General features: G+C 48.0%; 214 protein-coding genes, 2 tRNA genes and 8 pseudogenes (2 of these 224 only partly in view). 127 read left to right on the forward strand and 97 right to left on the reverse strand.

Annotated elements, in window-relative coordinates; translation table 11 throughout:
- The 22 genes from CPZ25_RS15370 to CPZ25_RS15470 form a co-directional block, all read left to right on the forward strand.
- Positions 1-566: the 3' portion of a hypothetical protein gene (locus CPZ25_RS15370; RefSeq protein WP_096919191.1), read on the forward strand. 88 nt of this gene lie to the left of the window's left edge; only the last 566 of its 654 coding nucleotides appear in the window; the start codon falls outside the window, past its left edge; the stop codon is at positions 564-566.
- Positions 566-739, forward strand: coding sequence for a hypothetical protein (locus CPZ25_RS20540; protein WP_167495251.1), 174 nt, complete (start codon positions 566-568; stop codon positions 737-739). Before CPZ25_RS15370 ends, CPZ25_RS20540 begins: the two co-directional genes overlap by 1 nt.
- A 1-nt stretch (position 740) precedes the next feature.
- Positions 741-1,001, forward strand: coding sequence for a helix-turn-helix transcriptional regulator (locus CPZ25_RS20710; RefSeq protein ID WP_074617419.1), 261 nt, complete (start codon positions 741-743; stop codon positions 999-1,001).
- Positions 1,002-1,038: 37 nt separating this feature from the next.
- Complete coding sequence (locus CPZ25_RS15380; protein ID WP_096919193.1) at positions 1,039-1,275, forward strand: DUF1659 domain-containing protein; 237 nt, start codon at positions 1,039-1,041, stop codon at positions 1,273-1,275.
- A gap of 38 nt (positions 1,276-1,313) precedes the next feature.
- Positions 1,314-1,550, forward strand: a complete 237-nt coding sequence (locus tag CPZ25_RS15385; protein ID WP_096919194.1) for a DUF2922 domain-containing protein — start codon at positions 1,314-1,316, stop codon at positions 1,548-1,550.
- A gap of 20 nt (positions 1,551-1,570) precedes the next feature.
- Positions 1,571-2,140 carry a YcbK family protein gene (locus CPZ25_RS15390; RefSeq protein ID WP_096919195.1) on the forward strand — a complete coding sequence of 190 codons (570 nt, stop codon included), beginning with the start codon at positions 1,571-1,573 and terminating at the stop codon, positions 2,138-2,140.
- A 478-nt stretch (positions 2,141-2,618) separates the two neighbouring features.
- A complete protein-coding gene (locus tag CPZ25_RS15395; protein WP_096919196.1) occupies positions 2,619-4,835 on the forward strand; it encodes a SpaA isopeptide-forming pilin-related protein in 2,217 nt (738 codons plus the stop codon).
- Between the two features lie 313 nt (positions 4,836-5,148).
- Positions 5,149-6,609: a sensor domain-containing diguanylate cyclase gene (locus tag CPZ25_RS15400; RefSeq protein WP_167495252.1), complete on the forward strand. Its 1,461-nt coding sequence runs from the start codon at positions 5,149-5,151 to the stop codon at positions 6,607-6,609.
- A gap of 22 nt (positions 6,610-6,631) precedes the next feature.
- Positions 6,632-6,931: a hypothetical protein gene (locus tag CPZ25_RS15405; RefSeq protein WP_096919198.1), complete on the forward strand. Its 300-nt coding sequence runs from the start codon at positions 6,632-6,634 to the stop codon at positions 6,929-6,931.
- A gap of 166 nt (positions 6,932-7,097) precedes the next feature.
- The gene (locus tag CPZ25_RS15410; protein WP_096919199.1) at positions 7,098-7,766 is read left to right on the forward strand and encodes a hypothetical protein; all 669 of its coding nucleotides are present in this window, start codon (positions 7,098-7,100) and stop codon (positions 7,764-7,766) included.
- Positions 7,767-7,783: 17 nt separating this feature from the next.
- Positions 7,784-8,500, forward strand: a complete 717-nt coding sequence (locus tag CPZ25_RS15415) for a hypothetical protein (protein ID WP_096919200.1) — start codon at positions 7,784-7,786, stop codon at positions 8,498-8,500.
- 2 nt (positions 8,501-8,502) lie between these two features.
- Entirely contained in the window at positions 8,503-9,366 is an 864-nt protein-coding gene (locus CPZ25_RS15420; RefSeq protein ID WP_096919201.1) for a MucBP domain-containing protein, read from the forward strand.
- A gap of 218 nt (positions 9,367-9,584) precedes the next feature.
- Positions 9,585-10,565: an Rpn family recombination-promoting nuclease/putative transposase gene (locus CPZ25_RS15425; protein ID WP_096919202.1), complete on the forward strand. Its 981-nt coding sequence runs from the start codon at positions 9,585-9,587 to the stop codon at positions 10,563-10,565.
- A 227-nt stretch (positions 10,566-10,792) separates the two neighbouring features.
- Entirely contained in the window at positions 10,793-11,992 is a 1,200-nt protein-coding gene (locus tag CPZ25_RS15430; protein WP_082669388.1) for an AfsR/SARP family transcriptional regulator, read from the forward strand.
- 22 nt (positions 11,993-12,014) lie between these two features.
- Positions 12,015-12,455 carry a hypothetical protein gene (locus tag CPZ25_RS15435; RefSeq protein ID WP_096919203.1) on the forward strand — a complete coding sequence of 147 codons (441 nt, stop codon included), beginning with the start codon at positions 12,015-12,017 and terminating at the stop codon, positions 12,453-12,455.
- Between the two features lie 164 nt (positions 12,456-12,619).
- Positions 12,620-16,228, forward strand: a complete 3,609-nt coding sequence (locus CPZ25_RS15440) for a DUF7601 domain-containing protein (protein ID WP_096919204.1) — start codon at positions 12,620-12,622, stop codon at positions 16,226-16,228.
- Positions 16,229-16,242: 14 nt separating this feature from the next.
- The gene (locus CPZ25_RS15445) at positions 16,243-16,869 is read left to right on the forward strand and encodes a hypothetical protein (protein ID WP_096919205.1); all 627 of its coding nucleotides are present in this window, start codon (positions 16,243-16,245) and stop codon (positions 16,867-16,869) included.
- 128 nt (positions 16,870-16,997) lie between these two features.
- The gene (locus tag CPZ25_RS15450; protein ID WP_096919206.1) at positions 16,998-17,573 is read left to right on the forward strand and encodes a signal peptidase I; all 576 of its coding nucleotides are present in this window, start codon (positions 16,998-17,000) and stop codon (positions 17,571-17,573) included.
- 144 nt (positions 17,574-17,717) lie between these two features.
- Entirely contained in the window at positions 17,718-18,437 is a 720-nt protein-coding gene (locus CPZ25_RS15455) for a hypothetical protein (protein WP_096919207.1), read from the forward strand.
- A 114-nt stretch (positions 18,438-18,551) separates the two neighbouring features.
- The gene (locus CPZ25_RS15460) at positions 18,552-19,373 is read left to right on the forward strand and encodes a hypothetical protein (protein ID WP_096919208.1); all 822 of its coding nucleotides are present in this window, start codon (positions 18,552-18,554) and stop codon (positions 19,371-19,373) included.
- Between the two features lie 45 nt (positions 19,374-19,418).
- A complete protein-coding gene (locus tag CPZ25_RS15465; RefSeq protein WP_096919209.1) occupies positions 19,419-20,078 on the forward strand; it encodes a SipW-dependent-type signal peptide-containing protein in 660 nt (219 codons plus the stop codon).
- Between the two features lie 131 nt (positions 20,079-20,209).
- A complete protein-coding gene (locus CPZ25_RS15470) occupies positions 20,210-20,413 on the forward strand; it encodes a hypothetical protein (RefSeq protein ID WP_058695894.1) in 204 nt (67 codons plus the stop codon).
- 73 nt (positions 20,414-20,486) lie between these two features.
- Here the strand turns inward: CPZ25_RS15470 and CPZ25_RS15475 are convergent, their stop codons facing one another.
- From CPZ25_RS15475 to CPZ25_RS15515, 10 genes are all read right to left on the reverse strand, one after another.
- On the reverse strand, positions 20,487-21,323 hold the full coding sequence (locus CPZ25_RS15475; RefSeq protein WP_058695893.1) for a DegV family protein: 837 nt from the start codon (positions 21,321-21,323) through the stop codon (positions 20,487-20,489).
- A gap of 255 nt (positions 21,324-21,578) precedes the next feature.
- Positions 21,579-21,956, reverse strand: coding sequence for a PBECR2 nuclease fold domain-containing protein (locus CPZ25_RS15480; RefSeq protein WP_096919210.1), 378 nt, complete (start codon positions 21,954-21,956; stop codon positions 21,579-21,581).
- A gap of 67 nt (positions 21,957-22,023) precedes the next feature.
- Positions 22,024-22,911, reverse strand: coding sequence for a DMT family transporter (locus tag CPZ25_RS15485; protein WP_096919211.1), 888 nt, complete (start codon positions 22,909-22,911; stop codon positions 22,024-22,026).
- 171 nt (positions 22,912-23,082) lie between these two features.
- Positions 23,083-24,003 (reverse strand): SufB/SufD family protein, encoded by a 921-nt coding sequence (locus CPZ25_RS15490; RefSeq protein ID WP_058696436.1) that lies wholly within the window; start codon positions 24,001-24,003, stop codon positions 23,083-23,085.
- A 16-nt stretch (positions 24,004-24,019) separates the two neighbouring features.
- On the reverse strand, positions 24,020-24,742 hold the full coding sequence (locus CPZ25_RS15495; protein ID WP_058695891.1) for an ABC transporter ATP-binding protein: 723 nt from the start codon (positions 24,740-24,742) through the stop codon (positions 24,020-24,022).
- 3 nt (positions 24,743-24,745) lie between these two features.
- The gene (locus tag CPZ25_RS15500) at positions 24,746-25,441 is read right to left on the reverse strand and encodes an HAD family hydrolase (protein WP_058695890.1); all 696 of its coding nucleotides are present in this window, start codon (positions 25,439-25,441) and stop codon (positions 24,746-24,748) included.
- 68 nt (positions 25,442-25,509) lie between these two features.
- Positions 25,510-26,811: a glutamate-5-semialdehyde dehydrogenase gene (locus CPZ25_RS15505; RefSeq protein ID WP_243129313.1), complete on the reverse strand. Its 1,302-nt coding sequence runs from the start codon at positions 26,809-26,811 to the stop codon at positions 25,510-25,512.
- Between the two features lie 174 nt (positions 26,812-26,985).
- Positions 26,986-27,465, reverse strand: a complete 480-nt coding sequence (gene rlmH, locus CPZ25_RS15510) for a 23S rRNA (pseudouridine(1915)-N(3))-methyltransferase RlmH (RefSeq protein WP_096919212.1) — start codon at positions 27,463-27,465, stop codon at positions 26,986-26,988.
- Positions 27,466-27,479: 14 nt separating this feature from the next.
- Complete coding sequence (locus CPZ25_RS20545; RefSeq protein WP_158501401.1) at positions 27,480-27,632, reverse strand: hypothetical protein; 153 nt, start codon at positions 27,630-27,632, stop codon at positions 27,480-27,482.
- A complete protein-coding gene (locus CPZ25_RS15515) occupies positions 27,613-28,221 on the reverse strand; it encodes a secondary thiamine-phosphate synthase enzyme YjbQ (RefSeq protein ID WP_058695888.1) in 609 nt (202 codons plus the stop codon). The genes CPZ25_RS20545 and CPZ25_RS15515 overlap by 20 nt, the downstream gene beginning before the upstream one ends.
- A 107-nt stretch (positions 28,222-28,328) precedes the next feature.
- Here CPZ25_RS15515 and CPZ25_RS15520 point away from each other — a divergent pair.
- Positions 28,329-28,405: transfer RNA gene (locus CPZ25_RS15520), tRNA-Pro, on the forward strand.
- A 118-nt stretch (positions 28,406-28,523) separates the two neighbouring features.
- Here the strand turns inward: CPZ25_RS15520 and CPZ25_RS15525 are convergent.
- Together CPZ25_RS15525 and CPZ25_RS15530 are read right to left on the reverse strand one after the other, a co-directional pair.
- Positions 28,524-29,687: a tyrosine-type recombinase/integrase gene (locus tag CPZ25_RS15525; protein WP_167495253.1), complete on the reverse strand. Its 1,164-nt coding sequence runs from the start codon at positions 29,685-29,687 to the stop codon at positions 28,524-28,526.
- Positions 29,688-29,841: 154 nt separating this feature from the next.
- On the reverse strand, positions 29,842-30,222 hold the full coding sequence (locus tag CPZ25_RS15530; protein WP_058695886.1) for a helix-turn-helix domain-containing protein: 381 nt from the start codon (positions 30,220-30,222) through the stop codon (positions 29,842-29,844).
- Between the two features lie 152 nt (positions 30,223-30,374).
- On the opposite strand from CPZ25_RS15530, the gene CPZ25_RS15535 reads away from it, so the two are divergent.
- From CPZ25_RS15535 to CPZ25_RS15565, 7 genes are all read left to right on the forward strand, one after another.
- Entirely contained in the window at positions 30,375-30,554 is a 180-nt protein-coding gene (locus CPZ25_RS15535; protein ID WP_058695885.1) for a hypothetical protein, read from the forward strand.
- The gene (locus tag CPZ25_RS21195) at positions 30,551-30,775 is read left to right on the forward strand and encodes a helix-turn-helix domain-containing protein (protein WP_074617441.1); all 225 of its coding nucleotides are present in this window, start codon (positions 30,551-30,553) and stop codon (positions 30,773-30,775) included. The genes CPZ25_RS15535 and CPZ25_RS21195 overlap by 4 nt, the downstream gene beginning before the upstream one ends.
- Before the next feature lie 608 nt (positions 30,776-31,383).
- The gene (locus CPZ25_RS15545; protein ID WP_074617442.1) at positions 31,384-32,367 is read left to right on the forward strand and encodes a DUF3991 and TOPRIM domain-containing protein; all 984 of its coding nucleotides are present in this window, start codon (positions 31,384-31,386) and stop codon (positions 32,365-32,367) included.
- A 141-nt stretch (positions 32,368-32,508) separates the two neighbouring features.
- Complete coding sequence (locus tag CPZ25_RS15550; RefSeq protein ID WP_096919213.1) at positions 32,509-34,554, forward strand: MSCRAMM family protein; 2,046 nt, start codon at positions 32,509-32,511, stop codon at positions 34,552-34,554.
- Positions 34,538-36,052 carry a SpaH/EbpB family LPXTG-anchored major pilin gene (locus tag CPZ25_RS15555; RefSeq protein ID WP_074617444.1) on the forward strand — a complete coding sequence of 505 codons (1,515 nt, stop codon included), beginning with the start codon at positions 34,538-34,540 and terminating at the stop codon, positions 36,050-36,052. The genes CPZ25_RS15550 and CPZ25_RS15555 overlap by 17 nt, the downstream gene beginning before the upstream one ends.
- A 19-nt stretch (positions 36,053-36,071) precedes the next feature.
- A complete protein-coding gene (locus CPZ25_RS15560; RefSeq protein WP_074617445.1) occupies positions 36,072-36,887 on the forward strand; it encodes a class C sortase in 816 nt (271 codons plus the stop codon).
- Positions 36,880-37,194, forward strand: coding sequence for a hypothetical protein (locus CPZ25_RS15565; protein WP_074617446.1), 315 nt, complete (start codon positions 36,880-36,882; stop codon positions 37,192-37,194). Before CPZ25_RS15560 ends, CPZ25_RS15565 begins: the two co-directional genes overlap by 8 nt.
- Positions 37,195-37,452: 258 nt before the next feature.
- Here the strand turns inward: CPZ25_RS15565 and CPZ25_RS15570 are convergent, their stop codons facing one another.
- Complete coding sequence (locus tag CPZ25_RS15570; RefSeq protein WP_096919214.1) at positions 37,453-37,884, reverse strand: PBECR3 domain-containing polyvalent protein; 432 nt, start codon at positions 37,882-37,884, stop codon at positions 37,453-37,455.
- 269 nt (positions 37,885-38,153) lie between these two features.
- On the opposite strand from CPZ25_RS15570, the gene CPZ25_RS15575 reads away from it, so the two are divergent.
- The 20 genes from CPZ25_RS15575 (at position 38,154) to CPZ25_RS15665 (ending at position 51,282) form a co-directional block, all read left to right on the forward strand.
- Entirely contained in the window at positions 38,154-38,981 is an 828-nt protein-coding gene (locus CPZ25_RS15575; RefSeq protein WP_074618319.1) for a ParA family protein, read from the forward strand.
- Positions 38,935-39,873 carry a ParB/RepB/Spo0J family partition protein gene (locus tag CPZ25_RS15580; RefSeq protein WP_074618318.1) on the forward strand — a complete coding sequence of 313 codons (939 nt, stop codon included), beginning with the start codon at positions 38,935-38,937 and terminating at the stop codon, positions 39,871-39,873. The genes CPZ25_RS15575 and CPZ25_RS15580 overlap by 47 nt, the downstream gene beginning before the upstream one ends.
- A 54-nt stretch (positions 39,874-39,927) precedes the next feature.
- Complete coding sequence (locus tag CPZ25_RS15585; protein WP_074618317.1) at positions 39,928-40,509, forward strand: hypothetical protein; 582 nt, start codon at positions 39,928-39,930, stop codon at positions 40,507-40,509.
- Positions 40,509-40,775 (forward strand): hypothetical protein, encoded by a 267-nt coding sequence (locus CPZ25_RS15590; RefSeq protein WP_058695875.1) that lies wholly within the window; start codon positions 40,509-40,511, stop codon positions 40,773-40,775. The genes CPZ25_RS15585 and CPZ25_RS15590 overlap by 1 nt, the downstream gene beginning before the upstream one ends.
- Positions 40,768-41,055 carry a hypothetical protein gene (locus tag CPZ25_RS15595; RefSeq protein WP_074618316.1) on the forward strand — a complete coding sequence of 96 codons (288 nt, stop codon included), beginning with the start codon at positions 40,768-40,770 and terminating at the stop codon, positions 41,053-41,055. Before CPZ25_RS15590 ends, CPZ25_RS15595 begins: the two co-directional genes overlap by 8 nt.
- A gap of 11 nt (positions 41,056-41,066) precedes the next feature.
- A complete protein-coding gene (locus CPZ25_RS15600) occupies positions 41,067-41,330 on the forward strand; it encodes a hypothetical protein (protein ID WP_058695873.1) in 264 nt (87 codons plus the stop codon).
- Positions 41,305-41,862, forward strand: coding sequence for a YodL domain-containing protein (locus CPZ25_RS15605; protein ID WP_074618315.1), 558 nt, complete (start codon positions 41,305-41,307; stop codon positions 41,860-41,862). Before CPZ25_RS15600 ends, CPZ25_RS15605 begins: the two co-directional genes overlap by 26 nt.
- Before the next feature lie 10 nt (positions 41,863-41,872).
- Entirely contained in the window at positions 41,873-42,268 is a 396-nt protein-coding gene (locus tag CPZ25_RS15610; RefSeq protein ID WP_074618314.1) for a hypothetical protein, read from the forward strand.
- 23 nt (positions 42,269-42,291) lie between these two features.
- The gene (locus tag CPZ25_RS15615; protein ID WP_074618313.1) at positions 42,292-43,299 is read left to right on the forward strand and encodes an antirestriction protein ArdA; all 1,008 of its coding nucleotides are present in this window, start codon (positions 42,292-42,294) and stop codon (positions 43,297-43,299) included.
- Positions 43,300-43,421: 122 nt separating this feature from the next.
- Complete coding sequence (locus CPZ25_RS20550) at positions 43,422-43,592, forward strand: hypothetical protein (protein ID WP_167495254.1); 171 nt, start codon at positions 43,422-43,424, stop codon at positions 43,590-43,592.
- Positions 43,564-44,010 (forward strand): DUF3846 domain-containing protein, encoded by a 447-nt coding sequence (locus CPZ25_RS15620; protein WP_074618312.1) that lies wholly within the window; start codon positions 43,564-43,566, stop codon positions 44,008-44,010. The genes CPZ25_RS20550 and CPZ25_RS15620 overlap by 29 nt, the downstream gene beginning before the upstream one ends.
- Positions 44,011-44,016: 6 nt before the next feature.
- Complete coding sequence (locus CPZ25_RS15625) at positions 44,017-44,424, forward strand: DUF3846 domain-containing protein (protein WP_074618311.1); 408 nt, start codon at positions 44,017-44,019, stop codon at positions 44,422-44,424.
- A gap of 147 nt (positions 44,425-44,571) precedes the next feature.
- Entirely contained in the window at positions 44,572-44,898 is a 327-nt protein-coding gene (locus CPZ25_RS15630; protein WP_074618310.1) for a plasmid mobilization protein, read from the forward strand.
- A 1-nt stretch (position 44,899) separates the two neighbouring features.
- Entirely contained in the window at positions 44,900-46,258 is a 1,359-nt protein-coding gene (locus tag CPZ25_RS15635; protein WP_096919215.1) for a relaxase/mobilization nuclease domain-containing protein, read from the forward strand.
- The gene (locus CPZ25_RS15640) at positions 46,242-47,135 is read left to right on the forward strand and encodes a PcfB family protein (RefSeq protein ID WP_074618308.1); all 894 of its coding nucleotides are present in this window, start codon (positions 46,242-46,244) and stop codon (positions 47,133-47,135) included. Before CPZ25_RS15635 ends, CPZ25_RS15640 begins: the two co-directional genes overlap by 17 nt.
- Positions 47,132-48,019, forward strand: a complete 888-nt coding sequence (locus CPZ25_RS15645; RefSeq protein WP_074618307.1) for a hypothetical protein — start codon at positions 47,132-47,134, stop codon at positions 48,017-48,019. Before CPZ25_RS15640 ends, CPZ25_RS15645 begins: the two co-directional genes overlap by 4 nt.
- 8 nt (positions 48,020-48,027) lie before the next feature.
- Complete coding sequence (locus CPZ25_RS15650; protein WP_058695866.1) at positions 48,028-48,222, forward strand: hypothetical protein; 195 nt, start codon at positions 48,028-48,030, stop codon at positions 48,220-48,222.
- 13 nt (positions 48,223-48,235) lie between these two features.
- A complete protein-coding gene (locus CPZ25_RS15655; RefSeq protein ID WP_074618323.1) occupies positions 48,236-50,056 on the forward strand; it encodes a VirD4-like conjugal transfer protein, CD1115 family in 1,821 nt (606 codons plus the stop codon).
- Positions 50,022-50,375, forward strand: coding sequence for a TrbC/VirB2 family protein (locus CPZ25_RS15660; RefSeq protein WP_074618306.1), 354 nt, complete (start codon positions 50,022-50,024; stop codon positions 50,373-50,375). The genes CPZ25_RS15655 and CPZ25_RS15660 overlap by 35 nt, the downstream gene beginning before the upstream one ends.
- A 67-nt stretch (positions 50,376-50,442) precedes the next feature.
- Entirely contained in the window at positions 50,443-51,282 is an 840-nt protein-coding gene (locus CPZ25_RS15665; RefSeq protein ID WP_074618305.1) for a VirB6/TrbL-like conjugal transfer protein, CD1112 family, read from the forward strand.
- Between the two features lie 26 nt (positions 51,283-51,308).
- Here CPZ25_RS15665 and CPZ25_RS15670 read toward each other — a convergent pair whose 3' ends face one another.
- Positions 51,309-51,689 (reverse strand): hypothetical protein, encoded by a 381-nt coding sequence (locus CPZ25_RS15670; RefSeq protein WP_074618304.1) that lies wholly within the window; start codon positions 51,687-51,689, stop codon positions 51,309-51,311.
- 90 nt (positions 51,690-51,779) lie between these two features.
- Between CPZ25_RS15670 and CPZ25_RS15675 the strand changes: the two genes are divergently transcribed.
- Genes CPZ25_RS15675 through CPZ25_RS15685 form a run of 3 tightly spaced genes read left to right on the forward strand, consistent with a single transcriptional unit; the run spans position 51,780 to position 56,352 of the window.
- Entirely contained in the window at positions 51,780-52,160 is a 381-nt protein-coding gene (locus tag CPZ25_RS15675; protein WP_074618303.1) for a PrgI family protein, read from the forward strand.
- Complete coding sequence (locus CPZ25_RS15680) at positions 52,153-54,477, forward strand: VirB4-like conjugal transfer ATPase, CD1110 family (protein WP_096919216.1); 2,325 nt, start codon at positions 52,153-52,155, stop codon at positions 54,475-54,477. The genes CPZ25_RS15675 and CPZ25_RS15680 overlap by 8 nt, the downstream gene beginning before the upstream one ends.
- 27 nt (positions 54,478-54,504) lie before the next feature.
- Positions 54,505-56,352, forward strand: coding sequence for a lysozyme family protein (locus CPZ25_RS15685; protein ID WP_243129314.1), 1,848 nt, complete (start codon positions 54,505-54,507; stop codon positions 56,350-56,352).
- 1,195 nt (positions 56,353-57,547) lie between these two features.
- On the opposite strand, the gene CPZ25_RS15690 is transcribed toward CPZ25_RS15685, so the two are convergent.
- Positions 57,548-59,008, reverse strand: a complete 1,461-nt coding sequence (locus CPZ25_RS15690) for a GntR family transcriptional regulator (protein WP_074618301.1) — start codon at positions 59,006-59,008, stop codon at positions 57,548-57,550.
- Positions 59,009-59,173: 165 nt separating this feature from the next.
- On the opposite strand from CPZ25_RS15690, the gene CPZ25_RS15695 reads away from it, so the two are divergent.
- The 4 genes from CPZ25_RS15695 (at position 59,174) to CPZ25_RS15710 (ending at position 64,673) form a co-directional block, all read left to right on the forward strand.
- Positions 59,174-60,817, forward strand: coding sequence for a diguanylate cyclase (locus CPZ25_RS15695; protein WP_096919217.1), 1,644 nt, complete (start codon positions 59,174-59,176; stop codon positions 60,815-60,817).
- A 34-nt stretch (positions 60,818-60,851) separates the two neighbouring features.
- On the forward strand, positions 60,852-61,199 hold the full coding sequence (locus CPZ25_RS15700) for an Hpt domain-containing protein (protein WP_341473482.1): 348 nt from the start codon (positions 60,852-60,854) through the stop codon (positions 61,197-61,199).
- Positions 61,199-63,754: a hybrid sensor histidine kinase/response regulator gene (locus CPZ25_RS15705; protein ID WP_096919218.1), complete on the forward strand. Its 2,556-nt coding sequence runs from the start codon at positions 61,199-61,201 to the stop codon at positions 63,752-63,754. Before CPZ25_RS15700 ends, CPZ25_RS15705 begins: the two co-directional genes overlap by 1 nt.
- Before the next feature lie 418 nt (positions 63,755-64,172).
- Positions 64,173-64,673 (forward strand): sigma factor-like helix-turn-helix DNA-binding protein, encoded by a 501-nt coding sequence (locus tag CPZ25_RS15710; protein WP_074618298.1) that lies wholly within the window; start codon positions 64,173-64,175, stop codon positions 64,671-64,673.
- 148 nt (positions 64,674-64,821) lie between these two features.
- Here the strand turns inward: CPZ25_RS15710 and CPZ25_RS15715 are convergent, their stop codons facing one another.
- From CPZ25_RS15715 to CPZ25_RS15725, 3 genes are all read right to left on the reverse strand, one after another.
- A complete protein-coding gene (locus CPZ25_RS15715; protein ID WP_074618297.1) occupies positions 64,822-65,400 on the reverse strand; it encodes a restriction endonuclease subunit S in 579 nt (192 codons plus the stop codon).
- Between the two features lie 156 nt (positions 65,401-65,556).
- Positions 65,557-67,365, reverse strand: coding sequence for an N-6 DNA methylase (locus tag CPZ25_RS15720; protein WP_096919219.1), 1,809 nt, complete (start codon positions 67,363-67,365; stop codon positions 65,557-65,559).
- Positions 67,289-67,972 carry an N-6 DNA methylase gene (locus tag CPZ25_RS15725; RefSeq protein WP_096919220.1) on the reverse strand — a complete coding sequence of 228 codons (684 nt, stop codon included), beginning with the start codon at positions 67,970-67,972 and terminating at the stop codon, positions 67,289-67,291. The genes CPZ25_RS15720 and CPZ25_RS15725 overlap by 77 nt, the downstream gene beginning before the upstream one ends.
- A 695-nt stretch (positions 67,973-68,667) precedes the next feature.
- Between CPZ25_RS15725 and CPZ25_RS15730 the strand changes: the two genes are divergently transcribed.
- From CPZ25_RS15730 to CPZ25_RS15755, 6 genes and pseudogenes are all read left to right on the forward strand, one after another.
- Positions 68,668-69,489 (forward strand): transporter substrate-binding domain-containing protein, encoded by an 822-nt coding sequence (locus CPZ25_RS15730; RefSeq protein ID WP_074618296.1) that lies wholly within the window; start codon positions 68,668-68,670, stop codon positions 69,487-69,489.
- A 17-nt stretch (positions 69,490-69,506) separates the two neighbouring features.
- On the forward strand, positions 69,507-72,587 hold the full coding sequence (locus tag CPZ25_RS15735; protein WP_096919222.1) for a mechanosensitive ion channel domain-containing protein: 3,081 nt from the start codon (positions 69,507-69,509) through the stop codon (positions 72,585-72,587).
- Positions 72,588-72,696: 109 nt separating this feature from the next.
- Positions 72,697-73,046: pseudogene (gene tnpA / locus CPZ25_RS15740) on the forward strand (IS200/IS605 family transposase); the annotation flags it as partial.
- 1,379 nt (positions 73,047-74,425) lie between these two features.
- On the forward strand, positions 74,426-80,674 hold the full coding sequence (locus CPZ25_RS15745) for a DUF7601 domain-containing protein (RefSeq protein WP_138721011.1): 6,249 nt from the start codon (positions 74,426-74,428) through the stop codon (positions 80,672-80,674).
- Between the two features lie 1,020 nt (positions 80,675-81,694).
- Positions 81,695-82,153, forward strand: coding sequence for a VOC family protein (locus tag CPZ25_RS15750; protein ID WP_074618536.1), 459 nt, complete (start codon positions 81,695-81,697; stop codon positions 82,151-82,153).
- A 38-nt stretch (positions 82,154-82,191) separates the two neighbouring features.
- Positions 82,192-82,731 (forward strand): DUF1697 domain-containing protein, encoded by a 540-nt coding sequence (locus tag CPZ25_RS15755; protein WP_058695853.1) that lies wholly within the window; start codon positions 82,192-82,194, stop codon positions 82,729-82,731.
- 888 nt (positions 82,732-83,619) lie between these two features.
- Here CPZ25_RS15755 and CPZ25_RS15760 read toward each other — a convergent pair.
- Positions 83,620-84,837 carry an IS110 family RNA-guided transposase gene (locus CPZ25_RS15760; protein WP_074618537.1) on the reverse strand — a complete coding sequence of 406 codons (1,218 nt, stop codon included), beginning with the start codon at positions 84,835-84,837 and terminating at the stop codon, positions 83,620-83,622.
- A 1,267-nt stretch (positions 84,838-86,104) separates the two neighbouring features.
- Here CPZ25_RS15760 and CPZ25_RS21045 point away from each other — a divergent pair.
- Positions 86,105-86,227: a hypothetical protein gene (locus CPZ25_RS21045; RefSeq protein ID WP_263422126.1), complete on the forward strand. Its 123-nt coding sequence runs from the start codon at positions 86,105-86,107 to the stop codon at positions 86,225-86,227.
- A 210-nt stretch (positions 86,228-86,437) separates the two neighbouring features.
- Here CPZ25_RS21045 and CPZ25_RS15765 read toward each other — a convergent pair.
- Positions 86,438-87,355: pseudogene (locus CPZ25_RS15765) on the reverse strand (tyrosine-type recombinase/integrase).
- 552 nt (positions 87,356-87,907) lie between these two features.
- Here CPZ25_RS15765 and CPZ25_RS15770 point away from each other — a divergent pair.
- Positions 87,908-89,425 (forward strand): hypothetical protein, encoded by a 1,518-nt coding sequence (locus CPZ25_RS15770; RefSeq protein WP_074618538.1) that lies wholly within the window; start codon positions 87,908-87,910, stop codon positions 89,423-89,425.
- 1,087 nt (positions 89,426-90,512) lie between these two features.
- Here the strand turns inward: CPZ25_RS15770 and CPZ25_RS15775 are convergent.
- Together CPZ25_RS15775 and CPZ25_RS15780 are read right to left on the reverse strand one after the other, a co-directional pair.
- Positions 90,513-90,884 carry a hypothetical protein gene (locus tag CPZ25_RS15775; RefSeq protein ID WP_133067101.1) on the reverse strand — a complete coding sequence of 124 codons (372 nt, stop codon included), beginning with the start codon at positions 90,882-90,884 and terminating at the stop codon, positions 90,513-90,515.
- Between the two features lie 40 nt (positions 90,885-90,924).
- Entirely contained in the window at positions 90,925-91,356 is a 432-nt protein-coding gene (locus CPZ25_RS15780; protein ID WP_096920727.1) for a PBECR3 domain-containing polyvalent protein, read from the reverse strand.
- A gap of 171 nt (positions 91,357-91,527) precedes the next feature.
- Between CPZ25_RS15780 and CPZ25_RS20555 the strand changes: the two genes are divergently transcribed.
- On the forward strand, positions 91,528-91,683 hold the full coding sequence (locus tag CPZ25_RS20555; protein WP_167495255.1) for a hypothetical protein: 156 nt from the start codon (positions 91,528-91,530) through the stop codon (positions 91,681-91,683).
- A 448-nt stretch (positions 91,684-92,131) separates the two neighbouring features.
- Here the strand turns inward: CPZ25_RS20555 and trxB (CPZ25_RS15785) are convergent, their stop codons facing one another.
- Positions 92,132-93,346 (reverse strand): thioredoxin-disulfide reductase, encoded by a 1,215-nt coding sequence (gene trxB, locus CPZ25_RS15785; protein ID WP_096920728.1) that lies wholly within the window; start codon positions 93,344-93,346, stop codon positions 92,132-92,134.
- Between the two features lie 237 nt (positions 93,347-93,583).
- On the opposite strand from trxB (CPZ25_RS15785), the gene trxB (CPZ25_RS15790) reads away from it, so the two are divergent.
- The 16 genes from trxB (CPZ25_RS15790) (at position 93,584) to CPZ25_RS15865 (ending at position 107,403) form a co-directional block, all read left to right on the forward strand.
- Positions 93,584-94,519, forward strand: a complete 936-nt coding sequence (gene trxB, locus CPZ25_RS15790; protein ID WP_096920729.1) for a thioredoxin-disulfide reductase — start codon at positions 93,584-93,586, stop codon at positions 94,517-94,519.
- Between the two features lie 91 nt (positions 94,520-94,610).
- Complete coding sequence (locus tag CPZ25_RS15795) at positions 94,611-94,892, forward strand: GNAT family N-acetyltransferase (protein ID WP_207670826.1); 282 nt, start codon at positions 94,611-94,613, stop codon at positions 94,890-94,892.
- 162 nt (positions 94,893-95,054) lie between these two features.
- Positions 95,055-97,370, forward strand: a complete 2,316-nt coding sequence (gshAB, locus tag CPZ25_RS15800) for a bifunctional glutamate--cysteine ligase GshA/glutathione synthetase GshB (protein ID WP_096920730.1) — start codon at positions 95,055-95,057, stop codon at positions 97,368-97,370.
- Positions 97,371-97,410: 40 nt separating this feature from the next.
- Complete coding sequence (locus CPZ25_RS15805; protein WP_074617806.1) at positions 97,411-98,151, forward strand: acyl-[acyl-carrier-protein] thioesterase; 741 nt, start codon at positions 97,411-97,413, stop codon at positions 98,149-98,151.
- 2 nt (positions 98,152-98,153) lie between these two features.
- On the forward strand, positions 98,154-99,005 hold the full coding sequence (locus CPZ25_RS15810; protein ID WP_074617807.1) for a patatin-like phospholipase family protein: 852 nt from the start codon (positions 98,154-98,156) through the stop codon (positions 99,003-99,005).
- 142 nt (positions 99,006-99,147) lie between these two features.
- The gene (glgB, locus tag CPZ25_RS15815) at positions 99,148-101,025 is read left to right on the forward strand and encodes a 1,4-alpha-glucan branching protein GlgB (protein ID WP_096920731.1); all 1,878 of its coding nucleotides are present in this window, start codon (positions 99,148-99,150) and stop codon (positions 101,023-101,025) included.
- 173 nt (positions 101,026-101,198) lie between these two features.
- On the forward strand, positions 101,199-102,440 hold the full coding sequence (locus tag CPZ25_RS15820; protein WP_074617809.1) for a GspE/PulE family protein: 1,242 nt from the start codon (positions 101,199-101,201) through the stop codon (positions 102,438-102,440).
- The gene (locus CPZ25_RS15825; protein ID WP_074617810.1) at positions 102,412-103,500 is read left to right on the forward strand and encodes a type II secretion system F family protein; all 1,089 of its coding nucleotides are present in this window, start codon (positions 102,412-102,414) and stop codon (positions 103,498-103,500) included. The genes CPZ25_RS15820 and CPZ25_RS15825 overlap by 29 nt, the downstream gene beginning before the upstream one ends.
- A gap of 14 nt (positions 103,501-103,514) precedes the next feature.
- Complete coding sequence (locus CPZ25_RS21050) at positions 103,515-103,901, forward strand: competence type IV pilus major pilin ComGC (protein ID WP_096920732.1); 387 nt, start codon at positions 103,515-103,517, stop codon at positions 103,899-103,901.
- An 8-nt stretch (positions 103,902-103,909) separates the two neighbouring features.
- The gene (locus CPZ25_RS15835; RefSeq protein ID WP_058695839.1) at positions 103,910-104,377 is read left to right on the forward strand and encodes a type II secretion system protein; all 468 of its coding nucleotides are present in this window, start codon (positions 103,910-103,912) and stop codon (positions 104,375-104,377) included.
- A complete protein-coding gene (locus CPZ25_RS15840) occupies positions 104,358-104,735 on the forward strand; it encodes a prepilin-type N-terminal cleavage/methylation domain-containing protein (RefSeq protein ID WP_096920733.1) in 378 nt (125 codons plus the stop codon). Before CPZ25_RS15835 ends, CPZ25_RS15840 begins: the two co-directional genes overlap by 20 nt.
- Positions 104,713-105,210 carry a hypothetical protein gene (locus CPZ25_RS15845; protein WP_096920734.1) on the forward strand — a complete coding sequence of 166 codons (498 nt, stop codon included), beginning with the start codon at positions 104,713-104,715 and terminating at the stop codon, positions 105,208-105,210. Before CPZ25_RS15840 ends, CPZ25_RS15845 begins: the two co-directional genes overlap by 23 nt.
- Positions 105,207-105,599, forward strand: coding sequence for a hypothetical protein (locus CPZ25_RS15850; RefSeq protein WP_058695836.1), 393 nt, complete (start codon positions 105,207-105,209; stop codon positions 105,597-105,599). Before CPZ25_RS15845 ends, CPZ25_RS15850 begins: the two co-directional genes overlap by 4 nt.
- Before the next feature lie 80 nt (positions 105,600-105,679).
- Positions 105,680-106,396, forward strand: a complete 717-nt coding sequence (gene aroD, locus CPZ25_RS15855) for a type I 3-dehydroquinate dehydratase (RefSeq protein WP_096920735.1) — start codon at positions 105,680-105,682, stop codon at positions 106,394-106,396.
- Between the two features lies 1 nt (position 106,397).
- A complete protein-coding gene (locus tag CPZ25_RS15860) occupies positions 106,398-106,910 on the forward strand; it encodes a shikimate kinase (protein ID WP_058695834.1) in 513 nt (170 codons plus the stop codon).
- A gap of 408 nt (positions 106,911-107,318) precedes the next feature.
- Positions 107,319-107,403 (forward strand) — tRNA-Leu (locus tag CPZ25_RS15865).
- Between the two features lie 38 nt (positions 107,404-107,441).
- On the opposite strand, the gene CPZ25_RS15870 is transcribed toward CPZ25_RS15865, so the two are convergent.
- The 10 genes from CPZ25_RS15870 to CPZ25_RS15925 form a co-directional block, all read right to left on the reverse strand.
- Positions 107,442-108,953, reverse strand: coding sequence for a tyrosine-type recombinase/integrase (locus CPZ25_RS15870; protein WP_207670827.1), 1,512 nt, complete (start codon positions 108,951-108,953; stop codon positions 107,442-107,444).
- 83 nt (positions 108,954-109,036) lie between these two features.
- Positions 109,037-109,258 (reverse strand): helix-turn-helix domain-containing protein, encoded by a 222-nt coding sequence (locus CPZ25_RS15875; protein ID WP_096920737.1) that lies wholly within the window; start codon positions 109,256-109,258, stop codon positions 109,037-109,039.
- 501 nt (positions 109,259-109,759) lie between these two features.
- The gene (locus CPZ25_RS15880) at positions 109,760-110,182 is read right to left on the reverse strand and encodes an RNA polymerase sigma factor (RefSeq protein ID WP_096920738.1); all 423 of its coding nucleotides are present in this window, start codon (positions 110,180-110,182) and stop codon (positions 109,760-109,762) included.
- Positions 110,183-111,102: 920 nt separating this feature from the next.
- On the reverse strand, positions 111,103-111,969 hold the full coding sequence (locus CPZ25_RS15895; protein ID WP_001255868.1) for an aminoglycoside 6-adenylyltransferase AadE: 867 nt from the start codon (positions 111,967-111,969) through the stop codon (positions 111,103-111,105).
- A gap of 156 nt (positions 111,970-112,125) precedes the next feature.
- The gene (locus CPZ25_RS15900; RefSeq protein ID WP_071585656.1) at positions 112,126-112,365 is read right to left on the reverse strand and encodes an aspartate/glutamate racemase family protein; all 240 of its coding nucleotides are present in this window, start codon (positions 112,363-112,365) and stop codon (positions 112,126-112,128) included.
- Positions 112,362-113,093 carry a class I SAM-dependent methyltransferase gene (locus tag CPZ25_RS15905; protein ID WP_096920760.1) on the reverse strand — a complete coding sequence of 244 codons (732 nt, stop codon included), beginning with the start codon at positions 113,091-113,093 and terminating at the stop codon, positions 112,362-112,364. The genes CPZ25_RS15900 and CPZ25_RS15905 overlap by 4 nt, the downstream gene beginning before the upstream one ends.
- A gap of 96 nt (positions 113,094-113,189) precedes the next feature.
- The gene (locus tag CPZ25_RS15910; RefSeq protein WP_008655114.1) at positions 113,190-113,735 is read right to left on the reverse strand and encodes a P-loop nucleotide/nucleoside kinase family protein; all 546 of its coding nucleotides are present in this window, start codon (positions 113,733-113,735) and stop codon (positions 113,190-113,192) included.
- Between the two features lie 199 nt (positions 113,736-113,934).
- Entirely contained in the window at positions 113,935-114,711 is a 777-nt protein-coding gene (locus tag CPZ25_RS15915; protein WP_002578722.1) for an ANT(9) family aminoglycoside nucleotidyltransferase, read from the reverse strand.
- 24 nt (positions 114,712-114,735) lie between these two features.
- Positions 114,736-115,506, reverse strand: a complete 771-nt coding sequence (locus CPZ25_RS15920) for a nucleoside phosphorylase (protein WP_002578723.1) — start codon at positions 115,504-115,506, stop codon at positions 114,736-114,738.
- Positions 115,507-115,530: 24 nt separating this feature from the next.
- A complete protein-coding gene (locus tag CPZ25_RS15925) occupies positions 115,531-116,328 on the reverse strand; it encodes a helix-turn-helix domain-containing protein (RefSeq protein WP_002578724.1) in 798 nt (265 codons plus the stop codon).
- 443 nt (positions 116,329-116,771) lie between these two features.
- Between CPZ25_RS15925 and CPZ25_RS15930 the strand changes: the two genes are divergently transcribed.
- The 5 genes from CPZ25_RS15930 to CPZ25_RS15955 all read left to right on the forward strand — a co-directional run bounded on the left by CPZ25_RS15930 (position 116,772) and on the right by CPZ25_RS15955 (position 120,620).
- Positions 116,772-117,185, forward strand: coding sequence for a cysteine-rich VLP domain-containing protein (locus CPZ25_RS15930; RefSeq protein WP_007215983.1), 414 nt, complete (start codon positions 116,772-116,774; stop codon positions 117,183-117,185).
- A gap of 110 nt (positions 117,186-117,295) precedes the next feature.
- Positions 117,296-117,691 (forward strand): replication initiator protein A, encoded by a 396-nt coding sequence (locus CPZ25_RS15935; RefSeq protein WP_007215984.1) that lies wholly within the window; start codon positions 117,296-117,298, stop codon positions 117,689-117,691.
- 183 nt (positions 117,692-117,874) lie between these two features.
- Positions 117,875-118,819, forward strand: coding sequence for a MobV family relaxase (mobV, locus tag CPZ25_RS15945; RefSeq protein ID WP_007215985.1), 945 nt, complete (start codon positions 117,875-117,877; stop codon positions 118,817-118,819).
- The gene (locus tag CPZ25_RS15950; RefSeq protein WP_007215986.1) at positions 118,803-119,018 is read left to right on the forward strand and encodes a hypothetical protein; all 216 of its coding nucleotides are present in this window, start codon (positions 118,803-118,805) and stop codon (positions 119,016-119,018) included. The genes mobV and CPZ25_RS15950 overlap by 17 nt, the downstream gene beginning before the upstream one ends.
- 90 nt (positions 119,019-119,108) lie before the next feature.
- Positions 119,109-120,620, forward strand: a complete 1,512-nt coding sequence (locus CPZ25_RS15955) for a recombinase family protein (protein ID WP_007215987.1) — start codon at positions 119,109-119,111, stop codon at positions 120,618-120,620.
- Positions 120,621-120,760: 140 nt separating this feature from the next.
- Here CPZ25_RS15955 and lnu(C) read toward each other — a convergent pair whose 3' ends face one another.
- From lnu(C) to CPZ25_RS15990, 6 genes are all read right to left on the reverse strand, one after another.
- Positions 120,761-121,255, reverse strand: a complete 495-nt coding sequence (gene lnu(C) / locus CPZ25_RS15965; RefSeq protein ID WP_019543803.1) for a lincosamide nucleotidyltransferase Lnu(C) — start codon at positions 121,253-121,255, stop codon at positions 120,761-120,763.
- Positions 121,256-121,278: 23 nt separating this feature from the next.
- On the reverse strand, positions 121,279-122,316 hold the full coding sequence (locus tag CPZ25_RS15970) for an IS1595-like element ISSag10 family transposase (protein ID WP_002837184.1): 1,038 nt from the start codon (positions 122,314-122,316) through the stop codon (positions 121,279-121,281).
- Positions 122,317-122,500: 184 nt separating this feature from the next.
- Positions 122,501-123,976 carry a ribosomal protection-like ABC-F family protein gene (abc-f, locus tag CPZ25_RS15975; RefSeq protein ID WP_096920739.1) on the reverse strand — a complete coding sequence of 492 codons (1,476 nt, stop codon included), beginning with the start codon at positions 123,974-123,976 and terminating at the stop codon, positions 122,501-122,503.
- Between the two features lie 248 nt (positions 123,977-124,224).
- A complete protein-coding gene (locus CPZ25_RS15980; RefSeq protein WP_096920740.1) occupies positions 124,225-124,467 on the reverse strand; it encodes a hypothetical protein in 243 nt (80 codons plus the stop codon).
- Positions 124,433-125,845, reverse strand: a complete 1,413-nt coding sequence (locus CPZ25_RS15985) for a relaxase/mobilization nuclease domain-containing protein (RefSeq protein WP_096920741.1) — start codon at positions 125,843-125,845, stop codon at positions 124,433-124,435. The genes CPZ25_RS15980 and CPZ25_RS15985 overlap by 35 nt, the downstream gene beginning before the upstream one ends.
- A gap of 32 nt (positions 125,846-125,877) precedes the next feature.
- Complete coding sequence (locus tag CPZ25_RS15990) at positions 125,878-126,315, reverse strand: hypothetical protein (protein WP_096920742.1); 438 nt, start codon at positions 126,313-126,315, stop codon at positions 125,878-125,880.
- Between the two features lie 162 nt (positions 126,316-126,477).
- Here CPZ25_RS15990 and CPZ25_RS15995 point away from each other — a divergent pair, with 162 nt between their 5' ends.
- On the forward strand, positions 126,478-126,804 hold the full coding sequence (locus CPZ25_RS15995) for a helix-turn-helix domain-containing protein (protein ID WP_096920743.1): 327 nt from the start codon (positions 126,478-126,480) through the stop codon (positions 126,802-126,804).
- Between the two features lie 48 nt (positions 126,805-126,852).
- Here the strand turns inward: CPZ25_RS15995 and CPZ25_RS16000 are convergent, their stop codons facing one another.
- The 7 genes and pseudogenes from CPZ25_RS16000 to CPZ25_RS20870 all read right to left on the reverse strand — a co-directional run bounded on the left by CPZ25_RS16000 (position 126,853) and on the right by CPZ25_RS20870 (position 136,416).
- Positions 126,853-127,152: a CD1845 family protein gene (locus tag CPZ25_RS16000; protein WP_096920744.1), complete on the reverse strand. Its 300-nt coding sequence runs from the start codon at positions 127,150-127,152 to the stop codon at positions 126,853-126,855.
- Positions 127,149-127,460, reverse strand: coding sequence for a hypothetical protein (locus tag CPZ25_RS16005; RefSeq protein WP_044946414.1), 312 nt, complete (start codon positions 127,458-127,460; stop codon positions 127,149-127,151). The genes CPZ25_RS16000 and CPZ25_RS16005 overlap by 4 nt, the downstream gene beginning before the upstream one ends.
- A gap of 164 nt (positions 127,461-127,624) precedes the next feature.
- Entirely contained in the window at positions 127,625-127,969 is a 345-nt protein-coding gene (locus tag CPZ25_RS16010) for a plasmid mobilization protein (RefSeq protein ID WP_006574194.1), read from the reverse strand.
- A 359-nt stretch (positions 127,970-128,328) separates the two neighbouring features.
- Positions 128,329-129,030: pseudogene (locus tag CPZ25_RS16015) on the reverse strand (DUF3849 domain-containing protein); the annotation flags it as partial.
- 1 nt (position 129,031) lies between these two features.
- The gene (locus tag CPZ25_RS16020; RefSeq protein WP_479723752.1) at positions 129,032-135,403 is read right to left on the reverse strand and encodes an SNF2-related protein; all 6,372 of its coding nucleotides are present in this window, start codon (positions 135,401-135,403) and stop codon (positions 129,032-129,034) included.
- A 363-nt stretch (positions 135,404-135,766) separates the two neighbouring features.
- Positions 135,767-135,901: pseudogene (locus CPZ25_RS21220) on the reverse strand (MutS N-terminal domain-containing protein); the annotation flags it as partial.
- A gap of 158 nt (positions 135,902-136,059) precedes the next feature.
- Positions 136,060-136,416, reverse strand: coding sequence for a TnpV protein (locus CPZ25_RS20870; protein WP_243129386.1), 357 nt, complete (start codon positions 136,414-136,416; stop codon positions 136,060-136,062).
- A gap of 307 nt (positions 136,417-136,723) precedes the next feature.
- Here CPZ25_RS20870 and CPZ25_RS21105 point away from each other — a divergent pair, with 307 nt between their 5' ends.
- Positions 136,724-137,218 (forward strand): hypothetical protein, encoded by a 495-nt coding sequence (locus CPZ25_RS21105; RefSeq protein WP_341473483.1) that lies wholly within the window; start codon positions 136,724-136,726, stop codon positions 137,216-137,218.
- A gap of 47 nt (positions 137,219-137,265) precedes the next feature.
- Here CPZ25_RS21105 and CPZ25_RS16025 read toward each other — a convergent pair whose 3' ends face one another.
- The 29 genes and pseudogenes from CPZ25_RS16025 to CPZ25_RS16185 form a co-directional block, all read right to left on the reverse strand.
- Entirely contained in the window at positions 137,266-137,481 is a 216-nt protein-coding gene (locus tag CPZ25_RS16025) for a transposon-transfer assisting family protein (RefSeq protein WP_096920747.1), read from the reverse strand.
- A 1-nt stretch (position 137,482) separates the two neighbouring features.
- The gene (locus CPZ25_RS16030) at positions 137,483-140,425 is read right to left on the reverse strand and encodes a YodL domain-containing protein (protein WP_096920761.1); all 2,943 of its coding nucleotides are present in this window, start codon (positions 140,423-140,425) and stop codon (positions 137,483-137,485) included.
- Positions 140,426-140,427: 2 nt separating this feature from the next.
- The gene (locus CPZ25_RS16035) at positions 140,428-140,709 is read right to left on the reverse strand and encodes an immunoglobulin (RefSeq protein WP_096920748.1); all 282 of its coding nucleotides are present in this window, start codon (positions 140,707-140,709) and stop codon (positions 140,428-140,430) included.
- Positions 140,706-142,799, reverse strand: coding sequence for a type IA DNA topoisomerase (locus CPZ25_RS16040; protein WP_096920749.1), 2,094 nt, complete (start codon positions 142,797-142,799; stop codon positions 140,706-140,708). The genes CPZ25_RS16035 and CPZ25_RS16040 overlap by 4 nt, the downstream gene beginning before the upstream one ends.
- Positions 142,780-142,998, reverse strand: a complete 219-nt coding sequence (locus tag CPZ25_RS16045) for a hypothetical protein (protein WP_096920750.1) — start codon at positions 142,996-142,998, stop codon at positions 142,780-142,782. Before CPZ25_RS16045 ends, CPZ25_RS16040 begins: the two co-directional genes overlap by 20 nt.
- Positions 142,995-143,768 (reverse strand): DUF4366 domain-containing protein, encoded by a 774-nt coding sequence (locus CPZ25_RS16050; protein ID WP_096920751.1) that lies wholly within the window; start codon positions 143,766-143,768, stop codon positions 142,995-142,997. The genes CPZ25_RS16045 and CPZ25_RS16050 overlap by 4 nt, the downstream gene beginning before the upstream one ends.
- Positions 143,758-144,015, reverse strand: a complete 258-nt coding sequence (locus CPZ25_RS16055; protein ID WP_096920752.1) for a DUF4315 family protein — start codon at positions 144,013-144,015, stop codon at positions 143,758-143,760. The genes CPZ25_RS16050 and CPZ25_RS16055 overlap by 11 nt, the downstream gene beginning before the upstream one ends.
- A gap of 30 nt (positions 144,016-144,045) precedes the next feature.
- The gene (locus CPZ25_RS16060) at positions 144,046-145,779 is read right to left on the reverse strand and encodes a CD1108 family mobile element protein (protein WP_096920753.1); all 1,734 of its coding nucleotides are present in this window, start codon (positions 145,777-145,779) and stop codon (positions 144,046-144,048) included.
- Positions 145,772-146,140 (reverse strand): DUF3851 family protein, encoded by a 369-nt coding sequence (locus CPZ25_RS16065; RefSeq protein ID WP_096920762.1) that lies wholly within the window; start codon positions 146,138-146,140, stop codon positions 145,772-145,774. Before CPZ25_RS16065 ends, CPZ25_RS16060 begins: the two co-directional genes overlap by 8 nt.
- A 2-nt stretch (positions 146,141-146,142) precedes the next feature.
- Entirely contained in the window at positions 146,143-148,524 is a 2,382-nt protein-coding gene (locus CPZ25_RS16070; RefSeq protein WP_096920763.1) for a VirB4-like conjugal transfer ATPase, CD1110 family, read from the reverse strand.
- 10 nt (positions 148,525-148,534) lie between these two features.
- Positions 148,535-148,957 (reverse strand): PrgI family protein, encoded by a 423-nt coding sequence (locus tag CPZ25_RS16075; protein WP_096920754.1) that lies wholly within the window; start codon positions 148,955-148,957, stop codon positions 148,535-148,537.
- A 20-nt stretch (positions 148,958-148,977) separates the two neighbouring features.
- Positions 148,978-149,847 carry a VirB6/TrbL-like conjugal transfer protein, CD1112 family gene (locus tag CPZ25_RS16080; protein WP_096920755.1) on the reverse strand — a complete coding sequence of 290 codons (870 nt, stop codon included), beginning with the start codon at positions 149,845-149,847 and terminating at the stop codon, positions 148,978-148,980.
- An 83-nt stretch (positions 149,848-149,930) separates the two neighbouring features.
- Positions 149,931-150,029: pseudogene (locus tag CPZ25_RS21110) on the reverse strand (Maff2 family mobile element protein); the annotation flags it as partial.
- Between the two features lie 86 nt (positions 150,030-150,115).
- The gene (locus CPZ25_RS16090; protein ID WP_069988280.1) at positions 150,116-151,735 is read right to left on the reverse strand and encodes a recombinase family protein; all 1,620 of its coding nucleotides are present in this window, start codon (positions 151,733-151,735) and stop codon (positions 150,116-150,118) included.
- A 111-nt stretch (positions 151,736-151,846) separates the two neighbouring features.
- Complete coding sequence (locus CPZ25_RS16095) at positions 151,847-152,035, reverse strand: transposon-encoded TnpW family protein (RefSeq protein ID WP_066522963.1); 189 nt, start codon at positions 152,033-152,035, stop codon at positions 151,847-151,849.
- A 14-nt stretch (positions 152,036-152,049) separates the two neighbouring features.
- Entirely contained in the window at positions 152,050-152,892 is an 843-nt protein-coding gene (locus tag CPZ25_RS16100) for an ATP-binding protein (protein WP_087221213.1), read from the reverse strand.
- Positions 152,889-153,647 carry a phage replisome organizer N-terminal domain-containing protein gene (locus tag CPZ25_RS16105; protein WP_096920756.1) on the reverse strand — a complete coding sequence of 253 codons (759 nt, stop codon included), beginning with the start codon at positions 153,645-153,647 and terminating at the stop codon, positions 152,889-152,891. Before CPZ25_RS16105 ends, CPZ25_RS16100 begins: the two co-directional genes overlap by 4 nt.
- 112 nt (positions 153,648-153,759) lie before the next feature.
- Positions 153,760-154,146: a cysteine-rich VLP domain-containing protein gene (locus tag CPZ25_RS16110; RefSeq protein WP_087221211.1), complete on the reverse strand. Its 387-nt coding sequence runs from the start codon at positions 154,144-154,146 to the stop codon at positions 153,760-153,762.
- On the reverse strand, positions 154,136-155,752 hold the full coding sequence (locus CPZ25_RS16115) for a relaxase/mobilization nuclease domain-containing protein (RefSeq protein WP_087221296.1): 1,617 nt from the start codon (positions 155,750-155,752) through the stop codon (positions 154,136-154,138). The genes CPZ25_RS16110 and CPZ25_RS16115 overlap by 11 nt, the downstream gene beginning before the upstream one ends.
- Positions 155,724-156,122, reverse strand: coding sequence for a plasmid mobilization protein (locus CPZ25_RS16120; protein ID WP_087221209.1), 399 nt, complete (start codon positions 156,120-156,122; stop codon positions 155,724-155,726). The genes CPZ25_RS16115 and CPZ25_RS16120 overlap by 29 nt, the downstream gene beginning before the upstream one ends.
- A gap of 583 nt (positions 156,123-156,705) precedes the next feature.
- On the reverse strand, positions 156,706-156,918 hold the full coding sequence (locus CPZ25_RS16135) for a helix-turn-helix domain-containing protein (RefSeq protein WP_002586615.1): 213 nt from the start codon (positions 156,916-156,918) through the stop codon (positions 156,706-156,708).
- The gene (locus CPZ25_RS16140) at positions 156,911-157,246 is read right to left on the reverse strand and encodes a topoisomerase DNA-binding C4 zinc finger domain-containing protein (RefSeq protein ID WP_096920757.1); all 336 of its coding nucleotides are present in this window, start codon (positions 157,244-157,246) and stop codon (positions 156,911-156,913) included. The genes CPZ25_RS16135 and CPZ25_RS16140 overlap by 8 nt, the downstream gene beginning before the upstream one ends.
- A 145-nt stretch (positions 157,247-157,391) precedes the next feature.
- On the reverse strand, positions 157,392-158,129 hold the full coding sequence (gene erm(B) / locus CPZ25_RS16150; RefSeq protein ID WP_001038795.1) for a 23S rRNA (adenine(2058)-N(6))-methyltransferase Erm(B): 738 nt from the start codon (positions 158,127-158,129) through the stop codon (positions 157,392-157,394).
- A gap of 124 nt (positions 158,130-158,253) precedes the next feature.
- Complete coding sequence (locus CPZ25_RS16155) at positions 158,254-158,337, reverse strand: 23S rRNA methyltransferase attenuation leader peptide (RefSeq protein ID WP_001814874.1); 84 nt, start codon at positions 158,335-158,337, stop codon at positions 158,254-158,256.
- A gap of 70 nt (positions 158,338-158,407) precedes the next feature.
- Positions 158,408-158,545: a hypothetical protein gene (locus tag CPZ25_RS16160; protein ID WP_207654896.1), complete on the reverse strand. Its 138-nt coding sequence runs from the start codon at positions 158,543-158,545 to the stop codon at positions 158,408-158,410.
- A gap of 224 nt (positions 158,546-158,769) precedes the next feature.
- Positions 158,770-160,689 carry a tetracycline resistance ribosomal protection protein Tet(W) gene (gene tet(W), locus CPZ25_RS16165; protein ID WP_138721012.1) on the reverse strand — a complete coding sequence of 640 codons (1,920 nt, stop codon included), beginning with the start codon at positions 160,687-160,689 and terminating at the stop codon, positions 158,770-158,772.
- 653 nt (positions 160,690-161,342) lie between these two features.
- Positions 161,343-161,471, reverse strand: a pseudogene (locus CPZ25_RS16175) (Maff2 family mobile element protein); the annotation flags it as partial.
- Between the two features lie 216 nt (positions 161,472-161,687).
- Positions 161,688-163,226: pseudogene (locus CPZ25_RS16180) on the reverse strand (VirD4-like conjugal transfer protein, CD1115 family); the annotation flags it as partial.
- Positions 163,227-163,311: 85 nt separating this feature from the next.
- The gene (locus CPZ25_RS16185) at positions 163,312-165,213 is read right to left on the reverse strand and encodes an AAA family ATPase (RefSeq protein ID WP_096920184.1); all 1,902 of its coding nucleotides are present in this window, start codon (positions 165,211-165,213) and stop codon (positions 163,312-163,314) included.
- 88 nt (positions 165,214-165,301) lie between these two features.
- Between CPZ25_RS16185 and CPZ25_RS20560 the strand changes: the two genes are divergently transcribed.
- The gene (locus tag CPZ25_RS20560; RefSeq protein ID WP_167495256.1) at positions 165,302-165,472 is read left to right on the forward strand and encodes a hypothetical protein; all 171 of its coding nucleotides are present in this window, start codon (positions 165,302-165,304) and stop codon (positions 165,470-165,472) included.
- Positions 165,473-165,533: 61 nt separating this feature from the next.
- Here the strand turns inward: CPZ25_RS20560 and mobQ are convergent, their stop codons facing one another.
- Both mobQ and CPZ25_RS16195 read right to left on the reverse strand, forming a co-directional pair.
- The gene (mobQ, locus tag CPZ25_RS16190; protein ID WP_096920183.1) at positions 165,534-167,048 is read right to left on the reverse strand and encodes a MobQ family relaxase; all 1,515 of its coding nucleotides are present in this window, start codon (positions 167,046-167,048) and stop codon (positions 165,534-165,536) included.
- A gap of 231 nt (positions 167,049-167,279) precedes the next feature.
- Positions 167,280-167,576: a DUF3847 domain-containing protein gene (locus CPZ25_RS16195; protein WP_002592867.1), complete on the reverse strand. Its 297-nt coding sequence runs from the start codon at positions 167,574-167,576 to the stop codon at positions 167,280-167,282.
- Between the two features lie 287 nt (positions 167,577-167,863).
- Between CPZ25_RS16195 and CPZ25_RS16200 the strand changes: the two genes are divergently transcribed.
- The gene (locus CPZ25_RS16200) at positions 167,864-169,072 is read left to right on the forward strand and encodes an IS110 family RNA-guided transposase (protein WP_096920182.1); all 1,209 of its coding nucleotides are present in this window, start codon (positions 167,864-167,866) and stop codon (positions 169,070-169,072) included.
- A 245-nt stretch (positions 169,073-169,317) separates the two neighbouring features.
- On the opposite strand, the gene CPZ25_RS16205 is transcribed toward CPZ25_RS16200, so the two are convergent.
- From CPZ25_RS16205 to CPZ25_RS16270, 13 genes and pseudogenes are all read right to left on the reverse strand, one after another.
- The gene (locus tag CPZ25_RS16205; protein WP_002584969.1) at positions 169,318-170,151 is read right to left on the reverse strand and encodes a methyltransferase domain-containing protein; all 834 of its coding nucleotides are present in this window, start codon (positions 170,149-170,151) and stop codon (positions 169,318-169,320) included.
- A 185-nt stretch (positions 170,152-170,336) separates the two neighbouring features.
- Positions 170,337-170,633, reverse strand: coding sequence for a hypothetical protein (locus CPZ25_RS16210; protein ID WP_002592868.1), 297 nt, complete (start codon positions 170,631-170,633; stop codon positions 170,337-170,339).
- Between the two features lie 134 nt (positions 170,634-170,767).
- Positions 170,768-170,959 carry a transposon-encoded TnpW family protein gene (locus CPZ25_RS16215; RefSeq protein ID WP_002592869.1) on the reverse strand — a complete coding sequence of 64 codons (192 nt, stop codon included), beginning with the start codon at positions 170,957-170,959 and terminating at the stop codon, positions 170,768-170,770.
- A gap of 78 nt (positions 170,960-171,037) precedes the next feature.
- Positions 171,038-172,912, reverse strand: a complete 1,875-nt coding sequence (locus CPZ25_RS16220) for a recombinase family protein (protein WP_038286029.1) — start codon at positions 172,910-172,912, stop codon at positions 171,038-171,040.
- Positions 172,913-172,943: 31 nt separating this feature from the next.
- Positions 172,944-173,246, reverse strand: a pseudogene (locus tag CPZ25_RS16225) (VirD4-like conjugal transfer protein, CD1115 family); the annotation flags it as partial.
- Positions 173,243-173,743 carry a PcfB family protein gene (locus tag CPZ25_RS16230; protein ID WP_096920180.1) on the reverse strand — a complete coding sequence of 167 codons (501 nt, stop codon included), beginning with the start codon at positions 173,741-173,743 and terminating at the stop codon, positions 173,243-173,245. The pseudogene CPZ25_RS16225 and the gene CPZ25_RS16230, both read right to left, overlap by 4 nt.
- Positions 173,744-173,844: 101 nt before the next feature.
- Positions 173,845-174,156, reverse strand: coding sequence for a DUF5720 family protein (locus CPZ25_RS16235; protein ID WP_002592130.1), 312 nt, complete (start codon positions 174,154-174,156; stop codon positions 173,845-173,847).
- Positions 174,149-174,511 (reverse strand): DUF7768 domain-containing protein, encoded by a 363-nt coding sequence (locus CPZ25_RS16240; RefSeq protein WP_015537377.1) that lies wholly within the window; start codon positions 174,509-174,511, stop codon positions 174,149-174,151. Before CPZ25_RS16240 ends, CPZ25_RS16235 begins: the two co-directional genes overlap by 8 nt.
- A gap of 48 nt (positions 174,512-174,559) precedes the next feature.
- The gene (locus CPZ25_RS16245) at positions 174,560-175,453 is read right to left on the reverse strand and encodes a DUF6017 domain-containing protein (RefSeq protein ID WP_096920179.1); all 894 of its coding nucleotides are present in this window, start codon (positions 175,451-175,453) and stop codon (positions 174,560-174,562) included.
- A 289-nt stretch (positions 175,454-175,742) separates the two neighbouring features.
- Positions 175,743-176,018 (reverse strand): DUF5720 family protein, encoded by a 276-nt coding sequence (locus tag CPZ25_RS16255; RefSeq protein WP_002596213.1) that lies wholly within the window; start codon positions 176,016-176,018, stop codon positions 175,743-175,745.
- A 12-nt stretch (positions 176,019-176,030) separates the two neighbouring features.
- The gene (locus CPZ25_RS16260) at positions 176,031-176,960 is read right to left on the reverse strand and encodes a ParB/RepB/Spo0J family partition protein (protein WP_096920178.1); all 930 of its coding nucleotides are present in this window, start codon (positions 176,958-176,960) and stop codon (positions 176,031-176,033) included.
- Complete coding sequence (locus CPZ25_RS16265; RefSeq protein WP_096920177.1) at positions 176,917-177,738, reverse strand: ParA family protein; 822 nt, start codon at positions 177,736-177,738, stop codon at positions 176,917-176,919. The genes CPZ25_RS16260 and CPZ25_RS16265 overlap by 44 nt, the downstream gene beginning before the upstream one ends.
- Before the next feature lie 76 nt (positions 177,739-177,814).
- Positions 177,815-178,057, reverse strand: a complete 243-nt coding sequence (locus CPZ25_RS16270; protein ID WP_006571759.1) for a hypothetical protein — start codon at positions 178,055-178,057, stop codon at positions 177,815-177,817.
- Positions 178,058-178,578: 521 nt separating this feature from the next.
- On the opposite strand from CPZ25_RS16270, the gene rpoN reads away from it, so the two are divergent.
- The 21 genes from rpoN (at position 178,579) to CPZ25_RS20565 (ending at position 204,517) form a co-directional block, all read left to right on the forward strand.
- Complete coding sequence (rpoN, locus tag CPZ25_RS16275; protein ID WP_096920176.1) at positions 178,579-179,991, forward strand: RNA polymerase factor sigma-54; 1,413 nt, start codon at positions 178,579-178,581, stop codon at positions 179,989-179,991.
- A gap of 182 nt (positions 179,992-180,173) precedes the next feature.
- Positions 180,174-181,262, forward strand: coding sequence for a sugar-binding transcriptional regulator (locus CPZ25_RS16280; RefSeq protein ID WP_058695832.1), 1,089 nt, complete (start codon positions 180,174-180,176; stop codon positions 181,260-181,262).
- A 28-nt stretch (positions 181,263-181,290) separates the two neighbouring features.
- Positions 181,291-182,304 carry a type I glyceraldehyde-3-phosphate dehydrogenase gene (gap, locus tag CPZ25_RS16285; protein ID WP_058695831.1) on the forward strand — a complete coding sequence of 338 codons (1,014 nt, stop codon included), beginning with the start codon at positions 181,291-181,293 and terminating at the stop codon, positions 182,302-182,304.
- A 241-nt stretch (positions 182,305-182,545) separates the two neighbouring features.
- Entirely contained in the window at positions 182,546-183,733 is a 1,188-nt protein-coding gene (locus CPZ25_RS16290; RefSeq protein WP_096920175.1) for a phosphoglycerate kinase, read from the forward strand.
- Positions 183,734-183,774: 41 nt separating this feature from the next.
- Positions 183,775-184,515, forward strand: a complete 741-nt coding sequence (gene tpiA / locus CPZ25_RS16295; RefSeq protein WP_058695829.1) for a triose-phosphate isomerase — start codon at positions 183,775-183,777, stop codon at positions 184,513-184,515.
- Between the two features lie 131 nt (positions 184,516-184,646).
- Entirely contained in the window at positions 184,647-186,179 is a 1,533-nt protein-coding gene (gpmI, locus tag CPZ25_RS16300) for a 2,3-bisphosphoglycerate-independent phosphoglycerate mutase (RefSeq protein ID WP_096920174.1), read from the forward strand.
- Positions 186,180-186,311: 132 nt separating this feature from the next.
- The gene (secG, locus tag CPZ25_RS16305) at positions 186,312-186,542 is read left to right on the forward strand and encodes a preprotein translocase subunit SecG (RefSeq protein ID WP_013379001.1); all 231 of its coding nucleotides are present in this window, start codon (positions 186,312-186,314) and stop codon (positions 186,540-186,542) included.
- 40 nt (positions 186,543-186,582) lie between these two features.
- Positions 186,583-188,553: a sodium-translocating pyrophosphatase gene (locus CPZ25_RS16310; protein ID WP_058695827.1), complete on the forward strand. Its 1,971-nt coding sequence runs from the start codon at positions 186,583-186,585 to the stop codon at positions 188,551-188,553.
- A 126-nt stretch (positions 188,554-188,679) separates the two neighbouring features.
- Complete coding sequence (locus CPZ25_RS16315; protein ID WP_096920173.1) at positions 188,680-190,074, forward strand: serine hydrolase domain-containing protein; 1,395 nt, start codon at positions 188,680-188,682, stop codon at positions 190,072-190,074.
- Positions 190,075-190,449: 375 nt separating this feature from the next.
- Positions 190,450-191,145, forward strand: coding sequence for a response regulator transcription factor (locus CPZ25_RS16320; protein ID WP_013379005.1), 696 nt, complete (start codon positions 190,450-190,452; stop codon positions 191,143-191,145).
- Positions 191,111-193,411, forward strand: coding sequence for a sensor histidine kinase (locus CPZ25_RS16325; protein WP_096920172.1), 2,301 nt, complete (start codon positions 191,111-191,113; stop codon positions 193,409-193,411). The genes CPZ25_RS16320 and CPZ25_RS16325 overlap by 35 nt, the downstream gene beginning before the upstream one ends.
- A gap of 149 nt (positions 193,412-193,560) precedes the next feature.
- Positions 193,561-194,886, forward strand: coding sequence for a D-serine ammonia-lyase (locus CPZ25_RS16330; RefSeq protein WP_096920171.1), 1,326 nt, complete (start codon positions 193,561-193,563; stop codon positions 194,884-194,886).
- Between the two features lie 217 nt (positions 194,887-195,103).
- Positions 195,104-196,360: a serine hydroxymethyltransferase gene (locus tag CPZ25_RS16335; RefSeq protein ID WP_074617819.1), complete on the forward strand. Its 1,257-nt coding sequence runs from the start codon at positions 195,104-195,106 to the stop codon at positions 196,358-196,360.
- A gap of 112 nt (positions 196,361-196,472) precedes the next feature.
- Positions 196,473-197,933 (forward strand): alanine/glycine:cation symporter family protein, encoded by a 1,461-nt coding sequence (locus CPZ25_RS16340; protein ID WP_058695822.1) that lies wholly within the window; start codon positions 196,473-196,475, stop codon positions 197,931-197,933.
- 76 nt (positions 197,934-198,009) lie between these two features.
- Positions 198,010-199,506 carry a histidine kinase gene (locus tag CPZ25_RS16345; protein ID WP_096920170.1) on the forward strand — a complete coding sequence of 499 codons (1,497 nt, stop codon included), beginning with the start codon at positions 198,010-198,012 and terminating at the stop codon, positions 199,504-199,506.
- Complete coding sequence (locus tag CPZ25_RS16350) at positions 199,499-200,185, forward strand: response regulator transcription factor (RefSeq protein WP_096920169.1); 687 nt, start codon at positions 199,499-199,501, stop codon at positions 200,183-200,185. The genes CPZ25_RS16345 and CPZ25_RS16350 overlap by 8 nt, the downstream gene beginning before the upstream one ends.
- Before the next feature lie 641 nt (positions 200,186-200,826).
- Positions 200,827-201,633: an alpha/beta hydrolase gene (locus tag CPZ25_RS16355; protein WP_074617822.1), complete on the forward strand. Its 807-nt coding sequence runs from the start codon at positions 200,827-200,829 to the stop codon at positions 201,631-201,633.
- A 417-nt stretch (positions 201,634-202,050) separates the two neighbouring features.
- Positions 202,051-202,548, forward strand: a complete 498-nt coding sequence (locus tag CPZ25_RS16360) for a hypothetical protein (RefSeq protein ID WP_096920168.1) — start codon at positions 202,051-202,053, stop codon at positions 202,546-202,548.
- Between the two features lie 43 nt (positions 202,549-202,591).
- Entirely contained in the window at positions 202,592-203,521 is a 930-nt protein-coding gene (locus tag CPZ25_RS16365) for a polysaccharide deacetylase family protein (protein ID WP_096920167.1), read from the forward strand.
- A gap of 339 nt (positions 203,522-203,860) precedes the next feature.
- A complete protein-coding gene (locus tag CPZ25_RS16370; RefSeq protein WP_058695816.1) occupies positions 203,861-204,079 on the forward strand; it encodes a hypothetical protein in 219 nt (72 codons plus the stop codon).
- A gap of 294 nt (positions 204,080-204,373) precedes the next feature.
- On the forward strand, positions 204,374-204,517 hold the full coding sequence (locus tag CPZ25_RS20565) for a hypothetical protein (RefSeq protein WP_167495257.1): 144 nt from the start codon (positions 204,374-204,376) through the stop codon (positions 204,515-204,517).
- A gap of 429 nt (positions 204,518-204,946) precedes the next feature.
- Here CPZ25_RS20565 and CPZ25_RS16375 read toward each other — a convergent pair whose 3' ends face one another.
- The 3 genes from CPZ25_RS16375 to CPZ25_RS16385 form a co-directional block, all read right to left on the reverse strand.
- Positions 204,947-206,851, reverse strand: a complete 1,905-nt coding sequence (locus tag CPZ25_RS16375; RefSeq protein WP_058695814.1) for a DUF2207 domain-containing protein — start codon at positions 206,849-206,851, stop codon at positions 204,947-204,949.
- Between the two features lie 96 nt (positions 206,852-206,947).
- The gene (locus CPZ25_RS16380; protein WP_058695813.1) at positions 206,948-207,502 is read right to left on the reverse strand and encodes a LemA family protein; all 555 of its coding nucleotides are present in this window, start codon (positions 207,500-207,502) and stop codon (positions 206,948-206,950) included.
- A 72-nt stretch (positions 207,503-207,574) separates the two neighbouring features.
- The gene (locus CPZ25_RS16385) at positions 207,575-208,477 is read right to left on the reverse strand and encodes a PLP-dependent cysteine synthase family protein (RefSeq protein ID WP_207670829.1); all 903 of its coding nucleotides are present in this window, start codon (positions 208,475-208,477) and stop codon (positions 207,575-207,577) included.
- Between the two features lie 254 nt (positions 208,478-208,731).
- Between CPZ25_RS16385 and CPZ25_RS16390 the strand changes: the two genes are divergently transcribed.
- The 4 genes from CPZ25_RS16390 to CPZ25_RS16405 all read left to right on the forward strand — a co-directional run bounded on the left by CPZ25_RS16390 (position 208,732) and on the right by CPZ25_RS16405 (position 213,432).
- Positions 208,732-209,394 carry an HAD family hydrolase gene (locus tag CPZ25_RS16390; protein ID WP_058695812.1) on the forward strand — a complete coding sequence of 221 codons (663 nt, stop codon included), beginning with the start codon at positions 208,732-208,734 and terminating at the stop codon, positions 209,392-209,394.
- A 23-nt stretch (positions 209,395-209,417) separates the two neighbouring features.
- Positions 209,418-211,187: a hypothetical protein gene (locus CPZ25_RS16395; protein ID WP_074617827.1), complete on the forward strand. Its 1,770-nt coding sequence runs from the start codon at positions 209,418-209,420 to the stop codon at positions 211,185-211,187.
- A 184-nt stretch (positions 211,188-211,371) separates the two neighbouring features.
- Entirely contained in the window at positions 211,372-211,965 is a 594-nt protein-coding gene (rbr, locus tag CPZ25_RS16400) for a rubrerythrin (RefSeq protein ID WP_058695810.1), read from the forward strand.
- 111 nt (positions 211,966-212,076) lie between these two features.
- The gene (locus CPZ25_RS16405; RefSeq protein ID WP_096920165.1) at positions 212,077-213,432 is read left to right on the forward strand and encodes an HdeD family acid-resistance protein; all 1,356 of its coding nucleotides are present in this window, start codon (positions 212,077-212,079) and stop codon (positions 213,430-213,432) included.
- A 56-nt stretch (positions 213,433-213,488) separates the two neighbouring features.
- On the opposite strand, the gene CPZ25_RS16410 is transcribed toward CPZ25_RS16405, so the two are convergent.
- The 3 genes from CPZ25_RS16410 to CPZ25_RS16420 form a co-directional block, all read right to left on the reverse strand.
- The gene (locus tag CPZ25_RS16410; RefSeq protein WP_096920164.1) at positions 213,489-213,986 is read right to left on the reverse strand and encodes a hypothetical protein; all 498 of its coding nucleotides are present in this window, start codon (positions 213,984-213,986) and stop codon (positions 213,489-213,491) included.
- Positions 213,987-214,099: 113 nt separating this feature from the next.
- On the reverse strand, positions 214,100-214,696 hold the full coding sequence (locus CPZ25_RS16415) for a MarR family transcriptional regulator (RefSeq protein WP_096920163.1): 597 nt from the start codon (positions 214,694-214,696) through the stop codon (positions 214,100-214,102).
- Between the two features lie 93 nt (positions 214,697-214,789).
- Complete coding sequence (locus CPZ25_RS16420) at positions 214,790-215,389, reverse strand: HdeD family acid-resistance protein (RefSeq protein WP_058695806.1); 600 nt, start codon at positions 215,387-215,389, stop codon at positions 214,790-214,792.
- Positions 215,390-215,703: 314 nt separating this feature from the next.
- On the opposite strand from CPZ25_RS16420, the gene aroB reads away from it, so the two are divergent.
- The 5 genes from aroB to CPZ25_RS16445 all read left to right on the forward strand — a co-directional run bounded on the left by aroB (position 215,704) and on the right by CPZ25_RS16445 (position 223,066).
- Positions 215,704-216,771 (forward strand): 3-dehydroquinate synthase, encoded by a 1,068-nt coding sequence (gene aroB, locus CPZ25_RS16425; RefSeq protein WP_058695805.1) that lies wholly within the window; start codon positions 215,704-215,706, stop codon positions 216,769-216,771.
- 11 nt (positions 216,772-216,782) lie between these two features.
- Positions 216,783-218,084: a 3-phosphoshikimate 1-carboxyvinyltransferase gene (aroA, locus tag CPZ25_RS16430; RefSeq protein WP_096920162.1), complete on the forward strand. Its 1,302-nt coding sequence runs from the start codon at positions 216,783-216,785 to the stop codon at positions 218,082-218,084.
- Positions 218,062-219,135, forward strand: coding sequence for a chorismate synthase (aroC, locus tag CPZ25_RS16435; RefSeq protein ID WP_096920161.1), 1,074 nt, complete (start codon positions 218,062-218,064; stop codon positions 219,133-219,135). The genes aroA and aroC overlap by 23 nt, the downstream gene beginning before the upstream one ends.
- A gap of 10 nt (positions 219,136-219,145) precedes the next feature.
- Positions 219,146-219,439: a chorismate mutase gene (locus CPZ25_RS16440; protein WP_096920160.1), complete on the forward strand. Its 294-nt coding sequence runs from the start codon at positions 219,146-219,148 to the stop codon at positions 219,437-219,439.
- Positions 219,440-219,637: 198 nt separating this feature from the next.
- Positions 219,638-223,066: a pyruvate carboxylase gene (locus CPZ25_RS16445; RefSeq protein WP_096920159.1), complete on the forward strand. Its 3,429-nt coding sequence runs from the start codon at positions 219,638-219,640 to the stop codon at positions 223,064-223,066.
- A 44-nt stretch (positions 223,067-223,110) separates the two neighbouring features.
- On the opposite strand, the gene CPZ25_RS16450 is transcribed toward CPZ25_RS16445, so the two are convergent.
- Positions 223,111-223,542 (reverse strand): CBS domain-containing protein, encoded by a 432-nt coding sequence (locus CPZ25_RS16450; RefSeq protein WP_058695800.1) that lies wholly within the window; start codon positions 223,540-223,542, stop codon positions 223,111-223,113.
- Positions 223,543-223,983: 441 nt separating this feature from the next.
- Here CPZ25_RS16450 and cdaA point away from each other — a divergent pair, with 441 nt between their 5' ends.
- From cdaA to CPZ25_RS16480, 6 genes are all read left to right on the forward strand, one after another.
- The gene (gene cdaA / locus CPZ25_RS16455; RefSeq protein ID WP_096920158.1) at positions 223,984-224,865 is read left to right on the forward strand and encodes a diadenylate cyclase CdaA; all 882 of its coding nucleotides are present in this window, start codon (positions 223,984-223,986) and stop codon (positions 224,863-224,865) included.
- On the forward strand, positions 224,825-226,048 hold the full coding sequence (locus tag CPZ25_RS16460) for a CdaR family protein (RefSeq protein ID WP_243129316.1): 1,224 nt from the start codon (positions 224,825-224,827) through the stop codon (positions 226,046-226,048). The genes cdaA and CPZ25_RS16460 overlap by 41 nt, the downstream gene beginning before the upstream one ends.
- Positions 226,049-226,219: 171 nt before the next feature.
- Positions 226,220-227,308, forward strand: a complete 1,089-nt coding sequence (serC, locus tag CPZ25_RS16465; protein WP_096920156.1) for a 3-phosphoserine/phosphohydroxythreonine transaminase — start codon at positions 226,220-226,222, stop codon at positions 227,306-227,308.
- A 180-nt stretch (positions 227,309-227,488) separates the two neighbouring features.
- Complete coding sequence (locus CPZ25_RS16470; RefSeq protein ID WP_096920155.1) at positions 227,489-228,658, forward strand: phosphoglycerate dehydrogenase; 1,170 nt, start codon at positions 227,489-227,491, stop codon at positions 228,656-228,658.
- A 19-nt stretch (positions 228,659-228,677) separates the two neighbouring features.
- Complete coding sequence (locus CPZ25_RS16475) at positions 228,678-229,919, forward strand: DUF1015 domain-containing protein (RefSeq protein WP_058695795.1); 1,242 nt, start codon at positions 228,678-228,680, stop codon at positions 229,917-229,919.
- 29 nt (positions 229,920-229,948) lie between these two features.
- Positions 229,949-230,686: the 5' portion of a cation:dicarboxylate symporter family transporter gene (locus CPZ25_RS16480; RefSeq protein WP_096920154.1), read on the forward strand. The gene runs 474 nt beyond the window's last position; 738 of the gene's 1,212 nt are visible here — the first part of the coding sequence; the start codon lies at positions 229,949-229,951; the stop codon falls past the right edge of the window.

Below are 230,686 nucleotides of genomic sequence, written 5' to 3' on the forward strand. Positions count from 1 at the left end.
TGCTCGTCCGCAACAACAATGCGGCCATCCGGGGCGAGGACGGCGACATGTACTGGCCTGTGTGGTTCGGGGTGGACAACAGCGACCTGCGCCGCCTCTTAGGCGAACAGGATGCCAAACGCATCTGGGAACACCGCCGCAGACTCATCGCCGCAGGGCTCATCGAATACCGGCCCGGTTCCGGCGGCAAAAGCGGCGAGTACGCCCTCGTCCCCTTTAACCGGGAGCAGACACGTCTGCAGGTCATTCCCCAGGGCGGCGGCGAAGCCGTTACGGTCTGGAACCCGCCGGGAAACAGCCCCCGGATCGCCGCCGGAGCCCTCCCGGAAGCCCCGGCGGAACCGGGCGCGTTCTCTTCTGATTATAATTCTATAAATCATAAATATATAAATCATAAAGAGTCTTACCGGTGCGAAGGGGAGCCGCCCGTGCCTTATTTCAACAGTCTGCCCGCCCTCACCGATGAAGAAATGGCAAGCCTGCGCGCCATCCACACCGATGACGCCGCCCTGGTCGAGGCCATGTGGGCCCTTAAGGAGCAGAAACAACGGGAGGAGGAGAGCTGATGCAGCACAAAAGAGAGTGCGGCTATGAGCGCTACCGCTGCCGGGCCCACATTGTGGTGCAGGAGACCGTTTTGGCCTACAGCCTGGAGGAGGCCGAGCTTTTGTTCGAGGCGCGGCTGGACGCCCTGGAGGACGACCCCGGCCTGCGCGTTGAGGGCATGTGGGTGGAGTGACATGGGCAAGCGCACCGCCAGATGGACAAAGGCCCACCGCGCCCGCCTGGGCCTCACCCAGCCCCAGCTGGCCGAGGCTGTGGGCGTCAGCCTGAGCACTGTGACCCGGCTGGAGCGGGGCGACCCGGTAAGAGACTATGTGCTCGAGGACCTGGAGCGCCTGTTTGAGGACGAGCGCCCCGGCGAAAATAGTCAGAATCCTCAGCCCGGTGGGCAGAATCATCACTTCCAGCTGACCATATACCAGGACCTCCTGAGGTGATAAACTGAGAGCATCACAACGAAAGGAGGAACCCCAAATGGCATACGAACAGACCAAAATCAGCCATGACATGAAGATCATCTTCAACTACGGCGAGGTGGGCGGCAGCATCAAGAAAAAGAGCAAGACCTACTCCGGTCTCAACATGGACATGACTGTGGCCACCAGCGAGGCCATCACCCGCACCGGCAAAGCCATCGGCAAGCTCTGCACACCCATCGTGAACGATATCCAGAACTTTATGGGCTACAGCAATATGGAAACCTCCGCCTAAGGCAGAGCGAAAAAATCTGAAAGAAAGGAGAAATGAAGATGGAGACAACCACGACCACCAAAGCGCTGGACCTGGAGTTTGAGCTGGAAAACGGCAAGAGCTTTACCATCACCTGCCCCGACTATCTGGACGACCTGACAAAAGAGCAGGTCGAGGCCCAGGCCGCCGAGATCATCGCCGCCGGGGCCTTTGCCCCAGACGGCTTTAACCTCAGCAAATTCAAGAGCTTTGAGTACATCGACAAGACCACCCGAAAAACCGAAATCGACGCGTAAAACACGCAGAAAGGAAAAAAATGAAAACCGTCAAGAAAAGAACCGTCCTACTGCTCCTGGCAGTCCTGACCGCCGCCGGGATCCTCTACTTTGCCCTGGAGCTGAGCTGGGCGCCAATGCGGCAGAACCCGCCGCCCAGCCAGACAGAAGAAGCACCAAAGCCTGAAACGCCAGCCCCAGAAGCCCCAGCTCCTGAAGCCCCGGAGCCCGAAACGCCAGCCCAGCCCCAGAGCGGTGTCCTGGAACAACAGCCCCTCATGGTGAGCGAGCACTTCGCCCGGGATGAGTACCGCTGCGACTGCCAGGGCAGCTGCGACGGCTTCCCCGCCGAACCCGACCCCGAGCTCGTCCGCCGCGTCGAGGCCCTGCGCCTGGCTGTGGACGCGCCCGTCATCATCACCTCCGGCGTCCGCTGTGAAAAACGCAACGAGGAGGTGGGCGGTGTGCCCTGGTCCTTCCACAAGCGCGGCGCCGCCGCCGACCTCTACAGCCCCGGCGTTCCCGTCGGCACCCTGGCCGCCCTGGCAAAGGACTGCGGCCTCAATATCCTGCCCTACTACAGAGACGGGTATGTGCATGTGGAGATATGAGAAAACCCCCGAAGTCTTTCGGGGGTTTTTTAGTGGAAAGTTGATAGTGGAAAGTGGAAAGTTCAGGTGCAAATCTGCCGCCGGCAGATTTGATGCGATGCGGCCAGAGGCCGCTGTTCCAGTCGTTTTTGCGTTAGCAAAAACGTTCTATAACTATCCACTATCAATTTTCAACTCAAAGGGCTTCAAACTTTCCCTTTGCAGCCCACGACCGACTTTGCCGACATCCTGAAAGCCCCTCTCGGGGCTCTTTTTTAGTTCAGCTCGGGGTAATCTCTTAAAAACACGTCGATGGCGGCCTTGATCTTCTCACAGCCGCCTTTTTTTACGCCGCAGGCCTTTAGCCGCCCATCATCATGGCGAAAGCCCGCGTGTCACACGCGTGTCAACTTCTGCCCGTGAAACTTATAACCTGGGATTGTATTAACTCTGAGCGTTATTTATAATGGAATTAATCACAAATGAGGAGTGTGCAATTATGAGGAAACAACTTAAGTATTTGACGAAGAAGATGATTGCGCTTATTTTTGCCATGTTTTTCACCATTGGTCTCATGCCGGCAGCGTTCGCTGAGGGCGAAGACACGAGAGACTTAACCAATGTTCTTACCGATTTACATGTCGATATGAGCTTAAAGAAATCAGACGGCGCCACAGTGCCCATCATTGTGGATAACGAAAAGGACGCGGGCTTTAATGAAGCTCTGGTTTCAGGCAGCACCATTCTTTTCGGCATTACCTGGACCTTGGAGGAAGCGGATTTTTACGGCCAGGTAAAGGCAGGGGATTATTTTACCATTGACCTTCCCTCCGACTATTTCACCTTCCGGGACACCACCCTGAACACCCCGCTCACCTACAACGGCGAAACCCTGGGGCACTGGGGCGTCCGGGATAACAAGATTCAGTTCACCCTGACCGATACCGGCGCGCAGAAGCGCTATATTAAAGGCCATTTTAACGCGAGCGGCACCCTCAAGGCCAACGAGTCCGGCGATGTCGTGATCGAGATCGGCGACGTGGCCCTGCCGCCAGTCCCGGTGGAGCCGTCCACGCCCGCTGCCCCGGACCCAGACGTCGACTTCCCCTATGAGAACTCCAATCCGCCAGCTCAGAAGCCGATTTCTAAAAACGGCTCTACCTACGCGGGCTCCGAGGCCATTACCTGGAGCATTCCACTCAATTACGACAACATGGTCACTGCCGCCGTGCATACCAGCCCTGCCCTCACCCCGCTGAAAAACGCTGTGGTCGAGGATACTCTGGAAAAGGACCAGACCATCAAGTCGGTCAGCATTCAGACGGTGTTTTACCGGCCGAGAAACGCCGCCGGAGAGCTCAGCACCCAGTGGGGCGCTACCATCAGCGTCAAGAGCCAGTTCACAGAGCTGAACCAGGAGAACGGCGAAAGCCCCGACGCCTTTAAAGCCCGGGTCAAGGGATACGGTTCGCCCGCTTACGGCGTGAGCGCGGATAAAAAATACCTGATCATCAGCCTGGGCGACGTGCCCGGAAACGGCGTGAAAATGGCGGCGGACGATACCGCCCTGCGCGCGAAATTTAAGGCCAGCAACAGCCGGCTCACCGACGCCGAGCTCGACACCATGGTCAAATCCTGGGGGACAGGCGGCATCGCCGGGGGCCAGGCGGTTGGCTACTACATCACCATCCAGGCCGAGGCCGGCCGCGCCTATGAGCAGTACAGCAACACCGCCACCCTCACCACCTCGGATAAGGCCCCGGCTGAGGCCAGCAAGTCCGTCACGCTGGAGGACCTGCAGGGCGGCATCGAGGCCGGCGAGCCCCACAGCGTGCGCCTTGAAAAGCGGAGCGCAGAGAACGGGAACCCGCTGGAAAACGCCGCATTCCAGCTGGAAGTGCTGCGGGACGGCGTGTACGTCCCCTATGTGCCCACTGACGGCGGCGGGCAGATCCGCGCCACCGGCCCGGACGGCGTGGTGGAATTCAGGCAGCTGGGCTCTGGCACCTACCGCTTTGTGGAAACCGCCGCAGCCCCGGGCTACGATAAGGACAGCGTGACCTACAGCCCCGAGACCTTTACCATCAGCAGCGAGGACACCCAGGGCGTGGTGGTCACCGCCACCAACCTGCCGATGCCCGTCGAGCCGCCTGTGGACCCGACCCTGGTCTACGGCAGTGTCGAGCTCACCAAGGTCGATCAGGCAGACCCGCAGAAAACCCTGAAAAACGCCGGGTTCCGCCTTTATGAGCGGCAGGAGGAGGGCAGTGTGCTCTATTATAAAGACGCCAATAACGGCCTGCCCCTCTGGAGCGCCGACCCCGCCGAGGCCCAGACCTTCACCACCGACGACCAGGGCGTAATCACCGCAGTCCATCTGCCGCTGGGCACTTATTATTTCGAGGAGATCACCCCGCCGGAGGGCTACGCCTTAAGCGAAACCCCGCTGGCCTTTACCCTGGATGAGCACAGCACAGAGGCCGCCAAAAAGGTGGTCTTCGAGAACGCCAGAACCAGTGACCCGGCCAACCCGGCAGACCCGGCCAGCCCGGCCCCGCAGAAGCCAGGCGCGAGCGGCGCGCAGAACGCCAGGACAGCCGCGCCCGGCGGCGCCAACCCTAAAACCGGCCTGGCCGACGTCAGCGCAGCCCTTGGAATGCTCGTTCTGCTGGCAGGCGGCAGCGCCGGGCTCATGATCCTGCGCCGTAAAAAATAAAACCATAAAGAACACAGCAAAGCCTCGTAGTATTCCGTCTCTTGGGATTCTTAGACACGCTGAGTCGCCTTAGGCCGCATCCAATCAAATCGGCCAAAGGCTGATTTGCACCTGAACTATCAACTATCAACTATCAACTTAAAAAGCTTGCTTTTCAACCCTTTATCTCTTGCTGACATCCTTTGTATACAGTCTAAAGCCCCGGAATCATCCGGGGCTTTTTTCTGTCTGTATGACCGCCATATGACCAGCGCTGCTTATAATGAGGTTAAATTGGACCGATAGGACCATTTTGCGGAAAGGAGACAAGGCAGTGAAGCAGCTTCAAAGAAAATCACTCTACCGTTACGCGGCGGCTCTGTTTGTCTTTCTGTGCTACCTGGGCATCTGCCTGGCGGTCTTTTTCATCGGCATCCAGCGCGCGGTCGAGAAAAACACCCAGACCCTTCTGGCGGACAACGTGGCCAGGCAGAGCAGCCTGATGGTCTCCCTGATGGACATCGAGTTTGAAACACTGAGCGGGATGGCCAGCTATATCGGCAGCCAGAGCGACGCCCAGGACAACCAGCGTCTGATGGCCGCGCTGGCCGGCGAGAGCAAATTTCACCGGATCTCCTACTTCACCCTGGACGGCGCCGGCTACTCAAACGAGGGCCCGGTGAACATGGACGCCCGGGACCGCGACTTTTTTAAAAAGAGCATCCAGGGACAGGAGGCCGTGAGCAGCCCCTATGAGAGCCGTGTGGAAGGCGACGAGGGCAGGGAGTTTATCGCCCTCTCGGTGCCCGTCTACCAGGGCGGGGCCATCGCCGGCGTGCTGGTGGGCAGCTACGACGTGCGCCACATCAGCGAGATTCCCTTCAGCAGCCTGTACGGCGGCAGTGGCTATGTCTATATCGTCGGCAAGGACGGCGAGGTCGTGGCCATGGACAGCCGCTACAGCCAACAGTGGGACCGCGTCAATTTTTATGATTTTTACAAAGATTATACCTTTGGGCCGGGCGCCAGCCTCGACAGCGTCCGGGACGATTTTAACAACGGGAACAGCGGCGTCCGCCTGCTCAAAAAGGGGAGCGACATCCGCTATCTGGCCTACGAGCCCATGGGCTACAACAGCTGGTTCCTGTGCTATGTGGTGCCCCAGGAGGACGCCCAGCAGAGCTATGCCTTTATCCGCGAGTACGAGGTGGCCCTGTCCCTGTTTGTGGTGGCCGGGCTCATCATCCTGCTCTCTGTCATGCAGTACATTAACGCGAAGGACCGCAAAATGCTCGTCACCAAGGCCCAGACCGACGCCATGACCGGGCTGCTGAACGCTGTCAGCACCCGCGAAGCCATCAACGCCTGGCTGGCCGGCGAGGAGGCATGCGGCATGCAGGCCCTTATCATGCTGGACATCGACAAATTTAAGGATGTCAACGATACCTACGGCCACGCGGTGGGCGACGAGGCCCTGCGCCAGTCCGCCGGGCTGCTCAGGGCCCATTTCCGGGGCAGCGATATCGTGGGCCGCGTGGGCGGGGATGAGTTCATCATTTTTATGAAAAATATTCCTGACGACGCCATTGTCATCAAGCAGCTCGAGCGGCTGTGCGCGGCCTTCCACAGCCTCCGCGTGGCCGAAGCGCCTGAGCTGCGCCTTACCTGCAGCGCCGGGGCCGCTCTGGTGCCCAAGGACGGCGTAGATTTTGACGACCTGTATAAAAAGGCCGACGAGGCCATGTATATGGTCAAGCGCGGCAGCCGGGACGGCTTTTATATTTACAGAGCATAAACCACCGAGAGGAGAGAGAACCATGACCACAAAAGCGCGAAGCGCCCTGTTTCTGCTGTGCGCCCTGTTTCTGCTGGCCTGCCTGCCCGCAGCCGCGGCTGCCAGCGGGACCGACGCCGGAACCGAGATCACCCTCACCACCCCCAGCGCCGCCGAAGCCCAAAACACCACCGAAACCATCGGCCCCAGCCCGGTGCCGCTGGCGAAGCCGCAGCGGGAAATGTGCGCCCTGTCCGCCCCGGTGGCATCCGGCATCGCCGCGGTCATCATCGCTGCCGTCACCGCTGTGGTCATTATCCGAAAAGCGTCGAAGCTGGAATAAAGCATTGAGAAAAGTGTCAAAAAGATGTAACATATACATAAAGGAACCGATCTGGCCGCCGCAGTGTGTGACTGCTGTGTGACAACCCCTGCGTATAATCGTAGGTAAGATTACAGAACATCGAGGTGAAAACCCTTTAAATTATCGATATAAGGAGTAAAGTCCAATGAAAAAGAAAAGAAATATCCTGATCATCATCGCCATCATTGCCATAGTAGCGGCAATCGGCAGCACGATGGCAGCCTTTGTCGCCTCGACAGCCACTCAGAAAGACGTGTCCGCCGCCAGGCTCGGCATCAAAATCGTACAGAACGGCGGTCAGACAGCTAAAGACGTCAAAAGCCTGGATACCGCCGAGGACAGAAAGGCAGGCTACCAGTACGCCGGCATGCCCGGCGACACCGTGAGCGAGAAAGTAGCCGTAAAATCCGACGCGAACAGCAAGGACAGCTACATCCGCATCACCATCAACCGCAGCTGGACCGATAAAGACGGCAAAAAAGACTTTAAGCTGTCCCCGAAAGAGATCGGCATTGAGAGAGACAATGACAGCTGGCTGGTGGCCGAAGACCCTGAAGAACCAGAGGTGATCTACTGCTACTACACAAAGAAAGTGAGCGGGGACGCCACCACCGAGAACGTCATGGACCGCTTCACCATTTTAAAGGATAAAGTTCAGGAAAACAGCAACGCCTACGCGGGCTACAGCGCCAACATCACCTTCGAGGCCGACGCCGTCCAGGCCGAGGCCGGAGAAAAGGCCATGCTCGCCGAGTGGGGCATTATCCCAGAGCTCGACGCGGCCGGCAACCTGACAGGCTATACCGAACAGTAGGATAGGAGGAAAGCAAAATGAAAAAGAAAATCGTCACCCTTTTAATCACCGCCGCCCTCCTGCTTGCCACCGGGCTCAGCGCCTCAGCGGCCGAGACCATCACCTTTAGAGGCCAGGCCGAAAAATTCGTGACCAGCGTAGACGGCGACGTCGAAACCTTTACCGACATGCTGCCCGGAGAGACACGCACCGTCAGCCTCACCCTCAGCAACGAGGACAGCAGCGAGATGAAATTTTACATGAGCGCCGAAATTCTGGACAACATCGCCAGTAAAACCGCCGACTCCCAGGCTGTGTACGACTTTGTCATCAGCAAGAACGGCCAGCCCTTCTTTACCACCATCATCGGCGGGGGCACCGCCAAAAACACCTCGGCCGGCGAAAAGTACTTAGACGAGAGCAACAACATTCTCTTAGATACCCTGGCCAGGGGCCAGAGCGACGTGATCGACATCAGCCTGACCCTGGAGGGCAACTCCACCGGAAACAGCTACATGGAAAAAACCGGGCAGATCCAGCTCGTGTTCACCGCGTCCACGCCCGATAACCCTGCCGGCGGCGGCACAAACGTCGTCGAGCGGCTCGTCCAGGCCATCACCCATCCCGGGGCCACCGGCCCGAACACCGGCCTTAACGGCGGCAGCCCATACCTGCTCATCGCGGGAGCCTGCGTCGTGATCGCTGTGGTCGTGATCATCATCCTGATCGTGACCCGAAAGAAGAAGGAGGAATAAACATGACCGCAGTACGAAAAAAAGTAAACAGAATCGCAGCCGTCCTCGTGACCTGCGCCATGGCGTTGCTGCTCATGGGTATCTCCATCCCAAGCGCCGCCCACGCAGAGGAAAAAATTTATAATATCGAGTTTAAGGCAGGCGCCGAAGGTACCATTAACGGCCAGAGCAGTGTTAGCGTGGAAGTGCCTTATGAAGGTACCTTAAGCTTGAACAATATAGATGCAATACCAAATAATTCCGATGAGTATTACTTTACAGGCTGGAATAAAGAAATTGAGTATAGTGTAACTAAAAAGGCCACCTACGTAGCTCAATATGCAAAAATGATTAGCAAAACGACTTACCGTGTGCGTTACTTAGATACCTACGGCAACGAATTAGCGACCCAGAAAGTGGTCCCTGCAAGTGTCGGAGGTAATGTCACAGTAGACGCCTTGACGATTGAGGGCTATATTGTCGACGCTATAGCCAAAACCACCACCATCGCCGCCGAAGGCACCGAGATCGATTTTGTCTATACCCCGGCCGATAACCCCGAATTCAGTACCCAGCCCGGCGTGGTCACCGTGACCGGACAGCCCGGCAATACCGGCACAGCCGCCACCCTGCCCGGCGGCGCAGCCGGAGACGGCACCAATACCCCCGGCGATAACAACCCCGGCGAAAACATCGACCCGGGCGATACCCCATTAGCCCCGGCCGATGAAGAAACCATCGACCCGAACCAGACCCCGTTGGCCAACGCGGCCAAACAGGTAGGCGGCATGGGCAACCTGATCATGATCGGCGTGGGCGTCCTGGCCCTGCTCGGCATCATCATCGCCGCCATTTTGGTGAGACGTAAAAAGAAAGCACAGCAGTAAAAAAAGCCCCGGCCGGGGCTTTTTTAGTGTCAGAAACTTTCCACTATCCACTTTCAACTAAACAGTCCTCTCTTTAACGTATTGCCGCTTACGGTAAAGTTTTTGCCAGCCCAAAAGTCCCTGCCCGGGGACTTTTTATTCAGACGCTTAAAGAATCCGGTGTATATTTGAAAAACAGGGAAAAATAAGCTATAATAGAAGAAAGTAAAGGGGAAAACATGGGGAAAAAAGATATCATACTCAAGCAGTATCTGTCCGATAATCGGCGCTTTGCTGAAATATTTAACAATGCGCTTTTCGAGGGAGAAGCCGTCATCCAGCCCGATAAGCTAAAACCAGTGGACAGCAGTCAGGCAGAAGTGATCGCCCTCCAGGAAACAGCGGCCGAGTTTATTCAGAAAAACCGGGACATTGCAAAAATTTACAACGAGGAGCTCGAACTGGTAATCCTGGGCATCGAAAATCAGAACGACGTTCACTACGCCATGCCCCTGCGCGTCATGCTGTACGACGCGTTGAGCTATGACAAACAGTACCAGAGCATCAAAAAAGAGCACCAGCGGGAAAAGGATATTACCGGGACAGAGCGTATCAGCGGCTTTTCCAGACAAGACAGGCTGATACCCGTGATCACCCTGGTAATCTATTATGGGACCGACGCCTGGGACGGGCCCCGCAGTCTGGCCGACATGCTGAGACTGCCAAAGGCATTTTCATCCCGCAAAAATCCCGTAAACAGCTACCCGATGCATCTGCTGGAGGTGCAGGCCATAAAAGACCTGGAAGTCTACGACGACGATCTCATGGCACTATTCGGCTTTATTAAATATCAGAAAAACCGCAGCGAGCTGGAAGCCTTTATTCAGGCACACGCCAGCTACTTCTACAAAGTATCGCGCGAAACCTACGAAGCCATCAAAAACGTAGCGGATATCAAAGAAATGAGCCAGTATATCGAAAAAGAAAAAGAAGAAAAGGAGGCCGTCAACATGTGCGACGCATTAAAACAGCTAAAAGAAGAAAGCATCCAGCAGGGAATGCAAAAAGGCCGCCGTGAAGGCCGCCAGGAAGGCGTCCGTCAGGTGGCGATAAAGCTGCTGCGCATGAACCATCCCATCCCGTTTATCGCCCAGGCCACCGATCTGAGCGAGGCGGAAATACAAAAGCTGAAAGAAACACTGCAGAAAGCACAGCAGTAAAGTATGTTTTATAAAAAATATTGATAGCTCATTGGTTTGAATTCAAAAGCGCGCGCTTATATAATGCGCGCTTTTTATTATTTTAACGCCACTTTCCTTAAAGAAAATCAGCCATTCGCATAAATAATGGACCGTTAACATAAAAAAAAGAAGTGACGATTTACAAGCGGACAATAAATGATTATAATAGAAAGTAAGAAAAATAATGAAAGTGGAGAGACAATCTAGTGGAACAGAGAAATCCTATGCTGGAGGTCCAGATGTTTGGAGGCTTCAGCATCGCCGGAGATGGCGCGGCTCTCAATGAAGAGAGCATCCGGTCGGAGATGATGACAAAACTCTTTATCTACATCCTGTGTCACCGCCAAAAAGAAATTACCGTACAGGAGCTGGCAGAAGTCCTGTGGGAGGAAGACGAAAGCGATAATCCCGCCGGAGCCCTCAAAAACCTTATGTACCGCCTGCGCACCCTCATCAAGAAAACCTGGGGAAGAAACGATTTTATCCTGACCGGGCGCGGCGCGTATATCTGGAACCAGGACATTCCCGTCAGTCTTGATATCGAAACCTTTGAAAAAAGCATAAAACAGGCTGGCAAGCACAAAGACCCAGTCTGCCGGATCGGCCTTTATAACGAAGCGGTCACCTTGTATAAAGGGGAATTTCTGCCGAAATTCGCCAGCGAATACTGGGTGGCCTCCCAGGCAGCCTATTACCATACCACCTATCTGGGGGCCGTCAAAAGCCTGGCCATCCTCCTGGAGAGCGAAGGCCGTTATTCCGAAATGGCCAGCAGCGTGAACAAGGCCATCCAGATTGATAACCTGGACGAGAGCCTGCACTGCTGCTTTATAAGAGCCCTTATGGCACAGGACAACTACAAGCAGGCCCTCGAGCATTACCAGACCACCGAGAAAACCCTTTACGACTATCTCGGCGTCACCCCCTCCGAAGAGCTCAGAGCGCTCTACGAGACCATCATAAAAAAAACACACCGTCACGAAAGAGACATCACAGCCGTCCAGAGCGAGCTGATGGAAGACCGGACAAACGGCGCCTTTTTATGCGAATACGGCGCGTTCCAGCGGATCTACCGGCTCCAGGCACGCCAGGGCGAAAGGATGGGGATCTCGATTTTTTTATTATTAGCGACCATTTCAGCCGACGATTTTCCCCAAAAAGATGAAATCCGCAAGGAAATGATCCGCGACGCCATGGTGCATCTGGAGGACGTGCTGCGCAGTTCACTGCGCTCCGGCGACCCTGTGGCCCAGTACAGCAGCACCCAGTACGTGGCCCTGCTGCCCACCTGCCAGTATGAGACCGCCAAAATGGTGGCCGGCCGCATCGAAAAATCCTTCTGGGGCAATTATAAGAACACACATATCCGCCTGCGGTTCGACCTGGACGAGCTGCACTACGAATAAAACCCATACCGGAGCATAAGAAATGAAAACACAGAACATACCCGTCAACAGCATCCGCCTCTGCCTTGACCACTGCACTGGCAGCCAGCTGGAGGGCACCATTGTCGGCGTCGCCCTCAAAGACCCCGTCCCCTTCAGAGGGCTCAGAGCCTTTGTCACAAAGGTGGACGCCGCCTTCGACCAGATCGGCAGGCCCCAGCCCCACCAGCTCACCCGCAGCTTTAACACAGAGGAAGCCCGCCCCGCGCCCTTTTCGGCCAACCCCGAGTGCTACCACGCGCCCGAGACCATACAGGCCAGGCGGGGTCAGGAGAAAACCCTTGACCTCATCATGCTCACCCGCCGCCATACCGAGTGGCAGGGCATTTTAAAAGACATCGGAGGCAATACCGTCGGCCATTTCAGCAGCGTTCTGGAATGCATCCAGCTGATCACCAGAGAAGAAGACCGCCATTTGGCCTGAGCCCCAAATGCGGTCTTATGTTTTTTGGAAAAAGACCTTAAGGCAGACCCCTTGTGACCATTGTGTGACACAGGGCTGGTATAGTTAAGGTACAATAACGGAAAAAGCATAAAAACCGCCGAAAGGCCGATGAAAATAGAAAAGGCACGAAGGGAGAACCAATCATGAAAAGCGTAAAAAGATTATCCAGATATACATCCATATTACTGAGTGTGCTGCTCATGCTTTCAGCCATGAGCCCGGGCATCACTGCCCTGGCCCAGGAAAAAGCAAACGCCGCCCCCACCGTACTGAACTACGAGGACGACAGCATCAAGGCAGAGCTGAAGGCCGCAGAAGGCGGCGCCCTGCCCACCGGCGCAGCGCTTCAGGTAAAAGCCTTAAATAAAGACAGCCAGGATGAAGCCGAAAAGGCCCTTTACGCCGAAACCGAAGCAGGGTTAAACGCCAAAGCCGCCGGGCAGGGTACAGCGGTCAATGGCTTTATTGCCTACAGCGTGCAGCTGCAGGATAAGGACGGCAAAAACGTCACCCCCGAAAAGGGAAGCTTTACCCTGAAAATCACCTATAAAAACCCAGACGCTCCCGAAGCCTATCAAAAAAGCCAGAGCACCGAAAAAGGGGTAACCCTGTATCAGAAGACCGAGGGCAAGGACGAACAGAACAACACCATCTACACCATGGAGCCGACACAGGAAGACAGCGCACAGATTACTGCGGACGAAAACGGAAAGGTGCAGTCGGTTGAAAGCAAGCTGACGACCCTGGAACCTGTGGCAGTGACGTGGGAGAGTGTACCGGAACCAACCGTTGGTAGTGAAGTTGAAAACACACAAGGATCTGAGAATACAGTGCTGGATGAATCACAGAGTATAATGCTTGCTCAAACGGCGTCTAAGGCAGTAAATAATCAGGTTCATTTTAGCTTTAAGATAGAAAAATTTAATCAATGGAAAGATAAAGATCAATATTTCAGCAATTGGGTTGTCAATATTGTGGATACGGATGGCACACCTATTTCAGTAGATACCATCAATCAAAATTCTATTGATTTAGATATAACGAATAATACACCCTCTATTACAGTGCCAAAGATTGTGAATTGTTTGACAGTAGATGGCTACACATTTAAAAAAGCAGAAGTCAAGGACTATAGCGATTTTAAAAACCCAAAGAACAAGGATGGAAAGACCCGTGAGTTTGACAACTTAATACTGTGGAATAGTGATAGCGAAGCATACCAATATCAATATGTAAGCAAAAGTGACAAATTTGGTCGAGATATTATTAATAGATATGATAATATTTATACAGGTTCAGCGGTAGTTACTTTTGTTTATGAAAAAACAGATGAGCAGCTGGAAAGTGTTGGCACTGTTGATAGCGCGTCTAAGGGTGTGGAAATTCAGATGTTCGATTATAATAAACCGATATCTCTTGGAGGAAGCTATCAAAGAACAGGACGGATCACTCAAGGCTTGTTAAAAAAGGAACTTGAAACAAACAATAGCAACGAAAGTATTCCGGTAATGGCGAATGATAAGGCGAATGATAACTCTATAATGAAAGACGCTTTTAGCACATCAAGCAATTATTATCAAGGGTTGGCAAATAATTTGTTTTTATTGGAAAATTATAATAAGGATAAAACTTTTTATTACAGCAGTTTTGAAAATTATGCTTACTGGAAAGAAGGAAAAAAGGCTGAAAATATCTCGGAAAATGACAAAAACACACCACATAATTTTACTGTTTATAAGCAAATTGGAACACCTATCGATACCAATAATAAAAGTTCCTTTTTCTATCTAAGAGGAAATTTTATGCCTTACAATCAAATCGATGCAGATAAACCGGCAGTTTTGAGTAAGAATCTTTTTGATGAAAATGGAAGATCACTTGTGGACCAATCTCGTTATAATGAAACGCTTTATAAGACACAGAAAAGCAACGCTCCTGGAGTTATAACTAAAACGGATGATGACTATTACGGGAATGACTATTATTTTGGTATGGTAGTGTCAGCTAGCTTCGCCCAATTAGAAAACGGAATGTATAACGGAGAACCAATGGTATATGAGTTCAATGGTGATGATGATATGTGGGTTTTTATCGACGGCGTTTTGGTATTGGATCTTGGGGGGATTCATGATGCACAGTCTGGTTCCATTGATTTTTCAACGGGGATTGTCAAATGGACGGATATTGATAAACAAGATAAACAAGATAAGGGCAGTTCGACAACAATCAAAGAACAGTTTAAAAATACTAAAAAAGGAAACGATATGACAAAGGCAGACTGGAATGGTGAAACTTTTGCAGACTATACCGGCCATGAAATTAAAGTTTTCTATATGGAACGTGGTGCAGGCGCTTCCAACTGCAAAATGAGCTTTAATCTGCCTGTTGTCCCAAAGGACAGTGTCACTGTCGCAAAAGAAGTCGTAAATATTAATGAAGGCTCTTATAGCGATGTGAATTTCAATTTTAAATTGTATGTAGAAGATGAAAATGCAAAAGAAGGTGACGACAACACAATTACTAAAGACAATATTACTTATAAACTAAAAACGAATCAACCTTACGAGTTACAGGAAGGCTCCAACACAATCTCTCAACTAAAAACAGGAACAGATGACGGTATATTCACTTTACATCATGGACAAAGGGCATTCTTTAATGAGATCAGCGAAAAGGGTACTCGGTACATTGTTCAGGAAGTAGATGTAGAACAAGACTACTATGATGATTTTTGGGTAAATGGAAAAGCTAAAGATGAAGAAGGATATGATATAGCAGAACAAACAGATGGCAGTTATATTGTACAGACGAAACCATTAACAATTGGTACAAATAGCATTGTTAAAATGCAGAATAATTGTAGTTCACAAAACCATCATGATTTGAACATCACTAAAAAAATGAGTGAAGGCCAGACAAGCGATGAAACTTTTAAAGTCCAGGTTACTATTGGTGGAAAACTTTTTAATGGTAAATATAAAATTGACACACGGGATGCAAATGATTCTTGGACAAACGTTGAAGAAAAGAAATGCACTGATGGTGTTATAGATATAAAAACGGGTCAAACAATTAAAATATCAAATATTGCTGCGGATACAACCTTTTCAGTGAGAGAAATAACACCCGATTCAAATCGATTTGAAAATCCTCAATACACGATCGCAACTGAAAGTTATAGTGATGTAACCATCAATGAAAATGGTGTTTCAGGAAACGTGATTTACAAAAATAATCCCCAGATTACCATTACCAACACACTAAAATCGGGCAGTCTCAAAATCACAAAGACCATCACCGAAGACAGCAAGGTTGACTACATGGACGGCGATCCGATCTTTACTTTTAAGATTACAGGCCCCAACAATATTGAGGGTCAAGAGCCCCAGGTATTTTACCGGACGCTGAGACTAAGCAAGGATGTGGGCAAAACAGCATCCATAACCATTGATAATTTACCAATAGGTGAGTATACTGTTGAAGAACTCAATACCATGCGCTACACCTGCACATCGTCTAATCCGCAGACAGGCACAGTCGAGCAAAATAACACCGAAGAAACAAAGGATACGCCTCCGGTAGAGTTCACTTTTACCAACAAGTTAACCAACGAAGATTACTTCTCCCACACCGATGTGGTGGAAAACAGCTTTAAGATCGGTGAAGATGGAACGGTCACAGTAGAACAGCATAAAGTCCCTGAAGGACAGGTTCCAGACGGCACAACACCCGTTCAGCCATCCAATGAATAAGGAGGTGCACAAAAATGTTAAACAACATCTTGAAAAACAGAAAACTGAAATATGGTTTAGTGTCCCTCCTGGCAGTAGTATTGATTGGCGGCGCGGTGACCCTGGCCTATTTAAGCAAAAGCACCGAAGCCGCGACCAACAATTTTGCCCCGGGCGAAGTGACTACAGAAATTGAGGAAAATCCTGAAGTAGTAGGCAGCACCATTAAAAAAGATCCGGCCGTTAAAAATATCGGCCCCAGCGCCTGCATTGTCCGGATGCGGGTAACCATCTCACCAGGCAGTATCGCAGATCGTGTTAATAATGAAAAGGCTGACGAGATTAAAATCGATTTTGATACGGAAGATTGGAAATATAATAAAGAAGATGGCTTTTGGTATTACCAAAGTATTGTGCCATTTACGGAGCCAAACACTGCAACGAAGCCTTTATTTACTGAAATTAAGGGCGTAACGGATCAAGAAGGAAAACCCCTTGAGGATTTTGAAGATTTCCAGATTACCCTTTATCAGGAAGCAGTACAGACCGAAGTAACCATTAACGAAACCCCTGTAAAAGCAACAAATACAACAGGAAACTACGATCATGAAAACGCCATGAAGATATGGGCAGAGTTTGATAAAGAAACAGTGAATGAATAAAAAGTAGCTGTCACACAAAACTGTGTGACAGTTTCTTTTTTTAAGTCTGTGTGACCACGCTATGACTGTATTTTGGTAGAGTATCGTTAAAGCATTCAGAACGAAACGTAAAGAAGGAGAAACGAATCATGAAAAAGGCCTATCAAATTTTTACAACCCTGCTGCTGATTATATTAATTGCGATGGCAGCCATCCTGTTTCTGCCAAAGCTGCTGGGCATGACCCCGCTGGCTGTGCTCAGCGGCAGCATGGAGCCCACCTACCATGTGGGCAGCCTCGTCTATGTAAAAGACGCCGACCCGGCCGAGGTGCAGGTGGGCGACCCCATCACCTTTAAGATCAGTGACGACACCATGGTCACCCACCGGGTGGTGGCCATCGATACCGAAGCCCAGACTTTCCAGACCAAAGGCGACGCCAACGACAACGTGGACGGCGGCGCCGTGGCTTACCAGAACCTGGTGGGCAAGCCCGTGTTTACCATCCCTTATATGGGCTATCTGGCCGTCTACGCCAACACCACCACAGGCATGATCGTCATGGTCACCGTCATATTGGTGATCCTGATTCTCACCTTCCTGCCCGACTTCCTGATGAAGGACAACGACGGCAAGGGAGAGGCAGCAACAAAAGAAGGCCAGGAGAGTAAAAGAACAGCCGAAAATAAAAAGACAGAGGCCCAGAAAAGAAAAAGGAAAAAATAGCCGTAAAGCAGAGCTTAACAAAAAAGCTCTGTTTTTTTATTGAAAAAGTATTGATGTGACCGCTCTGTGACTGCCCTCTGTCATAATAAATACATAATCAATGAGAAATGAATCCATCACATATCAAGAAAGGAAGTGGAGAGCATGAAAAGAAAAAGAGCAGGGTTGGCAATTACAGGTTTACTGGTAGTGGCAATCATCGCTGTAGGCGCAACATTAGCCCTCCTGTCAACAACCACAGGCACCAAGACAAATGCTTTTTCTTCCAATAGAAACATCAGTATCCAGTTAAGAGAAGATAAATGGGACGGTTACACGTTTGAAGATGGAGCAGGCGACAGCACCACTGGTGAAGAAGCAATTGAAGGCCACGAAGAGGATATGACCCTGGGTGTGAACCAAGCCAAAGCCTATCTTCCTGGCCAGAGCATTCCGAAGAACCCGACCGTAAAGAACAATAACACAAACGGCAACGGCGTAGAAACCCGCGTAGCCCTGAAAGTTACCTATTTTATTGGAAAACAGCAGGTAACCTATGAGACTTTTAAGACCACTTTGTTAGATACAAACGGCATTGCCTTTGATACTGACAACTGGACAAAGATTCAGAACAGCAGTGATGAAAAACTGGCAGATATCTATCTTTATAACGAGGAACTGGGTCTGGAAGAAGACAATAAGACCACCGAGAAGAATACTACTACCCCCCTTTTTAGCACCGTGCCCATCAATAAAAACCTTCAGCCCGATGCAGAGGGCAAGCTGCCAAGCTTCAACATCAACGTCCAGGCCTACGCCATCCAGGCAGGCATCGATGGTATGAGTATTGAAGAAGAAATGGTAAAATTCATCAACGCCAATTAAAACAGCTGGCTGTGACCCACGTGTGACAACCGCAAGTTATAATAATACTATAATAAAACGGTTATTAAATAAAAAACTTATCGAAAACCTTAAATTCAGAACGGAGGAAGAAACATGAACAAGAAGAGATTAGCCAAAGGCTTAACCGCCGCAGCCCTGATCGGCGTGATCGCAGTAGGATCCACCCTGGCGTATTTGAGCGCCAACACTGGACAGAAGACAAATAAATTTTCCGGCGATAACATCGGAGGTAGAACGGAAGAACGTTTTGATAAAGACACTGCCGAAAATTATAAACCGGGTGATTCAATTTACAAAGAACCTACCATTACCATCGATGCAGACAGTGCAGACGCTAAAGTAGCAATGTCCGTAGACTATTATGGTGATGATGTTGAAACCACGGAAAGTAATGGTGTTATTACAGTTATAAATCCTAATGAAGCTACAAAAATGTCTCAAAAAAACTTTGAAAGATATGCAACTGTTAAAGGTTGGGATACGGATAACTGGGAAATGATAGCCACATCGAAAAACGGTAGTGAGTTATGGATGAATAAAAACACAATTGTAACAACTAAAAAAGATGATGTAGAAGGTAGTGAAACAAAAGACGTTAAAACAGCACCTCTCTTTAAGAATGTAGTTGTTAACGCAGGTTTAAGAACCGTCACAGAAACAGAGCTGAACAGCAAAACAGTCTATGATAAAGAAGGCAACGTTCTTAGTACGAAAGAGGTAAAAAACTCAATTGTAAATAGTTATTATGAAGATGCACTTGGCAATATTTTAGTATTTGATAAACTGCCAACCTTTGTTATTGACGTCAACGGTTTTGCCGTACAGGCAGATCATATAGATGCAAAAGCAGAGTTAATCAAGCTTGCAAATGTTGGAAGAACTGCTGAAAATGACAAATTTGTGGCTGTAGTGTGAGCTTAGGAATAGAAAAAATATAGAATCAGTTAAAGGAGAAAATCCATGAACAACAAGAAAAAAGCTGCGATCCTCATTTCATCGCTGGCCATTATCGCCGTGCTCGTCATCGGCGGCACCCTGGCCTACTTCACCGATACCGATAATGCGCAGAACGTATTTACCCTGGGTAAGGTCACTGGTGAGATCACCGAAAACACCGAAGCAGGCACCGTAGACGGGCATGACGTAAAACCTGGGACACCCACAGAGGATGGCATCAGCTATGATAAAATCGTGCCGGGTGACTGGCTGAGCAAAGAGCCCGTAGTCAGCCTGACTGGCACCTCAGAAGACGCCTATGTGCGCGTTAAGCTTGAAGTAGAGGAAAATGTACCGCAAGGCCAAGAGGCAAAATTGACGGATGAACAGAAAGCGGCTCTTATCAGCGAAGAATGCCTGAATTTTGGCGCTGACTGGACCCTTGGAGCAGATGGCTACATCTACTACAATAACAAGCTCAGCCTGGCAGGCCCACAAGCTACCGAACCGGTATTCACCCTGGTCAAGATTCCGGAAACCTGGGGCAACAGAACCGCCAATGTTAACTTCAGCATCAAGATTACAGCTGATCTGGTCCAGTACGATAACTTCAAACCGGGCACCAACGCTGCCGGCAAGATTGACAGCTGGGGCGATATCACGATTGAAAAAGCGGCTCAATAAGCATAAAAAAGCGGTCCTCGGATCGCTTTTTTTTAAAGAACCATTCCGCCATGTTATCACCATGTGACCAAACCTTGATAGAATAAAACTATGAGGATAGTGAGTAGCATTGTGAAAGGTAAGTGATGAGGATGGAAAAGACTATTAACGCAAGCAATCAGACTTTTATCTTAGAGATTAAAAGCACACGCAACCATACCTGGCAGGGCACCATTTTATGGGTGCAGACCCAGCAGAAGGTTGCTTTCCGCAGCGCACTGGAAGCCATAAAAATTTTGGACTCCGCTCTGACAGCTGAGGGTGAGGATGAAACCCCAAACTTGCAGATTGTTTAAGGCAATACTTATAAAAAGAACCCCGGCTCTGCTTTTATCATGAAAGCGGAGCCGGGGTTTTATCTTATCCGTCTTAATAAGCCACAATCACGCCGCCATTATCGGCATAGACGGTACTCAGCCCGCCGGCTTCAAAAATGACGACATCCTTGAAATTGCATTTTTCCTCAATGGCTTTTTTCAGGTTCTCGGCAGTTTCCTGGGCGTGCACGTGGGCGATGGCCAGGATTTTTTCGCTGGCGTCTGACACCTCATCGGCAATGATTTCCACCAGGCGGGAGAAAGCCTTCTTTTTACCGCGGACCTTTTCCTTCAGGGCAATCTCGCCCTCGCCGTTGTCAGTCATGATGGGCACCACCTTCAGCACCTTGCCCAAAAGGGCCATTGTGCCGCTGATACGGCCATTTTTAGCCAGGTTATCCAGAGAGTTGAGGATAAACATGGTGCGCATGTTGGTGATGAAATCCATAAGCTTTGACACGATTTCGTTTGCGGGCAGGTTTTCTTCCAGAAAGGACTGAAGCTTCATGAAAAGCAGGTCCTCCCCGGCCGCGGCGCTTTCGGAATCCAGCACATGCACCTGGCAGCCCGGATATTTTTCCTGGGCCATGACAGCGGCCATGACGGCGCTGTTATAGGAGCCGCTGAGCTTGGATGAGATGGTAATAATATAGTTAACGCGCTCTGGATCAATGGCGTCCAGGTATTCCTGAGGTGATGGGCAGGCGGTTGATACCTTGTTCTTGCTGAGCTTCATTTTATCGACCAGCAGCATGGTCGATAAGTCCTGGTCCACCAGCTCCTCGTCATCAATTCTGAGTTTAAAGGGTATTCGTTCAAGTGGCAGATCGGCTGTAAAGATTTCCGGATTAAAATCCAGGCAGCTGTCCACAATAATTTTGTTTTCCATAGCACTCCTCGAAAAGTTTAGTAATCTCTACTTTAATTATATTACCCAAATCTTTATTTTGCAATAAGAAAGACAGGCTTTTAGGAAAATAAAAACAGCACCCTATGCAAAACGGATGCTGTAAAAAGCATAATTAAACAAGCATTTTGGCAGGTGTGCCCTTTCCTGCATTTCTTTTGACCCAGAGGGTGTGTAGCAGCACAATCTCTACTTCAAAATGCCTGTTGTCTTGTTTATACCCTTATTATATACTATTTATTTTGTTCTGTAAAGAACCCGGTTTTTCTGGATTAATTTCTTTAAATTTTTCTCTCGAATTCGGTAAAATGTCATTACAGAGTTTTTATAGCCTGGATGGTCTGTCTCTAAGGCAACTCTTATGATCATATTCAAGTTCGTATTTTCAAGCGCTTTTATCATAAAAATTGTACCCTTATGTGTTTCATCTACAATGATGTAATCGGGAGAAGCAATCACTGTTTCTGCAAATTTCTCAAACCATACATAATCCTCGGGATGTCTTGTTTTTATATGGTATTCCCGCTCTTGGGTGATAATGACCTCATCCGTCTGCAGAAGGCCAAAAGCCTGGCAAAGATAGGTGTCAGCGAGTGTACCTAATTTTTTGAACATGATTATCTCCCATCCCTATAAATGTATGTCCTATTATAATAAAGAAAAATAGTATTGTCAAAAGCACTTATTTCAGGGATAACGGCTCTTTTTCTTTTTTGAGCTCCAGCTTTGACAAAAGAACGGCGGCAAAGACGAGCCCGCAGCCCAGCGCCATGCGCGGCCCAAAAGGATCGTGCAGGAAAATAACAGAGACAATCAGGCCGAAAACAGACTCCAGTGAGATGAGCAGCGAGGCGTGGGTGGAGGTAGTGTACTGCTGGGCGATGTTCTGGATGAGAAAGGCCACAGCTGTGTTAAAGACCACCAGATAAACGATGCCGAGAGCGCTGGAAACGCTGACCCCGGCGAGGGGCGGCGCGAAAATAAGCGCGGCAAAAAGCGATAAAGCACCCGCTGTCAGCATCTGGACCACTGTAAAGGACATGACATCCGTTTCCTTGACAAACAGCCCTAAAAAGACGATTTGGAAAGAATAAACCACCGCGAAGGCCAGTGTCAGAGCGTCGCCGAGGTTCATGCTGAAATCCGGCTTCAGGCTGATAACCGCCACGCCCACAAAGGTGAGCAGGGCTGCAGCCACATCCAGCGCCCGGGGCCTGGTCCGGGTCATCATCCAGGAGACAAAGGGAACCAGCACCACGTAGGATGGAATGAGGAAGGCCTGGTTGGAGGCTGTGGTATGGTCGAGGCCGATGGTCTGGAAAACCATGCCCGCAAACATAAAGCTGCCGACCACCATGCCCATGAGCACTGTGCGCCTGTCAAGCCACCGGACACGCTTTAAAAAAAGGATCAGGAGTAAAATGCCTGATCCTAAAAACCGAAAGGTCATAACCCAGAGCGGTGTGATGGTCACGAGAGCCGCCTTTGACGCGATAAAGCCCACGCCCCAGATAAGGGCAACGGTTATTAGTGCCAGATCGGCAAGTTTTGTCTTTGTTTTTGTTTGCATCAATTTATACTTTTATCATTTGCAAATGGAAAATGTAGAATGCAGAATGGAGAATTATCGGAACGAATCCGTACCGGATTCGAGTAAAATTCAAATTTGCTTTAGCAAATTTGTTCTTTTAATTCTCCATTCTCAATTGTCCATTCTCCATTTCTAAAGTAAGGGCCGCCCTTACTTTAAGAAACCTTCGATAATGTGCTGTTCGGCTTCGTGCTCAGTCAGCCCCAGGGTGCGGAGCTTGATGATCTGGTCGCCGGCGATTTTTCCAATGGCGGCTTCATGGATGAGCTCGGCCTCAAGGTCGTTGGCGGTAATTTCCGGAATGGCGGAGACAACGCCCTCGTCCATGATAATGGCGTCACACTCCGAATGGCCCGCGCATTTGTTGTTGCCGTTGATCTTGGACAGGAAAAGCTGGCGGGAGCGGTCACGGGCAACAGAGCGGGAGCTCAAGGTACAGCTGGAGCCCTCGCCGTCCATATCCACCTCAAAGGCGGTTTCGGCGTACTGGTCACCGTGGGTCATGAGCTTTTCCTTGATAACCAGCTTAGCGCCCTCGCCCAGCTTGGCCGCAGATTTACGTTTGGTGGAGTCCACGCCTTTAATCTGGGTGGTATCCATTTCCATATAGCTGCCGGCCTCCTGCTCGATGTAGGTTTCTGGATTGATGACGCGTTTGCCAGTGCCTTCGCCAACGCCGATGTGCTTTTCGATGTAAAGCACCTTTGAGCCCGGCTTCAGGAAGAAACGGTGGATGCCGTTGTGCTCGGAGCCGTCGCAGCCGTCGGTGGACACGCCGCAGCCCGCCACGATGGTCACGTCTGCGTCCTCACCGATGTAAAAGTCATTGTAAACCAGGTCGTGCACACCGCTGCAGGTCACCAGGGCAGGGATAAAAACCTTGTCGTTTTTAGTGCCTGGCTGCACGATGATGTCAATGCCGGAGCCGTCCTCCTTGCTCACGATCTGGATATTATCAGTAGAGTTGCGGCCAGCGCACTGGCTGTCCTCACGGATATTAAAAGCAACGCCCTCTGGCTTGCCGTCAATGTCGGCAACGTCCTTCAGCAGCTCTCTTGCTACGTCGTTCATTGGTATTTCGTTCATATTATTCCTCCATTCTAGGACAGAAATCCACTTTGTCCGTACCGTTTAAAAGTCTTGGTAAAATGTCTTCTCTGGCCCCCTGGCTGATGATCTTGCCGTTTGCCAGCACAATGATCTCATCCGCGATGTTTAAGATGCGCTCCTGATGGGAGATGATCATGATCGAGCCATTAATTTTTTCATACATTTTCTGGAAAACAGCGATCAGGTTTTTAAAGCTCCAGAGGTCAATGCCGGCCTCTGGCTCGTCAAAGATGGACAGCTTGGTGCCGCGGGCCAGGATGGTCGCGATTTCGATACGCTTGATCTCACCGCCGGACAGGCTGTCATTGAGCTCGCGGTCAATATAGTCTCTGGCGCAGAGACCAACCTCGGATAAATACTCGCAGGCTTCCACCTGGTTGAGCGGAGAGCCCGCAGCCAGCGAGATGAGATCGTGGACGGTAATCCCCTTGAAGCGGACAGGCTGCTGAAAGGCGAAGCTGATGCCCAGCTTGGCGCGCTCGGTGATGTCGAGGCCTGTGATGTCCTGGCCGTCGAACAGGATCTGTCCCGACGTCGGGGTGAGAATACCGGAGATAATCCGGGCAAGGGTGGATTTACCCCCGCCGTTGGGGCCGGTAATAACAACGAATTTACCGGAGTCAATCTTGAGACTGACATCCTTGAGGATGCCCTTTTTTTCATCCTCCACTTCAAAGCAGATATTTTTTAATTCTAGCATTTATTACTCCTTCACGGGCCGTTCTAAAAGCGAACGGTCAAACTCATGATAATTTGAAATCACCGCGTCCACGCCGGGTACTTCCATGAAATAATCATGGCGTTCTGGCGCCGCGATGGCGATAATATGGCCGATACCGGCCGCGTGGGCAGACTGGATACCGGAAAGGCCGTCCTCCACCACAATGCACGCCTCGGGGGTGACGCCGAGTTTTTCAGCCGCCAGACGGTAAATATCCGGGGAGGGCTTTCCCGGGAAGGTGTGGTTATCAAAAACCGTGGCGTCAAGATCAAACCACCGATCAAGACCAAAGGTCTCGAAAAAGAACGCCATATTGGCGAGCTCTGAACTGCTGGCAATGGTGTGGGGGATCCGCGAGGCGCAGATCCAGTCAAGAAGCTCCGGGGCGCCGCTTACCAGATGGAGGTTTTCAGTATCCTCCAGGCAAAGCTCCCGGTAAAGCGCTTCTTTATAATCGCCAAAGGCGGCGATCTCCTCCGTTGTCAGCTCCCGGTCTTTTAGAATGGCCGGGATGATGGTGGCGTTGGTCTGACCGTAAAAGCCGTGCATTTCCTCGGGCGTAATATGCCGCCCGCACTGCTCCAGCGTAAAACGGTCAAAAGCCGCGTCGTGCTTGTCCGAGTCGAAAAACAATGTGCCATTGAAGTCAAAGATGATGGCCTTAAATGTCTTTTGCATGTGTAACCTTTCTGCTTACTGTTATTATATTAAATGATTCTTAAAAAAGAATTATAATTTAATCTTTTTTATAAAGGACAGTCCTGGTCCAGGGAGATGTGGGTAAAGCTGCGTTTTCCGTCCGCAAAATCGCTGACAATGTCGCCGTGGCCGATGAGCTTGTACTTATAGCTCAGCAGGCCGTCTAAGCCTACCGGGCCTCTGGCGTGCAGCTTGGAGGTACTGATACCAACCTCGGCCCCGAAGCCGTAGCGGAAACCGTCCGCGAAGCGGCTGGAGCAGTTGACATAGACGCCTGCGGAATCCACCAGGGTGGTGAACGCCTTTGCGTGGGCCTCGTCCTCTGTGACGATGACGTCTGTGTGGCCTGAGCCAAAGGTGTTGATATGGTCGATGGCTTCCTCCAGGCTGTCGACAACCTTGATGGAAAGGATGTAGTCCAGATATTCGGTGGACCAGTCATCATCGGTGGCGGCCTCGACGTCGATCACTGCGCGCACACGGTCGTCCCCCTTCAAATGTACCTGTTTCTGGTCCATTCCTGCCTTTAAACCGGGTAAAAATTCCCCGGCAATGTCCTTGTGCACCAGCAGGGTTTCGATGGCGTTGCAGGCGGAAACATATTGGGTTTTGGCGTCCACTGCGATCTTCACAGCTTTGTCCACATCAGCGGAGGCGTCCACATAGGCGTGGCAGATGCCATCGGAGTGGCCCATGACCGGAATATTGGAATGGTCCATGATGTATTTCACAAAGCTGTTGGAGCCGCGCGGGATAATGAGGTCGATATAGTCGTCCAGGGCCAGCATGGCGTTTACGTCCTCGCGGCTTTCCAGGTTTTGAATCCAGCCGTCGGGAATACCCACAGAGGCGGTGGCTTCCGAAATAACCCTGCACAGCAGGCGGTTGGTCTCCAGGGCTTCACGGCCGCCCTTTAAAAGTACGGCGTTGCCGCTTTTCAGGCAAAGCGTGGAAATCTGGACAAAGGCGTCAGGACGGGATTCAAAAATAATGCCGATCACGCCAATGGGGCAGGTGACCTTGTAGAGGTCGAGCCCGGTGTCCAGTTCAGTAGCCATGCGGGTAGCGCCCAGCGGGTCGGTAAGCTCGATGAGGCTGTGAATGCCGTCGATCACGTCGTCAATCTTGTGGTCGTCAAAGGTCAGACGGCCCAGGAGCGGCGCGGCCAGGCTCTCGGCTGCGCTGCGTTCGTAATCGGTCTGGTTGGCAGCGATGAGCGCCGCGCGGTTGGCCTCCAGCGCATCGGCAATGGCCGCCAGCGCCGCGTTTCGCGTCTGTGTATCGGTGGCGGATAGCTGAATGCCCGCCTTTTTAGCTGTTTTTCCTCGTTCTAACATAGTGGTGGTCATGGTTAACTCCCTTCTTGAATGAATGGAGAATTGTCTCCATTAAAGATCACAGATTCCTCGGAAATCTTATCATCCTTATCGGATGATTTCCGCGTCATCTGCGTTCGCTTTGTTATCGGGCAACCGCTAACGCTCCATTGCCCTGCCGATTTTTTTCAAAAATCGGACTCAGCTTCATTTATGATAAGTCTCATTTTTCATGATCTTAAAGGCCCGGTAAATCTGTTCCAGCAGCATGACACGGAACAGCTGGTGGGGAAAGGTCATCTTTGAGAAGGACAGATCCCAGTGGGCGCGGGCCTCAATCTCCGGCGAAAGCCCCAGGGAGCCGCCAATAATAAAAGTCAGGCTGCTCTTGCCCTGGATGCCGTAATCCTCGATCTTTTTCGCGAAATCCGGGGAGGTCAGCTGTTTGCCGGTGATCTTGAGCACTGCGATAATCTCATTATCCTTTAAATGCCGGGCGATCCGCTCGCCCTCCAGCGCCACCGCCCGGGCCTTCTCGGCATCGCTGAAACGCTCCTCGATTTTTTCATCCTTTACCTCGATGATGGATAGCCTGCAGTAGGCCCCCAGCCGTTTGCTGTACTCATCGATGGCCATCCTCAGGTACTTCTCCTTGATTTTGCCAACAGTGATGATTTTAATATTCATCTTTATATAGCATCTTAAAAGCTGTACATGGTCAGCAGACTGACAATGATGATGATCACCAGGATCAGGGCGCCGATCCGGTAACTGTTTTTAATGTTGCTCTGGTGACTCTGTTTTGTCTGCTTCTGCTTTGGCTTTTTGGTGGAATTATTTTTGTTGTTCGCCATCCTCCTGCTCACTTTCTGCTGCGGCTCTGGCAGCCTCTTCTTCCTTCTGCTTGCGGACACGCTCGGCATACTCGGCGCGCATCTCAGCGATGATCCGGTCCTGTTCCTCTTTTTCGGCCTGTTCCTTTGCAAGGTCGGCAGCGTACAGATCCTCCAGCACCTGCGGGAGCCTGGGCTCCTCTCCCTCGGGCAGTGTGGTGCCCATGTGGGAGAGATAAATACGGCGGTCTGTGGAGGGGCCGTTGAACTCAACCATATAGATGCTCTGGTGCAGGCCCAGGATCAGCTCGCCGCTTTCCACCATCACCTGCTCCGACATCCCCACAAGGGAGGCCTTGACATTGGAGGTGGTCCAGCCTGTAAACTGCATGCCGTTGTACTTGGGCAGGAACCGGTTGATTTTATTCAGAAAATCCTTGTCAATATTGAAGTCATCATTAATGGTAATGGTCACCGCGCAGGTGCGCTCGGGAATCTGGATATGGACAAACCCGTCGCCCAGCCGGACCTCCCGGATATATTCCCGCACCTGTTCGGTGATATCCGCTAAACCTTCCGGGGCAGATACGCCCGCTTCAATTATTTTCATGCTTTTCTCCTAAATTTTTTAAAATTTTTAAAAAATATGCTTGCAAAATATCTATGACTATATTACAATAACTGTTGTTGGTTTGCAAATCAAAATTATAAAAATATCGGGGTGTGGCTCAGTTTGGTAGAGCGCATGGTTCGGGACCATGAGGCCGGAGGTTCAAATCCTCTCACTCCGACCATTTTGTTAGTGTTTTAGCCCTTTTGAGGGCTTTTATTTTTTTCTGTCTTTAAAGATTTTCCCACTATTTTCCCAGTTGAAAAATATGTGTTAATTTGTCTGATTTTGAACAGTTCGATTTAGTTGAAAGATTCTTCATAAAAAAGATCAATTTTTGAGGCAGTTCTTTTTTTCTGTCGCTCAAGGACATGGGTATAAATGTTAAGCGTTGTGGAGACATCAGAATGCCCCAATAACTCCTGAACAACCTTTGCAGGTTCGCCCAACTCAAACAGGCGCGTTGCGTAGGTATGTCTTAAGTCATGAAAGGTCTTATCCACTTTTCCGTCGACGTTCAAAATGCCGCATTCTTTATAAACAGCTTTGACTTCTTTGAGAACATTTTGCCGCTCAAGATGAGTGCCGATACCCGTACAAAAAACGAGGGTATCATTATCTTGTGTTAGGTTATATTTGGCAAGCTGTATTTTTTGCTTCTCTTTATGAGCCATTAAAAGTTCCTCAGTACGCTTTGGTAAAGAGATAATACGTGTTGAATAATATGTCTTTGGAGCGGTGGTTTCACCGATTTGTTTGTGCGTTTTAAGGTCACGAATAAGGGAATATGTTTTGTCAATATTGATTTCTTTGCGGCTAAAATCAATATCCCTCCAAGTGAGGGCAAAAAGCTCGCCCTGTCTCATACCGGTATCCAAAGCCATGTTAAACAAAACGCCTAAACGGTGATCTTTGATTGCATTGATAAAACGCTTGTGTTCTTCAACGGTTAAAGGATTTACCTTTTTTTGCCGTCCATTTTTGGCTGGCTTTTTCGGCAATTTGATTGAGGGCATAAAATTCCTAATGATACGCCCTGTTTCAAAAGCATATCGGATGCAGGGGCTAAGCATTTTATGAAACTGCTTAACACAATTGTATCCTTTGCGCTCAAAAAGTTCATTGTAATATTTTTGAACATCAGAAGCATCAAGGTTTCGTAGGATGATTTGACCTAAATAACTCTTCTTCATGTATAGTCTGAAAATGCAGTCATAGCGTTCTTGCGTGCTTGGTTTTTTATCGACAAGATGAACATTGTATAACCAGTCATTACAGAAATCAACAAGTTTAATCTTGTCATTTTTAATCCCATAGCCTTCAAGCTTTTCAAACTTTTCAACTTTTTCCTTTAAATCTTTGAGAGTTCGAGCTGTTAATTCTCTGGTGATTTTCTTTAAAACAGGATCCCAGTGTCTGTAGCGGAAATAAGTGTATTCTCCACGAATAATCTTATCATATTTCATATTTTCCTCCATGTTATACTGGGAAAAACGGTGTACATGTTCTTCGGTTTGTTATAAGTTACCGAATATGATATAATCAAGGTGCGAAGTCGTTGTACCATATCCGGTATGACAGAGGCCGTTTTTGTCTTGTTATAAGGTAGGAGCGGCTTTTTTATTTACTTTGATCTTCTTCTTTTACAATCAGATCGATAAAATTATCGACAACCTTTTGTCCTTCCTCACTCAAATTAAAATAGTACATAATTATCCGCTCAAGCTGCGGATACTTTCTTGAACCAATTCTTCCCAAATAAGAACCAAGCCTTTTTTCTTCACTAAACCGATTGTACATATCGCCGGTTCCATGCTCTAACCATTCTAAATTAATATTAAAAAGTGTACAGATAGATTTTTTCATCTGATCTGTAACGCCGCGCTGTCCACTCTCTATTCTTGAAATCGCGGCATCTGTAACGCCCAGCTTTTCACCAAAGTCCTTTTGTTTCAAACCTTGGTCTTTTCGGATTAGCCTGATTCTTTCTCTAATATCCATCTTAAACCTCCATCAACTTATGAAACCATCATACAACATAAAACTACCATTGTCAAGTGTATATAAAATTTGATTGACACTCTACCTTTGGCGGTGTAAAATCAAAAACAAGAAAGAGAATAATTACCTATGGTAAAAGGAGGGGAAACAAGATGTTAAAACAAAGAACTATGAAAGAAGAACGTATTGAGGCAATCATTACCAAAATGATGCGGTTGCCGGAACCTTTATTAGAGCAAATTGAAATTTTTATAATGGCAGTAGATATGGTAGAGACCGCCCGATTAAGGGCAGAAAAAAAGGTTTTACTACAGGAGCGTAAAGAAAAATGACTCTACACGAAACACTGACAACAGAGGAAGCCTGTGACTTTTTAAAATGCAGCCGCTCGATGATTTACTATTATATTAAACATGATAAGAAATTTCAATTTACTTATTACCAAGAAAAACGTAAAGGACGCCTGTTTTTTCTGCCAGATCAGTTAAGGCAATGGCAGAAAGAAAAAGCTAACGAGCATGGAGAAAAAACAAAATGCGCTGTTGATTCCTGAAAGAATAAAGGAGCGGAGAACCGCTCCTTTAAGATAAGATAACCGATATAAACATGGAAAAATATGTTAGTCAGAAAACTCCTGGACAATCCAGGGATCGCCGGTGCAATTCCGACTTTTTCCCTTCATTACTCGGTATTCTTACGTCGCAAACAAAGTATACCATAAAGAAAGAACTTTTTCATTAATAAGTGTAGTGAAGAAGGTCTTTGAAAATTTAATACAAATTGTTGGAGAAACGCCTTTCAGTCAGGCAGATTTTATCTGTATATTGGTTTATTAGCGAATGGGGTTCAGGAAATATTTATGTATTTCCATCTTGAAATGATAAAGTCAAGAACGCGATGACTGGCTGTTAGGTAGTACTCGGCAACCGATGACTGCACTGTTTGTTTGAAAAGAACGAATAGATAAGGCATGATAGGTTGACCTGTCTGGAAGGTGGGTAGCATGAAGCTTCGGGATGTTTTATCAGCATGTTTCAACAATTTATATTTATAAAAGAAAATTTAGCAAAGTAAATTAAGGGCATTTGTTTATTTTGCTAAATTGTCCATGAACAATGAAAAACAAATAGCTTATTTCTTATTATAATACTGGAGGAGAATATGTTTACAGATGACCAAATTCATCTTGCAAATGATGTGAATATCATCGACTATATGGAATACCGCGGTCTTGACCTCAAACGCACCAACCGCCGGGTCAAAGTAAAAGGCTGGAACGGCCTTGATGTCACACCCGACGGGCGCAAATGGAAAGACTTTGCATCCGGTCAGGGAGGGTACATTATTCAGTTTGTCGCTTGGCTCAACGCTTACAGCTGGAAAGAAGCCGTTCAGGAGCTGCTGGATTTCAGCCATCACACCCCACCCGCCCATCGGCCCATCCCGCAGACAGAGCCACCGCCGTCAAAACCTTTTTGTCTGCCGCCCAAAGCCAAAAGTTACCGGAATCTCTTTGCCTATCTGTTAAAAACCCGCAAGCTTGATTCAGAAATTGTTCAATACTGTGTCGATCAAAAGCTCATCTATCAGGATGAACGCTGTAATTGCGTGTTTGTAGGATATGACGATAACGGAGAACCCGCATCCGCTTTTCTGCGCGGGAGCAACGAATACGCTCCTTTTAAAATGCTCGTTGAAGGAAGCCAAGCCGAATACGGCTTTACTTTACCCGGAACCAATTCGCGGCTTTTTATCTTTGAATCGCCCATCGACTCGCTTTCCTATATGACCCTCAAAAATATCCGTAATCCGCTTTACTTTGACAACCGCCGAGATCACTGTCTTTCTTGCAATGGCCTGAAATACCTTCCGATTTTGCACTACCTGTCAACACATCATGAAATCAGTCAAGTTGTGTTCGGTGTGGACAATGACCCGGTCAATGCATATGGCAACCGTCCCGGTCAGGATTTTATTAAGAGTGCCACGCAGGAAATCATGGAAGCTTTTCCAGACCGATTCACAACATCAAAACAATTCATCGCAGATTTACCGAGACAAAAAGACTGGAATCAGGAACTTGTCACATTTAGAAAAAGTCAAGAACACAAAAAATCAAAAAATGGACGGCAGTCATGCCGCTGAGAGCAGCTGATCAATTCAAATTGAAAGCTGCTTTTTCTTTACCCAAAAACAGAAAACAAACGCCATAAGGCGGTTGAGATAGATATTTTTACAAAGGAGGTTTAAACGTGAAAGAACAAAATTGTAAAAGGAGGAATCAGCATGACACACCGATTTAAACAGGCTTCCGTTTTGCTCATGGCCTTGCTGATGTTGTTTTATGGCTGCGGCTTCAAAGCAGAGGTTTTGGCAAACACAGCGACGGAAAATTCACCGGAGATCACAGAGCCAACTGCTCAAACCGATCCGGCATTCACCGGAGAAATTGAGGATACCAAGAAAAAAAGTCCCGAGCTTGATCCCGGGGAACAAGCGATTCTGGATGCAAATGGCATTACCGCCACCGAGGATACCGGAAAGATGGATGCTTCCGGCAACTACATTCTCGGGGAAACCGCAAGCGGTGGGACCGTGACCTGTTCTACGAGTCTCAGGACATTGGCGAGCCGAAGCTTTGGGGATGAACCCTGCTACAAAAAATTTCAGCGTGCTGCAGGCTGGGATGATGGCGTGATCTACAGCAGTGATTTTGCCAGTCCCGACGGAAGCGACATCATTACCACCACCACACCCATTTTGAGAATCAGTGATAACGGCGTAGATCAAATCGCGTATTGTGCCGATCCATCCCTCAACATTCCCTCAGAAGTGGTCGGCCCCAACGGTCTGGTCACCTATAACCGGGAAAGCTGGAACGTGCAGAGCGGACGTATTCGAAACGTCATGTGGCACGGCTATCATGATGGAAACAGCGGGGAATACTATGTTCAGACCTGGGCAGCCATCCGCGTCATTGCAGGCATCGGCGCTTATACCGATTACTATATGACCGATCCAACCGTTGCCAATCTTGTAAACACTCTCAGCTATCAAAATCCCAATAACTGGGATGCCAGCTGGAGCATTGTCCCGGAACGGGAGGAAGCGGTCTGGAACGCGAGTACCAAGCGGCAGGAAACCGGTTGGTTTCAGACCTACTGTAACAATATTGCCGATCATGGCACTTATACGGTCACGTTGCCAAGTGGTGTCCATGCGCTGCTGCGAAATACCAGCGGACAGGTTTACAGCGATGTGACCGATCAGTTTACCATCTACGATGACGACGACTTTATGTTGTACGCAGACGGCAGCTATCAAGGAGAAGTCAGCGCAAATATTACGCCGACAACCATCAAACGCCACAGCTCTGATGCTGGAAATCCAGATGCCTGCGTCATTTACGCGCCGGACGTCCCGGACACCCAGAGACTTTTCGTCTCCCTTGCCGTCGGTCAGAGTCCGTTAAGCAGCGGCTTCCGGGCAAATTTCACCGGAGCCACCGGAGACGCGCAATTACAGAAAACAGATAACCGCACCAAAGAAAAACTGGCCGGGGCGACCTTTGGTCTGTACGATATGAAAGATAACCTTTTGAAGCAGGGCATCACCGACGAGAACGGGCAGTGGAACGTGACCGACTTAGTTTTTGGAGACTACTATTTCAAAGAAATCGCTGCGCCAAAAGGCTATGAGCTGAATCCGGCAAAGCTGCCGTTCACGGTTGACGGTATCCGGGATATGGTGACGGTGGTGATGGCAAACGAGCCGAAGAAAGGCCCCTTCCAGTTTATCAAGCAGGATGCCGAAACCAGAGAACCCCTTAAAGGCGTGACCTTTGTACTGTATGGCTGTGATGAAAAGCATCCGCATAACGACCTGCAGGATGACAAGATTAAATCCTGCTGGCAGACCATTGTCGGTACCCGGATCAGCGGGACAGACGGAAAAATCGACTTTGGCAATCTCTACGCCGGAGAATACCAGCTGGTGGAAACCAAGACCGTTCCCGGATACGCCAAGCCCATGGGGCAGTGGCGTGTGACCATTGATCCAGAAGCAGTTGAAACCGTAAAGATCACCGCCAAAGGCACCGCCCCGGCATTTGTGAAAGACGGCAATGCTCTGAAAGTCGATAACCAGAAAAACGACAAGCTGCCCTTCACAGGCGGAAACGGCGATCACCGTGCCGCACTGATGCTGGCCGGGATGGTGTTCTTCCTTGCGGCGGGCATTTTAGCTTTAATCCTTAAAAAGAGAAATCTTAAAAATCCAAAAGAAAGCAGCGAAAAGATAGAAAGGAAAGAAGAAAATGAATCTGAAAAATAACCCATTGTTCAAGAAAATCGGCGGCCTTGCTTTAAGCATTGCCATTTTATGCACAAGCTGCGGCCCCGCTTTTGCCGCCACCGGATCACCGGATACCAGTGCAACGCGGAGCCTGACCATCCATAAATACCGGATGGAGGACATTACAAAGGCCACCACCGAAGGAACCGGTCAGCAGACCGATGTTGTTCCAGCCGATGCGGTTCCGCTTCCGGGCATCGCGTTTAAAGTGACCAAGATGCAGGATACCGACAATACCAAAGTGGATACCACCTGGAACATCCAGACCGTCACCACCGGAGCCGACGGTTCGGTCACCATCAGCGGCAACAGTAACCTGCCCATGGGGGTCTACAAGGTAGAAGAACAAACCAATCCAGCGGTAGCCGTCAAAGCCGACCCGTGTCTGGTATCCGTACCCCTCACCAACCCTGCGGGCGACGGCTGGATTTACAACGTCCACGTATTCCCCAAAAACCAGATCAAGCACGGCCCGGACATCGACAAGTTTGTGACCGAGCTGGAAAACAAACACGATACCGCGGACATCAGCGAAAGCGTGAAGTGGATTATCGAAACCACACTGCCGGATGATGTGGCGACCTGTAAGAACTACACCATAACAGACAGCATCGACACCCGATTAGATTTTGTTCCGGGCAGTGTCAAGGTCTACCGTGTCGATACCGATAAAAAACGTGTGCTCATGACACCGGACAGCTACACGGTCACAGAACCAAGTACGGCCAACAGCCGAACCTTAACCGTGTCGCTGACAGATGCCGGCAAAAAAACAGCGGCCAAGTCACTGCCAAATGCCAAAGATAAAAACGCCACCCTCAACATTGAATTCAAAACCGTCATAAACAAAACCGCCGAGGGCAGCTTAGGTAAGCCAATCCCCAACGGCGCGACCATCCATTATACCAACAACTTAGACATTTTCTTTGAACCACAAACCGTTCCCGATGACAAAAAGCCCGAAGTACATACCGGAGGAATCAACCTTTTAAAGGTGGACGCAGACGACAACGCCCTTAAGCTTCAAGAAGCCAAATTTAAAATATACCGAACCGAAGCCGACGCGAAGAAAAACATCAACGCCGTCAAAGACCCGCAAGACAACCATATCGACTGGGAAGTGACCACCGACGCAAGCGGCATTGCCCATTTCTGGGGCCTTGCCTATGGACAGAAAGGGCAGGATACTTATTATGGCGACAGCACGCATTACTGGGTGGTTGAGACACTGGCCCCGGTAGATGGCGAAGGGAAACCCTACAATCTACTGAAATACCCTGTAAAGGTGACCGTCAATTCAAACAGCCATGCCGAAGCCAACAAGATTATTGTGGAAAACATCAAGCATTACGACCTCCCCTACACAGGCGGTACCGGCAGTTTAACACCTCTTTATATGGGCGCGGCATTGATTCTCATGGCAGCCGGGATGAGTATTCTTTTCATCCGGAGCAAGCGAAACACAGGGGACAAATAGGCGAAAGGGGAAGCTGGAAATGAAAAACAAAGCAATGCTGCTGCTGATCATTGTTCTGGTCAGTGCGGGGCTTGGCTGCATCCTTTATCCGGATATGGTTTATCTTCTGGCTTCCCAAAAACAGGGACAGGTGATTCAGGATTATCAAATGACGACAGAGGAGATGAACAAACAGCGCATGGAGGAAGCCTATCAAAAAGCTATTAGCTACAATGAAAGACGGATCAATCCAATCATTGGAGATCCTTTTTCAGAGGATATACAAGAAGAATCAGCGGATTACACAGAGATTCTTAATGTTAACGGGACAATGGGAGTGATCGAGATACCAAAAATAAAGGTGAATCTGCCCATCTATCACGGCACATCCGAATCCGTGCTTTCGAGAGGAGTGGGGCATCTGAAAAACACCGCCCTGCCCGTCGGCGGCACCGGGACACACGCCGTGCTGACCGGACACCGGGGCTATGCAGGCGCAAAGCTGTTTACCGATTTAGATCAGTTGGTCATGGGGGATCGCTTTTATCTGCACGTCCTTGATAAGACTTTAACCTATGAAGTGGATCAGATTCTGGTGGTCACACCCGACCAGACCGAAGCCTTAAAACCCGTCGAAGGAGAGGACTTTGTAACCCTGCTGACCTGCACCCCGTACCAGATCAACAGCCACCGGCTGCTGGTGCGCGGCAAACGAATCAAAGCACTTCCCGCAGAAGTGAAGCCTGAGACGATGGAAGAACCGACACCTGTTAAGGAACTGCTTTTTTCCTTTGTATCTCTGGTAGGAATTGCAGCAGGTATCTGGTATTTGAAAAGGAGGAAGAAACGTGAATGAATGGGATTTAGGTGCCATGCTGACACTAACCGGGATGCTGACTTTCGGTTTGATCCTGTTATGGAGCATCCGAAAGCGAGAGAAAAAATGCCGAAGCTATCCGCCGTGGCTGGCGGTGCAGATTGTGAGTATCTTAATCCTGCTCGTATGTGTGCCAGTTTATCTGATGTTTAGTAGCGGTTATTCTGTTGCCCGAATATTTTCCACATCGTTGATCCTTGCGACTGCAATCATTGGTTTGGAACGGGCTGTTTCCAAGCTACAACGGCATTACTTTCACTGGAAAGACAGAAAGGGAGCGTTTTAAAAGGATAAAACAGATCAATCGTATTATTGAGTTTGTCGAAATCGAGAACCGTGACAATTTGTCACAGTTTGTTGTATGGTTGGTTAAAAAGCGTTATATCATTAAGGTGAACAAAAAAGTCGCCTGAAAAATCAGACGGCTTATATATATACAGCAGATAATCGGCAGGGCGGCGTATCCTGCATCTCAGGTACTCCAAAGAGTGTGTTGGGAGCCATTTCCAACCTCAACTACCTGCTGGTATAATCTATGTACCCTTTATTCTTTTATACTTTCATTATAAGGCTTTTCAAAGGAGGCGTCAAGGTCTAGGGATAAAGAGCAGACAGGTTTAAGTCGACCGCTGTTTAAATGTTTTTTTAGCTTTCCATCACTGATGGCATACAAAGAAGCAATGAACAGATAATCATTTTTCAGATCAAGTTTAATTGCAACCATAATGTTAGCATCATAATGTTTTACAATTTCAATGCTGTTGGGCTCTTTTGGATTTTTACCAATATAATCCGGAAACTCAAGCATTTCAGAAATATGGGGCAAGTAAGCGAGACAATCAGGATGCCTTTTTTCAATATGAACGCGAAGTCCCTTTGACTGGTAAATCGGCCCGCATGGTAAATTGGACTGTGTGACAAGGTTAAATTCTGGTAGATATTCACCTACTTTTATCATTTTGTTGAAATCAACCATATGCCGCCTCACTTGTTTACAAGAATAAGAACATTATACTAAAAATTGCATAGAAAAGCAAAAGAAGCAAGCGTACGAATTTGGCGTACAATTCAAGGCTGTATGCAGAAGGAGAGAGAGAAAGTAGCCCAAAAATCAGACATGAACAGCTCAATTTTTAATAGCATTTACAGACAAAAACGGGAATACACAATCAGTATTCTCTTTTTTATTACGGCCCGCCGCTCAAAAACCATTGAGCGGCTTTTTTTATTTAGGAGGTGCCAATTATGGCAAAAACCAAAGTCATCACAATTTCTAATCAAAAAGGTGGTGTCGGCAAGACCAATGTCACGGTGAACCTCGGTGTGGGTCTGGCAAATGAAGGAAAGAAAGTGCTTCTGGTGGACAGTGATCCACAAGGCGATTTAACCACTTCCCTCGGATGGTATGATCACTATGGACTTGAAGCGACGTTGACTACCATGATGCAGGGCATTGTCGCTGACCAGCCCATTGACCCCAAGGCGGTGATCCTGCACCACCCGGAAAACGTCGATTTAATCCCCGCGGATTTAGATCTCGCAGGCATGGAGATGTCACTACTGGTGGCTATGAACCGGGAATCCGTACTGCGCATGTGTCTACAGGACATCAAGAAAGACTATGACTATATCCTTATCGACACCATGCCAAGCCTGGGTATCCTGTCGATTAACGCCATGGCTGCGGCGGACAGCATCATCATTCCCGTACAGGCCCAGTATCTGGCCCTTAATGGGATGACCCAGCTGATCCAATCCATCAACAAGGTTAAGCGGCAGATCAACCCCAATTTAAAAGTTGAAGGTGCACTCATTACCATGGCCGATATAAACACCAACATGACCAAAGAGGTGGCCGAAGCACTCCATGAGCAGTACGGAAAACAGCTTTATATTTTTCGCAATGCCATTCCACGCGCTACAAAGGCAGCAGAAACCAGTGCGGCGGCCAAAAGCATTTACACCTACGACAAGGGAACAAAAATCTGTGAAGCCTACAAAGCTTTGACGAAGGAGGTAATTAACCATGGCAGTAAACAAAAAGATAAACATGCCGCTGCCCAGTGCCGATGACCTGTTTAAAACCGATGCGGAAAGACAGAATGATGGACTTGAAAAAGTTATGGAAATTCCCATTGAGGAAATTTCAAGCTTTCCAGACCATCCCTTTAAGCTCCAGATGGATGAAGCCATGCAGGACATGGTCGAAAGCATCAAAGAATACGGCGTACTGTCACCCGCTTTGGTAAGACCAAAAGAAGGCGGGGGATACGAGATGGTATCCGGCCACCGTCGAAAAATGGCTTCTGAGATTGCAGAAAAGACGGCGATCCCCTGTATTGTCCGAAACCTGACGGATGATGAAGCCATTATTCTGATGGTGGATTCCAATCTGCAACGGGAAAAAATCATGCCTTCAGAAAAAGCTTTTGCTTACAAAATGAAACTCGATGCCATGAAAAGACAGGCAGGAAGGCCGAGCAAAAATAATCCTGTGCCAGTGGCACAGGATTTAAAGGGAAAGACTTCCCGCGAAGTTTTAGGCGAACAGGTGGGGGAGAGTCAGGATCAAATACGGCGTTATATCCGTTTAACCGAACTGGATTCCCCCATTTTGGACATGGTGGATGAGGGGAGAATCGCATTCCGGCCCGCGGTGGAGCTGTCCTACCTGAAGCCTGCCGAGCAAAAACAGCTTTTAGAGGTGATGGAAAGCGAGGAGTGTACCCCTTCATTGGCACAGTCCACGAAGCTGAAACAGTTCTCCAAGGAAGGGAAACTCACGAACAACGTCATTTTATCCATCATGAAAGAGGTCAAGCCCAACCAGAAGGAAACCATCAAAATTCAGAAAGAGAAAATCAGCAAGTATTTCAGGAAAGGAACCACCGACAAAAAAATTGAAGATACCATCATCAAGGCGTTGGAGATGTATCAGAAACGCCAGAAGCAGATGGAGCGGTAACAGGATTCAGGGCGGCAGAGATGCCGCCCATTTACGTTCAAAGGAGGAACGAAGATGTTAGAAACAGATTGGATGTACGAAGATTATCAGATCACACAGGCCATTGATATTCAAGGGCGTATGGTTATTTTTGGAGAAAGTCGCTTAGATAATAAGCCAACAGCGTTCTTGTGCGGCTATTATGAACCTTTGTTATTGGCGGATGCTTATTCGGAAATCCAAATCGGCAGTTATCTGGAAATGATGGAACTGTTCATAAAGCGGGTACAGTGTCAAATTGATAAAGTGCGGGAGGAACAACAGGAAATGGATGTGCCGTTAGATGCTATTACCCGGGAAATGTGTGTTCCTTATCAGGAGAATACAGGCATCCGTGGTCAGATGGTTGCCATTGATCCCATGCGGTTTCGGCCAGAAGATCGCATTGGCCCGAAACAAATCGGCTATGTGATAGCGGATCAAACACCTTCCAAAAACAGTATGGTGTTCAGACGGCTTTATGATGGCCGGGAGATGTGCTGTTTTTACGGGGACATTCTGGGTGTGATCAAGTCTGAGTATCAGTCGGATTGGGCCAAAGAAGTGGTCTGTCAACTTGAAAAAAATGATGAAAACCGAAAAGGAGAAACACGCTGATGGAAAAACATGAAAACAAAGGCTATCAGATCACCGACAGCATCCAAGTCGGGAATACCGCTTTCGTCATCGGACACAGCGAAAGCCTGCCCTATCCCTATGTGGTTTGGAAGAAAACCGAAGGGCAGGGATACGATTATGGACATTATAAAAACCATCGTCAGGAAGCCGTTGAAGATTTGTGCCGCCGGGCACTCAAAGAATTAAAAATACAAAGAAATAAAGAAATGCGAAAACCGCGAAAGGAGCAGGCCGAAAATGAATAAATTACCAGAACAGTGCTATAACACCTTACTCTCCACCGGGGAGCTTGTCACCATTAAGAAAAATGAAAAAGGCTATTTCCCATCTGAGCTTTCCACACCGGATATGTTAACAAACCGTGCCATTGCAGAGCGGGCTAACCGAAAGGCTGGGATCACCAAGGCTCAGACCGCTGCCATGGTCGGCGGTTCTTTGTTTGGATGGTCATCACCCGCCGCGAATCCAGATAACTATGATGTCAACGGCAATTTTGTTCGCGGACGTTTCAAGGATGAGCCGTAAGGAGCAGTGCCATGGCTAAAAATACCAAAGGTTTCAGAGCTTTAACCCGTCTGATTGAAGCGGGCTATAACACCGAAAAGGCCATTGCGGGCATGACCATGACTGAAATGCTGGCGTTGCCCGGCGTGTCGGTCTCCGAACTTGTCCAGTTCGACGAACTGCAAAAAAGCGTTAAAGCAGGCAAAGTTGTCACCTATTTAGGCACCACAGAGGAACGAGAAAAGAAAAAAGAGGAAGGAGCAAAAGCAAATGACCAAGAAAATACGGTTTATTGATGCGCGGTATTTTGACCTTTTTTATCTGCCCGACGGCAGCCGGATTATTGAAAAATCCATGGATGGCTCGAAAGAGAAAAAGCGCTGTTACTACATTGATCCCTACCATGCAAAAATTGGTGAGCGCATTTTCCATATCCATGAATATGCAAAGCAGATGGAAGAAAGTGCGGTTCTCTATGTTCCAGAAAGGCCACAAGCAGATGACCAGTTAGACTATTACACCATTTATCAGATGCAAAACCGATTAAGGGTGGATTATGCTTTCTGCACTTACGAGGAAGCGAAAGACCGGATTAATCCTGAAAATTATCGCCCGGTTTATCAGGCTGTTTTAGCTCAAAACGTAAATCAGGAAGATATTTATTCGATTCACAACCGGGAAAACCGTCCCTTTAAAGATAAAATAAGACCTTTATCCTTAGGTGATATTATCCTTTTCCACCGAAAGGGTCATCACATTGCCTATTATGTGGACATGGCCGGGTATCCAGAGATCCCTGGCTTTTCCTTTAAAATTGAAAACAAATGAGGTGATGGTATTGCTCAATGCACGCATTACATACGGTGGCAAGCAGCTTTTAACCAAGCTCTGGTACCCACACGATACCATCAAATGGGCTTTATACGATATGGGCATCAGAAAGTCCATGGATGAAATTTATCCGGATGATCCGGAAATCAGTATCCAGTACCTGCCCGACAGTCCAGAAGGACAGCAGCTTTCATCCTTGATTACCTGCCGCCATTCCCTCATGGAAGTCAACACCGCCTGCCGGGCTTACTACTGTACCGGGGACTACCGCGTTATGGATCGCATGGATGCGCGGCTTGAAAAGGGCTCTATTAAAACATTGGAGGACTATATTAAAACCGCGCAGCGGATCAAGAGAAAGCTGGATAAAGACCCGATCCGGCGGAAAACCGATGCGCGGTAAAAGAAAAAAGGAGGAAAACCAACATGTACGAGGGTGTGATTAATGCCTATGTGACGAACTTAGGCCGCTACAACGAGGGTTATCTGGTGGGAGAGTTCTTAGCTTTACCCGCCACCACTGAGGAAGTACAGGCTATTTTTGAGCGGATCGGCGTAGACGAAAAGCGATATGAGGAATACTTTATCACCGATTATGAAACAGAGATCAGCGGTCTGGGCGATTGTCTGGGTGAATATGAAAATCTGAATGCCTTGAATTATCTTGCGTCCTGCCTTGATGAGCTGACCGAGGAAGAAATGAAAAAATATGAAATCGCTGTGGAAGAAGGCGACTACACGTCAAGCATCGTGGATTTAATCAACTTGACCCAAAATCTGGATTGCTACGACATCGTTCAGGACATCGACAACGACTATGCGCTGGGGGAATACTATATCAACGAGTGCGGTGCATTTTTGGAAGTACCGGATGGGCTGAGTAACTATATCGCCTATGACGCATATGGACGGGACGCGCGGATGAATGATTGCGGCAGCTACATCAACGGCTGTTATGTGTGCGAAACTGGAGCAGGCTTTTATCCTTTCTTCGATGGTCATGAGATTCCCGAAGAATACCACATCACGTCTTTTCCAGAGCCAAGAGATGTGGATGCCCTGATGGTACGCATCGGACAGCCTCCTGAAAAAATCCGCATTGAAAATAGTCTGGAAGGCATCGAGAGTGTCTTTGAAGGGACCGTTTGCGCCTATCCCCTGTCGGATGAAACCCTCATTGTTACTCAAAAAGAGGATAAACGGATTCCCAACCACGCCCTTTTTGACGCAGCGGAACATGCCAAGATCAGCGTTTGTGGGGATTTTCTATTGTGCAACTGGGATTTTGAAGCCCTTAAAGTCAAAGACCTCACCCCAAAACAGATTGAAAAATATATGGATCAACTGGAACATCCTGAAAAATACAATGGGGATGTGCAGCGAAAGATCGTATTTCCGGAAAAAGAAAAGCATCGGGACACGATGGAACGGTAAGCAGAATGTCACCTGAAGATTCTGCTTTTTTTATTTCAGAAGGGAGGTGATTCCCTTGAACTATAATCCATAGAGCTCACGGTCACAAAAGAAATTTTTAAAAAAACGAAGGAGAAAAACACATGAGTACAGCCATTAACCTGAATGAATTGATGAAACTTTATGAGGGGGAGGACGTGGAGATCACGTTGATCATCCCCTCGTCACCCCTCATTGTGGATGTGGGAGAGACATCAGAAGCCAGCGAAGGGAAAGGAAACGATCATGAAAAACAATACCACGAATCAAAATGAACTAACGGATAAGAAAGACGAAATCACCATCCTGATGATCCGGGCCGGGGAGCGGCCACAGGAAATGACCATTGAGAACACCCTTGAAGCCAAGCAGAAATTGGTGGATGGATACATTGAAATGTATTATCTTCCAACCGATGACGACGCAGTGATCATCTGTAATGAAGAAGGAAAGATCAACGGTCTGCCCCTGAACCGCGGTATTTTTGATGAAAAAAAGCGGCTTGTTGAGATTATTGCAGGCGATTTTTTTCTTTGTAACGCCCCGAGGGACAGCGAGGATTTTACAAGCTTAAGCCCAAAACAAATTGAAAAATTTTCTGAGCAATTCAAATATCCTGAACAGTTTATACGCCTTAATCAAGGGATTATCGCTGTCCCGATAAAGGATAAACACAGGGATTATGAGCGGTAACTGAAAATGAAACGTACAATCAATGTCTTATATATCCGATCCGGGGAGTCCCCGCGGGAAGTTACCATTCCCAATAACCTGAAATCCATGCAAAAACTCGTAGGCGGCAACATTGAAAGGTATGAGTTACAAACGGATGATGATGCAGTGATTATCTGCAACGATGAAGGAAAGATAAACGGTCTGCCGATGAACCGTGGCATCTTTATTGATAACAGTGAACTTATTGACATCATTGCCGGGGACTTTCTTATCTGCAATGCGCGGGGTGACCGAAAAGGTTTTTCCAGTCTTACCCCCGAACAAATCCAAAAATATGCCGAAGAATACAAGTTTCCTGAGCGGTTTTGCCGTGTAAACCGAGAGATTGTTGTCGTGCCGTTGATGCCGAAAATCAAATATTATGAGCGGTAACTAAATTGAAAGCAGGGGAGCCTTGCGGCGTGAGACTGTCCCAGCAAGCACTGAAAAAGGATAGCCGCCCTCCAGGCAGCTCACCTTTTTCGCTTGTTGGGGCGTGCCCCAATCCCCCTTTTATAACGTGGATAAGGAGTGAAAAATATGCGAAAGCGCAACGTTGAGATCCTGTTTCGCCTGACAAGGCGGGAAGCACAGGAACTGGATAAAAAAGTGAAGAAGTCTGGTCTGAGCCGGGAAGCTTTTCTGCGTGCCATGATTGAAGGCTACCAGTTACACGAAAAACCCGGCCCGGCGTTTTACGAAACCATGCGGCAGATGTCCGCCATCGGAAACAACCTGAACCAGATTGCCGCCAAGGCCAATGCCCTGGGTTTTGTGGATCAGCCGCTTTATGAAAAAGAAGCCCTGAAATGGCGGAAGTTCCAGACCGAAATCAGAGAAAAATTTCTGCTGCCAGAAAAAGGATGATATGGCCACCACAAAAATTTGGGACATCCGGGGCCGTCTGGACAGGGTGGTTGATTATGCCAAAAATCCGGATAAGACAAAGAACAAAAATTATGGCGTGGCTGACGTACAGGCCCTGCGGGATGTGATGGACTATGTGTCGCAGGACATTAAAACTGAAAGGCAGTTTTATGTCACAGGTTTAAACTGTTCACCCGAAACCGCGAGGGAGGAGATGACCATCACCCAAAAGCAGTACCGCAAGGAGGGCGGCATCATTGCCTATCACGCCTATCAAAGCTTCAAACCCGGGGAAGTCACCCCGGAGATCGCCCATGAAATCGGCGTAAAACTGGCAGAGGAATTGTGGGGATCACGGTTTGAGGTGATCGTCGCAACCCACATCGACAAAGCCCATATTCACAATCACATGGTGCTGAACGCTGTCTCCTTTGCTGATGGGCTGCGCTACTATGACAATAAAGAAACCTATCGGAAAATGCGGGAGGTCTCCGACCGTCTTTGCCTTGAATACAAGCTTTCCGTGATTCAAAAGACCATGAACAAGTCTATGCAGTACGGTGAGTGGCGGGCAGAGCAGGAAGGAAAACCCACATGGCGGGGCCTGATCTTAAAAGACCTCGATGCAACCATTTCCGAATCCGTGACCCTTCGGCAGTTTCTGTATCGTCTGCGGCAGAAGGGATACGCCATCAAGTATGATGCAAAATACTTCACGCTGAAGCCGCCCGGGAAAGCGCGATATGTGCGCATTGACCGCCAGTATCCCGAATACCGTTTAGACAACATCGAACAGCGGATTTTTAAACAGCAGCAGATCAAGCAGTACCGACCCGGGCCAAAGGCTGCAAAGAAAAAAATGCTTTTGCACGGAAGCTTTGAAAAAGCCCGTCATACCAGCGGCCTGCGGGGCCTGTACCTTTACTACTGCTTTAAGCTGGGCGTGTTTCAAAAGAAAAAAGACCGGGAAGCAGGCGCACTGCCGTTTCTGTACCGGGAGGATATACGGAAGATGGAACAAATCAGTCAGGAAGCGTGTTTTCTATGCCGCCATCAGATCAACACCATGGATGAACTGGCAGCTCATAAGATAGAAAATGAACAGCAGATAAAAAAACTCTGTACTGAGCGTAAAAAACTCTGGAACAGAACACAGCGCACACCGGATGAAAAAGAGGTGACTAAAATCAAAGCGGACATTGCCGGGCTGAGCGCGCAGATCAAAGCACTCAGAAAGGAAGTGAAGTATTGTGACGGCATTGCCGCGCGATCCATGCCGATGAAAGAAAAAATCAAAGCAGTCAAATTAGAAGAAAAAAATAAAGGAAAGGAGCATACCAAAAATGAATACAAGCGGTGACGCAGCTGAACAAGTCATCCGACTATCCCTTGAAGGGGCGGATTTTTTGTTGCGGCTGACAGGGACAGGCCTTAAAAATCTGGCCTTTCTGTTAATCTCAGCTTTAAAGAGTGCTGATGTACACAAAACAAAAGGAAAAACCCGATTAACAGCTATGCTGAAATCCGGGAAACCCTTAACCGTTTTTTCGATTAACAATGCTGACCTTGAAGTCTTTGCCAAAGAAGCCAAGCATTACGGGGTGCTTTACTGTGCCCTGGGCAATCCGACAGGCAGTCCGGATGGTGTGACGGATATTCTGGTGAAGCAGGAGGATGCTGTGCGGATCAACCGGATCGTTGAACGCTTCCAGCTGGCAGCAGTGAATACCGCGGAAATTAAGAGTGAAATTCTGAATGAACGGGAAGGGCAGACGCAGACTCCTGAAGAAGTACAGGCAGAGGAAGCCCTGTTGAATGATCTTTTTGGTGCATCGGATCAGGAATCCAAAGCCGGGGAAGAACAGCTGCTGGATGTCCTTTTAGGCCCCGCAGAGCCAAAGGAGGAAAACGAGCTGCCCCCAAAGGAGGAAAACATGGTTTCGGGCAGGGAGGACAAGGAAGTCCTACAGGCGGAGAAACCCTACGCCGAGGACCCGCAGGCCCAGGCACAGGAGAAAAGCCTTCCATCCGGGAACAGCTTGAAGCCGCCCGCCGCAGAAGAAGGTAAACCTTCCGTCCGGGCAGAACTCAGAGCGATCAAAGCCGAGCAGGAAAAGGCCCGGGCAGAACCCGAACGCAGCGCACCGGAGCCGCAAAAGGAAACCAAACACCATGGGCCCAAGCGGAAAACCAAAAAAGAGATTCAAAAAAAATCGAAGGGAGATAAAACACGATGAGTAACTTATATGACCTGTTTGGTCAGGAAGAACCCGAACAGAAGCCGAGAAACAATCAAAAGTGGCAGGCCGAGCAAAAGGCCAACCGGGAATACTGCTATACACAAATTGAAAAGGCCCTTGAAACCATTGGGAAAAGTCCCGAGCTATTTCAGGGGTATCTGAACGTTCAGGCCAATTTTGAATACTATACTGCCCGTAACGCGCTGCTCATACAGGTGCAGCGGGAAACCGCCACCAAAATTGCAGACAGTACGACATGGAAAGAGCAGGGTATCTTTGTGAAACAGTCCGAGTTCAGAAACCCGATTTTGATTCTGGAACCCGGAAACCCCTACACCCGTGATGATGGAACAACCGGGCAGTCCTTCAAGGCCAAGAAAATGTACGACATCACCCAGACCACCTGTCGGGTGCGTTCTCAGAAAACAGGCAAACTGGATGACCGGATGCTGATAAAATCACTCATTTCAAAGGCCCCGGTAAAGATTCTGACCGCCGAAGCCGTCAATCATCCGCTGGCCGTGGATTTTGATATGGATAAAGAGTGCGTGGTGGTGGAAAAAGGGCTGAATCCGGATGCCATGTATCAGGGAATCGCCGCCGCTTTAGCCAAGTCCGAACTGGCCTTAAACGGATGCGATACCAAAACCCTTGATTTCAAGGCCCAGGCCGCCGCTTACATGATCTGCAGACAGGCAGGCGTTTCAACCGCATGCTTTGACTTTTCAAAGCTGCCGGATTTTCTGACCAGTGCAGAACCGCAGCAGGTGGGCGCAGAGCTGACCGCCATCAAGGATGCCATGGCCGAGGTGTCCATGCGGGTAAAGTACAATTTACAGCAGATGGTACAGCAAAAGAGCCGGGCAGACCCGGCACGCTGAGGTAGATCATGAAAGAAGTCAAAAGAATTTTAACCCTTGACCATGTGGAGTACGGCGTTCTGATCAATGCCCTCAATCAAATGCGAAACGGCCTGATAAGGCAGAAACGGTCAACAGATGTCGTGGACGACCTCTTACTGAAAACCATCGACGCACCTACAGAAAAGACCGGGAAAAGGAAGGGACGCGACAGTGCAAGATAATTTCAGTAAAAACATGGTGCTGTACATCGCCCTCCTTGTGCCGGTGATCGGACTGGCCCTGCGCATTGCCCCTTTCATCGACGAGGGACTTTATGCCTTTATCCTTAAGTTCCCCGAAGCAATGGAGCATCCCTTTAAAATCACATGGTGTGAGGGCAGCTTAAAATCCATCCTGATTCTGATGATTTTATATGTCATGGGAATCGGGATTTTTTATGCCACAAAAAAGAACTACCGCCGGGGTGAGGAACACGGAAGCGCGAAGTGGGGGGATGCCCAAAGCGTCAACCGAAAATACCGGGAGAAACACTTTGAAGATAACAAGCTGCTGACCCAGAACGTGCGCATGGGTCTGGACGGCCATCGGCACCGGAGAAACCTAAACGTGTTAATCTGCGGGGGGAGCGGGGCCGGGAAAACCCGATTCTATGCAAAGCCCAATGTCATGCAGGCCAATACCAGTATGGTGATCCTTGATCCCAAGGGTGAGATCCTCCGCGATACCGGACAGATGCTCAGAGAAAAGGGGTATGAAGTCCGCATTTTAGATTTAATCAACATGGAGAAGTCACACTGCTATAACCCCTTTGTCTATCTCAAAACCGACAACGATGTGCAGCGGCTTGTGACAAACCTCTTTAAGGCTACAACCATAAAAGGCGCGCAGTCAAGCGATCCCTTCTGGGATACAGCGGCCAGTATGTTACTGCTGTCCTTAGTCTTTTTTCTGAAATACGAAGCCCCGCCCGAGGAACAGAATTTTCCCATGGTCATGGAGCTGCTCAGAAATGGGGACATCCCCGAAGATGTGGACGGCTATGTGTCGCCCCTTGATGAGCTGATGGATCGTCTGGAAGCTCGGGAGCCGGATCACATTGCTCTGAAGTATTACCGCAATTATCGGAGTGGTGCCGCCAAGACCGTAAAATCCATCCAGATCACCTTAGCGGCAAGACTGGAAAAGTTCAACCTTGAAAGTCTCTCAGCACTCACAGTGACCGATGAACTGGACTTAGCCAGCATGGGAGAAAAGAAGGTGGCTTTGTTTGCGTTAATCCCAGACAACGACACCTCTTTCAACTTCCTCATCAGTATTTTATACACGCAGCTCTTTCAGCAATTGTTTTACACCGCTGACCGAAAATATGGGGGGCTGTTACCCGTGCACGTTCACTTTATCATGGATGAGTTCGCCAACGTTTCACTGCCCGATGATTTTGATAAAATTCTCAGTGTTATGCGTTCCCGGGGCGTTTCTGTATCCATTATTTTACAGAACATGGCGCAGCTCAAAGCCCTGTTTGAAAAGCAATGGGAAAGTATCGCCGGGAATTGCGACGCGTTTTTATATCTCGGCGGCAATGAGCAGGCAACACACAAATATGTCAGTGAACTGCTCGGGAAACAAACCATTGACACCAACACCTACGGAAAAAGCTCAGGTAAGAGCGGGAATTATTCAACAAATTACCAAAACAGCGGCCGGGAGCTGATGACACCGGATGAAGTGCGGATGCTCGACAACCGTTATGCTCTGCTCTTTATCCGCGGAGAACGGCCCATTAAAGATGAAAAATACAACCTGTTAAAACACCCCAATATCCATCTGACCACCGACGGCGGGATGCCGCCATATGAACACGGGCGTGTGGATCACGCTGTTGCAAGCATGAGCCTTGTGCCTTATTCGCCGGATATTGTGATTGAGGAAATGGAAATATCTGAAGAAACAACCTGTGAACTCTGGTCGGAGGAAGATTTAGAAGCTTATTTTGAAAAACAAAAGGAGATTTACCTAAATGAACCAAACAACGAAACGAAAAAAGAAGCATAAAGCCCCGACACCCCGTCTGCCTGTGAACACCAAAATGCGCCGCCGCTTTTCGGTTTATATGGCGATGGTACTGTGTGTTTTGTGTACCACAACCGTGCGCGCTGCCGATGACCCTATTGCCGTGGTCAACAACCTGTCCACCTTTATCTTTGGCCTTGTCCGGGCGGTCGGTATGATCCTCATCGGCTATGGCATTGTGCAGATTGGTTTATCCCTTAAGTCCCATGATCCAAGTCAGAGGGCCAACGGCATCATGACCGTGGCCGGAGGGATCGTGGTCACCTTTGCCAAGGAAATTTTGAACACCATTGCGGGATAATCCGGTATGCATACAAAGAAAAAAGGGCAGGCCAAAACGCTGGCCCGCCCTTTGAAAGGAGGATTCAATGGAAAGTGATAACTGGATTGTACAAAATCTGCAAAACGCACTGGACACATGGAATGGAAAGCTGTCGGAAATCTGGCAGCTGCTCACCCAGTCGCCCCAGACCTTTAAGGGCGGTGGCATCTGGGAGGTGATTGTCAACATCAACGGCACCTTGCAGGCCATCGGCTATGCCCTGTTGGTGTTGTTTTTTCTGGTAGGCATGGTCAAGACCTGCGGCTCACTGGCAGAAGTCAAGAAGCCGGAACACGCCCTGAAACTCTTTGTGCGCTTTGCCATTGCCAAGGGAGTCATCACCTATGGTCTGGAACTTATGATTGCCCTGTTTACCATTGTGCAGGGGATCGTGTCAAAAATCATGGTGACGGCGGGGCTGGGGGGTGCGACCCAAACCGTGCTGCCGCCAGAGATTGTGGAAGCAGTGGAGAACTGTGCATTTCTTGAAAGCATCCCTTTGTGGGCGGTGACTCTCATCGGAGGACTGTTCATCACCGTATTGTCTTTTGTAATGATCATGAGCGTATATGGACGTTTTTTTAAGCTCTTTCTCTATACTGCCATTGCCCCGGTGCCCTTGTCCACCTTTGCGGGTGAACCCAGCCAGAGCATTGGCAAAAGCTTTCTGAAAAGCTATGCGGGTGTCTGTCTGGAGGGGGCAATCATTGTACTGGCCTGTGTGATTTTTTCACTGTTTGCGGCATCCCCGCCACAGGTCAACCCGGACGCTTCGGCGGTCACCATGGTTTGGGCCTATATCGGGGAACTGGTTTTTAACATGCTGGTATTGGTGGGAACCATCAAGCTTGCAGATCACTGTGTGAAGGAGATGATGGGCCTGTAGAAATAAAAAAGGACGTGGTTAACGTCCTAGAATACAGGCTTATCGTCTTTGTTATAGCGCATGGTTCCTTCGCTGTCAATATAGCAGTCACGGGTAGAGATACCCCGAGCTCTTGCCGTCCGGGCCTGCCAGGCAATATCTTCTTTCATGGTTTTATAGTATTGCCGCTCGTCCCAGTAATCCTTAAAAGAGCGTATCCAAGAGATCAGGGAAAAACCCAAAAGAATAAAGAGAATGGCAAAAGCCAGTTTTTCGTGGGCAGCCGCCCATGGATTGAGAAAAGTGCTGACCAGCAGGAAATAGACAACGGGCAATGTCAGACGAAGCTTTCCAGCAAGCTTCAACACAAACGACAAAACAATGAGCACAATGGTGATGATCAATGAAATAAATGCGACATATACCATGGGGGCGCCTCCTATGTATTGATTTTTATAGTTTTAGTATAGCAGGCTTCGCTCAAAAAGCAAGCCTGTAAAAGCAAAAGGAGATTTATTATGGAAGTGAAGATAAACCGCGAGATCCGCGAATATACAGAAAGCATGTTTTTCGGACTGTCCATGCGGCAGTTTGTTTTTTCGGTTATGGCCTGTGGGATGGCCGTTGGCCTGTATTTTTTACTCAGGCCTTACTTTGGCATGGAAACACTGTCCTGGGCCTGTATCTTAGCTGCTGCACCCTTTGGGGCGTTAGGCTTTATCAAGTACCACGGCATGAACGCCGAACAGTTTCTGTGGGCATGGATAAAAGATCGGTTTCTAATGCCCAAAATTCTGATTTTTGATGCGGACAACCTGTATTACCGGATGCTGACCACGCCAGCTAACAAGAAAAGAGATAAAAAAGAAAAAAAGGATCAAGGAGCGAAAAATGATTAAGACACTTAAAAATTCAAACCATCAGGAAAAGGATAAATTTAAAATTCCCAAAAGCGCGCAGCAGGCTGTCCCCATCCAGATCATTTATCCGGATGGGATTTTTTGTATCGGTAAAAATAAATATTCCAAGACTTTTCGGTTTACGGACATCAATTACGCTGTGGCTGGTCGGGAGGATAAGGAAGCCATGTTTTTAGAATATTCCGAACTGTTAAACAGCTTTGACAGCGGCGCGACCACCAAGCTGACCATTAACAACCGCCGCCTGAACCGGGCGGACTTTGAAAAAAGTATTCTGATCCCCATGAAAGAGGATGGACTGGACATATACCGGAAAGAGTATAACCAGATGTTACTCGACAAAGCTACCGGAACCAACAGCATGATTCAGGAAAAATATGTGACCGTGACAATACTGCGCAAAAACTATGAGGAAGCCAAAACCTATTTTGCCCGCGTGGCAACAGAGCTGACCGCCCATTTTTCCCGTCTGGGGTCACGCTGTACAGAGCTTGACGCAGAGGAAAGGCTGCACGTCCTGCATGATTTTTACCGGACAGGGGAGGAGACAGGCTTCACCGTTGATTTATTACAGACCATGAAAAAAGGCCATGACTTCCGGGATTTTATCTGTCCGGATACCTTTGAGTTTGAATCGGATGCTTTTAAAATCGGAGATCGCTATGGCCGGGTGCTGTTCCTGCGTGAATACGCATCCTATATCCGTGACAGCATGATCAGTGAGCTGACGCAGCTCAACCGAAACCTTATGCTCAGTATTGATGTGATCCCAGTGCCGACCGATGAAGCTGTGCGGGAGGTGGAAAACCGCCTGCTCGGGGTGGAGACGAATATAACGAATTGGCAGCGGAGACAGAACCAGAATCAGAACTTTTCTGCGGTCATTCCCTATGATATGGAGCTGCAGCGGAAGGAATCAAAGGAATTTCTGGACGACTTGACCACAAGGGATCAGCGCATGATGTTTGGCTTGCTCACCCTTGTACACACTGCCAAAAGCAGGAAGCAGCTCGACGCAGATACGGATACACTGCTCACCACGGCCAGAAAGCACCTCTGCCAGTTCGCGATCCTGCGCTATCAGCAGCAGGATGGTTTAAATACCGTCCTGCCCATTGGACACCGGAAGATCAATGCTCTGCGCACCCTGACCACCGAGAGCTTAGCCGTGCTGATGCCGTTCCGGGTGCAGGAGATCATGGACACAGGCGGTATCTACTATGGTGAGAACGCCATCTCCCACAATCTCATCATGTGCAACAAAGCCAATCTTTTAAACCAGTCCGCCTTTCTTTTGGGCGTGCCGGGCAGTGGGAAAAGCTTCAGCGCAAAAGAGCTGATTGTATTTCTCGCCCTCGCGACCCAGGATGACATCCTTGTGTGTGATCCAGAGCGCGAGTATGTCTCCCTGATTACAGCCCTCGGGGGTGAAGCGATCCGGATCGCGGCGGGGTCAGAGGATCATATCAATGCCATGGACATGGTGGAGGGTTACGGTGATGGTGGAAACCCCATTGTGGACAAGTCCGAGTTCATTTTATCCCTCTTTGAGCAGTTGGACAAAAAGGGACTGGGAGCAAAAGAAAAATCCATCATCGACCGCTGCGTGGCATTGGTCTATGACGATTATCAACGGGGCGGGGAGCTGCCGACCTTATGTGTGTTGCGGGAGAAGCTCATGGAGCAGCCAGAGCCGGAAGCCCAGGAGTTGGCTTTAGAGCTTGAACTTTTCACGGACGGAAGTCTGAACGCCTTTGCCCATAAAACCAACGTGGACACCCAGAACCGCATGGTGGTCTATGACATCATGGATTTAGGCAAGCAGCTCAAAACCATGGGCCTGCTCGTTATCACGGATGCCATGATCAACCGGGTCACGGAAAACTGGAAAAAGGGCAAGCGGACACATCTGTTCTTAGATGAATTTCACGTTGTTTTTGAAAATGAATACTCCGGTGCCTTTTTCAACTCTGCGTGGCGGCGTTTCCGGAAGCGTAATGCATTTCCGACCGCCATCACCCAGAACGTAGAGTACCTTTTAGACAGTGTTTTAGCCAGTACCATGTTATCGAACTCGGAGTTTATCGTCATGCTGAATCAGGCGGCTAGTGACCGCCAGAAGCTTGCCAACCTTTTGAATATCTCAAGAGAGCAGCTGAGCTATATCACCAATGCGGATGAGGGCTGTGGCTTGATAAGGTACGGGAGTTCCTTAGTGCCCTTTGTCAACAAGTTTCCGAAAAAGACCAGACTGTACAGGCTGATGACCACCAAGCCGGGAGAAGAAACCCTTTGATCCTCCCGGTGTTTTCGATGAAGGGAGGTGTTAAGCATCGGAAAAGAAATCAAGACCCGGGAGGTAAAGAAGGATATACGGGTACTCGACAAGGCCGGAACAGCTGCCGAACGGATACGGGAAGCGACCATCCGGACAAAGGATGCCGCGGAGTGCAGCCAATCGCCGCAGGAAACATCCGCAAATGACTATGCCGTCAACCGGACATCGGATTACGCAGATCGTGCGGCCCATGGAGCAGCCCGGAAGATTCAGAATCAAAGCCGCAGCGCCGCTCAGAAGGTTAAGGCCCACTGGGCAGACCATATGGCTGAATCCGTGGAAAATGCCCGCGCCGAAGCGGAACCGGGTGTCCGGAATATCGGGGATGAGGTGCGCATAAAAACCCGGGAGCGCGTAAACGGCATGGTGAAAGCCAAAGGCAGTACCGAGCCGTCGATCAAGGCCCTCCCGGAAAAAGAAAAGAATATCCGGCAGTCTATTTACTCCGCAGCCAAGAGCAAGCGGGCGGCCCAGACAGGCATTGAAAAGGCTACTAAGCGGACGATTAAAACCAGTGATCAAACGGGCAGGCTGCGCATTAAAACGGCCAGTGAAGCCCGTAAGCTGGGAAAAAACAGCATCCGGACAGTGAAAGCATCCAAAAGGGCCATCAAGTCCGGGCGGGCCACGGCAAAGACCGCCAGAGAGAGCAGCAGGGCGGCGGCAAAAGCGTCACAGGCAGCTGCCAAGGCAGCGGTTAAGACCAGTCAGGCATCGGCCAAAATGGCCGTCAAGGCTTCTCAGGCTGCGACGAAAGCAGCGATCACCACCGGAAAGCTCGCCGCCAAGGTTACGGCCACAGCCGCCAAAGCCACGGCCGCGGTGGGAAAAGCCCTTGCCAGTGCCATTGCCGCCGGGGGATGGGTGGTGGTGCTCATTCTGGTGATCATTGTGCTTTTTGGCGGGGCTTTGTGTCTGGTGGGAGCGGGTAATGCCAATGCGGTGGAGCCTGTCAGTGAAGAAGTACAGGCTTATGAACCGCTGATCACAAAGTATGCCCGTGAACATGGGATACAGGAATATGTTGAACTGATCAAAGCGGTCATGATGCAGGAATCCGGTGGCCGCGGGGGCGATCCGATGCAGTGTTCAGAGTGCGGCTATAATGACCAGTATCCCGGCGGCATCACCGACCCGGAGTATTCGATCAATATTGGCATCCGGTATCTGGCAGACTGCCTGCACGCCGCGGGGGTTACCAGTCCCATGGATTTAGAGCATATCAAACTCGGATTACAGGGCTACAATTTTGGGGCAGGCTACATCACCTGGGCTTTGGAAAATTACGGCGGCTATACCCAGACTAACGCGCAGGAGTTCGCCAATTTGCATGGCGGCAGCTATGGCGATGTGAGCTATGTGCCGAATGTTTTAAGGTATTACCCTTTTGGACGTATCCCGACAGGGACAGGCAACAGCAATATTGTCAACGTAGCGGCCAGCCAGATCGGGAATGTCGGAGGACAGCCCTACTGGAGCTGGTATGGCTTTTCTGGTCGGGTGGAATGGTGCGCTTGCTTTGTTTCATGGTGCGCGGATCAGTGCGGCTATATCGACGCAGGGATCATTCCAAAGTTTTCCTATGTCCCGGACGGCGTAGCCTATTTTCAATCAAAAGGCCAATGGCAGGACGGGAGTTATACCCCAAAGGCCGGGGATATTATTTTCTTCACATGGGGTGGCGACGGCAGCGCGGATCACGTCGGTTTTGTTGAGAATGTGATAGACGGCACCGTGAACACCATTGAGGGAAACACCACAGACAGCTGCGCAAGAAGGAGTTACCCCCTCGGGGGCTACATGATTCTGGGGTACGGCTGCCCCGCTTATTGAAACTGAAAAAAAGATTATGGAGTTTGGCGGATGAAAATCGGCTAAAAACAGGGAACCGAAAGAAAAAAACTTTCGCGTTCCCGTTTATTTTTGTGCAAAAAATCAGGGTAGCCGGGGTTTTTAAGCTTTTGTTGATCCCCAGTATCAAAACAACAAATATGTGTGGCTGAGCAGATGCAGAAAATCAGCTCGGCGGTCGATTGTTTCACTTGCAGTGGGCCGTCGTCAATGGGGTGGAGAGCGCAGACCCATGTAAAAGAAAAGCGGCTCGGGGGACTTCCTATGTTGTGCTGTGTGTTTCGCCATTTACTAAAATGGTAAGTCTGGACGGGAATGGATGAAAGAAACACGCGGGAAACCGCCTTGAAGTGAACCTGCTGAAAAGAGAATTTCTGATTGTGCAGGAAAAAGATAGTTAAAATCAGAAGTAAATTTTATTTTTTGATTTTTCGTAAAAATAGGCTATCTCTGTCCTGCTGATACAAAAGAAAAAATATATAATGTGCTGGATTAAATTTTAATAAGATCAAAAAGATAAAATTTAAAAAGGCTGATGTGATTTTGCTAATAGCAGGAAAAAAATGGCCGATTAAGTGATTGTTTCAAATGTATAATAATCATGCCATCAGTGTCAAAAAGAGACTAAGTAGCATTCGTTAACACACTACAAAAATTTAAATATGAGGGCTGGTGCTTTGGATGGGAATCTTTCAGAAAAGTACCTGTACAGTTAATCTGGAAAGCTATATTTAAAAAAATTTTCGGGACTAGGAATTTATTACGTTACTGGCTCAAGTGCTGACTTTGTCGATGAAGTCCGGGAGTCTGGACATCAGAACGTTACTATGAATATCCATAGAAAAAAGCCCCTTTCACTGCCGAGTTGCAGGGCAGCGAAGGTTGTCTTCACTTTTGGATATGGCATGCTCTTTTATATTGCTGGAGATACAACGAACTACTCATGTCTTTGTTTGATCCCTTGTATTTTTATGTTAATTGAAGCAGTATATAAAGACAAAATTAAACATGTTTGATGGGTGAACCTCATTTTTTTAATTGTGTATATGCAAGAAAATATCCTAATATGTGTTTAGCAATACTACATTTTTTGTGATATTCGTACATTGCGTGAGAATATCTTTTCAATTGCTTTCATCTCGTTCTTTCGATATAAAAGATTTTTCATCTCTTGCCTTTAGTAGATCTCAGGGATTTGAATATAATCTATCCTATAAAACTTATATTTTTTGATCATGTAATCCTTAGCGTGTTTTAAAGTAAAACGATAGCAATCTGTAAGACCATTTGCAAAAGCATTCATATCTCCTTTACGCAGATGCTGAACGGAGGCAGCGACTTTTTTGTTTAGTTTTTCAAGTACTGTTTTTTTATTATCATAATAAGCAATATAATGTCCCCATTCCGTAAGACGAAATGTTTCGGTCAGTATAGCATGTAAAGGTTGCAGTTCAATATGTTTTAAAATGGCTTCGAAAATATCAATTATATGAATGGAATTTGGTAAGTTGAAGACTTTATCCAGTTTATCTAAGTCTTTTGTAGTAAAAGTTGGGGCTACAATTAAAGCTACAGGATGGATAATTAATACTAATAATTGTAGTGCGTGAAGGTATTGTAAAGCCTCCTGTGTACGTCTCGGCTTAGGAAGCATCTGATTTACCAAAGAATCATCTGGTTCGATCACCATAGTTCCTTTGCCATTTAAACTTTTTACAAGGCCTCTCTGATTAAGTTCGTCCAAGGCTTTTCTGACTGTAAATACTGAGACACCGTATTGACTGGCAAGCTGTTTTTCATGAGGTAGAAATGTTCCGTAAGGATATTCACCACTCCCAATTTTCTGGTTTAGATCGCTGATTATTCTTGAATAAAAATAATCTTTACCGCGGGTTGGTCGCCATAAAAATGAAGCTGAAGATTTTGCTGGACATTTCGGTGTTGTGCTTACCAAATGATTTAAAGTGTTGGCAATTGAATCAGCAAATCTTTGCCCCAATTTCTCTAATTGCTTTTTCTTTACAGAAGGATCCTTACCTTTCAAAATATCCATGATAATTCCAGTAACGGACGTTGAACCATGCAGAAAGTTTTCTAAAAAAAAGGGGCACTCTTCTGTAAAAAAACTCAGGTTATGATAGAGTTCAAATGTCGAATAGAGATTGCCGATTAAAGAATTACCACCAATTTCCAGAATTTCTTTAATGAAATCAGAAGATGGACGCCAGCCGCCAGCAGCAATTCCAAGACGAGACACTTTTAGAGCTTGTTTGTAATGAAGCATTAATTCTAAATTGCAATTCTCGGATGCAAAAACTAAAAGAGAAGGTAATATTAAAGCAAAAGTTTGATATAATTGTACGATACTATCTCTTTTTCTTAAAGTATTAAATAATATATTTTCTGTTCCGTAGGGTGCATTAGAAAGGACTGTTGGTGCAAGGCGTGGGCGGATTTCGATTAAGCCTTCTTTCTTTAATGCATTAAAAACACAGTTAATTGTATATCGGCTTACATGGAATTGATTGCAGAGAACTCTCGAAGATGGCAGACAGTTCCCAGGAAGTATTTGACCATTTAAAATGCGCTGTTTAATTTCGTTATATATAAATGAGAATTTGGTCTCTTGTGGTTCCATGATTAAATTCCTTTCAATTTTACTTTAATTATACTTCTTATACTTTAGGTTGTCATCAAAAAACGCTAAGCTTTATGCTTACCTGTCCAATATAGTCGTTGCCAAGTTGTATAAAATACACTTATAATAAAAATGTAAAGTTATAGTGAAAGAGATTAAAATATTATGAATAAACAAAAGATATTAGTTGTGGATGATTCGGAAATGAACCGTGCTCTTTTGATAGATATTTTAGAAGAGCAATATGATGTTGTGGAAGCGGATAACGGTATAGAGGCGATTACACTTCTTTCACAGCATCGAATGGATTTTTCGCTCATACTTTTAGACATTATGATGCCTGAAATGGATGGTTTTGAAGTTTTAACGTATATAGATAAATATCATTGGAATGATACATTTGCCGTTATTATGATTTCAGCAGATGATTCTCCTGAGAATATAAAACGTGCCTATGACTTGGGCGCTTTTGATTATATTAGCCGTCCGTTTGATTCGACAATTGTTCGTCGTCGTATATCAAATACCATGTTTTTATATGCTAGACAACGCCATCTTGAAAAAATTATTTCAGAACAATTTTGTGAACAGGAAAAAAATAACAAGCTAATGATCTCAATTTTGTCTCATATTGTGGAATTTCGAAATGGCGAGAGTGGTTTGCATGTGTTGCACGTCAACACTATCACAGAACTTTTGTTAAGACATCTGGTTCAGCGGACAGATCGATATCCATTGTCAAAGTCTGATATTATTTTAATAAGCACCGCTTCATCTTTGCATGATATTGGAAAAATATCTATTTCAGATGAAATTTTGAATAAGCCTGGGCGTCTAACGGCAGAGGAATTTGAGGTGATAAAAACCCATTCAGCAATTGGGGCAAAAATGTTGCTGGAGTTGCCGGTGGAACAACAAAAGTTGCCGCTTGTAAAAGTAGCTTCTGAAATTTGCCGGTGGCACCATGAAAGATATGATGGCAATGGTTATCCAGATGGATTAAAGGGGGATGAAATTCCTATTGCCGCTCAGGTAGTAGCATTGGCGGATGTATATGATGCTTTAACCAGTGAACGATGTTATAAAAAAGCATACTCACATAGAGAAGCATTAAAAATGATTTTGGATGGGCAATGCGGCGTATTTAATCCGATTCTTTTACAATGCCTGCAAGAAATTGCGGATACGCTTGAAAATGAATTAAAGGATACTGCGTTTGGGCAGGAGACCAAATACATTCAAGATGTAAGAAAAAAAATAGATTATGATAGGTTGTTTAGTCATAATGCACACACATCTCTTTCGCGTGAAGAGTGGAACCTACAATTATTGTACATTGATTCTTTAACCGATGTCTACAACCGACGTTATTATGATGAACATTTTAGAGATACAGAGGATACGGAAGGTGTTGTCGTAATAGATGTCGATAATTTTAAAGATATTAATGATTATTATGGACACGCTAGAGGGGATATTGTGTTGCAAAATATTGCTAAAACGATTTTATCATGTGTGAGAAAAACGGATACTGTAATCCGTTATGGTGGGGATGAATTTGTAGTAATCTTTTATAGTATTCCTGCCGATGCATTTAAAAATAAATTAGAGCGAATACGGATGCTTGTAAATAGGCTTGTGATAGATGAATACCCTGAAATTCAAGTTTCAATCAGTGTAGGGGGAGCGCATGGATTGGGAAAAGTAAAAGAAATGTTTAATATTGCAGATCATATGATGTATCAGGCAAAAAATACAAAGAATCAAGTGTTTATACAGTTTCTTGAAAAAGAAACAAATGATATTTAAAAGCGAGGAAATGATGAATTTAAGAGACTGTTATATGAATTTTGACGGCAATTATGAGGATGCACTAGGAAGATTAGGATGCGAAAAGACAGTTGAGAAATTTCTATATAAATTTCTGGAAGATAAAAGCTTTAACTTGCTGGAAGTGTCAATGCGTAATGAAAATTATGATGAAGCTCTCCGAGCCACCCACACGCTCAAAGGAATTTGCCAGAATCTTTCTTTTACCCAATTGTATGAAAGCAGTAGTTTAATGACAGGAGCACTAAGGGGAAGAACGTGGGAAAAAGCAATTGAGATCATGCCACAGTTAACAAATGATTATTGTCAAATCATAAGTGTTATAGAAAAATATAAACGTTTTAAGGCGGAACAATATTGATGTGGAATAATGAAAAAAAGAAATCTCCAATGCGATTTCTAACATACAGTTTCATAGGCCTTCTAATCTTTAGTGTAGTTGTTTTTACGCTTTTAGGAATTCATATGAATCGAGAGAGCAAAGAGGCATTTTATGAAGTTGGAGAAATCTATATGTCTGGAATGAATCAGCAAATGTCAGAACATTTTGAGTCTGTAATTAAACTGCGTTTTGATCAGGTTAATAGTATTGTTTCTGTTGTTTCAGAAGAGAGAAACAGTGAAAATCTATACGATGAACTCATTTACAGATCGCTGGCCAGAAATTTTGATTATTTAGCACTTTGCTCTGCTAAAGGAGAGTTTGAAACGCTTTATGGACAACCAGTACAGCCGATTAACCCATCTCCTTTTGTGGAATCCTTAATACAGGGAGAGCAGAGAGTTGCGGTAGGGATGGATGCAACTGGAAAAGAAGTAGTATTGTTTGGTGTTGATGCTAATTATCCTATGTCGAATGGTGATAGATGTACAGGCCTGATCGCAGCTGTACCATTAGACTATATCACCAATTTTCTTTCACTAGAGGGAGAAGATCAATTAATGTACTACCATATTATCCGGCCAGATGGCAGTTTTGTAATCAGAAATTCCAATACAGAGTTATGGGAATTTTTTGATTTATTGCAAAATCAGGCTGATCCAGCATCAAGTGAATCAATTATGGATTCTTCTCTTAAAGAATTTGCTGTTGCGTTAGAAGATAATGACATGTACGATACAACTCTTAAAATAAAAGGTAAAGAGCTGCAAGTTTGCGTCACTCCTTTACCATGTTCAGAGTGGTATCTGGTAGCAGTTATGCCTTATGGTATATTAAATGAGATTATAGGAAAGCTAGGCAGCCAACGTATAGGTACAACGGTAATAGCCTGTATTTCTATTTTAACAATTCTGATACTAATTTTTATCAAATATTTTTCTATGACTCGTACTCAACTGCGAGAGTTGAAAAAAACTCGCCAAGTAGCGGTTGAAGCAAGTAAGGCAAAAAGCGAATTTTTAGCTAATATGAGTCATGATATACGAACACCTATGAATGCAATTGTAGGGATGACTGCTATTGCCACCACTCATATAGACGATAAAGAGCAGGTTCAGAATTGTCTGAGAAAAATTACGCTGTCGAGTAAACATTTATTAGGACTTATTAATGACGTTTTAGATATGTCTAAAATTGAAACAGGCAAATTGACACTAACAATAGAGCGGATTTCTTTAAAAGAAGTTATTGAGGGAATTGTTAATATAATGCAGCCTCAGATAAAGTCCAAAAAGCAGAATTTTGATATACATGTAGATAATATTTTAACAGAAAATGTGTGGTGTGATGGTGTACGTTTAAATCAGGTATTATTAAATCTTTTATCCAATGCAACTAAATATACGCCAGAAGGTGGTTCTATACGATTATCTTTATTAGAGGAAAAGTCCCCTAAAGGAGATAATTATGTTCGAATTCACATTAATGTTAAAGATAACGGAATCGGCATGTCACCAGCATTTTTAGAGAAAATATATGAATCTTATAGTCGTGCTGATGAAAGTCGGATACATAAAACTGAGGGTGCTGGCTTAGGGATGGCAATTACAAAGTACATTGTGGACGCAATGGAAGGAAGCATTGCTGTAAAAAGTGAACTCGATAAAGGAACAGAATTTAATCTCGTCTTTGATTTTGAAAAGGTTGATGCATTGGAAGTGAATATGGTGCTCCCGCCGTGGAATATGTTGGTTGTTGACGATGATAAGTTATTATGTCAAACGGCCATAAAAGCTTTAAATTCCATTGGAATAAAAGCTGAATGGACATTGAGCGGAGAGAAGGCGGTAGAATTGGTAATTCAGCACCATCAAAAGAAAGACGATTATCAGATCATTTTATTAGACTGGAAACTGCCGGATATGAATGGTATTCAGGTTGCTAGAGAAATTCGACGTAATTTAGAAAATGAAATACCGATTTTATTGATTTCTGCATATGATTGGAGTGAGTTTGAGACAGAAGCCCGTGAAGCAGGAATTAGTGGCTTTATTTCCAAACCTTTGTTTAAATCTACTTTGTTTTATAGCTTGCGTAAGTACATGGGCTGCGAGAAAATAGACGATCAAATACCAGAGCAAAATATTGATATGTCTGGATGCCATATTCTACTCGCTGAGGACAATGAACTAAACTGGGAAGTTGCAAAGGCATTACTATCCGATTTGGGAGCAGAACTGGATTGGGCAGAAGATGGGCAGATATGTGTGGAAAAGTTTCAAAGATCACCAGATGGATATTACGATCTTATTCTTATGGATATTCGGATGCCCCATATGACAGGTTATGAAGCGACAGAAGCAATTCGACGGTTAAATCGATCCGATGCTTCATCTGTTCCAATCATTGCCATGAGTGCCGATGCTTTTTCTGAGGATATACAACATAGCTTAGAGTCTGGTATGAATGCTCATATTGCTAAGCCAATTGATGTATTAGAAATATCTCGTTTATTAAAAAGATATTTAGTATAAAGGGGCTACAAAAACGCGTAACGAAGGATGCGCGTTTTTGTATTAAGAAAAACACATATTCTGGTAAAAATATTTTTACTTTAGTTACTTGGTTTCAGATAGCTGAATCAGATATTTAATGATTTTTGCAAATAAATAATTAACAATATTTTCTCATCGCAAATAAAAATATAATTAATAAGTATTGAGGGGGATAGGATAAAAGTACCTTTAAAATATTTGAATTGAGAAAAAATAGAACTCAATATACTTTACTTAGTATGTCTGTAGTTAAAACACTGTAAAATAATTTTAAAACATAAATTTTTGTATTCTAGCAGGCACGTTTACCTCAATGTGAGATATTGTGCCTTTTTTAGGTTATCCGCGTGGCCCTCCTCCATTCAGTTTTGTTAATAAACTGAATGGAGGTAAAATTATGAAAGCTAATACAAAATGTTTTGTTAAAAATGAGAAGGGGCACTATTTTGAAATTAGATATGATGAACTTTGCGAACGCTGTGAGGCCTACCCAGAAATATATGCGAGCAAAAAGTTTTTTCCGCTGCAGGGAATGCTTTTGGAAGTAACGCCAGAACAATATAAATCACTTTACAAGGATTATGAGAGACAACGATATTTAAAAAAACTGGAGAAAGAATACAATCCTATCTCTTTCAATGAGTTAAAAAATGATAAGAATAATCTGATCAAAACGGACGAAGATATTTTTAAAATTATTGAAAAGAATATATTGTTAGAAACATTGGGAAATGCATTAAACCAACTAAATGAACAGGAAATATCTATTATTAAAGCATTATTTTTTGAAGAAAAAACAGATACTGCATTTAGTCGAGAAATAGGCGTTCCAAGGTCAACGATTACAAGTCGAAAGAAAAAAGTACTCAAAAAACTTAGAAAACTAATAGAAAGTTAGATAATTCAAGAGCCTAAATTTTTGGATTTAGGCTCTTATATAAAAATACTAGTTTTTATTTTTTTAACTATATAGACTGTTATAGAAGAAAAATCATTTTTAAAATACATGGCATTTGGAATATTATTTGATTTTATTAGTAAATTTATTAAACAAAAAGATTGAACTCCATTTCTCTTTTTATCTGTTTGTATTTATCAAGTTTTTTCTCTAGCTGTTGAATTTCAGTATTTAAATCATTTAAAATATGTGCGATAGATTTTTGTTCTAAATATGGAGGAACAGGCACAATAAGTTCAAGTAAATCTTCTATTTGAATAGCTGCTGAGCCAAAATTATTGTTCTTTTTAATTAGTTCTGATTCCAAAAATTTTACTAAAAAATAGAACCAGGAATTAAAGGTTTCTTCATTTGCAGATAAAACGACTTGACCTTTAGATTCCCTAATTTTTATATAGTCGTTGGTTAATTTATCTTGGTTGTTTTTCTTTTTATTAAATAATATTTTGGATGATTTAATACGCTGAATTTTACATAAATCACCTATTTTTTTATATGTATATATTTTTTCAAATCCTGGTAATTGCATATTTCCAGTTAAAATTTTTTCAGTTACTATTTTTTTGAATCTTATTTTTTGGATAATCAGTTTTTGAAGAGAAAAAATCAGTTTATTCATATCAAAAAAAATTTTATTACTTATATTTTCAACATTATTTAATTTCAATTCTTTTCCTCAATAGGTTGCTTGCTTAAAAGGTGTCTTAAAAAGCGTTAATATTAATTTGACACAATTTACACTTGCTACTATAGCTATCATCTGCCTTTGCCGCATTAGTGTGAAGTTTCATCAAGAAACGCTTAAAATCATAATACCGTATAATTACTTATTAGCAACATCTAGATAAGCACCTTTAAATCCCATCTTTTTTAAATGATTTTTTACTTTTTCTTCAGCTTTTTCTACTTCATTAACACATTCTGTCAAAGAGTATTCATAGTATTCTGCCATGTCAATAATTTGTAAAGAATAATAGGTGGGTATTGCTTGATAGATGTCTTTAATCCTTTTATAAATATCAATGAACCATTTTTTTTCTATTAAAAAATGTATGATTTCTTCCTTACTCATTTGCTGGTATTTATTTTTTAATAAAGAATTTAAACTAGCTTCTGTTTGGTTAGTGGCTCTCTGATAACTAATCTCAGTGTTTAGCAATGTGCGATATGTTTTAATAATCGAAATTTCTTTTACATTGTCGTGGTCCTTTTGAGCATTATTAGTAAAGTTATTTGTTAACATATTATTTTTTTTATCCCAATAATAGGACTTATTCACGTCAATTTTGTTTTCTTTAGTGAATGTTTCAATATGATCTGTTACTTTTTTAAGTTCTTTTTTAAGTCTTTTCAGAACTTGGCTTACATCGCTGTAGAAATAATCAGTTAATAAAGGTTTAATATGTTCAAATAAATCATAATACCCATTTTTTACTGAACCATATTTGTTATATCGAGTGTTCTTTTTATTTTCATAGTTTAGTATATAATAAACATCGTTGCGCATTATTTGTGCCCAATATTCTAACAGTTCTTCATAAAAATCGTATTCGTCTAAAATGGGTACTTTTGCAAACGAAATAAGTAATTGTCTTGAGATGCTTTCAATCAATTCTTCAGCGTTAACTCCATTTTTTAATTCTTTTAGAAAGGGAACGGTGTGCGTTTTCCAATTATTAAAAGCGTCTTCTATCTTTTCAAAATTCTTTATAAATGCTGTGTCTGTGGCAATTATTTGGCAAATCTTCTCTTTCTGCACGGACAAGCAATAGTAGTCTTTCCTAATCAATTGAAATAAACGATTTTTTAATGCTGGGCATGCTTTCCAAAGTGGATTCATTTTTGCAATTTCTTTTTTGGGAATTCCACCATTGATTAAAGCATTGATATCTCGTAAATCCTTATGAGCAGTATCTTTATAATAATAAAAAGTATCTATACTATATTCGGTCATCATTTTGAGCTCATCATTTGCAATAAAGCGAGCATAGTTTGGATTGGATGTATCGGATGTGAGAAAAGTACTGATAATTTTATGGATATCCCGTTTTCTTAGATAGCTTTTACCATTCTTGCTAACAAAGTCCCTATTTGCATCAATTATAAAAATACCTTTTCGTTCTGACGCGTTTCTTTTGTCAAGGATTAATATACTAGATGGACTGTCTGTTTCACAAAGTAAGTTAGACGGGAGATTAATGATTCCTTTTATATATCCATGTTTGATGATCCACTTGTAAGTATTGGCGTTTATGTTTTTGGGAAAAAATACGCGGCTTGGAAGGAGTACAGCTGCTTTACCTGTTGGGTTCAAAGAGTTTAATATATGCAATATCCAAAGCGTGGCCTCTTTTTTTTCTGGAAATTTTTTCAGTATATCGTTAGAATACCTTCCATAAGGATCAGGCACTTGAATATCACTTATCCATGATTTGTCCATAAATGATAGGTGTGTCACTACAAAGTCAAAAGTTTTTATCAGATTTGGATGGTTCGAATTCTTAAATTGAGGAGAAGAGAGCGCACTCTTTCCACATGCAATTTCAATATTTTTTTTATGGTGAAGAAATAAACGCATGCGTGCTAAACAAGCACTGAAGACGTTTTTTTCCTGGCCATAAATATTGTGCATGATCTGCAGCACAAGTCAATAAAGAGCCGGATCTACATGCAGGATCATATAGTGTTTTGTTAAAATCCTTTACGGAGTCAACACCAATGACTCTAGCCATAATAATAGAAATTTCATTTGGCGTGTAGAATGCTTCTTTGTTTATGGTGGAATCATAGGCAAATTTATGTATGAGATAATCATATAGTTTTAAAAATGAATATTCAGAGTGATTTTGCTCATTGAAAATATTTTCTTCTAAATTTTGAAATATTTCTACTAAACATGAAATTCTATCAATAGATTCCTTATCTTTATCAAGTTCAGCACTGTTAAAATCAGCAATATCAATAATACCGTTAAGATTGTTAGATTCGGCAAACCTGCGTAATACAACATTAATCCCTTCGCCAATGTTTTCTCGATATTTCATGGACACAATATCATCAAAGCTTCCGCCCTTTGGGATTGTGATATTCCAACTTTCATTACTGCCATTGTGTCTTATTGAAACATACTTTAAAAATAATAAAGATAAGACATAATTTCTGAAACGCTGTGGTTCAAGATTACCTCTCAAGTTGATACAAGCATTGTATAGTTGATCGTAAATTTTTATCTGTGACATTGCCTTTTTTAGAATTCCCTCCTAAAATTATTGTTTTGTTTAATGCTTTAAAACATTTGTTGTTTATTGTTTTCAAATATTTTAGATCCAACATTACTTTATCCGATTACAACTTGAGAGCTTTTATCCTTGCAAGAAAGATTAATTTCTTTTATCGTGTATTGCCAGCTTGAAGGCTTTTTAACAAAATTTTAAAATTAGATTGTGAATTTATATAAAATAAACTTCTTAATTAGAATATTTCCGAACCATTTTCAAACATTGTACCAAGTAATCCATGTTTAGTCAATGTGTGAAGTTACTTTTGGTTTTAATATTTTTAATTCATAAATAGTATACAAGTGACTATGATTTAATACATTATTTAATATAACTATAAAAAATATTTAATGTTAATGCTTTTGATTTGCTTTTCAAAAAGATTAAAGGATTAGTTTGAAAGTTTGTATGCAAGTAATAATAAAAAATATTTATATAATTTTTATTTTTATATCAAATAATACGTTAAATGTGGCTATAAATAAAAAATAATAACAGGTTATTTGTTGGTTTGAAAGTGTTTTAGGATATAGGAGACGGATTGTGTAATTATGGAACAAAAACAGTAAAAATAAAGATTTTTTTTCCTTCATACTATATACTGTTGGCGGCTATCCATATTATAAAAAATTATTTTGATCAAAGGAAAGAGGAAAATGAGGAAAAAGTTATATTTTGTTTTAGCGATATTTCTGATTTTAGCACCTTTTTTGACGGGCTGTAATAATGCAAATCATGTTAAAACGCTTCGCGTTGGAGTTCGTGATAATATTGTGAACTTTGGATATCTCAATGAAATATCAGGAAAATATTACGGATTAGAGGTCGATATTGCCACTGAGTTGGCCAATCGTTTAGGATATGGTAATGTGGAGTTTACCACTGTAACTCCCGACAATCGAAAACAGATGTTACTGGACGGTAATGTTGATTGCCTTATCGCATGTTATTCAATTTCAGATACACGTATTGAGAATTTTGATTTTTCGCCTGCGTATTATACCGATAATATATGTATAATGGTGGAAAACTCGTCAATGATTGAAAAAATTGAAGACCTGCAGAATAAGAAAATTGGAGTAATGAGTGGCTCAAATACCGCACCTATTCTTGCCATAAAATTACAAGAAATTGGAATGATCCAAGGTGAATTAGGTTCAAAAGTGACGGGTGTGGAAGCTTTATCGGATACTGACGAAGCTACTGTGTTTAACGGTATGTACTTTAAGAAAGAAAATAATTATAACGCACTTTCTGATGATCTGGAGGTTGGAACTGTTGATGCTGTCGCAATGGATGGCGCTATTACAAAGACTTATAAAAATGATGAACGAAATATTTTGGATTTTAATGTATCTGAGCAACAATATGGCGTAGCCACTCAGAAGGGGTCTGAACTGAGTGCGCAAGTCTCCGAAAAAATCCAGGAGATGTTGGATGATGGAACGATTGAAGTATTAAAGGATAAATGGGATTAAGGGAGAGGAAAATTCGGATGTCCAATAAATTAAAGAGAAAAGCATTTCTTTTGATTTCCTTGGAAGTGATTGCGCTCGTCATAATGGGAATTTTTCTGAATACGATGCAAAAGAATCTTTCTTTAAAAGGATATCGAAATGATATTACAGAGGAAAACAAACAAATTCAAATACTTTTGAACGAAGCAGCAGAAGAAGCTGTTCAAACAACTGAAAGCTATGATGCTATTTTTCAGTCTAAAGCAGCAAGTATAGCCTTTATGGCTCAAAACAATGCAGGTTTTGAAGCCTCCGATTCAAAAATGCAGGAATACCAGGAATTACTTGGAGTAGGCAATATTCTTATACTAAATAATAGGGGAGATGTGATTGCTAAAGCCCGGGATTCATCTGCTAATTTTAATTATCCGCGTTATAATCAGTTACGTACTGTTTTTTCAGCGGGGGTGCCGAGTGAAGCCTTTGAAATCGAAAGCGACAATCATTTTTACCGTTATTACGGTGCAAAAATCAATGATGAGCAGATGGTTGTCATTGAAGAGAATCCAGATGAGCTATACCAAATATTGGATGATACCACCTCGCCATCTGCAATTTTCAATAACGTTACCATTGGTCAAACTGGATATGTTTTTGCCATTTCAGCTAAAAATTATTTAATTACCTATCATTCGAACAGTGCCCTTATTGGAGAAGATGCTTTAGATGCCGGCATTCCTGTGGATGAATTAGAAAATGGAAATTTTACGTGGATTAACTTCAATGGCGAAAAAATGTATGCGGGTATTAGTAGAATTGATGAAACTTACTATATTAGTGCTGTTCCTGAGACGGAAATAAAATCTTCACGTAACATTACGGTCGGGGTCATATTGTTTACTTTTTTTGCTGTAATAACCATTGTTATCACATATGGGATTTTCATTATAAATGATCATGAGAAAAAAGCAAAATCTGATGAAGATTATCAAGTAAAAGGGCACTTCATATATAATAAATCTGTAGGTAAGAAAGCAGCTGTTCTTTCATTTGTAGGCTTAATTTGTATACTTATCATTTCTTATTATATGCAGACCCTGTTTGCCTTATCATCCCAGTCGATGACGAATATGCAGCGTGTTGATGAAGTCGAAAGTACCATAAATCATTATCAAGAAAAGATTGATCTGTTAACAGACCAATATAACGAAAGATATCTAGGTAAAGCAAAATTAGCTGCATATATTTTGGATTCAAATCCTAGACTAAGGAATAAACAAGATCTGCAGGCATTGGCAGATACACTTCAAATCCAATATGTTTATGTTTTCGATGCGAACGGCGTGCAAACAGCTACAAACTCACCTTATACAAAGTTTCAGGTCAGTCAAGACCCTAAAGATCAGTCTTATGAATTCAACAAGTTGCTTTCAGGCGCTGAATATCTGATTCAAGAATCTCGACCGGATGATGTTTCAGGTGAATTACGACAATATATTGGGGTATCTCTGAGAGATGGGGCTGGAAATGCAAATGGCTTTGTTCAAATTGGTATCCGACCTTCACGCTTGGAAAACCTTATGGAAAATATGCAAATTGATAAAATTCTTGATGGTGTAAAGGTGGGAGTCCATGGTTTTGCTTTTGCCGTAGACAAAGAAAATCATAATTTTGATTATTATCCTGTCCATAAATTAATTGGGCGCCCTGCCACTGAGTATGGTTTAAGTGATGAAGAGTTTAAGGATGGTTATAGTGGTTATATGACCATTGAAAATCAAAGATACTATGGAACTGCAAAAGAAACGGCTGTCGATTTTGTTTATATTACGGTACCCGAAACTGAAATTATGGAAGAACGTATCCCGTTGACTTTGGCATCTTCAGCGTTGAGTTTGTTTTTTCTTGTTATAATCTTTTTTGTTTTGGCTTTTGATGTCAAAAAAGAGACCATTAACCGTAAAAAGGATCCGGTACATGAAATTTTCAAATCAGATGGTCGAATGGTTGATGTTCAAATGCCTGATGGCAGAATGGCTAAAACGGAAACCGCCGCCAGTCGATGGATGAATATTGCATTAAACTGGGGAGAAAAAACTCCAGAGCAGAAAATCACAGTGGTTATCAAAATAATTTTAGGAATTTTGACTATTGCCATTAGTGTTGTAGTTCTCTTTAAAGATAAATTTTTTACTGATAATTCAATTTTTGCTTATATTCTTGGTGGCCAATGGGATCATGGTTTAAATATCTTTGCTTTCACGATGTGTCTTATCGTCATCAGTATTGGTTTGACAATAACAACAATTATACGGAAAATTTTAAATCTTTTGTCTAAAACTTTCGGTGCACGGGGTGAAACAGTTTGTAGACTTTTGGGCAGTTTTATTAAATATGTTTCTATTGTGGCTATTATTTGTTTTTGTTTGTCAATGTTAGGTGTCAACACGACAACCTTGTTAGCTTCAGCAGGAATTCTTTCTCTTGCGATTAGTTTTGGCGCAAAAGAATTAGTAGCGGACATTATATCTGGATTATTTATCATTTTTGAAGGAGACTTTCGAGTTGGTGACATTATTATGATTGACGATTGGCGTGGTACTGTGATCGAAATTGGTGTACGGACAACAAAAGTGGAGGATGGTTCTAAAAATATCAAGGTTATTCGCAACAGTAATGTGAGCAATATTATTAACATGACCAAACGTTACTCCTATGCTTCTTGTGATGTTGGAATTGAGTATGGTGAGTCTTTGGAACGCGTAGAAAATATCTTTGAAAAAGAATTTCCTAATATTCGGAAACGTCTTTCTGCAATTCAGGATGGACCTTTCTATAAAGGTGTTGTTTCTTTAGGTGACAATAGTGTTAATGTTCGTATTGTTGTTCAATGTGCAGAATCTGACCGTATTCAACTGGAACGTGATCTTAACCGTGAAATGAAACTCATCTTTGATAAATACAATATCAACATTCCTTTCCCGCAGGTTGTTGTTAATCAACCGATTGAATTCCAGAAAGCGACAGAAGAAGAAAAAGAAACAGCTAACAAATTTGCAGAAGAACAGAAAGAAAAATCAAAGAATTTGGGAAATGAAGAGGATGACGATGATCACTAAACAACATTTAACTAATGTTTAATAGATATAGGTTGTTACACTTTTTACAAAGAAAACTACTTGCAAAGCAAGTGGTAGGAAAAGCTTAAAGCGAGGGTTCAAAAAACCTCTATTGAGAACATTGGTTGAAAGGAAGCCAGGGATTGAAATCACTGAAGCGGAAGCCTGTAAGGATTCTATTCATATGTTAGTGGAGATACCACCAAAATATAGCAAATCGAGCTTTATGGGATACTTAAAAAGCAAATCGACCTTAATGATTTTTGATCGACATGTGCATTTGAAATACAAATATAGAAACTGCAAATTTTGGGCGAGAGGATATTATGTAGATACAGTGGGAAAAATGAGAAAAGAATCAAAGAGTACATACAGCAGCAATTATCGGAAGATAAATTGAGTGATCAAATAAGTATGAGAGAATATATAGACCCGTTTACGGGTGAAGCGGTGAAATAGGCAAAAGAAAAAGCCCCTTTGAGGGGCTGCCTGTAAAAGGGCTATGGCTGACAAATATTCAGAGCCCGAAAGGGCACCATAGCATAATACTCTTTCAGGGCCGGTTCATACCACCGGATTTTCCGGTGGTTAATGATTTTGATAGCGTCGATCATTTCTTGATGATCATAATAAGTACATATTTTTTGGTCGAGGATATTGCATAGAAGGTTTCACATCTTTTTGTAATTATTTCATTGATATTCGCTGCGGCCAGAATGGAATATAGGTATGCCTGCAACGGTGAGGTGTGTTGAATATTCAAAATTATATTTACAGACAGAGGAACAAGAAGGTTAGGAACAGTAAAGAATCTATTTTATTATTTGTATCTACACCAAAAAAATTGAAGATTCAAAGATGTTTAAAAATTGGGGAAGAAGCCCGGAAACGCTGCTGTTTTCAGCTGTTCTTCTGTAACCAATTGGGAGGATCTATCCTAAAACAAAGGACAGATTTCAATGAGCGCTTTTATTAATGAAAAAAGTATTAAGTCATTCAGAAAAATTTGATAAAATACAGCAAAAAGCGAGCTCAGATGGCCTCGCTTTTATGTTGAACGAAAGTAAAGAGTGTTCGTAGACCTTTAATAGTCTGCGAACATTTTTAAAAAAAATCACTTAATAAAACGACTTGCTTTTCAACTTTCCTTATATAGTATAGCATTTCCTCATTAAAATTTCATCTTTTTTTGAAAATTTAAATAAGATTATTTAAAAACATTTTTATCTTTACGGATAAACAATATTTTTATTTTTTTTATTTTTAGTTTTTAAAAATACAATATTGTCAAAATCTGGTCAATTTTCTACTGTTAATCAAGTATTTATGTGTATTCCGGTACTTTTCGAATTTAATTTACATTTTTTACTTTGGTCAATATTCTGGTCAATTTCCATTAAAATGCTTATGTATTAATGGCATAGGCGATTTGTTCGCAGACTATTAAAGGTCTACGAACAAAAGTGGGGTCAATTATGAAAGTCGGATATTCTACTTAAAATACTTTTTTGATATTTTTATTTATTTGCATAGTTTTCTACTGGCTAAACCATAAATGAGTGGTTACCATATGATTTTAATATTTAAAACAAAGAAAGTTTTAAATTAGAAGAATTGTAGAAAATGGAGAAGCGCCAAATATTAACACAATAAGTGCAGATGTCTAGTATGGTTTTTTTATTAAGTTGGGATTTTGCTCTTGGTATTTGGAAAAACAGTGCAAAATTTCATAGAAAGGTATTATAGCATGTTTGCTTCTTGAGCAAGAATAAACTATTCAGTTTATTAATCAGAGGTCATGTAATAAAAGTAAATTATGGGCAAAGGAGGTATTATAGATGTTTTTTAAGAGAAGGAAAAAAAGAATAGAAACATTAACGGAAAAATTCAACCGAAAGGATAAGGCGAAAATATGGTACAAAATGATTGTTTCAATATTTTGCTTTGCGTTGTTGGGTGTAAATATTGGAAGTGTTTTAAGTGGTACGGAAGTATATGCAGCAGGATTTCCTGGAAAACGTACAGTATTAAACAATCGAGAAGCACTTGAGCAAGCGCTTACAGAGCATCAGAAACAGGGCATCACGCCTGAAGGCACCACCGTCAACCTGTTCGACTATGTAGCTTCAAAGGACGGCGCAAAAGAAAAGGATCTTACCACGAAGGTCAGTGTTGGTAGTTATAAAGTCGCAAAGTCCAGTGAATGGAACAGAGGCATCAACGAAAACCGCTTGCTACTTTTTGGCGATAGTATTATTGGTGCGGGTTATTGGAACAACGGCGCAGGTGCAGGACGTCTGTGGGCCCAGGAAAATACCAATATAAAGGGGATTGTGGAGTCGACTCTGACCAATGGTTATCCAAATATCAACAAAGCGGCTGCAAAAAAACCAATCGCCAATGTCGATAAATATCAAGAAGCACAACTTCCTTTTTGTTTGGGATGGGCGGCAGATGAAAACGCATCGAGTGATCCCAAAAACGCTCCGGGATTATCGCAGACAGTGTTAAACAACAACGAGGATTACCATGGTGGCAATACTTCCTTGGATTATCTGTTCGACCTTACTGAGAATGACAATAAACGCTCCTACGAAAACGTCACTGGCCTATTTCAGGTAGATGAAGATGGGTACTATTACTATGACGCTCGGAAAAATTTTGCGGAATTCCGGGAGAGCAATGGAACATCAAAAGACGGTAAACCCAGCGATGGTTCCTTTATTCTGTACGATGGCCCCGCTGTATGGCGAACGGATGGAGGCTGGGATGGTCAAGGCTTTAACGGAGACAGGAGCCTCGGTAATTTCTATCCGTTCAACAAGGGAGAACAGGTGTTTGACAGCATTGATATTGACAAGAATATCTTGAGCAGCAGTGAGGGGTTAGATGGTTCAAAATGGAGCAGTACAGGCTTTCAAAACAGAGCAACAAAAGAAGATATTAATATCAATCACCATATGGGCATGTCCATGCAGGTGGATTTTACACAGCCGGAAAACGGTAAGCTGAACATGGGCTCATCCGGCAAGCAGGATATGGTCTTTCAGTTTTCTGGAGATGATGACGTCTGGATTTTCATAGACGACGTGCTGGTGCTGGATTTGGGCGGCATCCACAGCGAGCTATACGGTACCATCAACTTCAGTACAGGAAAGGTTGTGACTGGACAGAGCTGGCGAACTGGCGGACTGCCGGGCAATCCCGGAGAGAACAAGAGTGATACAACAACTACTCTTTATGAGTTGTTTGTAGAAGCGTTGGGGAAGGATCAGGCGGATGCGATTCATTGGGCAACCAACGACAGCGGAGAAAAAATTTTTCCCACTGGTACTGACCACAGCTTGAAGCTATTCTATTTGGAACGGGGAAATTACGATTCCAGTCTGCAAATGCGCTTCAACCTCCAGCCCTCTCTCTACCACGGCATTAAAAAGGTAGACCAGAGCGGCGATCCGCTGGAAGGCGTGGAGTTTGAACTGTATGCAGCAACGGCCGACGAAAACGACAGCAGCGATGTTTCCGACTATGAAGCAACAGGTGATGCAATTGGAACGTTGACGACTGGAGAAAGCGGAAATGCGTCTTTTATAAGAACGGATGGCTCGCCCTTCAGCTTTACGGATCGGTATCATTCGGACGGTACGCTTTACTATATCTTGAAGGAAACCAAGACGGCTGACGGCTATCGGACTTTGCCAAAGGACATTGTGTTAAAGTTTGATCCGAATACCTCCATGCTGGTCGTTGCAAACCGTTATCAAACCGGCGCATATGCCAGCTTCTTTTCCAATATCCGAGAAACGGGTAAATTGACCTACGGTCAATTTAATGAGCAAAGTGGAGTCATCATGCCAAGTCAAATTGAGCTTGGTTCGGAGCCTAAAAAAGACGGCATAATTGTTGCTGTTCCTATGTTGTTGGAAAGTGGAATGTCCCACGACGATATGGCTAATGACGGGAAATGGTTAGCTCTGTATGGCAGCAATACGGAAGGCTATGGAGCAGTTTCTCCGGAAGAACGCACTGCAGAAGCATGGCGTAAGGCGGTTCTCAAGGCGGCGCTGTACCAAGCCAGCGATGAGCGTTGGCCTGAGTGGCGTCTTACATACAATCAGGATACTGGAAGGTTGGAAGGGCTGTTGGAGGATCTTCCGGGCCGAGCAGACCGCTATGTGTTAAACAACGAAAATGGCGATATGAAAATGGTGTACGGCATCATTGAACCGAGTGCGTTAGAGAAGCTTGACATCAAGGGGAATACCTCAGAAGAGCTTTATGACGCTTTGGAAGCCTATGTATCTAATGAAGTCAAAACGGGTGTCGATAGTGACAAGACTTCCGAAGAGGTGATCGATGAGATTGTAAAGAAGCTGAACATTTCCGGGAATAATTTTACTGAACGCGATTTCTCTTTCTTGAACACCGACCAGTTTCAGCGGGAGTTCCGCTCGACCATCTATATCCCTAACGAGCGCCGGGAGTTGCGCGTACAGAAGGTGGACGAGGACGGTAAGGGTGTTAACGGTGCCACATTTACCCTGACCGGTCCGAAGGGTTCGACCATTACTGGCACTACCGCCACTGTAGACGGTCGGGACGGTGTACTGATTTTTAGACCAGATACGCTGGAAAATATGCCAGGCTACGCACAGGTGGCGTGGGAAGAAGTAGGCTCCAAGTACACCTTAACAGAGACGAGTTCGCCGGAAGGCTATGAACGAAACGTGACAGAGATCCCGGTAATCGTGGGCGTTTATTCGATTTACGCCGATGCAGGCACACAAGAAGACGGCGTTACCGTTATGGCTGGCGTTGGTAAGCTGATGCAAACTATGACGAAGTATGCGGCGGATGATATGGTCAACATTACGCTGCGAGATATTACCGCGATTGCCCAGACACAGGAGACTGCAAAATTTGATCTGAGCGGTTGGAGAGATGATCTGCTTGAGGGAACTCAAATTCCACGCAGCATGAATTTACACTATGGTGTCAATGCAGTGGTGAATTATGGTCTGCACGATGAGGACGGCGGAAAAAATATCTATCCGTTCTTTACAACGGATGTTGGCTTTTTGCGAACTCGTGTTGTGCAGAACACGGCTGCACTGAAAGACAAGCTGTATGGGGGTAGCAATAACACCGCCAACTGGGATGACCTGAGCGGAAGAGATCTCACAAGCCTATTCAGCCTGATGAATACCGTTGTTGTCACTGACAAAAAGACGATTCCAGAGGATACTGGCAAGTTACGGATCAGCAAGATAGCATCCGGGGATAAGTTATCAGATGAGGACTATACCCGGAACTTTACCTTTACGGTATTTCTGAAAAATGCCGATGGTACAGCGCTGGAAGATGAGTATTATTATTACGGGGAGCAGCGTGCAGGTTATATCAAGGATGGCGGGACGCTTTCCCTGCGGCATGACGAGGCGCTAACAATTCTCGGACTGCCGAACAGTACAAAGTGGGAAATTTTGGAAACAGAAGAGAAAGATTGGTTGGTATCCCCAAAATCTGGCACGATTGAGGGTGTGATTAAGCAGGATGAAACGGCCAATGCAGCATTCACCAATTACAAGGGAAACTTATCGTTTGGAGATCTGACCGTCTCGAAAGTGGTATCCGGAAATGCCGGAGAAACAGACAAAGCCTTTAACTTCACGGTAACCCTCAGTAATAAAACGATTAGTGGAACATACGGCGATATGACCTTTACAGACGGTGTGGCAGCGTTCACCTTGAAACATAGTGAAAGTAAAACCGCCGAAGGACTTCCGGCAGGAACGACTTACACGGTAACAGAAACTGAAGCTGGCCAGGACGGGTATGTCACAGCGCAGACCGGCGAAACCGGAACAATCAGCAAAGATGCAACAGCGGCCGCAACGTTCACGAATACAAAAGATGAATTCGGTAATCTGACCGTCTCGAAAGTGGTATCCGGAAATGCCGGAGAAACAGACAAAGCCTTTAACTTCACGGTAACCCTCAGTAATAAAACGATTAGTGGAACATACGGCGATATGACCTTTACAGACGGTGTGGCAGCGTTCACCTTGAAACATAGTGAAAGTAAAACCGCCGAAGGACTTCCGGCAGGAACGACTTACACGGTAACAGAAACTGAAGCTGGCCAGGACGGGTATGTCACAGCGCAGACCGGCGAAACCGGAACAATCAGCAAAGATGCAACAGCGGCCGCAGCGTTCACGAATACAAAAGATGAATTCGGTAATCTGACCGTCTCGAAAGTGGTATCCGGAAATGCCGGAGAAACAGACAAAGCCTTTAACTTCACGGTAACCCTCAGTAATAAAACGATTAGTGGAACATACGGCGATATGACCTTTACAGACGGTGTGGCAGTTTTCACCTTGAAACACGGCGAAAGCAAAACAGCATCAGATCTGCCGACAGGGATAAGCTATAAGGTAGTAGAAACCGAAGCCGACCAGGACGGGTATGGCACCATTTCTGAGGGTGAAACGGGAACGATCAGCAAAGACGCAACAGCGGCAGCTGAATTTATAAACACCAAAAATATAACGCCGCTGGAACCAGATACTGGAGATTTGACCGTCTCGAAAGTGGTATCCGGAAATGCCGGAGAAACAGACAAAGCCTTTAACTTCACGGTAACCCTCAGTGATAAAACGATTAGTGGAACATACGGCGATATGACCTTTACAGACGGTGTGGCAGTTTTCACCTTGAAACACGGCGAAAGCAAAACAGCATCAGATCTGCCGACAGGGATAAGCTATAAGGTAGTAGAAACCGAAGCCGACCAGGACGGGTATGGCACCATTTCTGAGGGTGAAACGGGAACGATCAGCAAAGACGCAACAGCGGCAGCTGAATTTATAAACACCAAAAATATAACGCCGCTGGAACCAGATACTGGAGATTTGACCGTCTCGAAAGTGGTATCCGGAAATGCCGGAGAAACAGACAAAGCCTTTAACTTCACGGTAACCCTCAGTGATAAAACGATTAGTGGAACATACGGCGATATGACCTTTACAGACGGTGTGGCAGTTTTCACCTTGAAACACGGCGAAAGCAAAACAGCATCAGATCTGCCGACAGGGATAAGCTATAAGGTAGTAGAAACCGAAGCCGACCAGGACGGGTATGGCACCATTTCTGAGGGTGAAACGGGAACGATCAGCAAAGACGCAACAGCGGCAGCTGAATTTATAAACACCAAAAATATAACGCCGCTGGAACCAGATACTGGAGATTTGACCGTCTCGAAAGTGGTGTCCGGAAATGCCGGAGAAACAGACAAAGCCTTTAACTTCACGGTAACCCTCAGTGATAAAACGATTAGTGGAACATATGGCGATATGACCTTTACAGATGGCGTGGCAGTTTTCACCTTGAAACACGGCGAAAGCAAAACAGCATCAGATCTGCCGACAGGGATAAGCTATAAGGTAGTAGAAACCGAAGCCGACCAGGACGGGTATGGCACCATTTCTGAGGGTGAAACGGGAACGATCAGCAAAGACGCAACAGCGGCAGCTGAATTTATAAACACCAAAAATATAACGCCGCTGGAACCAGATACTGGAGATTTGACCGTCTCGAAAGTGGTGTCCGGAAATGCCGGAGAAACAGACAAAGCCTTTAACTTCACGGTAACCCTCAGTGATAAAACGATTAGTGGAACATATGGCGATATGACCTTTACAGATGGCGTGGCAGTTTTCACCTTGAAACACGGCGAAAGTAAAACAGCCTCTGGTCTTCCTGTTGGTATCTACTATAGTGTGGAGGAAAGTGGCAATTCAGAATATAAAGTAACTACTTCTGGCAAGACAGGAGTAATTAAGGATGGAGAAATGGCGATAGCGTCGTTCAATAATTACAAAGAAATCAGTGATAAATTGGACGACACTACTAATTCAGGATCTGGGGATCAAACTTTGAATCAATTAACCAATGGAACACCAAAAACAGGGTACGAAACCAATTTAGTGACTTTATGGTTAGCTTCGCTAGGGATTTTTTGTAGTGGTATTGTTGCCGTACTAGTAGTATTTATCCGGAAAAGCAAAGAAAAAAATAAATAAAATAACGTATGGCGAGGTGAGTGTGTTAATTGTACTCACCTCGTTTTTTACTATAAAAGTGATTAGCCTAAAAAGCAAATTAAAGATATAGCTTTGTGCTTTTATCTTTTGTTGGTATATCCTCTTCCTTTTTAGAGTGTTATTCTATTTTTATGGTGCGCCCATTAATCAAACGGCCTTAATTTACATGGAAAAATGCAATTTGTGGATTCTTGTCATAATTGTATTTTAAGGAAATTTGCATTATGAAAACTGCATTTCTGTAATTTTTTCTGTATAATGGAGGTATACAGAGAAGATAGCTGTTTCCGCTTTTCAGTTGAGATGGATCGTCAGCAGTGAAACAAAGATGATCAGTAGCGATATTCTTATAGGGATTGAAAAAGAAGTTAAGGTCATACAGGAGTTATCCTATGTGCTTGTCCGTAAATGTTATGACATTTTTGGAGTTAGGCTTGTTAAGTGGTGTGATGAAGGGGATTGTAATAGGAGAGAGGTGTGGAGATTCTCGATCGTTTGTTTGGACACTCTAATTTTTTTGGGCGGATGAATCTGATATGGATTTATTTCGAGGATACATCGGCAAAGGGAGAATCAGTTTATATATAGAGTCGGTTTTCTTGTCCAATTTGATGAAAAACCACTTGGAACAATGGGTGAAAACAACGAAGAAGAAGTAATTTTTGAACGCACAGAATATAGGAGAATATTAAGCAAAACGGAGCTTGAGAAAATAAAGAGTGTATTCATTGCTGCCTTGTAGGAGATAAAGAGCGATATGGACAGCAGAAAATAGCTAGGGAAAATTGTTATCGTTGCTGCTATACTTTAAAATATCCAGAATGCAGTAAAAGTGTAACATCAGGAGCTTCGTAGCGTTGATGATTTAGAGGCGTTGGTGGCCGGGAAAATTAAAAAAGTTATGCCGTTGAACGAGGAAACGGACGAACAATTCCAGCAGTGAATGAAAAAGATAATTGAATAGTTAGACAAATAAAAATATTTGCAGGAGGTATTGAAATGGAAGTTAAAAATCCTATGTTAGTTGTATCAGATATAGATAAAACCGTTGAATTTTATAAAAAAGTTTTGGGACTTCAGGTTGTCATGGATTTTGGCGCAAATAAGACTTTAACGGGGGGGTTGGCCTTGCAGACATTGGATACATACAAGAATTTTATTGGTAAAGGTGACATTTCCTTTGGAGGCAATAATTTTGAAATTTATTTTGAAGAAGATAATTTTGATAAATTTGCAGATAACCTCAGAAAGTGTAATGTTCAATATGTTCACCCGATCAAGGAACATTCTTGGGGGCAACGTGTGGTTCGCTTTTATGATCCGGACAGGCATATTATCGAAGTGGGTGAAAATATGAAGGCGGTTTGTAAAAGATTCATAGATAGTGGAATGACTCCGATACAGGTAGCGGAGCGCATGGATGTGCCTATAGAATATATTAATGAGTGCATGCAGTAGAGAATAAAACAAAGCAAGTCATGAGGGTATCAGCGGATATGAAAAGATATATTGCTTTTTTACGTGGTGTCAATATAAGCGGCAAAAACAAAGTTCCAATGACTAGACTAAAAAATGAGTTTGAAAAATTAGAATATAAAGAAGTTAAGACATATCTAAACAGTGGTAATGTGATTTTTTCGAGCGATAAAAATAATATAAAAAGTATAACAAAACAAATTGTGACGATAATAAAAAAACAGTTTAGTTTAGATATTCCTATTTTTGTTATAGAAAAAGAAGAACTTGAGGACATCTTACGCAATGCTCCTGATTGGTGGGGTAATAAAGATAAGGAAATTTATGATAATCTAATTTTTATTATGCCGCCAACTACATTTGTTGATGTGTTTAGTGAGATTGGAGAAGCGAAAGAAAAATTAGAAAAGATACTAAACTATAAAGAAGCGATATTCTGGTCTTTTAGCCGAAAAAACTATCAAAAGACAAACTGGTGGCCAAAAACAGCGCGTGGAAACATCAGTAATAAATTAACAATAAGAACAGCAAGGACCGTTAGAAAAGTAGTTGAAATGTAGTTTTAAAAAATAAAACAGAGCAAAAATTGGAACTTGTGGGGATGAAATTTATATTTGGAGATCAAGGTAGGAAAGCCCTGAAATAGACATCTGCCATTTCAATTTTAATAAAAAATGATCTTGTTTCCAGAAGTGCGCTCACAAGTTTGGGGTAAAGTATCCAAAAGATCAGTATTAAATAAGGGATAAGTGCTCTCATATATTTGCCCTATTTGCTGATGGGATTGGTTTTGCTTTTGCGTTTTATGCTAAGCCATAACGTCTCTTTTTTTTCACGCCAATTACCCTTGACCGCTCCTGCGGCAATGGGATTTTTAAGGCAATGTCAATAGAATGTGTTATAAATTATACTAAGAAAGCAAAACCACGTACCAAGGGGAAAGCCCCTTTGGAAATTTTAGATAATAAATTAGGCTGAACAGCGTGCACTTCTCTTGTGCCTGATGTTCAGCTTTTATTTTTGTCAGCAATCGGTTTGCGGTCTTCATGTAGCTCTTTGTAAAAAGACTTAAAAGTAGGTATATGAAAATAAATTGTGAAATATATATAGTGGACTTTAGAAAGTGTGAAAGGAAAGGTTTGTTTTTGGATGTTTTGGTGTAACTCTATTGTGTCCCTGCATGAAATCATGAAGGGTATATGTAGAAAAAAGAAGATAAATACTTATAATTATAGTTTTGTTAGAAATGCGATAGAAATATAATATGATGCTATGTATATAACTGGTTTTTAAATGTTCGGGTGAAAGTTAAGCTGATGAATAGTCTGCAAATAAAAAGTCAAGCAGAAATGGAAGAACTTTAAGAAATTGAAACAGGTTGAATAAAAAGCACAAGAATCAGACCACCGCAGTACGCTGGTCTGAGAGGGAATGATGAGCGAGTTCGATTAAGATTCTTCGTTTTTAGACAGGGTGGAAAGGTATTCCTTTACCCGTCCGTAATAAATGCGGAGAAATTTGTTCGCACCGGCAGTCATATAAACGTAATAAGGCTTACCCTGTGCCCGTTTTTTGTCCATAAAGGCATAAACCGGATCATCAATAGGCGAACGCTTGATGAGACTGTCCATGATCTGGAAGAGGGTTTTTCGCAGGATTGGCGAGCCTTTTTTTGAAGTACGCACACTTTTTTGAGTGCGCTGCCCGGAATCGTTCTTTCCGGGGTCAACCCCTGCAAAAGCAGTAAGCGCACCGCGGTGAGTGAACCGGGTAACATCCCCGATCTCAGCCATGAGCTGAGGACCAAGCGTTGGGCCGACACCGTTCATTGCCGTAACGATGGAATATTCCGGCAGAGTCGAAGCGGCCGCATTCATTTTCTGACGCAGAGATTCAATGGTCACGGAAGCGGTATGGAGCATTGTGACCGCCTGCCGTATGAGCATTTTGGTGTTGTCATCTTTTGGGAACACAGCGATCAGGTCAGAAGAAAGATGGTAGATGTGCTCTGCTTTGTCGATACTGAAGTGGTAGCCTTTGCGCTTACACCAGTTGTGATAGTGCGCAATGAAGGCTTTCAGCGATTGGTTACGGACACAGTCCACATGCCAGTAAGTGTGGACAAAATCCACCCATTTCTGGCTGCCATCGCAGCGTGAAGGACTGACAAAGAAGGTATTGGCCCCGGGATAAGTCTGGTCAAGAAGGGCGATGAGGTTATTCTTCATGGCGGTCTTCTGGTCCATATAAAAGCCGAACTGCCGGTTCATGGTTTTGAGTTGATTGCGTGTTTTATCCATGTTTCCATATTGCCTCAAATATGTCCAACGGTCAAGGGTATAACGTGCAATTTTTTTAGCATCCGCTTTATCGGTTTTGGGAGAGCGGAGAGAATCGTCGCCAAAGTCCCGGATCAGAATGGGATTGACAGCGCTGACAAAAATACCGGCATCGGTAAGCCAGGTAGCAAGCGGCTCATAATACCGGCCAGTATGCTCCATACAAACTTTGGTTTCACCATCAAGGCTTCGAAGTTTCTCAATCAGGCCATTGATTCCGGATTGAGTGTGAGGAATGTCACAAGGAGACATAAGGACGACATCGCCGGGCCTGCGGATCGTAATGGTGCTTTTACCTTTAGAAACATCAATACCAACTGCGTTCATAATGGGTACTCCTTTAAAATGGATTTGCAATGGTCAACACCAGTTTTCTCATTGCCTGTTCAATCTACTGGGGGTGTCACACGAACGCCAAAGGGGTTCAACCTGCGTAAAACGAATGCTGCGAATGAGAGGCTGGTTGGCGGACTATTCTACGGACGTTAAGTCCTAGGAGGAAAAGGCCAGACCAATTGCCATACTCATTCTAACAGCTTAAGCAACAAGATGGATAATTCCTTACTGGCTGTAAGGGGTATTAACCATAAATATATTGTAGTAGGAGTATATAAGTTATTACCCAAATCTGGTATTTGTGGTGTCTATTGTTGAGTTTTGATAAAATAAAAAGTTTCGTCAACTTTTTATTTTTTTCCTATATATATTTAAGAGGATAAATATTAATATCACACAAAAGATTTAGAGTAGTCTCAATACCTATTTGAAAACAATCATTTTAAATCCTTTTTGATCTTTTAAACGTAGATTAAGATTATTAAAGTAAATACTCTTTAATTCGGTAGTAAGCGACGTTAGCCAGGCGCGTTTTCGGTCAACTACGGCTATAAAAAATTTATGGAAAGAATTTTTTATAATGATAATTGAGAAAGGACAATGGGACGGTTATGCATTGCGCTTATGAGATATGAGAAAGGAATGATGGGGTTCGCTTTACCTTTGTTTGTTTTATTAAGGCTGTAACTTAATAATGGGTTAACATGGCGGAACAAAGAAATTTCAGGTTAAGATAGGCTGCAGCTTTCACTTCAGGTAAAATCCGTGTAAAGAATTGTTTTAGGGGCGTTACTGGAAGACGTTGTTGATGATGTTAAAGAAAAAATAGAGATGTTTAATGAAAGTCCTATATATTATTAGTAAGAAATATTTACATTAAATATATGAGGCAATATTATTAAAATACTAAATCAAGACAATATCGTTTAGAATCATAATCATAGGGCAACATTGGAGCGTTTGTGATCGAGACAATAGAACTCTATCATACAATTATAAGCACGAAATACTACGAAGCAAATGCTCGTGCATCTAAAGGGGATTAAATTTACCTTGCTCCGTTTCAAATATATTTTTTAGAACGCAAAAAATTTTATAATTTTTTTATTTTTTTCAATATATAAGAGTCTAAATGTTAAACAGAAAATTAGTATGATACTTATACAGTAATGTATAGCTATAAAACAGATTATTTTAAAATATGGAATTCATTAATAGTATTAGATTTAGTTAATAAATATACAAGGAGATACTGGTTATGAGTAATGAAAATGACATTAAGAATTTACAGGATAAAATAATTGAACAGATCAAACAAGTTGATAATACAGCGCAACTTTTTTTAATTCAAAAATTTTTAGAGAATTTATCAAAACAGTAAATATGGTATTTAAATAGAAAATAAATTTATATTATATGAAAATAATGATAAAATATAGAAAAAATTAAAATGCAAATTGTGATACAAGCAGGTAATAATTTGTAATTATCATTCGTTTATACAATAACAGATAAGTAAAGGAATATTGAAAAAGATAAGTTGAATAAGTACTAAAAAGCCGATAACAATAAATGATATCGGCTTTGAGTTTTAAATATGAATAAAGTTACGAGGGTGTTTATTAGTAAGTATATCTTTTTGTTTAGTCATAGATACAGAAGTATATATTTCAGTTGTAGTGATTGAACTATGACCTAACATTTTTTGTATGTATCGAATATCAACGTCTGCTTCTAGTAATAGTGTCGCAAATGAGTGGCGAAACATATGTGGTGTGATATTCATAATAATTGAAGCTTTTTTTGCGTATTTTTTTATCATTGACCTCACGGATTACTTTGAATACCTTTTGCCAAGTCGATTAACAAAAAACCAGCCACTCCTACTGATTTCGGAATAGAAAACAGAAGAGTAATTTTTCAGTATTTTTATTACAGAATCACTGCCAATTTGTATTATCCTTTCATTTGCGCCCTTTCCAAAGATAAGAATTTTATTATCTTGAAAATCTACTTGTTCGGACTTGAGTAGACATAGTTCGGAAATTCTCATTCCAGTCATAAATAGCAGCTCAACTACTGCGATATCGCGCAAAATACATTTTTTTTGGAATTCGGTTTTCGCATCATTTTGTTCTTGATAAATAGTCTTTAAAAGCTTTTGTATTGTATCTAAAGGAATTGTTTTTGGTAATATAATCGGCTCTCTGAATTTTAAACTAATTTTGTTAAATGGATTTTGGAGTATAATTTCTTCGAGTTCTAAAAAATGGAAAAAAGCTTTTAAAGAAGCTATTTTTCGCTTGGCGGTCTTAGGCTTAAAGTCATTCAAAATTGTTATAAAATAGTTGTTAATACTGGATTTTTCAAATGGGTTATTTTTTTCACTACAAAACGTTACAAATTGTGCAAGATCTGTTTTATATGCTCGTATTGCTTTGAAATCTAATTTTTTTCTCTTTTGGCAATAAAACAAATAGTCCTTAACTAACATTTCCAAATTTTCCATAGTATGACCTTATTTCTTGTATTTTATGATATAATGACTATATTATCACTTTTTATGAAGTCGAATAGCAAATAACAGTTTATCATAATAGAAAAGCAGACATATAGAATTAATACGGCTGCTTTGATTAATACCATTCTTACACCAGTTTTCCCAGTAAATTTGTATTTTAGATTTTTTGAAGCCATTTATTATAGCGAGTGAAGCTTCAGAGCTCGCATGAATACTACACTATCATACAAGATAGTATGTAAAAAAACGCTTTTAGTATGCCCGTTAAAAAAGCATTGGCTTAATTATCAAGAAAAGAATGCTTATGCTAAAAAGACCGACTGGAGTGATGTAAAAAATACTCTTGAGGAAATAAATGAAGTGATTTTGAAATAAAAATATATAAGAAAAAATATTATTAGCGTTATCAAATAAAATTTAGAATACTACTTTAACCATTATTTTTTCAGCAACAAATTATAAAATTTATGACAGTATAATTGTAGAAAATGTTATAAATAAAAATCATTATACAATAAATTTGAAGAACAGGAGCAAAAAATGTTTTTATTTTCTTTACCTTTTATTCCTTTTATGTATTTAATAATTCAAATATATTTTATTGTGATGGCTAAAATAAAGCCTCAATTATTTATCGAGCAGAATATGCATTACGAAAAAAGGCAGTTTAAATTTTCTGAAGAAACAGTTTTAGATAAAATAATTAATTGTTTTTTTTATATTCTAAAGATAATTTATATGCTTTTTTTTATCGGAACTCTAGTGTTTATTTTTGATTTAAATTTGAAAATACCTTTTAGTGCAGCAGAAGCATTTAGCAGTATTATAGATGCTGAATTTACATGCCTAATAGGAATTTTTTCTTTTGTTGCGATATACACAAATTTTAAGCAAAATAGTTTTGGGTTGTTGACAGTTGAAGAACTTTTAGAGAAAAAGCATTATACATTTTGGTTATGGCTCTTTTTTCTTTTAAGTTTTAGCTCTATAATAGTCTATTCTATAGATAATAAAAGCCATATTGGAAGCATTATAGGGTTTACACTTAGTTTATCATCGTTTATCCCTATTGCCTTTATAATGGCAACGAGTATTCCATTTTTAATATCAAAACAAAAAATTATACATAAACAAAATATGAATCTTTATTTACAATCTTACTACTCGGAAATGTATCAAAAAAGTTTCTGGAAAATTTTAAAAAAGAATCAAGTGTTTAGTTCTTTTCAAGAATTGGTTTGGGAATATTTACAAGAATCTAGACAAATAGGGAATATTAAAAATGTTCAGTACGTTGAAATAAATGCGGATAAAAGTTTAGCATCTGAATTTAGTAAAAAAAGCAGTAGGTTGATTCTATTATTTATTGTTTCGATGATGATAGTGACATTTTTTATTGCTTGTATTTTAGGTCTGCAAGAAAATTTTGTGAGTATAATAATGATATCACTAATTTTATTGGTGATTATGATACTTTTAAACTTAAACAAATCAGTCAAAATAGGAAACGTGCGATTGATCTATGGAAATTGGGGCTTCGAATTTGCTAACAAAAAAGAAAAACGATGTTTTGTATCTTTATCGTCAATGTTTCTGATAGAGCCATTGATGAAAAAGCATATAAAAACAAGCTTAGGAATATTAGTGCTTTATATAAATATATTGATCTTTAGAAAAGAAAAAGATATTGAATACATTTTAAACGGCGTTATGAACATATGCGAAACAATCGACCTACAAAATGGGCATTATAAAACTATACCGATAGTTGTTTTATTGCACTTTTTCAAAGATATGAAATACCAAAAAAGCAAAAAGTATTGTGAATATTTTAGCGATTCAGATAGTAAAGAAGTTACAGAGGAACTAAAAGTTAATGCTTCGTTTTGTACAGCTTTATTAAAAAAACTCGAATGCAATCCTCAACATGAGTCATTTATCAAAGACCATTTAAACAATAAAAATATGTTAGAAGATTTTTATAATTACGTTGGATTAGAAATTAAGAAGACCACATCTGATGGTTCGCTATCTTCGTTTCCAGATTGTTTATTGTAAAAAATAATTTGATAATAAAATGATTTTAGTATGACTGAAAAGGTTTTATGACGATGTCAATGTTTAAAGATTTGGACCTTTATCTCTGAGTAGAGATGAGCGTTGATGTGGATTTTACAAGAATGTCCATCAGGATATTTTCAGGAAACTTTTTAAAACTTTTTTTATTTTACCTATTACTTAAGAGGAGTAAAAGTTAATTACTCCCCGAAATGTCGTGTTTTTAAAAACAATGAATTTTTGCCATTGTCAATTCTTTTTCTATCTTTAGTAATCTGGGATCTAAAGTGACTGTGCTTAATTCAATTATCATTGTGAGTAGTACCAATAATATAAAAAAGATGAACAATAATTGTAAATTACAAAAGCAGACTTTTCTTGTTATTGGCTGTTAGAAATTGAATACACTTTATCGATAAATAAGTAGTAAAAAAGAAACTATAATGATATTTATACTACATTATTAAGAACCTTTGAAAACACCATTTTACACACCAGTTTTTTCCCAGTAAATTTGTATTTTAGATTTTTTTGAAGCCTTTTATTATAGCGGGTAAAGCTTCGGAGCCCGCATGAATACTACACTATTACACAAGAGAGTATGTAAAAAAACGCTCTTAGTATGCCCATGAGGCCGGAGGTTCAAATCCTCTCACTCCGACCATTTTGTTAGTGTTTTAGCCCTTTTGTGGGCTTTTATTTTTTTATAAAATAACGGCGTACACCAGTTGTACACCAGTTGGAAATCTGGCTCAAAGGTCTGTTTCATAAAAGAGATCAATTTTTGAGGCAGTTCTTTTTTTCTGTCGACGTTCAAGATGCCACATTCTTTGCTGTCAGCTCCTTAGTGATTTTTTTTAACACGGGGTTCCAATGTCTGTAACGAAAACAAGCTTTTCCCCGACGGGTAGCTTTATCATATTTCATTATGTACTCCTATCGTACTGGGAAAAACGGTGTACATTTTCTTCGGTTTGTTATAAGTTACCGAATATGATATAATCAAGGTGCGAAGCCGTTGTACCATTCCGGTATGACAGAGGTCGTTTATGTCTTGTTATGAGGCAGGAGCGGCTTTTTTATTTACTTATGTATGCCGGCTCATCTGATGTTTAATAACGGTTATTTTGTTGTCCGAATATTTTCCGCATCGTTGATCCTTACGATTGTAATCATTGGTTTGGAACGGGCTGTTTCCGGCTAAAACGGCATTATTTTCATTGGAAAGATAAAAGAAGCGTTTTAAAAGGATAAAACAGATCAAACATATTGTTGAGTTTGTCAAAATCGAAAACTGTGACAGCGTGTTGTACGGTTGGGTAAAAAGCGTTATAGGATTAAATTGAACAGTAGAAAATAAAAAGCCGCCTGAAAAATCAGACGGCTTATATACAGCAGATAATCGGCAGGGCGGCGTATCCTGCATCTCAGGTACTCGAAAGAGTGTGTTGGGAGCCATTTCCAACCTCAATTACCTGCTGGTATAATCTATGTACCCTTTATTCTTTTATACTCTCATTATAAGGCTTTTCAAAGAAGGCGTCAAGGTCTAGGGATAAAGAGCAGACAGGTTTAAGTCGACCGCTGTTTAAATGTTTTTTTAGCTTTCCATCACTGATGGCATACAAAGAAGCAATGAACAGATAATCATTTTTCAGATCAAGTTTAATTGCAACCATAATGTTAGCATCATAATGTTTTACAATTTCAATGCTGTTGGGCTCTTTTGGATTTTTACCAATATAATCCGGAAACTCAAGCATTTCAGAAATATGGGGCAAGTAAGCGAGACAATCGGGATGCCTTTTTTCAATATGAACGCGAAGTCCCTTTGACTGGTAAATCGGCCCGCATGGTAAATTGGACTGTGTGACAAGGTTAAATTCTGGCAGATATTCACCTGCTTTTATCATTTTGTTGAAATCAACCATATGCCGCCTCACTTGTTTACAAGAATAAGAACATTATACTAAAAATTACAAAGAAAAGCAAAAGAGGCAAGCGTACGAATTTGGCGTACAATTCAAGGCTGTATGTAGAAGGAGAATGATAAAGCCGCTCAAAAACCATTGAACGGTTTTTTTATTGAGGAGGTGCCAATTATGGCAAAAACCAAAGTCATCACAATCTCTAATCAAAAAGGTGGCGTCGGCAATAAATCGTGGATCGTTTTTAGCCGAATGTGTGAGGAGCTGTGCGACGAGCACGGCGGTGCGAAGCAGCGCGATCCTCGAACGAAGACCATTTTAAAGAGATGACCAGTCATAGCAGTATGGCTGTTTTTTATTTTTTGAAAAGTTTAAGGAAATATGGTATAATATAAAAAGAAACAGGGACACCGGCAACGGCCAGCCCCAATAATTCATTAGATTTGACCGTTAGTGCTCGTGGAAAAGGCTAACGGTCGTTCTTGTTTATGCAGCCTACGATAAACGCAATAAGCGCCAGAATCAGAATCAACTGGTTACTGTCCATAAACGGGCACCCCATTTCCGGGGCAAGATTAACCATGCCAGTGCCACAAGAGCCGGATGCTCCTGTCTGGCTAGTATAGCATATCCTTTCCTTAAAAACAATTTATCGTTAAAGCCTTTGAGGATATAACTTTTTAAAGAGATGACCAGTCATAGGGATATGGCTGTTTTTTTATTTTTTGAGACTTGACAGAAAAACAGCCTCTGCGGTGAAGCGGAGGCTGTTTTGCCATCAGGCTAAGGTGTCTTTATATTCGGGATGCTTGTCATATTCTACCTTTGCAAAGGGACATCTTGGAATAAGCTTCCAGTGATTCTGGCGCGCGGCTTCAACGGTCTGCCGCACCAGCTCTTTCGCAATACCCAGGCCGTTGTAGCTGTTGTCAACGCCCACATGAGTGATGATAAAGGTGTTGTCCGTGGTGGGCTCAAGGTTCAGCTCGCCAACCTCGTAGTTTTCCGGAGTCAGGACAAAGAAACGGTTGGGCTCACTCTTGTAGCGCAGGCTTTTTACCTTATGGTTTCTGCCGCACAGCTGCACAAAGTAGTCCTCAATAAATTTTGAGGCCACCGCGCCGTCAGAGGCCGCGGTGATGATCTGGCGCAGCGGCTTGGTGCGGACATCGCCGACCGCGTAGATGCCTTCCACATTGGTCTGAGTGGTTTCATCAGCTATGATGTAGCCTGCCTCGTCGATATCCACAATGCCCTCGAACAGATCCGTGTTGGGGCGCCGGCCAATGGCGATAAACAGCCCGTCACAGTCTAACTGGGAAACCGCGCCGGTCTCGGTGTTTTCAAGCTTAATACCAGTTAAAAGGTCACCGTAAATGGGTTCCACCACCTGGCTGCTCCAGATAAATTCGATATTTTCGGCCTCATCCAGTGGCGCCAGATAGGTCTTGGTAGCGTTTAGCCGGTTGCGGCGGTGAATGAGGTAAACCTTTTTACAGATTTTGGACAGATACAGGGCATCGGCCACCGCGGAGTTGCCGCCGCCCACAACAGCGACCACTTTATTTTTGAAGAACATGCCGTCACAGGTGGCACAGTAGGCTACGCCGCGTCCACGCAGCTCATCTTCATGGGGAAGGTTGAGGCTTCGCGGGGCGGCGCCGGTGGCGATGATCAGGGCCTTGCACTCATACTCGGCACTGTTTGTCTTGATGCGTTTTGGCTGGCCGCTGGCTTCGATACTGACGACCTCGCCGTATTCGGAGATCACGCCAAAACGTTCCGCGCCCAGCTTCATACGCTCACTCAGCTCATGGCCGTCAATCCCTTCATTAAATCCAGGATAATTATCGACCTGGCTGGTGGTCGCCATCTGCCCGCCCGGCCACATCTTTTCTAAAATCATGGTTTTCAGGTTCGCCCGGGCGCAGTATAGCGCGGCTGTATAGCCTGCAGGTCCGCCGCCCAGTACAATAACGTCAAACATCTTCATTTATGTTGCCCCCTTAGCACAGTGGCCTTTTTGACCAAGGATTAAAACGAATACATCGCTTGGTTTAAAGTCCTTTGATAATTTTCTTCTATTATACCATACATACCCTTTGGGTGCAAAAACAAATCATTCCAGATACGCTATTGACTTTTTCGCCCTAGGCTGTTAAAATAACTGTATAATATGTAATTTATAAAGTTACAGAAAATTGCAGCAACTTCCAAAAGGAGACAAATAATGGAAAATAATAAATACGACGTGATCATATTAGGCGGCGGGCCGGGCGGTTACACAGCGGCACTGTACTGCGCGCGCGCAGGCCTTTCTACAATGGTGCTCGAAAAGATGTGGCCGGGCGGACAGATGGCGACCACCAGCCGGGTCGACAATTACCCGGGATTTGAGGAGGGCGTGGACGGCGTTGAGCTCAGCGGAAAGATGCAGCAGAGCGCCGAACGCTTTGGCGTTGTAACAGAAATCGGCGAGGTGTTATCCATTGATCTGGAGAGACAGCCGAAGGTAATCCGGACGGGCAAGGGCGAGTTTGAGGCAGGGGCCGTTATTTTAGCGACAGGCGCAGCCCCCAGAACACTCGGTATTCCCGGGGAGGATGAGCTCCGCGGCAGAGGGATGGCTTATTGCGCGACCTGTGACGGTATGTTTTACCGCAACCGGACAGTGGTTGTGGTGGGCGGCGGTAACTCCGCGGTGGCGGACGCCCTGTTTTTAGCAAAAATCTGCAAGAAGGTTTATATTGTGCACCGCCGAGATACCCTCAGGGCATCAAAAACATACATGAAGACTTTAGAAAAAACTGAAAACATTGAATTTGTCTGGGATTCCAGAGTGGTCGAGGTGCTTCATGACGACCTGGTAACCGGCGTAAAGGTAGAGAATGTTAAAACCGGCGAGGTGTCAGAGCTTTCCTGCGACGGTGTTTTTGTAGCGGTTGGCCGGACGCCGAACACAGATATGTTCAAGGGCGTTCTGGACCTTGACGCGCAGGGCTACCTGATTGCGGACGAGACAACAAAAACCAATATCCCTGGTGTCTTTGCGGTCGGTGACGTGCGCACTAAGCCCTTGCGCCAGATTGTTACCGCTACGGCTGACGGCGCGGTAGCGTCTAAATATGCTGAGGAATACCTGGCAGAGCTCTGTGCCGATAAATAGACACTCTGGTGGACAGAGAGCAGCAGCAGTGTTTTACCTGACTGTCAGAGGGTATATAGTCTTCAACTGAATTGTGAAAGAAGGCTATAATATGATTGAATATAAAAATGGTGAAAACCGCATCTATGCTGTGACTGATGGAGGAACAGAGGTCGGAGAAATCGAATTTGTGCCGACCGGAGAGAGCATGTTTATTATCTCGCATACAGAAGTGGCAGAAGACATGGGAGGCCTGGGCATTGGAAAAGTACTGGTCGAAAAAGCAGTACAAAAGGCAAGGGATGAAAACAAAAAAATCATTCCGCTGTGTCCCTTTGCGCGGGCGGAGTTTGACAAACACCCTGAATACCGCGAGTTAGAAGCCAACGCATAAAAGCGACATCCCGGTTTGATCTTTATTAAACCGGGATGTCTTTGTTTCGTTTAAGCTTTTTTCAGATTTAAAACTTAACAGAAGTTGGATTCGTCTTCAATATGCATTCAGGTTGATTTGTGGTATAATAACCAATAAAATTTGAATAACCAAGGTGTAAAAATGAACTTAGATATTTTAAAAAATACATTTACAAGCAACGAGCTGCTGACCGGTGATTTTGGTCTGGAACGCGAAGGCTTGCGGGTGACAGCGGCAGGAAAGCTCGCCATGACACCGCATCCGGCGATTTTTGGCAACAAGCTGAAAAACCCTTACATCACAACCGATTTTTCAGAAAGCCAGGTGGAGGTCGTTACACCAGCCTATGACACAGTGCCTAAGACTTACGCGGTGCTTGAAGGGCTTTGCGACATCGTCAACAATGAAATCGGAGACGAGTATTTCTGGCCCCAGTCCATGCCCTGTGACATTCCAGAGGACGGGGACATCCCCATCGCGGTGTATGAGGGCGAAAAGGACGCCGAGGCGGCGATGGCCTACCGGAAAGGGCTGATTGAGCGTTACGGCGGCAAAAAACAGCTGATTTCCGGCATTCATTTCAATTTTTCCTTTACCGAACGTTTTATTGATAAGCTGCACGCTGCCGTCGCGCCGGAGAAGCCGCGCAAGGACTTCAAGGATGGCGTATACCTCAAGCTGGTCCGAAACTATCTGCGCTACCGGTGGCTGGTTATCTACCTTTTAGGCTGCAGCTCGGCCCTGCATAAAAGCTACATTCCCGAATGTGTCAGCCAGATGGAGCCTGTGGGTGATGACTCCTATGTGTTAAAAACTGGCCCATCCTTCAGAAATTCCATCTGCGGCTATAAAAATAAAATCGCCCTTTTCCCAAGCTACCGCACCGTCAGAGAGTATACGGCGGATGTCCAGAACTTTGTGGACAAGGGCCTGATCTCAGCGCCCAAGGAGCTCTATACCCAAATTCGGATGAAGGCAAAGGGTGTGGACAATATTCTAGAATCACTGGAAGAGGATGGCATTAAATACCTTGAAATCCGGACAGTGGACCTGAATGTCTTTGACAAATGCGGCATTGCCGAAAAGGATCTGGTGTTTCTGCACCAGTTTATGCTCTACCTGCTGGTTGAAGAGGAATCAGACGATGCGGACTGGCAGAAGGAGGGGCTTGAAAATGAAGAAAAAGTCGCCTTTTTTGGTCTGGACCCCAACCTTATGATCCGCCAGAACGGCAAAGAGGTCTCTATGACCCGCTGGGCCCTTGAGATTCTCGAAAAAATGCAGAAGATGGATATTGAGCTGGAACTCGGAAACGGCGGTGTGCTGAAGGTAATGACGGACCGTGTTATCCATCCGGAGCATACCTACGCTTACCGGATGGCCGAAATTGTGGAAAAGGAAGGCTATCTAAAGGGGATGATGCGTCTGGCGGAAACCTATAAAAAGGAAAGCCACGACACCCGTTATCTTTTAAAGGGCTTTGATAACTATGAGCTTTCCACCCAGATCCTTATCAAGGAAGCCATCACCCGAGGCGTTCCAGTTGAGGAAATCGACCCTCAGGATAATTTTATCGGCCTTGGCAGGGGAGATAAGAAGACCTATGTCAAGCAGGCGACAAAAACGGAGCTGGACAATTATATCACCGTTCTCGTTATGGAAAATAAGGTGGTTACCAAGAAAATCATGGCGCAAAAGGGCATTCCGGTACCAGCCGGCGAGGAATTCTCAAGCTATGATGAAGCCGCGCGCCGCATTGGCCCCTATGTCGGGAAAAAGGTAGTTATTAAGCCAAAATCCACAAACTATGGGCTGGGAATCTGTATCTTTGACCAGGGAGGCAGCGAGAAGGACCTCCTTGAAGCAGTTGAAATTGCCTTCGAATACGACAAGACTGTCATCATTGAGGAGTTTATCCCGGGACAGGAATACCGCTTCCTGGTGATCGGCGGGGAGGTGGCCGCAGTTCTGAAGCGTGTTCCGGCCAATGTGACCGGCGATGGCGTCCACACCATCACCCAGCTGGTCGATGTTAAAAACAGACATCCCTTCAGAGGCTACGGCTATACTGCGCCCCTTAAAAAAATTGAGCTGGACGAGCAGACCGAGCTTTATTTAAAACAGCAGGAGCTGAAATTTGGCGATGTGCTGCCAGATGGAAAAACAGTCTATCTGCGGGGCAACTCGAACATCAGCACCGGCGGCGACAGCATTGACATGACCGATGAAATGCCGGACTTCTTTAAACGCATTGCCGTGGAGGCCGCGGCATCGGTGAAGGCTGTATTCTGCGGTGTGGATATCATCATTGAGGACTACCGGGACGAGAAATCACCCTTCGGCATCATTGAACTGAATTTTAATCCGAGTACCGATATGCACGCTTACCCTTATCAGGGAACTGAACGGCGCACCGGCGAGTTTATCCTGCGCGCCCTTGGACTCATTGAAAATTAAAGCATTCGGCTAATGTTTAAAGAATAAGGAGACAACAGAAGTGGGAATTATTTACGAGAAAAAACAGAAGATCAACGGCTATGAATGCACCTATAATTATCAGCTGCAGCCGACAGCAGCGTTGAACTACTTTCAGCAGACCAGCCAGGAGCAGAGCGAGCAGCTCGGCGTAGGGCCAGAGGTTCTGGATGAGATGGGCCTGGCCTGGTTCCTGGTAAAATACAAGCTGCAGTTTCATGAATACCCGAAGTTTAACGATGAGGTTATGGTCGAGACGGAGGCCATCGCCTTTGACAAATTCGCCGCCCACCGTCGTTTTGCCATCAAATCTCTGGATGGCAGAATGATGGTGGAGGGCGATACGGAATGGATGCTGCAAAACCGCAGTGAAAATCGTCTGGAGCGGCTGAGCAATGTGCCGGAGCTGGACGTTTACGAAAGCGGCCACGAAAACCATTTTAAGCTTAAACGGGTCGCGAAGGTGGATGAATGGACGGATTCCAAGAATTTTCAGGTTCGTTACCTGGACATTGATTTTAACAGCCACGTCAACCATGTCAAGTATCTGGCGTGGGCGCTGGAGACCCTGCCCCTGGAAAAGGTAAAGGCAGGCGAGATCGAAACCGCGAAAATTATCTACAAAAATCAGGGCTTCTACGGCGACATGATCACCGTGAAATCTGCCGAAATCGCTGAGGACACTTACCGAATGGACATCGAGAACCAGGAGGGAACCCTCCTCTGTCAGATTGAAATGACCATGAGGATAAGGGAGGAATGACGATGAGGTTTGAGAAAACAGCGCTGGTGCTGGAGGGCGGCGGCTTCAGAGGCATTTATTCCTCCGGCGTGCTGGATTATTTTATGGAAAAGTCACTGGAATTTCCTTACATCATCGGTGTTTCCATGGGCGCTATCAACGGCGCCAACTATATTTCTGAGCAGCCGGGCCGCAGCTTTGCCATCGCGGAAACCTTTATGCCGGATAAGCGGTATATGGGGATGGGGAATCTGCTGAAGGAAGGAAATTTTTTCAGCCGCAGCTTTGCCTATAACGAGCTGCCGAGACGTTATAATATTTTTGATATGAAAACCTACTACAGCTCTGACATCGCCTTTTACCTGACTGCTACCGACTGTGAAAGCGGGGAGGCCCGCTATTTTGAAAAGATGGAGGGCGATGTGGCGGAGCTCATTGCCGCGTCCACTTCGCTGCCGTTTATGAGCCAGATGGTGGAAATCGACGGCAGGCCTTACATGGATGGCGGGATTGCGGATTCCGTCCCGGTCCGGCGGGCGCTTTCGGACGGCAACGAGAAAGCCGTCCTGGTACTGACCCGTGAAAAAGGCTACCGGAAGGAGCCCTATGGCCATGAAAGGATGGTGCGCTCCTATTACCGGAAGCACCCGGCCTTTGCCGATGGCATACTAAACCGCCATCTGTTTTACAACGAAACCATGGATCTCATTGACGCGCTGGAGGACGAAGGGAAGATTTACGTGCTGCGGCCAGAAAACCCCATTGAGACAAAGGTGATCGACCGCAACCCAGAGGGCGTTCAGAAGAGCTATAAGACCGGCTATGATCAGGCAAAGGCCGAGTGGGCGGCACTCATGGCCTACCTGGAAAAATAAGAAAAATTGAAGAAAGTTTACAAAGGGCAAAGCCAAAGAGTGTTCTGGCTTTGCCTTTTTTGACACTTCGGGCGTTTTGGCAGTAGACGGGCCGAGGTTTTTCCCATATAATTGTAAGTAATAAACTGGGGAGGACATCATCATGAAAATGCATGATTTTTATATCGGAAAGGCCTTTGACGCCTACGACTACTTTGGTGCGCACCGCATTGAAAAGGCCGGCCGGGAGGGCTTTGTTTTCAGAGTATACGCGCCGGGAGCAGAAGCGGTTACGCTCATCGGGGAGTTTAACGGCTGGCAGGACACCCCCATGAAGCCCCTTGGTACGGGAGGAATCTATGAATGCTTTGTAGAGAATGCAGACGCCGGGATGCTCTATAAATATCGGATTCACCAAATGGACGGGCGTGTGCTGGACCGGGCAGACCCTTATGGCTGCGCTATGGAGCTGCGGCCAAATTCTGCATCGGTTTTAGTGAAGTGGGATTACGTGTTCAAGGACGAGGCATGGCTTAAGAAAAGAGCGAAGCGGCCCCATTATAATGAGCCCATGAGCATTTATGAGATGCATTTTGGCTCCTGGCGGCGTAAGGCGGAGGAGGGTCCAGCGGGCTGGTACAGCTATGAAGAGCTGTGCGGGGAGCTCCTGGATTATGTGCGTGAGCACGGCTTTACCCATGTGGAATTTCTTCCGCTGACAGAGTACCCTGCCGATGAGTCCTGGGGGTATCAGGTGTCGGGCTTTTATAGCGCGACCTCCCGCTACGGTACGCCGGCAGAGCTGCAGTATCTCATCGATACCTTCCACCAGGCTGGGATTGGTGTGATTCTGGATTTTGTCCCCGTACATTTTGCCACCAACGATTATGCCCTGACTCAGTTTGACGGATCAGCACTGTACGAATACCCTGACGCGGATACAGGCTACAGCGAATGGGGTTCCTATAATTTTAATTTTTACCGGGGAGAGGTACGGAGTTTTCTTCAGTCGGCGGCAGCCTTCTGGATCGAGAAATACCATTTTGACGGCCTGCGCATGGATGCCATCAGCAACGCCCTGTACTGGCAGGGAGACGCCGCCCGCGGTGTCAATGAGGGGGCGGTTGAGTTTATCCAGACCATGAATGAGGGCCTGGCGGAGCGTTATCCAGGAGTGCTGCGCATGGCCGAGGATTCCACCAATTTTTTAAAGGTGACAGCGCCTGTGAAATATGGCGGGCTGGGCTTTGATTATAAATGGGATATGGGGTGGATGAATGATACCCTGGATTTTATGAAGATTCACCCGGATGACCGCAAGGACCACATGGGCAGGCTGGCCTTTTCCATGCATTATTTTTATAATGAGCTTTATATGCTGCCCTTTTCCCACGATGAGGTAGTGCATGGGAAAAAAACTATTTTGGATAAAATGAACGGCAGCTATGAAGAAAAGTTTGAGCAGGCGCGTCTTTTGTATCTCTACATGTTTACCCATCCCGGTAAAAAGCTGAACTTCATGGGGAACGAAATGGGGCATTTCAGAGAGTGGGATGAAGCGCGCGAGCTGGACTGGGGACTGCTCAAATACCCTGCCCATCAGGAATTTTCTGATTATTTTTCTGCCCTGAACCAGTTTTACAGGATGTGCCCGGCGCTCTATGAAAATGACTACCACAGCGGATATTTTTCCTTTGTTCCGGTTAAAACAAAGGAAACTGCCGTGCTGGCTTACCGGCGCAGCGCGGGCGAGCAGGAGCTGCTGACAGTGCTTAATTTTGCCGCGAAACCTGTTGAGGAACTGATTCTTGAGATGACAGAAAGCAAAAAAGTTAAAGAAATTTTCAGTACTGGTAATAATAGCAAAAGAATCGCCTATAAGTTAAAAACCCAGAGGGCTGAATTAATGTCCGCACCACATCGTGCCGGCAAATCAAAAAAGGCAGAAAGCCCGGCTTTAAAGCCAGAGCCAGAGCGTTCACATCTACTAAAAATGGCGCTGGAGGGCTTTGAAGGAATTGTTTTTGAGATTGTAAAATAGAAAACAACCAGCAGAAGAAATAATTACTTCTGCTGGTTGTTTTTTAGTTTCAAAAAATAATAAACTATTATGTAATATAATAAAATCGTTGACAAAAAATAGAATGTCCTGTATGATGAGATATAAGCAGTCAAATAATTTAGAAATGATTATAATTTAACAAGAGGGCGAATGTGAAATACAGATTTTGGGGTGGGGAAAAGAAAGCGTCTCCCGGGCAGGAGCGGGATGAGGCTCAGGACAATCGTTTTGTAAAGCTTGTCAACAGCATTATCCGCTTTGCGGTTCAGAAAAAAGCCTCGGATATTCATTTTGAGGTGATGAACCCGGATAAGATGCGGGTCCGTATCCGCATCGACGGTGAGCTGGTCACGACGATGGAGGTTACTGAAAAAGATTATCTTGGTATGATCAGCCGGATAAAGATTTTATCCGGGCTCGATATTTCAGAGAAACGTAGACCACAGGATGGCAGCTTCTGCTTTGAGACAGAGGGAAGGAAGATCGACCTGCGGGTGTCGGTGGTACCGACCGTTTACAGCGAGAAGGCAGTGCTCCGGATTCTGGACGCCCAGACCTTTTTAATCCCGGTGAAAGACCTGGGGCTTTCGTTTGTAAATGAGCAGAAAGTCAGGGGAATGCTCAATCAGGCCAACGGGCTCCTGCTGGTAACCGGTCCGACGGGCTGCGGAAAAACGACAACGCTGTACAGTCTTCTGAAGGAGAAGAATACCCAGGCCCTCAATATCATCACCATCGAGGACCCGGTCGAATTTCACCTGGAGGGTATTAACCAGATACCTGTCAATGAGCGGATTGGCCTTGGGTTTGGCGAGGGGCTGCGGGCCATTTTAAGGCAGGACCCCAATGTTATCATGGTTGGGGAAATCAGGGATGAGGAGACTGCGGCTACTGCTGTGCGCGCGGCCATTACCGGCCATCTGGTCCTGTCAACCCTGCACACCAACGACGCGCTGTCAACCATTACCCGGCTGCTGGATATGGGCGCGGCGGATTATCTGCTATCCACAGCGCTTCGGGGCATTATCGCACAGCGCCTTTTGAGAAAGCTGTGTCCGCACTGCCGGAAAGCCTGTACGGCAACCGAGGCTGAGCGTGCGCTTTTCGCCTTTGAAAAGGAGCAGGCGCTGTACCGTGCGGTGGGCTGTGAAAAATGCCGGCACACCGGCTATCTGGGGAGAAAGGGGATCTTCGAGGTGCTGTGTCTTAACCAGGGGCTGAGGGAGGCCATTCACGCCGGCGCGTCCTATGAGCAGTTCCTTAGCCTTGCGCGTGGCAGCGGGCTGGTTCTGTTTTCGGAAATAGTCCGCAATGAAATTTTAAACGGTGTCACCGATGTGGCAGAAGGGTTGAGGGTAATGAGTTATGGAAGTGATGAAACCGGCATGGCTTAAAGCAGTGTCGTTTAAATCAGGGCGCATCAGGATGCTCGGGCTCTTTTGCAGGCAGATGGCGATTACGCTTTCGGCTGGGGTTTCGATCATCGACGCTCTGGAGCTGTCCGGGAGGGAGCATAAAAACAGCGCCTTCGGGGAGACGGTTTTGCAGGTCAAGGCACTGGTAAAACAGGGGAACAGCCTTTCCGAGGCGCTGCGCCAGTTTCCAAAGGTTTTTCCTGAGCTTATGGTCCAGATGGTGCGCTCGGGTGAAATGAGCGGCTGCATGGATTTAGTTATGGAAAATCTGGGAGTTTACTATGAGGGGCAGGCTGATCTGAGGAGCAGAATCGCCCAGGCGCTATTCTATCCGTCATTGGTGATGGTGGTGGCTGTGGGGGTGGTTATGTACCTTATGGCAGGCGTGCTGCCAGCCTTTGTGGAAATATTTGAGAGTATGGAGGCAGAGTTGCCGCGGACCACCGAACTTCTCATGCGGGCCAGCACAGCGCTGATGTCCGGCGGCGGCTGGATACTGCTGGCGGTTTTACTGCTGCTGGCAGCAGGGCAGCTGGTGGTCAGACAAGAAAGGGGCGCGCTGGCAAGGGATCGTTTATTGCTGCGGCTTTTGTGGATTGGGCCGTTTATCCGGCTGATGGAAGGGGTGCGCTTTGCGGACGCCATGGCCATTATGGTCAACAGCGGCATTGATATGATCAGCGCGCTGGAAATCGCCGGTAAAATTTTGGGAAACCGTGTCATGCGCCATAAAATAAGCGCTGTGCAGGAAGCAGTTAGGCGTGGGGCAGCCTTGTCCGACAGCCTGGCAGAGGCTGGGATCTTTGACCGGCGATTTGTCCAGATGATTCGTATCGGCGAGAGCTCGGGAACCATGGAGCAGGTGCTCATAAAGGTTTCGGCTTATTATAACGGCGAGATCGATCGGAAAATCAAGAAAATGACTGCGCTGCTGGAGCCGGTGGTGCTGCTTGTGGTTGGCGGCCTGGTGTTTTTTATCATGGCGTCAGTTATGCAGCCAGTATTTGAAATCTATTCGGGCTATTCTGAGCTCGTGTAAGTAAGGGGAAAAGGATGAAAAAAATAAAAAGACAGATTATGGAAAAATGCGGTTTTACCCTCATTGAGCTGATCATTGTGCTAGCCATACTGGGAATGCTGGCAGCACTGGCGATTCCTCAGTTTTCAAAGGTGCTGGATAATTCGGGCTTAAAGACAGACCAGGCGAATTTATCCATTGTCCAGACAGCTCTGGAGGTTTATAAGGCGGATAATAACGGCAGCCTGCCAACGCTGGCAGCCGGAGAGGGCAGCGATTTTGACAAGCTGGTCACCGCGCTGAAAAACGCCGAATATCTGAAAACAGATAAAATCGAATCGCAGTCCGGCGGCGTTTTTAACTATAAAAACGGCGAGATCAGCTTCGCGCCGGAATCATCCCCGCCTTCTCCGTCTAGTTGACAGGAAAAATGGCCGGTCAGAGAGGGCACACCCTGATTGAGCTTATCATTACCCTGTCCATTCTGGGCTTTGCCCTGGCGGTGACCGCGGGACTGGGGTATTCGGCGGTTGAGGGAAATGCAAAGCGGGCTGCTGAGGCAGAGTACGAGCAGGTACTTGACGCGGTTTTAAAGAGCCGCGACGCGGCCATGATGTCTGGTGATCGTTACGGCACGTCGGCAAAGCTGTATAAAGACCGGGTGGATATTATAGCGTTTGATCCGGGCAGGCGGGAGATGGTGGTGACACAATCTGTACAGCTCAGGCAGTGCCGGATTACATGGAACCTTGTTCAGAATGAGATTGTTTTCAGTGGGGCTGGCGTGGTCAACCGCGGGGGCACCATCACCTTTTACCACAACGACCGGCCGGAGAAATACCTGATTATACAGCCTGTCACAGGGAGGATTTATTTAAGTGATAAAAATACAGTCTGATATACGGGGCGTAAGCCTTATTGAGGCAGTGGTGGCCATTGCGGTGCTTGGGGTGGGGATTGTGTCCGTCTTTACCATTTACCACACAGTGATTATGGGGGAAAGGGTTTCTGAGGGGATTCTGGAGCAAAGCGTCAATATCAACGGGATTGTAAACGAAATACGCACCGGAATCCCTGCCGGAAGGTCGGAGCAGGAGTTTGAAGAGGAAGTCAGAGCCATTGTAAGAAGGCACCCGGGCTGGCAGGTCGAAACACACCTATCCGAGCGCCTCTCAGGGCTTTACGCGTTACAGCTGAGCTATGATGCGGCTGGCGGAAGAAAGAAGGTTTTTTATGCGAAGGTGGTTTATCCGTAGCAGGGAGGGCTATACGCTGGTGGAGGTGCTGACCGGGCTCTTTATTACATCGATGGTACTGGTGCTGCTCGTCACCTCGCTTCAATTTGGCGGGGAAATGGCTGGAAAAATAACAGGCAAAATGATCCGCGGACAGGAGAGCAGACGGGCTTGCCTGTTTTTGCAGAAGCAGCTCTCGAAATCCAGGGAAATGGTTGTGAAGGATGGCCGGGTGTATTTACAGGATATGGAAAACCCGGACTATTATAATTTTTATACGGTTGAAGCGTCTGGAACCGTCTATCGAAATAAGGTCGATAAGGCGAAGCTGGAGCCCATTAAGACTGGCGGAAAAAGCCAGCTGATCCACAATGTTGTGCGCTTCGAACTCAGGCTTGAGGAAAAAGACGCAGTGCGGCTGATCATAGAATTCATAAAAGAAGAACCGGCAGTGGACGTCCGGTTTTATTATCCTAATGAGGTGTTGTTGAGATGAATCATAAAGGCTATGCGCTCCCCCTTGTATTGATCGTTCTGGCGCTGCTGTTCACTGTGGCGGCGGCATTGCTGGGGCAGATCCGGAATCAGCTGGACGCCAATCAGAATTACCGCGATTACGAAATCTGTATCCTGGTGGTAGAAAATGCATTTGCCGAGGCCGAGGCCGAGCTCAATGCGGATTTTGACTACCGGGGGACAGGCGTCTTGAAAAGCGAGGATAACGGCGGACGCTACAGTATTGAGGTCGTCCCGGTATCCGGGCAGGAGCGGTCTGTGCGGGTAACTGCCGAGGTTAAAAATTATAAAAAGGTCTTTCAGGGAACGGGCAGGATGGACGAAAACACCCGAAAGATCAGTGGAATGAGCTATTATATGGAGAAATAGTGCTGGATACAATGCGTGAAATCATCTATAATAGAGGTAACACGTATCCGTGAATCTAAAATGATTTAGAGGGAAGTAAAATGTTAAGTAAAAACCAATTTGTTACCTGTATTCCGTTAGTATCGGATAATGAAGAGGACCTGTACCGCGAGATTGACGAGGCACTGGCCCAGAAGCCAGATTATCTGGAATGGCGCCGGGATTATTTTCTGGAGGATGACTATGAACAGGAACGGAGAATTTTAAGAAAAATCCGGAACCTGGGCGTAAGCCTTATTTATACCTTCCGCGATGTGAAGGAGGGCGGTTTCCGGCATGTTTTAAACGAGGACCGCTGGAAACATATCGCCAATGCGGCCAAGTCCAACGCGGTTACTTACATTGATGTTGAACTTAACAGCAGCGAGGAATATTTTGAAGCGGTCAGGCAGGTGGTGAAATCCACACAGAGCAGGCTGATGGTTTCCTATCATGACTTTGATAAAACCGGCGCCTATGATGAAATCATTTCTATTCTGGACAGGATGTCGGAAAAGGGAGCGGACGCCTTTAAGCTGGCGCTGTATGCAAGAGATAAAGTCGATTTTAAGACTGCCTCAGCAGCTGGCGGCACCTACAGCCTGAAAACAGACAAGCCCATGATCATGATTTCCATGGGTGAGGAAGGTCGCCTGTCCAGAATTCTGCCGGAAGTGATGGGGGGATGCCTGACCTTTGCTTCAGGCGTCAAAGCGACTGCGCCGGGTCAGATTACGCTGGAGGACATTTTGAAATTGCGGGAGACCCTTGGGCTTTAATATGAGAAAGAAGAACATTGCACTGATTGGCTACATGGGGACAGGGAAAACCACCATCGGAAAACGCCTGGCCAGGAAGCTGGGTCTGACCTTTGTAGACACCGACGCCTATATCGAAAAACAGCAGGGAAAGAAGATATCCCAGATATTTGAGGAAGATGGAGAGCCAGCTTTCAGAAGGATGGAGGAGACCGCACTTAAAGCTCTGATGGAAAATGAGAATCTCCTGATTTCGACCGGCGGCGGGATTGTTTTAAGTGAACAGAACCGAAAGGTATTAAAAGAGCGGACCTTTCTGGTAACTTTAACCGCTTCGCCAGGGGCGATCTACAGCCGGGTGCGGGGAAATACAGACCGTCCGCTGCTTCAGGAGGCTGATCCCTACCAGAAGATTGTGGATATGCTAAGAGCCCGGAAGCCCTATTATGAGATTGGCGATATCATGATACCAACAGATGAATTATCAGAGAAAATTTGTGTTGAACGGATTGTAGAGGCATATCAAAAAAGTTGAAATTTATTTTGATTTTTGTTTGAATTTTAATTTAGAGTATGCTATTATATTAATCGTACTCGCTGTGCGGGTATTATAGTAGCATACTTTTTATTTTATGCGCCGAAGTGATGGAATTGGCATAAGCAGTGAACCCAAATCTTTGATTTGGTGTGAATCGCTTAGTCGGGGACATTGCGGCTGCTGCTATTGAAAATAAGATTCAACTTTTTGTTTTATGCGCCGAAGTGATGGAATTGGCAGACGTGCTGGACTCAAAATCTTGTTCGTCCATTCACAGGCGTTTTTGTAGGACCCTTGGTATTACAGCATATTTTCAACTGAATAACAGCATTTGGTTTTAATATCCCTCCCGCATATCCCTCCAAAATCAGAGATATGCGGGACACAGGGAATTAAAATATAAATGCCGGTGTGGCGGAATTGGCAGACGCACCGCACTCAAAATGCGGCGGAGCAATCCGTGCCGGTTCGAGTCCGGCCACCGGCACCAGAATTTTCAGCCCTGAACTTACAGAGTTCAGGGCTTTTTTATTGCCCGATAGTCTGTACTCTGGTGTTTTGCGGGTAAAATGCGAGAATCGCATTTGCCGACGAAACCTTGCTGCTATAATCAAGGTGGGTGTAAATATTCGATGTCGTTCCGATGTCGCTATGTCCCAGCCACTCCTGGATGTCCCTCAGACTGACACCGTTGGCGTAAAGAAGGCTGGCACAGCTATGGCGGAGATCGTGGAAACGGATTTTTTTCAATCCGTGGTTTTTCAATACAATCTCGAAATGCTGTGTGATGAAGTTTGGTTTGACAAGTTCGCCCATTGCATTTACATAGATATAATCCAGATATTTTTTGCAGTAGGCTGCACCGCATACCTTTTGATTGACAAGCTGCTCTTGTTTCAAGCGCCGCAGCAGTTCTTCAAAGGGTGGGACCAAAGGCAAGGTCCGGTAACTGGACTTCGTTTTCGTTCGGTCCTTCTGTACGGTGATGTTCTTGCCATCCACATTGACTTGCGTAACGGTGTGCTTTATGCTGATTGTCTTTTTTTCAAAGTCAATCGCATCCCATTTCAGTCCGACTACCTCGCTCCGCCGCAATCCGTAAAATGCGGCAAGAATAACACCCAGCTCAATGGGGTCGCCCTTTACAGTCTTGAAAAGGATTTCCAGCTCTTGCTGGTTGTAAATCGTCGCAAGATATTTGTCTTTCCGGGGTCGCTCTACACGGTCAGCGGGGTTCGACTTGATTAGTCCGATCTGGAACGCATACTGCAAGCATTTACGGATGTTGGCGTGGCGATGGATTACGGTATTAGCCGTAAGCCCTTTACCAAGCTCAAATTGATAGTAGTCCTGGATGTGCTTGGGGTGCTTCTCCAGGTCCTGCAAGGTGAGCATTTTGTCTTTGAAGTACGGGACAATGCTTCCCTTGATGGAATTGGCGTAGGATGAATATGTGGTCAGCTCGACGCTGCTTTTCATCATTTCCAGCCATTCCAGAATAAAATCGGTAAAGAGTATGGGAGCTTCATCTGCACACGGGTTGATATGAGCCACAGGGTTTTCCTTCAGCCATGTCAACTCAACGGCGTATTGAAATGCTGCCACGATTATCTCGTGGTATTGCAGCAATTCCTGCGAAGAAGCCTCGTGTTCCTGTCTTTCATAGCGATAAAATGCCTCCAGATCGCGTCCAGACATTTTGAGCAAACCAATAGGATGTTTCTCAAAGAATGGCTCAATCTGACTTCTAACATCGTAGGCATATTCCGCGTATGTACTTGGGCTAAAGGAAAAAGCGTTTTCTTTCAGCCACTTATTCAAAAAAACATGAAACGGCACATCTGCGTTTTCTAGCAGGTTTTCGGGGTTAAATTCTTTTCGGGTCTTGAGCAGCATTGCTTCAGCCCGCTTTTTATTGCCCTTTACGGCAAGTCCTGTGCTGATAGATTTGCTTTTTCGTTTACCGTCAGCACCTTTCCAGCTTAATATCATCTGGAAATATCCATTTTGTTCTCTCAGGTGGCCTGCTACCATCATCATTCCTCCTTTTTGCAGCAGCTATATTCACCCGCTGTTGACAGTATCATCGTACCATCGCCCTGTAAATGTAGCAAGGATGTGAATTAGCTTCGTCTGATGATGTGCAAGTAATTCAATATGTGAAGTTTGGGAATCTTGTAGGTTCGGCCCACGCGGAAATGTTCAATGCTGTTTTCCTGCAACAATCGGTAGGCGGACTTCTCGCTGATCCCCAGCATTTTACTCATTTGCGCGACGCTGACAATATCGGGATAGTTTGAAAAAACCATGCTGTAAGCGTCTTTTTGAGATATTGACATACTCATAATCAACACCTCCTCAGCGTGGAGAATGTCAAAATAGAAAAGCAGCCGCACCGATAAAGTAGAGGGTATATGCTAACCTACAAGTCGGTACGGCTGCTGTATTATAATTTGATTTCAATTCGTCACATTTGCCACGCACCCCTGACGATGGGAACATTCCTGGTCTCCGCTGGCGCGGCTGTCATAACTCCGCAGCGTCGTTTTTCTCGTGCGCCGCAGGGTTCCCCCCAAGTCTTTAGGAGGCCGTGAGGAAGTATCTTTAAGCCCCCATGCAGTCATCGCGCCCCAAAGTGCCAACTCCAGGTTTCAGGCTTGCGTTGATCGCTCAGGACAGCCTGTTCATCACCTCCTTGGCTTGTCCTTCTTGGCGGCGCGCCTGATTCGCTCATACATGGGTTATGTACCAGAAATGCCGTCTATTCGGTTGTCAATGTGCTAACGAAGGTGAAGATTGTCCTTCTAATAGTAGTGAAGAAAACGGCGTTTTTTTGGCCATGTAAATTAAACTTTCTCAATTTTTTTTGCCAGATGCTTTAAGCCGCGCTTAAGGCTCTTATAGACCCAGCTCGGATCAATACTTTCGGCTTGTGCAATTTCCTTGACGGTCATACCCAGGTAGAACCGGGCGTAGATCCACTTGGCCTGCTTGTCCGGTAGCTCCATCACCGCAGCATAGAGCTGATCGCGGAGCTGTTGGTTCTCCAGGATTTCTTCCGGGGTCGGCGGGCGCTGCACAATAGCCTTCTCAATGCCGTTGTCACAGTCCAGAGAGTATTGCGCTTTGTAATTATACATCTGCCGCAGGTAGAGTGCTTCGGCTCGTTTATCGGCCAGTAATACCGCTTGTACTTCATCGGTCACATCCAAAAAAGTGTCTGTTTTATAAACATCGGGATAAAGCTCCCGAAGATTAATCTTCTGCATTATGTACCTCCATTTCGGTTCACGGGGTCAATTGCCAGGTGAGCCGAAACGAGGGGGAGAACGACAGCGTGGGATAGTTTCAGGCCAGTCTTGATTTGATTTTTCCCACACAAATGCAAAAGCGCCTGTGTGACAGCACGACACACAGGCGCAATTTTCAATATTATTCTGTATATTCCAACATTTTTCGCAATTATCGACACAATATATTGGAGGAATTAGGTGACTTTTTTTAACTTGTGCTGTTGTTTTTCAAGCAGTTTACGCATAAAACCTCCAATATTTCTACATCTCTGGCTACTCACCTCTTAAACGCCAAAGTTTATGTTATATTTCTATTTAGGTCAGTTTACAAGGAACTACACGCAGACCGTGAAACGGGCTGCTGACAACAAACGGCGGTATGCTCCCGGAGAGGGCAGCATACCGCCTGTTTTGTTGTCCGGGGTTTCCAAAGGGGTGCCCCCTTTGGCACACGACTTTGCTTGCAAAGTGTAGTGTGTTATACCTGCTGGCGTGGCTGACGGGGGAAACGGGGTGCGGTGCTTCTTGCGCCCCGTTTGCTCCGGCAGGAAAACAGGCTGAATTTTTGCGAATGGGAATGAGCAAAAAATCGGCCTGTTTTCAGAGAACGGCGGCAGGTATATGAAAGCCCCCGTCCCTCGTCCTACGCTCCGACTTGTGGACAAAGTGTCCCGAAGTTGTGGCCACACTCCCGGAAAAGTAGCAGGACAGCGGGCAACCGTCAAGGCTGAAATGAACGGGGTTACACCCGGCCTTGACCGCCGCCCGCCGCCCCGCTGGATGGGTGGACAAGGCGGCCAATCCCTCAAAGTGCTTGTCCGCGCTCTTTCTGATTTTGAGGTATTCAGTTTTTCAAAATTGAATAATCAAAATAAATTTTTTCGATTGAAAAAATTTTATTTGTTATCATCTTCAATGCCATATTTTTTCTTTTGCCGAATCACATAATTACTGATTTTTTCATCATATAGTGGATACTGGTAATCCAACTGGCATGCCACTTCTGACGAAACCTCCCGGAACAATGCCATACATTGTTCAAAGGATTCCCACATATGGGGATAGGAATCCATATTATAAGTGGACATAAGTCGTTCCCACAATTCCTCTGGGACATATTGCTTCATAAATTTATAGTTTTTTCCCAAACTGAAATGAAATCCCTGTTTGATACCAATCAGCCAGGAAATCATGCGAAGCAATTCTTTTCGTACTATATCATTCATATGGTCAATAGCAAAAAGAATTTCTTTGCGGCATAAGCCCTTTACTACATATGTTGTAGTATTCCAAAATTCATTACAGCAATCGTCAAACATTCTTTGAGTAGGCTTCTGCAAGTGGTAGTCTATATCCGTTGGTATTGGCGGCTTTACGATACGGTTGTCTTTATCCAACAGTAACTTTACCAGTTTATCCCATGTAAAATACTCGTCTATCAGTTCCAGCGGCAGCAAAGTTAAATCTATCTTAACATCATCAGTAAACAGCATTAAATATGAAAATCCCTTTTCTACAGCTGGAAATAATTCCATATCTTCCGGCTTTTGCAGAATCAACCTTTCACCAAATATATCTAGCCATTTATCATCACTTGTGAAGCTGTCCATATCCGTAACAAAAAAAGTAATATCAAAATCCTGAAAATCATCAGGCGGAATATTTGTATTTGTTCTAGATCCTTCCAAAGTAACCATGCGAATGCGTTTGTCTGTTTTTGCAAAATTCAAAACAATATCATAAACTTCCTTTTCTGATCTCATTTTTATCTCCTCCAATTATTGAAATAGGTGTGAAGCCATTTTAGGGCTTTCCCGCCTTGATTACCCTTTAGCAAAGACGGGCGGGGCTGTCAACGGCGGCGCATGAAATGCGCCGTTCATCTTGACCGTTGACTGGCTCGGCTGGCTTTGCTATTTTTATCGAATTGCATATTGGTAAATTGCATTGATATGTACTTGGGTTGTATTCACGATTGGCACATTAACATCTTCGGGCTTTATGGCAAGTGGCAGCTCCGTACAGGCGAGAATGAGTGCATCTACATTTTCTTTTTCAATGTATTTATTTGCCAGTGCAATCATTTTCTCTTTATCACTAGGAATTACTATGCCATTCTCTAAATTGGGGTATATCAGTTTTCCTAATAGAGATATTATTTTTTCGCTATCGCCTTTACAAGTAACATCAGCGGGCGGCGAAGTTCATCTTCCATACCCGGAATATCCATCATCTCTTTAGGCGGTTCTGCTTCCTCTACAACTTTAAGCTCAAACCCATTGTTCAGCAATCCCATTATAATCTGTGTAAGTGTGTGATGTTGTTTTACTACATCACATCCTAAAAAATGTGTATTTCGTTCTCCTGTTATAAAGTAATTATCAATCGCCCAATATTGCGGTTTCCCATCATCTGTATAAATCCAATCCTGCCCAACTCCTGCGGTAAAAACAGGGTGTTCGATATTAAAAAGAAAAATTCCACCTGGTTTTAATGTCCTATACACTTTTTGAAATATTTCCACTATGTCCTCTATATAGTGCAGAGCTAAATTAGATATAACACAATCCCATTCATTTTCTGGATAGTCGTATTCCTCTAATCCGCTAATACGATATTCAATTTGATTTCCTGAATTGCGCTTTTGGGCTTCCTCAATCATTTTCTTACTTAAATCGATCCCTAATATTTTTGTAGCTCCTTGTTCTTCTGCGAACTTGCAGTGCCAGCCATATCCGCACCCCAAGTCAAGAACAGATTTTCCTTCTAACGAAGGAAACAAAGGTTTTAATTGATGCCATTCACCAGCAGCTTTTAACCCCTCTTTACTGCGGGACATCTTTGCATATTCTTCAAAAAACTTCTCATTATCGTATTCATTATTCATAACCTTAACATCTCCTATTTTATCCTTCGGCACCGCCGCCTCCAGGCGGCTCCCCAACTTCATCTGCTCGATAAATGGGAATTGCACCAAAACAATCTAAGACAACAATGCTGCCCTACTTGCGATTTTTTCTTGTACTGCGGAAACAGTTTCTTGAATGGAATAATTGGTCGTATCTACAACATTCGATTCATATATTCCCAGATTGCAAAATTGCTCCCACATTGTTTCTACTAATTCAACATTTGTTTTTCTGTCTAATTTTGAACGTTCCACAGCTCGTTTCATAGTTTCTTCTTTACTGGCTCTTAAAACAATATAGTGTACTTCATAATCTTCTCGAACAAGGGCTCTCCATGGTTCTAAAAACCACGGCCCGACAATTCCATCTACAATTACATCATATCCGCCGCGGGCATAGCGCTTTGCAGCTTCTAAAAAGGCTTCAATGACAACTAAATTTTGTTCGTTGGACTCTGGTAAATGCGGCGGTATTGCTCCTTTGCTTAAATAATGAAAAAAGTCGTCTGTGTGCATATGCACAGATTTATCCATGTTCGATTCTTTTGCGACAATCGACGCAGTTGTTGTCTTTCCTGTTCCCGGCGAACCTGTAATCACAATAATTCTTCCTTGATTCATCTACATTCTCCCTCGCAATTCAGATTTACCGCTCTCTTTCTGATTTTGGAGCGTTTCTTCTCTCAAGATTGAAATGGGCGGGAAGCCATTTTAGGGCTTTCCCGCCTTGATTGCCCATCAGCAAAGACGGGCGGGACTGTCAACGGCGGCGCATTTATGCGCCGTTCATCTTGACCGTTGATTGGCCCCGCTAACTTTGCTACTCTGTTCTAAGTAATTCCTCAATTTGTTTTTTCATATATTCTACAAGTGCCATCGCTTCCTTTTCTACTGTCTCCCATTCATCAGACAAATTTCCCAAATAAGCTTCCTTTGCCGTTGTTAGCAGGGGGGGAAATCTCTCCGGCAATTTTAAAATTACCCATTTTGCGGCAACATCTTTTGTCGTGATTTCTTCTGTTACTAAAGTAAACCACATTCGTGATAAGGTTAATAACACATTTCTTTCATCACCCTTAAAGCTGGAAATCAAACCAGGTAAAGAAAACCGAATTGCTTTTTTAATTTCGTGAAATGGGATAGCGGGAATAAGCTCTTTGCTTTCCGCCCCCTTCAAAGTTATGCTATTTTTTCTTGCTTGCCATAATAAAATCATTATATCTGGGTCATTGCAGGCTTGCGGATATTCTCCTGCTTCCATCTCTCCCCTTAGCCATTCACCATACATATACTGACATTTTGGCGGAAATTGCAACGGAACAATATCAGATTGATTGATAATAGTTACCTCTAAAGGTCTTTTTTCAATACAGCCTACGGAGCCAGAAATTTTCAATAATTGCTTTGTTAGATCTGCTCTGATTGAATTACTCAATTCTTGTTTAGTAATTATCAGTATATCTATATCACTATCTGGACGCAGCCCATTCATTGTTGCTGAACCATATAAATATATCCCCAATATTTGACCTTGTAATATGGTTTCTGCTATTGAAATAACTTGATTTACTTGTTGTGGAAATTCATTTATATTCATTGTAACTCCTATATGTATTTATTTTTACTCCTCAACAACTGATAAAACAGCGTCTAAGGCTAATTCTAAGGCTATGGATATACTTGTTTTTCCCCATTCTCTTTCTTGGTATTTATGAGGGTCTGCAAGAGTATCGGCTGAAAAAAGCAGCATAGCCCATGTAACTTTTCTAAATTTTGCACACGCCGCCAATGCGGAACATTCCATTTCTACTACTTGACATCCCTCTTCTTTCCGATACTGAACCATTTCTACTGTTTCTCGATAAAAACCGTCTGTTGTCCATGTTTTAACTTCCCAATATGGTATATTCTTTTGGCTTAAAGCAGATTCAATCGCATTTATACCAGCCTTTGAAATCTCTACTTCTCGGGAGGGAGGAAGATAATGGTAAGATGTTCCCTCATCTCTCAATGCAGAAACAGGTATCAAAAATCTATTTTCCGGGATGTCTTCCAATACGCCGCAGGAGCCGACGGAAATAATCTTTGTTACACCCCCTGCAATTAAATATTCTAAAACTTGGACGGCAGCAGCACTTCCCACAGGAGCCGGACATAGACATATTTTCTCCTGATTATAAAGACATTCATAAATAGGATATCGTCTTGTTGCACTTTCAAATTCATCTATCTGTATTCCATCATGGGTATGTGCATAATTTTCAACCTCGTCTCCTAAAAAAGCAAACACTGCTTTTGCAGGAAAACATTTTTTCCCATTTCCCGGCTGAAAAACAGCTTTTGATGCGGTATCGTACTCTAAAACAGGGTAGTCATGCTTTACTAATGGCATATTATTATCTCGAATAACAGGCTATTATTCTATTCCTTTCATCATCTTTTTTGCCAACTGCTTGAACAGGTCGGCAGTTTCTTCATCCATCGGCGTAAGCTGTCCGATCTGTCCGGCAACCATCGCCGCTACATCGTCAATGGAAAGCGGGTTTTGCTTCTGTTCCGCCAATGCGTCCCGCATGGCTTGGAACATCGCGGCGGTCACAGCTTCTCCCGGCTGTTCCCCGTTGTCAATGTCTTTCTTAATATCCCGCAGGATAGCAAGGAACACATTTTTGATTTTCTCAATCTCCGCCTCATGTTCCCCCATCTTCTGGGCGTTCAAAAGCTGTAAATCCTGCTTTGCTTCCGCCCGGTGTTCCGGGTGTTCTTTCATCAGGTCGGACAGGGAAGCCGTTGCTATCTCGATAAGCTGGTTTCTTGCTGTTATGCCTTTTGCCGCCGTGTCCTGAAAATAAATCCGTATCAAATCTATCAGCTTAGGAAAATTCCTGTGTTCCAACAGGCGGTTGAGGATTTGCACATCAACAGCACCCGTCACGAGCCCCCTCACGGCTCCCTCGGACAAGCCTAATTCAGAAATATCGTAGCTTTTACGGACGCTCACGGTGGATAAGCCCAGTATGTAGTCTGTCGATACCTTAAATTCCTTTGCCACGCCTATGAGAATATCACTGCTGACCGTTCTCGTTTCGCCGCTGACAATGCGGCTCAACTGGGAAGCGGAAACCCCTATCTTCTCCGCAAGTTCCTTTTGTGTGATGTGGTTCCCGTTGCATAAATCGGAAATCCGCTGTCCGGGTGTTCCGGGTAAAGCCATAGATACGCACCTCCTCCGCATACTTCCATTATACAGAATGATTGCAAAAATGCAATTTCCAAAGTGTAAACTTCATCAAAATGCAATTCTCGCAAAATTCCGGGGATTGCATTTTTTTCGTGTAGACTTAGGGTAGTTCATCGATGGACAGCACCTTGAAAACAGAATGACCGTCCGAAAAGGAATACCCCGGCTGGGGAAGCACCGCAAGGAACCGGACTTCGAGACAAAATGTCCCGAAGCTGCGGGGAGCGTGCCAACGCCGGAACACGCCGCTATTGTCGGGGCCCCCGCAAAGCCGCATGGCTTTGTGGGGAGAGGAGGAGCAGCGGAGCGAGTGAGTTTTGCCGCTTGCGGCGAAACGAGCGATACGCAGCTTGCGACGACGAGGCAGGAAACCTTTTCGGGGAGAACGGCAATGGAAAGCAAAATGGAGGGAACGCATGAGAGATAACCCCTATAAAGACTTGCCGCCGCTGGAACGCAGGCCGGACGGTTCCCTTTACCGCATGACACCGGCGCAGAAGAAACAGGCGGCCAGCCTGATACGCCGGGAGTGCTGTTGCTGTGAGGACGGCAACTGCATTGTCCTTGACGATGGGGACGCCTGCACCTGCCCGCAGACGGTTTCTTTCTCGGTCTGCTGTAAGTGGTTCCGCTGGGCGGTCTTGCCGCTGGACGGGACGCTGAAAGCGGAGATTTTCCGGGATAAGGACATGAAACGCTGTGCGGTTTGCGGCGGCGTGTTCGTCCCCAAATCCAACCGGGCTAAATACTGCCCGGACTGCGCCGCCAGAGTTCACAGGCGGCAGAAAACAGAAAGTGAACGGAAAAGGAGGTCTGCTGTGGACAGTTAGGAGCGGAAAAGCCTTGATTTATAAGGCTTCGCAGGCCCCAAACCGGGGCAGGTGGTATAAAGTATCGCCCGCCCCGGAAAACGGGCTTCTAACCGTCCACAAAACACGATATGACAAACACGATTTACATTCACCAGCCGGAACAGGCGTTCAGCTTCACCCGGCTCCCGAATTTTCTCTTTGAAGCCCCTACATTCAAGCCCCTGTCCAACGAGGCAAAGGTGTTGTACGCCTTTATCCTGCGCCGGACAGAGTTATCCCGCAAGAATGGGTGGGCGGACGAGTACGGGCGGATTTACCTGTACTATCCCATCTGCGAGGTAGTTGACCTGCTCCGCTGTGGGCGGCAGAAAGCGGTAAATACCATGCGGGAACTGCAATATGCCGGACTGGTGGAGATCCAGAAGCAGGGCTGTGGAAAACCCAACCGCATTTTCCCAAAATCCTATGAAGCGGTTCCGAACACCGACTTCAAGAAATCCCGTTCTGGTACGCCGGAGGGCTGAAAACCGTACCCATGAAGTACGGAAATCACTCCTGAGAAGTACGAAAACCGGACGGTATATAGAAATACAAAGATTAAAAAGATTGATTTATATTCTATCCATTCCAATCCTATCCGAGCTATTTTCTGCGGGATTTTCCCTGTGGAAAACCCCGGATAGGAAAGGAATGGGGAAAGGAGCAGAATGGCACAGCACGCAATTTTGCGTTTTGAGAAGCACAAGGGCAACCCGGCAAGGCCGCTGGAAGCCCATCACGAACGGCAGAAAGACCAATACGCCAGCAACCCTGATATTGACACCAGCCGGAGCAAATACAACTTCCATATCGTCAAGCCGGAGGGACGCTATTACCACTTCATTCAGAGCCGGATTGAGCAGGCCGGGTGCCGAACCCGCAAGGACAGCACACGGTTTGTCGATACGCTGATAACCGCCAGCCCGGAGTTTTTCAAGGGGAAATCCCCAAAGGAGATACAGGCGTTTTTCCAGAGGGCGGCGGATTTCCTCACCCACCGGGTAGGGCGGGAAAATATCGTGTCGGCGGTGGTACACATGGACGAGAAAACGCCCCACCTGCATTTGACCTTTGTTCCGCTGACAAAGGACAACCGCCTGTGCGCTAAGGAGATTATCGGCAACCGGGCAAACCTGACGAAGTGGCAGGATGATTTTCACGCCTACATGGTGGAGAAATATCCCGACTTGGAGCGTGGGGAAAGCGCCAGCAAGACAGGCCGGAAGCATATCCCCACCCGGCTTTTCAAACAGGCGGTTTCCCTCTCCCGGCAGGCAAGAGCCATTGAAGCCACACTGGACGGCATTAACCCGCTGAACGCCGGAAAGAAAAAAGAGGAAGCCCTCTCCATGCTGAAAAAGTGGTTCCCGCAGATGGAGAATTTCTCCGGGCAGTTGAAAAAGTACAAGGTCACAATCAATGACCTGCTGGCAGAAAATGAGAAGCTGGAAGCACGAGCCAGAGCCAGCGAGAGCGGCAAAATCAAAGACCGCATGGAGCGGGCAAAGCTGGAAAGCGAACTGCACGATATGCAAAGGCTGGTTGACCGTATCCCGCCGGATATACTGGCGGAACTGAAACGGCAGCAGCGGCAGTATGGAAAGGAAAGGTGATTTTATAAGTAACAATATCAGATACAAAAAGGAAACAGAAGTCGTGACTTTTCAGGGAAAGGAAATCACGCTGGAAAACCTCTCCCCGGTGTTCACGCCGGAGCAGGAAGCGACCAAACGCCGGGAACTGGAGCAGCAGCTTTATGAGGTGTTCCGCAAATATGCCGATAAGCGGCAGAAAGAGGAAGCCGGGGCATAAATCCCGAAGCCATCGTTGATTTGCGGGGCTGCTGGCGGTATAATAGAACTGTCAGCAGCTCCGTTTCTTTTTAAGAAAAGGAGCGACAAAATGAATAACAGGATAGACGCGATCTATGCAAGGCAATCGGTAGACAAAAAGGACAGCATTTCCATTGAAAGCCAGATTGAGTTTTGCAAATACGAATTGAAAGGCGGGAACTGTAAGGAATACACAGACAAAGGGTACAGCGGCAAGAACACAGACCGCCCGAAGTTTCAGGAACTGGTGCGGGATATTAAGCGGGGCTTGATTGCAAAGGTCATTGTTTACAAACTTGACCGTATCAGCCGTTCCATTCTGGACTTTGCCAACATGATGGAACTGTTCCAGCAGTACGATGTGGAGTTTGTGTCCTCTACGGAGAAGTTTGATACCTCCACCCCGATGGGGCGGGCTATGCTGAATATCTGTATCGTGTTCGCCCAGCTTGAACGGGAAACGATACAGAAGCGGGTGACAGACGCTTACTACTCCCGCAGTCAGCGGGGCTTCAAGATGGGCGGGAAAGCCCCTTACGGCTTCCACACCGAGCCTATCAAAATGGACGGTATCAACACAAAGAAGCTGGTGGTAAACCCGGACGAAGCGGCCAATATCCGGCTGATATTTGAGATGTACGCCCAGCCCACAACCTCTTACGGGGACATTACCCGGTACTTTGCCGAACAGGGGATTTTGTTCTACGGCAAGGAACTGATACGCCCCACACTGGCGCAGATGTTACGCAATCCCGTCTATGTGCAGGCGGACTTGGATGTGTACGAATTTTTCAAAAGCCAGGGTACGGTTATCGTCAATGACGCCGCCGACTTTACGGGGACAAACGGCTGTTATCTGTATCAGGGGCGGGATGTGAAGCCCAGCAAGAAAAACGACTTGAAAGACCAAATGCTGGTGCTGGCTCCCCATGAGGGCATTGTTCCGGCGGATATATGGCTGGCTTGCCGCAAGAAGCTGATGAACAACATGAAAATCCAGTCCGCCCGAAAAGCCACCCACACATGGCTGGCGGGGAAAATCAAGTGCGGGAACTGCGGATATGCGCTTATGAGTATCTTCAATCCGTCCGGCAGGCAATATCTCCGCTGTACGAAACGGCTGGACAATAAAAGCTGTCCGGGCTGTGGGAAAATCATCACTTCCGAACTGGAAGCGGTGGTTTACCAGCAGATGGTGAAGAAGCTGGAAAAGCACAAGACGCTGACGGGCAGGAAGAAAGCGGCAAAGGCCAATCCCAAAATCGCCGCCCTGCAAGTAGAGCTTCTCCATGTGGACAGCGAGATTGAAAAGCTGGTGGACAGTCTGACGGGCGCGAACAATGTCCTGCTCTCCTATGTGAATGTGAAGATAGCGGAACTGGACGGGCGCAAGCAGGAACTTGTGAAGCAGATAGCCGAGCTGACGGTGGAAACCATCAGCCCGGGACAGGTCAACCAGATTTCCGGCTACCTCGACACATGGGACGATGTATCCTTTGACGACAAGCGGCGGGTGGTGGATTTGATGATTACCACCGTTGCCGCCACAAGCGACAGCTTGAACATTACATGGAAAATCTGACGGGCGGTAATCCTCCCGTCAGACCGTTACCCTGTGTAGTCCCTTGTAAACTGTACTTTGGCTATGTCACAACAAACAGTTGATAAATAGCCATTTTTATAGGGGAGTATCAGAACTCCCCTACAAACTGTTATTTGCAGTTATCTATACTCATTTGGAATTTCGATATGAAGTGTCTCACACAATAACTTCACATCATGTGCATCATTTTCATCAAACTCGTATCCCAGATGGAACATTACTTGACTATATGGTTCAATACAGGAAACCTCTATTTCCTCAATTCTTCCTTTACCCGAAAAAGTTTCTACCGGAAAACAATCCCCATCATAAAGAATTTCACCTTCGTCCGTATATTCAAAACAATGCAAATCAATAATTCTGTTTTTCAAATCTTCCCATACAGTATGGTTCAATGTTGTATATTCCATCTTAATCTCATAAAAGCCATTAGCTTTCATTATTTCTATAAAGTTCTGATAATCGTTCTTTTCTACAAAAATGTCAATATCATTATGGGCTCTTGACTGATATCCAAGAAGAGCATCTACACCCCAGCCACCATCAAGAAAGACTTTAATCTCCGCATCTATTGCAAATTGAAGAATCTGTTTTACATCTGTTATATTGACCATCTTATCATCTCCACAAATTCTAATTAGGCGACCAGAGGAACTGCTGGTCTGTTTGATAAATCTCTGCATTTAGCAGTTTTCAATGTTGCCAAAACGAAAGTTAAGAAGATGTTCCTTTTCTCCATGTCGCTTTCTTTGGCGTAATTTACAAGGTTATTCCACACAAGATAGTTGTTCAGATACTTGGTAGAAACACCGTTAAAGCCACGCATAAACCTCTTTAGCTGGCTATGGTAGCTATTGATATGTTGGATATTATAAATGCCTTTCTTGGCTTTGCCAGTCTTTAACTGCACAAGGTCAATGCCATTGGCATTTGTAAATCTCACATAGGAGTTCATCTTGTCCGTAACAAGAGTGGAATTGGTCTTAATCCTACCATCATAAATATGATGTAAATCTCTTGTAGAAACTCTACCAGTATTCGTAATCTTGGAGATAGACAAGCCATTCCTATTAACCGCACAAGGAACACATACCTTTTCTTGGGACAAGCCTCTGATATGTGTAGAATGACCACGCTTATGAGCCTTGCGTGGCATAGCAAATGTCTTACTCTTGCTATGATTGCCCTTGTACGAGATGGCGAAAAAAGTTTCGTCAGCCTCAATAATGCCGTCAAGGGTAACATCGTCTGCCATATTCTGAAGTGCATCCAAAATCTTGTGTCTCCAAAGGAATGCGGTGTTTCTGTGAATCCCACAAGCAACAGCAGTCTTACGAATGGATAAGCCATTCATCATACAATCAATGTACTGCTCCCACACGGACAAGTCTTTTCTTGTACCAGACACAATGGAGTTCGTAGCAATCACGAAGGACTTGCCACAATCCTTACATACATATCGCTGTGTGCCATCTTTACGATGACCATTGCGAACCACATGGATACAGCCACAAAGAGGGCATACACGACCATTTGCAAAGCGTTCCTTTGCTACGAAATCTTCAATATTCAAAGACTTTACAAAGGCAGGACTTAAAAGCATTGTTTTAAGGCTTTCCTGCTCTGCGACAGTCAACTTACCGATAATATCTAATGCGTCTTTGATAGTAGGCATATCCAATTACCTCCTTCGGTGGTACTGTTTCTTACTATTATTATACGCTATTTCTCGTCAAAATCAACCATTTGTTGTGACAGAGCCTTCTATTTTATTGGGGGGAAACATAAAAAATTGTAAAACTAAAGCAGAATATCATACCTGCCATGAAGAAGACCATTTTTCGGCTTTCCCTCTTTTGTTATCCGACCGTCAAGCGTATGTTTTGGGTTGCAATCGCATTTCTGAAAGCAAGATCATGTTCTACAAAAATCATGGTAGGAGAAAATTCTCTAATCAGATTTTCAATTTGCATTCGGGAATAGATGTCAATATAGTTAAGAGGTTCATCCCACACATACAGATGCGCTTGTTCACAAAGGCTTTTTGCTATCAACACTTTTTTCTTTTGTCCCGCCGAAAAATCTTGCATTTTCTTTTCAAACTGTATTCGTGAAAAATCCATTTTCCGTAAGATTGCCTTAAACAAACTTTCATCGATACGATTGGCTTCCGCAAACTCTGATAACGAACCGTTCAGCATAGAAGTATCTTGGGGTACATAGGACAATATCATGCCAGAACCTATTGCAACTGTCCCACGGTGTTCTATTTGTTGCCCGACCAGTAGCTTTAGAAGGCTCGTTTTGCCAGAACCATTTTTGCCATCAAGGGCAATGCGTTCTCCCTGTTTTACTGTAAACGAGATTGGCTGGCAGACATTTTTGCCGTCAAAAATCGGTACAACATCAGAGAAAGTCACTAAGGTATCTGAAAAATAGAGAAGCGGAGCGATTTTCAAATCTTCTACGGTTTCCAAATTTTTGAGAAGGCCGGACTTTTCCTCGATTGCACGTTGCTGCCGCACTTCGATAGCCTTTGAGCGTTTCATCATTTTAGCAGATTTGTGACCAATATACCCTCGGTCAACCGGGCCGTTCCCATATTTTGACGCTTCAATTCGGTCTGACCAGACAGAAGTTCTTTTAGCTGCCTTTTGCATATTATCAATGCTTTTTTTCAGCTTCACATTTTGAGCGAGTTCAAATTCTTGTTGACGCTGGAAGTTGGTAAACCAAGTAGAAAAATTTCCGCTTTGCACTTCGATGTTTGACCGATTGATCGACAGGATATGGTCAACACAGCCATCTAAAAAACAGCGATCATGAGAGACTAAGATAAATCCCTTTTTCCGTTTCAGGTATGCTGAAACGGTTTCTCTGGCTTTCATATCCAAATGGTTTGTCGGTTCATCAATCAGTAAAAAGTGTCCATCATTCAGAAATAGAGCGGCAAGCAGCACCTTGGTCTGCTCTCCATTGGAAAGCGTAAAAAATGGCCTCCAAAGTACATCATCACGGACTTCCAGATAGGATAGTTCTCTCAACAGCTCCCACTCTTCCGCCAGCGGGCAGACTTCCGAGAGAATGTCCGTAGTTAATCTGTTTTTGTTGTTCACAGGATATGGAAAGTAATCAAATTGCACAGAGGCTTGTATTTTTCCGTGGTATTCGTACTTTCCAAGCAGGAGATTTAGAAAAGTTGTTTTCCCTCTACCGTTTCTTCCAACAAACCCAAGTTTCCAATCTGTATCAATTTGAAAATTGACGTTTTCAAAAATGTTATCATAGCTGGATGGATAGGCAAAGGTAAGGTTCTCGACTCGGATCATCGACATATCGCATTCCTCCTTTATTCCGGGGATAAAGAACATAAAATAAGAGCTGCAAGAAAGTCAATTCTTGCAGCTCGTCATAGCATAATAGTACCATTCCTTGTCGAGAATGATACAACTACAATATATCGAGTGAATAGACTTTTAACTTTCTTGCAATGGGCACAATGACACTGTAAAACACAGCATCACTGTATATTCCAATTTATTTGCAAGAAAAGTTAATCATCTTTTCACCTCACCTCTAATATTTATTTCAATATACCATAAGTAGACATATATGTCAAATAGAAAGGCAGCCATAGATGATAAGTTACCCCAGCAAAGGTGGCAAGCAATGCCCCTGGATAGCCATTCGGCTTCAGGCGCTGCTTGTTGAGGGAATCCCCCAAGCCCCCATGAACGCAGAATTTTATTCTGCGGCTGCGCGTCCGATGGACGCTTTTGACCATGACCAGTTCACCGCTGGTCGTGGTCTTTTTCTTTTTTGGCATCGTGTTCCGCCTCCATTTTTAAGAGCCGATCCACATTGGCCTTTGCCGCCAGCAGCTCCCGCATTTCCTCACGGGAGCGCCGGTACTCGGCATAGGTCTTTTTCTTTTCCTCTAGGAGCCGGGCATACTCGGCTTGCAGCTCCTTGACCTTGGGCAGCTTCTTGACCCCCATATCGTCAAAGGCATTTTTGGCCGCCTGATGGAGCAGGATTTCTTCCTCATGTTCCTCTCGGAATTTCTTGGAGTAACCGGTCTTCCGGTAGGCCACATAGGTGTCGCGGGTCTTGGCATAGTTGATGATATGGGTCCGCAGGACGGCGATCTCCGCCATGCGTTTCTCCGCTGCCTTGATTTTTGCGGATAGCTCATTGTGGTGGGCCGTGGCTGCCACAGCCTTTTCCTCCAGCACAGCATACTCCAGCAGGTTATGCTCGGTGAGATAATTCACGGTCTGCGCCATCTGTTTCAAGTTAAAAACCTTGGCCCACCGCACATACCCGGCACCTTTTCCGGCCTGGAGCTTTGCCTGGATGTCAACCAGCAGATTAACCTTCGGCGGATCTGCTTGCTTGACTGATTTCTGGCGGGGCGTATGCTCCTTTTGACCGGCAAGGACAGCCAGCAGGTCCTCCAGGGTGTAGCCTTTGCCCAGGCTGTCCAGCCGGGCCACTTTGCTCCAGCCGGGGAGCTTCAAACGGTAGGATTTCCCGCGCCTGGACACTTCACAGCCGGATTCCCGGAGCAGCTTCAGCAGCTCGTCCAGGTCAGCAGGCTTTTGTGCCAGGGCGTTGTCAATGGCAGCACGGAGCAATTCCCGATGGGAGGGCTTCGCCTGATCGCCCAGCCATTGGTCGTAACTTTTGCCGTGGGGCTTTGGGTTTTCGACAATGGACAGTCCGTTCTCAATGCAGATGGTGTCGCTCAATCGACGGACGGCTTTTGTACTGCCCCAAAAGTTGCGGAACTTCCGGTCACAGTCCAGGTTGACCGAACTCCAAATGATATGATTATGGACATGGGCCTTGTCAATGTGGGTACAAACGGTAAAGGCGTGTTTGCCCTTGGTGAACCGTTTGGCAAATTCTACGCCCAGCCGGTTGGCCTCCTCCGGGGTGATCTCCCCAGGGCAGAAGGACTGGCGTACATGGTAGGCGATTACATCATCCGCACCCCGGACCCGTCCGGTGGCGGCGATATACTGGCGCTTGGCCAGCATGAACTCGGCGTCGGCTACACGGCTGTCGCACTCATAGCCAGTGATGAGCCTGCCGTGGTCAGTTTTTTGCGGATTGGCCACATAGTCGATAATCTCGCTGATGGCACGGCTCTCGGTCCGGCCCTTGCCGATATGCAGCGGCATGATGCGTGTGGTTGCCATAAAGGTTGCCTCCCTTCAAAAAATAGGCAGCCTCAACTGCCTATCTCGTCACGGTAAGAAATAATTTGTTTCTTTTTCTGTTTGGCGCACCGCAGTGTTGTGGCGGCTCCACCCCAATCATGGAGAACATACGCTACTACCACATCACTGGCCTCTACCATCCAGCGATTTCTGTGAGAAATCGCAAAACGGCGTGGCGTAGTTTCCAACGGCGGATACACGGTGCTGTCGTAACCGGAAGTGTTCCTCCCGGTGTTTAGATATGCCAGAACAAGGATCAGCTCAATCTGCGGATACCGTTTTTTCTGCGCTCTCAGAACAGACGCCGCCAAGAAGTCAAAGGCTCCATAGCCGCCCAGGTAAAAGGTAGTCGCTCCTTGTTCAATCAGTTTTTGCGTAACAGCGTATAACCATTTCTCTATTTTCTCACTCTGCGAGATCTGTGCATGGCCACAAAAGGTTACAATCATACCTTGTCCTCACTTTCTAAAGCTATTGTTCTGAGCTTCAATCAAAAGCAAAGCTGACAGCTTATAAAACATAGTCTAACAGACGCTATTATAACCCGCAATCATAATGTAGTCTTAGAGTACATAAAATAATCGCTAACAGCTAATAGACGGGTGTGGACTATGGAACAAAGCAAATTGGGAAAGCGCATCAACGAGGTGCGGAAGTCTCGTGGCCTGACAGCCGACAAATTATCGGAATTATGTAACATCAATGCCACTTATCTGCGGCAAATTGAAGGTGGAGCCAAGATGCCCAGCCTGCCGGTATTCATCGACATTTGCAAGGCGCTCCACATTTCTCCTGACTATCTGTTGCAGGATGAATTGAGCGAAAATGAGATCAGTAAAATCCATGAAATTGAAATGCTATGGAAAGATGCGCCACTGTCAAAACAAGAGCTTGCACTTGCAATGATAAAGGCAGCTCTAAAGCATCCAGAGCAGTAAAACAGCCAGCCGGGTTCAAACCGGCTGGCTGCACTTTTCTCTCCAATATTATCCGTAGACCAAATCCTGTATTGCAAACTTCAAATCCTGCACCTTGCCAAGCAGCCAAAAGGCCAATTTCGGCAGCCCAAAGGGGCTTATGAGAAACGCGATTACCAACAGAATAAGGCCGTTCTGCGGGGAGTATGTCATCAGGACGGCCACGCCCAGCAGGGCAATCACCGTACTGAGCAGCCCCAGCACCAAGCCGGACACATAGACCAGCCCCACGCAAATCCAGATGGCCAGGGTGAGCAGCAGGATCACCGGCGCAATCACAATCTTCAAAATCAGCTTCAATGCGGTCATTTCATGGCCTCCTCTCGACGATCCAAATACTTCTGGCACAGACGGCGGACCTGTTCCTCGTCGGCCTCGTTTTCTTCCCGGCGTCCCTTTGTCAGCTGAATGGAGGCAAAGGATTCGTACTCGACCAGCAGATGGTCAAATAGTTCCTCCGGGGTCCGGCACACATCACCCTCGCAATAGGGCGGGTCCGGGGGCGAGCCGTTGAAGGACACACAGACATATCCGTACCGGCTCTTGTAGACTTCCAGCTCCATATCCTGCGCCAGATAGTCCTCGAAAATCTCTAAAACCTTTTCAAAGGTCAACATTGGTATCTCAACTCCTTTGTGAGATGTGAGAACACTTTGCTATCTGCCTTTATTATCCGGCAAGCCCCGTCAAAAGGCAAGGATACAGACAAAAAGAAAAAGCAGAGGGAGGCGCGGCGAAAAGAACGCCGTTCCTCCCTCCACAGATGGGATATATACCCCTGTCACGATAGATTGGAGAGCTGGGTCAGGATTTTCTTCACGCCCTCCCATAGCTGCTCCTGCCGCTGGGCTATATCTTCCAGGTCAGCGTCGTAGACACGCCCGGTCTCATGCACTCGGCGGGTGAGCTGGTTCAGGTTGTTGCTGCTCCGGCGCAGCAGAGACACCAGCTCCTTCAGCTCCGGCAAGTCCAGCTGCACCACATAACCGTCCAGGGCCATCTTCCGCAGATAGGCTTCTCGGTTCTTCGTCCCAAGTTGGGACATTTTCTGCTCGATCAGCGCCAGCTCCTCCGGGGAGACCCGAAAATTCACCTGGACCTCCCGTTTGCGCTTTGGGGTACTCACCGTTCCGGCTCCCGTTTCTTATGGCCCGGAGCTTTGGGGGCTGCCTGTTTCGGTTCCTGCTTCAAATGCTCCCGGACAGAAGGCCGGGGCTGGCGCAGCTCCTTGGAGCGGTCCTCGTTGGCCAGGATGGTGGCATAGGTTCCAGGAAGTCCCTTCATACCGGTAAACGAAAGACTGCGAAACGGCAGGAGATTCATCAGCCGGTCATGGTCTTTGCTCCCGGCACGATTCAGAAACTCCGGGGAAATGCGAGCCATGTAATGGGTCCCGTGGGGGCTGTTCGGCATATCCGGTGCGCGCAGCTCCCGCAAAATCCGTTCTGCCTCTGCCTGGATGTCCTCTACCGTCAAGGGCTGGCGGCGTAGATGTTCCTCGCGCACCAGATCAATAAACCCGTTCAAAACAGCGGGGTGGCTGTTCAGGGCATACCCACACCGGACGGTATCGGAGTTGTAGTTGGGGATGGTCTTTGCCCATTCCTTGTTGCGGGGCGAGTAGCGCCCATCCCAGTCCTGGAGCTGGACGGTGTTGGCAAGGACCAGCATGACCCGGTCCATGCCGTAGGTCTCGATCACGCCCTTGGCGGCATCGTGACTGAGATACATCCCGTCGAAGTGTTCCCGCACCGCCGCTTCAATGGCCTCCTTGCATTGAAGATTGGCGTTGTTGGAGGCCCGGTACTGCTCCAGCTCTCCATGCTCTTTCGCATAGGCAGCGGAGTGAGGATAAATGGCGGCTTTCCGCAGCTCCGCCTGGGCCTTGCAAGCATCATCGGCCCGGTTCTCAATGCTGTCCCGGACCACATCCATGTAGCCGGTCTCCAACTTCTCAAAGTAACGGTACACATCGGCCAGCGGCGTGGGCGAATCCAGCAGCGCCTGGGCCTGGGCAGCGGTCAGCTCCAGTTCCTCCATCGCCATCACGATGTCCTCCCGGACGGTGTATTCGTAGGCGTGGTTCAGGACCTCTGCCGGGGGCTGGATTTTCAGCCAGTCCCGGTATTTGTCCTGTTCAGCGGCCATCTTCTCATAGAGGGCCGTATTCAGATCGTTGGTATTCATGTTATCGCACCTCCTCATGCTGTTTCGGTTTCTTTTCGGGGCTGCGGGGCGGCACCGGACGCTTCAAGCTGTCCAGCACCGAGGGCCGTGCGCTCTTGGCAATCACGGACTCCGGCTGAGAGCGGCCCTTGCCGTCCAGATTCAGAAGCGTGTCCAGCTCCACCAGACGGGCGGACTTTACCCGCAGATCATCCTCATAAGAGAAAGGCTTGCCCACTTCCTCCTTGGCGGCGGCCTGCTGCTGGTACAGATTGTCCAGTTGGGCCTTGGTCGCCTCCAGGCGCTGGGGCATTTGAGAGAGCGCATTGTCAATGCGGGTCAGGTTGCCGCGTGGGTCTGTGCCGAGGCTTGCCCGGTGGGTCATCTGGCCTTTCAGCAGGAGCGTATATTCCTGTTTCCAGGCTGAAAACTCCACGGACATAGTGAAGCCCCGGTAGCTGCCGATCTGCACAGGCTCCGAGCCTTTGACCTCCTTACAGGCGTCCAGCAGAGCTGCACCGGCGTTTTCTTTGTCGGTCAGCACATCGCCCCGGATTTCCATACCGGCAAAGCCATCCTCCGGGTGAGGATGGGCGGCCAGGGTCTCCAGGTCTGCCTCAAACCCCTGGATAAAGCCCTTGTGCTTTTCAATTTCCTCCGGGAAGTATTTCAGCAGCTGGTCCTCCAGACGATACTGCTTGCTCTGGTGGTCAGCTTTCATCAGCTTCAGCTTGGAGACCTCCACATCCAGGTCCATGCGCTCCTTGATACGGGGGTCTCCGGCGCACAGGGCCTTGATCTCGGCAAAGGATAATGCCGTTTCGTCCACATCGTCGCAGCTTCTCACCGGCGATTTGGAAGTCATAATCTGGCTGATGAATTTCTGTTTGTTCTCCACCGTCTGCCACAAATAGGCGTCAAAGGTTCCCTCAGTCACATAGCGGTACACATGGACCAGGGGATTTTGGTTGCCCTGGCGCTCGATACGGCCCTTGCGCTGTGCAAGGTCTCCCGGCCGCCACGGGCAGTCCAGGTCATGGAGCGCCACAAGCCGGTCCTGCACATTGGTGCCAGCGCCCATCTTGGCGGTGCTGCCCAGCAAGACGCGCACCTGGCCGGTGCGGACCTTAGCGAACAGCTCCTTTTTCCTCACTTCGGTGTTGGCCTCATGGATAAAGGCGATCTGATCGGCGGGCATCCCCTGGGCGATGAGCTTTTGCCGGATGTCCTCGTAGATGGTAAAGACCGGCTCCGGCTCTTCCAGCGGCACAGCCTGTTCCAGCGCATGGAGCGTGGGGTTGTCCAGCGCCTTGGCTGCCTTTTTGGAAGGGGCCGCCTGGGGCGTGGAAATATCGCAGAACACCAGCTGGGTCAGCTTGTCAGCCTCGCCGTCCCGCCAGATCTGCATGATGTTTGCGACACATTGGTTGACCTTGGTGCCAGGTTCGTCCGGCAGCGCCTGATTGATAATGCGCTGGTCCAGCCCCAGCTTGCGGCCATCGCTGGTGATCTTGAGCATATTGTCCTGGGAGGGGTCCACCGTGCTGCTGTGTACCAGGGAAGCACGCTCGGATAGCGCCTTCACCATTTCCTGCTGCTGCTCGGTGGGCTGGGCCACGATGTTGTGGTATTCTACCTCCGGGGTGGGCAGATGAAGCTGATCGGCGGTTTTAATGTCCGCCACCTCTTTGAACAGGTTCATCAGCTCCGGGAGATTGAAAAACTTGGAGAAGCGGGTGCGCGCCCGGTAGCCGGTGCCTTCCGGTGCCAGCTCCAGCGCCGTCGTCGTTTCACCAAAGCGCGACGCCCAGCAGTCAAAGTGGGTCATACTCAGTTCCTGCAAGCGGTCATATTGGAGGTATCTTTGCATGGTGTAAAGTTCAGTCATGGAGTTGCTGACCGGGGTGCCGGTGGCAAAGATAACCCCTCGGCTGCCGGTGATCTCGTCCATGTAGCGACACTTGGCGAACATATCGCTGGACTTTTGGGCATCGCTGGTGGAGAGGCCCGCCACATTCCTCATTTTTGTGTAAAGGAACAAATTTTTGTAGTTATGAGCTTCATCGACAAATAACCTGTCCACGCCAAGCTGCTCAAAAGTCACCACATCGTCCTTGCGGCTCTCGGCCTGGAGCTTTTCCAGTCTGGCCTCTAGGGATTTGCGGGTCCGTTCCAGCTGTTTGACCGTGAAACGCTCACCGCCGCTGGCCTGCACCTCGGCAATACCCTCGGTGATCTCGTCGATCTGCTCGTAGAGGAGCCGTTCCTGGCGCTCCCGGCTGATGGGGATTTTTTCAAACTGCGAATGTCCGATGATAACGGCATCGTAGTCTCCGGTGGCAATTCTGGCACAGAATTTTTTGCGGTTGTGGGTCTCAAAATCCTTGCGGGTCGTGACCAGGATTTTTGCAGAGGGATAAAGCCGCAGAAACTCCGATGCCCACTGTTCTGTCAGGTGGTTCGGCACCACAAAGAGGGACTTCTGGCATAGCCCCAGGCGCTTGGATTCCATCGCAGCGGCCACCATCTCAAAAGTTTTGCCAGCGCCTACCTCGTGTGCCAATAGCGTATTGCCGCCATACAGCACATGAGCAATAGCACCCAGCTGGTGATCCCGCAGGGTAATGGACGGGTTCATGCCGCCAAAGGTGATGTGGGACCCGTCGTATTCACGGGGCCGGGTGGAGTTCATTTCCTCGTTGTACTGGCGCACCAGGGTCTGGCGGCGCTCCGGGTCCCTCCAAATCCAATCACGGAAAGCGTCCCGGATAGCCTGCTGCTTTTGGGCGGCCAGAGTGGTCTCCTTGGCGTTCAGCACCCGGCGTTCCTTGCCGTCTGCGTCCTCCACGGTGTCGTAAATGCGGACATCCCGCAGGTTCAGGCTGTCCTCCAGAATCTTGTAGGCGTTGGCACGGCTGGTTCCGTAAGTGGTGTAGGCCGCCACATTGTTTTCGGAGACAGAGCTTTTGCCCGTGATCTGCCACTCGGCGGTATAGGAGGTATAGTTGACCTGGATGGCGCGTTGAAGGTAGTTCGGGGTGTTGAAAGTCTCATACATGAACTGCTGGATGTACTTCTTGTCAATCCAGGTAGCGCCCAGGCGCACCTCGATCTCCGAAGCGTCCAGGTCTTTGGGCTGGGCGGCGGTCAGGGCCTCCACATTGATGGCAAAGGCCGGGTCCTGCTGTGCGGCTCGCTGTGCCTGACGGAGCTTGCGCCGAACATTGCCGGAAAGGTATTCGTCGGCGGTCACATAGGTGGGCCGTTCTCCCTCCGGCACAGGCCCAGGCAGACGGAAGATCACGCCTTGCAGCTCGGCGGCCAGCTCGTCACTGGTCTTGCCGGTGAGCTGTTCCATATACTCCATGTCCACACGGGCCTTTTCCGCGATGGATACGGCCAGAGCTTCGCTTGCGGTGTCCACGGAAGTCACCGCCTCATGGGGCTTGATGGTCCGCTTTGTGAACATATCTGCTTTGTGCTTCAGTTGGCCATTCTCGTCAATGACTTCCAGCGCGCAGAGCAGATAGTAGCTGGAATCATCAGCAAAGGCCAGCCGGTTCCCCCGGTCATTGATAAGGCCGTACTTGGCGGAAAAATCGTCATAGAGCTGGTTCAGCTCCACCTGTTTCTCACGAATGTCGCTGTCCGGTGTAGCTGCGTCCATTTGCAGGTCGATCAGTTCCTGGACACAATCCCGCAGCCTCACCATGCCTTTAATGCGGGCCTCGGCGGTGGCGTTGAGATCGGGGCGCACCATGCGGCTGTTCTCCCGGAAATACACAGCTCCGTCCACCACGGTATAGGAGTAGTTCTTCACATTGGGGTCAGCGGGGATAGAGGTGTCGATGGCTTCGCCTTCGCCCAGCTCCGGCAGCTCGGCCTCCTGGTAGGTGCCGCGAATGTACTTCACAGCATCGTGCAGCTGATCGGCCAGCTCCAGCCCCTCAATGGGGTTCACGGTGTAGTCCATGCCGTGAGCGGTGCTTTCTGGTTCCTGTCGGCCCAGCACCATTTCCGGGTGGTCCAGGAAATAGCGGTTGATGGAAAAGCCGTCCTCGGTCTGCCCGGTCTGCGTCCACTCCGGTACAATGTCCAGCGGGCGATCTCGCTTTTGGAGGAAGATGATGTCCGATACAACCTCGGTCCCGGCATTGGCCTTGAACGCATTGTTGGGCAGACGGATAGCCCCCAGCAGCTCGGCGCGCTGGGCAAGATACCGGCGCACGGTGGAATCTTTGGCGTCCATCGTATAGCGGCTGGTGACAAAGGCCACCACGCCACCAGGACGCACCTGGTCCAACGCCTTGGCAAAAAAGTAGTTGTGAATGCTGAAATTCAGCTTGTCGTAGGCTTTGTCCCGAACCTGATACTGGCCGAAAGGTACATTGCCGATGGCAAGGTCATAGAAGTCCCGCCTGTCGGTGGTTTCAAAACCGGCCACGGTGATGTCGGCCTTGGGATAGAGCTGCCGGGCAATACGCCCGCTGATGGAATCCAGCTCCACGCCGTAAAGACGGCTGTTTCGCATTTCCTCCGGCAGCATACCGAAGAAATTGCCCACACCACAGGACGGCTCCAGGATGTTGCCGGTCTCAAATCCCATACGGCCCACAGCCTCGTAAATCGCTTTGATGACCGTAGGGCTGGTGTAGTGGGCGTTGAGGGTAGAACCTCTGGCAGCGGCATATTCCTCTGGGGTCAGCAGCTCCTTCAGCTGGGCATATTCCTTGCTCCAGCTTTCCTTGTCGGGGTCAAAGGCATCGGCAAGGCCGCCCCAACCCACATACCGGGAAAGGATTTTCTGCTGTTCCGGCGTTGCCTGCCCAGTGGTTTCCTCCAGGTATTTCAGCAGCTTGATTGCCTCGACATTGGCCTGGAACTTGGCCTTGGGGCCGCCTTCGCCCAGGTGATCGTCAGTGATACGGAAATTCTCGGCGGTGCGGCGCAGATTGGCCTTGTATTCCTCATAAGAGGCTTTCTCGGCAGCTTTGACATTGGGGAAGGTCTGCCACTCGCCGTTTACCTGAATGGAAACGGGGTGTTCGTCCAGCACTTCATCCGGGGTTTTCTCCGGCTCGGTGACAGGTGTAGGAGGCTCCGGCTCATTGGTTCTCAGGGTCTGAACAACCACATCATAGGGCAGATGGTTCTTGTGGCCCGGATAGACAGCCACAGTCTCGGATTGGAAGGTCGGAGCTTCGGCAGCCGGTTCGGGGCGTTCCTGCCCAAAACCGTCCAGCTGACGGGCATACATCCCGCGCAGCAAAGGCGCAACCTCGCTCCACTGGAAGAACAGCATGGCCAGACGCTTTTCATCTGCATCCAGCACTTCCAGTTCAACACCTTCCGGCATCGTGCGGTAATCGGCGGTCTCGCCGGTCTCCAGCTCCATCGTTTCCACGATGTTGGGATAGGCCCGGCTCAGCCACAGGGCCACCTCCTGGTTGCTCTTGCCGTTGCGAAGAAGCTCGGAAAGCTCCGCCTTGTCCGCTTCACCAATCAGGCCATGGGCAAGCACATCCCGCAGGTCCTGGTCCACCGTATCCAGATTTGCAGGCAGGAACTCGGTATAGAAGTCATTGCGGTTATCCTCCCGCAAAAGCTGCTCAAACCGTTCCCGGCTCTCAGCCCGGTAGATGGGATAGCTCATGCCGGTGGGCAGCAGCTGCACCGTGTCATCCCGCAGCTCCGTGATCCGGTGGGCGAGGTCATCCAGATAGACAATATCCCCCACATTGTATGGAGGGACTGTTGGATCATAAGAAGTCCGTTCCCGGACCGTGCCACGGGCCGCAGCATATTCTTCGTCTGACACAGGAACACGCGAATCGCCGGAAGAAGGCTGTTCCGGCTGGTCGGCTTGAGTGGTCTCCCTGGATATGGCCTCCACATCCCGCATGACCTGCTGAATAAAGGGGTCGTTGTCCAGCTTTTCCGGGTCCACCACATGGCCGTCCACAATGCCGCGCTGGGCCAGGGCCTCCCGGATGGCGATGGGGTCCACATCGTCCAGATTATCCTGTTCGACCTGGGTGTAGAAGCGATCCTCCTTGATGAGCTGGGCAATCCGGCGCTGCACCTTGGGCCAGGGCAGTGCCGTTCCTTCGGGGCTTTCCGGGCGGATCGCAAACGGGGTTTTACCATCGCCGCCGTCAAACTCATGGGCCAGCCATGCTGCGGTGTCTCTTTCTCGCGCATGGTCTTTCATGTAGCGGACAACGGCGTGTTTGCTCTCGATTTTGCCATTCCAGTCCTGGATAGCCTTGTCGATGTCATTGTCCGAGAGAGGGCGCAGCAGCTCATGGAGCTTGGGATAGGTCTCGTCTATGACTTCCCGATGAAGGCGCTGCCGGAACTCCGGGGTGTCAGAATAGAGGCGAAGCAGCCCCATATTACCGGACCCCAGGACAGCACGGCGAATAGCGGCGTTGCCCTCGATCACGGCGTTCTCGTAGTCACTGTGACCGCAGGCGTTCCGGTATCTGATGTCCTGGGTAACAGCCTCCAGCACGATGGGCTTGTATTGCTCATGCAGCTCCCGGAGGGTGGCGGCTTGGATGGCTTCTTCGTCCCGGAACGCCCGGAACCCGTCAGCACCATACTCCGCTTCATGGGCGCTGATGTCCTGTTCGGCCTCATGGTCGATAGAAAGAACGGAATACTCCCGGCGCTGGGTGCTGCCCTCCAGGGTGGCGGAGACCGTCACATCATGCTTGGCCCGGAGCTGTTCCAGGTACTGCTCCAGCCGGTTTGCCGGGAACCCGCACATTTCCACACGGCCACCGACAGGGATAGCACGGGAGACCAGTTGCAATCCCAGCTCCGGCGCGGCTTCTTTGGCGTCCTCGCCATAAATCTCGAAGAAATCGCCCATCTGATACAGGACCATATCATCCGGGTGTCGCTCCTTGACGCCGTTGTATTCCCACACAGCCGGGTCAGGCTGCGGCTGTTCTTGGGCAAAAGAAAAAGCAGAGGATGTTTTCACATTCTCTGCTTCATCTATTCTTTGGATTTGTTCAGCTTCGGAGAGGAACAGGTTTAGGGTTAGCTGTTGATAAGCTCCGCCAGCAAAATCTCCTCCGCCTGGGCCTTGCAGGTGTTCATCAGGCCCACCCAGCGCATCGGATCGCGGGCTTTCAGCTCCTCCGTCGCGCCCGCCGACTCCGCCAACTGGGGCATCATCTGCTCCAGACGGCTGTTCGCCGTCTCGTCGATCTCCAGCAGGTGCGGGTACAGCTTCTCGGTCAGCAGCAGCTGGTTGTAGATCAGGGGCCGGTGTTCCTTCAGGTACGCTTTCCGCATCCTGCCGTACTTGCCTAGGGGCTTCTCCGGCTGTTCGCTCAGGCTCAGGTCGGGAATCAGGTAATCGCCGTTCCTCGTGTAAGTCAGGTTGTTCTCCATGTGTAACGCTCCTTTCCGCGAGTTGCTCACGCTCATAATGTTGGACGGTGACACCGATCTGCCGCAGCACCTGCTGGTTGATCTGGCTGACCGCCGCTCCCAACGCCCCAACCGTGGCCGGGGTATTGAAATCGAAAATCGGCATGAAGTCCTCATGCTGGAAATACTGGTCTGTATCCAGCCCACAGCGGGACATCAGGGCGTAGGCGATGCTGACGGTGGCGGCGGACTTAAATTGGACTTCGATGTTGAGTTCATCGTACTCCTCCAGGAACGAACCGTCAACGATATAACGGAAGTCCTGTTGATGCTCGTCCCAATACTCACTCGCCAGTTTTCCGGCCACATCGGTGAGCTGCTGGGCAAGATTGTCACCAGCAACACCGTAGTTGCGCTCCAGCATGGCCGACACAGGCCCGATGTGCTGTTCCTCCAGCTGCCACAGCCAGGGGGTGCGGGAATGTTCGCGGGTCCCGGTGTCGGAAATATCGAACACATAGCGCAGGCGGGGCCTGTCGCCGGAATCGTCCACCAGAGCGATCCCCTTGGAGCCGCGCCGTACATACCGCCCCATTTTTTCGTTCCACAGATCGTACTCGGCGCAGGCGGTGGCGTCCGGGCGCTGGGCGTAAATCATCATCTGCTCATGGAACGGATATTTGTAGAGGCGGGCGGCGGTGGTAAGAAAGGCTGTCCATTCTTTCCAGCTGCCCACAAGCCGGGTCGATACCTGTTCGGCCATCTGCCGGTAAAATTCAGCTTTGGATGGCATGGTTTTCTGTCCTCCCTTCATGTTAAATAGAAATGGGGCGGCACATCAGGCCGCCCCGCTGGGTCTTGGTGTGGTTTTTACTCGTCGAAATCCGGGTACAGCTCCAGCTCGGCAAACTCGGCGTCGCTCATAGCCCGGAGCTTGGAGAGGGCGCTGTCCGTCAGCTCCCGCAGCTCGGCTTCCTCCGGCGAAAGCTCACCGCACATCTCCGTCAGGGCTTCGATCAGCCCGGTGCGGCTGCCGGTGTTGTAGATACAAAGCAGGTTCGTTTCCTCAAAAGTGAAGTTTCCCATATCAAATCTCCCTTTCCGCGCTCTTTTTGGGCGCTGTCTTTTTGTGTTCCGCCTTGGGCTGGCTTTTCAGCTGCTCCATGACGGACTTTTTCTTTTCCCGTTCCTCCCGGTGGGCGGCGGCAGCCAAATCCATGAAAGAAATCGGCTGGCCGCTGCGGGCCTGCTGTTCCAGCTGGGCCACTGTCGGCTCCTTGGGTCCGTTGTTGATGATGCCGTCGATCATACCGTAGTCATCCTCCACGACCATTTCCGCATTTTTCAGCGGATTGTCCGGCAGGAATCCGGGAACCTGCTCAAAGCCGAAGCTGTCGCAGTAATGACAGGATACCTTGCCATCCCGCTTAATGGCAACGATGTCGCTTACGCTCATGGACGGATGGCGGTAATCGGCGGGATGTTCATTGTTGAAGCGGTAAAAGAGCTGTTCGGCGGTATCGCCTTTCAGATCGGAGGGCAGCAGCGGAGCGGTGTAGACCAACTCATAGTTGTCCCGCTGCACCGTCTGCCCGATGGACTGGAGCCATTCCAGGCCCTCATAGCGGATGTCCCGCAGCTCGTCGGTGTGCTTCACCTGATAAATAGCGAAGCAGTCCCCCTTGTGGGAGAGAAACGCCTGCTCCCGTTCCTCCTGGTGGGCCATGCGGTCCTTGACCAGCTTATCAAACTCCGGGCTTTCCTCCCATTCCTCGCGGGGCATGGCAAAGATACCGTCATGGGCATCCAGGTCAGCGGTGTCAAAGGCCATCACCGGATTTTCGCCCTCCTGGATAATGTAAACGGTCAGGTCACGCTCCATCAGCTCATAGGCTCTCTCTTTGGAGAGGGGCAAAAGATCGCTGTCCAGGCAGCCGCATTTCTCCAGATCGTCCTGGGTCAGAACCGGGTCCGGCATGGGATATTCGTCCAGCGCCTGTTCCTGAGCATCCGGTAGCAGGGCGGCTGCGGCTTCTGCGGTCTGCTGGCTGGCCTGTTCATACAAAGTCTCGATCATGGACAGCGGCGCATACTTGATGGATTTGTCACCCAGCCCCAGGTCCTTGCAGATGTGGCTGACCGCTGCGGAACGGCCCATGTCCGGTCCATCCAGCTGGCCGCCGTCCATCTGCTTCATAGTTGCCACATCGTAGAGCGTGTAGTCCCAGCCGGTATCGCAGGGCTGAACATGAAGATATGTGGCATCATCCAACACCAGCAGGGCCTCCTGGTACTCGGCGCTGGGCTGAGATACTTCTTCCGCAGCCTGCGGGCATGTCTGCTCCGGCTCCGGGGCGGCAGTCAGGTCAATGCCGCGCTCCTTGCAGATTTCCTTGTAGTTGCGCTCGATGTCGTTAATCAGCTCACAGGAAGTCTTGTTGATGGTCTCCAGGCTGGCCCGCAGCTCCTTCAGCTCCTTGTCCTTGGACCAGGAAGCGATGTAGCCAAAGCTGTTTTCACCGGTCTGGATGCCGAAATACTGGCAGACCGCATAGGAAATGCTCTCGGCCTCCACTTCCTCGGTGTTGCGGTTCTTAGCGGCTTGTTTCACCGCCGTCAGATCTTCCTGCACCTCCAGCCGCCACTCAAACCGATTCTCGTCCACAAAGCGCCAGCCCATTTCGGTAGCAAACTGTTCTGCCTCGACCTCAGTTGCAAATCCAGATTGAAAATCTCTTACTGTGCCTCCACCGCTATCCATGACAACTTTCCAGGACTGCTCGATTTCATATTTTTTCGGGTCGTGGAGCTTGCTGTGTGCGGTCTCATGGACAGCGGCGGAAACAGTCTGCACCTCGCTCATGCCTTCCCGGATGGCGATCCGCTGCTGCTCGGAGGAAAAGTAGCCGTCCATGTTGCCAGCCATCGGCTCAAACTCGATGGGGACCGGGGCAGAGCGGCGCAGAGCTTCCATGAACGCCTCATAATGTGGCACCGTCCCGGACAGGCTGGAGGCCAGTTCCGGCAGAGGCTTGCCGTCCGTCTGGCTCACATCGAACACCTTGACCGGGCGGAACATGGGGATTTCGATTTCCTTTTCCTCCATGACGGCCTTGCCATCCGCGTCCAGGATGGGTGCATGGGTATCCGGGTCACGCTTCATTTCCTCGATTTTCTTTTTGTAGGGCGTGGGGGCGATGATGGTGATACCATGCTCGCCCTTTTTCACATGGCGCTCAAATTGGTTTTTCCACTTGTTGAACCCGGCCACCAGGGTGGCGTCCGGGCGCTGCATATAGATGAGCATGGTGTTGTTGACGGAGTAGCGATGGAACTTGGACATGACGGACAGGTAGCGCATATATTTTTCACTCTCGAACAGCTCCTTGATACCCTGTTCAATACCCGCCGTGATTTCCTGCAACCGCTCCCGGTTGGTGGGCTTATCAGCCATGATTTTCACTCTCCTTTCCAAATTGGCGATTTCTGATTGATGTTCGGCAATCCACAGTCTTTGTTCATCAGGGGTATCCTCCAGGAAAAAATCCAGCAGATAGCCCACATAGTCTTTTTTCTGGATTGCCTCCATGAATCGGGGATGTGGATTTTCCTCCGGTGTTTTGGGTGTGTAGTCCGTTTCCCACTTGCGGAGCAAATGAAAGTAGTCGGCCAGGACACGAAAGGCATGGTCCCGGTCCTCCTTGAATTTCTGGGCCTCGGATTTCCGCCGGACATAGCGCCTCCGGGGAGGGGCCTGACTGTCATAAGCCAGGCCAAAATCTTGGGCCAGCTTCTCGGCGGCCTCTTTGGGGGACAGATTGTAGAGCCTCGCTGTGAAGTCGATTACATCACCGGTGGCTCCGCAGCCGAAGCAGTAGAAGTATTCCTCGTTCAGCTTCATGCTGGGATTTTTGTCATCGTGGAACGGGCAACAGGCCATGCCGCTCCGGTTGACCTCGATCCCATACATCTGCGCCGCTTCCCGGACGGCGACAGACTGTTTGACGGCCTCAAAGACGCTCTCGGCCATGCTCATTCTTTGCCTTTCTTGGGGGTGGGCGGCCTGTACCCGGCAGCCTTGGCCCGTTCACTGGCTGCCTTACGGCGCTCGGCGCTGTACGGTTCCCGGACGGACACGCAGCGTTTGGGAACGAGAAAGGTTTGGTGGTCCTTTTTCATAATCTGATCCGGGTATTTCTCCGCCAGCCGCCGCAGCTTTTCCAGTAGCCGGGGGTCATGGGTATAGACCTCGGCGGTGGCTTCAGCCTGGTTGTAGAGGATGATGGTTTCCTGTTCATAGAGGGAGAGCTTCATCGTTTGCCGCCTTTCTGCTGGTCAAACTCCAGCTTGAAGTTGGCGTACTGCCCATCGTCCTCCAGCACCACGGTGGCGTCGTAGGTCTTGCCGGTTTTCTCGGAGTACAGGCCGCTTACATGGGCGCGGCCATTTTTGAGCAGCGCCGTCACGATGGCCTTGGTGGGCTGCTTGCGCTTCAGCTCCCACCACTTGTTGTTTTTCCAAATGGCAAATTTACAGCCCTCGTTCTGGCAGAAGAACCCCTTTTGCAGCTCCGCCACATCGCCACCGCAGCGGGGGCATTTGCCCACCACCTCGCGGGGCGGCGTGAACAGATACTCGGTGCCTTTAATCATCTGATAGGTTCCCACCAGCTCCTTGAGCATAGTGGAAATTCCATCCATGAAATCCTCCGGGGCCAGCTCGCCGCGCTCGATCTCACCCAGTCGGTACTCCCATTCAGCGGTCAGCAGGGGCGATTGCAGCTGCTCCGGCAGCACGGTGATAAGGGATACCGCATCATGGGAGGGCATGAGCTGCACGGTTTTCTTGCTCTTTTTGCGTTCCAGAAAGCCGGTGGACACCAGCTTTTCCAAGATACCGGCGCGGGTGGCCGGGGTCCCCAGGCCCTTGCGTTCGGCGTCCTCCGGCATATCGTCCTTCCCGGCAGTCTCCATCGCGGAAAGCAGCGTATCTTCGGTGAAGTGCTTGGGCGGGGTGGTCTTGCCCTCCTTGACGGCAGCACCAGAAAGGGGCAGCGTCTGACCTTCAGACAGCTCCGGCAGAGCCTTGTCCTCGGTTTCCGGTTCTGCATTTTTCAGCCCTGCGCGGTATGCAGCGTCCAGCGCCCGCCAGCCGGGTTGTTTCACCGTGCGGCCCTTGGCGGTAAACTCCGCACCGGCGCACTCTACAACAACGGCGGTTTCCGCAAAGGTATAGGGTTGGGCCACGGCGCACAGCAGCCGCAGAGCCACCAGCTCCAGCACCGCCTTTTCGCCCACCGGCAGGCCGGTCAGGTCCGCGCCCTGGAGGTTGCGGGTAGGGATCACCGCATGGTGGTCGGTCACTTTCTTGTCGTTGATGACCTGGGCCGCATTGCAGGCAAGCTCCATACCAGCGGCAAAGGGCAGCGCCCCAGCAGTGAGCCGGACCAGCTCCGGCAGACTCGCTGCCATATCCGAAGTCAGGTAACGGCTGTCCGTCCGGGGGTAGGTACAGAGCTTCTTTTCATAGAGGTTCTGCAAATAGTCCAGGGTTTGCTGGGCTGTGAACCCCAGCAGCCGGTTGGCGTCCCGCTGGAGGGTGGTCAGGTCATAGAGGGCGGGCGGCTTCTCGGATTTGTCCTTGCGCTCCACCTTTTTCACCGTAGCAGCCGCACCCTGGCAGGCCGTTTTCAGCTGCTGGGCGGCGACCTTGTCCGCCATGCGTTCCCCTGAAACAGAGAAACCGGGCAGCTCCAGCGTCACCGTGTAAAACGGCACCGGCTTAAAGGTGTCGATCTCGGCCTCCCGCTGGACAATGAGGGCCAGTGTTGGGGACATGACGCGCCCGATGTTGAGGGTCCGGTGGTACAGCACGGAAAACAGCCGGGTGGCATTGATACCCACCAGCCAGTCCGCCTTGGCGCGGCAGAGTGCCGCATCCCGCAGGCCGTCATAGTCCGCGCCGGGGCGCAGGTTCGCAAAGCCCTCCCGGATGGCGGAATCCTCCATCGAGGAAATCCAGAGCCGCTTCATGGGCTTCTGGCAGCCCGCCAGCTCGTAGACGGCGCGGAAGATCAGCTCCCCCTCGCGTCCGGCATCGCAGGCGTTCACCACCTCGGTCACATCCGGGGCGTTCATCAGCTGTTTCAGCACATCAAACTGTTTCTTCTTGTCCTTGCTCACCACCATCTGCCAGGGTTCCGGCAGAATGGGCAGATCGTCATAGCGCCACTTGGCGTAGTCCGGGTTATAAGCGTCGGCGTCGGCCAGCCCAGCCAGGTGGCCCACACACCAGCTCACTCGCCAGCCGCCGCCCTCCAGGTAGCCGTCCTTGCGGGCGGTGGCCCCGATCACGGCGGCCAGACTTTGGGCAACGGACGGTTTCTCAGCGATCACCAGCTTCATGGTTTTTCTTCCTCCTTTCCCGCAGCCATGCGGTCAGCTGCCGGTGGCAGAATCCCACGCAGGGCTGACCGTCACGGTAATTTCCGCAGCCATAACAGGGGTGGCCGGGAGATAAAGAAGGAGGACGGGAAGTTTCCTTCCCGCCCTCCGGCCTGCGTGTCATCATGCGTTCATAGGGGCTGTCGGTGAAGCGGGTCAAACCGTCTTGTCCTCGCTTTCCTCGTCGCCGCCCCCGTCAGCGTCCAGCTCGTCAGATTCCTCGGTCTCCCAGGAGTCCTCGTCCTCCTGGTCGGTATCATCCTCGCCGTAGTCATAATCGTCCAAATTGTCGTTGCCCTTGGTCTTGGGTTTGTTTTTCACCAGCTTAAAGTAGGCAAAAGCGCCGCCGCCACCCATCAGAGCCAGCACCGCCAAAAGAATGGCCGGATTCAGTCCTGCGGGTTTCTGCGCCGGTTCTTCCGGCTCCGGGGTTTCTTCCGGGGTCTCCGGTTCCGGCTCCTTACCCGTGCAGGCGCTCATATTGGTGGCACACACCGTGCAGGCCGTATTCACCGCACCGGCCACACATTTCTCCGTACAGGTACAGGTGGCGGGCTGCTCCTGGGTAGTCTGACTGTCCTCCATCAACGCCATCAGGTCCGCCTCGTCCACCTGGTTCAAGAAGTGGACAGCAGTTTCCTTGTCCTCGTTGGCCCGGTCAATGAGAATGTAGAAGTAGTTGCCCGCCTTGGTGGTGACGGTGATGAGCTGCTTGTTGCCGCCGAAATCATCCACCAGGGCGGCGTTGCCATCCGGGGTCAGGGCCGGACTGTCCTCGGTTTCCTCCACCACCACATTGGCGTCGTTTGTGGCGTCCTCCGCCGGAGGCTGGTCCGTCCCCTGGGCAAAGGCGGTCACGGAAAGGCCCATCATCAGCACCAAGGCGGCGCAGAGGGCCGAAAAGGTCTTGAAAATTCTCTTATTCTTCATGGTCGGTGTCCTCCTGTTCGTCGTAGTCAGCGGAGGCAGCAACCATGCCGGGGACCGTGCCGCCGGAGAGCATGGCATTCAGCTGCTCCGGGGTCAGCCGCAGGGCGCGCACCATCTGGACGATCTCCAGGTTCTCCGCTTCGGTTTTCTGCGCCTCCAGGGTTTTCAGCTTGTCCTGGTACTCCGCGATCTTCTCGCGGACCTTGGCAATCTCCTGGTCAATGCGCTGGATTTTGTTCTTAGCCATTTCAATCACTCCTTTTCTCATAAATCGGCCTTACCAGTTCATCAGGCCGTAGCCCTTGATGCACTCGTAGGTCAGGGAATAACTCTTGATCTTGCAGGCGTCGCCGGAATTGCCCTCCACGGTGTAGACCCGGCTGCCGTCCGTGCCGACCACAAGGCCCACATGGTCGGCGCTGCCATCCAGGTCCCAATCGAAGAAGATGGCGTCGCCGGGGGCAATATTGGCGTAATCACGCCCGCCCCATTGTCCGTGGGATTGGAACCACGGGATGCCCTGAGACTGGCAGGCGGCAAAACGCGGCTCAGACAGCCCCATCTGGCCGTAGCACCAGGACACGAAGCAGGCGCACCATTCCACACGGGAATTGAAGCCGTACCAGCTCCAGTAGGGCTGACCGCCCACATTGCCCACCTGACTTTTCGCTATATCCACCACGGCCTGATTGCCGGGGCGGGTGCCGTTGACGAACTCAACACCAGCTAAACTCTCGGAATCGCTGGTGTCGGAGGAACCACCGCCGAAAATCAGCGGCTTGTTGCCCAGCGTCTGCCGGTACACCTGGTACATCTCCAGCTGTTCCGGGGTCAACAGCTCCGAGGCAACAGACGAAATGGGCTTGCTGGTGAGCTTCACATTCAGAATGTAGTAGTTGTAAGGAACCTGAACGGTGTAGCTATTGCCCTCGCTGTCAGTCCGGGTTTCCGTCCGATAGCGTACTTCAACTTCCTCGATGAGCGTCAGCTGATACTGGGCATCAAATACACGCTCCAGCTCTGCCTGGGCGCTCTGCCGGGTGTAGCCCTGCAAGACAGCGGACAGGTAGGCCGCCAGCTCATGGGGGTCATGCCCGATCATGTCGAGGTCGTAGCGGTACTCGTCATACCCCGGATGGCTGCTTTCGATGTTGTCGATCTCGGCTTGCAGCGCCGCTTCCTTGGCAGCGTAGTCCGCCTCCACCGCCACCAGCTCCGGGTCATCCGACGGATAGGTGGTGCCGGACACCACAGAACCGATGCTCTGCGCCATCATGGAGCAAGAGGACATGGTGTTGAGCAGCATACAGACCAGCAGGAAGATCGCGCCAGCAATCAGAAAGCCCTTTTTGTGGCGCATGACGAATGCCCCGGCCTCCTGTGCCTTTTCCTTGACCGTCTTGGCGGCCTTGCCGGTCTTTTGGGCTGCGCTTGCGGTATTCCCAGCAGTTTGACCGGCGCGCTTGGCGGCAGCGTATTCTTTTTTGATGGCCTGTTTCTGCTGCCAGCGGGAAATGGGGTTGCTGGCAAACTGAGGATTTTCCCGCAGGGACTTCTGATACAGGGCGTTCACATTGGCCTTCTCCAGCTTCTGCTCGGCCTGGGCTGCCTTGCGGTAGGGCTTCAACTTGTGGCTGCGGTAGCCCTCCCGAACCAACCGTGCGCCGGTCTCAGCAGCCTCCTCGGACTTGTGGGCGCTTTCCACGCCCACATTGTCCTGTTCGGTCTCCCGGATTTCCTTGTGAACTTTCCCCAGGGCGGCATTGGCGGGGGTATCCCGCACCGCATGGGACAGCTTGGAGGGCGGCTTCTTCTTGTCCTCCAGCACCAGTTTGGTGGTCACTTTACCGGTCTCCGGGTCCACCGTCTTTTGCCGGACTTGCTTTTTGGGAATTTTAGCCTGCGCCTTATCCGCTTTGGCGGCGGCCTTGTCCGCCTTGCGAATGGGCTTCTCCAGCGCCGGGTCAGCCCGTTCCTCGTCTGTAAAGCGCAGGCGCGGTTCCTTATTCAAACCATTCACCCAGCATGAGGGCGTCCGTCATGTAGCGCAGCTCCACACAGACGGCCAGCCCCACAGGGTCATGGAAGGGATGCTGAAGCAGATGGGCGTAGATCTGCGCCACCACATTGGCCAGCAGCTCAGACTGCCCGCCCTCGAAGATGACGATGGCGGGAACACCGTTCATGGCACACCAGATTTCCGTCAGGCGCAGCAGGCCCGCTTCGCCATCCTCGTTCAGCTCCGCTGCCTGATCCGCCGCCGTGCGGGTCTCGCTGACGGCATCGGCCAGCTCGGTGAGCAGACAGGTGCGCTCACTCTCCAGGGCATCGTCAAAAAACATCATGGTGTTCAGTTCAGTATTGGGTTTCATGGTCATTCATCCTCCTTTTTTAGTTCCTGGGGTTTGGTGGTCATAATGCGGTACAGCTCGGTATTCTTCGGGAAGTGATCCACGAAAGGCAAGATCGTGGAGCCATAGAACAGCAGGCCCTCGCCCTCGCTGGAGTGGGTCACATAGGAAAGCTGGTGCGGGGAAATGCCCAGCTGCTTGGCGAGAATCTGCCGGTCTCCGCCCGCCTGGTTGAGCATATACACGAAGTCGGAGTTTTCAAAGATGTTCTCTACCTCGCGGCTGCTCAAAAGGTCTTTGACATTCTGCGTGATGCCGGTGGGAATGCCGCCCCACTTGCGGAAACGCTTCCAAATCTCGACGGTATAAGCGGCGGTCTGCTCCTCTTTCAGCAGCAGGTGCATCTCGTCGATGTAGTAGCGGGTGGACTTGTGGGCGGCACGATTGATGGTGACGCGGTTCCATACCTGGTCCTGGACCACCAGCATACCGATCTTTTTCAGCTGCTTGCCCAGCTCCTTGATGTCATAGCAGACAATGCGGTTGTTGATGTCCACATTGCTCTGGTGGTTGAACACATTGAGGGAGCCGGTCACATAGATTTCCAGCGCCGTGGCGATGTACTGTGCCTCTTTTTCCTCCTGCGCCCGCAGCAGATTGTAAAGGTCCTCCAAAATGGGCATATTCTCCGGGCGGGGGTCATTGAGATAGGTCTGATAGACCAGCCGCACACAGCGGTCAATGATGGTTTTCTGCACCGGCTGCAAGCCCTCTTTGCCGCCCACGATCAGTTCACACAGGGACAAGATGAAGTCGGACTTGAGAGACAGCGGACTTTCATCGTCCGAGTAGTCCAGATTCAAGTCCATCGGGTTGATGTAGTTGGTGGAGGTAGGCGAAATCTTGATGACCTGCCCATGCAGGCGCTCCACCAGGGGCGCATACTCGGCCTCCGGGTCACAGATGATGATGTCATCATTGGTGAGCAGGAAACAGTTGGCGATCTCGCGCTTGGCGCTGAAGGACTTGCCGGAACCCGGCGTACCGAGAATCAGTCCGTTGGGGTTTTTCAGCAGCTTGCGGTCCACCATGATGAGGTTGTTGGACAGGGCGTTGATCCCGTAGTACAGCGCCTCTTTGCCGTTCTGGAAAAGCTCCTGGGTGGTGAACGGAACAAAGATAGCCGTGGAACTGGTGGTCAGCCCTCGCTGAATCTCGATCTGATTGAGGCCCAGGGGCAGCGCGGACATCAGCCCTTCTTCCTGCTGGAAGTCAAGCCTTGTCAGCTGGCAGTTGTACTTCTGCGCGATGGAGCTGGCCTGGAATACATTGTTGTCCAGCTGCCGGGGATTGTCTGCCGTGTTCAGCACCAGAAAGGTGACAAGGAACATTCGCTCGTTCCGGCTCTGCAAATCCTGTAAGAGCTTCTTGGCCTCGGCACCGTAGGTGGCAAGGTCGGAGGGAATGATGTCCATGTCATACCCGGCACGGACAGCCTTTTTCTGTTCCTCAATCTTGCTGCGGTCCAGGTCGGTGATCTTGCGCTTGACCGTCTTGATGGCCTTGATCTGATCCACGGACTGGATATGCAGGCTGACGATCAGGCTGGATTCCATGTCCAGGAAATCCGCCAGCATTCGGTCATTCAGCTCCGGCGCGAGAATCTGCAAAAAAGAAACAGCCCCGTATTTCTTACCCATACGGAACTGCTTGCCGGTACGGAACTCGAAGCCGGACGGTGCGATGAAGTCCTTGGTGGACAGACCAGACGGAGCCAGCCAATCCCATTCAAAGCGGAACGGCACCTGTTCATCCATGTGGAAGATACCGTGGAGCTGTGCCAGTCGCGCCTTGCCGTCCAGGGTCTCGGCGGCCACGCCCAGACGCTTGAAGTTATTGAGAATGTCGGTCTCAATACGCTCCAGACGGGGCTTGGCGGCCTTGAGGCTGTCGGCGTCGATACCGAAAGTCAGATACTTGGTCTTGATGAGGCCATTGTTGCCCTTTGCCAGCTGGTTTTGCAGCATAGTCATGTATTCCACCCGGATACTGTCAAAATCATCCTCCTGGAGAGGGATGTTGATGGCGTGGGCAAAGGTTTCCTCGGAGGCTGCGAGGTTCAAAAAAGACAGCTGAAACTGAATGGAGCTGTCGAAGTAGTTGAGGAAGTCACACCAACCCTCGAAGATTGCTGTCTTGTCCTCGTTCTGCGAGAGCTGATAGTTGATGTCCTGGAATTGGATGGTCTTTGTGTAGTGGCTGCCTGCCACACGGCAGATACCGTCCGGCCACATCCGTTCATAGGGGATACTGTCCTGAGCCGACTTCTCTTTTCGGTCTGTGCGGTTGGCACGGGCGATGGCGGCCTCGATCTGCTTTCTGTCGGCACGGGACAGCTTTTTCATCTTTTTCTGATTAACCGGCTGCGCGGTCTTTTCGTCTTTTCCGAACAGCCGGTGCAGCCAGCTTTTGATTGCCGTGAACAATGTCATACACCTCCTTGTCGAGTTTTTCCTGCCGCTCCAGAGCGGCATAAAAATTGTTGGTCTTATACGGGCGCTCCTTGGGTCGGATGACGGCCACCTTGATGATGTTGCCCACGATCTTTTCCAGGGGCTGACCGTGTTTTTCATACATCGCCAGCATGAAGAAGGGCAGCATGACCAACATCATACACATGGCAGCCACGCTGTTTCCCACAGGCCCCCGGAGCAGGAAGAAAAGCGGTACGCCGATCAGCGCACCGCCGCCGAAGCAGACAAGCTGCCTCTTGGTTAAGTTGAACGCGACCTTGGTTTTGACTTTCGTAAGATCCTTGGGTACGGGTACATAAGCCAAAGGGATTACCTCCTTCCTGGTTAATGTGCATTGAAAACAGATTTTGCGAGGCTGCCGGTCTTAAAGAGCGTAAAGCACAACAGGACCGTATAACCCACACAACTCCAGATGGCCATGATGACATCCGATTCGGTGGCAATGTTTTGTACCAGCACGGCATAGATTGCCACACAGACGATGATGAGAAATGCCTGGAAGCCCAGAGCAATCAACGAGCGCAGATAGTTCTGGCCCATGCCGCCCCATTCCTTGCCCATCATGGTGGCCATAGGGATGGGGGCCACCGAAGTCACAAGGTAAATCTCAATCATACGGCCATAGATCACGATAAAGATACAAATGTAAAGCGCCCACATGGTAATGCCGATAAAGAGCGACTGGAACCACAGGCCGAACAGCGGCCCCAGGTCCATATCCATCAGCCGGGACTCAATATCGGTCATGACAGAGGAGATGTCGATGGAAGCGTCGGAACCGATGATGCCCGCCGCCTGCGCCACCACACTTTGAGCTGCGTCAAACACGCCCATCACGATGTTCCAGGTGTTTGAGACGATGAGGATGGCAGCGGCAGATTTGAACACCCACTTGAAGATCATCCAGGTGTCCACATCATGCAGGTTGTTCTTGTCGGTAATCATCTGAATCAGCTCCAGCGTCATCACGATAGCCAGGATCACGCCAGCAATCGGCACCATGATGGAGTTGGAGAGATTTTGGATCATGCTGAAAATACTCCCGTTCCAGCCCTGCGGGGTCTGGCCCACCTGTGTCGCAATGTCTGCGACCTGCTGGTTCACGCTATCGAACATCCCCGATAAGTTGCTCATAATGCCGCCTACCAACATTTCCTTGAGCCAGTCAGTAAGGGCATCGAGTAAGAAATCCATACGGTGTCAACCTCCTTTCAGCCGCCCCCGCTTGGGGGCAGGGGCGGCAAGGATTTCTTATGACAGCTTAACGACGGGAGCGATCAGACGGTGAACAGGCTGGAGAGCAGGGGTACGAGGACCATGCCGACCACGGCGACGCCAGCACCAGCCATGAGCTGCTTCATGCCCTGGGACTTTGCTTATGTGTGATAAAGAAGTAATAGAAGTGCAAAAAATTTTGCCGTTCCTATCCGGCACTTGGCCATTGTGTCGGATAGGTCGGGCGTTAGGCTTCGGGCAAGTCAATCTTGCCGACAAAGCTGTAATAAATCTCAATGTCCTGCCTGCGGATGCCGTTCTCGTCATAGCTGCACTCATGCACGACGATTTTCTCAATCATCTCCCGCAAGAGGGTGGGGGTCAATTCCTCAAAGGCAAGGTGCTTTCGGACGATACCCATAAACTTTTCCGCATTGACGGTGGCGGCCTGCGACTTGGAAAGTTCCTCCTGCAAAGCGGCGGCGCGGTCTTTCAGTTCCCGCTGTTCCTGCTCATAGTCTGCCGACAGTTCCATGAAACGCTCGTCGCTGATTTTGCCGTTCACATTGTCCTCATACAGCCGCTTGATAATGCGGCTCACTTCGGAAATGCGCTCCTGCGCCTGTTCAAGCTGCTTGGTGGCTGCGGCGGTCTTTCTCTTGCCGCCGATCTCGTTCTGCTGGATAAGCAGCTTCACAAAGCGGCTCTCATGCTTGGCGGCATATTCCGTCACTTGCCGGAGATTGGAGAGGACACCGGCGGTCAACAGGTCGGTGCGGATAAAGTGCGCCGTACAGTCACGGGTGCGCTTCTTGTAGCTGCCGCAGATGTAACAGTCCTGCTTACGGGTCTTGTTCTGATACCGCTGCTGGTACATCACATGGCCGCAGTCGGCGCAGAACAGCATACCGGAGAACAGCCCCACTTCATCATAGCGGTTCGGGCGTTTGCGCTGCTTGCGTAACTCCTGCACGCGCTCCCATGTTTCCCGGTCTATGATAGGCTCATGGTGGTTCTCAAAAATGGCCTGCTTCTCGATGGGGTTCTCTACGCTGTGCTTGGTCTTGTAAGAGGGCTTCTCCGTCTTGAAGTTTACCAGACAGCCGGTGTACTCCCGGTTTTCCAACAGGTGGACAACGGTATTTGTCGCCCATTTGCACTCATAGCCGGGGTGGTAGCGGCGGGTGCTGCCCGTCCTGCGGTATTCCAGCGTCCCCGGCGTGGGGATTTGCTGCTCCGTAAGCATACGGGCAATCTTGGTCGGGCCGTTCCCGGCAAGGCAAAGCTGGTATATCTGCCGGACTACCGGCGCGGTTTCCTCGTCAACGATATAATTCTCGTCCTCGTCCATGAGGTAGCCGTACACCGGCTTGCTGGTAACGGGCTTGCCGCTCATGCCTTTTGCTCTCTTAACTGCCTTGATTTTCTTGCTCGTATCTCTCACCAGCCATTCGTTGAACAGATTTCGCAGAGGGGTAAAATCGTTGTCCATGCCGCCGTTTGCGCTGTCCACATTGTCGTTGACAGCGATAAAACGCACGCCCTTTTGAGGGAACAGCATTTCCGTGTAAAACCCTACCTGCAAGTAGTTTCGCCCTAACCGGCTCATGTCCTTGACGATAACTGTACCCACTTTCCCAGCTTCAATGTCTGCAAGCATGGCTTGAAAACCGGGCCTTTGAAAGTTCGCGCCGGAATAGCCGTCGTCGGTGTACCAGCGCAGGTTGGTAAAGCCATTCTGTTTTGCAAAGGCTTCGAGTATCCTTTTTTGATTCGATATGGAATTACTCTCACCTTGCAATTCGTCCTCATGGGACAATCTCGGATAAAGGGCGGTAATGAGGTTTTGGGTGGCTTGTCTTAACATAAAATCCTCCGTTTCCGACAGCCAGCCCCACTATTCCGTGGTTTCATTGTACCACGGAATAGGGCTGGTTGTATAGCGGCAAAAGTGTCAAATCTGCTTCTTTACAGCTTGTCAAATCGCCGGTTTTTGTGTAGCAGCGGCTTCCGCTTCCAGTACCCGCGCCATTTTGTCGGCGGCGGTGGTGGTCGTGTCTTTCTTGAAATAGCCGGACACGACAAGGACGGAATTGCCCATGCGGATTTCCGTCACGCAGTCGGGGCGGCGGGCGGTGCGGGTGTCGGGCTGCTTGTTATCTGCCATAGGCAATACTCCTTTCAGTCGGTAATCAGTTTCTTCATGCTCTCCATTTTCCGCTGCGCGGTTTCCTGCCGGAAATTCTCGCCGGTAAAACGTACCGGGACGCACATGGAAAGCAGCCGGTCATAAATCCGGGAATGGGCGGTGTCCTCCGGGTTGTGCAGGCCGTCCAGCGTGAGGTTGGTCGTGACGATCAGCGGCTTGCCGCTGCGGTAACGGCTGTCAATCACATGGAAAACCTGCTCCAGCCCGTATTCCGTTCCGCGCTCCATGCCGAAATCGTCAAGGATAAGCAGCGGATAGCGGCAAAGGCGGGAAATGTACTCGTTGCGCCCCTCAAAGCTGGCGGCAAGGTCATTGAGGATAAGGGCAAAGTTCGTCATGTGGACGGGGATTTCTTTCTCCATGAGGGCGTTTGCGATACAGCCCGCAAGGTAGCTTTTCCCGGTTCCCACGCCGCCCCAGAACAGGCAGCCGATATTGTCGGTTCGCATATCCTCCCAATGCTCCACATACCGGCGGGCAATCCCGGTCTGCGGGTTCCTGCCGTTGTCGTTCTCAAAAGTCCAGTCCCGCATGGTGGGGTCGGTAAAGCCCCGGCGTTTCAGTTCCTCCACGGTGTCAAGGTGCCTGCGCCGCTTCTCGGCGGCCTCCCGTTCCTCGCGGGCGGCTCTCTGGCAGTCGCACTCTGCCGGGTGGCGGTCACGGCCAAAGACAGCGGCCTTATCCGGCGCAAAATAGGCTTCTTTCGGCTTGCGGCACTTGCCGCAGTACAGTAAACCGTCCTCGCCGGTGTAGTCCTCCGGCTCCGGGGTGGTGGTCGTCATATTCTCCAAAACAGCGTTGATTTCGTTCTTCATAAACTCTCGCCCTCCTTGCATGAGTAGTCTGGTATGCCCTTTTTCGGGGCTTTCCTGGCTGCGTCCTCCTGCGCCCATTTGTAGATTGTGGCGGCATGGCTGCGGTATCGCTTGCCGCTGGACGCGATATGGCAGGATAGCCGGTCAATGTAGTAGTTCCACTTGTCGGGCAGGTCTGCTTTCAGCCCGTCCAGTTCTGATTGCGAAAGAAAGACATTTTCATACCGGCCATAGGCGGCGCGGGCGGGTTGTCCCGTATCTAACTCTCGCTCTCTCTCTTTTTCTATCTCTATCTCTTTCTCTATCTCTATCTCTGGTGGACAAATGTCCGCTTGATATGGTGGACATTTGTCCGCCCTGGCCTTTGGCAAGGCTTTCTGCTCCTGCAAAGCCAGCCTTGCCCGCCGTTTCCGCTCCCCCTCGGTAGAGGATTGGCCGATAAGCAGTTCAATGTTGCTCATATACAGCGCGCCGTTCTGTAACGGCTCCACAAGCCCCAGCTTCATAAAAATCTGCAAGGCTCGCTCTACGGTGCCGACCTGCTGACGGGTAATGGTGGCAATCATCTGTGCGGTGTAGGGGATATTTTCATCAAGCTGCAACTTCCCGCCGTTTTTCAGCGATTTCAGGTACAGTTTCAAGAGAATGTTGGAATAGAGGATACCGTCCTGCATACTTTCCAGCAGCACGATAGCGTCCTCGTCAAAGTAATTCTCTTTCAGCTTGAGGTAGTAGTATTTTCGGTTGTCTGACATGGTTCCTCCTTTGGGTGGATTTGGGGCGTTTGTACGCATTTAGAACGCTGTTTCCGGGGGAAAAGGATAAATGTATCGCACACCCTTTGACACCCACGAAAAAAGCCTTGATTTATGCGGGTTTGAAAGGCTCTAAAGCGTGACATTTATGCCTTTGTTTCCGCTTTCGTTCGGCGGCCTTGAGTTTCTTCATGCGCCCGGCGCAGTCGGGGCAGTATTTCCCCCGGTTGGATTTGGGGACAAAGGCCGCGCCGCAGACGGCGCACCGTTTCCGGCTCCCCCGGTACAAGAGGGCTGCGGCCAGTTCCTCGTCAAGGGGCAGAACAGCCACACGGAACCAGCGGCACATGAGGGAAAAGGAAATGCTCTGGACGCACACGCAAGGCTCCCCGTCGTCTAACAGCAGGCAGTTCCCCTCGTCGTAGTTACAGCACTCATGCACCAGCCGCCGCGCCCGCCGGTGCTGGCGGTAGTCCATGCGGGGCAGCTTATCGCTCATGGCTCTGCTCCTTTCTGCGGCGGGGTTCCTCCCGGCGCAAAATCTGGTCGATATTCCGCTTGACGGTCTGCAACTCCGTGTACCGCTGTTTCTGTTCGTGGTAGGTGTTATACAGGCCGGATTTCTTGGAAACAAGCTGCTCGATCTCGTCCTGCAACGCTTTTCGGGCGGGCAGCTTGGTAATGCCATGCTCCCGGAAGTACCGGGCGGCTGCGTCGGCTATAATAAAGTCGCTCTCATGCGCCTGCCGGTATGCGGCGCGGGCTTTCTCGGATTTCTGCGCTTTCAGCCCGTCGCGGGCGGGCTTGGTCTTGGCGTAAGCAAGTACCTGTTGCTGCAACTCCTTTTTCCCTTGCAGCTTGGTTTCCAGTGCTTTCAGTTCGCTGCTGGTCTGGCGCATTTCCTGATAGGCGGTATCAACGGCGGCTTCTAACTGCTCCGGGGAAGTGAAGCCGTATTCCTGATACACATTCAGCGTCGCGGCCATTTGTTTGAGGTTGTGCATGGTCGCCCAGCGTTCATAGCCCCGGCCTTTGCCCTCGGCTTTCTTCTGCTCAATGTCCACAAGCCGCTGTACATTCGGAGCGGTTTGAGGGGCTTTTGTGGGCTGTATGTCGGTTTTCCCATGCCGGGGATATTCGGGTATAGCCGCGGCCTTTTCTGCGGCTCTGGCGGCGTTCCGCTCCAAAACGGCAAGGACAGCGGCGCGGTCAAAATCGTCGCCCAGCTTGCGGGCGGTAATGGGCTTTGTCCTGTCCGGCGTGAGATAGGATAGCCGCCCCCGGCTCTCCTTAACGGTCACACCCTCCCGCAGCAGCAGAGAAGAAAACTCGTCAAAGCCGGTGGCGGTGGCAAGGGCTTCCCGTATGGTCTGCCGCAGCTTCTCCTTGTTCGTTTCAAACTTGGTCTGCCGGGGCGTGATACCGCCTGCAATCATGGGGGCGTTCTGCTTGTCCAGCGCGGCCTGTCCCTTTTTCTGCGCCCAATACTCCCGGTCTGTGACGCGGTTCTTGCTGCCGTTCAAGAGGTCGATTTGGTAAAGCCCCTCCCGGTGGCACATCTCCATGACTTCGGACTTGAAGTAGCGCAAGGCCGCGTCAGTACAGCGGTGCTTGCAACCGGCTTTCGTGTCGGCTGGCCTGTCCATGTAGGGCAGGAACGGCACTTCCTCTATCCGCAGGCTGTTAATGACGATATGCACATGAATGTTTCCGCTGTGGTTATGCCCGTCCGGGTGGGTGCATACAAGGGCTTGGTGGCCGGGGAAATGCTCGGCGCAAAACTTCTCGCCCAATGCCTGCGCCCGGTCTACGGTCAAGCCGTTGTCCGGGCCGTCCCGTGGGTCAAAGCTGATGATATAGTGGTGGCTTTTCACATCTTCCCGCCGCTGGTTCTTCCCGTAGCGGAGATTTGCCCGCATACACGCAACGGCAAAATCCTCCCCGCCGCAGTTCAGCGTGGACAGCCGGTAGTCCTCGCGGGGAATAAGCCTGCCGGTTTCATCAAGGACGGGCTTCATGGTAAACTCGTCATGCTCAAAAAGCAGGTATTGTTCGGCGGCTCCGTAGTCGGCATTTTTAGAGTTGATATGCTTGAGTGTTGCCAACCGCATCACCTACTTTCTGTAAGACTTCATACTTGAGGGCGGCAAGGTCGGCTATGGCGGCGCGTACCTCGCCGGACAACGCATTGTAGGGTGCGCCGTACTCGTTCAGATACCGGGCAATCTGGTTGAGGTTGCCGCCAATCCTGCCGTACTCGGCGGCCAGCTTCCCGACAGCGGAGAGCAGTTCGTCATTGACCGCCGACACATGGATAACGGGGCGTATGGCGGTGCGCCGTATCGCCTGCCGGAGAAATTCGGACTGGCTGATACCATAGGGCGCAAGCCGCGCAGTGAAGTCGGCGTATTCATCTTCGGACAGCCGGGTTTTCACAACACGGCTGCGGTGGGGCGTGTTGTATCGCTTCGGCATAGGCTATAAACCTCCTTTCACTTATCACAAAAAATAGGCTGGTCTGTTAGGTATTTCCGGGACAGTTCCCGCAAAAAAACGGCCTGCCGGACGGAAATATTTTTGCGGCGCAAGCCGCCATAGCAGGGTTTGGGGAAGGCACTCCCCAACAAGTTTCCCGCGAGGGGCAAAACCGCAGAATTGCGGATTTTGGCACCGTGGTAGAAACTTGCTCTCCGTGACTGCAAACTTTCTCTCACTTCCGTCCGCCACTTTTTTGGAAAACTGCAACCACAAAAGTTTGTTTCTCTTTTTCTGCTACTACTAATCCTGTAAAGGGCATTCCTGCCCGCTTTCGCTAAAATGACACCGGACGCAGTGGTTTCTACCCGGTGTTGGAGAAATCCTTTCTCTTTGCCCTCTACTACGGGTAAATGCTCCAAATGCCAAACACCAGGGCAGAAAAATTCCCTCCTCGCTTACTACTACAACCGGCAGGGGGCAAAATGGCCGGGAGCGGAGCCGGACAACAAAAAAAGCAGTAAATCTTTTTCAAGACTTACTGCTTTCGCTGGCCGCGTCGGTGGCGGCTGGTATTCAGTTTTTATGACTTGTCCGGTGGTTCGTCAAGCCGGAACTTGAATTGACAGTCAATTAACCGCTGCTTTACATAGTCCTCCACCTCGGCGTTGACCTGCCCGTTCACTTTTGAGAAATAGCGGATATATCCGGCGTAGTGGAGCAGGACAGCGTTCACGGCTTCTGGGTCGCCCTCACGGGCTTTGAGGATTGTTTCATAGGGGAGAAGTCTACTCATACCGGCTCACCCCCATTTCTTCGCGTAGCCGCTGCAAGGCAAGCTGGATATGCCGCCCCGCTGTGCTGCGTGACCGGCCAATACACGCGCCGATCACGCGCTGCGGCTGGCGCAGAAAGTAATAGCGCAGGATTTCTTCCCGCGTCTGCTCCGGCAAAACAGAGATCGCGTCGGCAAGGGCGGCGTTGCAGAGCAGGACGGTCTGACCGCAGACGGTAAATGGGTATTCAGGATAATTTGAACAACCATAAAACGATTTTTTTAATACAATATTGTTGCCACACTTAGGACATTTTCCTACAAGGGGTCCCGAGCGCTTAGTGGGAATTTGTACCCCTTATCGATACAAATTCCCCGTAGGCGCTAGGGACCTCTTTAGCTTCTTGGAAGCTGTCAGTAGTATATCTAATAATTTATCTCCATTCCCTTTAGTAACGTGTAACTTTCCAAATTTAAAAAAGCGACTCATAGAATTATTTCCTCCCGTTAAATAATAGATAACTATTAAAAATAGACAATACTTGCTCATAAGTAATGGTACTTAAATTGTTTACTTTGGCGTGTTTCATTGCTTGATGAAACTGATTTTTAGTAAACAGTTGACGATATTCTCGATTGACCCATTTTGAAACAAAGTACGTATATAGCTTCCAATATTTATCTGGAACATCTGTGGTATGGCGGGTAAGTTTTATTAAGACACTGTTTACTTTTGGTTTAGGATGAAAGCATTCCGCTGGCAGCTTAAGCAATTGCTGAATCGAGACTTGAGTGTGCAAGAGCAACCCTAGTGTTCGGTGAATATCCAAGGTACGCTTGTAGAATCCTTCTTCAACAATCAGATAGATGTCAGACGCACGGCTTTCAAAAACCACTTTTTTAATAATTTGTGTGCTTAAATGGTAAGGAATATTCCCAACAATTTTATACCTCTGTTTGTTAGGGAATTGAAACTGTAGAATATCTTGGTGAATTAAAGTGACACGAGTATTCAGTTTTAATTTTTCTGACGATAAGTTGAATAGATGACTGTCTAATTCAATAGACGTTACCTGTTTACTTATTTTAGCCAGTTTCGTCGTTAAATGCCCTTTACCTGTTCCAATTTCGTAAACGGTATCGGTTTCTTTTAAATTCAATTGTTTTATTATTTGGTTGAGTACTTTTTCACTCGTTAAAAAGTTTTGAGAATATTTTATATTTTTGTTCATGTAATCTCTCCTGAAGTGATTACATCTATAAACAAATACAGAAGTTAAACGATTTGTTTGTAATTTTAGTTATCTGTTTAAAAAGTCATAAGATTAGTCACTGGTAGGAATTAATCTAACGTATTTATTTATCTGCGTAATCACTGTTTTTAGTCTGTTTCAAAACAGTAGATGTTTTATCTACATTACGCATTTGGAATACCAACATGACGAATCCCTCCTTCTTAATTACAAATTTTTAGCATCTAATTTAACTTCAATTCCTATTATACAAAATTTTAAGATAATGCAGCAATATCTACTTTTTCAATTTCAAATTGCTTATCAGAAATTGTCTTTTCGTAAGCGATAAAATCTTGCGCATATTGTTGCTCATTAAAAATAGCCACCACTTCGTCATTTTCTAAAACTCGCAAAATGAAACTTAATTCTAAACGCTTTTGTTTGGGGGATTTGATACCATTTGATTTTTCCTGATACCTATTATCCTTATCCTATGGGCTTGCCGAACTTTTGCTATCATTTGGCTATCAAGAAAATGGCTATCAACGGTAAAATTAGATTGGTTTCTCTGGTGGTTTACAACTACATTTTACCACGAAAGACAGGGAAATACAATAACCTTCCTCGCTGTGGTGTATCAAGTGATCTTACTGAACATATGGCGCACCTTATCCAGGCGGCTGTTTGGACGGCGGGGCTGGATGACCGGCTCGCCGACAGCGGCCTGATACCCTTTCAGTTCCGTCAAGCATACGCTCTGCCCGTTGGTGTAAAAGGCCAGATCAGTACGGTATGCCTGTATACAGCGGGCGGGAATCTCGCCAGTAAAGACAACTTCATCCTTTTTTACCTGGGCCGTTTCGATGGTGGCACAGTATTTCGGTGCATCATGATAAGCCCTGGAAAGGTATTCCTGGGGCGCATAGAGGGTGAAGGAGAGATAAGGTTCCAGCAGCTGCGTCCCCGATTCCTTCAATGCCTGTTCCAATACAATCGGGGCCAATGAGCGGAAGTCCGCCGGCGTGCTGACTGGACTGTAATAAAGCCCGTATTCAAAGCAAATCTTACAGTCCGTTACGTTCCAGCCGAACAAGCCCTGCTCCAGCCCGTAACGGATACCATCCCTGACAGCGTTTTGAAAACTCTGGTTCAAGTATCCCAGCGAAACCCGGCTCTCGTATTGTACGCCGGAGCCAAGCGAGAGTGGTGTAACAGACAGTCCTATGGATGCCCAAAACGGGTTGGGCGGCACCTCGATATGGATGGTGTGGCTGGCTGCTTTGAGCGGCCGCTCCATATAAATGACGGAGGGTTCCTTTACCACTGTTTCAAGCTTGTATTTTTCCGACAGCAAAGCGGAAACAACCTCCAACTGCACCCGGCCCAAAAAAGAAAGAATGATCTCATGGGTGATGGAATCCACTTCGCAACGCAAAAGCGGGTCAGTATCCGCAAGTTGCGTAAGAGCGTCCAGCAGCCGTTCTCTTTGCGCTGCCGTTTTCGGCGCAATCGTCGTCCGCAGCATGGGGAGGGGGTCCTCGCGCCACCTTTTACGAGGGAGCCGGGTTTGGTCCCCTAATACATCGTTTAACCTCACGCTGTCGCTGGGAAGGATAACAATTTCACCCTGATAAGCGGTGTCTGTCCGAACAATTTCCCCTTTGGATGGAATACGCATCTCTGTGATTTTCAGCTTTTCTCTCCCGGCCAGGGCCACCGTATCCCGCAGGCGCAGCGTTCCGCTGTATAACCGTAGATAGACACGCCGCTGGCCGCAATCGGTGTACTCAACCTTGAAAACGCTGCCGCATAGGGCGGCGCCCCCCTGTTCCCCAATCGGTTGGAACAGCCCTGTCACCGCATCCATCAACGGTTGAATGCCAAGGCCATTTTTGGCGCTGCCATGATAGACTGGGAACAGGGAGGCGTCTTGAACCCGCTGCTGTTCCTCCCGCGCAAGTTTTTCCCGGCTGATTGGTTCTCCTGCGATATACTTTTCCAATAATTCATCGTTATTTTCGATGACCGCATCCCATGCTTCTATGTCGGTATTTTCCTCCAGGACTATTTCCGGGGACAGCGACACCGTCTGCTTGATGATAATATCGGCGGAGAGCTTATCCCGAACAGACTGAACCACGCTCTGCAAATCAACGCCAGCCTGGTCGATCTTGTTGATAAAGATAACGGTGGGAATGTTCATTTTCCGCAGGGCATGGAACAGAATACGGGTCTGGGCCTGCACGCCATCTTTAGCGGAGATCACCAAGATGGCCCCATCTAAAACAGCCAAAGAGCGGTACACCTCCGCCAAAAAATCCATGTGGCCGGGCGTATCCACAATGTTAACTTTACATCTGTGCCACTGGAAGGAAGTGACTGCCGCTTGAATGGTAATCCCACGCTGCCGCTCCAAAAACATGGTGTCCGTCCTCGTTGTCCCTTTTTCGACGCTCCCCGGTTCTGAAATGGCTCCGCTGGCATATAGCAGGCTCTCCGTCAAGGTCGTCTTTCCAGCGTCTACATGGGCAAGAATTCCAATATTGATTATTTTCATGTGATTGTCCTCCCTTTACAGCCCCAAAGGGCATAAAAATCCCCAGCAGTAAAATACTTTTACCACTGGGGATTATAAGTTGCGGACATACACATATACAGCATACACCTGTTTGTGATTGCTGTTTTTGGGGATATGTCAAAATTGATAAGGCAAAAGTATTCTTAAATTGGGTACAAAAAACTAAGCCCCTACAAAAGGAGCTATCATAATCCTTTGTTCCCACTATTTGATTATAGTTTTATTTAAGAATACCTTGCCGCATATTTTTTACTCCTTTTCTGGATTAAATCCATTGTATCACATCAGTTTTAGGAAAGCAAGTACCTAAAAGAAATTTTTCTTCCCCTTATATGTAACAATCATACCGGCTTCCTAGCGTTCAGAATGTTTTCTGCTGTCTGCTGTGGTGTTTGGTTGGAATTGTCCAACCAAAAGCCGATCCGTGGTGTTGTCTGCATTTTACTAAATACAAATTCAATGTATACAGAAAGATATAAGGAGTGGGAGGGATTCCGCCGTAGTTGGCATTGTAGGAAAATCCAAAAGTTTAGATTTTCCCACAATGCTTATCTTTTGGTCTTTGGTTCGGAATAGTGTAGTGCTGGCGGTCTATCTCTTGTTTTCGGTTGCTTGCTTCCTTACCGTACATGAGCATTCGCACCGGGGTTGTCGTTGCCGTAACCTTCCAGCAGGTTGATGACACCCCAGATGCCGAGACCAGCGCCCAGAGCGATAACGAGGGTCTGAAGAACGGTGATAGCCTGATTGAAAAATGCCATAAATTATAGTTAGCCGGAATCATTTGAAAAGTTTGATTTAGTCATTCATAGGCATACAAAAGCCGGAACAATCGGCACCCAGTTTCCGGGGCCTGATTCCGGCTGTCCTCCTTTTTTTCATTATTTTTTGGTGATTGTCCGCTTTGTACGCCGATGGCCCCATCCGGGGCGGTTGAGGCGGATAGATAAGATCACTCCTTTCACAGCGGAACAGATTTACGCGCCCTCTGCGTCTACTTCATACACATCGTAGACCTCGTTGGGCTTGAGCTTGAGCCGGGTGGACAGGAATGCCTCGATGTCAAAGGCGTTCTTGGGGTCCGCGTCGGCTGTGTACGGGTAATTGGGGTGCTTGGTGATGTCGTACTTGTCCGAGAGGAAAGGCCGCACACCGCGCAGCTGGAGGATGCATTTGCCGCCGTCCATAACGGCCAGTTCATCCTGGCTCATAAGCTCTTTGCCGAGCTTCTGGTAGTTGAGAGAGTGGGAGGTTTCCCGCCCACGGTTCTCGCCGGTGTTGTAGGTGTCGATGGTTTCCTTGCCCAGCACGGCGGCCAGCTCCTTGAGGGTAGTCGGCTCCTTGCCGCCCAGGAAGATGGAGGTATCCATGTTGCCGATGATGGTATCGGCGTTGTCCTTGTAGATGGCTTTGAGCTGGGACTGTGCTTGCAGCACCAGACAGGCGGAGATCTCACGGCTGCGGATGGTGGCGACCAGCTTCTCCAGCTTGGGAATCTGGCCGATGTTGGCACACTCGTCAATGAGGCAGCGCACATGGACCGGCAACCGCCCGCCGTACACATCGTCCGCCTTTTCACACAAGAGGTTGAACAGCTGGGTGTAGCACATGGAGATGAGGAAGTTAAAGCTATCGTCCGTGTCGCTCATAATGAGGAACAGGGCGGTTTTCCGGTCTCCCAGGGTATCCAGCTCCAGCTCGTCGTAGGCCGTGACCTCCCGCAGCTCCGCAATGTCGAACACGGCAAGGCGCGCACCGCAGGAAATCAGAATGGATTTTGCGGTTTTGCCCGCAGCTAGCTTATATTTTTTATACTGGCGGACAGCGAAGTGGCGAGAATCACGGGATTCCAGCTCGTCGAACATCAGGTCAACGGCGTTTTTGTATTCCTCGTCGTCCTCCCGAACTTCCATACTGTTTATCATCTCGATAAGAGTGGAGAAATTCTGTTCCTCCACCGGGGCCTCGTAGTGGATATACCCGATAAGGGCGCAGTACAGCAGCGTCTCCGCCTTGACCCAGAAATCGTCCCCGGCCTTGCCCTCGCCCTTGGTATTGGCAATCAGCGTCGTGACCAGCTTCAAGATGTCCTTCTCTGAGTGAATGTAGGCAAAGGGGTTATAGTGCATGGACTTCTTGAAGTTGATGGTATTGAGGACTTTGATCCGGTAAGGCTCATAGATGACCTTGCCGCGCTTATCCTTCATGGGCTTGCCGTCCTTGCCCAGCTTGGGTGTACCGCGCTGGAGCATTTTACCGCACTCCACCAGGATGGTGCCTTTGGGGTCTGTCACCACATAAGAGCTGTGCATCTGCATCAGGTTCGGTTTCAGCCAGAACCGGGTTTTACCGGAACCGGAGCCGCCGATCACCAAAACATTTTTGTTTCTGGCGGTCTTAGGGTCTTTCGGGCGGCTATTCATGGTCAGGCTTTCCGTTTTCGTCAGAATCACATTGTTCTGGAATACCGGGTCGATGTAGGGTGCAATGTCCTCATGGGTTCCCCATGAAGCGTTTTGTCAAGTGCTTTTTTGAGTTATTGACGCAAATTCTTGTGAAAGCGCGAAAGTGCAAAGTGCAAAGGGTCTGCGTTTTGCACTTTCAACTTGCGGGTTCGGGCGGCTGCTTCTTCTTGATGAAGTTGTACCATTGACCGCCGACACGCCTTGCCCCCAAAGTGCCGCCCATGTTGCGCTTGGCGTTCTGTACTGTCCTCTCGGATATTCCGGCTTCGGCAGCGGCCTTTACAATGTCCTCGCTGGCAAGCTCTTTCCCATCTGCAAGCAGGTCAAGTATCAGCCGTTCCGCCTGTTCGGTCTTGGTGGCGGTGTTCCCGCCCGCGCCGGATAGCAGCTCGTCGGCGGTTATGTCATATTCGCCTATCCACGAAAAGCCTGTTTCCGGGTCAAGGCAAAAGGCTATGGGCTTGCCCTCCGGCGCAAGGGAAGATTTGTCATGGACGATTACCCGCACATTCGGCTCCCGCTTCACGCGCCCGATCAGCAGGACGCTACGGGCGGCGGCTCGAAAGTCGATAGAACCTAAGCCCCGGTAGGCGCTCTGTCCTCCAGCAGCTTTGTTGAGGTGTCCGATAAGGATAACGGCGCAGCCTGTGCGCTCGGCAACATCGGCAAGGCGGCGAAACATGGGGCGCACTTCATTCGCCCGATTCATATCGGTTTTCTCGCCCATGTACGCCTGTATGGGGTCAAGGATTATCAGCCGCGCCCCGTTCTGTGTGATTGCCTTTTCTATGCGCTCGTCGGAAAGGGTAAGCTCCTGCTTGGCTTCGTCAATGACTAGAACGCGGTCAAGGTCGGCTTCGGCTTCTATCAAGCGGGGCTTGACGGTATCGCCCAGCCCGTCCTCGGCTGTCTGGTAAATCACTTGAAACGGCGGCAGGGGCTTCATGCCCGGCAGCGTTCCCCCTGTGGTGCAGGCGGCGGCAAGGCGTAGGGCAAAGGTGGTCTTGCCTTCGCCGGGGTTGCCCTGCACAATGGTTACTTTCCCAAAGGGGATATACGGCTCCCATAGCCATTCAACGGTCTGCGTGTCAACCTCGCTCATGCGGATAATCTCAACGGTTTCTTCCTGCGGCGGCTCTTTCAAGCCGTAAACCGCTTCCCGCAAAAACTTCCCATCTGTGATTTCTGCCCGGTGCTGCAATACCTCGTTCCAATCCTTGAAAAGAGGGATAAGCCGGTGGACGGTGTAGCCCTCCGGCATGAGCTTCACAAGGCGGCTGCAAGCGTCGTTTCCGGCTTCGTCGCTGTCAAGGCAGAGATAAACGGTCTTGATGTTCGGACGGTCAGAGAGAAAGCGGAGCAGGGCTTTTTCTCCCACGCCGCCCAATGACAGGTAGCTTTGCTTCTGCCATTCCTTTTTGAACAGGCAGAGGAAAGAGAGCAGGTCAACGGGGGCTTCAAAGACAAAAAGCCTGTCTCCCTCGCCCCGGTAGCAGAAATTAAAGGCTTTGTCGCTGCCTTTCACATCAAGTCGGAAGTTTCCCGCCGTTCCCTTGCTGTGGGCGTAGCGCGGTATTCCGTCCTCGTCCCGCCCCACAAATACGGCGTTGTGGTGGGCTGCGTCCTCGTAAATATCGCCGCGGGCAAAGAAAAAGCCCGTCACATCTTCATCAATGCGGCGGGCTGCTGTGAGGTAGTTTCTCGCTATGCGGTTGTCTGGGCTGCGGGGCGGCAGTCGGAAGTTAGAAATGGGCGCGGGGCTTGGTCTGTCCGGCGGCGGTGCTGCGCCTTTTTCTCCTGTCAGCAGTTCAACGGCTTCGGTAAAGCTCTTGCCGAAAAACTCCATGACAAAATCAACGGGTGCGCCGCCCTTGCTCTGGCTGTGGCGATACCATTTGTTTCCCCAGACGGTCAAGCTGTCGTGCCGTTTCCAGCGGTATTCCTGTCCTGCGCGGATAAGCTGCTCGCCCTGTGATTGCAGGAAAGAAACAAGGTCGGCTTGGTTCGCCCGGTCTATCTGTTCTTGGGTGTAATACATGGTTGATACCTCGCTTTCTGTGGTTGAATTGTTCATAGTTTTGGAGTAGAATAAAGTCAACAAATCGGAATATTGGAGGCAAAAGACGATGGAAGAAAATAAAACGACAATAGTGGAAAAAACTGTAAAAACAGGAATAACATTTGGTAGTGCTTTAGCTATGGTAATAAGTTATACAACATGGAAATCTGTTTGGTGGGCAATTTTTCATGGCTTGCTTAGTTGGGTATATGTGATTTATTTTGTTTTGCGCTATTAAATTGCCATTTATTGAGTAACACATAGGACGGACAGGCAAAGCAGCGTGCCCGCCCTTTTCTTTATCGCTCTTGTTCCTGCCGCTTGGTGCGGCTCTGTGTCTGCTCCGGCTGGTCGGCTTTCAGCGCAATATCAACGCACTTGCGGATATTGTGCAGCTCGGCAACCTCGGCGCGGGTTTCTTTCAGCTTGGTATATTCCGCTGTTCTCTGCCCGCTGAGGGTGGCGTACTCTTTTTCCCATTCAGCGATAGGCAAGCTCTTTGTCCCTTTCGGCAGATTTGCATGGAGATAGCGGCTCGCTGCGTTCCATAGCGTAAGCTCGGCGCGGTGGGCTTCCTCGTACTTGTCGCGCTTGCTCGTCCAGCCATTTTTCAGCTTTTTCAGCTCGTCGTGAATGGGCTTGTACTCGGTGTAGTTCTTCCCGTATTCAATCAGCTTTTGTAATTCTTTCATGCGCTTCTCGGCGGTTTTCATGCCCGCCCGGATAGCGTCGGCTTGGTCGCTGACAGAGGAAAGGGTAGCGTCCAGCTCCGCAAGGGTGGAAATGCCATGCTCGGAAAGATAGCCTACTGCCTTTGCAACGGTTTTCAGTTCATCGGCGGCGTGCTGCCTTTGCCAACTTTGCGAATACTTCCGGCTCTTTTCTCTCTGAACGCTTAAATACTTCATCAGCAGATTTGCAAGGCCGGGGGATTGCGGGGGCTGCTCCGGGGCGTTTTCCCGCGCCTTGAACAGTTCGCCAATCCATTCTTTGAGCTTTCCAATCTGCGCCCGGATTTCCCGGATAAGGCGGTTTGCCTTTTGGATATTCCGGTTCAGCTCGCCTTTCTCGGTGGCTATGCCTTTCTTCTCCATTTGACAAGCCGCTACGCCCATGTGGACGGTAGGCAGCTCGTCAATGCCGCGCTCGGCGTTACTGCGGTGGTCGATACGCTCCGGGCGTCCGGCGCGTTCAAGGTAGGCATTTGAAATATCCGCCCATGCCTTGCGCCATAAAAGCGCGTTGCCCTTGTCGTTCCAGCCTGTGAGGTCAACTTTGTGTGTCTTGTATCTGCCGCTTGGTAAGCGTATGCGCTCGCCGTTCTCGTCAATGTCATATTCCTTTTTGGACTTCGCCGCCCATGCGCCGCGCTCGTCAAGGGGGCGCATAGTAAGCATGATATGACAATGGGGGTTGCCGCTGTCGGTGTCGTGAATGGCAAAATCAACGCACATTCCTCTTGAAACAAATTGAGAGGAACAGTATTCACGGACAAGCCGGATCTGTTCCTCTCTGGATAATTCTATGGGGAGTGCTGCGTCAATCTCTCTGGCAAGCTGGGCGTTCCCGGCTTTCTCGTAAAGCTCCACGCTGTTCCACAAGGTTGAACGGTCAGAGAAAGAGGGCGGGGCATGGGGCGGCAGTAGGATTTCCGTATGGACAACGCCGCGCTTGCGGGTGTAGTCATGGGTCATTCCGTCCCACTCGTTTGTGATTTTCTCGCCGCTTCGATAGGCGGCTGCGGCAACGGCTGACTTGCCTTTTCCTCGGCTCACAATGCCGATGTTACAATGGTAAATGGCTATGGGTATCACCTCCCGGATAGGATAACCAAACCCGCAAAAATGGTACAGACGCCAACGGCGGGTGTACTGTTTTTGTGGGTGTGCAGGGATAGCCGCGTAAGCGGCGCAAGGGGTGCAGCCCCTTGTTGCGGCAAAGCCGCCATATCGGAGCGCGGGGAAAGTTCCCTGTGCGGAGATACGCCCTCGGCAGAGCGCACACGCCCGCAAGGGTGTATAAGTGCGCCCTTTGTTCCAAAGGGATTATTCGCTTTTCCCGCCCTCGGTGCGTTTTTTCAGATAAGCCCGCGCTTCCTCGCTCGTCAGGGCAAGCCGGAGAAAGGCGGCGGCTTCCTCATCGGTCATGGTCTTGGCTTCCGGCACAATGCTCTCAAAGACTGCGCCTCGGACGACCAGCCGGTGGCTGCGCGTCCGGCGTTCCTCTTGGGATAACTTTTGCCGCAACACCTTTTCCCGATTTTCAAGCTGCCGGATTTTCTTCTTCCCGTCCTCAATCTCGGCTTGCAATTCCTCGCGTTTTTTTTCTCTCGGTTTCGTCATGGGTGGTCACTCCTATTACAATAAATTTGGACAGGGAAGCCGGGCAGCCAGTCCGGTTTCCCTTCCATCTCGTGCCTAAGCTACAATAAGAGGAGCAACTGGCTGACCATTCACTCCTTGGGCTTCTATGTCCGTTAGAAAGACTGTCAGCCATCCTCTTGTTGCAGCGTTCGATTTGAGCAGGTTGAGCCACCGGATGCCGGAGAGTTCGTGTCACCCAATAGATTGAATCGGCAGCGAGAAAAGATGGATTCCGGTTGCAGATTCGTTGTATTGGAGGAATGTGGATGAACTGCGTTGGCATCGATATTTCCAAAGGAAAAAGCATGATCGCCGTCATGCGGCCCTTCGGAGAGGTGGTAGTCTCACCCTTTGAGGTACTTCACACCGACAGCGAACTGAGTAAGCTGGCAAGGCTGCTCAAAAGTCTGGACGGTGAGACCCGTGTGGTGATGGAGTCCACGGGCAATTACCACGCGCCGGTGGCCTGGCTGCTCCACGACGCGGGGCTTTATGTCTCCGTAGTCAATGCAATGCTGGTGCATGACTATGGGAACAACAGTTTAAGACGGGCCAAGACTGACAAGAAGGATGCCGTGAAGCTGGCCAACTACGGCCTTGACCACTGGCTCACGCTGCCGAGATATGTCCCGGAGGAGGATACCCGGCTCATGCTGAAGTCTTGCTACCGGCAGTACCAGCAGTATTCCAAAGTGCGGACCATGCTGAAGAACAACCTGATTTCCCTCCTGGATACCGCTTTCCCGGACGCAAACCGCCTGTTTACCAGTCCGCCCCGCGCCGATGGCAGCGAGAAATGGGTGGACTTTGTAGCTGCTTTTTGGCACTGCGAGTGCGTCTGCGGCCTGTCTGAGAAGGCCTTTACCGCCAAGTACCAGAAATGGTGCAAAAAGCACGGCTACAATTTCAGCGAAGATAAGGCGCTGGACATTTACGCTTCCGCCTGTGGACACTTCGGTGTCATGCCCAAAACGGATACCGCAAAACTTTTGGTAGAACAGGCCATTTCCCAACTCCGGGCAACTTCCGCCGCGTTAGCTGCTCTTAAGCAGGAGATGCAGTCTCTGGCGGCCTCTCTGCCGGAGTATCCTGTGGTGATGGAGATGTTTGGTGTTGGCCCCGCGCTCGGCCCCCAACTCATGGCTGAAATTGGCGATGTGCGCCGTTTTCATTCCAAGAAATCGCTGGTGGCCTTTGCAGGCATTGACGCCCCTCCTTACCAATCCGGCCAAATGGATATTCGTAGCCGCAGCATTTCCAAGCGGGGATCTGCCTCGCTGCGCAGAACGCTTTTTCTGGTGATGGGCGTTCTCCTGCAATGCGCTCCAATGGATGAGCCGGTCTACCAGTTCATGAACAAGAAACGTTCTGAGGGCAAGCCCTACCGTGTCTACATGATGGCCTCCGCCAACAAGTTCCTGCGCATTTACTATGCTTCTGTGAAAGCCTACTTGGATTCTCTGGAACACAACTGATTTCCCAGCGTTATACCATCTGGCTGGCCGCCGTTTTAATTTTGAAACGCTCAGCGGCTTGATTTTGTGTTGCCTTTTTTGCTTCACTAAAAATCTGAAATTTCTACTTGACTTTTATTAGCAGGTCTTTCTACCTGTCGGCATAGAAAAAGGACAGTCGATTTCCTCGGCTGTCCTTTTGATTAGGGTGTTTGGTTTACTCCGTTCTGCTCAATAAATGGGAATATTAAATATCAATACGCCCTTTAATACATTCCTATTAAAACATCAGCTTCGATTGTCAAATGTGTGAGAGTACGCCAATCAACGCAATCTTTTTCAACGCAAAAGAGAAGCGGCGTCATTTCAATAAACGACATTCTTTGTTCTGATGACAACTGTACGGTGGCTGAAACCGTTTCTCTTGAAATGGTTTTAAGATATTTCTCAAAATATTCAACGACAGACTCATTTGAATAATCTGGATTTTTCAAGTGTGCTTGCACTTTAGTCCTGATTTCCCTCAAATGATTTTTCGTAGGAATTACTTTCACAACATATCCGTTAGGAGATAGCAATCGCTGAAATTCTTTGTAGTGTGCAGGCGAAAATATGTCTAAAATACAATCCATACTTCCGTCTTTCAAAGGGATTTTTGATAAGTCAGTAACAAACCACTTCACTGCTTTGCGCTTGTCTTTTTTTGATGCAATCTGTATTGCCTCCCTTGACAAGTCAAAGGCAAAGATGTTTCGTTCTGTTCTTTGCTGTATCTGCCTTGCATAGAAACCCTCGCCGCAACCAACATCTAAAATGTTTCTTATAGATGGCGTATCAGAAATAAACTGTATGATTTTCTCCAACACAACATCATACATGCCATACTCCAAAATTTGGTGCCGGTTGTCAAAAGACCGCTTGCTGTAGTTGGTTTTGGGCGATGATTTTAACAACAAATTTACATACCCATATCTTGAAATATCAAAGCAATGTCCATGTCTACAAATTAGGCTATTGCCTTGTATATCCATTGATTTTGTGCAAATTGGGCATTGAAAATAAACCTTGCTGTCTGCAAAGCGTGATAAATTATTATTCATTTGTTTTTCCTCCGTAATTACATCTCTGCTTCAATAAGCGAGTTATGCAATACGGATAACCGCAACATAACTCGCGGTTTTATCTTAATCTCATAAATGTAACCATTGTGTTGTCCTCCAATCAATTCCGCAGTATTACTCTGCTTTTAGAAAAAGTATAGCACAAAACTATGAACATTTCAACTCTATTTCAGCCTGTCGGCGACGTTGCTCTCTCTGGCATACCGCCGCGCCGCTTCCCGCCGTTCCTCGCTGTATGGGGCGGTCAGACGGAAAGAGAAGCGGCCTTTCTCAATGTCAAACTCCATGCAGCCCGTTTCCGGGTCTGCGTCAGTCTGCTGGCAGATCGCCGGATAACGGCGGCTGTATGCAAGCAGACGCTTTTTCAAGGCGGTGTTGTGGGTGCGGATATGGATAAGGGGGTCTTTCTCGTCAAACCAAATATCGGTGGTCTTTTCCTGCTTGGTAAGCCCTGTTCTCATGCAAACTCCTTTCTGTGCCCCTGTTACGCAATAGGGGCATTTTTCGGGTGTTTTCTCCGGCTCTTGACTTGGAGAAAACGGCGTTTTTGACGATAAAAACCGCCCGGACGTGGAATGGTTCGTCGGGGCGGCTGTTATCGCAAGATTTCCGATTTTTCCGGCTCTTGACCGTCAGACGCAGATAAACACGAACTGTCGGCAAGTATCGTCTTGAGCAGCTTGTCGCGGAATGTTTCTGTGCTGCTGTGATTGAAAAATAACTCCGCAACAATAGTCTGCCCGTTTCTCTGCGTCGTGATGATACTGTCGGGGGTCTGTTCTGCCATAGGCAGCTCCTTTCTCCGGGCACAAAAGAGGGACTTCCCGTAGCCGGAAAATCCCTCTTGGTTGTCGGTTATTCTGTTTTACTGTGCGGGCTGTGCGGCGGCGGTCTGCGCCTTTCTCCTTGCCCGGTATTCCCGCGCCTTGATACGCTCATACTCCCGCTGCTTTTCAAGGTTTCGCGCCCGGTACTCCCTTGAATACTTCCGGTGGTAGGCGCGGCTCTTTTCCTTTTTGGCTTCTTCGATTTCTTCCCGCATTTGCCGGATTTCCTGCTCTGTCGGCTCTGCAAGCTGCGTTACTTCGTTCTCAAATCTGCCGATATAGTTGAAATATATGCTGATGTGCTGGATTGCGTATCTCGCCCTTTTCTGGTCGCGCTCATGCACTTCAATCCTGCTGATAAACTCGTTGAGAATGGCGGGGGTGAGGTCAGTAAAGGCGGCATGGCGTTCCGTCAGCTTCAAAAACTTCTGCGCCCGTCCTCCCGCGTTCTCATAAGCGGATAGCTGCTCTTGGAGTATGGAAAGCTCCGTTTTCAATGCGTAGTATTCTTCTGAATACTTCTGCGACATTTGCTCGTAGCGGTCTTGCGGGATAGTGCCGAGGGCGTTGTCCTCATAGAGCTTGTTCAGCACCTTGTCGATCTGTTCAAGGCGCGTCGTGATTTGTGGGATACGCTTCTGCTGCTTTTTGGTCTGGTCGGTCTGCTGCATGGCAAGGTTCTTTTTCACTAAGGCTTCAAACTCCGCCCGGTTGCTGATAGAATAGTCCTCGATTTTCTTCAGCACTTCCGCGACGGTCTGCATGAGCAAATCCGCGTCAATGATGTGCGGGGAATGGCATTTGGGGTTTTTGGCTTTTCCCTTGTGGTACTCGCTGCAATAGGCAACGTGCCGCTTGCCGCCGTTTCTGTAATCTATGCGGATGTGCATTTTTGCGCCGCAATCCTTACAGAAAAGCAAGCCCGACAAAGGGTGGATTTCCCCGTCCCCGTTGGGGCGTCTGACGGGCGCGTTTTCCAAAATCCGCTGTGCGGTTTCAAAGTCGGCGCGGTCAATAATCGGCTCATGCACATTTTCGGTTATCTGCCATTGGCTCCGGTCTACATAGTGGTTCCGCTTGTCCCGGAAATGCTTTGTAGTCTTGAAGTTGACTACATCGCCGCAATACTCCTGCCGTGTAAGGATATGGGTCAAAGTGGCTTTGTTCCACTTGTAACGGTTATCCTCATTGAGCGCCCTGTTTTTGCACGTTCCCCGCCCGCGCTCTTTCATGTAGAATGTGGGCGTTGGGATTTGCGCCTGCGTCAGATATACGGCGATTTGGTTGCGGTTTTTCCCGTCCAGAAACAGGCGAAAAATCAAACGGACAACTCCGGCGGCTTCCTCGTCGATTATCCAAAAATCCTTGTTGTCCGGGGATTTGACATAGCCATAGAGAGCTTCGGTGGCAATCGGCTTTCCACTCATGCCCTTCGTCTTAATGCCGGTCTTTACTTTCTTGCTGATGTCCTTTGCGTACCACTCCGACATGATGTTGATAAAGGGCGCAAACTCCAATGTGTCGGGCTTCTCGCTGTCTATCCCGTTGTTGACCGCGATAAAGCGCACATTGTTCCGTCTGAATATCTCCATAGCGTTGCCGACTTGGAGATAGTCGCGCCCCCAGCGGGTCATGTCTTTCATAATACACACGCCGATTTTACCGTTTTCTACGTCCTCTATCATGCGGGAGTAGGCGGAGCGGTCGAAAAATCTGCCGCTTTCATCGTCGTCAATGTAGTGCCGGATATTCGTCAATTTTAGCTGTCTGGCGTAGCTTTCCAAAAACTTCTTCTGGTTCTGTATGGAGTTGCTTTCGCCGCCGTCCCTGTCCTCGTCGCCTACGGAAAGGCGGGAGTAAAGGGCTGTGATTTTGTTGTAATCATTCATGTGCATATCCTCCTGTGCGTCCATGTAGAGTTCTTTACACTTAAGATTATGCACTCCACCGGGCAGAACCGTATTCCATGCCGTGCCTGTACTTCTTGGCGTTCTTGCTTTTCAGGTACACAGCCAGCCGCAGGCCGCCGCCGCAGCACAGGCCCACCAGCAGGTCCAGCGGGTGCAGGCTGGGCCACCAGCTGGCCAGCGCCACCGGCAGCGTGGAGAAGAACGAGAGCATTTTTGCCGAAGCGTCCGCACCCACGGCCATCCGCCACGCTTCACCGAAGTTGGTGGAGAAAAGCCCCATCAGGATATACGGCAGGTTCAGCAAAATGAGCTTTTTGATGTTCAGCTGCTTTTTCATCGTTCCAGCTCCTTCCGCTTGTTCCGGTCCACGACGGCGTGTTTTACCAGTTCTTTGAACTGGCTCAGCTTTGCCAGCACGGACGGGCGCTCGGATTTCTCCGCCTTCCTGACCTTTTTCCCGGTGTACTCGGTAAAAGCAGCGGTCAGGGCATCCGCGTCCCGGCCCTTGAAGAAAATCAGGTACTTGGGCGGAGAGCTGCTGCGGTCCTTCTTTACCGCATAGTCCACGCCGTACTTCCGGGCGATCTTTTCAAACTCCTTGATGGAGGGGTCGGTGATCTCGATATTGGAAACGCCCTGATTCTGGCCGATCAGCTGCTTCACCGTCTGCTTGCCGTGGGGAATCACGGGGGTATCCCGGCTTTTCTGCTTTTGCAGCTTCTTTTCCTTGCGGTGGGCAAGGTACTTGGTGATGGCGGCTTTCAACAACCGCCCGGTAAACTTTGTTCCGCTGACTACCAGCGTCAAAGTCCTATTTTCCACTTCCTCCTGCATAGGTCATCGCCTCCTTTCCACGGATTTTGCAGGGGTGGCGCTTGATACTAAGGCGGGACCACCAGCCGCCGCAGCAGGTATTTCAGCATGGCAGGCTCCTTTCAGCGCAGCTGGTCGGAGCGGTCATAGTACAGATGGCCCTGGCGCACTTTGGCATGGCTGAGAATCTTGATATGGCCCTTTTCCTGGTTCTCCAGGCTTTTCTGGTATCCAGCCTCCGTCAGAAATAGGCGGGTCCGTTCACCTTTCCAGCCCACCGGGGAATCGTCGGTCAGCACATCGAAGATAATCATGTGCCGGGTGTCCTCGGCAAACCGCTCCAAATCCATGTACTCATGGCCGTGGTAGTTCTGCGCCCCGGCTTTGAGGCGCATTTCCTCCATCAGCTGGCCCACGGTCTTACGCTCAGGCATGGCGTGCGCCTCCTTTCCCGCGTCCCTGGCCCTTCACGGTCAGGATACCGTCCAGGGTGGTGGCGGTGATCCGCAGGCGCTCGGCGGTGGCAATGTCATTCTTCACGGTCTCGTCGATACCGTGGCCGCAGACCACCAGCACATGGGACCGGCGCAGGTAGTCCCGCGCCATATCCAGCCCGTCCTTGTGTTCCTGGGGAATCTCGTCCTTGAGGAAGGTAGGCAGGAACAGCACCGGGCAGATGGGCGAATACCCGGCGTCGTACACCTGACGGCAGTAGGCCGCAGCGTTCTCGGCGTTCTCATACTGGCTGTTGCTCCAGGGAGCTGTAATGTAAGCAAGGGGGCGTTTCATGGCAAAATCCTTTCTCCCGGTGTTTTCGGGCAGCAGAAAAGCGGCTGTTTACCAGCCGCCTGCGTACATATCGTGGTTAACTTGTGCGGTGTAGTGGTTACTGATAGTGGTGGGCGCATTGAACAGCACCGCAAGCAGATACTGTTTCATGTTGCGGATTTCGGTGGTATTGTTCCGCAGGCACTCCATGACAAACTCGATGTGGGAACTGTCCAGCTTCAAAAAACGGGAGCGGACCACCTCATGGGGGAAGTCGCTGCCAGCGATCCGGGTGGTTTTCCGCTTGGCGCAGACGGTCTCCACCATCAGCTCCACAATCTCGTCCAGGTCCTCCCGATAGGTGGTAAACTCCCGGCACAGGTGGTCATACTCGATGTTCTCCAGAATCAAATCCCGATAACTTTCCATCTCTGAGACAGACATCGCATCCCTTCCTTTCCGTTCCGGCGGTCTTGCCGCCGCTGTTTCCCGGAAGGGAATGGAATCGGTACTTGATCCATGAGTAATTGATTTTTGGGTATTTGATTTCTCTATATTTAATTCTGCGGGCTTTTCCGTATCCGGTTTATCCAGATACGGGTTTTCCGTATCTGGTGAAGCCGTATCTGGTACATCCGTATCCGGCCCAGGCGTTTCCGCCTGCCGGGGCTGGGGCTGTTCATAAATAACATACTCGGTGTCGCTGATCCGGCCCTGCCGGTCCCGCAGCTGGTGGCGCACGATGTAACCGGCGGTTTCCAGCTCCCGCAGCGCATTACCGATGGCGTCCACGCCCTCCTTGCAGATTTTCGCAAGGCCACGGGTGGTATAGTTCCAGTCATCCGGCAGGGACAGCATCATGGAAAGCAGCCCCTTGGCCTTCAGCGACAATTCATGGTTCCGCAGGTGATGATTGCTCATTACCGTATAGTCGCGGGTTCTTTCAATCCGAAAGACCGCCATTGACTTCACTCCTTTCTGTTCTCAGGGCATGAAAAAAGCCACAATCCTGTAAAAAGAATTGTGGCAGTTACACTTTTTCATATTTTCTTGCGTGGAACCAATACAGCGGCCTTTGCGATTTCGGCTTAGAAAATGGTCCCGGTTCCTGAGAAAACGGGAGGGTCTGCAAAACCCGGTCAATGTCGGTGGATTCCATGTCATATTGGGATTGGCAGTTTTCCCGGATAGCATCCTTGATGCTCTGGACAGTACACATATTCATTCCTTTCCTTTCGTAGTGATGATGGGTTTACGGGTGGCGGCGGCGCTTGTCCGGCTTGAAGTCGAGGACATGGCCCTCGATCACACGGGCATACCGCTTGATTTTGATTTCCCGGCGCTTCTGGCTTACGAGGGCGGCCTGATACCCGTCCTCCGTGAGAAACAGCCGCATTTCATCGCCGGGACTACCGTAGGAGCAGGGACGCAGGACGGAAAACTCAATCATCCAGCGGGTGCTGTCCTGGAAACGCTCCACGGCGAGAATGTTGTGTCCTTTCAGCTCACGGGCTGAAATATCCCTCATAGGCGGCTCCTTTCATCGTTCCTGGTCTCTCTGGCGCTTTTTCTGCCATGCCTCCAGCAACTTGATGATAGTTTCCTGCATCCGCTGGGGCGTATAGCTTTTGGGGAAATATTTCCGCAGGGTGTCGGAGGTGAAAGTCACTTTGTCGAGATCACTTTTCTTTTCCTCACCCATGATGACACGCATCATATCGAGGGTCAGATGTCCCTCCTGGCTGTATTTCTTGAGCCGCTGGGCCTGGGAGAGAGAGGGGGTAGCCTGTTCGCTGTCCATCGCGTCCAGCAAGTCCCGCTGTTCCTCTTTTTTGAGGAAAGACAGCTCATAAGCCGGGTTGAGGGCAATTTTCTTTTCATCTACCATATCCAGCAGTTCGGGGATAAGCTCCGTCAGGCGGATATAGCGTTGCACCTGCCTCTGGCTTTCACCGGCTTGGCTTGCAACAAGCTGAATAGAAGTCTGCGACTTCTCGCCAACTTGGCGAGAAGTTAAGTCAGAGCGTTCCCCCTGATGTTTGATGGCCTCCAGCTTCATGCGGTATGCAAATGCTCTTTCACTGGGGAGCAGGCTTTCCCGTTGCAAGTTGCTGTCCACCATAATGATGGTGGCGGCATCATCGTCCAGGTCTCGCACAATAACCGGCATGGTCTCTTTCTCGGCAAGCTCACTGGCCCGGTGCCGCCTGTGTCCGGCTACCAGCTCATAGCCGCCCTCCGGGTCCGGGCGGGCAATCGCCGGAACCAGCACACCGTACTGCCGCACACTGTCGGCGGTCTCCATCATGGCCTCGTCATCCTTGACTTTGAAGGGGTGGTTCTTGAAAGGATGCAGTTCAGACAGCGGGATTTCCCGTATCTTCTCCAGCTTGGCATCCTGGCGGCTTTCTTCGGTGGAAAACAAGTCATCGTATGGAGCCAGTTCTACTTTTTTCGCGCTGCTTTTCAAGTTTTATCACCTCCTTGGTCAGATTCTTGTAGCCCTCGGCCACCTTGCCATTAGGGTCATGGGCAAAAATGCTTTTGCCCTCGGCGCTGATCTCCTTTGCCCGGACAGAATGGGGAATCTCGGTGCCGAACACCTTGATTTTGCTGCCATAGGTCTCCCGCAGCAGGGCAGCGATTTCCTTGGCAAAGTTGGTGCGGTTGTCCACCATCGTCAGCAGTATGCCGTCGATCTGGAGCTTGGGGTTGATTTGCCGCTTCACCTTATTTACGGTCTGGAGCAGCTGTTCCAGGCCCTTGGCGGGCAGATACTCCGCCTGAACGGGGATTATGACCCTGTTGGCGGCGGCCAGGGCGTTGACCGTGAGCATACCCAGGGATGGCTGGCAGTCAATCAGGATATGGGAATACTGTCCCTTGAGCGTGTCCAGATACTGCCGCAGGATGGTCTCACGGCTCATGGCATTCACCAGGGAGACCTCCATACCGGAGAGCTGGATGTCGGCGGGCATCAGGTCAACCCCCTCCGGGTGGTGCAAGATACCCTCGCCAGGGCGCAGCGGCTCGTCCATCAGAATACGGCCCATAGCGTCGGACAGTGTAAAGGGCAGCTTGTCCGGCTGGGGGTGGCCCAAGCTGATGGTCAGGCTGCCTTGCGGGTCTCCGTCGATCAGCAGCACTTTCTTTCCGGCCTGGGCCAGCCCGATCCCCAGGTTCGCGCAGGTGGTTGTCTTGCCAACGCCGCCTTTCTGGTTGGCGATGGCGATAATTTGCGTGTTCATGTTTTGCGTCACCTCCTCAAAATTGGATAAAAAAATAGGCGCTCATTTCTGAACGCCTACATTAGCCAAGCACAGTCTAAACCTGCGCTTTCAGTTGATCTTTGTATTCCGCATAGTGGTCGCTGAGAACATAGTCAATGACCCAGGCTTTGGGAATTAGATAGGTAGAACGGATGTAATAGTGCTTAACGCGATTCTCGCGCATGAGCTTTCTTGCAGTCCCGTCACCGATACCACCCAGCATATTTCTGAACTGCGATAGCGTCACCACATCGGGATACTTGTTAAAAAGTTGCTCATAGTATTTTCGGGTTTTCATTGTATCAGCTCCAATTTATGTATTGTCAACAACGGATGAAGCTGTTACAATTCCTATTAGTGTGTATGTCCCCTGTACGAGTTTGCAGGAGGTATATCCTGCTTACATCCCTCCAACATCCCTCCAGCGCCTCAAATTGGGTATCTGGTTGCCGATAATCGAGGAGGGGACGAATTGCTTGTACTTTTGGTGCTTTGCGTCGAAAATGCTGATTTTATAAGGCTTTTTCGGGTTTTTGATGTTTTGGAAAGTGACGGAAAAGACCGTTTTGTTCCGGTTCAGGCCATTAGGTTCCGAATGGCTTGAATAACTCAAAATCCAGTGGTAGCAATACCGTGCGGGTTCGACCCCCGCCTTCGGCACCACTTTGTCTATGACTTACAGATCTGTGATTTTTTGCGGGTCTGTTTTTTTATAGCCTGCCTTTGCTGTGTTTCGGGACGGGCCGCCCAGGTGCTCTAAGAACGATTGCACTTTTTCACCTGAGATGATATACTTTGAAGGAGAAGAGGGGATGAAGAATGAATATTAAGGTTGATTTAAATTTAAAACAGACACAAAAACTCGTAATGACAACCGAAATGAAGCAGGCGATCGAAATATTGCAGCTGACTTCCATGGAGCTAAACAACCTTATTGATAAGGAGCTTCTGGAAAACCCCATGCTGGAATTTAACGACAGCCCCATGGAATCCATGGAGGTCGTCAAAGACGAGGCAGCCAAGAAAGAGGAAAGCAAGGATCAGATTGAGTGGGATGATTATTTCCAGAATATGCAGTCCACAGAATTCAGGAATACGCCGTCATCCAGCTACGATCCTGATGATGAGTTTAATTTCGAGAAGTTTTCCTATTATGAGACCACACTTAACGAGTACCTGCTGCTCCAGTTCCACGTGCTCTCAGAAGATTTGACAGAAACAGAGAACCTGATCGGGGAATACCTGATTGACTGTATCGATGACAATGGCTATTTGCTCATTGATATGGACTATATCTGCGATATCCTGGGTGTAACGCAGGATGTGGTCGAAAAGCTCATCGGAATTATACAACAATTTGATCCCGCTGGGGTCGGAGCCAGGGATATTAAAGAATGTCTCCTGATACAGCTGCGGCAGGAGGGCTATGACGATGAAGTCTATGAAAATCTTGTCAACAATTATCTGACCGACCTGGCCGAAAACCAATTCAAACGGGTCAGTCAGGAAACGGGCATTTCCACCTCCGAGCTGGCAGTGTTTAAGGAACTTATAAAGACGCTGGAACCCAAGCCGGGACGTCAGTTTACCAATTTTGACGGTGTGAAGTATATTATTCCGGATGGCAGCATTGAGTGGATCGACAACGAGCTGGTGGTTCAGATCAATGATATTTCAGCACCGCGGCTTCAGATCAACTCCTTCTATCAGGGAATGCTGAAGACGCGGAATGAAAATGAGGATACCAAGAAATATATTGAGAAGAAGCTGGATTCAGCAGCTTTTCTCATCAAGAGCATTGAGCAGCGCCGGGATACGATCCGCAAGGTGATCGAGGCCATTGCCCATTACCAGGAAAATTTTTTCAGGGAAGGGGTAGAGGACCTCAAACCGTTGACGCTCAAGGCCATTGCAGATATGATCGAGGTTCACGAATCTACGGTCAGCCGCGCCATTCGTGGAAAATACGTCCAGACGCCAAAGGGAACCTTCTCTCTGAAGTTCTTTTTTAAGAGGGGCTTTTCCCAGGGGGCGGACGATGTATCATCAGAGGCCATCAAACAGAAAATACAGGCCTTTGTGGATGCCGAGGACAAGCGCAAGCCGCTGAGCGACCAGAAAATTGTTGAAATGCTCAAAGAGCAGGGGGTTGATGTGGCCCGCAGGACCATCGCCAAATACCGGGAAGCACTTAACATACTTCCATCATCGAAGCGCAAGCAGTTTCGATAAGACATCACAGACCGGTTGTAGAGGATACAGCCGGTTTTTTTATGTTTATCATTTAACAATGTTAAAAAAGAATGTTTTATGGGCTGAATTAAGGATTTTTCAAGGCTTTCATTTTAATTTTTTTTTAACTTGAAATATCTTCAGAATTGGTATATAATAAATTTGTCCCAGCGGGAACAAAAATGAACAGACAAGATCTGAGACGGAATGGAAGTGAAAAGTTGTCAAGCGAAAACATAAAAATCAGCAAAGAGTTAGTTGACCTGCAGCGTTTAGTTGTGCCGGAAATCGGCTCACTGATTGAGATGCGCTACAACATTCTGTCAACAATCAAAAGCGAAGAGCCCATCGGAAGACGAAATCTTGCTTTTGTCCTCGATATGAGTGAGCGCCAGGTGCGAAATGAGATTGATTTTCTCCAGGCCCAGAAACTCGTTCAGGTAGAACGCCAGGGCGTTGTCCTGACAGAGCTTGGCCGCAAGATCATCATTCAGCTTAAACGCATGCTGTATACCTATAATGGTCTCGAACAGCTTGAGCGTGAGCTGGAGGAAAAGCTGCATCTGAAAAAAGCCATTGTTTCCCCGGGCGATATGGATATGAACTATCAGGTCCTGAAATTCATGGGGCGTTCCGGCGCCCGCTATGTGCTGTCCATCATGAAGTACAAGGATATCCTGGCACTGACTGGCGGCGCCAGCACAGCAGCCATCGCGGAGCAGATGAAGGAAGCCTTTTACCCGGACGTCTATGTGATTCCGGCAAGGGGCGGGATTGGCAAGAGTCACTCGACTCAGGCCAACAACGTCGTCGCTGAAATGGGGCTTAAGCTCCATGCGAACTATGAACTGCTGCATTTACCCGATAACATCGATAACCGCCTTTTGGAAGCCCTGAAGGATTACCCGGAGATTAAACGGGTATTTAATAAAATGGATGACATCGACATTTTTGTCTTTGGTATCGGCCGGGCAGATGTTCTGGCGGACTGGCGGAATATGAAAGAAAGCGAAAAGCAGGCTCTGCTTGACAAGGGCGCTGTGGGAGAGGCTTTCGGACATTATTTCGATATTGACGGAAACGTGGTTTCCCCGTCCAGTACCATCGGGATCAGCATTGAAAACTATAACCGTATCCAGCATGTGATTGCGATATCGGGCGGCGAAAGCAAAGCCGACGCCATTATAGGGGTCAGCCGCGTTAAGCCGAATATGGTGTTAATAACGGATGAAAGCGCTGCTAAAGAGATCATCCGTAAGTTAAATAAATAAGTATTATATTTTTAAGGAGGCAGATAAAATGTCTGTAAAAGTTGCAATTAATGGTTTTGGTAGAATTGGTCGTCTGGCATTCAGACAGATGTTTGGTGCTGAAGGTTATGAAGTAGTAGCGATTAACGACTTAACAAGCCCAAGAATGTTAGCTCATTTATTAAAATATGACTCAGCCCAGGGTACCTATGCTTTAGCTGATAAGGTAGAAGCTAAGGAAGATTCTATCGTTGTTGATGGTAAAGAAATCAAAATCTATGCAGAAGCAGATCCTGCAAAATTACCATGGGGTGAATTAGACGTAGACGTTGTTCTGGAATGTACAGGTTTCTTTGCTTCTAAAGACAAAGCAATGGCTCATGTCAATGCAGGTGCTAAGAAAGTTGTTATCTCTGCTCCGGCAGGCAACGATCTTCCAACCATTGTTTACGGTGTTAATGAAGAAACATTAACCAAAGATGACAAGGTTATCTCTGCTGCATCTTGTACAACAAACTGCTTAGCTCCAATGGCGGATACCTTAAATAAATTAGCGAAGATCAGAAAAGGCTACATGACCACTGTTCATGCTTACACCGGCGATCAGATGACCTTAGATGGACCTCAGAGAAAAGGCGATTTAAGAAGAGCTCGTGCTGCAGCTGTAAACATCGTTCCAAACTCTACCGGTGCTGCTAAAGCAATCGGCCTGGTTATCCCAGAATTAAAGGGTGTTTTAGACGGTGGCGCACAGCGTGTTCCAGTTCCGACAGGTTCATTAACACAGTTAGTAGCTGTTGTTGAAGGCACTGTAACAGCTGACCAGGTTAACGAAGCAATGAAAAAAGCAGCTGACCAGTCCTTTGGTTACACTGAAGAAGAATTAGTATCCTCTGATATCATCGGTATTACCTATGGCTCTTTATTCGATGCCACTCAGACTACTGTTATGGACATGGGCAACAACGAAACCTTAGTAAAAGTTGTTTCCTGGTATGACAATGAAAACTCTTACACAAGCCAGATGGTAAGAACCATCAAATACTTCTCTGAACTTGCATAAATTTTCCATCTTTGGCTCAAAAGCTGCGTTGTTTTTCCATCAAGACTGCGTTGCGTATGCGCAATACGCGCCTTGTCTTTCTGAAAAAGCCGCCTTGCATTTGAACCAAATCTGAAAAAATTTACAACATTAAACTACATAATAACAAGTACTAAATCTGCCCCTACCGGTAGATTTTAAAACGGGGGGTCGCGCGACCCCCTTTTTTAATGAAAATTTGAAAACGAGGTTGAGGAAACTTATGAAAAAAACAGTAAAAGATATCGATTTAAAAGGCAAAAAGGTATTGATGCGTGCGGACTTTAATGTTCCGCTTAATGAAGACGGCGTTATTACCGACGATACCAGAATCCAGGCAGCGCTGCCGACCATCAAGTATATTTTAGACCAGGGTGCTTCACTCATCTTAATGTCTCACCTTGGACGTCCTAAAAATGAACCTGACCCGAAGTTTTCTTTACTGCCAGTTGCAAAAAGATTGTCCGAAGTGCTGGGAACTGAAGTGGTCTTTAACGATGACGGCGAAGTGGTTGGACAGGTGACAAAGGATGCGGCTACAGCGCTTAAACCAGGCCAGATTCTTTTGTTACAGAACACACGTTTCAGACCGGAAGAAAAGAAAAATGATCCTTCTTTTGCCAAAGAACTGGCAAGTCTGGCAGATGTCTTTGTTGAAGACGCCTTTGGCTCCAGCCACCGTGCCCATGCCTCCACAGCAGGTGTTGCAGATTATCTCCCGGCAGTTTCCGGCTTCCTGATCCAGAAAGAGCTTGATTTCATCGGCGGCGCTTTGGAAGATCCTAAAAGACCGTTTGTCGCAATCCTGGGTGGTGCAAAAGTATCCGATAAAATCGGCGTCATCAACAACCTACTGGAAAAGGTTGATTCTCTGATTGTCGGCGGTGGTATGGCTTATACCTTCCTAAAAGCACAGGGTTACGAAATTGGTACTTCCCTGTTAGAAGAAGACAAAATCGATCTGGCAAAGGATTTACTGGCTAAAGCTGAAGCAAAAGGCGTTAAGCTGTTATTGCCCGTTGACGTTGTCGTAGCGCCCGAATTCAAGGCTGACGCGCCTGCAACCAATGTAAAAATTGACGCGATCCCGGCAGACCAGATGGGGCTGGATATCGGAGTTGAAACTCAGAAATTATTTGCCGACACCATTAAGGATGCCAAGACAGTTATCTGGAACGGACCAATGGGCGTCTTTGAATTCCCTGAATTTGCCAAAGGAACGGTTGCGGTTGCCAAAGCGATGGCAGAATCCGATGCGGTGACCATCATCGGCGGCGGTGACTCTGCGGCGGCTGTTAAGCAGCTGGGCTTTGAGGACGGCATGAGCCATATCTCCACAGGCGGCGGTGCTTCCTTAGAATTTATGGAAGGCAAAGTATTACCAGGTATCGACGTTTTAGAAAATAAATAATAAAAAATAAATTATAAATATTTATAGAGGAGAGTACCATTATGTCAAGAAGACCAATCATTGCCGGCAACTGGAAAATGAATAAGGATATCAACGAGGCGGCCGCTTTAATCAACGAGTTAAAGCCCTTAGTAGAAGGCGCAGAGGCAGAAGTTGTTTTCTGCCCGCCTTATGTGGATCTGGTGGAAGCCGTTAAACTGACCGAAGGCACCAATATTGGTATCGGCGCACAGAACATGCACTATGAAACAAGCGGCGCGTTTACCGGCGAAGTCGCTGGCGAAATGCTGACAGCCATCGGTGTAAAATACGTGGTGATCGGCCACTCCGAACGCCGCGAATATTACAACGAAACAGATGAAGCCGTTAATAAAAAAGCCATCAAGGCTCTGGAACTGGGCTTAACGCCCATCGTCTGCTGCGGCGAAACCCTGGAAGAACGTGAAGGCGGAAAAGCTGAAGCCAAGGTAGTTGGTCAGATCAAGGAAGGCTGTAAAAATATCGATGATATTGCTCAGGTCGTCATTGCCTATGAACCTATCTGGGCCATCGGAACCGGCAAAACTGCGTCCAAGGAAGAAGCAGACGAAGCCTGCGGCTGGGTGCGCAAGACTATTGAAGAAATGTATGGCAAAGACGCCGCCGAAGCTGTGCGTGTACAGTACGGTGGAAGCGTGAAGCCGGCCAATGTGGCAGAGCTGATGGCAATGCCAAACATTGATGGCGCTCTGGTTGGCGGCGCCAGCCTGACCGCTGATTTTGCCAAGATCGTTAAATTTTAACAGGAGCCGTCCATAGAGACCGAACGGCTGTGTTAGAATTTGTATTTGATAACGGGAGACGAGGAGAAATACAATAGCTCCGAGCTCCCGTTATTGCTTTGAGTTGAGATGCAAAGAAAGGATTGATATTTATGAGAGGAAATTTAACCGCGCTAATTATCCTGGATGGATACGGCTACACCCCCATTGCGGAGGGCAACGCTGTGCTTGAAGCACCGTCTCCAAACCTGGACGCTTTTTATGAAAAATACCCACATACCCATATTGTTGCCAGTGGTTTAGGAGTTGGATTGCCTGAAGGACAGATGGGGAACTCTGAGGTCGGCCACCTGAATCTGGGAGCAGGCCGCGTGGTCTACCAGGAGCTAACCCGTATTACCAAATCCATTGAGGACGGAGATTTCTTTGAAAATCCGGTTTTTATGGACGGTATTAGAAATGTTAAGGAAAACGGCACAGCCCTGCATGTGATGGGCCTGGTGTCGGACGGCGGCGTCCACAGCCACTTGAAACACCTGTATGGTCTGCTGGAACTGGCCAAAAAGGAAGGCGTTGAGAAAGTCTATGTCCACTGTTTCATGGATGGCCGTGATACTGCTCCGACCAGCGGCCTTGGTTTTATTAAAGAACTGGAAGCAAAGATGGCTGAGATCGGCGTGGGTGAAATCGCAACAGTTGAAGGCCGTTACTATGCCATGGACCGCGACAACCGATGGGAACGTGTTGAAAAAGCTTACGATGCCATTGCTCTGGGCAAGGGCAATGCCGCGGCTTCTGCTGTAGAAGCCATGGAGCTGAGCTACAAAGAAGATGTTAATGACGAATTTGTGGTTCCAACTGTCATTAAGCCAGAAGTGGACAAGCGTGTCCAGGCCAATGATACCATTATTTTCTTCAACTTCCGCCCGGACCGCGCCCGTGAGCTGTCCCGTACCTTTATCGAGCCGGATTTTGCTGAATTTAACCGTGAGCGGGGCTATATTCCAGTACACTATATTACCATGACCCAGTACGACGCCAGCTTTGAAGGAGTTGAGATTGCCTTTAAGCCGGAAACCGTCACCAATACCCTGGGTGAATACCTGAGCGCCAGCGGCGTGCCGCAGCTGCGTATTGCCGAAACAGAAAAATACGCCCATGTCACCTATTTCTTTAATGGCGGCCTGGAAAAACAGTATGAAGGCGAGGACCGTATCCTGGTGCCTTCTCCAAAGGTAGCAACCTATGACCTGCAGCCGGAAATGAGCGCTTACGAGGTAACCGAAAAGGTTCTGGAAGCCATTGATTCGGATAAATATAAAGTCATTATCCTCAACTACGCCAACACCGATATGGTTGGACACACCGGTGTGATGGAAGCGGCTGAAAAAGCCGTTATGGCTGTGGATGAATGCTCTAAAAAGGTGATCGACGCCATTTTATCTAAAGGCGGTAATGTTATTTTGACCGCTGACCACGGCAATGCTGAAAAGATGATTGACTATGACACCAAGAAGCCGTGGACCGCCCACACCACCAATCCGGTAGAATGTGTGATCGCCGGCGCTGGTGAAGTTGAGCTGAGAGACGATGGACGTCTGGCCGACATCTCGCCGACGATTTTGGACCTGCTGGACATGGACGTTCCCGCGGAAATGACCGGGACATCACTTATTAAGAAATAGGAAAAAATTGCGGTTAAAAATCGATTACATGCAAAAAAAGCCCCGAAAATTAGTTTCGGGGCGTATTTTAATATTGAAAAATTCTTAAGGTTATGATAAGATTTATCGTACGATTAAAACGGAGGTGATACAATGAAAACATTCTTAATCGTTCTTTTAGTGATTGCAAGTTTTGCACTGATTATCAGCATTCTGCTGTCACCGGCAAAGGTTGCAGGTATGGGTGGCGCGATCGAAGGCGGCGCTGAAACTTTATTCGGCCGTAAGAAAGCCAGAGGTCTTGAAGCCATTCTTGAAAAGATCACGATTGGTTCCGCTATTGTATTTATGTTATCTGCTTTCATTTATTCACTTTTAGCTTAATCGAAAAATCTGAAAATTTCACGAAGGGGGAATTTGCAAAATGGAATTATGGATCGCTCCTATTATTGGGGTAATCGCATTGTTAGTTGCAGTTTTCTATACTGCCCGTGTCAATAAAGTCGCTGAAGGCACAGACCGTATGAAGGAAATTGCTTCTTACATTCATGAAGGCGCCATGGCTTTCCTGACCAGAGAGTACAAAATGATGGCTGTCTTTATTGTTATTTTATTTATTATCTTGTGTGTGACACCTGGCCTCGGATGGCAGACGGCTGTTTGCTTCTTAATCGGTGCACTTTTCTCAGTTCTGGCTGGTTTCTTCGGCATGAACGTTGCTACCAAAGCAAATGTAAGAACTGCGAATGCCGCTAAGGAAGAAGGCATGAACAAAGCCCTGAGCACAGCTTTTTCAGGCGGTGCCGTTATGGGTATGTGTGTTGTAGGCTTAGGCCTGATTGGTGTCAGCGTACTTTACATTATTTTCCAGGATACAGCTATTGTAACAGGTTTTGGCCTGGGTGCTTCCTCTATGGCTTTATTTGGCCGTGTCGGTGGTGGTATCTATACAAAAGCTGCTGACGTTGGGGCTGACCTTGTTGGTAAGGTAGAAGCCGGTATCCCTGAAGATGACCCGAGAAACCCCGCAGTTATCGCCGATAACGTTGGTGACAACGTTGGTGACGTTGCCGGTATGGGTTCTGACTTATTCGAATCTTATGTTGGTTCTTTAATCTCTGCAATGACCCTGGGTGTTGTTGTAACTCAGAGCGTTGTCGGTATTTTATTCCCATTATTATTGGCCGCTATCGGTATCGTCGCTTCAATCATCGGTACTTTCTTCGTACGCGGTAAAGAAGGCGGAAGCCCGCAGAAATCTTTAAATATGGGTACTTATGTATCCGGTATTCTGGTTATTATTGCTTCCTATTTCCTGTCTACCTATATGTTAGGCAGCTTCTATCCATTCATTGCCATTATCTCTGGTTTAATTGTTGGTATTGCCATCGGCCAGCTGACTGAATACTATACCTCTGAAAAATACAAACCAGTACAGCATATTGCCCAGCAGTCTGAAACTGGTTCTGCAACCACTGTTATTTCCGGTCTGGCTGTTGGTATGAAGTCTACAGCCCTGCCATTGATCGCCATCGCGATTGCTATTTTCCTGGCTTACTGGGCTGCCGGTCTGTTTGGTATCGCCTTAGCAGCTGTTGGTATGTTATCCACCTGTGGTATGACCATCGCCGTCGACGCTTATGGCCCAATCGCTGATAACGCGGGCGGGATTGCGGAAATGTCTGAACTTCCTGAAGATGTCCGTAATATTACAGACCAGCTGGATGCTGTTGGTAACACCACTGCTGCCATCGGTAAAGGCTTTGCCATTGGCTCTGCAGCGTTGACCGCTCTCGGTCTGTTCGCTTCCTATGCCGAAACCGTTGGCTTAAGCCAGATCAGCTTACTGGACCCAATGGTTATCATCGGTTTATTGCTCGGCGCAATGCTGCCGTTCTTATTCTCAGCTTTAACCATGGAAGCTGTCGGCGATGCCGCTAACGACATGATCGAAGAAGTTCGTCGTCAGTTCAAAGAAGACTCCGGCATTATGGCTGGTACCAGCAAACCGGACTATGCAAAATGTGTTGATATCTCAACCGCCGCTGCACTGAAGAAGATGATCGCTCCTGGTCTTCTGGCCATCGTTGCTCCTCTTTTAATGGGTATCCTGTTAGGCGCTGAAGCGCTGGGTGGTTTACTGGCTGGTGCGCTGGCTTCCGGTGTACTCATGGCAATCATGATGTCTAATGCTGGTGGTGCCTGGGATAACGCTAAAAAGTATATCGAATCCGGTGTGCATGGCGGAAAAGGCTCAGAAGCACATAAAGCTGCAGTTGTTGGGGATACCGTAGGCGACCCGTTCAAGGATACTTCCGGACCATCCATCAACATCTTAATCAAATTAATGACTATCGTTGCATTGGTATTCGCACCAATCTTCATGGGTCTCTAAAAAGAAAACACATCCCGCGGCGCCGTTTTTCGGCACCACGGGATTTTTTTATTTATGGCTTTATTTATTAATGGATAAGCTGTATACTATGGAAAGACAAAAGCCTTAAAGGAGAAGCGAATAAAGATGACAGAGCAAGAAAAATTTGAAGCCTATGTGAAAAAATGTATGGAGGATCACCAGGCTGTGGGCATGGCTGTGGCCGTTTTGGACGCCCAGGGCGGGACAAGCTACGAACAGTTTTTTGGAAAACGGGATCGGGAGAGCGGCGCGGCCATCGACGATGAGACCATTTTTGGGCTGGCGTCCCTGACTAAATCCTTTACCTGCCTGGCCATTTTAAAAATGCAGGAGGATGGTATTCTGAGCATCGACGATCCGGTGAGCGACTATATTCCGGAATTTAAGGGAATGAATCAGGGAGAGCCGGTCTTGATCAGGCACCTGATGTACCACAGCGGCGGGTATTTTCCCCAGTCACGGATTGTGGTGGATACTGTGGCCGCAGAGCTGGGGCTGGATGAAGCTGTTGTGGGCGACCTGGCCTACAATGCAGAGCTGGCTCAGGAAGGCTGCCGCCAGGTGGCGGGAAGGCTGGATGCCCAGAACGAGTTTATCGGCCGGCCAGGCGAATATTTCAGTTACTGCAATGATGGCTACGGGCTGCTGTCCGATATTATTTATCATCACGGCGGCTGCGCCTCCTACGCAGATTATCTGCTGGAGCATATTTTAAAGCCTCTGGGAATGGAGCGGAGCTTCTGTGATTTTGTGCGTCCACTGAAGGATGAAAACCACGCGACGCTTTATGCGGTGGTTGCGGGAGAGCTGACAAAGGTCAGGGATTATCATGACAATGCCTTTGTGTTAAACGGCGGCGGTGCTATGAAATCAACATTAAAGGACCTGAAAAAATACATTGCCATGTACCTGAATGGCGGGACAGGCCTTAACAAAGCGGCCATTGCAAAGCCAGAGACCATCGAGGCCATGACCACAAAACACCAGATGGACTCCTATGTGACCGATTATGGTTATGGACTGGATATCAAGGAGCTGAACGGCTTTCAGGTAGCCGGGCACGGAGGCAGCCTGCCCGGCGTTTCCTCACATCTGCTGTGGTGTCTGGAAAGGGGCGTGGGCGTCATTGTGCTGTGCAACACAGAGGATGTGCCAGTCAGCGGGGTGGCAGAGGCAGCCCTGAGCATGGGTATGGGCTTCGAGGCTGAGAGAAAGGCCCATCATTATGAGAACAAACCCTGGGATGCAGAGGACCTCAAGGCAGCCTGCGGCGTTTACGCCTCGGATGAAGGCACAAGGGTGGAGCTTTTGATGAATGAATCGGGAGAGGCGCTGCTGAAAAACGGCGAGAAGACTTCTCCTGTTATCATGATCGAACCCGGTCATGGAATGATTGCAGGGGAGTACGGCGATACCTTTATCCAGATGATTGCCGATGAGCACCGGGGCGTCTTCGGCATGCGCTATGGTTCTAGAATTCTGCCGAGAGCCGAAGCCTGAGTGGGAATTCATCGAGGCCGCAGGCGTGTCAATTTTTCAGCGTGACTTTCTCGTCTGCCACTGTTTTTTTGACCTGCGTTGCGCTATACTGAAATTGTGTACCCGGTACAGCGGGTACCACTTCCTTTCTTTAATGGTGGCAGGAGGGAGATTTCCCTTCTGCCCGATTTAAGAATAAGGACCTTCTAACCCGTAAAAGAATGAGCCCTCCGAAGTACTGGAGGGTTCATTCTTTTATAAGGTCTGGCAGAGGCAGCGCTTCTCTGCATTTTTTATCGCTTCATAAATTCTTAATAAAATCGGCACTTTCTTTGTAAGAATGTTATGGTATCATAATACCATCAGATCGATACTGAAGGACAGAAGGAGTAAGAAATGAACATATTAATATGTGATGACGAACGGGAAATCGTCGACGCTTTGGAGCTTTACCTGAAAAATGAAGGATATGATATTTTTAAGGCCTATTCCGGAAAAGAAGCACTTGAAATAGTCTCTGAAAATACCATCCATCTCATACTGATGGACATTATGATGCCTGAAATGGACGGGATTCACGCAACCCTGAAAATCCGTGAGACCGCAAACATTCCGATTATTTTTCTGTCGGCAAAGGCAGAGGACAACGATAAAATTATGGGGCTGACCGTGGGCGGAGACGATTATATCACCAAGCCCTTTAATCCGCTGGAGGTCATAGCCCGGGTGAAATCTCAACTGCGGCGTTACACGACGCTTGGCAGCTATGTAAAGCGGACAGATGTCTATAAAACAGGCGGTCTTGAACTGGACGACGCCTATAAAAAAGTGACAGTGGACGGGGAAGAGGTTAAGCTGACCCCGGTAGAATATAAAATTTTGAAGTTTTTGATGCGGGAAATGGGAAAAGTCTTTTCCATCGAGCAGATTTATGAAAATGTCTGGGAGGAACCTTCGTACAATGCGGACAATACTGTTGCCGTCCATGTGCGGCGCATTCGCGAAAAGATTGAGATCAATCCGAAGGAGCCCAAATACTTAAAGGTGGTGTGGGGAATTGGATACAAAGTCGAAAAATACCCTCCGCAATAGCGGTGTGATTGTAATAAAAAGTGAGCATCTGCTCCGCAATACAGGCGTAAAGCTCATTGCGTTTATACTGGCAGTGCTACTTCTGAGCACAGGCATCTTTGTGCTGGAGCAGACAGCCACAACAAAAATGGAAGGCTTCGGTATTTCCGAAACTTGGGATGAACAGGATTATCTGAAGAGCAGCTCGCTGCGCTCAGAGGTTTACAGTGTTTATCACGACCTGTTTGCTTTGGCAGATACCTACCGCTCCGAGGAGTATATCCGCAGCGGTGCCCTTCTCGATGAGGACGCTGTCATCGAGGAATATAAGCTCTCGCTGCTCGCAGAAGACCGGAGCCGTTTCGGGCTGTGGGAAAATGAACTTGGAAATGTTGACAGCTATTACTACGGTGAGCGTTCCGACAGCAGTGTGCCAAAGACCGTTATTGATGTGATCAACTCCGACGCTTTCATGGAAAGGCATGGCAAGGAAATCGAGAAGTATCGGGCGGAGCAGATACAAAAGCAGCTTCAGGACTATGCAAACACGCTTAACAGTCTGGAAAATGCCCAGAAAAGCTTTGGTCTTAAATGGTATATTGAGCGGGACGGGCAGAAAAGAACCAGCGGCGAAGGCGTGACGCCGGAGTCCCTGATACAGTCTAAGGTCTATCTCGAAAATGACAAGGGTAAGATCAACGCTTCTCAGGAAATGAGTCATTATAATTATGGTGGAAACAGCAATACTGACAACCGTATTATCCTTGCCTTTGATGATCATAAGGTCAATGAGATGGCTGAAATTTACAGCCAGGATCGGGCGGACGCGGTACTGGCGGTTCAGGTTTTCTTCGTCTGTGGATTATTATCTTTGATCTGCCTGGTAGTGGCCTGTATTGGCGCCGGGCGCCGCGAGACAGACAACGACATTCACCTGCTGGTCATTGACCATATATACTGGGATCTTCATTTGATTATTCTGGCATGGGTTGAGGGGATGCTCATTGCGGCGGGGGTGGCTTGCATTATGTACAGGCTGCCAGCCTACATGTCGGCGATTCTGCTGATCATCGCAGTGGCTCTTGCCTATAACTATGTGCTGAGCATTGTGCGTGTGATCAAGGCGCACCGCTTTATGGACTGGTTTGGAACATTGGTGCTGTGCAAAAAATGCTGGCGTCTGATCAAGCGTTTCTGCCGGAGAATCCGGGATTTTTACCGGAATGTGATCAAGGGCCGCTCGCTGGTGCTGCTGCTGTGCGCCGCCATTATCATCTGCGCGATCGTGGGAATGCTCATTATTGCACTGCCGCCAGTCGGCATTATTCTGCTGGGCGTGACGCTGTGGTTTGGCGCAAAGCGGGCAAAATCTCTGGATCAGACCATCAAAGGCGTGGAGCGCATCTATGAGGGTGATACGGACTATAAAATTGAGGTTGAAGGGCATGGGCCGGTGGAAGAAATGGCAAAAAACATCAATAATATCAATGAGGGCTTGTCGACGGCAGTCAGAGACGCAGTGGAAAAAGAGCTGAAAAGCGAGCGGCTGAAAACAGAGCTGATCACCAATGTCTCCCATGATATTCGTACCCCGCTGACATCCATCATCACCTATATCGACCTGCTGAAAAAAGAGGATATTGACGAGGAATCCAGGGAGCGCTACATTGGTGTACTGGAACAGAAAGCGGCGCGGCTGAAAGCGCTGACCGACGATCTTTTTGAGGCGGCGAAAGCCTCCACAGGTAATATGGAGGTACATTGGGATACCGTAAATATGGAAGCGCTGGTAAACCAGGGGATGGGTGAGCTTGAGGACAAGATTGAAGATTCCGGTCTTCAGTTTATTGTCAGCCGTCCCCAGGAGAAAGTGCTGGTACGCGCAGACGGCCGCCTGCTCTGGCGGGTGATTGAAAATCTGCTGTTCAATGTGCTGAAATATGCGCTGCCTGGCTCCAGAGTCTATATGACCATTGACAGGGATCTGTTTACAGACCGAGGCGTTTTTATTATTAAAAATATCTCGGCTGATCCGCTGAATATTCCGGCTGAAGAGCTGCTGGAACGTTTTAAACGCGGGGACGATACCCGTCACAGTGAGGGAAGCGGCCTGGGACTCGCCATTGCCAAGGATCTGACCGAGCTGCAGAACGGCCAGTTTGACCTGAGTATCGACGGTGATTTGTTCAAGGCAACAGTTTATCTGGAACTGACGCCGGACGACGAGCCTTTAAAAGCGGCAGAGGAGGGAGCCGGCGCATCGGATGTTGAAGAAAAAAGCGAATAGATAAAGTATAAGCTGGGGGACTGTTTTCACAGAGCCCCAGCTTTGTTTTTTTTGTCAAGATTGGTATAAAATTTGGCAGAATATGGAATGGAATTTTTTCTGAAAAACGGTATACTTTAAAGTAACAATGAGATCATGGAGGAATTAAAATGGACGTGAATCAGTTATTTGAGGATTATCCCCTGACCCGTCGTATGCAGCGGGGCGAGGAGGTTATATGGTTTAATCCGGATTCTGGAAAACAGGAGGTGCTGCCTTTTACCGCAGACGATACCGCCGATGCGGAGGCGAGACTGCGGCGCTTTGCACCCTATATTAAGGCCAGCTTTCCCGAAACCAGAGGGGCCGGCGGCATTATTGAATCACCGGTAAAGGAAGCGCCGGATATGCAGGCCTCTCTCGAGAAGCGGTACGGAAGGGATATCCCCGGCAGGCTGCTGATTAAATGTGACAGCCATCTGCCGGTTTCTGGCTCCATCAAGGCCCGGGGCGGCATTTACGAGGTGCTCAAGCTGGCGGAAAGCATTGCCATTGAGAAAGGAATGCTGAGCGATGCGGATAATTATGCCGTTTTGGCCGAAAAACGCTTTAAAGACCTGTTTTCCGGTTACAGGGTTGCTGTCGGCTCTACTGGTAATCTTGGGCTGAGTATTGGCATTATCAGCGCAAAGCTGGGCTTTGACGTTACAGTGCACATGTCGGCAGACGCCAGACAGTGGAAAAAGGATATGCTGCGCTCAAAGGGGGTGCATGTCATCGAGTATCCTGAGGATTATCAGAAAGCTGTGGCCGAGGGAAGAAAACAGGCAGAAGGAGATCCTACATGTCATTTCGTGGATGATGAAGGCTCCTCCGATTTGTTTCTGGGGTATTCCACAGCGGCGGAGCGCCTGAAAAAGCAGCTTGATGGCATGGGGATCATTATCGACAGTGCGCACCCTCTGTTTGTCTATCTGCCCTGTGGCGTGGGCGGCGGCCCCGGTGGGGTGACCTTTGGGTTAAAAACCGTGTTTGGCGAAAACGCCCACTGCTTTTTTGCAGAGCCCACCCACGCACCCTGTATGCTGCTGGGGATGATGACTGGCCTTAACGATAGCATCAGCGTTTCAGACATTGGCTTGGACGGAAAAACAGCCGCTGACGGTCTGGCGGTCAGCCGTCCCTCTCGCCTGGTGGGACGAGTGATGAGAACACTGATCGACGGCGCGTTTACCGTAGAGGATGCGGAAATGTATCGGCTGCTGAGGCTGGTTATGGATACGGAGCGTCTGACCATCGAGCCTTCAGGCTGTGCGGGCTTCCCGGGTCCATCCCACGTGTTGGGCGACGCCGCTTATCTTCAAGAAAAGGGCCTGACAGGGGAACGATTAAAAAATGCCGTGCACCTGGTCTGGGCTACCGGTGGCAATATGGTGCCAGAGGAGGAGATGAAGGCCTATTACAAAAAAGGCTGCCAGCTCACAGAGGAATCGTAAAGGAATATAAAAAGCTGCTTACTCTGCGCTTGACAGGGGAGCAGCTTTTTTATCGGAACGGGCAAAGGCGAATAGTCAAAATCCATCAAGAATCGGTCAAAAATCAGAATATACGCTTTCGTAAAATTCGAGTAAAATAAAAGCATCCATTACAAAGAAGAACGGGATGTCGACAACCCCTGATAAAATGTTTTAAATTAAGAAAGAGGTTCTAAAAATGTTAAAAACTACAAGAAAATCCGATCCGGCTGTTTACGAAATTGTCGCGGCAGAGCTGAAGCGTCAGGAACACAATATTGAAATGATCGCATCTGAGAGTACTGCGCCCACCGAGGTGCTTGAGCTCAGCGGCTCTATCTTCACCAATAAAACCGAGGAAGGCTACCCGGGTGCCCGGTTCCAGGCTGGCTCGGAGGAAGCTGATAAGATTGAGAATCTGGCCCGCGACCGCGCAAAGGCACTCTTTGGGGCAGACCATGTCAATGTTCAGTCATACTCCGGCTCTACAGCCAACTACTGTGTCTACTCCGCCATTCTGACGCCCGGCGACCGCGTGCTCAGCATGCGTCTGGATCAGGGCGGCCATCTGACCCATGGTTCCCCGGTAAACTTTTTGAGAAAGGTCTACGAATACGATTTTTACGGCGTCGATCCCGAAACCGAACAGATTGACTACGACGCCCTTGAAGCAAAAGCCATGGAGTACAGACCAAAGCTCATTATCGGAGGTGCGAGCTCCTATCCGCGCCTGATCGATTACGAACGGATGGCGGCTATCGCGAAAAAATGCGGTGCTTACCTGATGATCGATATGGCGCATATTGCCGGTTTGGTAGCGGCAGGGGTAATCCCAAGCCCAATCCCCTATGCTGATTTTGTATCTTCCTCCACTACAAAAACCTTCTGCGGACCACGCTCCGGTATGGTATTCTGTAAAAAAGAACATGCCAAGCTTTTAGACAAGGGCACCTTCCCGGGCACCCTCGGTTCCATTCATCTGGCAACCATTGCCGCTAAGGCCTGGTCATTTGGTTATGCAGCCACCCCTGAATTTAAGGCAGTTATGGAGCAGATTGTCAAAAACGCTAAGTGTCTGGCCGAGGCGCTTCAGAACTACGGCTTCCGCATTATCAGCGGCGGCACAGATAACCATATCGTCATGGTAGATTTAAGGCCGAAGAACCTGACCGGTAAAGCCTTTGAGGAAGCCCTGGAATATGTTGGGATTACCGTGAACAAAAATGTCATCCCCTTTGACAAGGAAAGCCCTATGGTGACCAGCGGCGTGCGTATTGGTCTCACCTCTACCACCCAGCGCGGCCTTAAGGAAAAAGAAATTACAGAGATCGCCGGTATTATGAACGCGGTCGCGAATAATGTGGACGATAAGGACAAGCTCGATGAGCTCAAGGCTCAGGCAGAAGCCCTGATTTCAAGATTTCCACTGTACCCGGAAGGCTACTTTGAGGACTGAGCCTGTCACATTCAGAAAGCGGTTTGAGGCCTCTTAGCAGGCTTTGGAAAAAAGCTGGCAGCGGATACCAAGGTATCCGCCGCCATCGGTTTATCGTATGGGAGGGTAACTTTTGGAAACTTTTAATAATATCATCAATGCTGTCAGCAGTGTGGTATGGAGCACGCCGCTGGTGGTGCTGTGCCTGATCGCAGGGCTTGTTTTTTCAATATGGCTGGGCTTTCCGCAAATCCGTCATTTTAAGGATATGGTCGGCCTGATTGTTCACCAGGAAAAGGGAAGTAAAAGCGGAATTACGCCATTCCAGGCCTTTGCCACAACGGTCGGCTCCCGCGTGGGCATGGGCTCTGTGGCCGGTGTGGCCACAGGCATTTACTTTGGCGGCCCAGGCGCACTGGTGTGGATGTGGATATTGGGGCTTCTGGGCGCGGCGACGGCGCTTGTAGAAACAACGCTGGCCCAGGCCTATAAGCGCCGGGTCAACGATGAATATATCGGCGGTCCGGCCCTTTACATTGAGCGTGGCTTCAAGAACAAATGGATTTCGAGCAAGTACGCTAAGGTTTTTGCCGTGGCGACTATTCTGGGGCCGGGTATCCTGATGCCAGGGCTGCATTCCAATTCATTGGCAAGCACCTTTGAACGCTCCTTTGGGCTGCCGATGATCTTCGGCGGTATTCTGCTCTGCGTGTTTTTGGGGATAGTGACCTTCGGCGGGGTCAAACGTATCGGGAAGTTTGCGGAAAAGGCAGCGCCGGCCATGTGTCTGGTCTATATGCTCATGGCCATTGGCATTATTGTAATTTATTACCAGAATATCCCATCTACCATTGCGCTGGTTTTCAAATCCGCTTTTGGCGCAGACGCTGTCTTTGGCGGTATTGTGGGCTCGGCCATTGCCTGGGGGGTTAAGCGCGGTGTTTACTCCACCGAGGCGGGGCAGGGTTCCGGAGCCATCGTGGCCTCGGCGGCTGAGACATCTCATCCGGTGAAGCAGGGCCTGGTGCAGGCGCTGTCGGTTTACATTGTATCCTTTATTGTCTGTACCTCCACGGCTATTATTCTTCTGCTGAGCATGTCCTATAATGTGGCAGGACCGGATGGCGGCATGCTGGTAGAATATCTTCCTGGCAGCCAGTACGGCGTAGGCTGGACACAGGACATTCTGGAAGCCACTTATGGCGGCCTTATCGGCGGGAAGCTGTTCGCAGTCATCATCAGCCTTTTTATTTTTACCAGTCTCATTGGCTACTCTTACCAGGCAGAGAGTAATGTGAATTATCTGTTCCATGGAAAAAAGATAGCTGTTCAGGTATTTAGGGCTATCTTTATCCTGTCCACCTTTTCCGGCGTTATTGTAAACGCCGATGCCATCTGGACCATGGGCGATACCGGCGCGGGCATTATGACCTGGCTCAATATTGTGGCCGTTTTACTTCTATCCAGACAGGCGGTCAGTATGGTAAAGGACTATCAACGGCAGAAGTGCGAGGGACTGGATCCGGTATTTCATCCCGCGGATTTCGGCATTGACGACCCAGACCACATCTGGGATAAGTATGCGGAGAAATAAAAATTCAGAAAACTTCCAAAGCTGTCTTTGGGAGTTTTTGTGATATAATGAATAAACCAAAACAGGGGGTGACGGCATGAAAATACAGGAGACAGACTGGGGTTATGTGGAGTGGCAGCATATTCATGAGGAGGACAATCCCAGACAGTCCATGAATATTGGGCGGACGGTGATTCTGCCTGGAAAGCACCAGGTAGAGCATGTGCATTACGGCCAGGAGCAGCTGGTTTATATCCTGAGCGGCGAGGGAATTTACGTGATCAACGGCGAGCGCAGGCGCTGTGCCAAAGGGGCAGTGCTTTATATGGAGGCGGGCAGCACACACGAAACTATTAATGACACCGGCGAGCCCATCTGTGAGCTTTTAGTATCCAATCCTGTCAGCGGCGCGCGGGAAATTACCATGCGCGAGATGAAAAGAATGGACAGCAGCGGTAAAAATGCCCTGTACGCGGCAGTCGAGAGCTTGCGTGCGCCGCTCATTGAGCCGCTTAACCTGCCGCTCACTATTTTTGACGCCGAATGGCGTACCGTGCTCCAGACACCACATTTCCCCGCATTCTGCAAAAAGCACTGCGACCCCGAAAAGCATCCGGAAGCCTGCGCCTGTATGGACATCTGCTCCTTTACGGCCGACGCCGCCTGTACCGAGAGTGTCTGTCCCATGAGCCTGAGGGTCTACAGCGTGCCCATCATCCATAATGACCTGTGCATCGGCGTGGTGCGCGGCGGCTTTATCCTGCTGTCTGGTTCCCGGGTGGAGGAGCACGAGGGCCTGTACGATATGCCTGAAAGCGCGGCCCTCAGCATTAAAAAGCTTCTGGGCGAAATTGCCAATAATATTGTCAACTACTGTGTGTTTGACGATGCCCGGAGGGAGCTCGAGACAAAGGAGAAGGCCATAAAGAACTCACAGCGGCAGGGTGAAATCCTCGAGCAGAACCTTCAGCTGGCCCAGGATACCGTGACCAATTTAAAAATTAATCACCACTTTCTGTTCAACACCCTCAACTGTATGGCCTCCATGGCCCTGCAGGACGGCTCGGAGCGCCTGTACGCCGGGATTATCGATCTGGCCGATCTGTTTCGCTATACCATGAAAACCGACTGCCGCTTTGTCCCCTTCGAAAAAGAGCTGGCCTATCTCAATAATTACCTCAACCTTCAAAAGCTCCGGTACCGAAAGGGCCTAAGCCTTACCTATGATTTGAGCGATGCCCTCATAGGGATTGCCGTGCCTTTTAATTTTTTACAGCCCATCGCAGAAAACGCCTTTATTCACGGTTTTGCAGGAAACGTCAAGGAACGGAAAATTGCGTTAAAAACCTGGGTGTCTGATGGCCGCGCCCACATTGTTATTCAGAATAACGGCACGGTGATGGACCCCATCACCCTGAATCGTGTTAACCGCAGCCTCGCCAGCGGCAGCGGCCACGGACTTTCCCTGATTTACACCAAGCTGGCCGCTGCCTTTGGTGGAAATTTTACCATGACCATTCTATCAGACCAGAACGGTACCAGCGTGGTGGTCAACCTGCCAGTCACAGCCGCAGAGGAGGAACTCCATGATTAAAGCCATTATTGTCGACGACGAACCAGCCGTATCCGAGATTTTGACCTTTTTTATCAAAAAGAACGAGCTGCCCATTGAGATTGTGGGGATAGCTGAGGATGGCCAGGAGGCCATAGCGCTTATCGGGCAGGAAAAGCCTCGGCTGGTATTTCTGGATATTCAGATGCCTGTCATGAACGGATTTGAGGTCATGCAGAGGAGCAACAGCGAAACGGACTTTATCATCATCACTGCATTTGAGTCCTTCAGCTATGCCCAGAAAGCCCTGCGCCTGGGGGCAAAGGATATTCTGCTCAAGCCCATCCAGTACGAACAGTTTACAGAAGCCCTTACCCGGGCCATCGGCTGGCAGTTTACCGGAAACGCTACCGTGAACGGTGTGCTGGAATATATCCACAGTCACTACGCCGAAAAAATAGATCTGACCACACTGGCGGACATCTCCTATTCAACGCCCAGCCAGATAGCCAGGCTTTTTAAAAAGTATATGGACAGCACTGTCATGACTTATGTGCACAAAGTGCGCATCGAGAAAGCCATGACCCTGCTGGAAAGCGGTGAGGCCAGCGTTAAAGAAGCGGCTCTGCTGTCAGGGTACGAGAGCCTGAATAATTTCTATAAATATTTTAAACAGCACACCGGTATGACGCCGGCGGCGTTCTGCGAAAAGAAGTCATAAAAAGATCCGTTGTGCCGCATCTGGCGGCACAACGGATCTTTTTATGAGGCTCTGTTTTACACAAATCTTCCGGCAGAGAGCACATCCCAGGATGCGGTTGTCCCAGAATAAGAGAATATTTTGGCGGATAAAGACCAAGGCCTGGGACTGCTGTCAAAAACAAAGTACCAGTCTTTACGGAGAATGCCGGTACTCTGAGAGAAAATTGATCAGCTGGTACTTGGGCATCTTATGGCTGTCTGGCTTCATAGGCTGCGATCGTATCGTAGCTGTAGTTATTTTTATTCAGAGTATCCCCTTTATTTACAAGAATAATCTAGATATTCCTGATAGCTTTGTCTAAACTGCTGGTGCCGGTTTTTTCACTGTTCTTTGCCCAACTCATCCATCCGGTGTTTTCATTAGTCCCGGCATAGCTGCGCCGGTCAGTTTCTGTCTGAGGAGCTGTAACTGAGCCAAAATAGTAAAATCGTAAAGTGTTGTGCTGGCTTTTTTGCTTTGGTCTGGCTTTGAGATTTCTGAGCCTGCACCCAAAAGAAATTAATACTGTTCTAAGCCTTTAAGGTAAATTGACATAAAAGCAATTGCCCTTTACAATAGAGATAGATATAACGTTAATCAAATTGAAAAGGAGAAAAATAATGAGAAAAGAACAGACCGTACCATCCTTTGACGGTATGGAACTGGTAGTGACTGTGGATAGCCCGGAGGTATGCAGGGCGGTTGTGGTCTTTGTTCATGGGCTCTGTGAGCATCAGGGGCGGTACGACTACATCACCGACAAATTTACCGCACGTGATTTTAAGGTATATCGATTTGACCACAGAGGCCATGGAAAATCCTCCGGTGACCGATATTTTTATACGAATAAGGATGAAATCATCGATGACACCAACTTTATTATTGAACTGGCTAAAGGTGAAAATCCAGAGCTGCCAGTATACGTGATCGGGCACAGCATGGGCGGCTTCGCGGCAGCGGCATTTGGCACTAAGTATCCGGATGTGGTGGACGGTATTATACTCTCCGGCGGCCTGACCCGCGACAACACTGGACTCATCATCAACGTGGATATGGAGCTTGCTCCGAAAACGGAATTTCCAAATGAGCTTGGCGACGGCGTGTGCAGTGACCCGGCAGTGGTGGAAGCCTATGGAAAGGACCCGCTCAATGGCAAGTTCTTTACCGCCGGTCTGTGCCAGAGCATCGCTGAGGGGCTGCGCTGGCTCATGGACAACAAGACTTTCAGCTATCCGGTGCTGCTGCTCCACGGCGAGAAGGACGCGCTGGTATCCCCCAAGGACACCATGGATTTCTTCGCCGATATCCCATCCAAGGACAAGCAGATGAAAATCTATGGTAATGCCTGTCATGAAATTTTTAATGAATATATCCGTGACGAGGTTATCGAGGATGCCTTGGCATGGATTGAATACCGTCTAGGGTAAAAACAAGTATAGAATCCCGCGGTGATGCGAAATACGCCGCCGCGGATTTTTATTTGCTCTAAATTGAATAAGACTGGGTTTTGTTGTTCTTTTGTTGTACTCTGGGGTGTAAGATAGGGTAAGAAATAATCTAAGGATACAAAAGAAGGGAGCACTTAAAATTAGAAGGATTCATACTTTACTCATCACCTTTCTCGCCTTCCTGCTGCTTAAGGCAGGAGGAAGGGTAGGAAGCCGCTGCACTATCTGCCATTCAGGCTCGAAAGGGCTTTATGGTTGGAGGAAAACAGGCTGGCTATGCCTAGAAGAAGGGAACACCTCTGTACGTGCAGCAAGGTGATCTGAGCCTTACGCTGGCCATCGCCGAGGCTGTGATTGTCCGACACAGAAAAAAGTATTCATAAAGGAGAAATCAAAATGAAACAGAAGACAGCTGTATTTTTAAGTATTGTGGTATTTGCTGTTCTGGTGGCTACAGCCTGTTCAAATTCCAGTCAGAAAAAGGAAGAAATTCCGAATCCCATGGTGCGTTATGATACAATGGATCAGATTGAGAAAAAAATTGGGTATTCCCCGGCGATTCTGCCAGCCTACTCGGGCTTTGAGCTGAAAGAAATGTACATTATCGGCGATGAACTGGTGGATCTGAGATATCAGAAAACCGGCGGAGCAGAAGCGGCCCTCCGCAGCCAGAAGAATGCAGAAGGTGACATCAGCGGCTATCAACAGCTGAGCTACAGCCCGGAAACCTATAACGGTATCACCTATAATATTGCCGAAAATGCTGACGATCAGGCGATTGTCGCGTGTTTTACCAAGGGAGACATGACCTATTCCATGTCTGCAGTCGGACTGGATAAGAATACCTTTAAGAGTGAATTTGCAGCAGTGATCGATGAGGTCAATAATCAATAGGGGGTCGTAGAAGACCGCAGACAGCCAGGAAAGGACAGATAAAATGAGAAAAGGACGTTATTACAGAAGTAAGAGAAAAATTCATTTAAAACCGCGGTTTTTTATAGTTTTGGCAGCAGTGCTGCTGGTATGCCTCGTTGTGTCTTCCATGGTGATCGGAAGGCACAACATTGAGAAAGGAGCAGCTGCCCAGGAACAGATTGCCGGTAAAATGGCAGAGGTCAGCAGCAGCTTTCAGGTACCAGCCGCAGCCGGTGTGCTGCAGATGGCAGTCAATGAACAGAAAAAGGCCGGAGGGCCAAGGGTGGACGCTGAGCTGAGAGCAAAGATGGATGAAGTGAAGGCCAAGTTAGCAGCGGGTGACACCGCGGACCTGAAGGTAGTTTTCTTTAGCTTTGACGACGGCCCCAGCGAGCATACCGGGGAGATTCTGGATATGCTTAAAAAGTATAACATCAAAGCCACCTTCTTTACGAACGGCAGGGAAGGACCAGCCATGGAAGAGGCTTACAGGCGCATTGTGAAGGAGGGGCATACACTGGCTAACCATACCTGGAGCCATCAGTACAGCCTCTACAATAATCCGGATGCCTTTTACGCTGATGTGGAAAAACTGGACGCTTACCAGAAGCAGGTGACTGGTCTAAAGCAGACCTCCCACCTGTTCCGTTTTCCAGGCGGCTCTGCAAACGCCAATGCTACCTGTACCCGGGGGATAGTGAACCGGGGTTACAACTATGTGGATTGGAACGTGGTGTGCGGCGATGGCACCAGCAACAGCCTGAGCGTTGATCAGCTGACGAAAAACTTTATTGACGGTGTTCACGGGCATAATGTCTCCACGGTGCTCTGCCATGCCGAGCAGAAGGAAAATACCCGCAAGGCACTGGATAAAACCTTTAAAACCCTGCTGAAGGAAGGATACACTTTTTTACCTATGGAATATGATATGGAGCTGCCAAGACAGCTGTAGGCGAGAGGAGAGACAAAATGAAGCCCTGGAAGACTGGCAGGATGTCGCTTCTGCTGCTGGTCATGGCCGCGTTTAACGTCTTTGCCGCGAGGAGTAAAATTTCATATCGCCCTGCCAGAAAAGTATCATCCTTTTAAAAGGATATTCTTTCAGAACTGTGGGCAGCTTTTTGATCTGGATGCTTATACTGTTTTTAGTCTTTGCGGGCATCGTACTGTTTCTCAGGGGCGTTTCTCTGCTTTCGGGCGCAGTTATTCGTATGGTAACCTGGCGGACTGCAGGCGGAGGAGGAGCGTCTCTGGGAGTGATGATCCTTATTGGGATTCTGGAAGTCTGGCTATGAGAAGATTAAGGACCTGGACATCAGAAGCTTTTTTGACTCGGAATATAAATCTGTACATTACGCCTATTGTCTATGGTGACATAGAAAATTTAAATGTAGATGCCCTCAGTATTGAGGAAACATTTACCAGTGAAGCACTGATGGAGCGTGCTAACCAGAAGAACAAGGATGTGCACCCTGGACCGTCAACGATGTCGACAGCATGCAGAGGATGATTGACTGCGATGTGCATAACATTATCATCGGCTTTGGGCTGTAAAAAAAGGCTGCGAGAGGTAAGCCGATGAGTAGTGCTGTTTTCGATGGGGATTCCAGCTGTGTGGGCAGCGGATATGGATAATCCAGTGGAGACAACAGTGCGTCTGAGCGTTAGTCCCGGAACGGCAGTAAAGGAGAGTGTGGCGAGAACAAGTTTAAAATCGGAAAGCGGCGTTTATCCTGCCAAAGCCGGATCTTATACTCTTATCTCCCGCTAACGTAGGGACGAGGATGGCTATGCGGACGCCGAGATGCAGATTGTCCTGAGCCTGAAAAACACAAATGCCAGACCAGGCGGACTGATTACCTGCGCTGCCTTGGCAGATGAGGGATCAGCTCTGCTGGCTGCAGGCGCACTTTTGGCGCTGATACTTTTGATGATTCTAGGGTATTAGTCCATCCGTATCTACTCCATCATCCAGAAATTAATCATAATCGAAGTTGATATTTTTAACATCAAGGGTAAGATAGTTTCTGTTCTTAACCAGAAGATCAACTGTATGCCTGCCTGCGGCTGGGTAAGACAGGGGATAAAAAGCACCGCTTTAGACCGGATAGTGCCATGAGTGTACTGGACTGGGGAAGGGATGTCTGACCGTTTTACCGGAAAAGTAGCGCAGGATGGCGGAGAAGTTATGGATTTAAAGGATTGCCTGTGTGTGGTTGAGGTAATCCACAATAGGTATTAAGAATAAAAACACCATGAGGGAGACGCCCAGCATGGTGTTTTTTATTTATCAGAGCCTGTAAAAAATCCCCCTAATGCTGCAAAGACGCAGGGCCATAGGGACTGTTTTTATTCTTTGAAGGAGCGGAGAAGCTATTTACCAGCTTCCGCCGCCACCGCCGCCACCGCCGCCGCCGGAGAAGCCGCCGCCGCCCGTAAAGCCGCCGCCGCCAAATCCGCCGGAACCGGAATTCGGGGGAACGGTAATGTTGGTTGAGATGGCGTTCATGCTGTGCATGAGCGCGTTGGTGAAATAAATCGTATTGAACATGCTGTAGGAGTCATAGGTTCTGTACCAATGTGGCGGTTCGATCGCCAGACTTTCAAAACGTTTGGCCCATTTATCTGTTACGCCCAGCACATAAGCGTACGGAAGTACATCAAAGAAATAGTTGGGGTTTTCATCCACCAGAGTTTTGATGCGGTCCAGCTCTGCGGTCTGGATAAAGTTTTTAAAACCAAGGGTCTCGCCGAGCCACTTGCTGCCCTGAGGTGTCCGCTTGGTGGCAAAGGCGGCGAAGAACGCTGCGATAACAGATACCAAAACGGGTACCAGCGGCATTAAAATGGTGCCAAAGGTGACCGTGCCTGTGGCCAGAACAATGACCAGAAGCGCAGCGGAAATCAGAGTGCCCGCAATCACACGCCCGGTAAAGGAGCCCGCGGTCATACCCTGGCGGGTTTCGATGGTGTGGGCTAAAAAGCTGAGTCCTGCAAAGGGAAGAATCCCGAACAGGCAGCCCATGATCAGTACCATGAACACATCAAAGTAACCTTCGCTTCTGTAGCCCATAACACAGCCAAAAATGAACAGTGGGAGGAAGCAGGCCAGGTGAATAAAAGCCTGAGCCGTTTTGGAGCCTGGGGTGAACAGTCTGTTCTGAGGCTCTGCGAAAAAACCGCCAACCTCTGCCTTAGCCACCTGCATATCCTCGTAAAAGGTATCCTCAAGGTCCTTCATGTTGGAGACTGTGCGATTGTTTGGGAAAAGGGCGCGCATGACCGTGCGCTCAAAGTTCAGTGCATCGGCTGGGAGTTCCTGTATTTTCTCGAACTTAAAGTTCTTTTTGCTGGTTTGCTCAATGGTCAGATAGCCCTTGTCCGCCAAATACATAATCATGGACAGGATTTCCTCGTTGCCGGTTTTACCGTCGATCACCGTCCCAATCTGAGCTGGTGTGAGGCCATCCGGGGCGTAGAACATGACTGGCTCCAGCGGCTTGTGGTCACGGCCATAGCGAAACCACAGAAAAACAGCCAGAACCAGACATATACCTGAGACAATATAGACGATCGGATTCCACTCATTGCCGGTGCGTGCGCCCACAAAATAGCCCTGGGGCAGACGGATATTAAGGGTAACGCCCTCATTGGCCTGCAACGGCCGATTGAGCGTGCCATGAATGGTGTTGCCGTCAACTGTATAGGTTACTGCATTGGTATCTGTGACACCATAGCCGCCCACAATAAATTCGATTTTTGAAGGGTCGAATTCCTTGGGCATATTGATGGTAAAGCTTGCGCTGTCAATGGTAGTGTCCCATTTCCCCGGGATGATATTGAAATAAACATCGTCAAACTGGCTGATATGGTCATCCCCGGGATCCCAGGTATAAGAGATATCATAGGTCTGGTTGCCATCTACATATTCGTCTTCGTCGCCGATTTTAAGGACCTTACTGCCGTTTTCGGTATCGGTGTCAAAGTTGTAGCCCGGAACCTTGATGTTGGATATTCGGGCATTGTAAGATGTTTCGGTCGCTTTGCCGTCGATATCACGGTAATAGCTTCCACTGTAGGGAATATAACGGTAAAGCCCATGTCGTGGCTGGCTGAAAGTAACATTAATTTTTTCGTTGACATCATAGGCGTGGTTTTCCTGTACGTTCATGGTCACATCGTAGCTGTCTATGGTGAAGTATTCCCTGGCCAGACCGGCTCCGGGAAACACAAGCGCCAGCAGTAGAAGAAGCGCCGTCAGTACAGGCAGTTTCTTTTTCATTGGTGCACCTCCTTAAAGGAATGTAAAAAGGAGAATGGAGAATTAAAGCTTTTATTCTTTTAATTCTCAATTCTCCAAGCATAATTGTCCGTTGATTTAAAATTGTACTTTGACGTTTTCACGCTCTTCCTGAGAAGATACTTCAAAATAAGGTTTCTTTTCAAAATGGAACATGCCAGCGATGATGCTGCCCGGAAACATTTCAATTTTGTTGTTCAGGTTTTTAACGGAAGCATTGTAGTATTTTCTCGAATTGGCAATGTCTTCTTCAATGTTCTGAAGCTGACGCTGTAAATCCATGAAATTGGTGTTTGCCTTTAAATCCGGGTAGGATTCGGTAACGGCAAACAGGCTTTTTAAGGTGCCGGTCAGGGCGTTTTCACTTTTCAGCTTATCGTCGATGGATGTGGCGGTCATAGCAGCGTTGCGGGCTGCGGTCACCTGTTCCAGCGTCTGGGATTCATGCTTGGCATAGCCTTTAACGGTTTCCACCAGGTTTGGAATCAGGTCATACCGTTTTTTCATATAAACATCCATGGTTGAGAATGCTTCTTCGGTTTGATTTTTTGTTTTAACCAGACCATTATAGCTGCCCATCACCACAAGGGCGAGGATGACCACAATGGCAATGATGATTATGAGTGCAATCATTGTAAACCTCCTGCGTTTAAGTTGATCTCATTATACCACATTTTCCTGCCTTCTAAAAGAATTTCAGACAGCCTACAGCTTAAATAAATCCGTACTTAAGTATTTTTCGCCCCGGTCCGGGAAAATGACCACGATGAGGCCCGAGTCCAAAGTTTTTGCCACCTCACAGGCCGCGTACATGGCTGCGCCGCTGCTCATACCCACAAAGATGCCTTCTTTTTTGACAATCTGCCGCACGTACTCAAAGGCGATCTCAGATTCCACCATGATATGCGTATCGATTTTATCAGGATCGTAAATGACGGGAACGATAGCCTCCTCCATATTTTTGAGCCCCTGAATATAGTGCCCTTTTACCGGGTGTGCCTCCACGATCTGTACGTCCGGATTATGACTTTTAAGGCCCATGCCAATGCCCATGATGGTGCCGGAAGTTCCCAGAGAGGAGACCATATGGGTAACCTTTCCGCCAGTCTGCTCCCAGATTTCCTCGGCGGTGGTGGTGTAGTGGGCCAACTTATTATACTCGTTACTGAACTGGTTGGGGTTAAAATATTTATCCGGGTTTTCTGCCAACAGCTCCCGCACCCGGCAGATGGCACCGTCAGTACCTTTGTCGGGCGCGGTCAGCGTGACCTTGGCACCGAAGGCCTGGATCATCTTGCGGCGTTCGATGGAAACCGCCTCGCTCATGACGATCTCCACATCATAGCCCTTGACGGCCCCGATCATGGCCAGTCCGATGCCTGTGTTACCCGAGGTGGGCTCAATGATGGTCTTATCCTTGGTCAGAGCGCCGGACGCTTCGGCCTGTTCGATCATTTTAAGGGCGATGCGGTCCTTAATACTGCCGGTGGGGTTAAAACCTTCTACCTTGGCGACGATTTCCACCCTGGGGTTTGGGCTTAAATGGTTAAGGCGCACCATGGGGGTGCGGCCGATGGTCTCTAAAATATTGTTGTGAATCTGCTGCATGTTGTGCTTCCTTTCTGTATCTTTGTCCTTTATGGGATAAATGAAAAATGGATTCAATCCTGCATAACATTATAGTACAAAAAGCAGCGGACTGCACGGGGAATTTGAGAAAAAGCAAAGCTGAAAACCTTTTGCAGCCAAGAAAAGCTTTTATTTGAGAGACATTTGTATTATAATGAGAGACAGTTATAATAAGTAGCAGAACCCAGATGGGATTATTTTCATCCCAATGGGACAATTGAAGGAGGGTGTTCATGAAATATCACTGCGTATTGTTTGATCTGGACGGCACATTGCTGAATTCCAAGGAGGGCGTCTGGCGTTCCTTTGAGTACGCGCTAAAGATGCTGGGGCATCCCAACCCAAAAATCGAGGATATTGAGCCCCTTATCGGGCCACCGATCGAGCAGGTCTTTACGAAATATTATGGCTACAGCGAGGAAGACGGCTGGCGTGGCTACGACTTTTATCAGGAAGAGTACGTAACTCATGGCCGTATGTATAAGGACCCTTTCTTTGACGGAGCAACTGAAACCGTGGAGGCGCTGCGGGCTTTAGGCTGTACGGTCGGCATCTGTACCAACAAGGGGGAGCCCACAGCCCGGCAGATTGTGGGGAAATCCGGGGTCAATATCGACGCGGATCATGTGTATGGCCCCGACATAGCCGGCACACGCACTAACAAGATCGAAATCATCAGCGCTTTTTTAGAGGATTACGGCTACGATACGCCGGAGAAAAAAGCCGGTGTGCTCATGGTGGGGGACCGCTATTATGATATTGAGGGCGCTCACGCCTGCGGTATCGACGCAGCCGGAGTGGCCTTTGGCAACGGAACCCGGGAAGAGCTACTTGAAGCCGGCGCCATCGCAGTGGTGGATCACATGATGGATCTGATTGAAATCGTAAAAGGATAAAATAGAAAGGAAGTAAAAATATTATGGAAAGTTTAAATGTACATCGCAGCATTGTGATCAACGGCGATCTGAAGTTTACGAACGTGAGCCGGGTGCTGCAGTCCAAAACCTTTGGAAAAATGATCACCACCTTTGTGAACGAGCTGGAAATCCGCCATTCCAGAAAGCTGAAGGCAGTCATTCCCTTCCGGGACGAAAACAAATCTTTTGATCTGGAGAAATTCCGGGATTTTGTGACCCTGCTCAATATGAAACCCTTAAAGGAGGTCATGCGCAGCGGTTATTTTGATATCCAGTACGGCGTGGATGAGTATACAGCTATCATGCTGGATTTCCTTGAAGGTTTTTACAATTACTGGCGTAATATTCAGCGTTTTATGGTCAAAAACGAAACCTATAATCCGGACGATGGCGCAAAGCGTTCCAAAGCACACTCGCTGGCATCTAACAATGACTCCCTCAAAAAGCTGGTGCTGGATTTGTACCGGAATATTTTATACAACGTCACCGGTAAGAGCCTCAGTATTTACAGACAGCTGCCCTCCGGCGCCCAGGTCTCTTTTCTGGTCGACCATTTTGATTTCCCAAACGATGTCAAGAGCAAAAACGACTCGCTGTACCGCGTGCCCTATGTCTGGGAGGCCATTTTTGAGCCTCCGGTCATTTTCTATACCCAGTCCAGCAAGCGAAACGGTGTGTTCCCCATTAAAAAGGATAAAAAAATCCTCGAGCGGTTTTATATGGACGCGGAGTCCTGGTACGCCATTCCGGTAAAAGCCGGCCGTCTGCTGATTATTGTGTACTGCCACAAGGATTTTCTGGAGCTGGGCGCAGGCCTGTTTAACCTCTTTGAGCTGGCTACCCCGGAAGAGTTCCTCCACAAAAAGCCTGACGGCGTGGTGTTCTTCGGTCTGGACAAGAGCCTCTTTGACGAGGATGAAATGCTGGGCTTTGTGGTGAAGGAAGACGGCGTCTATTATGGCATGCTGCCCAACGATGCGACCATCGATTACTTTGGCTATATGAAGAAAATGATCCTGACCCTGCACAATATCATTCAGATCAAAAACTTCTGGCTGCCCATCCACGGCGCTTTTGCAAAAATACGTCTGGCGGCTGAAAAGCCTGTCAACATCATGCTGGTAGGAGACAGCGGGGCTGGAAAATCTGAAACCCTGGAAGCCATTCACAAGCTGCCCAAGGAGCTGGGCTGCGATGTGGATATCCTCATCGACGATATGGGCTCTCTCCACTTTAACAAGGAGGACGAGCTCATGGCTGTGGGTACCGAAATCGGCGCCTTTGTGAGGCTGGATGACCTCCAGCCAGGTTATGCCTACAGCACGATGGACCGCTCCATTTTCATGAACCCTAACATTGTCAATGCCCGCGTGATTGTGCCGCAGATGACCTATGAGGAAATCTCCGCCTCCACGCCGGTGGACTATATTTTTTATATCAATAATTATGAAAAAATTGACGAGGAACACCAGCCCATCGAAATGTTCGAGGATCTCGACACCGCCTTGGCGGTCTTCTCCGAGGGTAAACGTATGGCCAAGGGTACAACCGGAGAGGTGGGCATCACCACGACCTATTTTGCTAACCCATTTGGCGCAGTGCAGCTGAAGAAGGAGCATGAAAAAATTGCGGAAAACTACTTTAAGCGCATGAAGGAAAAGGGCGTCAAAATCGGTGTGATCCGCACCCAGCTGGGCATTCCGGGCTTTGAGCAGGACGGCCCCTTCGTTGCTGCCGAATCCCTGGTAGAGTTTATCAAAAATATCAAATAGGCATATAAGACCGCTTCGGCGGTCTTTTTTACCACAGAAGTCATTAAAAACGAACAAGCCTTTAAATGCAGCTTAAAAAATAAAATAATTCTAAACTGGCAGGTGAAATAATTTGAAATTTTTTTTAGATCGCGTTATAATAAAGAAACGAACAATATTTCATTAATCAAGGAGGAATTTACCAATGGGAAGATTAAAAGGTACGGAAACCCTGTCTAACTTAATGAAGGCATTTGCAGGTGAAAGCCAGGCACGTAACCGCTACACATTTTTTGCCTCAAAGGCTAAAAAAGAAGGGTATGTACAGATTCAGGAAATTTTCCTGGAAACTGCGGCGAACGAAAAAGAACATGCTGAAGTTTTCTACAAATATATGGCTGCTGAATTAGAAGGCGGCGAAGCCATGATGCTGAATGTCAATGCTGACTATCCAGTAGCACTGGGCGATACAAAAAGCAACCTGTTAAACGCTGCTGCCGGCGAAAAGGAAGAATGGGCAGATTTATACCCGGCTTTTGCGGCAACCGCTAAAAAAGAAGGCTTTGACGATATCGCAGAATCCTTTACTCAGATCTGCGTGGCTGAAAAAGCTCATGAAAACCGCTATAAAAAATTAGCGGCCAACATCGAACAGGGCAAAGTATTCAAACGTTTTGGCGATGTAAAATGGAAATGCGGCAACTGTGGCTATATCTATGAAGGCAACGACGCGCCTCAGGTATGCCCGGCTTGTAAACATGACCGCTCTTACTTCCAGCTGTTTGTTGAAACCTACTAAAATCGAGAATTTATCCCTTCCTGTCGCACGGCGCGACGGGAAGGGATTTTTTAGTTGCGTGGGCGGCAGAAACAGGATAAAATGGAGACAAGACTAAAAAGGGGAAGAAGAATGGAAAAAACTGTTGCACAAAAGCTCGTCGGCCTGTTGGCCGGGCTCCTCGTTATCTCGGCCGGAATGTTTTTAATTCTGCGGCCAAAGACCTCGCTCACCGATCTGGTGTTGCTTATCGCTGTGGTTCTGCTGATCATTGCGTTTATGAACCTGGTGGCAGTGATCTACAAAAAGAAAATTAAGGGCCAGGGCGAGGTGCTGGAGGCCGTGGTCAACCTTGGCTTTGCCGTTGCCTTTTTTGTGCTGCGTTTTAAGGTGATACGCTGGATACCGGATATTTTTGCCGGATGGATTATCTTAAACTCTATCATCCGTTTTATGTCCGCGGTCACTTACTTTAAGGACGGCGCGCCAAACTACGGCGCCTATTTTGTGAACGGAGTGGTCACACTGGTGGCGGGGGCACTTATGTTGGTCAACAACCGCCTAAATGCCATTGGATTTGGGCTGGTGGCGGGGATCTATGTGCTGTGGTACGGCTTTACCATGATTTTTGATACTTTTAACGAGGAATCGACTCAGCAAAAAATGTCGGCTACGGCTAAAAAGATGCAGAGAAAGCTGCGCTTTGCCATTCCACCGGTGCTCGGCGGACTTTTGCCCAGGAGGCTGCTCAAGGAATATGATGCAAAGGTGGCGTCCGAGGACGCTAACATTTATCTCCACGAGCAGAATGTGTCTATCCCAGGAAAAGCAGCGGGGCTGGCGCCCTTTAACGTCGAGATCCTGGTGCACCTTTCCAAGAAATTTATGGAATCCTTTGGCCATGTAGACCTCATTTTAGGTGATGAGGCTGTATCCTATGGTAACTTTGACGGCCACAGCTACCGGCTGTTTGGAGTGATCAGCGATGGGGTGCTGTTTCGCTGCAACCGGGAGCGCTATCTCCAGCAGTCCACCTATCATGACGATAAGGTGCTCATCGCCTTTAAAGTGGCCTTTGAGAAAGAGGAGCTTTTGCAGATTAAACGGAATTTTGAAACCATGCGTGAGAATATGACTGAGTGGTACTGCGATACTCAGCTCATGGAGCAGGGGCTGCTTCCGGAAAAAGTGTACGATGATGTTGCCGACCAGATATATAAGGGGAACGGCGCTTCCTTTTATAAATTTAAAAAGGGTACCCTGAAAACCTATTTTGCGGTGGATACCAACTGCGTGAAGGTGGCGGACTCTCTGTTTGAAAATACGAATTTTGACAAGCCGGCCATACCGGGGATTGTTACCCCCGGCGCTTACTATCAGTTTCTGATGCGGGAGCTGGAAAAGCCAGGTACCAAGGTTTACGAGAAGCATATTTATTCCAGAGATACCCTTCCCTATGACAAAACGCTGGAAACTGGAAAACAATGAGAAAGCCCTGCTCCTGTCCCAAAACGGGACAGGAGCAGGGCTTTTGCGGTGCGGGTTTACTGGCAGTGCTGACCGTTGCCTTGACGGCCCCCGCCATGGTGTCGCCCCTCACCTACCGAGTTGCCGGAGCGGTCGCAGATACCGTCGCCATCGATATCTCCGTAGGCCTTGGGGCTGCCATTCTGGCAGCCCTGGCCAACTGGATTGCCGGTAACATCACAGATGCCGTCACCGTTGGTATCGCCGTAGCCGCAGCCATTTCCGCCTTTATTCTGGCTGGAGACCCGGATATTTCCCGGGTTTTCTGCCGGGGCTTCGCTATTCTGAGCGGCGGTGGAAACACAGTTTCCGTCACCGTTACAGTCTCCAGTATGAACGGGACTGCCGGTAACATCGCAGATACCATCGCCGTCTGCGTCACAGACCACTGCGGTATTCTGGGCATTATATTCCTGCATAAACCGTCCGCCGTTTCCAGCAGCCAGGGCCGTGGTACCGGTGAGCAGTGCTGCTCCGACAATGAGTCCAGTCATGACTTTTTTGTTCATTTTCATTTTAAACACTCCTTATTTCTTGATCTTGGCTTTATTATAGAGGAGATTTATGGCAAAATTGTGACAGAAGTTAAAAAATAAAAAAATGCCGGCAGAGCGGCATTTCGGAAGTGTTATTTTTCATCAATATCCTCCAGCGGTTCTTTGAGTTTATTGATGATTTTTTTGAGCTCTCCGGTCAGTCCGGTTAAAAAGTTGGAGATGACCTTTTTATCAGCACTGTTTAGGTGGCCGATGAGGCTATCCACGCCCTCAAACAGGTGGTCTTCGTCGGCCTTCATCCGGCTGTAAAGAGCCTGCCCGTCATCTGTCAGGTTAAAGATGACTTCGCGCAGGGAGCGTTCCTTGGTGACAAGTCCTTTTTCGAGAAGCTTGCTCGTGCTTTTGGAAACGGCGCTCTTGGAGACGTTCAGGGCTGTCGCAATGGCGGTCAGGTTGAGGCCGGGGGTAGTGCCGATGACGCGCAGGGCGCTGGTTTCGGAAAGGTAGAGGGGAATATCGCCGCCATAAAACCGTGGGAGACTCTCGATCATCTGATATTGGGCCGCGATTTCGGACAGGGCCGCCTGGAGGTCGATTCTGGCCGCCGGCGCTTTGGTTTTTGACGGTTTGACTTCCGCCGTTTTCAGAATTTCTTTTTTCTTGCCGCTCTTTTTCTTTGAATTCTTCTTTTCAGCCGGTTTCTTACTCTTTTTTTCCTTTTTCATCATAATACCTCACTTCATCAAACTATGATAAAGACCGGAACCAAGCCGGTGTGGCCGGGTTCCGGGGTTTTATCACAGTTCGGCCGCTGGCCGGATTTATTTTTTCAGCATGCTGTTGGTTTTAGACAACCGGTATGCCAGCACGCAGAAGGAAATACCAAGACTTAAAAAAGCAATGCCTGTCCAGATGGTGATGGTCAGCGCGGTGAAAACTGGGTGGAGGAGAAGAACGATTGACAAAATGACAACCAGAATCCCCAGTGCCAGGTTCCAGCCCCAGCCGGTATCGCCCAATGATTTCGTGGTGAAGGCATAGCCGATGGTATTAAACCCGCCAAACATGACGGCAAAGGCAACATAAAAGGCCAGTACGTCTGCGGACAGGTTCAGATTTGCCACCAGAATGATCCCGAGCACCAGCATGAGAATGCCGGATATAAGATTCCACCCCCAGGCGGGGATGGCTTTCCGGTTGAAAATGGTAACAAAAATAGAAGCAATCCCTGAAACCAGAAAGGTCAGGGCAAAGATAATGGTCAAGGCAGCATAGCCCTGCATGGGTGTAAAGAACAGCCAGATGCCGATGGCGATGGCCAGGATGCCCAGAATCAGGAACATCCACCAGTGTTTTATGGTCTTTTCCAGGTCCTCTTCAAGTGTTTCAATCGGTCCCTTGGGTTCTTGTTCTTCATACATAAATAAAGACTCCTTTCATTAAAAAAATGTCTGTTTTCTGTTATTCATTTATTGTATACCCGCGGTGAAAGGTAAATAACACTATAATCAACCTGGTTGCTTATATGTTTATCATACAGGATTATACCGTAAAATGCAACAAAGTTTTCTTAATTTGAAGCTTTCTTGATAATTGTAGTGAAAGTTTCATATTATAAAATGAAGTTTGAAATGCTTTACCTAAAGGTTGTTTTCTCACTTTAGTAAAAGTATGATATAATAATTAATCAAAATATCGAAACTGCATATTGTATTATAGATAAAGGAGCGAAATCATGAAGGAACTAACCTGTACAACGGAAAACAAACACCAGTACAAGATTATGATTGGCAATGGGTTAAAAGAGCATCTGTACGAAATGGATGAGGTCTTTGGCAGCTACCGCAGCATTGTCATTATCAGCGACAAGAACGTGGCCAAGCTGTACCTGAGCAATGTGAGAAAGCAGCTTAGAAGCCTTGGCGCAGAGGTCTATACCATCGTGATACCTGCCGGAGAGGAATCCAAAAATCTGGCTCAGGTCGAGGAAATCTATTATAAACTGATGGATATCGGCATCACCCGTTCCGATGCCATTGTGGCTTTGGGCGGCGGCGTTGTGGGAGATCTGGCTGGTTTCTGTGCCGCTACCTATATGCGCGGTATCGATTTTGTGCAGATTCCGACATCCCTTTTGGCTCAGGTGGACAGCAGCGTGGGCGGCAAGGTGGGCGTGGACCTCGGCTTTGGCAAAAACCTGGTGGGCGCTTTCCACCAGCCAAAGGCCGTGATCATCGATCCCGAATTTCTGGACACTTTGGACGACCACTACCTGACCGACGGCATGGGTGAGGTGATCAAGTACGGGTGCATCAGCTCGGCCAAGCTGTTTGTGCGGCTCATGGGCTTTGAGTATCAGGAGGACCTGCTGGAGGATATGGAGGAAATCATTGCCAAATGTGTGCAGATCAAGCGCAATGTGGTGGAAAGCGATGAAAAGGAAAAAGGCCTCCGCCGCGTGCTCAACTTTGGTCATACCATCGGCCACGTCATTGAATCCTACTTTGAATTTAAGGAGTACTCCCACGGTGAAGCAGTAGCCATCGGTATGTACCAGATCACCAAGATGAGCGTGCGCGAGGGGATCACTGCGCCGGAAACCCTGGGCAACCTTCAGCTGATTCTGGAAACCTACGGCCTTCCCTATGAAATGCCCGAGATGGATATGAACCGTGTGAAGGAGATTCTGTATTCGGATAAAAAGTTTGAGAATGACGTTTTAAATATGTGCATCATCACTAAAATTGGCAAGGCAGAGATCGTAAAAATCCATAAGGATCAGGCCATTCAGTTATTTCAGTAGAAAGGGACAGCATGAAAAAAGTCGAAATTACACCTAAAAAGCTCGGCGGCGTTATCTGTATTCCTCCGTCCAAGAGCGTCAGCCACCGGGCGGTGATGTGCGCGGCCCTGTCACAGGGAACCAGCGTGATTACCAATATCCTTTTGTCCGACGATATCACCGCGACCTGTAAAGCTATGGAAACCCTGGGAGCAGAGATCAAATATAAAGAAAATGAGGGAAAGCGTTTTACCCTGACGATCACTGGTGTGAGTCGTCCAGATACAGAGGGCAAGACCATTGACTGTATTGAGTCCGGCTCCACCCTGCGCTTTATCATTCCACTGCTTGCGTTAAAAGCCAGGAATTCGCGGGTCATTGGCCGCGGAAGGCTGACAGCGCGGCCCATGCAGCCCTACTATGATATTTTTGAGGAGCAGGGCATCGCTTATCAAAAGGAAACCGAAGGCCAGGAGCTGCCTCTATGTTTTACAGGGGCTTTAAAACCCGGGACTTACCGCCTAAATGGCAGCATTTCTTCTCAGTTTATTACAGGGCTGCTGTTTGCGCTGCCGCTGCTTGACGGGGATTCAGTCATCGAGATCACTACGCCGCTGGAATCTAAGCCTTATGTAGACATTACACTGGATGTGATGGAAAAATTTGGCATTGCTGTGATCAATGAGGATTACCGTTTGTTCCGCATTGCCGGAAACCAGCGGTATAAGGCTCGGGATTACCGGGTAGAGGGCGATTTTTCCCAGGGCGCTTTCTGGCTGGTGGGCGGTATCCTGGGCGAAAAAACGGATTGTGAGGATTTGCAGCCCGACTCATCCCAGGGGGATAAAGTCATTGTTGAGGTCATTCAGTCCATGGGCGGCTGTGTATCCCAGACAAAATCGGGCTATGTGGCAGAGCCTGGAACGACACATGGCACGGTGGTGGATGTGTCTCAGTGCCCGGATCTGGTGCCGGTGCTCACGGTGCTGGCGGCTCTGAGCGAGGGGGTGACAGAGATTGTGGGAGCCGCCCGGCTGCGCTTTAAGGAGTCTGACCGGCTGGCTGCCATGAATGAAGTGCTGACCATGCTGGGGGCAAAGGTAACCGAGCATCCTGAGGGGATGACCATTGAAGGGGTTAAGCGCCTGAAAGGCGGCGTGGTTGACAGCCATAATGACCACCGTATCGCCATGGCCGCAGCTATTGCCAGCTTTGCCTGTGAGGATAAACTCACGATCACAGGTGCCGAAAGTGTGCGGAAATCCTATCCGGATTTTTGGGAAGATTTTAAAAAAATGGGAGGCGACATCCATGAGTTCGATCTGGGGAAATAAGATAAAGGTTTCGGTGTTTGGAGAATCCCATGGAGCTGCCATTGGCGCGACCATTGATGGGCTTCCCTCTGGCGTGAGTGTTGATCAGGAGGCGGTCGCCTTTGAGATGAAACGCCGCGCGGCATCCAGCAGCCGACTGGCAACACCGCGTAAGGAGGCAGATGAGGTGGAAATTGTCAGTGGCTTTTTTGAAGGAAAAACTACAGGCACGCCGCTTACCGGGATCATCCGCAATGGTAATACCCGTTCTAAGGACTACGCCCGCACCAAGGATCTTATGCGCCCGGGGCACGCCGATTACAGCGGCTGGGTGCGCTACAGTGGTTTTCAGGATTACCGGGGAGGTGGCCATTTTTCAGGACGTCTTACAGCACCCCTTGTTTTTGCAGGCGCTGTCGCTAAGGCTGCGCTGGCTCAGGTCGCTCCCGAGGTTAAAATCGGCAGCCGGATTTTATCCATCGGCAGTGTCTGGGATAAAAAAGATTTAAAGCCTGGAGAATATGCAGCGCTTCGCTATGAAAATCCGATGTTCCCGCTGTATACAAAGATGCTGGAGGAGGCGATGAAGGATGAAATCCTCGACGCCATTAAGGATCAGGATTCTGTGGGCGGTGTGATCGAGGGCTATGTGACGGGAATGCCAGCCGGCGTGGGGGACCCGCTGTTCGATTCAGTCGAAAGCCGGCTGTCCGCGCTGCTGTTTTCAGTGCCGGCGGTTAAGGGTGTTGAATTTGGATTGGGCTTTGACATCACCGGCCTCCGCGGCTCTGTGGCCAACGATCCCTTTTATATCGACGGCAGCCGGGTTAAGACCACAACCAACAATAACGGCGGCATCAACGGCGGAATTACAAACGGCATGCCCATCGTGTACCGGGCAGCCTTTAAGCCTACGGCTTCCATCGCGCAGCCCCAGAAGACTGTTAACATGGCGACCAGTGAGGACGCTGAAATCGAAATTCAGGGCCGGCACGATCCTTGCATTGTGCTGCGGGCCTGCCCGGTGGTCGAGGCGGTAACGGCATTATGCATGCTGGATTTTCTTTTATAAAGGAGTAAGTATGGCAAAATCAATTGAAGAAATCCGGGCGCGTATCGATGCGGTCGATGCGGAAATGCGGGCCCTTTTCGAGGAACGACTGGACCTCGTGTACCAGGTGGCTGAATATAAATTCACAAATCATGGAGAAATATTCGATCCCAAACGGGAGGCAGAGGTCGTAAAAAAGCACACAGAAAAATTAGAAAACGCGGATTACAAAAAATATTATGCTGAGTTTATTCACGCTGTTATGGACCAGAGTAAAAGGGTCCAGCAGGCATATATTGATGGACAGGATGCGAAAAAAGACTGAAATTTGTGTTTTTCAAATAAAAACACTTGTTTTTATCTTAAATAACAAAAATTTTTCTTTTCATTGGCTAAAGTATTATATATAATAGTAACAATAAATATTTATGCAACGGTCTGCTGTGTTTTTTTAATGTGGCAGGCTGTAATTTTATCGTGTTTATTGTTGAATGTAAATTTTATAGTGAAGTGAGAGTTGAACATGAAAAAATTTAACAAGGTATTGATTGCCAACCGTGGCGAAATCGCCATTCGTATTATTCGTGCCTGTCAGGAACTCGGGATTCAGACAGTCGCCATCTATGCTCAGGAGGATAAAATGTCCTTATTCCGCTCAAAGGCGGACGAAGCCTATCTGATCACCGGAACCACCGGCCCGGTCGAAGCCTACCTGAATATGGACAAGATTATCTCTCTGGCCAAAAAGAAAGAAGTGGACGCCATTCACCCCGGCTATGGTTTTCTTTCCGAAAATCCTGAGTTTGCCAGACGCTGCGAGGAGGAGGGCATTGCCTTTATCGGACCAACACACACTATGATGGAACAGATGGGGGATAAAATCCAGTCCAAAATTGTGGCAAAATCGGTCAATGTGCCCACCATTCCTGGGGTTGAAAAGCCCATTACCTCCGATAAAGAAGCCGCTGAATTCGCAAAGGTAGCGGGCTACCCCATTATGCTCAAGGCGGCAGCCGGCGGCGGCGGGCGTGGGATGCGTATCGTCCGCGACGAAAGAGACCTGCTCAAGGAGTACCACTCGGCCATGAGCGAAGCCACCAAGGCTTTTGGCGACGGCACCATCTTTGTGGAAAAATATCTGGAAGAGCCTAAACACATTGAAGTTCAGATTCTCGGGGACGCCTATGGCAATGTGGTCCATCTCTTTGAACGTGACTGCTCGATCCAGCGACGGCACCAGAAAATTATCGAATTCACACCGTCCTTAAGCATTACTGAGGAACAGCGTCAGGCCATCTGCGCCGACGCCTTAAAGCTGGCAAAGGCCGTCAATTACCGCAATGCCGGGACCATTGAATTCTTGGTCGATAAAAAAGGCGACCACTACTTTATTGAAATGAACCCGCGGATTCAGGTTGAGCATACGGTTACTGAGCTGGTTACCGGCATTGATCTGGTTCAGTCTCAGATTATGATCGCCGAGGGGTATCCGCTGGATTCGGATGAGATCAATATCAAGGGTCAGGACAGCATCAGGAGCCGTGGCTACGCCATCCAGTGCCGTGTCACTACTGAGGATCCCAAGAACCACTTTATGCCTGACACCGGCCGTCTGGACGTTTATCGTACCGCCAGCGGCGCGGGCATCCGGCTCGATACCGGCAATGGTTTTACCGGCGGTGAGATTACGCCCTACTATGACAGCCTTCTGATGAAATCCACCTCCTTCTCAAGGACCTTTGAGGATACCCGCCGAAAGGCTCTGCGCGCACTGAAGGAAATGCAGATTGAGGGGGTTCAGACCAACAAGGATTTCCTGATCAACGTGCTGGAACACGATATGTTTAAGAGCGGGAATTGTGATACCAAGTTTATCGATGATCACCCCGAGCTTTTCAATATCCAGGCAGAAAAAAGTCAGGCCTATAACGTTATCCGCTATTTTGGCGAAATGGCCGTCAACGAAACCTTTGGTAATAAACCGGATTTTGACGAGCCGGAAATTCCCGAGATCCCTAGAGATGTCGAACTTCGCGGCACTAAGCAGATTCTTGATGAGCAGGGGCCCGATGGTCTGGTCCGGTGGATCCAGGATCAGAATAAGCTGCTGCTTGGGGACACCACCCTGCGCGACGCGCATCAATCCCTGTTTGCCACCCGTGTGAGAAGCCGTGATATGATTAAGATCGCAAAGGAAACCGCCTACCTGGGCAGGGATATCTTTGCACTTGAAATGTGGGGCGGTGCGACCTTTGACGTGGCCTATAACTTCTTAAAGGAATCGCCGTGGCGCAGACTGGACGAGCTGCGCAAACGCATCCCAAACATTCTGTTTCAGATGCTTCTGCGAGGAGCCAACGCTGTTGGCTATAAAAATTATCCGGACAATGTATTGCGCAAATTCATTCAGGAATCTGCCGCTGGCGGAATTGATGTTTTCCGTATTTTTGACTCCCTCAACTGGATGGAAGGCATGAAAGTTTCCATCGACGAGGTGTTGAAAACTGGCAAGGTCTGCGAGGTTGCCATGTGCTACACCGGCGATATCCTTGACCCTAAAAAGACCAAATACGATTTGGATTACTATGTGCGCATGGCTCATGAGATTGAGGCCACCGGCGCTCATATTCTGGCCATCAAGGATATGTCAGCGCTGCTGAAACCGGCAGCTGCCTTTAAGCTCATAAAAACCCTTAAGGAAGAGGTTAAAATCCCTGTGCGCCTGCACACCCATGATACCGCAGGCAACGGCGTGGCCGCCATTCTCATGGCAACCATGGCCGGTGTGGACATTGCGGACGCTGCTTTCAGCAGCATGAGCGGTCTGACCAGCCAGCCTTCGCTCAACTCGGTGGTAGCAGCTCTCGCCAACACGCCCAGAGATACCGGCATGAATGAGGATGACCTTCAGCTTATCTCTGATTATTGGGAAACCACCCGTCAGGTTTACTCGAAATTTGAATCTGGCCTTAAATCCGGGAGTACTGAAATTTACAACCTGGAAATTCCAGGCGGCCAATACTCGAATTTAAAAAGCCAGGTCGAAAGCTTTGGACTGGGTCATAAGTTCAAGGAAGTCAAACAAAAATACATGGAAGCCAACCTGCTTCTGGGCGACATTGTCAAGGTCACCCCATCCTCAAAGGTGGTGGGCGATATGGCGATTTTCATGGTTCAGAACGGTCTGGATATGGATAATATCTACGAAAAGGGCAGAGATCTGGCTTATCCGAACTCGGTGGTTGACTATTTTAAAGGCATGATCGGCCAGCCTGAAGGCGGCTTTGATCCCAAGCTTCAGGAAATCGTGTTAAAGGGCATTGAGCCTATCACCGTGCGCCCGGGAACCCTGCTGAAGGACGAAGATTTTGAGGCCATTAAGGAAGAATACCGCGAGGAGTTTGGCATTGAGCTGGCAGAACGCGAGGTGACCAGCGCGGCCCTGTACCCGAAGGTCTTTAAAAACTATGTGAAGTTTTATCAGGATTACGGTGATTTTATGCGCATGGACACCCACGCCTTTTTCTACGGGCTCAAGGAAGGCGAGACCGCAGAGGTAGAGGTGGATAAAGGGAAACGCTTTATCATCCGTATGGTTAAAATGGCGCAGCCTAACGAGGAAGGCTACCGTCCGGTACTGTTTGAAGTCGACGGTTTCCGCCGTGAAATCTACATCGAGGACAAACGAAGCCTGTTCTCCAAGGAAAAGAGCACCATGCTCAAAGCAGATAAAAATAATCCGAAGGAAATCGGCTCCGGCATTCCGGGAACAGTCCTGAAAGTTCTGGTCAATGAAGGGGACGAGGTGGCTGAAAACCAGCCGCTCATCATCGTTGAAGCTATGAAAATGGAAACTGAAATTGTAGCGCATGCCGCGGGGAAAATCAAAGAGATTTATGTCTCCGAGGGACAGAGTGTCCAGTCCGGCGAGCTGATCATTACCATGGAATAAAAATAAACCCCCTCCTGTCGCGTTTTGGGACAGGAGGGGGTTTTTTACATGATTTCCTCAGGCGCGTCAATTTCTTTCAGGTAGTTTAACAGCTCTTTAATAAGCTCCTGCCTGCGCAGGATGCCGATAAACACATTCTGGTCGTCTACCAGGGGCACAAAGTTCTGGTGGGTAGCCAGCTCCAGTACGGTCTCGAAGGATTCGTCGACCCGGCAGGCCTCAGCCTTTGTCTTAAAATCAATGTCTCTGACGGTGAACTGGTCCAGATCGATCTCCGGATGCTCCAGACTCAGAGCCAGCGTCCGCAGCAGATCTCCTTCTGAGATGGTGCCCACGTACTGGCCGCGCTTGTTGATGACTGGCATGGCCGTATAGCTGTGTTTGCGGAACAGGGAATAGGCCTCCTTAAAGGACTGGTGGTTATATAAATAGACAACGTCGCTTTTGGGGATCAGGTAAAAGAGGTGGTTTTTCATGAAAAGACTCCCTTTCTGTATCAAAAAATTAAAACCGGCTCCATACCCTTGTACCTCTGTACGATGGAACCGGTTTTAATTCTTTGGTTCAGTTTGCATTTTTGGTGGTCTCACCCCTTTCCTGTAAATTTTATCAATTCTGCCAAGATAGATTCTTTTTCAAGTAAAATATAATGAATTTACCAGTATACCTCGACTGCGAGATTGTGGCTTCTAATTCCTTTACCTGACGTTCGCTACAATGCTGTAGAAACACTTAAAGTAATCTTCTTTGTAATTGATTATATTTTTATTATACCACCTTTTATGAATTTGTAAACGTTATTTTTGTAAAGAAGTGTATCAAAATTGTAAAATGAAAAAAACTTGTCTGAATCCGGTTATAACTTAAGAAAAAATAGTGTATAATAAATGCATACTTTATATGGGGATAACAACGGTATGGAAGAACTACGTTTATATATACAATCGAGAATAACAGTTAGCAGCGTCATCGAAGTTATCATCATTACTTTTTTAATATACAAGGTTTTGATGTGGATACGCGGTACCCAGGCAGAGCAGGTGGCAAAAGGGATCATTATTTTACTGATTCTATCCCCACTCAGCAACTGGCTGGGTTTTACAACGTTGAACTACCTGATCAACAGTATGTTTACCTTTGCGTTCATTATCTTTGTGGTGGTGTTCCAGCCCGAACTGCGTTCTGCCCTCGAACAGCTGGGAAATAATAAAGCCTTTAAACAGGTTTTTAAGAAAAACAACCGTGACAGAGCGAGGATGATGAGCGATATCGGTGAGATTGGCAAGGCGGTGGGAAACCTGTCCAAGGAGCACATTGGCGCGCTTATCGTCTGTGAGATGAACACCGGGCTTAACAACATTGTGGATACAGGTATCGAGCTGGACTCAGACATCAGTCAGGAGCTGATTGAAAATATTTTTACGCCAAACAGGCCGCTGCATGATGGCGCCATGGTGATAAAGCTCTGGACAAATCAGATTCGCGCCGCGGGCTGTCTGCTGCCTTTATCTGACAACCGTTATCTGGGCAGTGAGCTGGGAACCAGACACCGTGCGGGCCTTGGAATCTCGGAAAAATCCGATGCCATTACGATTATCGTTTCAGAGGAGACGGGCACCATTTCATATACGGAGAAGGGCACACTCACCCGGAATATGACTCCGGCAATGGTCGAGCAGCTCTTGACAGACCGTTTTATGGCAAAGGATGACGAAAATGACAGTGAAAAAGGATTCTTTAAATTCCGAGGAAAAAAAGATGGCAACGAAGAAGAAAAAGAAACAGATATCGATCAATGAAAAAACAATAAGGCTGCTGAGCTCTGCGGTCCTGGCCATTATCCTCTGGCTGTTTATCAATGGAAACAGCAATGATATTGTCCCTCAGGACATCAACGCGATTCCAGTCACCTTTACAAATATGGAAACCCTGCAGGAAAAGCACCTGGTGCTTGAGGACAACCGCAATTATTATGTGAACCTGCGTGTGCAGGGAACCGACCGGAGTCTTCAGGAGATCAATACCAACGAGATCACTGCAGAGGTGGATCTGAAAGACATTGACAAAAAGGGCGAGTACAATCCTGAGATCATCATCAAGGGGCTGTCGAATTCGGTGATTCTGAAGGAGGTCAATCCCAGTACGCTGCACCTGGTGGTGGACAATGTCATTGAGTCTGAAAAAAGCGTGGAAGTCATTACTCAGGGTAAGCCCGGGAACGATAACGCGGTTATCTCAGCAACCAGCACTGAGAAGGTTCAGGTAACCGGCGCAGAGGACCGCATTGCGGCCATTGATAAGATTGCGGTCACAGCCAATGTGAATGGTCTGACTGAGGATACCTCCAGAATGCTGGAGGTTACACCATATGATAAGGAAGGAAATATCATCAGCGGCGTTGAGTGCGAGCCTGATGTCGTCCGCGTCAATATCGAGGTGGGTAAGACAAAGACCGTCAATATCACTCCGCCCACAACAACTGGTGATCCTCAGTCGGGCTACAAGGTGACCAGTGTGACCGTTGACCCGACCCAGAAAATGGTGGGTGCTAAGCAGGAAGTGCTGGATACCATTCAGAACATTCAGATCGACCCGGTGGACGTATCCGGAGCCAATAAGACTGTGACTAAGGAGGTTATGCTGAAGCTTCCAGACGGTGCTTCTTTCCTGGACAACGGCGATAAAGCCACAGTTACAGTTAACATCGAGCCAGTGATTGAAAAGAGCTTTACGATCAGCAGCATCGAGACCCGCAATGTGGGCCAGGGGCTCACCGCAGCCAAGGTGAAGGACTCCTCGGTGGTCGTTAAGCTCAGCGGGACCGCCACCGAGCTTAACAAGCTGTCCGCGGATAATATCAGGGCCTTTGTGGACCTGAACGGCCTGGGAAAGGGTGACCAGGAGGTAGTGATCCAGATATCCCTGCCCTCTGACCAGATTAAGAGCATTACCCCTTCCAAAACAACGGTCACCATTGAGTAAAAAAGACGCCTGCGGGCGTCTTTTTCAGTGTGAATTCTGCAAAGGTTTTAATGCTCTTTTAACACGAATATTGGTTACTTTATCTTGAAAAAGAATGGCGGTTACTTTATAATAGTAAAATACACCTGACAGGGTGCATACATCATACCAAATTTTTAGGAGGAATTTATAGTGGAAAGAGTTTACAATTTTTCTGCCGGTCCATCTGCTTTGCCGGTAGAAGTGCTTGAAAAAGCCGCAGCAGAGATGCTCAACTATGGTGGAACCGGAATGTCTGTCATGGAAATGAGCCACCGCTCTGCCGCATTTGCTGAAATTTTGGCAGACGCAAAAGCGTTGTACAAGGAACTGATGGGTGTGCCGGACAATTATGACATCCTGTTTTTACAGGGCGGCGGCTCCACACAGTTTGCAATGGTTCCGTTAAACCTGATGACAAAATCCGGCAAGGCTGATTTTGTACTGACAGGCAACTGGGCAAAGAAAGCCTATCAGGAAGCCGGACGCTACGGTGATGCACTGGCGGTTGCATCCTCTGCGGATAAGACCTTCTCTTACATCCCGAAGCTCGATCCTGCGTCCTTCAGAAAAGATGCGGATTATTTTTATATCTGTGTGAACAACACCATTTACGGAACACGCTTCAGACCGGACAATCTGCCGGAAACAGGCGATGTGCCGTTGATCGCGGATATGTCTTCCAATATTTTATCTGAAGTATACGATGTGTCCAAGTTTGGCCTGATCTTTGCAGGCGCCCAGAAGAACATGGGACCGGCCGGTGTGGTTGCTGTGATTATCCGTAAGGACCTTGTAGGCCATGCCATGGACATGACGCCGACCATGCTCAACTACCAGACTCATGTGGATGCAGACTCCTGCTACAACACTCCGCCGTGCTATGGTATTTATATCTGCAAGCTCGTTTACGAATGGGTTAAGGCAAATGGCGGTGTTCCTGGCATGGAAGCCATCAACAAGGAAAAATCAGCAAAACTATACAATTTCTTAGACAACAGCGCCATGTTCAAGGGAACCGTCGTTCCGGAAGACCGTTCGCTCATGAACGTTCCTTTCGTGACCGGCAACGAAGAGCTGGACGCCAAATTTGTCAAGGAAGCCAAGGCAGCCGGCCTTGAAAACTTGAAGGGCCACCGCACCGTTGGCGGCATGCGCGCCAGCATCTATAACGCAATGCCTATGGCAGGCGTTGATGCACTCATCAACTTCATGAAGAAGTTTGAAATGGAAAACAAATAGGCAAAAAAAGTGAGGATGTAAGATTTTAAAGAATCGGCGATCCTTATAAAAACATTCATTGACAACATGCTGAGCACCGGCGCCCGTATTGCAGGCGCACCAAATACTGCGTGTAGTAAAGCCTGGGTAGTGTCGAAGTAGGCCAGGATTTGCTGCAGCTGAATTGAAAGGTAATTATAAATGAATTTTAATGTACAAACCCTCAATAATATCTCTAAAAGAGGTCTTAGATTATTAGACGAAAACTACACTGTTGCAGATGCTATGGAAACACCGGATGCGATTCTTGTCAGAAGTGCGAAAATGCACGATATGGACATTCCTGAGAGCGTTAAGTTCATTGGCCGCGCAGGCGCGGGCGTGAACAATATCCCACTGGATAAATGCTCTGAGCAGGGGATCGTGGTTTGTAACTCTCCGGGAGCCAACGCCAACGCTGTTAAAGAGCTGGTGGCACTGGGGATGCTCATGTCTTCCCGTAAAGTGGTTGACGGCATCGAATGGACCAAATCACTGCTGGATGAAACCGGCGATGTGGGCGCAGCTGTAGAAAAGGGAAAGAAGGCCTTTGTGGGGCCGGAATTGTACGGTAAAAAAATGGGCGTTGTCGGACTTGGCGCTATCGGGGTACTGGTAGCGAACATGGCGGTAGATTTTGGTATGAAGGTCTACGGCTTCGACCCTTACTTATCCATTGAACACGCTTGGGGATTAAGCAGAAAAGTAAAAAGGTCCACAAGCAAAGAAGCAGTTTTCAAAAACTGCGACTATATTTCCTTACATATACCCTTCATGGAAGGAACCAAAAATTTTGTGGATGCAGAAACCTTAAAGGAAACCAAAAAAGGCCTGCGTCTCATGAACTTTGCACGCGGCGGTCTGGTGGACGACGCAGCCTTAAAGGCAGCGCTGGAAGACGGTACCGTTGCCGCATATGTGGTGGATTTCCCAAATGAAGAAACCTTAAGAATGCCGAATGTCATCAACATTCCGCATCTCGGTGCCTCCACGCCGGAAAGCGAGGAAAACTGCGCGGTCATGGCTGTAGAGGAGCTGCGCGAATACCTCGAAAATGGTAACATTGTAAACTCTGTAAACTATCCGAACTGCAGCATGGGTGTGTGCAACAGCGTACACCGCATTACGGTTAATCACCGAAACATTCCGAACATGATCGGTCAGATCACAGCTGTGCTCGCAGGGCACAACATCAACATTTCTGACATGACCAACAAAAACAAAGGTGAATGGGCCTACACCATGATCGACGTCGACAGCGAAGTGGAAAGTAACGTAAAAGAAGCGTTAAAAACCATTGACGGCGTGACACGTGTCCGTGTTTTAAAATAAGGATTAAGGAGAACGCGATATGGCAACAATCAGACCCTTTAAAGCCGTTCGTCCTGTTCCGGAAAAAGCCGCTGACGTGGCAGCCCTTCCTTACGATGTCTATAATCGTGAGGAAGCGGCTGCTGCCGTTTATGGCAAGTACGACTCTTTCCTGAGAGTTGACCGTCCGGAAAGCACCTTGGATCACCGCATGAATATGTATGATCCCTTTGTGTACGAACAGGCAGCCAAGAACCTTCAGAAGCTGTATGACCGTAAGGTCATCGCGCAGGATGAAAAGCCAGGCCTTTATCTTTATGAGCTTGTGATGGATGGCAGAAGCCAGGTAGGCCTGGTGGCATGCACCGCCATCGACGAGTATCTGAACAACACCATTAAAAAGCACGAACTCACCCGTGAAGACAAAGAGCAGGACCGCATCAAGCATGTGGATGCCTGCAATGCCAACACGGGCCCCATTTTTCTGACCTATCGCGGTCAGGAGGATATCAATGCACTCATTGCTGAGAGCATGAAAAAAGACCCGGTCTACGACTTTACAGCCGAGGACGGCGTGGCTCACCGCGTCTGGGTCATCGATGACGAAGCAGTGATTGACCGGCTGGTCAGGGACTTTGGCCAGGTCGACAGTTTCTATATCGCCGACGGGCACCACCGCTGCGCGTCTGCCGTCAAGGTAGGCCTGATGCGCCGCGAACAGAATCCCGGTTATACCGGCGATGAAGAGTTTAATTACTTTCTGTCTGTCCTTTTCCCGGACGACCAGCTCGCCATCATGGACTACAACCGTGTGGTGAAGGACTTAAACGGCATGACAGCCGACGCGTTCATCGCGGCACTGGAAGATAAGTTCGACGTGGAAGAAAAGGGCGCAGAGCCTGTACACCCGCCTGAAAAGGGCACCTTTGGGATGTTCCTTGAAGGGAAATGGTACCTGCTGACGGTAAAAGAAGGCACCTATGATGCCGAAGACCCGGTGGGAAGCCTGGACGTGGCCATTTTACAGGACAATGTGCTGGTACCGATTTTAGGCATTCAGGATATCCGTACTGATAAACGCATCGATTTTGTGGGCGGCATCCGTGGTCTGGGCGAGCTTGAACGCCGTGTCAGCGAGGATATGAAGGTGGCATTTTCGATGTATCCAACCGCCATTTCTGAGCTGATGGCCATCGCGGACGCAGGTCTGCTCATGCCGCCAAAATCCACCTGGTTTGAGCCAAAGCTCCGGAGCGGCCTCTTTATCCATAATCTGGACTGAGCAGCGCGCAGGGGAGGCCTCCAACCACAATGGGAAAAATTAATTTAGGTATTTTACCGAAGCTCTTGCTGGGGATTCTGATTGGGATTCTGATCGGATCCCTCGGCAATCTTTTTAACATTGGCGACGCTTCTGTGTTTCGCCTGGTCATTGAGCTGGCAGCGACTTTTAAAGCGCTGTTCAGTACATTTTTACAATTTCTGATTCCACTGCTGATCGTGTCCTTTGTGGCGGTTGGTCTGGCAGACCTGGGTCAGAAGGCAAATAAGCTTTTTCTGATTACGCTGCTTCTGGCCTACTGCTCCACTGTGCTCGCAGGCCTGCTGGCGTATTTTTTTGGATACGCTGTGCTGCCGCACTGGATCACGCCCATTGCGAGCATGAACACCAGCGGAACCGAATTTTCACCTCTGTTCAGCATTGCGCTCGATCCGGTATTCGGCGTGATGACCGCGCTCATTCTGGCTTTTGTGCTGGGGATTGGACTGGCGAATATCAAGGGTGAACGGCTGCTGGGCTGCCTGAAGGATTTACAGCAGATCATCAGCCTGACATTAAAGAAGATCATTATTCCACTCATTCCCTTTTATATCGCCGCTCAGTTTGCGCAGATTGCCGCATCTGGTGAGCTCTTTTCCACCATTAAAATGTTTGTCATGCTCTTTGTCATGATTCTTGTTTTCCAGTGGGTGTATCTGCTCGTTCAGTTTGGCATATCATCGTTTCTGAGCCGGGAAAACCAGTTTAAAAAGATAAAAAATGTGATT

The organism is Eubacterium maltosivorans, assembly GCF_002441855.2.
GTDB lineage: Bacteria > Bacillota > Clostridia > Eubacteriales > Eubacteriaceae > Eubacterium > Eubacterium maltosivorans.

Excerpts from the sequence above, each read along its gene's own strand:
- CPZ25_RS16080 (WP_096920755.1), bottom strand. The coding sequence starts at position 149,847 with ATGGATTTCTTACTCGATGCCCTTACTGACTGGCTCAAGGAAATGTTG.
- CPZ25_RS15795 (WP_207670826.1), top strand. The coding sequence starts at position 94,611 with ATGATTGAATATAAAAATGGTGAAAACCGCATCTATGCTGTGACTGAT.
- CPZ25_RS15700 (WP_341473482.1), top strand. The coding sequence starts at position 60,852 with ATGAATTTTGACGGCAATTATGAGGATGCACTAGGAAGATTAGGATGC.
- CPZ25_RS15970 (WP_002837184.1), bottom strand. The coding sequence starts at position 122,316 with ATGCCTACTATCAAAGACGCATTAGATATTATCGGTAAGTTGACTGTC.
- CPZ25_RS15490 (WP_058696436.1), bottom strand. The coding sequence starts at position 24,003 with ATGAACGACGTAGCAAGAGAGCTGCTGAAGGACGTTGCCGACATTGAC.
- CPZ25_RS15575 (WP_074618319.1), top strand. The coding sequence starts at position 38,154 with ATGGCAAAAACCAAAGTCATCACAATTTCTAATCAAAAAGGTGGTGTC.
- aroA (WP_096920162.1), top strand. The coding sequence starts at position 216,783 with ATGAAAAAAGTCGAAATTACACCTAAAAAGCTCGGCGGCGTTATCTGT.
- CPZ25_RS15380 (WP_096919193.1), top strand. The coding sequence starts at position 1,039 with ATGGCATACGAACAGACCAAAATCAGCCATGACATGAAGATCATCTTC.
- CPZ25_RS15560 (WP_074617445.1), top strand. The coding sequence starts at position 36,072 with ATGAAAAACAAAGCAATGCTGCTGCTGATCATTGTTCTGGTCAGTGCG.
- CPZ25_RS15915 (WP_002578722.1), bottom strand. The coding sequence starts at position 114,711 with ATGAATATAAATGAATTTCCACAACAAGTAAATCAAGTTATTTCAATA.
- gpmI (WP_096920174.1), top strand. The coding sequence starts at position 184,647 with ATGAGAGGAAATTTAACCGCGCTAATTATCCTGGATGGATACGGCTAC.
- CPZ25_RS16110 (WP_087221211.1), bottom strand. The coding sequence starts at position 154,146 with ATGAGCGATAAGCTGCCCCGCATGGACTACCGCCAGCACCGGCGGGCG.
- CPZ25_RS15905 (WP_096920760.1), bottom strand. The coding sequence starts at position 113,093 with ATGAATAATGAATACGATAATGAGAAGTTTTTTGAAGAATATGCAAAG.
- aroD (WP_096920735.1), top strand. The coding sequence starts at position 105,680 with ATGTTAAGTAAAAACCAATTTGTTACCTGTATTCCGTTAGTATCGGAT.
- CPZ25_RS16035 (WP_096920748.1), bottom strand. The coding sequence starts at position 140,709 with ATGAAGCTCTCCCTCTATGAACAGGAAACCATCATCCTCTACAACCAG.
- CPZ25_RS15750 (WP_074618536.1), top strand. The coding sequence starts at position 81,695 with ATGGAAGTTAAAAATCCTATGTTAGTTGTATCAGATATAGATAAAACC.
- CPZ25_RS15910 (WP_008655114.1), bottom strand. The coding sequence starts at position 113,735 with ATGAATCAAGGAAGAATTATTGTGATTACAGGTTCGCCGGGAACAGGA.
- CPZ25_RS20565 (WP_167495257.1), top strand. The coding sequence starts at position 204,374 with ATGCAGATTGTCCTGAGCCTGAAAAACACAAATGCCAGACCAGGCGGA.
- CPZ25_RS15760 (WP_074618537.1), bottom strand. The coding sequence starts at position 84,837 with ATGAACGCAGTTGGTATTGATGTTTCTAAAGGTAAAAGCACCATTACG.
- CPZ25_RS16390 (WP_058695812.1), top strand. The coding sequence starts at position 208,732 with ATGAAATATCACTGCGTATTGTTTGATCTGGACGGCACATTGCTGAAT.
- CPZ25_RS15555 (WP_074617444.1), top strand. The coding sequence starts at position 34,538 with ATGAATCTGAAAAATAACCCATTGTTCAAGAAAATCGGCGGCCTTGCT.
- CPZ25_RS15980 (WP_096920740.1), bottom strand. The coding sequence starts at position 124,467 with ATGCCAAAAAAGAAAAAGACCACGACCAGCGGTGAACTGGTCATGGTC.
- CPZ25_RS15995 (WP_096920743.1), top strand. The coding sequence starts at position 126,478 with ATGGAACAAAGCAAATTGGGAAAGCGCATCAACGAGGTGCGGAAGTCT.
- CPZ25_RS15640 (WP_074618308.1), top strand. The coding sequence starts at position 46,242 with ATGAATACAAGCGGTGACGCAGCTGAACAAGTCATCCGACTATCCCTT.
- CPZ25_RS15450 (WP_096919206.1), top strand. The coding sequence starts at position 16,998 with ATGAAAAAGGCCTATCAAATTTTTACAACCCTGCTGCTGATTATATTA.
- CPZ25_RS16185 (WP_096920184.1), bottom strand. The coding sequence starts at position 165,213 with ATGTATTACACCCAAGAACAGATAGACCGGGCGAACCAAGCCGACCTT.
- CPZ25_RS20555 (WP_167495255.1), top strand. The coding sequence starts at position 91,528 with ATGGCAAAAACCAAAGTCATCACAATCTCTAATCAAAAAGGTGGCGTC.
- CPZ25_RS16320 (WP_013379005.1), top strand. The coding sequence starts at position 190,450 with ATGAACATATTAATATGTGATGACGAACGGGAAATCGTCGACGCTTTG.
- CPZ25_RS15725 (WP_096919220.1), bottom strand. The coding sequence starts at position 67,972 with ATGTCACAGATAAAAATTTACGATCAACTATACAATGCTTGTATCAAC.
- CPZ25_RS21045 (WP_263422126.1), top strand. The coding sequence starts at position 86,105 with ATGAGTAATGAAAATGACATTAAGAATTTACAGGATAAAATAATTGAA.
- CPZ25_RS15710 (WP_074618298.1), top strand. The coding sequence starts at position 64,173 with ATGAAAGCTAATACAAAATGTTTTGTTAAAAATGAGAAGGGGCACTAT.
- CPZ25_RS21195 (WP_074617441.1), top strand. The coding sequence starts at position 30,551 with ATGACTCTACACGAAACACTGACAACAGAGGAAGCCTGTGACTTTTTA.
- CPZ25_RS15615 (WP_074618313.1), top strand. The coding sequence starts at position 42,292 with ATGTACGAGGGTGTGATTAATGCCTATGTGACGAACTTAGGCCGCTAC.
- CPZ25_RS16215 (WP_002592869.1), bottom strand. The coding sequence starts at position 170,959 with ATGGCAGAACAGACCCCCGACAGTATCATCACGACGCAGAGAAACGGG.
- CPZ25_RS15605 (WP_074618315.1), top strand. The coding sequence starts at position 41,305 with ATGACCAAGAAAATACGGTTTATTGATGCGCGGTATTTTGACCTTTTT.
- CPZ25_RS15720 (WP_096919219.1), bottom strand. The coding sequence starts at position 67,365 with ATGCACAATATTTATGGCCAGGAAAAAAACGTCTTCAGTGCTTGTTTA.
- CPZ25_RS15395 (WP_096919196.1), top strand. The coding sequence starts at position 2,619 with ATGAGGAAACAACTTAAGTATTTGACGAAGAAGATGATTGCGCTTATT.
- CPZ25_RS16270 (WP_006571759.1), bottom strand. The coding sequence starts at position 178,057 with ATGAAAACCCGAAAATACTATGAGCAACTTTTTAACAAGTATCCCGAT.
- CPZ25_RS16070 (WP_096920763.1), bottom strand. The coding sequence starts at position 148,524 with ATGAAAAAGCTGTCCCGTGCCGACAGAAAGCAGATCGAGGCCGCCATC.
- CPZ25_RS16355 (WP_074617822.1), top strand. The coding sequence starts at position 200,827 with ATGAGAAAAGAACAGACCGTACCATCCTTTGACGGTATGGAACTGGTA.
- CPZ25_RS16240 (WP_015537377.1), bottom strand. The coding sequence starts at position 174,511 with ATGAAACGCCCCCTTGCTTACATTACAGCTCCCTGGAGCAACAGCCAG.
- CPZ25_RS16230 (WP_096920180.1), bottom strand. The coding sequence starts at position 173,743 with ATGCAGGAGGAAGTGGAAAATAGGACTTTGACGCTGGTAGTCAGCGGA.
- CPZ25_RS15410 (WP_096919199.1), top strand. The coding sequence starts at position 7,098 with ATGAAAAAGAAAAGAAATATCCTGATCATCATCGCCATCATTGCCATA.
- CPZ25_RS16065 (WP_096920762.1), bottom strand. The coding sequence starts at position 146,140 with ATGAAACCCAATACTGAACTGAACACCATGATGTTTTTTGACGATGCC.
- CPZ25_RS16055 (WP_096920752.1), bottom strand. The coding sequence starts at position 144,015 with ATGGCTAAGAACAAAATCCAGCGCATTGACCAGGAGATTGCCAAGGTC.
- tpiA (WP_058695829.1), top strand. The coding sequence starts at position 183,775 with ATGTCAAGAAGACCAATCATTGCCGGCAACTGGAAAATGAATAAGGAT.
- CPZ25_RS15585 (WP_074618317.1), top strand. The coding sequence starts at position 39,928 with ATGTTAGAAACAGATTGGATGTACGAAGATTATCAGATCACACAGGCC.
- secG (WP_013379001.1), top strand. The coding sequence starts at position 186,312 with ATGAAAACATTCTTAATCGTTCTTTTAGTGATTGCAAGTTTTGCACTG.
- CPZ25_RS15470 (WP_058695894.1), top strand. The coding sequence starts at position 20,210 with ATGGAAAAGACTATTAACGCAAGCAATCAGACTTTTATCTTAGAGATT.
- CPZ25_RS15880 (WP_096920738.1), bottom strand. The coding sequence starts at position 110,182 with ATGCAGAAGATTAATCTTCGGGAGCTTTATCCCGATGTTTATAAAACA.
- CPZ25_RS15405 (WP_096919198.1), top strand. The coding sequence starts at position 6,632 with ATGACCACAAAAGCGCGAAGCGCCCTGTTTCTGCTGTGCGCCCTGTTT.
- CPZ25_RS15535 (WP_058695885.1), top strand. The coding sequence starts at position 30,375 with ATGTTAAAACAAAGAACTATGAAAGAAGAACGTATTGAGGCAATCATT.
- CPZ25_RS15485 (WP_096919211.1), bottom strand. The coding sequence starts at position 22,911 with ATGCAAACAAAAACAAAGACAAAACTTGCCGATCTGGCACTAATAACC.
- CPZ25_RS16205 (WP_002584969.1), bottom strand. The coding sequence starts at position 170,151 with ATGAATAATAATTTATCACGCTTTGCAGACAGCAAGGTTTATTTTCAA.
- CPZ25_RS15850 (WP_058695836.1), top strand. The coding sequence starts at position 105,207 with ATGAATCATAAAGGCTATGCGCTCCCCCTTGTATTGATCGTTCTGGCG.
- aroB (WP_058695805.1), top strand. The coding sequence starts at position 215,704 with ATGAAGGAACTAACCTGTACAACGGAAAACAAACACCAGTACAAGATT.
- CPZ25_RS16360 (WP_096920168.1), top strand. The coding sequence starts at position 202,051 with ATGAAACAGAAGACAGCTGTATTTTTAAGTATTGTGGTATTTGCTGTT.
- CPZ25_RS16000 (WP_096920744.1), bottom strand. The coding sequence starts at position 127,152 with ATGACCGCATTGAAGCTGATTTTGAAGATTGTGATTGCGCCGGTGATC.
- CPZ25_RS15695 (WP_096919217.1), top strand. The coding sequence starts at position 59,174 with ATGAATAAACAAAAGATATTAGTTGTGGATGATTCGGAAATGAACCGT.
- CPZ25_RS20870 (WP_243129386.1), bottom strand. The coding sequence starts at position 136,416 with ATGGAGAACAACCTGACTTACACGAGGAACGGCGATTACCTGATTCCC.
- CPZ25_RS15590 (WP_058695875.1), top strand. The coding sequence starts at position 40,509 with ATGGAAAAACATGAAAACAAAGGCTATCAGATCACCGACAGCATCCAA.
- CPZ25_RS16090 (WP_069988280.1), bottom strand. The coding sequence starts at position 151,735 with ATGTTAAGACAAGCCACCCAAAACCTCATTACCGCCCTTTATCCGAGA.
- CPZ25_RS16105 (WP_096920756.1), bottom strand. The coding sequence starts at position 153,647 with ATGTCAGACAACCGAAAATACTACTACCTCAAGCTGAAAGAGAATTAC.
- CPZ25_RS15920 (WP_002578723.1), bottom strand. The coding sequence starts at position 115,506 with ATGCCATTAGTAAAGCATGACTACCCTGTTTTAGAGTACGATACCGCA.
- CPZ25_RS15550 (WP_096919213.1), top strand. The coding sequence starts at position 32,509 with ATGACACACCGATTTAAACAGGCTTCCGTTTTGCTCATGGCCTTGCTG.
- CPZ25_RS16195 (WP_002592867.1), bottom strand. The coding sequence starts at position 167,576 with ATGACGAAACCGAGAGAAAAAAAACGCGAGGAATTGCAAGCCGAGATT.
- CPZ25_RS15595 (WP_074618316.1), top strand. The coding sequence starts at position 40,768 with ATGAATAAATTACCAGAACAGTGCTATAACACCTTACTCTCCACCGGG.
- CPZ25_RS15500 (WP_058695890.1), bottom strand. The coding sequence starts at position 25,441 with ATGCAAAAGACATTTAAGGCCATCATCTTTGACTTCAATGGCACATTG.
- CPZ25_RS16100 (WP_087221213.1), bottom strand. The coding sequence starts at position 152,892 with ATGAAGAACGAAATCAACGCTGTTTTGGAGAATATGACGACCACCACC.
- CPZ25_RS15425 (WP_096919202.1), top strand. The coding sequence starts at position 9,585 with ATGGGGAAAAAAGATATCATACTCAAGCAGTATCTGTCCGATAATCGG.
- CPZ25_RS16375 (WP_058695814.1), bottom strand. The coding sequence starts at position 206,851 with ATGAAAAAGAAACTGCCTGTACTGACGGCGCTTCTTCTACTGCTGGCG.
- CPZ25_RS15780 (WP_096920727.1), bottom strand. The coding sequence starts at position 91,356 with ATGGTTGATTTCAACAAAATGATAAAAGCAGGTGAATATCTGCCAGAA.
- trxB (WP_096920729.1), top strand. The coding sequence starts at position 93,584 with ATGGAAAATAATAAATACGACGTGATCATATTAGGCGGCGGGCCGGGC.
- CPZ25_RS16420 (WP_058695806.1), bottom strand. The coding sequence starts at position 215,389 with ATGTATGAAGAACAAGAACCCAAGGGACCGATTGAAACACTTGAAGAG.
- CPZ25_RS15825 (WP_074617810.1), top strand. The coding sequence starts at position 102,412 with ATGGAAGTGATGAAACCGGCATGGCTTAAAGCAGTGTCGTTTAAATCA.
- CPZ25_RS15745 (WP_138721011.1), top strand. The coding sequence starts at position 74,426 with ATGTTTTTTAAGAGAAGGAAAAAAAGAATAGAAACATTAACGGAAAAA.
- CPZ25_RS15670 (WP_074618304.1), bottom strand. The coding sequence starts at position 51,689 with ATGGTATATGTCGCATTTATTTCATTGATCATCACCATTGTGCTCATT.
- CPZ25_RS15690 (WP_074618301.1), bottom strand. The coding sequence starts at position 59,008 with ATGGAACCACAAGAGACCAAATTCTCATTTATATATAACGAAATTAAA.
- CPZ25_RS15925 (WP_002578724.1), bottom strand. The coding sequence starts at position 116,328 with ATGGCTTTACCCGGAACACCCGGACAGCGGATTTCCGATTTATGCAAC.
- CPZ25_RS15755 (WP_058695853.1), top strand. The coding sequence starts at position 82,192 with ATGAAAAGATATATTGCTTTTTTACGTGGTGTCAATATAAGCGGCAAA.
- CPZ25_RS15415 (WP_096919200.1), top strand. The coding sequence starts at position 7,784 with ATGAAAAAGAAAATCGTCACCCTTTTAATCACCGCCGCCCTCCTGCTT.
- CPZ25_RS15990 (WP_096920742.1), bottom strand. The coding sequence starts at position 126,315 with ATGATTGTAACCTTTTGTGGCCATGCACAGATCTCGCAGAGTGAGAAA.
- CPZ25_RS16120 (WP_087221209.1), bottom strand. The coding sequence starts at position 156,122 with ATGCCGAAGCGATACAACACGCCCCACCGCAGCCGTGTTGTGAAAACC.
- CPZ25_RS15580 (WP_074618318.1), top strand. The coding sequence starts at position 38,935 with ATGGCAGTAAACAAAAAGATAAACATGCCGCTGCCCAGTGCCGATGAC.
- CPZ25_RS15525 (WP_167495253.1), bottom strand. The coding sequence starts at position 29,687 with ATGAAATATGATAAGATTATTCGTGGAGAATACACTTATTTCCGCTAC.
- CPZ25_RS15730 (WP_074618296.1), top strand. The coding sequence starts at position 68,668 with ATGAGGAAAAAGTTATATTTTGTTTTAGCGATATTTCTGATTTTAGCA.
- CPZ25_RS16370 (WP_058695816.1), top strand. The coding sequence starts at position 203,861 with ATGAGAAGATTAAGGACCTGGACATCAGAAGCTTTTTTGACTCGGAAT.
- CPZ25_RS20540 (WP_167495251.1), top strand. The coding sequence starts at position 566 with ATGCAGCACAAAAGAGAGTGCGGCTATGAGCGCTACCGCTGCCGGGCC.
- CPZ25_RS15620 (WP_074618312.1), top strand. The coding sequence starts at position 43,564 with ATGAAAAACAATACCACGAATCAAAATGAACTAACGGATAAGAAAGAC.
- CPZ25_RS16405 (WP_096920165.1), top strand. The coding sequence starts at position 212,077 with ATGGAAAAAACTGTTGCACAAAAGCTCGTCGGCCTGTTGGCCGGGCTC.
- CPZ25_RS16030 (WP_096920761.1), bottom strand. The coding sequence starts at position 140,425 with ATGGCCGAGAGCGTCTTTGAGGCCGTCAAACAGTCTGTCGCCGTCCGG.
- CPZ25_RS15455 (WP_096919207.1), top strand. The coding sequence starts at position 17,718 with ATGAAAAGAAAAAGAGCAGGGTTGGCAATTACAGGTTTACTGGTAGTG.
- CPZ25_RS15955 (WP_007215987.1), top strand. The coding sequence starts at position 119,109 with ATGAATAACAGGATAGACGCGATCTATGCAAGGCAATCGGTAGACAAA.
- CPZ25_RS16380 (WP_058695813.1), bottom strand. The coding sequence starts at position 207,502 with ATGATTGCACTCATAATCATCATTGCCATTGTGGTCATCCTCGCCCTT.
- CPZ25_RS15390 (WP_096919195.1), top strand. The coding sequence starts at position 1,571 with ATGAAAACCGTCAAGAAAAGAACCGTCCTACTGCTCCTGGCAGTCCTG.
- CPZ25_RS15675 (WP_074618303.1), top strand. The coding sequence starts at position 51,780 with ATGGAAGTGAAGATAAACCGCGAGATCCGCGAATATACAGAAAGCATG.
- CPZ25_RS15385 (WP_096919194.1), top strand. The coding sequence starts at position 1,314 with ATGGAGACAACCACGACCACCAAAGCGCTGGACCTGGAGTTTGAGCTG.
- CPZ25_RS15530 (WP_058695886.1), bottom strand. The coding sequence starts at position 30,222 with ATGGATATTAGAGAAAGAATCAGGCTAATCCGAAAAGACCAAGGTTTG.
- CPZ25_RS15950 (WP_007215986.1), top strand. The coding sequence starts at position 118,803 with ATGGAAAGGAAAGGTGATTTTATAAGTAACAATATCAGATACAAAAAG.
- CPZ25_RS16440 (WP_096920160.1), top strand. The coding sequence starts at position 219,146 with ATGGCAAAATCAATTGAAGAAATCCGGGCGCGTATCGATGCGGTCGAT.
- CPZ25_RS16345 (WP_096920170.1), top strand. The coding sequence starts at position 198,010 with ATGAAAATACAGGAGACAGACTGGGGTTATGTGGAGTGGCAGCATATT.
- CPZ25_RS16445 (WP_096920159.1), top strand. The coding sequence starts at position 219,638 with ATGAAAAAATTTAACAAGGTATTGATTGCCAACCGTGGCGAAATCGCC.
- CPZ25_RS15930 (WP_007215983.1), top strand. The coding sequence starts at position 116,772 with ATGAGAGATAACCCCTATAAAGACTTGCCGCCGCTGGAACGCAGGCCG.
- CPZ25_RS16280 (WP_058695832.1), top strand. The coding sequence starts at position 180,174 with ATGAACAGACAAGATCTGAGACGGAATGGAAGTGAAAAGTTGTCAAGC.
- CPZ25_RS16310 (WP_058695827.1), top strand. The coding sequence starts at position 186,583 with ATGGAATTATGGATCGCTCCTATTATTGGGGTAATCGCATTGTTAGTT.
- CPZ25_RS15570 (WP_096919214.1), bottom strand. The coding sequence starts at position 37,884 with ATGGTTGATTTCAACAAAATGATAAAAGTAGGTGAATATCTACCAGAA.
- CPZ25_RS16040 (WP_096920749.1), bottom strand. The coding sequence starts at position 142,799 with ATGAAGCTGGTGATCGCTGAGAAACCGTCCGTTGCCCAAAGTCTGGCC.
- CPZ25_RS15635 (WP_096919215.1), top strand. The coding sequence starts at position 44,900 with ATGGCCACCACAAAAATTTGGGACATCCGGGGCCGTCTGGACAGGGTG.
- CPZ25_RS15460 (WP_096919208.1), top strand. The coding sequence starts at position 18,552 with ATGAACAAGAAGAGATTAGCCAAAGGCTTAACCGCCGCAGCCCTGATC.
- CPZ25_RS15475 (WP_058695893.1), bottom strand. The coding sequence starts at position 21,323 with ATGGAAAACAAAATTATTGTGGACAGCTGCCTGGATTTTAATCCGGAA.
- glgB (WP_096920731.1), top strand. The coding sequence starts at position 99,148 with ATGAAAATGCATGATTTTTATATCGGAAAGGCCTTTGACGCCTACGAC.
- CPZ25_RS16255 (WP_002596213.1), bottom strand. The coding sequence starts at position 176,018 with ATGAGGGATATTTCAGCCCGTGAGCTGAAAGGACACAACATTCTCGCC.
- CPZ25_RS16245 (WP_096920179.1), bottom strand. The coding sequence starts at position 175,453 with ATGGCGGTCTTTCGGATTGAAAGAACCCGCGACTATACGGTAATGAGC.
- rlmH (WP_096919212.1), bottom strand. The coding sequence starts at position 27,465 with ATGAATATTAAAATCATCACTGTTGGCAAAATCAAGGAGAAGTACCTG.
- aroC (WP_096920161.1), top strand. The coding sequence starts at position 218,062 with ATGAGTTCGATCTGGGGAAATAAGATAAAGGTTTCGGTGTTTGGAGAA.
- CPZ25_RS16460 (WP_243129316.1), top strand. The coding sequence starts at position 224,825 with ATGGCAACGAAGAAGAAAAAGAAACAGATATCGATCAATGAAAAAACA.
- CPZ25_RS16415 (WP_096920163.1), bottom strand. The coding sequence starts at position 214,696 with ATGATGAAAAAGGAAAAAAAGAGTAAGAAACCGGCTGAAAAGAAGAAT.
- CPZ25_RS15705 (WP_096919218.1), top strand. The coding sequence starts at position 61,199 with ATGTGGAATAATGAAAAAAAGAAATCTCCAATGCGATTTCTAACATAC.
- CPZ25_RS16005 (WP_044946414.1), bottom strand. The coding sequence starts at position 127,460 with ATGTTGACCTTTGAAAAGGTTTTAGAGATTTTCGAGGACTATCTGGCG.
- CPZ25_RS15660 (WP_074618306.1), top strand. The coding sequence starts at position 50,022 with ATGAACCAAACAACGAAACGAAAAAAGAAGCATAAAGCCCCGACACCC.
- CPZ25_RS15935 (WP_007215984.1), top strand. The coding sequence starts at position 117,296 with ATGACAAACACGATTTACATTCACCAGCCGGAACAGGCGTTCAGCTTC.
- CPZ25_RS15440 (WP_096919204.1), top strand. The coding sequence starts at position 12,620 with ATGAAAAGCGTAAAAAGATTATCCAGATATACATCCATATTACTGAGT.
- CPZ25_RS15845 (WP_096920734.1), top strand. The coding sequence starts at position 104,713 with ATGCGAAGGTGGTTTATCCGTAGCAGGGAGGGCTATACGCTGGTGGAG.
- CPZ25_RS15630 (WP_074618310.1), top strand. The coding sequence starts at position 44,572 with ATGCGAAAGCGCAACGTTGAGATCCTGTTTCGCCTGACAAGGCGGGAA.
- trxB (WP_096920728.1), bottom strand. The coding sequence starts at position 93,346 with ATGAAGATGTTTGACGTTATTGTACTGGGCGGCGGACCTGCAGGCTAT.
- CPZ25_RS16365 (WP_096920167.1), top strand. The coding sequence starts at position 202,592 with ATGAGAAAAGGACGTTATTACAGAAGTAAGAGAAAAATTCATTTAAAA.
- CPZ25_RS20545 (WP_158501401.1), bottom strand. The coding sequence starts at position 27,632 with ATGGCGAACAACAAAAATAATTCCACCAAAAAGCCAAAGCAGAAGCAG.
- CPZ25_RS15505 (WP_243129313.1), bottom strand. The coding sequence starts at position 26,811 with ATGACCACCACTATGTTAGAACGAGGAAAAACAGCTAAAAAGGCGGGC.
- CPZ25_RS16220 (WP_038286029.1), bottom strand. The coding sequence starts at position 172,912 with ATGGACGCACAGGAGGATATGCACATGAATGATTACAACAAAATCACA.
- CPZ25_RS21050 (WP_096920732.1), top strand. The coding sequence starts at position 103,515 with ATGAAAAAAATAAAAAGACAGATTATGGAAAAATGCGGTTTTACCCTC.
- CPZ25_RS15835 (WP_058695839.1), top strand. The coding sequence starts at position 103,910 with ATGGCCGGTCAGAGAGGGCACACCCTGATTGAGCTTATCATTACCCTG.
- CPZ25_RS16335 (WP_074617819.1), top strand. The coding sequence starts at position 195,104 with ATGTTAAAAACTACAAGAAAATCCGATCCGGCTGTTTACGAAATTGTC.
- gshAB (WP_096920730.1), top strand. The coding sequence starts at position 95,055 with ATGAACTTAGATATTTTAAAAAATACATTTACAAGCAACGAGCTGCTG.
- CPZ25_RS20710 (WP_074617419.1), top strand. The coding sequence starts at position 741 with ATGGGCAAGCGCACCGCCAGATGGACAAAGGCCCACCGCGCCCGCCTG.
- CPZ25_RS16470 (WP_096920155.1), top strand. The coding sequence starts at position 227,489 with ATGAATTTTAATGTACAAACCCTCAATAATATCTCTAAAAGAGGTCTT.
- CPZ25_RS15645 (WP_074618307.1), top strand. The coding sequence starts at position 47,132 with ATGAGTAACTTATATGACCTGTTTGGTCAGGAAGAACCCGAACAGAAG.
- CPZ25_RS16155 (WP_001814874.1), bottom strand. The coding sequence starts at position 158,337 with ATGTTGGTATTCCAAATGCGTAATGTAGATAAAACATCTACTGTTTTG.
- CPZ25_RS16200 (WP_096920182.1), top strand. The coding sequence starts at position 167,864 with ATGAACTGCGTTGGCATCGATATTTCCAAAGGAAAAAGCATGATCGCC.
- CPZ25_RS15655 (WP_074618323.1), top strand. The coding sequence starts at position 48,236 with ATGGTGCTGTACATCGCCCTCCTTGTGCCGGTGATCGGACTGGCCCTG.
- CPZ25_RS15735 (WP_096919222.1), top strand. The coding sequence starts at position 69,507 with ATGTCCAATAAATTAAAGAGAAAAGCATTTCTTTTGATTTCCTTGGAA.
- CPZ25_RS15895 (WP_001255868.1), bottom strand. The coding sequence starts at position 111,969 with ATGAGATCAGAAAAGGAAGTTTATGATATTGTTTTGAATTTTGCAAAA.
- CPZ25_RS15600 (WP_058695873.1), top strand. The coding sequence starts at position 41,067 with ATGGCTAAAAATACCAAAGGTTTCAGAGCTTTAACCCGTCTGATTGAA.
- CPZ25_RS16235 (WP_002592130.1), bottom strand. The coding sequence starts at position 174,156 with ATGCCTGAGCGTAAGACCGTGGGCCAGCTGATGGAGGAAATGCGCCTC.
- CPZ25_RS16095 (WP_066522963.1), bottom strand. The coding sequence starts at position 152,035 with ATGGCAGATAACAAGCAGCCCGACACCCGCACCGCCCGCCGCCCCGAC.
- CPZ25_RS16350 (WP_096920169.1), top strand. The coding sequence starts at position 199,499 with ATGATTAAAGCCATTATTGTCGACGACGAACCAGCCGTATCCGAGATT.
- CPZ25_RS15495 (WP_058695891.1), bottom strand. The coding sequence starts at position 24,742 with ATGCTAGAATTAAAAAATATCTGCTTTGAAGTGGAGGATGAAAAAAAG.
- CPZ25_RS16410 (WP_096920164.1), bottom strand. The coding sequence starts at position 213,986 with ATGAAAATGAACAAAAAAGTCATGACTGGACTCATTGTCGGAGCAGCA.
- CPZ25_RS16025 (WP_096920747.1), bottom strand. The coding sequence starts at position 137,481 with ATGGGAAACTTCACTTTTGAGGAAACGAACCTGCTTTGTATCTACAAC.
- CPZ25_RS20560 (WP_167495256.1), top strand. The coding sequence starts at position 165,302 with ATGGAAGAAAATAAAACGACAATAGTGGAAAAAACTGTAAAAACAGGA.
- CPZ25_RS16315 (WP_096920173.1), top strand. The coding sequence starts at position 188,680 with ATGACAGAGCAAGAAAAATTTGAAGCCTATGTGAAAAAATGTATGGAG.
- CPZ25_RS15515 (WP_058695888.1), bottom strand. The coding sequence starts at position 28,221 with ATGAAAATAATTGAAGCGGGCGTATCTGCCCCGGAAGGTTTAGCGGAT.
- CPZ25_RS15435 (WP_096919203.1), top strand. The coding sequence starts at position 12,015 with ATGAAAACACAGAACATACCCGTCAACAGCATCCGCCTCTGCCTTGAC.
- mobV (WP_007215985.1), top strand. The coding sequence starts at position 117,875 with ATGGCACAGCACGCAATTTTGCGTTTTGAGAAGCACAAGGGCAACCCG.
- CPZ25_RS15985 (WP_096920741.1), bottom strand. The coding sequence starts at position 125,845 with ATGGCAACCACACGCATCATGCCGCTGCATATCGGCAAGGGCCGGACC.
- CPZ25_RS16330 (WP_096920171.1), top strand. The coding sequence starts at position 193,561 with ATGGACGTGAATCAGTTATTTGAGGATTATCCCCTGACCCGTCGTATG.
- CPZ25_RS15650 (WP_058695866.1), top strand. The coding sequence starts at position 48,028 with ATGAAAGAAGTCAAAAGAATTTTAACCCTTGACCATGTGGAGTACGGC.
- gap (WP_058695831.1), top strand. The coding sequence starts at position 181,291 with ATGTCTGTAAAAGTTGCAATTAATGGTTTTGGTAGAATTGGTCGTCTG.
- CPZ25_RS15665 (WP_074618305.1), top strand. The coding sequence starts at position 50,443 with ATGGAAAGTGATAACTGGATTGTACAAAATCTGCAAAACGCACTGGAC.
- CPZ25_RS15680 (WP_096919216.1), top strand. The coding sequence starts at position 52,153 with ATGATTAAGACACTTAAAAATTCAAACCATCAGGAAAAGGATAAATTT.
- CPZ25_RS15420 (WP_096919201.1), top strand. The coding sequence starts at position 8,503 with ATGACCGCAGTACGAAAAAAAGTAAACAGAATCGCAGCCGTCCTCGTG.
- CPZ25_RS16450 (WP_058695800.1), bottom strand. The coding sequence starts at position 223,542 with ATGAAAAACCACCTCTTTTACCTGATCCCCAAAAGCGACGTTGTCTAT.
- CPZ25_RS16290 (WP_096920175.1), top strand. The coding sequence starts at position 182,546 with ATGAAAAAAACAGTAAAAGATATCGATTTAAAAGGCAAAAAGGTATTG.
- CPZ25_RS16395 (WP_074617827.1), top strand. The coding sequence starts at position 209,418 with ATGGAAAGTTTAAATGTACATCGCAGCATTGTGATCAACGGCGATCTG.
- CPZ25_RS15875 (WP_096920737.1), bottom strand. The coding sequence starts at position 109,258 with ATGAGTATGTCAATATCTCAAAAAGACGCTTACAGCATGGTTTTTTCA.
- CPZ25_RS15625 (WP_074618311.1), top strand. The coding sequence starts at position 44,017 with ATGAAACGTACAATCAATGTCTTATATATCCGATCCGGGGAGTCCCCG.
- CPZ25_RS16050 (WP_096920751.1), bottom strand. The coding sequence starts at position 143,768 with ATGAAGAATAAGAGAATTTTCAAGACCTTTTCGGCCCTCTGCGCCGCC.
- CPZ25_RS16135 (WP_002586615.1), bottom strand. The coding sequence starts at position 156,918 with ATGAGTAGACTTCTCCCCTATGAAACAATCCTCAAAGCCCGTGAGGGC.
- CPZ25_RS15545 (WP_074617442.1), top strand. The coding sequence starts at position 31,384 with ATGTTTACAGATGACCAAATTCATCTTGCAAATGATGTGAATATCATC.
- CPZ25_RS16385 (WP_207670829.1), bottom strand. The coding sequence starts at position 208,477 with ATGCAGCAGATTCACAACAATATTTTAGAGACCATCGGCCGCACCCCC.
- CPZ25_RS15775 (WP_133067101.1), bottom strand. The coding sequence starts at position 90,884 with ATGGCTCCCAACACACTCTTTCGAGTACCTGAGATGCAGGATACGCCG.
- CPZ25_RS16210 (WP_002592868.1), bottom strand. The coding sequence starts at position 170,633 with ATGAGAACAGGGCTTACCAAGCAGGAAAAGACCACCGATATTTGGTTT.
- CPZ25_RS15810 (WP_074617807.1), top strand. The coding sequence starts at position 98,154 with ATGAGGTTTGAGAAAACAGCGCTGGTGCTGGAGGGCGGCGGCTTCAGA.
- CPZ25_RS15870 (WP_207670827.1), bottom strand. The coding sequence starts at position 108,953 with ATGATGATGGTAGCAGGCCACCTGAGAGAACAAAATGGATATTTCCAG.
- CPZ25_RS15480 (WP_096919210.1), bottom strand. The coding sequence starts at position 21,956 with ATGTTCAAAAAATTAGGTACACTCGCTGACACCTATCTTTGCCAGGCT.
- CPZ25_RS16265 (WP_096920177.1), bottom strand. The coding sequence starts at position 177,738 with ATGAACACGCAAATTATCGCCATCGCCAACCAGAAAGGCGGCGTTGGC.
- CPZ25_RS21105 (WP_341473483.1), top strand. The coding sequence starts at position 136,724 with ATGCTCGTCCCAATACTCACTCGCCAGTTTTCCGGCCACATCGGTGAG.
- CPZ25_RS16475 (WP_058695795.1), top strand. The coding sequence starts at position 228,678 with ATGGCAACAATCAGACCCTTTAAAGCCGTTCGTCCTGTTCCGGAAAAA.
- rpoN (WP_096920176.1), top strand. The coding sequence starts at position 178,579 with ATGAATATTAAGGTTGATTTAAATTTAAAACAGACACAAAAACTCGTA.
- cdaA (WP_096920158.1), top strand. The coding sequence starts at position 223,984 with ATGGAAGAACTACGTTTATATATACAATCGAGAATAACAGTTAGCAGC.
- rbr (WP_058695810.1), top strand. The coding sequence starts at position 211,372 with ATGGGAAGATTAAAAGGTACGGAAACCCTGTCTAACTTAATGAAGGCA.
- CPZ25_RS15465 (WP_096919209.1), top strand. The coding sequence starts at position 19,419 with ATGAACAACAAGAAAAAAGCTGCGATCCTCATTTCATCGCTGGCCATT.
- CPZ25_RS16020 (WP_479723752.1), bottom strand. The coding sequence starts at position 135,403 with ATGGGGCTGCTTCGCCTCTATTCTGACACCCCGGAGTTCCGGCAGCGC.
- CPZ25_RS15445 (WP_096919205.1), top strand. The coding sequence starts at position 16,243 with ATGTTAAACAACATCTTGAAAAACAGAAAACTGAAATATGGTTTAGTG.
- CPZ25_RS20550 (WP_167495254.1), top strand. The coding sequence starts at position 43,422 with ATGAGTACAGCCATTAACCTGAATGAATTGATGAAACTTTATGAGGGG.
- CPZ25_RS15860 (WP_058695834.1), top strand. The coding sequence starts at position 106,398 with ATGAGAAAGAAGAACATTGCACTGATTGGCTACATGGGGACAGGGAAA.
- abc-f (WP_096920739.1), bottom strand. The coding sequence starts at position 123,976 with ATGTCGATGATCCGAGTCGAGAACCTTACCTTTGCCTATCCATCCAGC.
- CPZ25_RS15770 (WP_074618538.1), top strand. The coding sequence starts at position 87,908 with ATGTTTTTATTTTCTTTACCTTTTATTCCTTTTATGTATTTAATAATT.